217 protein-coding genes and 1 pseudogene (1 of these 218 only partly in view) are annotated in these 226698 nt (G+C 65.3%); 101 read left to right on the top strand and 117 right to left on the bottom strand.

The features are described 5' to 3' along the window. From MJ601_RS05835 to MJ601_RS05825, 3 genes are all read left to right on the top strand, one after another. On the top strand, positions 1-420 hold the 3' portion of the coding sequence (locus tag MJ601_RS05835) for a TetR/AcrR family transcriptional regulator (protein WP_242124263.1). 237 nt of this gene lie to the left of the window's left edge; 420 of the gene's 657 nt are visible here — the last part of the coding sequence; its start codon lies beyond the left edge, outside the window; it ends in the stop codon at positions 418-420. A gap of 105 nt (positions 421-525) precedes the next feature. Then, a complete protein-coding gene (locus MJ601_RS05830; RefSeq protein WP_242124261.1) occupies positions 526-1872 on the top strand; it encodes a spinster family MFS transporter in 1347 nt (448 codons plus the stop codon). A 13-nt stretch (positions 1873-1885) separates the two neighbouring features. Then, the gene (locus MJ601_RS05825; protein ID WP_242124259.1) at positions 1886-3259 is read left to right on the top strand and encodes a phosphotransferase; all 1374 of its coding nucleotides are present in this window, start codon (positions 1886-1888) and stop codon (positions 3257-3259) included. Positions 3260-3283: 24 nt separating this feature from the next. Here the strand turns inward: MJ601_RS05825 and MJ601_RS05820 are convergent, their stop codons facing one another. Then, entirely contained in the window at positions 3284-4318 is a 1035-nt protein-coding gene (locus MJ601_RS05820) for an AraC family transcriptional regulator (protein ID WP_242124257.1), read from the bottom strand. Between the two features lie 127 nt (positions 4319-4445). On the opposite strand from MJ601_RS05820, the gene MJ601_RS05815 reads away from it, so the two are divergent. The 5 genes from MJ601_RS05815 to MJ601_RS05795 all read left to right on the top strand — a co-directional run bounded on the left by MJ601_RS05815 (position 4446) and on the right by MJ601_RS05795 (position 9481). Continuing rightward, a complete protein-coding gene (locus MJ601_RS05815; RefSeq protein WP_242124255.1) occupies positions 4446-5966 on the top strand; it encodes a 4-hydroxyphenylacetate 3-hydroxylase family protein in 1521 nt (506 codons plus the stop codon). Between the two features lie 170 nt (positions 5967-6136). After that, the gene (locus MJ601_RS05810; protein WP_242124254.1) at positions 6137-7012 is read left to right on the top strand and encodes an alpha/beta fold hydrolase; all 876 of its coding nucleotides are present in this window, start codon (positions 6137-6139) and stop codon (positions 7010-7012) included. Positions 7013-7115: 103 nt separating this feature from the next. After that, positions 7116-8171 carry an NAD(P)-dependent alcohol dehydrogenase gene (locus MJ601_RS05805; protein WP_242124252.1) on the top strand — a complete coding sequence of 352 codons (1056 nt, stop codon included), beginning with the start codon at positions 7116-7118 and terminating at the stop codon, positions 8169-8171. Positions 8172-8405: 234 nt separating this feature from the next. Then, the gene (locus MJ601_RS05800; RefSeq protein WP_242124249.1) at positions 8406-8702 is read left to right on the top strand and encodes a hypothetical protein; all 297 of its coding nucleotides are present in this window, start codon (positions 8406-8408) and stop codon (positions 8700-8702) included. A 98-nt stretch (positions 8703-8800) separates the two neighbouring features. After that, positions 8801-9481, top strand: a complete 681-nt coding sequence (locus tag MJ601_RS05795; protein WP_242124247.1) for a nitroreductase — start codon at positions 8801-8803, stop codon at positions 9479-9481. 53 nt (positions 9482-9534) lie between these two features. On the opposite strand, the gene MJ601_RS05790 is transcribed toward MJ601_RS05795, so the two are convergent. Both MJ601_RS05790 and MJ601_RS05785 read right to left on the bottom strand, forming a co-directional pair. Further along, complete coding sequence (locus MJ601_RS05790) at positions 9535-10320, bottom strand: enoyl-CoA hydratase (protein WP_242124245.1); 786 nt, start codon at positions 10318-10320, stop codon at positions 9535-9537. Beyond that, entirely contained in the window at positions 10320-11879 is a 1560-nt protein-coding gene (locus MJ601_RS05785) for an AMP-binding protein (protein WP_242124243.1), read from the bottom strand. Before MJ601_RS05785 ends, MJ601_RS05790 begins: the two co-directional genes overlap by 1 nt. Positions 11880-12047: 168 nt before the next feature. On the opposite strand from MJ601_RS05785, the gene MJ601_RS05780 reads away from it, so the two are divergent. Continuing rightward, positions 12048-13217, top strand: a complete 1170-nt coding sequence (locus MJ601_RS05780) for an NADH:flavin oxidoreductase/NADH oxidase (RefSeq protein ID WP_242124241.1) — start codon at positions 12048-12050, stop codon at positions 13215-13217. A 15-nt stretch (positions 13218-13232) separates the two neighbouring features. Here the strand turns inward: MJ601_RS05780 and MJ601_RS05775 are convergent, their stop codons facing one another. Beyond that, the gene (locus MJ601_RS05775; protein ID WP_242124238.1) at positions 13233-14270 is read right to left on the bottom strand and encodes a DUF2332 domain-containing protein; all 1038 of its coding nucleotides are present in this window, start codon (positions 14268-14270) and stop codon (positions 13233-13235) included. 23 nt (positions 14271-14293) lie between these two features. After that, positions 14294-15154 (bottom strand): HTD2 family dehydratase, encoded by an 861-nt coding sequence (locus MJ601_RS05770; protein ID WP_242124236.1) that lies wholly within the window; start codon positions 15152-15154, stop codon positions 14294-14296. Between the two features lie 173 nt (positions 15155-15327). On the opposite strand from MJ601_RS05770, the gene MJ601_RS05765 reads away from it, so the two are divergent. From MJ601_RS05765 to MJ601_RS05730, 8 genes are all read left to right on the top strand, one after another. Next, positions 15328-16266 (top strand): acyl-CoA thioesterase, encoded by a 939-nt coding sequence (locus MJ601_RS05765; RefSeq protein ID WP_242124234.1) that lies wholly within the window; start codon positions 15328-15330, stop codon positions 16264-16266. Between the two features lie 197 nt (positions 16267-16463). Further along, positions 16464-17699, top strand: a complete 1236-nt coding sequence (locus MJ601_RS05760; protein ID WP_242124232.1) for a CaiB/BaiF CoA transferase family protein — start codon at positions 16464-16466, stop codon at positions 17697-17699. Between the two features lie 23 nt (positions 17700-17722). Further along, positions 17723-18031, top strand: a complete 309-nt coding sequence (locus tag MJ601_RS05755) for a hypothetical protein (protein WP_242124230.1) — start codon at positions 17723-17725, stop codon at positions 18029-18031. A gap of 36 nt (positions 18032-18067) precedes the next feature. Next, positions 18068-19570, top strand: coding sequence for a class I adenylate-forming enzyme family protein (locus MJ601_RS05750; protein WP_242124228.1), 1503 nt, complete (start codon positions 18068-18070; stop codon positions 19568-19570). Positions 19571-19625: 55 nt separating this feature from the next. Beyond that, positions 19626-20630 carry an enoyl-CoA hydratase/isomerase family protein gene (locus MJ601_RS05745; protein WP_242124226.1) on the top strand — a complete coding sequence of 335 codons (1005 nt, stop codon included), beginning with the start codon at positions 19626-19628 and terminating at the stop codon, positions 20628-20630. Next, positions 20627-21631, top strand: a complete 1005-nt coding sequence (locus tag MJ601_RS05740; protein WP_242124224.1) for a CoA transferase — start codon at positions 20627-20629, stop codon at positions 21629-21631. The genes MJ601_RS05745 and MJ601_RS05740 overlap by 4 nt, the downstream gene beginning before the upstream one ends. After that, positions 21628-23013, top strand: a complete 1386-nt coding sequence (locus tag MJ601_RS05735) for an amidohydrolase family protein (RefSeq protein WP_242124222.1) — start codon at positions 21628-21630, stop codon at positions 23011-23013. The genes MJ601_RS05740 and MJ601_RS05735 overlap by 4 nt, the downstream gene beginning before the upstream one ends. A 215-nt stretch (positions 23014-23228) precedes the next feature. Beyond that, positions 23229-25544, top strand: coding sequence for a TonB-dependent receptor (locus MJ601_RS05730; protein WP_242124221.1), 2316 nt, complete (start codon positions 23229-23231; stop codon positions 25542-25544). Positions 25545-25765: 221 nt separating this feature from the next. On the opposite strand, the gene MJ601_RS05725 is transcribed toward MJ601_RS05730, so the two are convergent. Beyond that, entirely contained in the window at positions 25766-26902 is a 1137-nt protein-coding gene (locus tag MJ601_RS05725; protein WP_242124218.1) for a zinc-dependent alcohol dehydrogenase family protein, read from the bottom strand. 107 nt (positions 26903-27009) lie between these two features. Between MJ601_RS05725 and MJ601_RS05720 the strand changes: the two genes are divergently transcribed. Beyond that, on the top strand, positions 27010-27501 hold the full coding sequence (locus MJ601_RS05720; RefSeq protein ID WP_242124216.1) for an acyl-CoA thioesterase: 492 nt from the start codon (positions 27010-27012) through the stop codon (positions 27499-27501). 45 nt (positions 27502-27546) lie between these two features. Here the strand turns inward: MJ601_RS05720 and MJ601_RS05715 are convergent, their stop codons facing one another. The 7 genes from MJ601_RS05715 to MJ601_RS05685 form a co-directional block, all read right to left on the bottom strand. Then, positions 27547-28578: an aldo/keto reductase gene (locus MJ601_RS05715; RefSeq protein WP_242124214.1), complete on the bottom strand. Its 1032-nt coding sequence runs from the start codon at positions 28576-28578 to the stop codon at positions 27547-27549. A gap of 36 nt (positions 28579-28614) precedes the next feature. Then, positions 28615-29331 carry an NADPH-dependent F420 reductase gene (locus MJ601_RS05710; RefSeq protein ID WP_242124212.1) on the bottom strand — a complete coding sequence of 239 codons (717 nt, stop codon included), beginning with the start codon at positions 29329-29331 and terminating at the stop codon, positions 28615-28617. Between the two features lie 26 nt (positions 29332-29357). Beyond that, a complete protein-coding gene (locus tag MJ601_RS05705; RefSeq protein ID WP_242124210.1) occupies positions 29358-30425 on the bottom strand; it encodes an NAD-dependent epimerase/dehydratase family protein in 1068 nt (355 codons plus the stop codon). Between the two features lie 110 nt (positions 30426-30535). Continuing rightward, positions 30536-31696 carry an acyl-CoA dehydrogenase family protein gene (locus MJ601_RS05700; RefSeq protein ID WP_242124208.1) on the bottom strand — a complete coding sequence of 387 codons (1161 nt, stop codon included), beginning with the start codon at positions 31694-31696 and terminating at the stop codon, positions 30536-30538. Positions 31697-31698: 2 nt separating this feature from the next. Beyond that, positions 31699-32484: an enoyl-CoA hydratase/isomerase family protein gene (locus MJ601_RS05695; protein ID WP_242124206.1), complete on the bottom strand. Its 786-nt coding sequence runs from the start codon at positions 32482-32484 to the stop codon at positions 31699-31701. Next, complete coding sequence (locus MJ601_RS05690; protein WP_242124204.1) at positions 32481-33269, bottom strand: SDR family oxidoreductase; 789 nt, start codon at positions 33267-33269, stop codon at positions 32481-32483. The genes MJ601_RS05695 and MJ601_RS05690 overlap by 4 nt, the downstream gene beginning before the upstream one ends. Positions 33270-33283: 14 nt before the next feature. Next, positions 33284-34087: an enoyl-CoA hydratase/isomerase family protein gene (locus MJ601_RS05685; protein ID WP_242124202.1), complete on the bottom strand. Its 804-nt coding sequence runs from the start codon at positions 34085-34087 to the stop codon at positions 33284-33286. A 120-nt stretch (positions 34088-34207) separates the two neighbouring features. On the opposite strand from MJ601_RS05685, the gene MJ601_RS05680 reads away from it, so the two are divergent. The 3 genes from MJ601_RS05680 to MJ601_RS05670 are packed head-to-tail and all read left to right on the top strand — an operon-like array spanning position 34208 to position 35841. Then, positions 34208-34942, top strand: coding sequence for an enoyl-CoA hydratase/isomerase family protein (locus MJ601_RS05680; protein ID WP_242124200.1), 735 nt, complete (start codon positions 34208-34210; stop codon positions 34940-34942). Between the two features lie 48 nt (positions 34943-34990). Then, positions 34991-35365 carry a VOC family protein gene (locus tag MJ601_RS05675; RefSeq protein ID WP_242124197.1) on the top strand — a complete coding sequence of 125 codons (375 nt, stop codon included), beginning with the start codon at positions 34991-34993 and terminating at the stop codon, positions 35363-35365. Beyond that, the gene (locus tag MJ601_RS05670; protein ID WP_242124195.1) at positions 35338-35841 is read left to right on the top strand and encodes a protein tyrosine phosphatase family protein; all 504 of its coding nucleotides are present in this window, start codon (positions 35338-35340) and stop codon (positions 35839-35841) included. The genes MJ601_RS05675 and MJ601_RS05670 overlap by 28 nt, the downstream gene beginning before the upstream one ends. 51 nt (positions 35842-35892) lie before the next feature. On the opposite strand, the gene MJ601_RS05665 is transcribed toward MJ601_RS05670, so the two are convergent. Genes MJ601_RS05665 through MJ601_RS05655 form a run of 3 tightly spaced genes read right to left on the bottom strand, consistent with a single transcriptional unit; the run spans position 35893 to position 38502 of the window. Continuing rightward, positions 35893-36696 (bottom strand): SDR family oxidoreductase, encoded by an 804-nt coding sequence (locus MJ601_RS05665; protein WP_242124192.1) that lies wholly within the window; start codon positions 36694-36696, stop codon positions 35893-35895. A gap of 41 nt (positions 36697-36737) precedes the next feature. Next, the gene (locus MJ601_RS05660; protein ID WP_242124190.1) at positions 36738-37628 is read right to left on the bottom strand and encodes an alpha/beta fold hydrolase; all 891 of its coding nucleotides are present in this window, start codon (positions 37626-37628) and stop codon (positions 36738-36740) included. 10 nt (positions 37629-37638) lie between these two features. After that, complete coding sequence (locus MJ601_RS05655; protein WP_242124188.1) at positions 37639-38502, bottom strand: MBL fold metallo-hydrolase; 864 nt, start codon at positions 38500-38502, stop codon at positions 37639-37641. A 165-nt stretch (positions 38503-38667) separates the two neighbouring features. Between MJ601_RS05655 and MJ601_RS05650 the strand changes: the two genes are divergently transcribed. The 4 genes from MJ601_RS05650 to MJ601_RS05635 are packed head-to-tail and all read left to right on the top strand — an operon-like array spanning position 38668 to position 42328. Beyond that, the gene (locus MJ601_RS05650; RefSeq protein WP_242124186.1) at positions 38668-39177 is read left to right on the top strand and encodes a MarR family winged helix-turn-helix transcriptional regulator; all 510 of its coding nucleotides are present in this window, start codon (positions 38668-38670) and stop codon (positions 39175-39177) included. Then, on the top strand, positions 39131-40219 hold the full coding sequence (locus MJ601_RS05645; RefSeq protein ID WP_242124184.1) for a phosphotransferase family protein: 1089 nt from the start codon (positions 39131-39133) through the stop codon (positions 40217-40219). The genes MJ601_RS05650 and MJ601_RS05645 overlap by 47 nt, the downstream gene beginning before the upstream one ends. Before the next feature lie 23 nt (positions 40220-40242). Further along, positions 40243-41556, top strand: coding sequence for an acyl-CoA dehydrogenase family protein (locus MJ601_RS05640; protein ID WP_242124182.1), 1314 nt, complete (start codon positions 40243-40245; stop codon positions 41554-41556). 22 nt (positions 41557-41578) lie between these two features. Then, positions 41579-42328 carry an SDR family NAD(P)-dependent oxidoreductase gene (locus tag MJ601_RS05635; protein ID WP_242124181.1) on the top strand — a complete coding sequence of 250 codons (750 nt, stop codon included), beginning with the start codon at positions 41579-41581 and terminating at the stop codon, positions 42326-42328. A gap of 3 nt (positions 42329-42331) precedes the next feature. Here the strand turns inward: MJ601_RS05635 and MJ601_RS05630 are convergent, their stop codons facing one another. Continuing rightward, positions 42332-43138 carry an enoyl-CoA hydratase/isomerase family protein gene (locus MJ601_RS05630; protein WP_242124179.1) on the bottom strand — a complete coding sequence of 269 codons (807 nt, stop codon included), beginning with the start codon at positions 43136-43138 and terminating at the stop codon, positions 42332-42334. Between the two features lie 339 nt (positions 43139-43477). Here MJ601_RS05630 and MJ601_RS05625 point away from each other — a divergent pair, with 339 nt between their 5' ends. The 4 genes from MJ601_RS05625 (at position 43478) to MJ601_RS05610 (ending at position 47346) form a co-directional block, all read left to right on the top strand. After that, positions 43478-43948, top strand: coding sequence for a DUF2147 domain-containing protein (locus tag MJ601_RS05625; RefSeq protein WP_242124177.1), 471 nt, complete (start codon positions 43478-43480; stop codon positions 43946-43948). Between the two features lie 153 nt (positions 43949-44101). Continuing rightward, positions 44102-44932, top strand: coding sequence for an oxidoreductase (locus MJ601_RS05620; protein ID WP_242124175.1), 831 nt, complete (start codon positions 44102-44104; stop codon positions 44930-44932). Positions 44933-44972: 40 nt separating this feature from the next. Further along, the gene (locus tag MJ601_RS05615) at positions 44973-46016 is read left to right on the top strand and encodes an AraC family transcriptional regulator (RefSeq protein WP_242124173.1); all 1044 of its coding nucleotides are present in this window, start codon (positions 44973-44975) and stop codon (positions 46014-46016) included. A 190-nt stretch (positions 46017-46206) separates the two neighbouring features. Beyond that, positions 46207-47346 (top strand): SMP-30/gluconolactonase/LRE family protein, encoded by a 1140-nt coding sequence (locus MJ601_RS05610; RefSeq protein ID WP_242124171.1) that lies wholly within the window; start codon positions 46207-46209, stop codon positions 47344-47346. A gap of 61 nt (positions 47347-47407) precedes the next feature. Here the strand turns inward: MJ601_RS05610 and MJ601_RS05605 are convergent, their stop codons facing one another. The 5 genes from MJ601_RS05605 to MJ601_RS05585 are packed head-to-tail and all read right to left on the bottom strand — an operon-like array spanning position 47408 to position 50488. Beyond that, complete coding sequence (locus MJ601_RS05605) at positions 47408-48184, bottom strand: SDR family NAD(P)-dependent oxidoreductase (RefSeq protein ID WP_242124168.1); 777 nt, start codon at positions 48182-48184, stop codon at positions 47408-47410. Then, complete coding sequence (locus MJ601_RS05600) at positions 48181-48660, bottom strand: nuclear transport factor 2 family protein (RefSeq protein ID WP_242124166.1); 480 nt, start codon at positions 48658-48660, stop codon at positions 48181-48183. Before MJ601_RS05600 ends, MJ601_RS05605 begins: the two co-directional genes overlap by 4 nt. Continuing rightward, positions 48661-49539 carry an SDR family NAD(P)-dependent oxidoreductase gene (locus tag MJ601_RS05595; RefSeq protein ID WP_242124164.1) on the bottom strand — a complete coding sequence of 293 codons (879 nt, stop codon included), beginning with the start codon at positions 49537-49539 and terminating at the stop codon, positions 48661-48663. A gap of 17 nt (positions 49540-49556) precedes the next feature. Beyond that, positions 49557-50177, bottom strand: a complete 621-nt coding sequence (locus tag MJ601_RS05590; RefSeq protein WP_242124162.1) for a cysteine hydrolase family protein — start codon at positions 50175-50177, stop codon at positions 49557-49559. Positions 50178-50197: 20 nt separating this feature from the next. After that, the gene (locus tag MJ601_RS05585; RefSeq protein ID WP_242124159.1) at positions 50198-50488 is read right to left on the bottom strand and encodes a putative quinol monooxygenase; all 291 of its coding nucleotides are present in this window, start codon (positions 50486-50488) and stop codon (positions 50198-50200) included. 140 nt (positions 50489-50628) lie between these two features. Between MJ601_RS05585 and MJ601_RS05580 the strand changes: the two genes are divergently transcribed. Next, entirely contained in the window at positions 50629-51414 is a 786-nt protein-coding gene (locus MJ601_RS05580) for an SDR family oxidoreductase (protein WP_242124157.1), read from the top strand. 40 nt (positions 51415-51454) lie between these two features. On the opposite strand, the gene MJ601_RS05575 is transcribed toward MJ601_RS05580, so the two are convergent. Continuing rightward, positions 51455-52201, bottom strand: a complete 747-nt coding sequence (locus MJ601_RS05575; protein ID WP_242124155.1) for an SDR family oxidoreductase — start codon at positions 52199-52201, stop codon at positions 51455-51457. A 186-nt stretch (positions 52202-52387) separates the two neighbouring features. Here MJ601_RS05575 and MJ601_RS05570 point away from each other — a divergent pair, with 186 nt between their 5' ends. Next, positions 52388-53218, top strand: a complete 831-nt coding sequence (locus tag MJ601_RS05570) for a coniferyl-alcohol dehydrogenase (RefSeq protein ID WP_242124153.1) — start codon at positions 52388-52390, stop codon at positions 53216-53218. Positions 53219-53267: 49 nt separating this feature from the next. Here the strand turns inward: MJ601_RS05570 and MJ601_RS05565 are convergent, their stop codons facing one another. The 7 genes from MJ601_RS05565 to MJ601_RS05535 all read right to left on the bottom strand — a co-directional run bounded on the left by MJ601_RS05565 (position 53268) and on the right by MJ601_RS05535 (position 59964). Beyond that, the gene (locus MJ601_RS05565) at positions 53268-54149 is read right to left on the bottom strand and encodes an alpha/beta fold hydrolase (RefSeq protein ID WP_242124151.1); all 882 of its coding nucleotides are present in this window, start codon (positions 54147-54149) and stop codon (positions 53268-53270) included. Beyond that, positions 54142-55263, bottom strand: coding sequence for a Gfo/Idh/MocA family protein (locus tag MJ601_RS05560; protein ID WP_242124149.1), 1122 nt, complete (start codon positions 55261-55263; stop codon positions 54142-54144). The genes MJ601_RS05565 and MJ601_RS05560 overlap by 8 nt, the downstream gene beginning before the upstream one ends. Before the next feature lie 28 nt (positions 55264-55291). Further along, positions 55292-56248: an NAD(P)-dependent oxidoreductase gene (locus tag MJ601_RS05555; RefSeq protein WP_242124147.1), complete on the bottom strand. Its 957-nt coding sequence runs from the start codon at positions 56246-56248 to the stop codon at positions 55292-55294. Between the two features lie 65 nt (positions 56249-56313). After that, on the bottom strand, positions 56314-57225 hold the full coding sequence (locus MJ601_RS05550) for an NAD(P)H-binding protein (RefSeq protein ID WP_242124146.1): 912 nt from the start codon (positions 57223-57225) through the stop codon (positions 56314-56316). A 40-nt stretch (positions 57226-57265) separates the two neighbouring features. Beyond that, positions 57266-58030: an SDR family NAD(P)-dependent oxidoreductase gene (locus MJ601_RS05545; protein ID WP_242124144.1), complete on the bottom strand. Its 765-nt coding sequence runs from the start codon at positions 58028-58030 to the stop codon at positions 57266-57268. Next, complete coding sequence (locus MJ601_RS05540) at positions 58027-59169, bottom strand: acyl-CoA dehydrogenase family protein (protein ID WP_242124142.1); 1143 nt, start codon at positions 59167-59169, stop codon at positions 58027-58029. The genes MJ601_RS05545 and MJ601_RS05540 overlap by 4 nt, the downstream gene beginning before the upstream one ends. Before the next feature lie 18 nt (positions 59170-59187). Then, entirely contained in the window at positions 59188-59964 is a 777-nt protein-coding gene (locus MJ601_RS05535) for an SDR family NAD(P)-dependent oxidoreductase (RefSeq protein WP_242124140.1), read from the bottom strand. A 61-nt stretch (positions 59965-60025) separates the two neighbouring features. Between MJ601_RS05535 and MJ601_RS05530 the strand changes: the two genes are divergently transcribed. Next, a complete protein-coding gene (locus MJ601_RS05530) occupies positions 60026-60781 on the top strand; it encodes an enoyl-CoA hydratase/isomerase family protein (protein WP_242124138.1) in 756 nt (251 codons plus the stop codon). A gap of 26 nt (positions 60782-60807) precedes the next feature. Here the strand turns inward: MJ601_RS05530 and MJ601_RS05525 are convergent, their stop codons facing one another. Beyond that, on the bottom strand, positions 60808-61578 hold the full coding sequence (locus tag MJ601_RS05525; protein ID WP_242124136.1) for a thioesterase family protein: 771 nt from the start codon (positions 61576-61578) through the stop codon (positions 60808-60810). A gap of 231 nt (positions 61579-61809) precedes the next feature. Here MJ601_RS05525 and MJ601_RS05520 point away from each other — a divergent pair, with 231 nt between their 5' ends. From MJ601_RS05520 to MJ601_RS05480, 9 genes are all read left to right on the top strand, one after another. After that, positions 61810-62694: a crotonase/enoyl-CoA hydratase family protein gene (locus MJ601_RS05520; RefSeq protein ID WP_242124134.1), complete on the top strand. Its 885-nt coding sequence runs from the start codon at positions 61810-61812 to the stop codon at positions 62692-62694. Between the two features lie 61 nt (positions 62695-62755). Beyond that, the gene (locus MJ601_RS05515) at positions 62756-63637 is read left to right on the top strand and encodes an alpha/beta fold hydrolase (protein ID WP_242124132.1); all 882 of its coding nucleotides are present in this window, start codon (positions 62756-62758) and stop codon (positions 63635-63637) included. A 27-nt stretch (positions 63638-63664) separates the two neighbouring features. Continuing rightward, positions 63665-64690: an aldo/keto reductase gene (locus tag MJ601_RS05510; RefSeq protein WP_242124130.1), complete on the top strand. Its 1026-nt coding sequence runs from the start codon at positions 63665-63667 to the stop codon at positions 64688-64690. Then, entirely contained in the window at positions 64690-65538 is an 849-nt protein-coding gene (locus MJ601_RS05505; RefSeq protein ID WP_242124127.1) for an NAD-dependent epimerase/dehydratase family protein, read from the top strand. Before MJ601_RS05510 ends, MJ601_RS05505 begins: the two co-directional genes overlap by 1 nt. A 75-nt stretch (positions 65539-65613) precedes the next feature. Beyond that, positions 65614-67149: a long-chain-fatty-acid--CoA ligase gene (locus MJ601_RS05500; RefSeq protein WP_242124126.1), complete on the top strand. Its 1536-nt coding sequence runs from the start codon at positions 65614-65616 to the stop codon at positions 67147-67149. Positions 67150-67194: 45 nt separating this feature from the next. Beyond that, on the top strand, positions 67195-67884 hold the full coding sequence (locus tag MJ601_RS05495; protein WP_242124124.1) for a TetR/AcrR family transcriptional regulator: 690 nt from the start codon (positions 67195-67197) through the stop codon (positions 67882-67884). Positions 67885-67934: 50 nt separating this feature from the next. After that, a complete protein-coding gene (locus MJ601_RS05490) occupies positions 67935-68537 on the top strand; it encodes a TetR/AcrR family transcriptional regulator (RefSeq protein ID WP_242124122.1) in 603 nt (200 codons plus the stop codon). 73 nt (positions 68538-68610) lie between these two features. Continuing rightward, positions 68611-69393 carry an SDR family oxidoreductase gene (locus MJ601_RS05485; protein WP_242124119.1) on the top strand — a complete coding sequence of 261 codons (783 nt, stop codon included), beginning with the start codon at positions 68611-68613 and terminating at the stop codon, positions 69391-69393. A gap of 20 nt (positions 69394-69413) precedes the next feature. Further along, entirely contained in the window at positions 69414-70355 is a 942-nt protein-coding gene (locus MJ601_RS05480) for an NAD(P)H-dependent flavin oxidoreductase (RefSeq protein ID WP_242124117.1), read from the top strand. 44 nt (positions 70356-70399) lie between these two features. Here the strand turns inward: MJ601_RS05480 and MJ601_RS05475 are convergent, their stop codons facing one another. The 4 genes from MJ601_RS05475 to MJ601_RS05460 all read right to left on the bottom strand — a co-directional run bounded on the left by MJ601_RS05475 (position 70400) and on the right by MJ601_RS05460 (position 73478). Beyond that, positions 70400-71194 (bottom strand): enoyl-CoA hydratase-related protein, encoded by a 795-nt coding sequence (locus MJ601_RS05475; RefSeq protein ID WP_348635559.1) that lies wholly within the window; start codon positions 71192-71194, stop codon positions 70400-70402. A 7-nt stretch (positions 71195-71201) separates the two neighbouring features. Beyond that, on the bottom strand, positions 71202-71843 hold the full coding sequence (locus tag MJ601_RS05470; protein ID WP_242124115.1) for a glutathione S-transferase family protein: 642 nt from the start codon (positions 71841-71843) through the stop codon (positions 71202-71204). A gap of 73 nt (positions 71844-71916) precedes the next feature. Continuing rightward, positions 71917-72681: a thioesterase family protein gene (locus tag MJ601_RS05465; protein ID WP_242124114.1), complete on the bottom strand. Its 765-nt coding sequence runs from the start codon at positions 72679-72681 to the stop codon at positions 71917-71919. After that, positions 72678-73478: an SDR family oxidoreductase gene (locus MJ601_RS05460; protein ID WP_242124112.1), complete on the bottom strand. Its 801-nt coding sequence runs from the start codon at positions 73476-73478 to the stop codon at positions 72678-72680. Before MJ601_RS05460 ends, MJ601_RS05465 begins: the two co-directional genes overlap by 4 nt. A 167-nt stretch (positions 73479-73645) precedes the next feature. Here MJ601_RS05460 and MJ601_RS05455 point away from each other — a divergent pair, with 167 nt between their 5' ends. From MJ601_RS05455 to MJ601_RS05445, 3 genes are read left to right on the top strand one after another with little or no spacing between them, the layout of a single operon-like run. Next, on the top strand, positions 73646-74575 hold the full coding sequence (locus MJ601_RS05455) for an NAD(P)H-dependent flavin oxidoreductase (RefSeq protein WP_242124301.1): 930 nt from the start codon (positions 73646-73648) through the stop codon (positions 74573-74575). 14 nt (positions 74576-74589) lie between these two features. Then, complete coding sequence (locus MJ601_RS05450; RefSeq protein WP_242124110.1) at positions 74590-75366, top strand: SDR family NAD(P)-dependent oxidoreductase; 777 nt, start codon at positions 74590-74592, stop codon at positions 75364-75366. Beyond that, positions 75366-75812, top strand: coding sequence for an acyl-CoA thioesterase (locus MJ601_RS05445; protein ID WP_242124108.1), 447 nt, complete (start codon positions 75366-75368; stop codon positions 75810-75812). Before MJ601_RS05450 ends, MJ601_RS05445 begins: the two co-directional genes overlap by 1 nt. Positions 75813-75822: 10 nt before the next feature. On the opposite strand, the gene MJ601_RS05440 is transcribed toward MJ601_RS05445, so the two are convergent. After that, complete coding sequence (locus MJ601_RS05440) at positions 75823-76605, bottom strand: enoyl-CoA hydratase-related protein (protein ID WP_242124106.1); 783 nt, start codon at positions 76603-76605, stop codon at positions 75823-75825. Positions 76606-76607: 2 nt separating this feature from the next. Continuing rightward, the gene (locus tag MJ601_RS05435; protein WP_242124104.1) at positions 76608-77723 is read right to left on the bottom strand and encodes an amidohydrolase family protein; all 1116 of its coding nucleotides are present in this window, start codon (positions 77721-77723) and stop codon (positions 76608-76610) included. 145 nt (positions 77724-77868) lie between these two features. Here MJ601_RS05435 and MJ601_RS05430 point away from each other — a divergent pair, with 145 nt between their 5' ends. The 8 genes from MJ601_RS05430 (at position 77869) to MJ601_RS05395 (ending at position 87838) form a co-directional block, all read left to right on the top strand. Next, positions 77869-78549, top strand: a complete 681-nt coding sequence (locus MJ601_RS05430) for a FadR/GntR family transcriptional regulator (protein ID WP_242124102.1) — start codon at positions 77869-77871, stop codon at positions 78547-78549. Between the two features lie 25 nt (positions 78550-78574). Next, a complete protein-coding gene (locus MJ601_RS05425) occupies positions 78575-79792 on the top strand; it encodes a thiolase C-terminal domain-containing protein (RefSeq protein ID WP_242124100.1) in 1218 nt (405 codons plus the stop codon). Continuing rightward, positions 79792-80232, top strand: coding sequence for a Zn-ribbon domain-containing OB-fold protein (locus MJ601_RS05420; RefSeq protein ID WP_242124098.1), 441 nt, complete (start codon positions 79792-79794; stop codon positions 80230-80232). Before MJ601_RS05425 ends, MJ601_RS05420 begins: the two co-directional genes overlap by 1 nt. Before the next feature lie 13 nt (positions 80233-80245). Then, positions 80246-82450, top strand: a complete 2205-nt coding sequence (locus MJ601_RS05415; protein ID WP_242124096.1) for a CoA transferase — start codon at positions 80246-80248, stop codon at positions 82448-82450. A gap of 171 nt (positions 82451-82621) precedes the next feature. Further along, positions 82622-85141, top strand: coding sequence for a TonB-dependent receptor (locus MJ601_RS05410; protein WP_242124094.1), 2520 nt, complete (start codon positions 82622-82624; stop codon positions 85139-85141). Between the two features lie 98 nt (positions 85142-85239). Continuing rightward, a complete protein-coding gene (locus tag MJ601_RS05405) occupies positions 85240-86115 on the top strand; it encodes an alpha/beta fold hydrolase (RefSeq protein WP_242124092.1) in 876 nt (291 codons plus the stop codon). A gap of 97 nt (positions 86116-86212) precedes the next feature. Beyond that, positions 86213-86584, top strand: a complete 372-nt coding sequence (locus tag MJ601_RS05400) for a 2Fe-2S iron-sulfur cluster-binding protein (RefSeq protein WP_242124089.1) — start codon at positions 86213-86215, stop codon at positions 86582-86584. A gap of 12 nt (positions 86585-86596) precedes the next feature. Continuing rightward, on the top strand, positions 86597-87838 hold the full coding sequence (locus MJ601_RS05395; RefSeq protein ID WP_242124087.1) for a cytochrome P450: 1242 nt from the start codon (positions 86597-86599) through the stop codon (positions 87836-87838). A gap of 7 nt (positions 87839-87845) precedes the next feature. Here the strand turns inward: MJ601_RS05395 and MJ601_RS05390 are convergent, their stop codons facing one another. The 9 genes from MJ601_RS05390 to MJ601_RS05350 all read right to left on the bottom strand — a co-directional run bounded on the left by MJ601_RS05390 (position 87846) and on the right by MJ601_RS05350 (position 97789). Then, complete coding sequence (locus tag MJ601_RS05390) at positions 87846-88682, bottom strand: SDR family oxidoreductase (protein ID WP_242124085.1); 837 nt, start codon at positions 88680-88682, stop codon at positions 87846-87848. Between the two features lie 38 nt (positions 88683-88720). After that, on the bottom strand, positions 88721-89512 hold the full coding sequence (locus MJ601_RS05385; RefSeq protein WP_242124083.1) for a crotonase/enoyl-CoA hydratase family protein: 792 nt from the start codon (positions 89510-89512) through the stop codon (positions 88721-88723). 7 nt (positions 89513-89519) lie between these two features. Beyond that, positions 89520-90662 carry an acyl-CoA dehydrogenase family protein gene (locus MJ601_RS05380; protein WP_242124081.1) on the bottom strand — a complete coding sequence of 381 codons (1143 nt, stop codon included), beginning with the start codon at positions 90660-90662 and terminating at the stop codon, positions 89520-89522. 32 nt (positions 90663-90694) lie between these two features. After that, on the bottom strand, positions 90695-91495 hold the full coding sequence (locus MJ601_RS05375; RefSeq protein WP_242124079.1) for an enoyl-CoA hydratase/isomerase family protein: 801 nt from the start codon (positions 91493-91495) through the stop codon (positions 90695-90697). Positions 91496-91531: 36 nt separating this feature from the next. Beyond that, entirely contained in the window at positions 91532-92836 is a 1305-nt protein-coding gene (locus tag MJ601_RS05370) for an FAS1-like dehydratase domain-containing protein (RefSeq protein ID WP_242124077.1), read from the bottom strand. A 23-nt stretch (positions 92837-92859) separates the two neighbouring features. Continuing rightward, a complete protein-coding gene (locus MJ601_RS05365; RefSeq protein ID WP_242124075.1) occupies positions 92860-94380 on the bottom strand; it encodes a class I adenylate-forming enzyme family protein in 1521 nt (506 codons plus the stop codon). A 112-nt stretch (positions 94381-94492) separates the two neighbouring features. Beyond that, the gene (locus MJ601_RS05360; RefSeq protein WP_242124073.1) at positions 94493-95422 is read right to left on the bottom strand and encodes an FAS1-like dehydratase domain-containing protein; all 930 of its coding nucleotides are present in this window, start codon (positions 95420-95422) and stop codon (positions 94493-94495) included. A gap of 42 nt (positions 95423-95464) precedes the next feature. Further along, positions 95465-96670 carry an acyl-CoA dehydrogenase family protein gene (locus MJ601_RS05355; RefSeq protein WP_242124071.1) on the bottom strand — a complete coding sequence of 402 codons (1206 nt, stop codon included), beginning with the start codon at positions 96668-96670 and terminating at the stop codon, positions 95465-95467. A 3-nt stretch (positions 96671-96673) separates the two neighbouring features. Continuing rightward, complete coding sequence (locus tag MJ601_RS05350) at positions 96674-97789, bottom strand: acyl-CoA dehydrogenase family protein (RefSeq protein WP_242124069.1); 1116 nt, start codon at positions 97787-97789, stop codon at positions 96674-96676. Between the two features lie 209 nt (positions 97790-97998). Here MJ601_RS05350 and MJ601_RS05345 point away from each other — a divergent pair, with 209 nt between their 5' ends. Continuing rightward, positions 97999-99168 carry a thiolase family protein gene (locus MJ601_RS05345; protein WP_242124067.1) on the top strand — a complete coding sequence of 390 codons (1170 nt, stop codon included), beginning with the start codon at positions 97999-98001 and terminating at the stop codon, positions 99166-99168. A gap of 83 nt (positions 99169-99251) precedes the next feature. Here the strand turns inward: MJ601_RS05345 and MJ601_RS05340 are convergent, their stop codons facing one another. The 4 genes from MJ601_RS05340 to MJ601_RS05325 form a co-directional block, all read right to left on the bottom strand. Further along, entirely contained in the window at positions 99252-99731 is a 480-nt protein-coding gene (locus MJ601_RS05340) for a PaaI family thioesterase (protein WP_242124065.1), read from the bottom strand. 1 nt (position 99732) lies between these two features. Further along, positions 99733-100527, bottom strand: a complete 795-nt coding sequence (locus MJ601_RS05335; RefSeq protein WP_242124063.1) for an SDR family oxidoreductase — start codon at positions 100525-100527, stop codon at positions 99733-99735. 94 nt (positions 100528-100621) lie between these two features. After that, positions 100622-101785 carry an acetyl-CoA C-acetyltransferase gene (locus tag MJ601_RS05330; protein WP_242124061.1) on the bottom strand — a complete coding sequence of 388 codons (1164 nt, stop codon included), beginning with the start codon at positions 101783-101785 and terminating at the stop codon, positions 100622-100624. A gap of 54 nt (positions 101786-101839) precedes the next feature. Next, positions 101840-102820 (bottom strand): NAD(P)H-dependent flavin oxidoreductase, encoded by a 981-nt coding sequence (locus tag MJ601_RS05325; protein ID WP_348635558.1) that lies wholly within the window; start codon positions 102818-102820, stop codon positions 101840-101842. Positions 102821-102950: 130 nt separating this feature from the next. Between MJ601_RS05325 and MJ601_RS05320 the strand changes: the two genes are divergently transcribed. Continuing rightward, positions 102951-103922 carry an NAD(P)H-dependent flavin oxidoreductase gene (locus MJ601_RS05320; protein WP_242124057.1) on the top strand — a complete coding sequence of 324 codons (972 nt, stop codon included), beginning with the start codon at positions 102951-102953 and terminating at the stop codon, positions 103920-103922. Continuing rightward, a complete protein-coding gene (locus MJ601_RS05315; RefSeq protein ID WP_242124054.1) occupies positions 103919-104905 on the top strand; it encodes an NADPH:quinone oxidoreductase family protein in 987 nt (328 codons plus the stop codon). Before MJ601_RS05320 ends, MJ601_RS05315 begins: the two co-directional genes overlap by 4 nt. A gap of 137 nt (positions 104906-105042) precedes the next feature. On the opposite strand, the gene MJ601_RS05310 is transcribed toward MJ601_RS05315, so the two are convergent. Both MJ601_RS05310 and MJ601_RS05305 read right to left on the bottom strand, forming a co-directional pair. Beyond that, positions 105043-106512 (bottom strand): aldehyde dehydrogenase family protein, encoded by a 1470-nt coding sequence (locus tag MJ601_RS05310; RefSeq protein ID WP_242124053.1) that lies wholly within the window; start codon positions 106510-106512, stop codon positions 105043-105045. A 121-nt stretch (positions 106513-106633) separates the two neighbouring features. Next, positions 106634-107284 carry a TetR/AcrR family transcriptional regulator gene (locus MJ601_RS05305; RefSeq protein ID WP_242124052.1) on the bottom strand — a complete coding sequence of 217 codons (651 nt, stop codon included), beginning with the start codon at positions 107282-107284 and terminating at the stop codon, positions 106634-106636. Positions 107285-107587: 303 nt separating this feature from the next. On the opposite strand from MJ601_RS05305, the gene MJ601_RS05300 reads away from it, so the two are divergent. Next, positions 107588-109240: an MFS transporter gene (locus MJ601_RS05300; RefSeq protein WP_242124050.1), complete on the top strand. Its 1653-nt coding sequence runs from the start codon at positions 107588-107590 to the stop codon at positions 109238-109240. Between the two features lie 56 nt (positions 109241-109296). On the opposite strand, the gene MJ601_RS05295 is transcribed toward MJ601_RS05300, so the two are convergent. From MJ601_RS05295 to MJ601_RS05275, 5 genes are all read right to left on the bottom strand, one after another. Then, positions 109297-110064: a 3-hydroxyacyl-CoA dehydrogenase gene (locus MJ601_RS05295; RefSeq protein ID WP_242124047.1), complete on the bottom strand. Its 768-nt coding sequence runs from the start codon at positions 110062-110064 to the stop codon at positions 109297-109299. Positions 110065-110098: 34 nt separating this feature from the next. Beyond that, positions 110099-110764, bottom strand: a complete 666-nt coding sequence (locus MJ601_RS05290) for an SDR family NAD(P)-dependent oxidoreductase (protein WP_242124045.1) — start codon at positions 110762-110764, stop codon at positions 110099-110101. A 41-nt stretch (positions 110765-110805) separates the two neighbouring features. Then, the gene (locus MJ601_RS05285) at positions 110806-112284 is read right to left on the bottom strand and encodes an NAD-dependent succinate-semialdehyde dehydrogenase (RefSeq protein WP_242124043.1); all 1479 of its coding nucleotides are present in this window, start codon (positions 112282-112284) and stop codon (positions 110806-110808) included. Positions 112285-112428: 144 nt separating this feature from the next. After that, the gene (locus tag MJ601_RS05280) at positions 112429-113448 is read right to left on the bottom strand and encodes an aldo/keto reductase (protein ID WP_242124041.1); all 1020 of its coding nucleotides are present in this window, start codon (positions 113446-113448) and stop codon (positions 112429-112431) included. A gap of 174 nt (positions 113449-113622) precedes the next feature. After that, entirely contained in the window at positions 113623-114471 is an 849-nt protein-coding gene (locus MJ601_RS05275) for an SDR family NAD(P)-dependent oxidoreductase (RefSeq protein WP_242124039.1), read from the bottom strand. Between the two features lie 200 nt (positions 114472-114671). On the opposite strand from MJ601_RS05275, the gene MJ601_RS05270 reads away from it, so the two are divergent. Continuing rightward, entirely contained in the window at positions 114672-115331 is a 660-nt protein-coding gene (locus tag MJ601_RS05270) for an NAD(P)H-binding protein (RefSeq protein ID WP_242124037.1), read from the top strand. Here the strand turns inward: MJ601_RS05270 and MJ601_RS05265 are convergent. Then, positions 115288-116583: an MFS transporter gene (locus tag MJ601_RS05265; RefSeq protein WP_242124034.1), complete on the bottom strand. Its 1296-nt coding sequence runs from the start codon at positions 116581-116583 to the stop codon at positions 115288-115290. The genes MJ601_RS05270 and MJ601_RS05265 overlap by 44 nt on opposite strands. An 84-nt stretch (positions 116584-116667) precedes the next feature. Further along, positions 116668-118119 carry an aldehyde dehydrogenase family protein gene (locus MJ601_RS05260; protein ID WP_242124032.1) on the bottom strand — a complete coding sequence of 484 codons (1452 nt, stop codon included), beginning with the start codon at positions 118117-118119 and terminating at the stop codon, positions 116668-116670. Positions 118120-118346: 227 nt separating this feature from the next. On the opposite strand from MJ601_RS05260, the gene MJ601_RS05255 reads away from it, so the two are divergent. Genes MJ601_RS05255 through MJ601_RS05245 form a run of 3 tightly spaced genes read left to right on the top strand, consistent with a single transcriptional unit; the run spans position 118347 to position 120335 of the window. After that, a complete protein-coding gene (locus tag MJ601_RS05255) occupies positions 118347-118664 on the top strand; it encodes a 2Fe-2S iron-sulfur cluster-binding protein (RefSeq protein WP_242124030.1) in 318 nt (105 codons plus the stop codon). Positions 118665-118710: 46 nt separating this feature from the next. Further along, on the top strand, positions 118711-119157 hold the full coding sequence (locus MJ601_RS05250; RefSeq protein WP_242124028.1) for a Zn-ribbon domain-containing OB-fold protein: 447 nt from the start codon (positions 118711-118713) through the stop codon (positions 119155-119157). Beyond that, complete coding sequence (locus MJ601_RS05245) at positions 119154-120335, top strand: thiolase family protein (RefSeq protein ID WP_242124026.1); 1182 nt, start codon at positions 119154-119156, stop codon at positions 120333-120335. The genes MJ601_RS05250 and MJ601_RS05245 overlap by 4 nt, the downstream gene beginning before the upstream one ends. 39 nt (positions 120336-120374) lie before the next feature. On the opposite strand, the gene MJ601_RS05240 is transcribed toward MJ601_RS05245, so the two are convergent. The 12 genes from MJ601_RS05240 to MJ601_RS05185 form a co-directional block, all read right to left on the bottom strand. Then, positions 120375-120716 (bottom strand): DUF4286 family protein, encoded by a 342-nt coding sequence (locus tag MJ601_RS05240; RefSeq protein WP_242124024.1) that lies wholly within the window; start codon positions 120714-120716, stop codon positions 120375-120377. A 209-nt stretch (positions 120717-120925) separates the two neighbouring features. Further along, entirely contained in the window at positions 120926-123286 is a 2361-nt protein-coding gene (locus tag MJ601_RS05235) for a TonB-dependent receptor (protein ID WP_242124021.1), read from the bottom strand. Between the two features lie 172 nt (positions 123287-123458). Further along, positions 123459-125795: an acyl-CoA dehydrogenase family protein gene (locus tag MJ601_RS05230; protein ID WP_242124019.1), complete on the bottom strand. Its 2337-nt coding sequence runs from the start codon at positions 125793-125795 to the stop codon at positions 123459-123461. Between the two features lie 21 nt (positions 125796-125816). After that, positions 125817-126593, bottom strand: a complete 777-nt coding sequence (locus MJ601_RS05225; protein ID WP_242124017.1) for an NUDIX hydrolase — start codon at positions 126591-126593, stop codon at positions 125817-125819. A gap of 224 nt (positions 126594-126817) precedes the next feature. Continuing rightward, entirely contained in the window at positions 126818-127618 is an 801-nt protein-coding gene (locus MJ601_RS05220) for an SDR family NAD(P)-dependent oxidoreductase (RefSeq protein ID WP_242124015.1), read from the bottom strand. Next, positions 127615-128061 (bottom strand): carboxymuconolactone decarboxylase family protein, encoded by a 447-nt coding sequence (locus tag MJ601_RS05215; RefSeq protein ID WP_242124013.1) that lies wholly within the window; start codon positions 128059-128061, stop codon positions 127615-127617. Before MJ601_RS05215 ends, MJ601_RS05220 begins: the two co-directional genes overlap by 4 nt. A gap of 10 nt (positions 128062-128071) precedes the next feature. After that, on the bottom strand, positions 128072-128902 hold the full coding sequence (locus tag MJ601_RS05210; RefSeq protein WP_242124011.1) for an NAD(P)-dependent oxidoreductase: 831 nt from the start codon (positions 128900-128902) through the stop codon (positions 128072-128074). Between the two features lie 121 nt (positions 128903-129023). Further along, a complete protein-coding gene (locus MJ601_RS05205; RefSeq protein WP_242124009.1) occupies positions 129024-131084 on the bottom strand; it encodes a 3-hydroxyacyl-CoA dehydrogenase NAD-binding domain-containing protein in 2061 nt (686 codons plus the stop codon). A gap of 96 nt (positions 131085-131180) precedes the next feature. Next, a complete protein-coding gene (locus MJ601_RS05200) occupies positions 131181-132431 on the bottom strand; it encodes an MFS transporter (RefSeq protein ID WP_242124007.1) in 1251 nt (416 codons plus the stop codon). A 151-nt stretch (positions 132432-132582) separates the two neighbouring features. Then, positions 132583-133458 carry an alpha/beta fold hydrolase gene (locus MJ601_RS05195; RefSeq protein ID WP_242124005.1) on the bottom strand — a complete coding sequence of 292 codons (876 nt, stop codon included), beginning with the start codon at positions 133456-133458 and terminating at the stop codon, positions 132583-132585. Positions 133459-133472: 14 nt separating this feature from the next. After that, positions 133473-134270, bottom strand: a complete 798-nt coding sequence (locus MJ601_RS05190) for a crotonase/enoyl-CoA hydratase family protein (RefSeq protein ID WP_242124003.1) — start codon at positions 134268-134270, stop codon at positions 133473-133475. Positions 134271-134281: 11 nt separating this feature from the next. Continuing rightward, on the bottom strand, positions 134282-135787 hold the full coding sequence (locus MJ601_RS05185; RefSeq protein WP_242124000.1) for a class I adenylate-forming enzyme family protein: 1506 nt from the start codon (positions 135785-135787) through the stop codon (positions 134282-134284). A gap of 265 nt (positions 135788-136052) precedes the next feature. Here MJ601_RS05185 and MJ601_RS05180 point away from each other — a divergent pair, with 265 nt between their 5' ends. After that, positions 136053-137306 carry an acetyl-CoA C-acetyltransferase gene (locus MJ601_RS05180; RefSeq protein WP_242123998.1) on the top strand — a complete coding sequence of 418 codons (1254 nt, stop codon included), beginning with the start codon at positions 136053-136055 and terminating at the stop codon, positions 137304-137306. Positions 137307-137426: 120 nt separating this feature from the next. Here MJ601_RS05180 and MJ601_RS05175 read toward each other — a convergent pair whose 3' ends face one another. Continuing rightward, positions 137427-138737: an amidohydrolase family protein gene (locus MJ601_RS05175; RefSeq protein ID WP_242123996.1), complete on the bottom strand. Its 1311-nt coding sequence runs from the start codon at positions 138735-138737 to the stop codon at positions 137427-137429. 207 nt (positions 138738-138944) lie between these two features. On the opposite strand from MJ601_RS05175, the gene MJ601_RS05170 reads away from it, so the two are divergent. After that, positions 138945-140444, top strand: a complete 1500-nt coding sequence (locus tag MJ601_RS05170) for a class I adenylate-forming enzyme family protein (RefSeq protein WP_242123994.1) — start codon at positions 138945-138947, stop codon at positions 140442-140444. A gap of 1 nt (position 140445) precedes the next feature. Continuing rightward, on the top strand, positions 140446-141279 hold the full coding sequence (locus tag MJ601_RS05165) for an enoyl-CoA hydratase-related protein (protein ID WP_242123992.1): 834 nt from the start codon (positions 140446-140448) through the stop codon (positions 141277-141279). Positions 141280-141319: 40 nt separating this feature from the next. On the opposite strand, the gene MJ601_RS05160 is transcribed toward MJ601_RS05165, so the two are convergent. The 6 genes from MJ601_RS05160 to MJ601_RS05135 form a co-directional block, all read right to left on the bottom strand. Next, entirely contained in the window at positions 141320-141694 is a 375-nt protein-coding gene (locus tag MJ601_RS05160) for a hypothetical protein (RefSeq protein WP_242123990.1), read from the bottom strand. 60 nt (positions 141695-141754) lie between these two features. Continuing rightward, positions 141755-142831, bottom strand: coding sequence for a DUF2889 domain-containing protein (locus MJ601_RS22010; protein ID WP_242123988.1), 1077 nt, complete (start codon positions 142829-142831; stop codon positions 141755-141757). Between the two features lie 9 nt (positions 142832-142840). Then, positions 142841-143836 (bottom strand): acyl-CoA dehydrogenase family protein, encoded by a 996-nt coding sequence (locus MJ601_RS05150; protein WP_242123986.1) that lies wholly within the window; start codon positions 143834-143836, stop codon positions 142841-142843. A 3-nt stretch (positions 143837-143839) separates the two neighbouring features. Beyond that, positions 143840-145048: an acyl-CoA dehydrogenase family protein gene (locus MJ601_RS05145; RefSeq protein ID WP_242123984.1), complete on the bottom strand. Its 1209-nt coding sequence runs from the start codon at positions 145046-145048 to the stop codon at positions 143840-143842. Positions 145049-145118: 70 nt separating this feature from the next. Beyond that, complete coding sequence (locus MJ601_RS05140; RefSeq protein ID WP_242123982.1) at positions 145119-146561, bottom strand: MFS transporter; 1443 nt, start codon at positions 146559-146561, stop codon at positions 145119-145121. Positions 146562-146746: 185 nt separating this feature from the next. Continuing rightward, positions 146747-148057, bottom strand: coding sequence for an amidohydrolase family protein (locus MJ601_RS05135; RefSeq protein ID WP_242123980.1), 1311 nt, complete (start codon positions 148055-148057; stop codon positions 146747-146749). A 315-nt stretch (positions 148058-148372) separates the two neighbouring features. On the opposite strand from MJ601_RS05135, the gene MJ601_RS05130 reads away from it, so the two are divergent. Beyond that, positions 148373-149851, top strand: a complete 1479-nt coding sequence (locus MJ601_RS05130) for an aldehyde dehydrogenase family protein (protein ID WP_242123978.1) — start codon at positions 148373-148375, stop codon at positions 149849-149851. A 21-nt stretch (positions 149852-149872) separates the two neighbouring features. Beyond that, positions 149873-151141: a cytochrome P450 gene (locus tag MJ601_RS05125; RefSeq protein ID WP_242123976.1), complete on the top strand. Its 1269-nt coding sequence runs from the start codon at positions 149873-149875 to the stop codon at positions 151139-151141. A gap of 143 nt (positions 151142-151284) precedes the next feature. Here MJ601_RS05125 and MJ601_RS05120 read toward each other — a convergent pair whose 3' ends face one another. Then, positions 151285-152094, bottom strand: a complete 810-nt coding sequence (locus MJ601_RS05120; protein WP_242123973.1) for an enoyl-CoA hydratase-related protein — start codon at positions 152092-152094, stop codon at positions 151285-151287. A 105-nt stretch (positions 152095-152199) separates the two neighbouring features. After that, the gene (locus MJ601_RS05115; RefSeq protein WP_242123971.1) at positions 152200-153003 is read right to left on the bottom strand and encodes a FadR/GntR family transcriptional regulator; all 804 of its coding nucleotides are present in this window, start codon (positions 153001-153003) and stop codon (positions 152200-152202) included. Between the two features lie 139 nt (positions 153004-153142). On the opposite strand from MJ601_RS05115, the gene MJ601_RS05110 reads away from it, so the two are divergent. Together MJ601_RS05110 and MJ601_RS05105 are read left to right on the top strand one after the other, a co-directional pair. Next, a complete protein-coding gene (locus MJ601_RS05110) occupies positions 153143-153940 on the top strand; it encodes an enoyl-CoA hydratase/isomerase family protein (protein ID WP_242123969.1) in 798 nt (265 codons plus the stop codon). Positions 153941-153962: 22 nt separating this feature from the next. Continuing rightward, the gene (locus MJ601_RS05105; protein WP_242123967.1) at positions 153963-154829 is read left to right on the top strand and encodes an SMP-30/gluconolactonase/LRE family protein; all 867 of its coding nucleotides are present in this window, start codon (positions 153963-153965) and stop codon (positions 154827-154829) included. A gap of 54 nt (positions 154830-154883) precedes the next feature. Here MJ601_RS05105 and MJ601_RS05100 read toward each other — a convergent pair whose 3' ends face one another. After that, a complete protein-coding gene (locus MJ601_RS05100) occupies positions 154884-155696 on the bottom strand; it encodes a FadR/GntR family transcriptional regulator (protein WP_242123965.1) in 813 nt (270 codons plus the stop codon). Between the two features lie 403 nt (positions 155697-156099). Between MJ601_RS05100 and MJ601_RS05095 the strand changes: the two genes are divergently transcribed. The 6 genes from MJ601_RS05095 to MJ601_RS05070 all read left to right on the top strand — a co-directional run bounded on the left by MJ601_RS05095 (position 156100) and on the right by MJ601_RS05070 (position 161604). Next, on the top strand, positions 156100-157245 hold the full coding sequence (locus tag MJ601_RS05095) for a thiolase family protein (RefSeq protein WP_242123963.1): 1146 nt from the start codon (positions 156100-156102) through the stop codon (positions 157243-157245). Between the two features lie 10 nt (positions 157246-157255). Continuing rightward, positions 157256-157669, top strand: a complete 414-nt coding sequence (locus MJ601_RS05090; protein ID WP_242123960.1) for a Zn-ribbon domain-containing OB-fold protein — start codon at positions 157256-157258, stop codon at positions 157667-157669. Positions 157670-157679: 10 nt separating this feature from the next. Next, on the top strand, positions 157680-158741 hold the full coding sequence (locus MJ601_RS05085; RefSeq protein WP_242123958.1) for a CoA transferase: 1062 nt from the start codon (positions 157680-157682) through the stop codon (positions 158739-158741). A gap of 1 nt (position 158742) precedes the next feature. After that, positions 158743-159489, top strand: coding sequence for an enoyl-CoA hydratase/isomerase family protein (locus MJ601_RS05080; protein WP_242123956.1), 747 nt, complete (start codon positions 158743-158745; stop codon positions 159487-159489). 32 nt (positions 159490-159521) lie between these two features. Then, positions 159522-160751, top strand: a complete 1230-nt coding sequence (locus MJ601_RS05075; RefSeq protein ID WP_242123953.1) for a CaiB/BaiF CoA transferase family protein — start codon at positions 159522-159524, stop codon at positions 160749-160751. A gap of 250 nt (positions 160752-161001) precedes the next feature. Next, positions 161002-161604 carry a TetR/AcrR family transcriptional regulator gene (locus MJ601_RS05070; RefSeq protein ID WP_242123951.1) on the top strand — a complete coding sequence of 201 codons (603 nt, stop codon included), beginning with the start codon at positions 161002-161004 and terminating at the stop codon, positions 161602-161604. A 53-nt stretch (positions 161605-161657) separates the two neighbouring features. Here MJ601_RS05070 and MJ601_RS05065 read toward each other — a convergent pair whose 3' ends face one another. The 5 genes from MJ601_RS05065 to MJ601_RS05045 all read right to left on the bottom strand — a co-directional run bounded on the left by MJ601_RS05065 (position 161658) and on the right by MJ601_RS05045 (position 165881). After that, the gene (locus tag MJ601_RS05065) at positions 161658-162458 is read right to left on the bottom strand and encodes an enoyl-CoA hydratase/isomerase family protein (protein ID WP_242123949.1); all 801 of its coding nucleotides are present in this window, start codon (positions 162456-162458) and stop codon (positions 161658-161660) included. After that, complete coding sequence (locus tag MJ601_RS05060; protein ID WP_242123947.1) at positions 162455-162853, bottom strand: Zn-ribbon domain-containing OB-fold protein; 399 nt, start codon at positions 162851-162853, stop codon at positions 162455-162457. The genes MJ601_RS05065 and MJ601_RS05060 overlap by 4 nt, the downstream gene beginning before the upstream one ends. A gap of 100 nt (positions 162854-162953) precedes the next feature. Then, the gene (locus MJ601_RS05055) at positions 162954-164108 is read right to left on the bottom strand and encodes an acyl-CoA dehydrogenase family protein (protein WP_242123944.1); all 1155 of its coding nucleotides are present in this window, start codon (positions 164106-164108) and stop codon (positions 162954-162956) included. Further along, positions 164105-165085, bottom strand: a complete 981-nt coding sequence (locus MJ601_RS05050) for an acyl-CoA dehydrogenase family protein (RefSeq protein WP_242123942.1) — start codon at positions 165083-165085, stop codon at positions 164105-164107. The genes MJ601_RS05055 and MJ601_RS05050 overlap by 4 nt, the downstream gene beginning before the upstream one ends. 22 nt (positions 165086-165107) lie before the next feature. After that, entirely contained in the window at positions 165108-165881 is a 774-nt protein-coding gene (locus tag MJ601_RS05045) for an IclR family transcriptional regulator (RefSeq protein ID WP_242123940.1), read from the bottom strand. Between the two features lie 227 nt (positions 165882-166108). Between MJ601_RS05045 and MJ601_RS05040 the strand changes: the two genes are divergently transcribed. After that, positions 166109-166660, top strand: coding sequence for a hypothetical protein (locus MJ601_RS05040; protein WP_242123938.1), 552 nt, complete (start codon positions 166109-166111; stop codon positions 166658-166660). A gap of 26 nt (positions 166661-166686) precedes the next feature. Here MJ601_RS05040 and MJ601_RS05035 read toward each other — a convergent pair whose 3' ends face one another. From MJ601_RS05035 to MJ601_RS05025, 3 genes are read right to left on the bottom strand one after another with little or no spacing between them, the layout of a single operon-like run. Continuing rightward, positions 166687-167853, bottom strand: a complete 1167-nt coding sequence (locus tag MJ601_RS05035) for an acyl-CoA dehydrogenase family protein (protein ID WP_242123936.1) — start codon at positions 167851-167853, stop codon at positions 166687-166689. Between the two features lie 49 nt (positions 167854-167902). Next, positions 167903-168538, bottom strand: coding sequence for a flavin reductase family protein (locus MJ601_RS05030; protein WP_242123934.1), 636 nt, complete (start codon positions 168536-168538; stop codon positions 167903-167905). Between the two features lie 21 nt (positions 168539-168559). Then, on the bottom strand, positions 168560-169570 hold the full coding sequence (locus MJ601_RS05025) for an NADP-dependent oxidoreductase (protein WP_242123932.1): 1011 nt from the start codon (positions 169568-169570) through the stop codon (positions 168560-168562). 116 nt (positions 169571-169686) lie between these two features. Here MJ601_RS05025 and MJ601_RS05020 point away from each other — a divergent pair, with 116 nt between their 5' ends. The 3 genes from MJ601_RS05020 to MJ601_RS05010 all read left to right on the top strand — a co-directional run bounded on the left by MJ601_RS05020 (position 169687) and on the right by MJ601_RS05010 (position 171516). After that, positions 169687-170223, top strand: coding sequence for a cupin domain-containing protein (locus tag MJ601_RS05020; RefSeq protein ID WP_242123929.1), 537 nt, complete (start codon positions 169687-169689; stop codon positions 170221-170223). 22 nt (positions 170224-170245) lie between these two features. Next, positions 170246-171013 (top strand): enoyl-CoA hydratase-related protein, encoded by a 768-nt coding sequence (locus tag MJ601_RS05015; RefSeq protein ID WP_242123927.1) that lies wholly within the window; start codon positions 170246-170248, stop codon positions 171011-171013. A gap of 77 nt (positions 171014-171090) precedes the next feature. Then, on the top strand, positions 171091-171516 hold the full coding sequence (locus MJ601_RS05010; RefSeq protein ID WP_242123925.1) for a lipocalin-like domain-containing protein: 426 nt from the start codon (positions 171091-171093) through the stop codon (positions 171514-171516). Between the two features lie 46 nt (positions 171517-171562). Here MJ601_RS05010 and MJ601_RS05005 read toward each other — a convergent pair whose 3' ends face one another. The 3 genes from MJ601_RS05005 to MJ601_RS04995 form a co-directional block, all read right to left on the bottom strand. Then, complete coding sequence (locus MJ601_RS05005; RefSeq protein ID WP_242123923.1) at positions 171563-171940, bottom strand: VOC family protein; 378 nt, start codon at positions 171938-171940, stop codon at positions 171563-171565. A 150-nt stretch (positions 171941-172090) separates the two neighbouring features. Beyond that, complete coding sequence (locus MJ601_RS05000) at positions 172091-172885, bottom strand: SDR family oxidoreductase (protein ID WP_242123921.1); 795 nt, start codon at positions 172883-172885, stop codon at positions 172091-172093. Between the two features lie 27 nt (positions 172886-172912). Beyond that, positions 172913-173752, bottom strand: a complete 840-nt coding sequence (locus MJ601_RS04995) for an SDR family NAD(P)-dependent oxidoreductase (RefSeq protein ID WP_242123919.1) — start codon at positions 173750-173752, stop codon at positions 172913-172915. A 234-nt stretch (positions 173753-173986) separates the two neighbouring features. On the opposite strand from MJ601_RS04995, the gene MJ601_RS04990 reads away from it, so the two are divergent. The 3 genes from MJ601_RS04990 to MJ601_RS04980 all read left to right on the top strand — a co-directional run bounded on the left by MJ601_RS04990 (position 173987) and on the right by MJ601_RS04980 (position 177445). Continuing rightward, positions 173987-175312 carry a spinster family MFS transporter gene (locus MJ601_RS04990; RefSeq protein ID WP_242123918.1) on the top strand — a complete coding sequence of 442 codons (1326 nt, stop codon included), beginning with the start codon at positions 173987-173989 and terminating at the stop codon, positions 175310-175312. Between the two features lie 89 nt (positions 175313-175401). Next, positions 175402-176553 (top strand): acyl-CoA dehydrogenase family protein, encoded by a 1152-nt coding sequence (locus MJ601_RS04985; RefSeq protein ID WP_242123916.1) that lies wholly within the window; start codon positions 175402-175404, stop codon positions 176551-176553. Positions 176554-176557: 4 nt separating this feature from the next. After that, entirely contained in the window at positions 176558-177445 is an 888-nt protein-coding gene (locus MJ601_RS04980; RefSeq protein WP_242123914.1) for an acyl-CoA dehydrogenase family protein, read from the top strand. Positions 177446-177500: 55 nt separating this feature from the next. Here the strand turns inward: MJ601_RS04980 and MJ601_RS04975 are convergent, their stop codons facing one another. After that, the gene (locus MJ601_RS04975) at positions 177501-178304 is read right to left on the bottom strand and encodes an IclR family transcriptional regulator (protein WP_242123911.1); all 804 of its coding nucleotides are present in this window, start codon (positions 178302-178304) and stop codon (positions 177501-177503) included. A 107-nt stretch (positions 178305-178411) separates the two neighbouring features. Between MJ601_RS04975 and MJ601_RS04970 the strand changes: the two genes are divergently transcribed. From MJ601_RS04970 to MJ601_RS04940, 7 genes are read left to right on the top strand one after another with little or no spacing between them, the layout of a single operon-like run. Then, a complete protein-coding gene (locus MJ601_RS04970) occupies positions 178412-179332 on the top strand; it encodes an SDR family oxidoreductase (protein ID WP_242123909.1) in 921 nt (306 codons plus the stop codon). Positions 179333-179344: 12 nt separating this feature from the next. Continuing rightward, the gene (locus MJ601_RS22005; protein ID WP_242123906.1) at positions 179345-180184 is read left to right on the top strand and encodes a MaoC family dehydratase; all 840 of its coding nucleotides are present in this window, start codon (positions 179345-179347) and stop codon (positions 180182-180184) included. Further along, positions 180181-181635, top strand: coding sequence for an OB-fold domain-containing protein (locus MJ601_RS04960; RefSeq protein WP_242123904.1), 1455 nt, complete (start codon positions 180181-180183; stop codon positions 181633-181635). Before MJ601_RS22005 ends, MJ601_RS04960 begins: the two co-directional genes overlap by 4 nt. Positions 181636-181667: 32 nt before the next feature. Further along, positions 181668-182876 carry an acetyl-CoA acetyltransferase gene (locus tag MJ601_RS04955; RefSeq protein ID WP_242123902.1) on the top strand — a complete coding sequence of 403 codons (1209 nt, stop codon included), beginning with the start codon at positions 181668-181670 and terminating at the stop codon, positions 182874-182876. Continuing rightward, entirely contained in the window at positions 182869-184065 is a 1197-nt protein-coding gene (locus MJ601_RS04950) for an acyl-CoA dehydrogenase family protein (RefSeq protein WP_242123901.1), read from the top strand. Before MJ601_RS04955 ends, MJ601_RS04950 begins: the two co-directional genes overlap by 8 nt. A gap of 14 nt (positions 184066-184079) precedes the next feature. Beyond that, a complete protein-coding gene (locus tag MJ601_RS04945) occupies positions 184080-185294 on the top strand; it encodes a CoA transferase (RefSeq protein WP_242123898.1) in 1215 nt (404 codons plus the stop codon). Beyond that, positions 185291-186928 carry an acyl-CoA dehydrogenase family protein gene (locus tag MJ601_RS04940; protein WP_242123897.1) on the top strand — a complete coding sequence of 546 codons (1638 nt, stop codon included), beginning with the start codon at positions 185291-185293 and terminating at the stop codon, positions 186926-186928. Before MJ601_RS04945 ends, MJ601_RS04940 begins: the two co-directional genes overlap by 4 nt. 31 nt (positions 186929-186959) lie before the next feature. Here MJ601_RS04940 and MJ601_RS21920 read toward each other — a convergent pair whose 3' ends face one another. Then, on the bottom strand, positions 186960-187721 hold the full coding sequence (locus MJ601_RS21920; protein ID WP_348635557.1) for a FadR/GntR family transcriptional regulator: 762 nt from the start codon (positions 187719-187721) through the stop codon (positions 186960-186962). A gap of 192 nt (positions 187722-187913) precedes the next feature. Between MJ601_RS21920 and MJ601_RS04925 the strand changes: the two genes are divergently transcribed. Further along, positions 187914-188750, top strand: coding sequence for an enoyl-CoA hydratase-related protein (locus tag MJ601_RS04925; protein ID WP_242123895.1), 837 nt, complete (start codon positions 187914-187916; stop codon positions 188748-188750). Between the two features lie 34 nt (positions 188751-188784). Next, positions 188785-190041: an FAS1-like dehydratase domain-containing protein gene (locus MJ601_RS04920; RefSeq protein ID WP_242123893.1), complete on the top strand. Its 1257-nt coding sequence runs from the start codon at positions 188785-188787 to the stop codon at positions 190039-190041. A 31-nt stretch (positions 190042-190072) separates the two neighbouring features. On the opposite strand, the gene MJ601_RS04915 is transcribed toward MJ601_RS04920, so the two are convergent. Both MJ601_RS04915 and MJ601_RS04910 read right to left on the bottom strand, forming a co-directional pair. Further along, positions 190073-190795 (bottom strand): alpha/beta fold hydrolase, encoded by a 723-nt coding sequence (locus tag MJ601_RS04915; RefSeq protein WP_242123890.1) that lies wholly within the window; start codon positions 190793-190795, stop codon positions 190073-190075. 18 nt (positions 190796-190813) lie between these two features. Continuing rightward, the gene (locus MJ601_RS04910) at positions 190814-192112 is read right to left on the bottom strand and encodes an amidohydrolase family protein (RefSeq protein WP_242123888.1); all 1299 of its coding nucleotides are present in this window, start codon (positions 192110-192112) and stop codon (positions 190814-190816) included. Between the two features lie 273 nt (positions 192113-192385). On the opposite strand from MJ601_RS04910, the gene MJ601_RS04905 reads away from it, so the two are divergent. The 3 genes from MJ601_RS04905 (at position 192386) to MJ601_RS04895 (ending at position 194708) form a co-directional block, all read left to right on the top strand. Next, on the top strand, positions 192386-192841 hold the full coding sequence (locus MJ601_RS04905) for an MAPEG family protein (protein ID WP_242123886.1): 456 nt from the start codon (positions 192386-192388) through the stop codon (positions 192839-192841). A gap of 100 nt (positions 192842-192941) precedes the next feature. Then, on the top strand, positions 192942-193718 hold the full coding sequence (locus tag MJ601_RS04900) for an enoyl-CoA hydratase (RefSeq protein WP_242123884.1): 777 nt from the start codon (positions 192942-192944) through the stop codon (positions 193716-193718). 30 nt (positions 193719-193748) lie between these two features. After that, a complete protein-coding gene (locus tag MJ601_RS04895) occupies positions 193749-194708 on the top strand; it encodes an SDR family NAD(P)-dependent oxidoreductase (protein WP_242123882.1) in 960 nt (319 codons plus the stop codon). A gap of 241 nt (positions 194709-194949) precedes the next feature. Here the strand turns inward: MJ601_RS04895 and MJ601_RS04890 are convergent, their stop codons facing one another. From MJ601_RS04890 to MJ601_RS04875, 4 genes are all read right to left on the bottom strand, one after another. Beyond that, positions 194950-195438, bottom strand: a complete 489-nt coding sequence (locus MJ601_RS04890; RefSeq protein WP_242123880.1) for a DUF2147 domain-containing protein — start codon at positions 195436-195438, stop codon at positions 194950-194952. Positions 195439-195484: 46 nt separating this feature from the next. Next, a complete protein-coding gene (locus MJ601_RS04885; RefSeq protein ID WP_242123878.1) occupies positions 195485-196495 on the bottom strand; it encodes an NADP-dependent oxidoreductase in 1011 nt (336 codons plus the stop codon). Positions 196496-196558: 63 nt separating this feature from the next. Then, positions 196559-197476, bottom strand: a complete 918-nt coding sequence (locus MJ601_RS04880; RefSeq protein ID WP_242123876.1) for an SDR family oxidoreductase — start codon at positions 197474-197476, stop codon at positions 196559-196561. 15 nt (positions 197477-197491) lie between these two features. Further along, positions 197492-198232 carry an SDR family NAD(P)-dependent oxidoreductase gene (locus MJ601_RS04875; protein ID WP_242123874.1) on the bottom strand — a complete coding sequence of 247 codons (741 nt, stop codon included), beginning with the start codon at positions 198230-198232 and terminating at the stop codon, positions 197492-197494. 92 nt (positions 198233-198324) lie between these two features. Here MJ601_RS04875 and MJ601_RS04870 point away from each other — a divergent pair, with 92 nt between their 5' ends. Next, positions 198325-198933 carry a TetR/AcrR family transcriptional regulator gene (locus tag MJ601_RS04870; RefSeq protein ID WP_242123872.1) on the top strand — a complete coding sequence of 203 codons (609 nt, stop codon included), beginning with the start codon at positions 198325-198327 and terminating at the stop codon, positions 198931-198933. A 6-nt stretch (positions 198934-198939) separates the two neighbouring features. On the opposite strand, the gene MJ601_RS04865 is transcribed toward MJ601_RS04870, so the two are convergent. The 4 genes from MJ601_RS04865 to MJ601_RS04850 all read right to left on the bottom strand — a co-directional run bounded on the left by MJ601_RS04865 (position 198940) and on the right by MJ601_RS04850 (position 202338). Continuing rightward, complete coding sequence (locus MJ601_RS04865; RefSeq protein WP_491572887.1) at positions 198940-199377, bottom strand: MAPEG family protein; 438 nt, start codon at positions 199375-199377, stop codon at positions 198940-198942. A 12-nt stretch (positions 199378-199389) separates the two neighbouring features. Then, on the bottom strand, positions 199390-200583 hold the full coding sequence (locus MJ601_RS04860) for a cytochrome P450 (protein ID WP_242123869.1): 1194 nt from the start codon (positions 200581-200583) through the stop codon (positions 199390-199392). Positions 200584-200588: 5 nt separating this feature from the next. Continuing rightward, positions 200589-201311 carry a TetR/AcrR family transcriptional regulator gene (locus MJ601_RS04855; RefSeq protein WP_242123866.1) on the bottom strand — a complete coding sequence of 241 codons (723 nt, stop codon included), beginning with the start codon at positions 201309-201311 and terminating at the stop codon, positions 200589-200591. A 133-nt stretch (positions 201312-201444) separates the two neighbouring features. Further along, a complete protein-coding gene (locus tag MJ601_RS04850; protein ID WP_242123865.1) occupies positions 201445-202338 on the bottom strand; it encodes a LysR family transcriptional regulator in 894 nt (297 codons plus the stop codon). 199 nt (positions 202339-202537) lie between these two features. Here MJ601_RS04850 and MJ601_RS04845 point away from each other — a divergent pair, with 199 nt between their 5' ends. From MJ601_RS04845 to MJ601_RS04825, 5 genes are read left to right on the top strand one after another with little or no spacing between them, the layout of a single operon-like run. Continuing rightward, on the top strand, positions 202538-204631 hold the full coding sequence (locus MJ601_RS04845) for a molybdopterin-containing oxidoreductase family protein (protein WP_242123862.1): 2094 nt from the start codon (positions 202538-202540) through the stop codon (positions 204629-204631). Beyond that, positions 204628-206232, top strand: coding sequence for an FAD-dependent oxidoreductase (locus MJ601_RS04840; protein WP_242123860.1), 1605 nt, complete (start codon positions 204628-204630; stop codon positions 206230-206232). The genes MJ601_RS04845 and MJ601_RS04840 overlap by 4 nt, the downstream gene beginning before the upstream one ends. A gap of 21 nt (positions 206233-206253) precedes the next feature. Further along, entirely contained in the window at positions 206254-206997 is a 744-nt protein-coding gene (locus tag MJ601_RS04835) for a carboxymuconolactone decarboxylase family protein (RefSeq protein ID WP_242123858.1), read from the top strand. A gap of 33 nt (positions 206998-207030) precedes the next feature. Continuing rightward, positions 207031-208041: an aldo/keto reductase gene (locus tag MJ601_RS04830; protein ID WP_242123856.1), complete on the top strand. Its 1011-nt coding sequence runs from the start codon at positions 207031-207033 to the stop codon at positions 208039-208041. Between the two features lie 43 nt (positions 208042-208084). Further along, positions 208085-208831: an SDR family NAD(P)-dependent oxidoreductase gene (locus MJ601_RS04825; RefSeq protein WP_242123854.1), complete on the top strand. Its 747-nt coding sequence runs from the start codon at positions 208085-208087 to the stop codon at positions 208829-208831. A gap of 37 nt (positions 208832-208868) precedes the next feature. On the opposite strand, the gene MJ601_RS04820 is transcribed toward MJ601_RS04825, so the two are convergent. From MJ601_RS04820 to MJ601_RS04810, 3 genes are read right to left on the bottom strand one after another with little or no spacing between them, the layout of a single operon-like run. Then, complete coding sequence (locus MJ601_RS04820) at positions 208869-209900, bottom strand: AraC family transcriptional regulator (protein ID WP_242123852.1); 1032 nt, start codon at positions 209898-209900, stop codon at positions 208869-208871. Continuing rightward, a complete protein-coding gene (locus tag MJ601_RS04815; protein ID WP_242123850.1) occupies positions 209900-211324 on the bottom strand; it encodes an aldehyde dehydrogenase family protein in 1425 nt (474 codons plus the stop codon). The genes MJ601_RS04820 and MJ601_RS04815 overlap by 1 nt, the downstream gene beginning before the upstream one ends. A gap of 16 nt (positions 211325-211340) precedes the next feature. Next, on the bottom strand, positions 211341-212174 hold the full coding sequence (locus tag MJ601_RS04810; RefSeq protein ID WP_242123847.1) for an oxidoreductase: 834 nt from the start codon (positions 212172-212174) through the stop codon (positions 211341-211343). Positions 212175-212596: 422 nt separating this feature from the next. On the opposite strand from MJ601_RS04810, the gene MJ601_RS04805 reads away from it, so the two are divergent. Further along, complete coding sequence (locus MJ601_RS04805) at positions 212597-214195, top strand: alpha-glucosidase (RefSeq protein WP_242123845.1); 1599 nt, start codon at positions 212597-212599, stop codon at positions 214193-214195. A 42-nt stretch (positions 214196-214237) separates the two neighbouring features. On the opposite strand, the gene MJ601_RS04800 is transcribed toward MJ601_RS04805, so the two are convergent. Next, positions 214238-215422: an acetyl-CoA C-acyltransferase gene (locus MJ601_RS04800; protein WP_242123843.1), complete on the bottom strand. Its 1185-nt coding sequence runs from the start codon at positions 215420-215422 to the stop codon at positions 214238-214240. Positions 215423-215580: 158 nt separating this feature from the next. Between MJ601_RS04800 and MJ601_RS04795 the strand changes: the two genes are divergently transcribed. Then, positions 215581-216231, top strand: a complete 651-nt coding sequence (locus tag MJ601_RS04795) for a TetR/AcrR family transcriptional regulator (protein ID WP_242123842.1) — start codon at positions 215581-215583, stop codon at positions 216229-216231. Positions 216232-216259: 28 nt separating this feature from the next. Here the strand turns inward: MJ601_RS04795 and MJ601_RS04790 are convergent, their stop codons facing one another. Both MJ601_RS04790 and MJ601_RS04785 read right to left on the bottom strand, forming a co-directional pair. Further along, positions 216260-217063: an OmpA family protein gene (locus MJ601_RS04790; protein ID WP_242123839.1), complete on the bottom strand. Its 804-nt coding sequence runs from the start codon at positions 217061-217063 to the stop codon at positions 216260-216262. After that, positions 217038-218978 (bottom strand): YadA family autotransporter adhesin, encoded by a 1941-nt coding sequence (locus MJ601_RS04785; protein ID WP_242123837.1) that lies wholly within the window; start codon positions 218976-218978, stop codon positions 217038-217040. Before MJ601_RS04785 ends, MJ601_RS04790 begins: the two co-directional genes overlap by 26 nt. Before the next feature lie 336 nt (positions 218979-219314). Between MJ601_RS04785 and MJ601_RS04780 the strand changes: the two genes are divergently transcribed. Then, positions 219315-220232 carry a PAS domain-containing protein gene (locus MJ601_RS04780; RefSeq protein WP_242123835.1) on the top strand — a complete coding sequence of 306 codons (918 nt, stop codon included), beginning with the start codon at positions 219315-219317 and terminating at the stop codon, positions 220230-220232. Here the strand turns inward: MJ601_RS04780 and MJ601_RS04775 are convergent. The 7 genes and pseudogenes from MJ601_RS04775 to MJ601_RS04745 all read right to left on the bottom strand — a co-directional run. Further along, a complete protein-coding gene (locus MJ601_RS04775; RefSeq protein ID WP_242123833.1) occupies positions 220222-220698 on the bottom strand; it encodes a Csu type fimbrial protein in 477 nt (158 codons plus the stop codon). The two genes, MJ601_RS04780 and MJ601_RS04775, sit on opposite strands and share 11 nt — an antisense overlap. Further along, positions 220695-223079, bottom strand: coding sequence for a fimbria/pilus outer membrane usher protein (locus MJ601_RS04770; RefSeq protein WP_242123832.1), 2385 nt, complete (start codon positions 223077-223079; stop codon positions 220695-220697). The genes MJ601_RS04775 and MJ601_RS04770 overlap by 4 nt, the downstream gene beginning before the upstream one ends. A gap of 12 nt (positions 223080-223091) precedes the next feature. Then, positions 223092-223829 carry a fimbrial biogenesis chaperone gene (locus tag MJ601_RS04765; RefSeq protein ID WP_242123830.1) on the bottom strand — a complete coding sequence of 246 codons (738 nt, stop codon included), beginning with the start codon at positions 223827-223829 and terminating at the stop codon, positions 223092-223094. 13 nt (positions 223830-223842) lie between these two features. Next, a complete protein-coding gene (locus MJ601_RS04760) occupies positions 223843-224325 on the bottom strand; it encodes a Csu type fimbrial protein (RefSeq protein WP_242123827.1) in 483 nt (160 codons plus the stop codon). A gap of 159 nt (positions 224326-224484) precedes the next feature. Then, positions 224485-225411, bottom strand: coding sequence for an NAD-dependent epimerase/dehydratase family protein (locus MJ601_RS04755; protein WP_242123825.1), 927 nt, complete (start codon positions 225409-225411; stop codon positions 224485-224487). A gap of 12 nt (positions 225412-225423) precedes the next feature. Beyond that, positions 225424-226182 (bottom strand): glucose 1-dehydrogenase, encoded by a 759-nt coding sequence (locus MJ601_RS04750; RefSeq protein ID WP_242123823.1) that lies wholly within the window; start codon positions 226180-226182, stop codon positions 225424-225426. Positions 226183-226232: 50 nt separating this feature from the next. After that, positions 226233-226698: pseudogene (locus tag MJ601_RS04745) on the bottom strand (hypothetical protein); the annotation flags it as partial.

Raw genomic sequence — 226698 nt, 5'->3', positions numbered from 1 at the left:
ATCCGGCACCAGATCGCGATTTCGCAGCGACTGCTGACGCGCGCCAGCCTGCCGCCCTATCCGCAGGAATCCGATCTGAAACGCTGGGTCGCGCGCTATGTGCGGACCATCTCCAAATCGATGGACGGCGTCCGGCTGGTCCATCTGGGTTCCTATATCGACCTTGACCTGGGCGCCATATCCTATCGGGTGCAGCAGGCGGACCTGCTGGCTATGGCGAAGAATATTCCGGCCTTTCGCATCACCGACGCCGATGGCCATGTCGATGAAGACCGGGTCGTCGAACTGAACCTTATCATCTGGGAAGCGGGACAGGTCGGACTGGCGGGGGGCTATGGCCTCTGGCCCGAAAAGCGCATCGCGACCGCGGAACGGAAGCTTGTCGAACAGTTGATGGAGTTCATACGCCCCGATCGCTAGCACCGCATAAGGCGCAATCAAAATGACAAAATGGAGAGGATGTGTGCCTTGAAAATTCTACCCGATGCTCGGGCAAAACAGCCCGTTCACTATCCGGCGGGCCGCATGGCGGCCTGGCTTTCGCTGCTTCTCATCATCATTCTTTACGTCGTCTCCTTTGTCGACCGGCATATCATCGCGCTGCTGGTCGAACCGATCAAACATGATCTGGGTCTGAGCGACGCGCAGATCGGCCTGCTTCAGGGCATGGCTTTTTCGATCACCTATGCGCTGGCCGGGCTGCCCATCGGCTGGCTGGTCGATCGCTATTCGCGGCGCACGATCATCTTCTGCGGCATTGTCGGCTGGTCGATCGCGGCGATGACGACCGGGCTTTCCCGCAATTTCTGGCAGATGTTCGCTGCGCGAGCGGGCGTTGGCGTTGGCGAGGCGACACTGGCCCCGGCGGGCCTTTCGCTCATCAGCGATCTGTTTCCCCGCGAAAGGCTGGCGACGGCGCTTTCCTTCTACACGGCGGGCAGCAATATCGGCGGCGGGCTGGCCTTCATGATCGGCGGACTGGTGGTGGGCGGCCTCGCCGCCAGTCCCACTGTCGAAGCACCCCTATTTGGCACTATCGCATCCTGGCAGGCGGTGTTCATGATCGTGGGCGCGCCCGGCCTGCTGTTCGCCTTTCTGGTGCTGGCGATCCGGGAGCCGCGGCGCGGCGCGCGGACGCAAGGCGACGGTCCCGACGCCGCCTCCTTCCTGCGCGCCCTGGGCCAGCGGAGCGGCGTGCTGGCCGCGCACTGGACGGCCTTTCCCATCCTGGCGCTCTGCACCTATTCCACCTCGCTCTGGGTGCCGTCCTGGTCGATGCGGCAATTCGGCTGGACCGCACAGGAAATCGGCCTGCTGATGGGTTTCAGCAACGGCATCCTGGCCGTGGGCGCGAACCTGACCAGCGGATATCTGACCGACCTCGCCTTTCGGCACGGCATGCGCGATGCGCATTTCCGCATTCCGGCGATCACATGCAGCATCGGCACGGCCATCTGCATATTCGGCCTTGTAGGCATATCGTCCGGGACGGCGGCCGTCTGGGTAGTCATATTGGGCGCGACGATTCAGATGGCTTATGGCGGTGCGGCCTTTTCCTCGCTGCAACTGGTGATGCCGCCCCAGATGCGCGGGCGGGCCACGTCGGTCTATATGCTGATCCTGACGTTGGTCGGCTTTGGCATCGGTCCCTTCGTCGTCGGTTATCTGGCGGACAATCTGTTCGGCAACAGCACCGGCCTCGGCAAGTCGCTGGCGCTGACGCTGGGCGTCGCGACCTGCATCGCCGTGCTGATCCTGCTTTCCGGGCGTCGCGCGCTGCGTCACGCATTTGCCGATGCTGAGCGTGAAGCGGCGACCCTGCCCGCATCCGCGCCATGTTCTGGCCCATCCGGGCGCTATGCGACACATTAAGGAGATGAAAAAAATGGACTTTGAAGCGATCATTCCGCCCGACGCCGAAGTGAAGCGGATATTGGAGGCCGAGATGCCGGGCCTTACCATCCTGAAGATGGACCGGCAGACCCGCTGGCGGCCGCAATGGTTCATGGACGTCGAATGGAAAGGCGAGCGGACGAAACTGGTCCTGCGCGGCGAGCGCCTGCAGGAGCAGGAGCAGCCCCTGTCCGATGAAGTGAAGTTTCACCGCATGCTGGAGGAACGCGGCATTCCGGTGCCCAATATCTATCACTGGTCGGATGCGCTGAACGCCGTCGTCATGAGCTTCGTGCCGGGCAGGCAGAGCCTGGTGGGAGAGGAACCGGCGGTGCGGGACCGCATCGTCGACGAATATGTCGAGGCGCTGGCGAAGCTGCACAAGCTGGACCCCCAGCCCTTTCTCGACGCGGGCATCCGCCAGACGACCGGCTCGCTCAACCAGATCATCAAATATCGCGAGACCAAGACCCGGCCCTATCCCTTCATGGAGTTCGGCATCGGCTGGATCGAGCGGCATCCCTGGCGCCAGCTCGACCGGCTGGTGCCGATCGTGTCGGACAGCGGCCAGTTCCATCATGCCGATGGCCATCTCCAGGCGATCATCGATCTTGAGTTTGGCGGGCTGGGCGACCCGCTGGAAGACCTGACGGTGTGGCGAATGCGCGACACGCTGATCGACTATGGCGATTTCCACCGCATCTACGGCTATTATGAGGAACTGACCGGCGATACCGTCGACATGGAAACGGTGAAGCGGATGCATATCGCGGCTTGCTTCGGCAACGAGCTGATGTTCGGCAATGCCGTGCGCGATCCGCTGCCGGAAACCGACCTCATGACCTATATGCAGTGGGACAGCGAGACGAGCCTGATGGCGACCGAAGCGCTCGCGGAATATTATGACATGGAACTGCCGACGATCCGGGTGCCGGAGCCGGTCGATCTGGCCGAGGCGGCGACGCATGGCTATCTGGTGCAGTTGCTCTCGCGCCTGCGGCCGGAGGAGGCCTATCTCCAGGAGGAGTTGCGGCGCGGATTCCGCACGGCCCGGCATCTTCAGCGCGTCGCGGAGATTGGCGACCAGATCAAGGCCGACAATCTGGACGATATCGAACAGGTGACGGGCCAGCGCCATGACGGCTGGCGGTCGGCCGAGGCAGCGCTGGAGGCGTTCGTCCTCGCCGACCGCGAAAAGGGCGAGCATGACCGCGCGCTTATCTGGCTGTTCCATCGCATGAACCTGCGCACGCATATGCTGATGGGGCCGATCGGGTCGAAGATGGCGACCCATTATGTCTGCCAGCGCTTCGATGGTGGACCGCGGATCAACACGGCGGATTTCGCGGCGCAGCGGCAGGGCTGAGACGTTGGGCCGCAGGTTGGCCCGTCAGCCCGATGCGGGGTGACCGCCTTCCTCTTCCGGGCCGGGGATGACCCGGCCCCGCCGATAGGCGGACGGGCTGCATCCGAACCATTCGGAAAAGGCACGGGTGAAGGAACGGGGTTCGGCATAGCCGAGATCCCAGGCAATCCGTTCGACGCTGCGGTTGCTGGTGGTGAGCCAGCGCAGCGCCTTGTCGCGACGCACATTCTGACGCAGTGACGACAGGGTGGCACCCTCCGTCTTCAGCCGGTGCGCCAGCTTTTCCGGCGCGATGGAGAGCGCTTCGGCAAGCCGGTCCAGGGGCAGTGCGGGATCACGGAACAGCAAGGACCGGGCACGCAGCGCCAGGCCGTTGTCGCTCGCCGGGATGGTCATCAACTGGACCGGCGCGGCAGCGATCATCTCCCGCAATTCCTGCGGGCTGCGCCGGATCGGCGCATGCAGCACATGGCGGTCGAGCAGCAGGCGGCGCCGGTCCGTATCGAAGCGCCGCTTGCCTGGGAACATGTAGCGGAACTCCTCTTCGGCCTCGGGCGCGGGGCGATAGTCGAATTCGGCCGACAGCATCGGCACCGTCTCATTGGCGAGCCAGCAGGCGAGGCGATGCCAGATGATCATCCAGAATTCGCTGAAATAGCGTTTGGGATCGAGTTCGGGCCGGTCGAAGCGGACGGTGACGGCCAGCCCCTCCCCGCCGTCCTCCACCTGCGTATGAATGCCGTCATTCAGGATGTTGTAGAAGCGCGCCGCCCGCATCAGCCCGTCGGCCACCGTCTCGCACTCCAGCGCCAGTTCGCAGGCGAAGGCCAGCGCCCCGGGCCGCACCGGCAGGGCGGTATAGCCCATCCATTCATCGTTCAGACTGTTCCAGACGGCACGCACCAGCCCCGCCATCGCGACCGCGGAGCCACGCCAGCCCGGCGTGTCGAGATCGGCCCTGCAAAGCCCCGCCTGCTCCAGCAGCGCATCGGCATCCACGCCTCGGCGCTCTGCGCCCTCGGTGCAGACGCGAAAATAATAGCGGCCGATGGTGGCCATGGCTTCACCCGTTGTTGCGCGTCACTTTTCAGATCTGGTGATTTCATATCGCGCAAACTGACCTGTTCCGCAACCGGCCCGCGCCGTAGAAACGCATTCAGCAGAGGATAGCCCGAGGAACCCCATCATGAACGCCATCGTCAAGCACCCGAAGGAAGAGTCCGCCGAACGCCGTTGGTCGCGCTTCAAGCCGATCCGTTCGGGCGCGGAATATATCGAGTCGCTGCGTGGGCGCGGCACGACGCTCTACCTGTTCGGCGAGCAGATCGAGGAACCGGCCGACCACCCGATCATCCGCCCGTCGATCAACGCGCTCGCCATGACGTACGACCTTGCCAATGAAGATCCGGAACTGGCGACCGCGCATAGCGACCTGATCGACGCGCGGGTCAACCGCTTCCTGCATATCGTCGGAAGCCCGCAGGACCTGGTGATGAAGAACCGGATGCAGCGCCGCATGGGCCAGCTGACCGGCACCTGCTTCCAGCGCTGCGCGGGGCTGGACACCATCTCCGTCCTGCATTCGATCACCTACGACATCGACCAGAAGCACGGCACCTCCTACCACCAGCGCTATCTGGAATTCATGAAGCACGCGCAAGCCAACAACATCATCGTCGGCGCGGGCATGACCGATCCCAAGGGCGACCGGTCCAAGCGCCCGTCCGAACAGGCCGATCCCGACCTGTTCCTGCACATCACCCGCCGCACCGAGACGGGCATCTATGTGAAGGGTGCCAAGGCGCATATGACCGGCGGCTGGAATTCGCACTGGATCGCGGTGATGCCGACCATGAACCTTGGCCCCAATGACAAGGATTATGCGGTGGTCGGTCTGGTCCCCGCCGATGCGGAGGGCATCACCTATATCTACGGCCGCCAGTCCTGCGACACGCGGGCGATGGAGGCGGGCGACATCGACAAGGGCAATGCGCGCTTCGGCGGGCAGGAAGCGCTGGTCGTGTTCGACGAGGTCTTCATCCCCAACGAACATGTGCTGATGGACGGCGAATATGAATTCGCGCAGGAGATGGTGGCCCGCTTCACCAGTTATCACCGCGCCTCCTATGTCTGCAAGACGGGCCTGGGCGACGTGATGGTCGGCGCGGCGGCGGCCATCGCCGAATATAATGGCGCGGACCAGGCCAGCCATGTGAAGGACAAGCTGGTCGAAATGACGCATCTCAACGAGACCATCTATTCCTCCGCCATCGCGTCGAGCCATGAGGCCAAGCCGCTGCCGTCGGGCATCTACATGAACGACGGGATGCTGGCGAATGTCTGCAAGCATAATGTCACCCGATTCCCCTATGAGATCAGCCGTCTGGCGCAGGATCTTGCCGGGGGCCTGATGGTGACGCTGCCCTCGGAAGCGGATTTCAAGAATGATGTGACCGGCCCGATCCTGGAAAAATATCTGAAAGGCCGTAACAACATCCCGGTCGAGCATCGCCAGCGCATGCTGCGCTTGATCGAGAATATGACGCTGGGCCGCAATGCGGTGGGCTATCTGACGGAATCGATGCACGGCGCGGGCAGCCCGCAGGCGCAGCGCATCCAGATCCTCCGCCAGATGGAGGTCGAGCGCAAGAAGGGCTATGCCGAGAATCTGGCGGGCGTCGAGCGGGGCGAAGACCGCAAGGACTGAGCCGCTTACGCAAACCCAAGGGATGACAGGCGCCGCCGGATTCGATCCGGCGGCGCTTTTGCTTGAACGGCCCCCGGTACTCAATGTGCATGAAGGAATCGCCGCTTCGGCTTGACGGCCACACCGTCGCGGCACATGGCATCACCAGAAACTATTCAGGACCGCCGCCCATGCCCGTCGAAGATTACGGCCCCACATCCCATCATTTCGTTTCCCAGCGGCTGCGGCTTCATTATCTCGACTGGGGCAATGCGGATGCGCCGACGCTGATCCTGCTGCACGGCAATCTGGACCATGCCCGCAGCTGGGACGATGTGGCGCGCGCCCTGCGTCATGACTGGCATGTGGTCTGCCCGGACCTGCGCGGCCATGGCGACAGCGCCTGGTCGCCGGACGGCGCCTACAGCATGCCCTATTTCACCTACGACCTGGCGCAGTTCATCCGGCAGCTTGGCGACGAACAGGTGACGATCGTCGCGCACTCGATGGGCGGCGCCATTGCCGTCCGCTACAGCGCCATCTATCCGGAAAAGGTGCGCAAGCTGGTGTCGATCGAGGGGCTTGGCCCCTCCCCGACCCTGTTCGCCACCCAGGCGGCGGTTCCCGCCACGCAGCGCTGGCGCGAATGGCTGGAAAACCGCCACGCCGGCGCAGCCCTGACCCCGCGCCGCTATCCCGACATCGACACGGCGCTCAAGCGGATGCGGGAGGCGAACGCGCATCTGACCGAAGCGCAGGCGCGGCATCTGACCATCCATGGCGTCATCCGCAACGAGGATGGCAGCTATGGGTGGAAGTTTGATCCCATGGCACGCAACCATACGCCGGTCGAGATCCGCGAGGAGGAGCAACATGCCTTGTGGAACGCCGTCGAATGTCCGGTGCTGCTGGTCTATGGCAAGGATAGCTGGGCATCCAACCCGGAAATGGACGGGCGCGCCAGCCATTTCCGCCACGCGCGCACAATCGCCTTCGACAAGGCCGGGCACTGGGTCCATCATGATCGGCTGGACGGTTTTCTGGAGGAAGTCCGGTCCTTCATTTGAAGCCGGGGTTCATCTTCGTGCTGGATTGCTGAAATGTTACTAGGTAAGACAGGTTAAGCCGGCTCGACAGAACGGACGGCCTTCACCTTTCAGAGAGGTTCCCATGACCCAAGCCATTGGCTACGCCGCAAAGGACGCGCAATCCCCGCTGGCGCCCTTCCATTTCGAGCGGCGCGACCTTCGCGACGAGGATGTCGCTATCGAGATACTCTATTGCGGCGTCTGCCATTCCGACCTGCATCAGGCCCGGAACGACTGGCATAGCAGCATGTACCCGCTGGTACCCGGCCATGAGATCGTCGGCACGGTGACCGCCGTCGGCCCGAAGGTCAGCAAGATGGCGGTGGGGCAGAAAGTCGCGGTCGGCTGCATGGTCGACAGCTGCCTTTCCTGCGACCAGTGCGACCGGGGCATGGAGCAGATGTGCCGCAAGGGCGCGACCATGACCTATAATGGCAAGGACCGGCAGACCGGCGACCTGACCTTCGGCGGCTATTCGGACCATATCGTCGTGCGCGAGGAATTCGTGCTCACCGTGCCCGATTCGCTCGACATGGAACGCGCCGCGCCGCTGCTGTGCGCGGGCATCACCACCTGGTCGCCGCTGCGCGAGTGGAAGGTCGGACCGGGCAGCCGGGTCGGCGTGATCGGCCTGGGCGGACTTGGACATATGGCGGTCAAGCTGGCCGCGGGGCTGGGCGCCGATGTCACCGTCATCACGACGTCGCCGGAAAAGGAAGCTGATGCGCTGAAACTGGGCGCCAACCGGGTTCTCCTGTCGAAGGATCCCGAAGCAATGAAGAAGGGGCGCTCGAGCTTCGACCTCATCATCGACACCGTGCCGGTCGCCCATGACATTCAGCCCTATCTTCCGCTGCTGGACGTCGAAAGCACGCTGGTGCTCGTGGGGGCGATCGACATGCTGCCCAGCTTCCATTCCGGGCATATATTGGGCGGGCGCCGCCGTATAGCGGGATCGCCGATCGGCGGCATTGCCGAAACCCAGGAACTGTTGGATTTCTGCGCGGAAAAGAACATCCTGCCGGAATGCGAGACGATCGCCATTCAGGACATTAACGGCGCCTATGAGCGGATGGAAAGAAGCGACGTCAAATATCGCTTCGTCATCGATCTGGCGAGCCTGTCCGCCGATCGCTGACCTCGCGCGGATGAAATCGCGCCGGATTGCAGCGCACATTTCGTAACGCTTTTGCATCGATCGCGCCCGGCTCCGCTTTCGCGGCGGAGCCGGGCGCCGTTCGTCGCAATCTGCAATCAGGGGTGCAAAGATTGCAATCCGAAACTGTATTGCAGCCCTAGCCGAATGCGGTTACGGCCACTTGTCTAACCAACTTGGGTATGAAGCCCAGCTAACTAATTGGGGGTTATAGAGATGCGTTATCTTGCAGCCATGGCTGTCGCAGTCCTCGCCGCGAGCGCGAGCCATGCAGCCCAGAATTCCGACAGCCCGGCAACCGCGGCTCCGGCAGCCGCGCGCGTCGCCAAGGTCGGCGACGTCCTGCGCGACTCGGGTGCGGCCCGGCTGGGCGCCGTGACCCGCGTCATGGCCGACGGTTCGGTCCAGATCATCGTCGGCACGCGCTTCGTCGTCGTCCCGGCTTCGACCCTCAGCGTCACCGATGGAAAGCTGACCACGTCGCTGTCGCGCCACGAAGTCAGCAAGCTCTGACATCCATTGACATCGCCTCCCGCCCGCAGGTGGGCGGGAGGGCTGTCTTTCGGGAGGAGCCACCGACACCCTTCCGCGCTTTGAGGATTCCCACGATCATGCCCCAGACATGGGCCACCGCCTTCGACGAAATCATGCGCGAGCGGCGGTCGATCCGAGGGTTCCTGCCCGATCCGGTTCCCGATGCGCTGTTGCGGCATATATTGGAAACGGCGCAGCTTTCGCCTTCCAATTGCAATGTGCAGCCCTGGGTGGTGCATATCGTTTCGGGTGCCGAAGCGGAGCGGGTTCGCGCCGCGCTGCACGATCATGCCAAAACCGGCGCTGACGTGTCGCCGGATTTCCCGCTGACGGGGGCCTATCCGGGCGAATATCGCACGCGGCAGATCGACGCGGCCAAGGCCCTGTTCTCCGCCACGGGCGTCGAGCGCGACGACAAGGCTGCTCGCACCGAAAGTTTCCTGCGCAATTTCCGCTTCTTCGACGCACCGCACGCCGCCTTCATCTTCCTTCCCGAATGGGCGGCGATGCGCGAAGCGGCCGACGCAGGCATGTATGCACAATCGCTGATGCTGGCGCTGACGGCCAATGGCCTCGCTTCCTGCGCACAGGGCGCGCTCAGCCATTATGCTGATATCGTTCACCGCGAACTGGGCATAGGTCCGGAACTGCGCCTGCTGTTCGGCCTCGCCTTCGGCTATCCCGATCCCGATCATCCCGCCAACGACGCGCGCACGACGCGCTCGACGATCGACGACGCGATCCGGTTCCACCGATAAGGAAAAGCGGAGGAGCCACGCCCCTCCACCCCTATCCCGTAACTGCTGCGCCTTTATTGCTGCGTGCGCCCGCGCGCCTGCACGACGCCGCGACGGCGCTCCACCTCCTCCGGCGTGACCTTTCCGTTCATGTCGGAGGATATCTCCAGCTCATGCGCCATCGCGTCCCCGAAGGACAGGGCGAAACCGTCGTCGATCAGCTTCTTGTACACGCGGACCATGGCTGGATCGGCGCTTTCGATGTCGCGCGCCAGCGCCTTGGCGTGGCTCAACAGTTCATTGGCCGGAACCACGCGGTTCACCAGGCCCCAGGCGCAGGCGGTCTGCGCATCCAGGAAATTGCCGCTGAACGACAATTCCTTGGCGCGCGAAATGCCGATCATGCGCGACAGCTTCTGCGACAGGCCCCAGCCGGGCATGATGCCCACGCGCGCATGGGTGTCGGCGAAGCGCGCCTTGTCCGACGCGATCAATATGTCGCAGGCCAGCGCCACCTCGAACCCGCCGGTGATCGCAACGCCGTTGATCGCGCCGATGACCGGCTTGGTGCAGACTTCGATCGCCTTGACCGGATTTTCGTCGGCGCCTTCGGCGTTGGCGGCGCTGAGTGCGCCCGGCTCGGACCCCAGCTCCTTCAGATCCAGCCCGGCGGTGAAGGCCCGGTCGCCCGCGCCGGTCAATATGACCACCCTGATCGCGTCGTCCTCGTTCAGTTCCGTCATGACGTGGAACAGGCGCGAGCGGAGCGCCTTCGACAGGGCGTTCATGGCGTTGGGACGGTTGAGGGTGACGACGGCGGTGCCGCCATCCCGTTCGATGGTGACCAGGTCTTCGCTCATCATGTGCCTTTCGTGGTGGCGCCGCGCAAACGCGCGCGCAATTCATGCTTCAGCACCTTGCCGGTGCTGTTGCGGGGGAAATCCGCGACGATCTCGACTCTCTCCGGCGTCTTCTGCCGGGCGATGCCGGCGGCGAAGAAATAATCCCTGACATTCTCCAGCGACGGCTGGCCGCCGGGCGCCGGGATCAGGAAGGCGCAGACGACCTCGCCCATGCGCTCATCGGGCGCGGCGACGACCGCCGCCTCGGCTACGTCGGGATGCTGGAAGAGCAGATCCTCCACCTCGCGCGAAGAGATATTCTCGCCGCCGCGGATGATGATGTCCTTCTTGCGATCGGTGATCTGGAGATAGCCATCCGCATCCAGCCGTCCGACGTCGCCGGTCAGGAACCATCCGCCCGGCAGAAACGCCTTTTCGTTCAGCGCCGGGTCGCGATAGCCGATAAACAGATCGGGCCCGCGCAGGGCGATTTCGCCCTCTTCCGCGTCTTCGCCATCCTCATCGATGAAGCGGATTTCCGCGCCCAGCATGGGCTTGCCCTCGGTCGTCAGCCGCTTGTCGATCGGATCGTCCGGGAAGCCGGTGCTGACGGTCGGCATCTCGCTCGACCCGTAGCAGCGATAGGTGCGCAGGCCCTTGGCGGAGCAGCGTTCGATCAATGTGGGCGAAACGGGCGCCGCGCCGACCATGACGTTGGTCAGGGTCGAGAGGTCGAGCCCTTCGCGGTCAGCCGCGTCGAGCAGGCCCGAGAGATGGAAGGGCGTGAAGGAACAGCTCGTCAGCCCATGCGCCTCGATCAGCCGTCCGGCCTCGGCCGGGTCCCACAGGTCCATCAACACCAACGGCCCGCCGTAAAGCATCGTGCGGATCATCGCATAGGCGCCCGCGACATGACCCGGTGGCCATGGCGAAAGCGTGCGGTCATGGTCCAGATCGCGGAGCCGGGACTGAATCGCGAATTCGGAAAGGATGGTACGGCTGCTATGCTGGACCCCCTTGGGGTCGGAGGTGGTGCCGGAGGTATAGACCAGCAGGGCGACGTCATCGGGCGCGCGGACAATGGCTGGGACAGGCTCCGCCGACGCAACCATCTTGTCCCAGCCGATGGCGCCCTCAGGACGAAGCGGCCCGACGACCACATGATGCCGCAAATCGGGCAGGTCTCCGCATTCCGCCAGCACGGCGCCATAATCGGCATTGCGCCAGCGGTCGGGCGTCACGATCAAGCGCGCGCCCGACTGGCGCAGGATGAAGGACATCTCCTTCGCGCCATAAATGGATACGATCGGCAGCAGGATCGCCCCTGCCCGCGCAATCCCGGCGCAGGCGATCATCCATTCCGACCAGGCCGGAAGCTGCACGGCAACGACATCGCCCGGCCCGATCCCGAGCCGCACCAGATGCGCGGCGAACAATTCGCCCTGGGCAGCGATATCGGCCAGGGTCAGGTCGACGGGCCGAACGCTCGAGGAGACGACAACCCTCGCCTCGCCGCGATCGCGGGCGGCATCGGCCAGTGCATCTGCGAGATTGCGGTCCGCCTCTGGAAATTTCATGCTCGACACCTCTCCGCCGCTGCCTCCCCCCTGTTATTTAGGCCAAGGTTGTGGCGCAACTACAAAACTAACCATTATAACTTTCTGTTGAAATGCTAGGGACTCGCCGTCACTTTGCCCAAGCGAAAAGACCGGGACAGCCAGATTTCAGATGGTTCAGGAGAGACCGTGACCCAGAATCTTCATACGTTAACGCCGCAAACAGCCCCTGATCTCGGCACATTGTTCGAGCCAATGCGGATTCGCGGCCTGACCCTGCGCAACCGCATCGTGGTGTCGCCCATGGCCACCTATTCGGCTGTCGACGGCTACGCCACCGATTGGCACGTCCAGCATATCGGCAAGCTGGCGGCCGGCGGCGCGGGTCTGGTGTTCATCGAGCAGAGTTCGGTCAACACGCAGGGGCGGATCACCCATGGATGCCTGGGCATCTGGGACGATGACCATATTGCGGGTCTCAAGCGGCTGGCGGACATCGTCCGTTCCTTCGGTGCGGCTTCGGCGATCCAGATCGCGCATTCAGGACGCAAGGGTGCTTCCCAGCGCCCCTGGGAGGGCGGTGGACCGCTCGGCGATGCCGACATAGCGGCGCGCGGCGAAGGGCCATGGGACATTGCGGCGCCCAGCGCCATTGCCTTCGATCAGGGTTGCCAGACGCCCGCCGAGATGACGATCGAACAGATCGAGGCCGTGGTGGAGGATTATCGCCTGGCCTTCGAGCGCGCGCTGAAGGCTGGTTTCGACATTGCCGAACTGCATTGCGCGCACGGCTATCTGATGCACTCCTTCCTCTCACCGCTCGGCAACCAGAGGACGGACGAATATGGCGGCGACCGCGAGGGGCGGATGCGGCTCCCGCTGCGCATCGCCGCGATGATGCGCGACATGTGGCCGGAGGACAGGCCCTGTTTCGTGCGCATCTCGTCGGTCGATGGCGTCGATATTGGCTGGGGCCTGGACGATTCGGTGGCATTCGCCGCTGCGCTCAAGGCCATCGGCATCGATGTGGTCGATTGTTCGTCAGGCGGCTTCAAGCTGCCCGCACAGAACAGCCTCGTCGCCCGCACGCCGGGCTTCCAGCTTCCTTTTTCGGAGCGCATCCGCAAGGAGACGGGCGTACTGACCATGGGCGTCGGGTTAATCCGTACCGGCGAACAGGCCGCCGCCGCCCTTGCCGAGGGTCGTTGCGACCTGGTGGCCATCGGCCGCGAACTGCTGTGGAATCCCAACTGGCCAGCGCAGGTCGCGGTCGAGATGGGCGTTCCCGACGCGTGGAAGCTGTGGCCCGACCAGTATAATTGGTGGCTGCGGCGGCGCCAGGTCCAGCAGGGACGCTGACGCCGCGCGCCGGTTTCACTCGATCGGCGCTATCCACAGGCCATGCGGCTGGGCGTGGGCCAACATCTCCGCCTCCGCATGGCCGGGCCAGCTCCGCACCTTGAGCACCGGGCGCCTGCTCTCCCGGTCGCCTTCATAGGTCACCCAGCCGAGCGGACGGGAGGGCGTCGCCGCCTCGCCCGCCGCGGCCATCGCGGCCTCTATCCGGTGGCGCGTCTCGCGCGGCAGATATTGCCACATGATGCTGTGCACCAGCACGCGGCAAGTGCCGTCGGCCTGCGGTTCGGCCAGCCGCGCTTCGATCCAGTCGGCCGCATCGCCCTGCTCCACCTTGGGCGGATGGGTGAGCGCAAGGTCCAGCACCTTGGCAAGCAGCTCGACCCGCCGCGTCTGGTCCGCCCAGACATAGGCCAGCAGCCGTTCGACCGCTCCGGGCGCCCGGATGTCGATTGGCGCGATATCCACGCCGCGCACGCTGAGGATGGAGACCGGAACATCGGGCGGCGGCGCGCCGCGCCATTCGGGCTCGACCAGAACCGGCGAGTCCGATGGACCGACCTCCACCCCTCCCAGATCCATGCGGAACCGGTCGATCAGCAGGTTGAGCCCGGCCGAAGAACCGATTTCCAGCAATTCGAACGGCAGTCCATGGCGATCCGCCAAGGCCAGCAGGCCGGTCATCAGGATGGCCGACCGGCCCGGCTCGTTGGTCTGGGGCGGGCCGTCCAGCCAACGGCTGATCTCCCCATCATGCTGTGCGATCGTCGTTGCGATCAGATCACCCGCCTGACTGATCTCGCCACCGTAGATCGGCGCCAGTTGCGGCGCGCGGCCGGAGCGATAGAGGGCGTGAAAGGGTGCCGCGAGGCGCAGCGCCAGCGCGTCGGCAATGGGTTCGCCGGGCCAGTCGAGCGCCCGCCGCCCGGTTTCACTTTCCCGATCGAGCCGTTCCGCCAGCGCCCCGCATACCGCGCCCGTCGCCGGTGCGCCGTCGTTGATGCAGAAATCCCGCTGCCATTTCAGCGCATCGCGCACCTGCTGTTCCGTCGCCATCGCAATCATCCTCGCCTATCTATTCAGTTCCAGGCCGCATCCGCGCGCATCGCGAATGGGCCGCCGGGCCGCGCCGTCCAGAGCGACAGCCCACCATCCCCCGATGCTTCGCAATGGAGTTCCACCGGCTGAAGGTCATAAAGCGGGCTGCCGCTGCGGAAGGTGAAGCGATCCGGCGCGCGGCCATCGCGCTGCCGCGCCGCGAAGTGCAGCAGCAGCGTCGCCTGAAGCGGACCGTGCACGACCAGGCCCGGATAGCCTTCTATATCCGTCGCATAGGGACGGTCATAATGGATGCGATGGCCGTTGAAGGTGAGCGCCGAATAGCGGAACAACAGGGGCGGTGACGGGTCGACCGTCTGCTTCACCATGCCTTCCGGCGCGGCTTCGGCGGTGGCGGCCGCGGGCGGCATGGAGCCGTCCTCCGCCCCGCGATAGACGATGGTCTGCTGTTCCTCGACCACGACGCCGCTGCTGCCGGAGATGCGGTGATCGACGGTGACGAAGCACAGCGTGCCCGTCCGCCCCTCCTTGACGGTCACGTCGGAGATCCGCGAATCACGCCGCACCCGCTCGCCAACCCGCAGGTCGCCGATGAAGGCGATGCGGCTTGCCGCCCACATCCGGCGCGGCAGCGGGACCGGCGGCAGAAAACCGCCTCGCGCCGGGTGCCCGTCGGCACCCAGCATCGCCGTTGCGGCGATCGGCTGGCAAAGACAGAAATGCAGCAGCCTGGGCGCCGCATCCCCTTCGCCGGCCGGATCGCCCGGCATGTCCAGCGTCAGGTGGAACCGCGCCGCCAGACCGGGGTCGAGCAGGTCCTCGACGCGCTCCTCCGCGCCGATCCAGCTCCGCAAATGCTCGATGTCCAGGCTTTCCGTCATTTTTCCTCTCATTCCGCACGGCGCACGCTCCGGCAACCATGATGATATCTTCCGCAGCCGGTCTTGCAATGCCGCCCCGAAGCTTGACACAGACCGACGAAGATCACTAGGTTATCTATCTAGAAGGATTGATAAGAGCGGGGAAGCCGGATCGGATGGCAAGCGGCGAGGCCATGTTGGACAGATGCGGATCGGACGCCAACGGGCAATCCCAACCCTTGCTCGTGCGGTTGCTCACGCTTCGCGAGGAGGGTGGGGATCGATTCACGGCTACCATGCCGGACGGTCCCGCCCGCCCGATTTTCGGCGGCCAGTTACTGGGCCAGTCCGTCATGGCCGCGCTCCAGACCGTCGGCGACGACAGGCCCGCCCACTCGATGCACGCCCATTTCCTGCGCGCGGGCCTGACCAGCCGTCCCCTGACCTATGCGGTCGAGCGCATCCGTGACGGCCGCGGCTTTTCGACCCGGTCGGTCGAGGCGATCCAGGACGGGCGCGTGCTGTTGCAGGCGACGATATCCTGCCACGCTGCTCCCGAAGGCCTGTCCTTCCAGGCGCCCATGCCCCAGGTGCCCGGTCCTGAGGGCCTGCGCACCGAACAGGAACTGCGTGACAGGGCGATGGAGCGCGATGATATCCAGTGGGTCTCCCCACCGACCATGGGCGGCATGGGCATGGAGCTGCGGTCCACCTGTCCGCGCGATTTCGCCGAACCCAGGGTGATGCAGCCCGCCCATCAATTCTGGATCCGGCCGACCGAACCGGTCGGGCAGGACTGGCGCCTGCGTCAGGCGGTGCTGGCCTATACCAGCGACATGATGCTGCTTTCCACGACCTTGCTGCCGCATGGCATCTACTGGTCGACGACGGGCATGCAGCGCGCCAGCCTGGATCACAGCATCTGGTTCCACGGCGTGCCCTCCTTCGACGACTGGACGCTCTGGTCGCTGCACACCTCGTGGAGCGGCAACGGCCGCGGATTGGCGCATGGCCAATTCTATGATCGCAGCGCTACTCTGATAGCATCGGTGGCGCAGGAGGGATTGATTCGCGTGGTGGAAGAGCGGAAACCCATGGCTGATCCCGACGCCGGGGAAAATGGCGCGGACTGAAGGGCGGAATTCATGCGCAGCAAAGGCGTTGACGGGAAAATGGCGCGCAATGCGACTGGTGGCGCCTATTTAACCTATTTACGTATGTTCCGGTGCCTTTTATACCTAAGTTGACAGAACGTCATTTTTATCGCTTGAACGCGTTGCGACGAGGCCGGTTCCGCAAGAACCGCCATATGTAGGAGGAGATGCAGACAATGACGAAGGTGATGGAGGGCGTTCGGGTCCTGGAAATAGCCCAGTTCACTTTCGTGCCCATGGCCGGCGGTGTTCTGGCCGATTGGGGCGCGGACGTCATCAAGGTCGAGCATCCCGTCCGCGGCGACGCGCAGCGCGGCATCCAGATGCTCCAGCGCCTCGCGGTCAATCCGCAGCGTTCCAGCCTGATGCAGCATCCCAATCGCGGCAAGCGCTCGGTCGGCATCGACGTTTCCACGCCCGAGGGGCAGGAACTGATCTACGAACTCGCCAAGCAGTGCGACGTGTTCCTGACCAACTATCTGCCCCAGCAGCGGCAGAAGCTGAAGATCGACGTGGAGCATATCCGCGCCGCCAATCCGAATATCATCTATGTTCGCGGTTCCGCTTTCGGCGACAAGGGCCCGGAGCGGGAAAAGGGCGGGTTTGACTCGACCGCCTTCTGGGCGCGGGGCGGATCGGCCAAGCTGGTGGCGCCCAAGGAACTAGGTTCGCCGCTGCTTCAGCCCGGCCCGGCCTATGGCGACACGATCGGCGGCATGAACATCGCGGGCGGCATTGCCGCCGCCCTCTTCCACCGCGAGCGCACCGGCAAGGCCACCGAGGTCGACGTGTCGCTGCTCTCCTCCGGCATCTGGGCGACCGCATGCAGCGTCGATGTCGCGATGGAGCTGAAGACCAATCCGTTCGAGGCGGCGATGCCGGGCAAGAACACCGTCGGCACCAATCCGCTGATCGGCATGTTCGAGACGGAGGATGGCGGGCATATCAGCTTGTCCGTCCTGACGCCCGGACCCTATATCAAGGACACGTTCGAGCATCTGGGCATCGGCGAACATGCCGACGATCCGCGCTTTTCCACCGACGTCGAGTTGATGAAGGAGGAAAATACCCGCGCGGCCTACGAAATGATCGTCGCCGCGTTCAAGACCAAGCCGTTCAAATATTGGACCGATCGCCTCAAGACCATGCGTGGCCAGTGGGCGGCCTATCAGTCAGTCTATGATGTTTCGTTCGACGAACAGGTTCTGGCCAACGACTTCATTTTCGAGGTAGAGTCTGCGGACGGCGGCGCGCCGATCCGGCTGGTTGCGAATCCCGTCCAGTTCGATCACGCGAAGGTCGAAACGACGCGCGCGCCGGAAGCGTCCGAACATACCGAACTGGTGCTGATGGAACTCGGCATCGAATGGGACCGGATCGAACAGTTGAAAGAGAAAGGCGCGGTCGCCTGAGCGGCCCGCAGGGAGACTAGAACATGCAGGTTAAGCCCGGTTCACGTTGGAAGAGCGCGGTGGACAGCACCGAAGTCGTGGTCGTTCGTCCGCCCAAGGGCGACGTGTCGCTGGAATGCGGCGGCCATCCCATGGTCGCCCTGGGCGAAGCCGCGCCCGAGGGCCTCACCATCTCGCCCGATTTTTCGGGCGGCACCTCGGTCGGCAAGCGCTATGTCGATGCCGATAGCGGCATCGAACTGCTGGGCAGCAAGGCTGGTCCCGGCTCGCTGTCGGTGGACGGGCGCGCCGCGACGCTCAAGGACGCCAAGCCGCTTCCCGCTTCGGACTAAGCGCGGTCAGGCGCAAGACAGGACAGATCGACCCAGATGCAGACCCACCTCCTCCTCGAAATGGCGGCCGAAGCGATCGGTGACCGCGAAGGCTATACCACTGTCGAAGGCGGTCTCAGCTATGCTGAGGCGTTCCGCCGGGCCAAGGGAGGTGCGAACTTCCTCAGCCGTTTCGAAGGGGACAAGGTCGTGTTCCTGGGGCATAACGGCCCCGCCTTTCCGCTGGCGCTCTATGCCGCCGGGCTGGCGGGTCGGCCCTTCGTTCCGCTCAACTATCGCCTGGCCGATGCCGATCTGCGCAAGCTGGTCGCGCGAACGGCGCCCTCGGTGCTGATCGCGGACGGCACGATGGCGACGCGCGTGCATGGCGTCGAGGGTGTGCGCGTCGTCACCCGCGAAGCGTTCGAGGCCGCCTGCGTCGACGACGACAATTGCTGCGCCGAACTGCCCTTCGTGGATCAGGATATCGCCATCCTGCTGTTCACCAGCGGCACCACCGGCGATCCCAAGGCGGCGGTGCTGCGGCACGGCAACCTTACCTCCTACGTCATCTCCACCGTGGAGTTCATGGGCGCGGGCGAGGACGAAACCGCTTTGGTCAGCGTGCCGCCCTATCATATCGCGGGCATCGCGGCCGTTCTGACCGGCACCTATTCCGGCCGACGCATCGCCTATCTCCATAGTTTCGCGCCCGACGCCTGGGTCCAGCTCGCCCATGCGGAGCGGGTGACGCACGCCATGGTCGTGCCGACCATGCTCAGCCGCATCCTGGATGCGATGGAGCTGCTGAAGATCGAGCTGCCGCATCTGCGCGCGGTGTCCTATGGCGGCGGCCGCATGCCCGCCGCGGTCATCGAGCGGGCGATGCAGAAGCTGCCCAATGTCGATTTCGTCAACGCCTATGGCCTCACCGAAACCAGCTCCACCATCGCCGTGCTGGGACCGGAGGATCACCGCCAGGCGTTCGCGTCCCCTGATGAGAAGGTGCGCGCGCGGCTCGGTTCGGTCGGAAGGCCGCTCCCCAGCCTGGAACTGGAAATTCGCGGACCCGACGGCAAGACCGTGCTCGGCCCCCGCGAATCGGGCGAGATCTATGTGCGCGGCGAACAGGTCGCCGGCGAATATCTGCACAAGAAGGTGCTGTCCGACGATGGCTGGTTCGCGACCAACGATGCGGGCTGGGTCGATGAGGACGGCTATCTGTTCGTCGAGGGCCGTCTGGACGACGTGATCGTGCGTGGCGGGGAGAATATCTCACCCGGCGAGATCGAGGATGTGCTGCGCCAGCATCCGTCCGTGGTCGACGTGGCTGTTTATGGCCTGCCCGACGACCAGTGGGGCGAAAAGGTCGGCTGCTCGATCGTCTGCGCCGATCCCCGGCCGGAGACGGCGGAACTGGCGCAATGGGTGCAGACCCGCCTGCGTTCGACCAAGACGCCGGAAAGCTGGGATTTCCGCGCCGAACTGCCCTATAATGAAACGGGCAAGCTGCTCCGCCGCGTCCTGAAGGTGGAGATGACGAAGGACATCGCCGCCTGACAGGAGGCTGCCTTCAGGCTAGGGCATGACCTGGCGGCGAACGGGAAGGCAGGTCATGATCGATAGTCTGGAGGCAGAGCGTTTTTCGGCCCTGGGCGATCGACCGATCTGCTTCCTCGATCTCGGCTCGCCGGATGCGATGGAGCAGGCAAGGCTGCTCTCCCGCGTCACCCAAGCCGCTGTGGTTGGGTTGGACCCGGAAGGTGCCCTGCCTGGCGTGGACGAATCCCTTTTCGACCTGCTGATGACCAGTGCCGTGGACGCGCCACGGCCCTGGGTCACGGTGGCCGCGGCGCATTGGCGGGATCGCATCGAGGCCATGACGGCTCTGGCGTCACGCCATCCGGTAGCAACGACCATAGCGATGCGGCTGATGCGGATGCAGGCCGATATGGGGTTCGAGGATGCGGTGCACGCCGAATCCCTCGCCTATTCCACGCTGCTTGGCGGAGCGGAGTTTCGCCAATGGCTGTCCGAGCGCAAGACCGAACCCCGGACAGTCGTTGCCGCCCCTTTTATCGAGATGGAGCGCAGCGACGACCATGTGACGGTTCGACTGGCGCGGCCGGACAACCGCAATGCACTGTGCGCCGGGATGCGCGACGCGCTGTTCGAGGCGCTGGCGGCGGTGGCGGACGATCCCACGCAGCCCGCGCTCTGGCTGGAGGGCGCGGGGCCCTGTTTCTCGACCGGCGGCGACCTCCCCGAATTCGGCAGCGCGAGCGACCTTGCGATGGCGCATGTCATCCGCACGATGCGAAGCTGTGCCGTCATGCTCCACCGCATCGGTGATCGCGCGACGGTGGTCCTTCATGGCGCCTGCGTCGGATCGGGCATAGAAGTCCCGGCCGCGGCGGCCAGGCGCATCGCCCGTCCCGGCACCTTCTTCCACCTGCCCGAACTGCGCATGGGCCTCATTCCCGGCGCGGGCGGCACCGTCACCCTGACGCGCGCCATAGGACGGCATCGCACCGCCTATATGCTGCTGAGTGCGCGCCGGATCGATCTCGCAACGGCACTGGACTGGGGTCTTGTCCACGCCGTGGATGCCGCGACATGACCACTTCTCCGCTGGTGGTAAAGGCAGCGGCCGCCATGACCGGAGAAATCGCGCGGCTGACCCGCGACAATGGAAAGAGCGTAGAGATCGATCCGGTCCAAGTGCTCGATCGATCGGATTCGCTGCCCTTGCGGGAACCGGGACTGGTTTCGCCCAATGGCAGTTGCCGCCTGATCGAAGCGCGCGACGGTTGGATCGCCGTCAACCTGCCACGGCCGGACGATGCCGAACTCGTGCCTGCCTGGACCTTCGGGGAAATGGAGGAGGACCCCTGGGCCGCCATTGCCAAGGCGGCCGGCAGCGAAACGACGCGGGATTTCATCGCACGCGGCGCTGAACTAGGGCTGGCGGTCGCGCAGTTGGGAGAAATCAAGGCGTCCAGCTGGCGCGCGCTGTCTCTCCGTTCGGCCCTCGCCCGCCCCGCCCCCGTCAAGACGCGCCTGAAAGTCGTCGATCTCTCCACCTTATGGGCCGGCCCCCTGTGCGGCGGCATATTGGCCGCCGCTGGTCATGACGTCGTCAAGGCGGAGAGCCGAACCCGGCCCGATCCTGTCGCCAGCGCCACCCCCTTGCTCGACCGGCGGCTGAACGGCGCCAAGCGGCGCATGGGGATCGACTTCGACCGATCCGGCCTCATGGACCTGCTGGCCGGGTGCGACATCCTCATCACCAGCGCGCGGCCACGGGCGTTCGAGGCATTGGATGTCACGCCCGATCGCCTGTTCGCCGCCAATCCTGCCCTGATCTGGGTCGCCGTCACTGGCCATGGCTGGAGTGGAGAGGCAGCATTCCGAACCGGCTTTGGCGATGATGCCGCAGTGGCCGGCGGACTGGTCGACTGGCAGGGGGGACTGCCCCGTTTTGCCGGAGACGCCGTGGCCGACCCGTTGACCGGCCTTGCCGCCGCGATCGCCGCGATCGAGGCCGCCCAGGCAGGCGGAGGCCGGATGATCGATGCCGCCCTTTCCCGCACGGCCGCCGGCGTGGCGGCGCTGCGATGAAGACGCTCCTGATCCGCAATGCCGATGTGGACGGCCGCATCCTGGACATCGCCATCAGGGAGGGCCGCATCGCGGAGATCGGCGCGAACCTGAGGGGCGAGGAGCTGGTGGACGCGCGGGGTTGCGCCGCGCTGCCGGGACTGCACGATCATCACATCCACTTGCTGGGCAGCGCCGCGCTGCTCCGCTCGGTCCAGCTCGACCCATGCCGCGATCCGGATGCGCTCGCCCGAACATTGCGAGCGGCCGACAGGATGCTCGGGCCGGGCGAATGGATGCGCGCGACGGGCTATCATCAGCAGGACGGCGCGCTGCTCGACCGACATGCCCTGGACGCCATCCTGCCTGCCCGGCCGCTGCGGGTCCAGCATCAGACGGGAGGGCTGTGGATCCTCAACAGCGCGGCGCTGGAACGGCTGGGTGGCGAACCGTGGCCGGAGGAAGTCGAACGGGACCGCGAAGGTCGTCCGACCGGGCGGATTTTTCGTGGCGATACATGGCTCAGTGCCCGCATCGGCCGGGAGACACCCGATCTCGCCGCGCTCGGCCAACAGATCGCCGCCCAGGGAATTACCGGCCTGTGCGATGCCGGGGTGACGAATGATGCGGCGAGCGCCGCCATACTTGCCGATGCGGTGCGCATGGGCGCGCTGCCGGGCGAGTTGATGCTGATGTCCGGTGGCCCGCTTGCGGCGCCGGAGGACGGAGCCTTCGCCGTCGGACCAGTGAAGATCCTGCTCGACGATCATCGCTTGCCGACGATCGACGCAGTTGTCGAAATCATCGCGCACGCCCGCTCGTGGAACCGCCGCGTCGCCGCGCATTGCGTCACGGCCGGTGAACTCGCCGTGATGCTGGCCGCCTTCGAGCAGGCGGGCGCGATGCCCGGCGACCGGATCGAACATGGCAGCATCATTCCCGCCGACGCCCTCTCCGTCATCCGCGATCTGCGCCTGACGGTGGTGACGCAGCCCGGTTTCCTCGCAACCCGCGGCGACCGCTATCGCGCCCTGGTAGACGCGGAGGAGCAAGCCGATCTCTATCGCTGCGCGAGCCTGCTGCAATCCGGCATCCCCGTCGCGGGCAGTTCGGATGCGCCCTACGGTCCGGTCGATCCATGGCAGGCGATCGGCGCGGCCGTCCAAAGGCGAACTGCTTCGGGCGCATCGCTCAACCCGGCCGAGGCCATTACCGCAAGCCGTGCCCTGAACTTGTTTCTGTCTCCGCTCGACGAGCCCGGAGGCCCAGCCCGCGCATTGAAGATCGGATCACCTGCCGATATCTGCCTGCTGAACACATCCTTCGCCGGATGGCTGGCTGATCTCCCGGCGAAACCCGTTGCGGCGACCTTATCCCGAGGCACCCTCATTCACATCGAATGATGGCCGGTCAGGCGGCAACTGCTGCCAATCAGCAACAGATCGAAACAAAATACACATGAAACGGACACCAGCCGTTTTCCGAATTGATTCGGCCCTGCGCGTTCGATAATTCTAACCAAGTTATAGAGCTCAGAGGCCGTTTCCAATAGGGAGGATGTATGAATCCGAACAAATTCAAGTTGTTATCGTCTACCTGCGTCATGGTGCTGATTGGCATGACCAGCCCCGGCGTCGCGCAGGCACAGCAGAACCAATCCGGTTCTGTTTCCGACATCGTGGTTACCGCGCGTCGTGTGTCGGAAAGCCTGCAGCAGGTTCCGCTCGCGATCGAAGCGCTATCGCAAAAGGATCTGACCCAGCGCGGCGTCACTTCGGCGGCCGATCTGTCGAAGGCGGTCGCAGGCCTGTCGATCAATTCCGACTCGGGCAACCCGTCGCTGCCCACCTTCACCATCCGCGGCCGCGGCCAGCAATATGGCGCTGCATCGGGTTCGGTGGAGACCTATTTCGCGGACATCCCGCTCAGCGCGACCTTCCAGATCCCCGGCATGGCGCCGCAATTCTTTGACGTCGCCTCCTTCCAGGTTCTCAAGGGCCCGCAGGGCACGCTGTTCGGCCGGAACACCACTGGCGGCGCGGTCGTGATCGTCCCCGAAGCCCCCAAGCTCGGCAAGACCGAAGGCTATGTCCGCGTTCAGGGCGGCACCTATAACGACTTCCAGTTCGAAGGTGCGATCAACATTCCGTTCGGTGACGATGTGGCCCTGCGCCTTGCCGCGTTTGACTGGCAGCGTGACGGTTATCTCCATTCGTCGGCCACCAACTATTTCACCGGCGCCACCGAGACGGAAAGCTCGACCGGCGGCAAGCCGCTTGGCAGCCAGACCTTCAACAATGTCAATCAGACCCAGTTCCGCGCTTCGCTGCTGGTGACGCCGTCGGACACGATCAGCAACCTGACCGTCCTTTCCTATGAAGTCGACAAGACGCGGGCTTCTGGTCTGGGCGGCATCATCAACAAATATTTCCTCACCGGAAACCCGGCCGACCTGGGCAAATATCAGGCGACGCCCATGTGCGGCAAATATTGCGGCTATGTGGACACCAATCTCACCAAGCCCGCGACCAAGGTCTATTTCGTTGCCAATACGACAACTCTCGGCCTGTCCGACACGATCAATCTGAAAAACATTGTCGGCTATATCAAGAGCGTCGGTTACACCAATGACGCAGCCGACTCCGACGGCTTCGACCTGCCGTTCATCGATCTTCCCGCCCCGGCGCGGAAGAAGAAGAACGAACAGTTCACCGAGGAACTTCAGTTGTCGGGCAAGACCGGTATGCTCAGCTACCTGTTCGGTGGCATGTATGACAAGACGTCGCAGCCCACCGGAATCACCACGATCAATCCTTATTCGATCGATTACCCGGTTCCGATCGGCGGCACTCTCTACAACTTCTACAATTTCCAGTCGACCAACATCCGGTCGAAGGCCCTTTACGGCTCCGTCACGGTGACGCCGATCGAGAAGCTCAACATCACCGGCGGTTACCGCTATACCTGGATCGACGTCGCCCAGACTTCGGGTGCGGCGCTGTACCCGGCTGGCGCTCCCCAGCCCAATAATCCAGCGGCCATCAGCACGAAGAGTGGCAGCTTCAAGGGTTCGACCTACAATATTGGAGTCGATTACCACTTCGATCAGGATCTGATGGTCTATGGCGCCTATCGCCATGGGTTCAAGCGTGGCGGTTTCAACCCGTCGTCGGGCGCGACCTTCAATCCGGAAAAGGTCGACGACTTCTCGGCAGGCGTGAAGAACAGCTTCCATCTCGGCAGCATGCCCGGCCATGCGAACCTGGAATTCTTCTACGACAAATATAAGGACTTCCAGGGCACCTATCTGGCCGACGGCACGTCTGGCCAGCTCATCACCAACACCATCAATATTCCGAAGGTGCGCTTCTGGGGCTTTGACCTGAACGCAGGCATCGCGCCAGCCCAGTTCCTCGACCTGTCGCTCGCCTATTCGTACGACAACGCCAAGATCACCTATTTCCCCGATCCGTCGACCGTGCATCCCAGCACGGCAGACCTTTCGGTGAACCCGGTGCCGCAGGCGCCCCGCAACAAGCTGACCGCCACCGCGCGTCTGCATGGCGAACTGCCGAACAACATCGGTGAGGCGGTACTGTTTGGCGCGATCAATTATCAGTCGGACATCTATGTGACGCCGTTCACGAAGCTGCTGCCTGCTGACGCGATCGCGACCTTCGGTCTCGCCAGCCGCGACTCCACCTGCATTGCGGATGGCCGTTGCAGCCAGTTGGTCCCGGCCTACACGACCGTCGACATGCGGCTCGAGTTGAACCACGCCTTCGGTTCGCGCTTCGATCTGTCGGCGGCGGTGACCAACCTGACCAACAAATATTACTATAGCGGCACCGGCGGCACCGCCGAGTTCGGTATCGAAGGCTATGCCATCGGCGCGCCGCGTATGTGGACCTTCGAGGTCAGAACCAAGTTCTGATCCCGAAACTGTCCTTCGGACGGATTGCATTGCCAGCCAGCTTCCCAGCTGGCTGGCAATCTCTTTTCCAGGGCTTGTTGGGAACGTTCGAAAACTTCATGAGCAAAAGCCGACAATCCGGCACAGAGCGCGAGCCGAGGCCGGATTCTGCACGTGAGGGCCGCTATAATAGTGAAGCGCCGGATTTAACGCGGCACTTTACATTCTGTCAATAAGGGCGGTCAGCCCTCGAAGCTGACCACCAGCCGGGCGACGCTGCCGTCATGAAGGCGGTCGAAGCCCTGATTGATCTCGTCCAGCGCGATGACGCCGCTCAACAGCTTGTTCACGGGCAGCCTGCCTGACCGATAGAGGGCGACATAGCGCGGCACGTCGCGCACCGGCACGCAGGTGCCGATATAGCTGCCCTTCACCGTGCGCTCCTCAGCCACGAGATTGACGATATTGACGCCCAACGTCGCGTCCGGCGGCGGCAGGCCCGCGGTCACCGTCGTGCCGCCCCGGCGGGTCATCTGATAGGCATTGTCCAGCGCGCGCGCGACGCCCGCAAATTCGAAGGCGAAATCCGCGCCGCCTTGGGTGAGCGCGCGCACTTTCGCCACGCATTCGGGATCGGCCGCATTGATGGTGGCGGTCGCGCCCAGGCTCCGCGCCAGTTCCAGCTTGTCTTCCGACAGGTCAACCGCGACCACCGTCGATGCGCCCGCTGCCAGCGCACCCAGCAGCGCCGCCAGACCCACGCCGCCCAGCCCGATCACGACCACGCTCTGCCCGGCCTGAACCTTGGCCGTATTCACCACAGCGCCGACACCGGTCAGGACCGCGCAACCGAACAGAGCGGCCTCCACCAGCGGCAGATCCTTGTCGACCTTCACCAGCGAGCGCCGCGACACCACCGCATGGTCGGCAAAGGCGGAACAGCCCAGATGATGGTGTATATGCCCTTCGCCGTCGCATTCATGCAGGCGGATCGCGCCGGACAGCAGCTTGCCCGAACCATTGGCCGCCGCGCCGGGTTCGCACAGCGCCGGCCGCCCCTCCGAACAGGGCAGGCAATGGCCGCAACTCGGCATGAAGACCATGACGACATGATCGCCGGGGGTGAGGTCATCGACCCCCTCGCCCGTCTCCACCACGACGCCCGCGGCCTCATGCCCGATCGCCATCGGCATCGGGCGCGGGCGGCTGCCGTTCACCACCGACAGGTCGGAATGGCACAGCCCCGCAGCCGCGATCTTGACGAGCACCTCGCCGGGACCGGGCGGGTCAAGCTGTACCTCCTCGATCCGCAACGGCCGGGTCTCGGCATAGGGATGGGCGGCACCCATTTCGCGCAAAACGACCGCTCTCACTTTCATCGGATGCCACCTGTCTGTCTCATTTATCCAGGTCGCACGGTACGGGCGGTTGCAGCCTTGACGCGCGCGACATTTGGTTCCTTATGGAAGTCAATTGGGAGATGCAAATGACAATTGCGACGACCGGGACCGGCGACGGAACCGCAACGGAAACGAAGAAAAAACCCAGGATTCGCGCCACCCGCAAGGATTATGCGCAGTTCCGTCAGATCACGACGCGCTGGATGGACAACGACGTCTACGGCCATGTCAACAATGTCATCTACTACAGCTTTTTCGACACAGCGGTGAATGCCGCGCTGATCGACGCGGGCGTGCTGGCCCCGGAACGGAGCGAAGTGATCGGGCTGGTGGTGGAGACCGGCTGTCGCTATGCCGCCCCGATCAGCTTTCCCGAAACGGTCGACGCGGGCATCCGGGTAGCGCAACTCGGCACCTCCAGCGTCCGCTATGAGATCGGCCTGTTCCGGGGCGATGAGGAGGAGGCGTCGGCTGAGGGCTTTTTCGTCCATGTCTATGTGGACAGGGACAGCCGCAGGCCCGCGCCCCTGCCAGAGCCGCTACGCGCCTTCCTGTCCGGGCTGGTGATGAACGGCTGAAGAAAAGGCGATGGCCCGGACGCGTCCGGGCCATGCAGCAGGCGGTCAATAACGCGGGAAGAGTTGCGGGTTCCGGTCGGTGTAGCGCCGGTGGCTCGAATTGGGATAGGCCGGGACAGGACGCTGGCTCGCCTTGTCCAGAGCCGCCACTTCCTCGTCGGTCAGCGACCATTGCGCCGCCGCGAGATTGTCGTTCAACTGCTCGTCCGTGCGCGCGCCGACCAGGATCGTCGTCACCCCGGGACGCTTCAGCACCCAGTTGAGCGCGACCTGACTGTGGCTGACAGTGCCACGCGCCTCGACAATGGCGTCCATCGCCGCGAGCACCGCCTCGCCCGTTTCACCCGCGAACAGCTTGAGGCCGCCCGATGCTTCCAGCCGGGTCGTACCACTCGAACCGCCCCTGAACTTGCCGCTGAGATAGCCCTGTGCCAGCGGGCTCCAGATCAGGCTGCCAACGCCCTGGTCGACGCCGCAGGGGAGCAGTTCCTCCTCCGCATCGCGCACCATCAGCGAATATTGGATCTGCTGGCTGACATAGGGGCTGTAGCCACGCTTGTCGGCGATGGCCGCGGCCTTCATCAACTGCCAGCCCGCATAGTTGGAGCAGCCGACATAGCGGATCTTGCCCGCCGTCACCAGGTCATCGAGAGCGCGCAGCGTTTCCTCCAGCGGCACGCGCGCATCGAAATTATGGACCTGATAGAGGTCGATCCAGTCGGTCTTGAGCCGCCGCAGCGAATCTTCGCAGGCCTCGATCAGGTGGCGGCGCGACAGGCCCCGGTCATGCGCGCCCGGCCCCATGGCGGCAAAGCCCTTGGTCGCAAGGATGATGTCCTTGCGCCGGTCGCCCAGCGCCGCGCCCAATATCTCCTCCGACTTGCCCTCCGAATACATGTCGGCGGTGTCGAACAGCGTCACCCCGGCATCGAGGCAGATATCGACCTGGCGCCGCGCGTCGCCGCCCTGCGTCTGGCCGACCAAGCCGAACATGCCCGTGCCTTCGGAAAAAGTCATCGCACCAAAGCTGAGCACGGACACTTCCAGTCCGCTCGCTCCCAAGAACCGGGTTTCCATTGTTGTCATCCTCTTCCTGAAAAATGGCCGCGGCGCTCAGACCCGTCCCGCGCCGGTGTGCATGGCGATCAGTTGGATCGCGAAGGCATCGCCCTCCGCCCGGCAATGCGCCACATGATCCGGATTCGCGGCGGCCAGCGCCGCACGCAGACGCGCCGTCTCATAGTCATGGCAATAGCCCAGCGTGCCCGGTTGCTGCCGCCAGGATTGGGAAAGCGGCCCCGCATCGACACTGTCGAAACCGATCTGGTCGAGCAACCCCATCAGCTTTTCCTTTGCGGCGATATCGTCACCGGAAACGGCCAAGGCGATGCGATCCTTACTCCCTTTCGGGCGGCTGCCCGTGGCTAGGCTGGGCGCCCCGATGCTGTTGAATGCCTTGAGCACCGGACGGCCGATCGTCTTCGCCACCCAGACGCTTTCGGGCAGGCCCTCATCGATCCCGGCGATCCGGCCGTCGCGCGCTTCCGGATAATAGTTGCCGGTATCGACGATGATGGTGTCGGCGGGCGTTTCCGAAAACAGGTCGGCTCCCAGCCCGGCGATCACCGTGGGCCGCAGCGCAAGGACAACGAGATCGCGGGCACGCGCCGCCTCCCGCCGGTCCACCGCCTGCACGCCCAGCCGGTCGGCCAGGTCGCGCAGTGAGTCCGGTCCGCGCGAATTGGCGATCATCACCTTGTGACCAGCCTCGCTGAACAACCTTGCCAGCGTGCCGCCGATATTGCCGGCCCCGATGATTCCTATTTCCATCCATTCCTCTCCGGTGAGGCAGCCCGTCAGCCCTTGGGTACCGGAATCTGCCCCGTATCGACGATCTGCTGGAACATGTCCTGCATGGTCTGCGCAATCGGCCGATAGCTCATGCCGAGTTCGCGGACGCTCTTGCTATTGTCCGCCTTCCACGGATGGCCGACATTGCGGGAAATGAACTTGCGGGTCGTGGACTTGTCGGCCAACGGCCCCACCAGCCAGACGAGCCATTTGGGCAGGAGGCTTTTGGGCAGGGGATATCTGGGAAATTTGGGCCGCAGCGTCGCCGCCAGATCGAGCAAGGAGGTGTTTTCCGCGACGATGATGTTGCGCCCGTTCGCCTCCGGCAGGAAGCCCGCGCGCAGATGCGCCTCGGCCAGGTCGCGCACGTCGATGACGCCGATGCCGATCGCCGGGATGCCCGCCTTCATCGGGCCGCCGCCCATCTGGCGGATGACCGCGAAGCTCTCGCCCTCGCCATAGGGATTGATGGCCGGGCCGAGCACGAAGCCCGGATTGATGACGACCAGCTTCCACCGCGACTGCGCCTCGGCGATCTTCCAGGCTTCCTTCTCGGCCAGCACCTTCGAATAGGGATAGGGATTATGGTCGAGCGAGGAACTGCTGTTCCAGCATTGCTCGGTCATCACCTGGCCCGGATAGGTCGCGATGTCGGCCGCGTCGCCATAGATGGCAGCGCAACTGCTGGTGACGACCACGCGCCGGACCGATTCCGTGCGGTTCGCGGTTTCCAGCACATTGCGGGTGCCCTTCACCGCCGGATCGACCAGTTCGGTCTGTGCGTCCTTCACATCGCGGAAGAAGGGCGAGGCCGTGTGGAACACCACCTCGCAACCGGCCATCGCCTCCGCATAGGAGCCTTCGTCGAGCAGGTCCGCCTTGAAATAGCGGATCGTTCCGGGAAGGCCCACCGCTATTTCATTGAGATATCGGAGCTTCTCCGCATTGCCGGGGTCACGCACCGCCGCATGGACGGTGGCGCCCTCCTCCAGCAGCCGCTTGACGATCCAGCCCGCCACATAGCCGGTCGCGCCCGTGACCAGCACCGGCTTGCTCTTGTCGATATCAACCATGGCCTTCCCCTTTCCAACCGTTTCAGCACCGCGCAAAGATCCGACATCCATCGGCCCGTCCGGGGACACTGCGTCGGCGCCCGACAGTCGTCAGGCGCCGGTGGCAGAGATCACAGGGATCGCGCGATAATCATCTTCATGACTTCGCTCGAACCGGCAAGGATGCGGCGCACACGCACATCCTTGTACATACGCGCAATCGGATATTCGGTCATATAACCATATCCGCCAAAAAACTGGAGGCACTGGTCAACGACCCGGCCGCACAGTTCGGAGGTGTAGAGCTTCGCCATGGAGGCAAGCTCGGTGGTCATCTCACCCCTCATATGCTGTTCGACGCAGCGATCGACAAAGGCTTCGCTGATGGTCGTCTCGGTCTTCATCTCGGCCAGCTTGAACTGGGTGTTCTGGAAATCGAACAGGCGCTGGCCAAAGATTTCACGTTCCTTCACATATTCCAGCGTCAACCACAGCGCGCGCTCGGCTGAACCCTGGCACAGAAGGGCGGTGAGCAGACGCTCCTGCGGCAGCTTCACCATCATCTGGGTAAAGCCCTTGCCCTCGACCCCGCCGAGCAGGTTTTCCGCCGGTACGCGGACATCGTCGAAGAACAGTTCGGACGTGTCCGACATCTCATTGCCGATCTTGTCCAGATTGCGTCCGCGCCGGTAACCGGGCAAGTCCGCCGTCTCGACCACGATGAGCGACACGCCCTTGGCGCCCAGCGTCGGATCGGTCTTAGCCGCGACGACGATGATGTCGGCATTCTGGCCGTTGCTGATGAACACCTTCTGCCCGTTGATGACATATTCATCGCCCTCGCGCCGGGCGGTGGTGCGGATACGCTGAAGGTCGGAACCGGCATGCGGTTCGGTCATGGCGATCGCGCAGATCCATTCGCCGGCGCAAAGCTTGGGAATCCAGCGCGCCTTCTGCTCCTCATTGGCGTAGCTCAGAAAATAGGGCAGCACGATGGCGTTGTGGACGGCCAGGCCCCAGCCCTCCAGATTGTGGCGGCCGACTTCCCGCGTCAGGATCGCCTCATGGCCGAAATCGCCGCCTCCACCGCCCAGCTCGGCGGGCATCGACGCGCCCAGCAGGCCCGCGTCACCGGCCGCGCGCCACACTTCGCGAGGCACGATCCCGGCGTCGCGCCATTCCTGGACCCGTTCGGGGGACGCCTCGCGCTCGAAGAAGCGGCGAACCGTCTCGGCGAACATCTCGTAGGATTCGTCCGCAAGGGCGGGAGGCAGGCTGGTCATTGCATTCATGGTCATTGGCCTTTGAACTGGGGTTCACGTTTTTCGAAGAAGGAGGTGTAGCCTTCGACATAATCTTCGGTGCCATAGAGCACGCCCTGCGCATCCGCTTCAGCGGCAAGGACGTCTTCAAGCCCTGCGGGGCCGCGCGCCAGCACCGCCTTCAGATATTCATGCGACAGCGGCGCGCCCTTTGCGATCTGCCCGGCGAGCGCCAGTGCCTCCGCAAGGGCGGTCCCTGCCGGAACGATCTGCTCGACCAGGCCGATGCGTTCGGCTTCCTCGGCCCTGATCGTTCGGCCGCTCATCACCAGCAGGCGGGTGCGGCCCATGCCGATGCGGTTGGTCAGCGTCCACATGCCGCCATAATCGGGCACCAGGTTGAACCGGGCAAAGGGCACGGAGAATTTCGCGGTCTGCGACGCGACGATCACGTCGCAGGCGGCTGCAAGGCCAAGACCGGCGCCCATCGCCGCCCCCTCCACCGCCGCGACGATCGGCTTCCTGCCCGCCGCCATCATGCGGATGATCCGGTGCAGATTCTGCATGCGCAGCCGCCCGCCGGAGGAGGTTACGCCCGCAAAGCTGGTGAGGTCGCCGCCCGAACAAAAATGCTCGCCCTCCCCCGTCAGCACGATGGCGCGGCAGGCCGGGTCGGTCTGCGCCTGCTCCAGCCTCTCTTCCAGCACCGCGCGCATACGCATGGAGATGGCGTTGCGCCGGGCCGGAAAGGACAGGGTCAGCAGCAGGACGCCACCCACATGCAATTCCGAAAATACGGTGCCCGTATCGTCGCTCAAAACAATGCTCCTCCCAGCCCGCCGTCCACGCCCAGGCTCTGCCCCACGACGTAGCCGGCATGGCGGCTGCACAGCATGGCGCACAATGCGCCGATTTCATCGGGGTCGCCATAGCGACGGGCGGGAATGTTGAACCGGCGCAGGAACTTCTCGCGCTCCTCCGCCTCGCTCGTGCCGTTGGCGCTGGCCGCATCGGTGAAGGTGCCCGTCAGCCCCGGCGTTTCGAAAATGCCAGGTAGCAGCGAATTGACGGCGACGTTATGCCGGGCCAGCAGTTTCGACAGGCCTGTCGCATAATTGCCCACCGCAGCCCGCGATGCCCCCGAGAGCATCCGCGCCGCCAGCGGATATTTGGCGGCGATGGTGCTGATGTTGACGATCCGGCCGAAGCCGCGATCGGCCATGCCCTGCAAATAATGGCGCATCAGTTCGGTCGACCCGACGACGGCCATGTCGAACACGGCGCGCCACTGGTCGGCCGTCACCTTCCGATAATCGTCGGTCAGCGGCGGGGGCGAAAAGGTGATGACCAGTATATCGGGCGCCGGACAGGCATCGAACAGGCGCTGGCGCCCTTCCTTGCTGCCATGGTCGGCGACGATCGCTGTCACCTTGCTCCCCGTTTCCGCCCGGATGGCCGCCGCCGCTGCCTCAAGCCGGTCGCCGCCACGCGCGCTGACGAACAGGTCGACGCCTTCCCGCGCAAGCGCGCGGGCACTGGCCCCACCCAGACCCGCGCTGCCGCCCGCAACCAGCGCGGTCTTTCCCACTATGCCCAGATCCACGTCCGCGCCTTCCTTCAGCGGCCAATATAATGGGGCGTCCGGCCCTCGCGCACAGAGGCGACGCCTTCCGCGAAATCCTCCGAGCTCATCAGGATCGCCTGCGCCATCGCGTTGGCGTTCCATTCATTTTCCATCGTCGATTCAAGCGCGCGGTGGAAGGACAGCTTGGCAATGCGATAGGCCTGCGGCGGCAGCGCGGCAAGTTCCCTGGCCAGTTCCATCGCCCGGTCGCGCAGCCGGTCGGCAGGCACCAGTTCGTTGGCGAGGCCGATCTTCACCGCCTCCTCGGCCTTGATGCGGCGACCCTGAAGGATCATCTCGCTCGCCCGCGCCGTGCCCACCAGGCGGGGCAGCAGGAACATGCCGCCCAGCGGCGGCAGCAGGCCCAGCCGGATCCAGGCTTCGGTGAAGGACGCGGTTTCGTCGATGATACGGAAATCGCAGGCCACCGCCAATTCGCAACCGATGGTGATCGCCGCGCCGGTGACGGCCGCGATCGTCGGCTTGCTGCAGTTATAGACGCGGCGCATCGCGCCCTGCGCGGTCGAATAGACATTGCCCAGCACGTCGATCGGGCTGGCGTCGCGCAGCACGCCCATCAGATTGGGCGAGGCGCCCCGGCTGAAATGCTTGCCCTGCCCGGCGATCACCATGGCCCGTACCGCAGAATCCGCCACTGCCTCGTCCATCAGGCGGGATAGCAGATTGAGCGTATCCGCCTCGAACGCGTTGTTGTTTTCGGGGTCGGAAAGCTCGATAAGCGCTACGCCGTCAACGGGCGCGTGCAGGACGATTTTCGGCGAAGGCATGTCTGTCATCAATCCTCTCAACTGGTCATGGCGGGCCTCCGGGAATCTCCTTGACCCCGGCGCCCGATGGCTCCATGCGCATATCATACTAAGTTATATTTCCACATTGGCCAAGAGGATGTAACCGGCATGTCGCTTGTTTTGCTCGCCATCGAGGATGGACTCGCCCGCATCACGCTCAATCGCCCGGAAAAGCTGAACGCCCTGTCGGTGGAGTCTTTCCACGAACTCAATGCCCATATCGACACCATCCAGAAGGAGAAAGTGGGCTGCGTCCTGCTGACGGGCGCGGGCCGCAGCTTTTGTGCCGGGCATGACCTGGAGGGGATTTCCAGCGGTTCGGAGGACGACGCAGCCGGAATGTTCGAGACGCGCACGATCGAGCGGCTCGCCACCCTGCCGATGCCGGTGGTCGCGGCGGTGCGCGGCCATTGCTACACGGGCGGGCTGGAGCTTGTGCTCGCCGCCGACATCATCATCGCGGCCGAGGACGCGAAGTTCGCCGACACCCATGCGAAATGGGATCTGACGCCGATCTGGGGCCTGTCGCAGCGGCTGCCGCGCCGTATCGGCGAAGCCAAGGCCTATGAGATGTTCTTCGCCTCCCGCACCTATTCGGGCGCGGATGCCGCTGCGATGGGCTTGGCCAATTTCGTCGTGCCCAATGATGGTTTCGAGGCGGAGGTCGACAAATTCTGCGGCGAGGTGCTGGCCAATGCCTGGCGCGCGACGCGCGCGTTCAAGACGCTGGTCGCCAGGACCGAAGGCATGAGCCTGCACGACGGCATCGTCTATGAGATCGAGAAGACCGAAGGGCGCGGGCCGGAAATGCATGATCGCCTTGCCCGCATGCGCAAGAAATAGGCATGGATGATGGAGCCCGGCCCTGTGCCGTGAATCGGGAGTGACGCAATGCAGCTTTATGCCAGTGTGGGAACGAACGATCTGGACCGGGCCATTGCCTTCTATGAAGCGTTGCTGGGCAGCATCGGCTGGAACAGGCTTTTCGACAATCCCGGGGGCGGACGCTTCTTCGGCAGCATCCAGGACGGCATGTTCGCGGTGGTCACGCCTTTCGACGGCGAGGCCGCGACGATCGGCAACGGCACGATGATCGGCTTCGCCTTCGACAGCCGTGCAGGGGTGGATGCCTTCTACCATCGTGCCATCGCATTGGGCGGCACGGACGAAGGCGCGCCCGGCGATCGCGGCGGGGGATCCTATTTCGCCTATTTCCGCGACCTGGACGGCAACAAGCTGTGCAGCTGGACGTTCGCGCCATGCTGAACGATCCCACCGACATCTATATGTGGCGGCGTCTCGATCCTTCGCTCACCACATCCGGGCAGCCCAGCGAGGATCAGCTGGCCGCACTCCGGGCGATCGGGGTCACGCATATCGTCAATCTGGGGCTGCACAGCCATGAAAAGGCACTGCCCGACGAGGCGGCGAGCGTCAGTGCGCTTGGCATGACCTATATCCATATACCGGTGGATTTCGCCCACCCGACCGATCAGGATTTCGAGCGTTTCTGTTCGGCGATGCAGGAGCTGGCGGGGCATAGCGTGCATGTCCACTGCATCGCCAATCTGCGCGTTTCCGCCTTCATCTATCGTTACCGACGAGACGTTCTGGCCATGCCCGCGGACGAAGCGCGACAGGAGATGGATCGCATCTGGCGACCCGGCGGCGTCTGGGCGGGCTTTATCGGCGACGAAGAAGCGGTTTCACGCGACCATCTCTACGCGCGCCGGGATTATTGAGACGAAGCCGGGGTGAATATCCCCCGGCTCCGCTCAAACCCGATGATGGCGTCAGGCCATGCCCTTCTCGACATCATTCTTGCTGGCGTCGCCGAGCTGCGACCCGCCGTCCACGTCAAGAACGGTGCCGGTCACATAGACCGCCGAGGGGCTGGACAGGAACACGGCCGCTTCGGCCACTTCGCCGATCTCGCCCCAGCGCCGCATCGGGATGCGGGCATAATAGGCTTCGCGCGTATCGTCAGAGGGGGCCAGGCGGGCCATGCCCTCCGTACCCTCGATCGGGCCGGGCGAAATGCCATTCACGCGAACCTCCGGACCCCATTCCATCGCCAGCACGCGGATGAGGTGGTTGATGCCCGCCTTGGCGGCGCAGGCGTGGGCCTGGAGCGGCGAGGCATTGACCGCCTGCCCCGCCGTGATCGCGATCAGCGAAGCGCCCGGCTTGTTCAGCAGGTCATAGCATGCGCGGAACACGTTGAACGTGCCGTTGAGGTCGATATCGACCACGGTGCGGAAGGCGTTGGCCGACATGGCGGCGGCGGGCGCCAGGAAATTCCCGGCCGCGCCGGAAACGACGATGTCGAGCGGTCCCAGCTTCGCCGCCACTTCCTCCAGCGCGCCGCGAATGGCGGCATAGTCGCGCACGTCCGCCGACAGGCCGATCGCGTCCGGGCCGATCTCCTTGGCTGCGTTCTGCGCCTTTTCCGGGTTACGGCCGACGACCGCTAACTTTGCACCGAGGGAAGCGAAGCGCTTGGCTATCCCCAGGTTGATGCCGCTGGTGCCACCCGCGACGAACACGACCTTGCCGGTCATCAGCCCGTCCTTGAAGGCGCTGTTCGAGAAATCCATGCTAATCTGCCTTTCGTCCTGTGATTGCTGAAAATCTGCTGTTATCCGCCGCGTGGCAGCCATTCGGAGAGAATGGCGTTCACATCCTCCGGCGCGTCCTGCTGCACCCAGTGCGAGGCATGGGAGAGCCTGCGGATCGTGAGGTCGCGCACGAAGTCGCCCGTGCCGTCGAGCGTCTCGGCGAGCAGCGCGGCATCCTGATCGCCCCAGACGATAAGGGTCGGAACGTCCACCACGCCGCTGCCGGTGGCGCGGCTCGCGCGATGACGGCCCGCCGCCCGATACCAGTTTATCATCGCCGTCATCGCCCCCGGCCGCGTGGCCGCGGCGGCATAGACATCCAGCACTTCGTCGGGGAAGCGCGCCTTGTCCACCGCCGAAGCGCGGAAGGCGTTGCGCACCGTGTTGCCGCTACCGCCCGCCATGAACAGTTCGGGCAGGCGCGGCAACTGGAAAAAGGCCATGTACCAGAGGCGGAGGCGCTGCCGCCAGTTGCGCTTGACCGTGGCGGCAAGGCAGGCGGGATGGGGCATGTTCATGATGACCAGCCGTTCGATCGGGCGCACCTGCCGGATCGCGAAATGCCAGGCAAGGATCGCGCCCCAGTCATGGCCGATCAGCGTCAGCCTGCTGGCGCCGCTGGCGTCGAACAGCGCGCCGATATCTTCCAGCAACCGCTCGATCCGGTAGGCGTCCACGCCCCGCGGGCGCGATGACCCGCCATAGCCGCGCTGGTTGGGCGCCCATACGCGATAGCCCATCCCGGCCAGCAGCGGCATCTGGTGACGCCAGGAATAATGGAGTTCGGGGAAGCCGTGCAGGCACAGGGCGAGATGATCGCCGCCGCCGGCCTCCGCCACCTCGAAGCGCTGCCCGTTGGCCGCCACCTCGATCATCCTGATCCCGGTGCCGGGACCGGGTGACCAACTCATGTCCATGGGATCAGGCCGCGCCGTCCAGCGGGGCGAAGCGATAGCCATCGCCTTCGCGCACGATATGTCCGGCGGCAGGTTCGGGAAAATGCGTGCCGAACATGCGATTGTCCGTGCCAGCCAGATCACCCAGGATGCGAAGGCGCGTTTTTTCGCCCATCGCCGTATCCCAGTCCGGGACCGATCCCCAGTCGGGCCGCGCGATCTGCATCGGGCTGTGGAAGGAATCGCCGGTGATGATCGAGCGGACCCCGCCCGCGTCGACCAGCACGCAGACATGGCCGGGCGTATGACCGTGGGACGGCGTGAGGCTGATCCAGGGATCGACGCGGTGATCGGTGGTCACCAGGTCGACCAGCCCGGCGTCGAAGACCGGCTTCACCGAATCCTCGAACACCGTCAGTTCCTCGCCCTCGCTATGCGCCTGCCAATGTTCGAACTCCGTGCGGGCGAACATGTAGCGGGCATTGGGGAAGGTCGGCACCCAGCGTTCGCCGTCCCACATGGTATTCCAGCCGACATGGTCGATGTGCAGATGGGTGCAGAGCACGGCATCGATCGATTCGCGCGGACAGCCTGCCGCTTCCAGCTTGCCCAGGAAATCGGTCTGCAACATGCTGGCGTCGGCCCAGTGGCGCGGCTTGTCGTTGCCGAAGCAGGTATCGACGATGATTTTGGTCTGCGGCGTTTCGATCAGAAAGGCCCGGATGACGAGGCGGACGCGGCCTTCCTTGGTGATATAGGGTTCACCGAGCCATGGTACCGCGGCCATTTCCTCCCGCGTCGATTTGGGGAAGAAATGATCGCCGCGAAAGACGACGACGGTCTCGTCAATCGTCGTGATGCGAACATCGCCCATCGTCCATTGCGCCATTTCTATCACTCTCCAAGAAGGATCCGGTCAACTGCCGCCGCTTGTCCGCCGTCCTGTTGCGGACGACATAACATACCAAGTGCACGAGCTTTTAGGGCATTGCAATGCCGGTGGACGACAGAATGACATTGACACTTTTGTGTCGTTTTGACATTTAGGTGTCATATGAGTCGTTCCCTCGCCATGATCGCCCTGCTCGACGAGCTGGCCCGTACACGCGGTCGCACCTCTGCCGCCTTCCAGTCCGTGCGCTCGGCGGAAGGCCTGGCCGAAATGGAAGCCATCGTCCTGGCGGCGGTGGTGCGGGCGCGCCACGCGCCCACCGTGTCGCAGATCGGCCGCAGCCTGGGTCATCCCCGCCAGGTGATCCAGCGCGCGGCCGACAGCCTGCAGCAGCGGGACCTGATCCGGTTCGAGGATAATCCGGAGCATAAGCGCGCGCGCCTTCTCCTGCCCACTGGCGCGGGCCGCGCGATGCAGCAGGACCGGGACCGGCAGGGGCTGGCCGTGGCGGACAGGCTGACGCGCGGGATCGATCCGCAGGTGCTGGCCGACACCACGGCCGGACTGCGGCTGATCCGCGAAACGATGGAACGCAATCTTCGGGAAGACGAAGAGGAGAGGATCGATGACGATGGTGACCGAGGAGCAGCCGCTGCAGCGGCCGCTGATTGACGAGGAACGGCTGACCGCCTGGCTGGATGCGCATATTCCGGAACTGGGCGATGGGCGCCTGACGGCCACCATGATCCATGGCGGCACGTCGAACGTGATCTTCGCGCTCGACCGGGGCGGTCCGACGATGATCCTGCGCCGCCCGCCCGCCGTGCCGCCGCCGGGCAGCGCGAAATCGGTGCTGCGCGAGGCGCGGGTGCTGACCGCGCTCAACGGCACGCCGGTGCCGCACCCGCATTGCCATGGCGCCTGCGAGGATGAAAGCGTCATCGGCTCCGCCTTCTATGTGATGGAGCGGGTTCCGGGCTGGGCCGCCGAATTGCGGGCGGACGGCAATATCTACAACCGCCCGCCCTTCGACACCATGCCGAGCGAGCCGGGCATCGCCTATGCGATGATCGACGGCCTCGTGGCACTCGCCAATGTCGACTACAGGGCGGTGGGGCTGGAGGGCTTCGGCAAGCCGGACAATTTCCTGGAGCGGCAGGTCGACCGCTGGTCGGGGCAGCTGGAAAGCTATGGCGCGCTTTACGGTTATGCCGGGCGCGCGCTGCCGGGCTACGACTATGTGCGCGACTGGCTGCGCGCCAACATCCCGGACGATTTCCACGCGGGCATCATGCATGGCGATGTCGGCACGCCCAATGCCCTGTTCGCCTTCGACCGGCCCGCGCGGCTGACCGCGCTCATAGACTGGGAACTCTCGACCATCGGCGACCCGCTGATGGACCTGGCCGGTTTCACCAACAAGATGCGCGACGAGGAAAGGCCGGACGAGATACCCAGCCACGCGCTCTACAATGTCGCCAACTTCCCCACCCGGCAGGAGCTGGCGCGCTATTATGCGGCGGGCACCGGGCGCGACCTGTCCCATTTCGACTATTACCGCGCGCTCCAGATGTTCAAGGGCGGCTGCATCCTCGAATATAAGGTGGCGCAGGCCGCCGCAGGCATCCTTCCCGAGGCCACCGGCACCTTCTTTTCCGGCCTCGTTCTCAGCAATTTCGAAAAGGCCGAGGCGCTGTGCCGCCGCCTTGGCTGAACAGAGTTTTCAGGAGAGACAGCATGATCGATTTTTCCGTCGAACCCGAATTTCAGGCCAAGCTGGACTGGATGCTGGATTTCGTGAAGCGCGAGTGCGAGCCGCTCGACATCCTCTTCCCCCATCATGGCGATCCCTATGACACCAGGAACGAGACGTCGCGCGCCATCATCAGGCCGTTGCAGGAACAGGTGAAGCAACAGGGATTGTGGGCCTGCCACCTCGACCCGCATCTGGGCGGCGAGGGCTACGGCCAGCTCAAGCTGGCGCTGATGAACGAGATATTGGGCCGGTCCTACTGGGCACCGACCGTGTTCGGCACCGCCGCGCCCGATACCGGCAATGCCGAGATCCTGGCCATGTTTGGGACGGAGGAGCAGAAGGCGAAATATCTTCAGCCGCTGCTGGACGGGGACATCGTCTCCACCTTCTCCATGACCGAGCCCCATGCCGGGGCCGACCCCAAGGAGTTCGTCTGCAAGGCCTACAGGGACGGCGACGAATGGGTGATCGAGGGCGACAAATGGTTCTCCTCCAACGCCCGCTACGCCGCCTTCCTGATCGTGATGGCGGTGACCGATTCGGAAGCCGAGCCGCACCGGCGCATGTCGATGTTCGTCGTGCCCGCCGAGACGCCGGGCATCAACATCCTGCGCAATGTCGGCACGATCGGCGACGATCCCGAAGCGGACACCGGCACCCATGGCTATATCCGCTATGAAAAGGTGCGCGTGCCGCTGGACGCAATGCTGGGCGGGCCGGGCGACGGGTTCAAGGTGGCGCAGGCGCGGCTGGGCGGCGGGCGCGTCCATCATGCGATGCGCACCGTGGGCCGGTGCCAGCGCGCGCTGGAGATGATGCTGGAACGCGCCGTGTCGCGCCGGACGCAGGGACGGCCACTGTCCGACCACCAGTTCGTCCAGGGCATGATCGCGGATTCGGCGATCGAGCTGGAGATGTTCCGCCTGCTGGTGCTCAAGACCGCCTGGATCATCGACCATGAGCCGCATGGCGCGGCACGCACCCATATCGCGATGTGCAAGGTGCAGATGGCGACCATCTATCACGACATCGTCCGCCGTGCGATCCACATCCATGGCAGCTATGGCGTGTCCAATGAAACGCCGCTCGCCAGCATGTGGCAGGGGCTGCTCAGCCTGGGTCTCGCCGACGGGCCGACGGAGGTGCACAAAGTTCAGGTCGCCAAGGCGCTGCTCAGGAAGGCGAAGCCCTCCGAAGGCATCTTCCCTTCCGAACATCTGCCTGCCCGGCGCGAGGCGGCGCTGGCCCGCCATGCCGGCATATGGAATGCGCGCCAGCCCGTGCCGGCCGAGTGAACAGAAAAAAGGAGAGGAAGCCATGACCATGATCGACCCACTGTTCGACCTGACCGGAAAGGTGGCGCTGGTGACGGGCGGCAGCCGGGGGCTGGGCCTGGAAATGGTGCGCGCCTTCGCCGCCCATGGCGCCGACGTCATCATCGCCAGCCGCAAGCTCGAAAATTGCGAGGCGGTGGCGCAGGAGGTCCGGGCGATGGGCCGCCGCGCCATGGCCCATGCCGCCCATGTCGGCCGCTGGGACGAGATCGACGGCCTGATCGAGGCGGCCTATGCCGAGTTCGGCCGGGTCGACATCCTCGTCAACAATGCCGGAATGAGTCCGCGCATGCCCAGCCATGAGGTGACGGAGGCGCTGTACGACAGCGTCTTCAACCTCAACATCAAGGGGCCGTTCCGCCTGGCCAGCCAGATCGGCAAGCGCATGTTCGACGGCGATGGCGGCGCCATCATCAATGTCTCCTCGACCGCCGGGGTGATGCCCATTCCGGAGGTGGTGCCCTATGGCTGCGCCAAGGCGGCGCTCAACTCGCTGTCCCTCTCCCTCGCGCATGAATATGGGCCGAAGGTGCGGGTGAACACGCTGTCGGCAGGCCCCTTCCTGACGGATATCGCCAAGGCCTGGGACCCCAGGCGGCGCGAAAAGGCGCGCAATGCCCTTGGGCGCCCCGGTCAGCCGCATGAGGTGGTGACGAGCGCCCTCTATCTCGCCAGCCCGGCATCAAGCTATGTCACCGGAACCCTGCTGCGGGTCGACGGGGGCATCTGGTAGGGGTCAGCCCTCCTGCGGCGGCGGCCAGGGCAGGAAGGCGGCGGGGCGCTTCTCGCGAATCGCGCTCAACCCTTCCTGCACATCGGGATGGCTGAGGCAGGCGTTGACGGTAGCGTCCGCGTCGCGGAAGGCCGTGCCCCGGTCCACGTCCATATGGGCGTAGACCATCTGCTTGATGCGCGCCATCGAATGGGGCGAGGAGGCCTCTAGCTGCGCCACGAAGTCCAGCGCTTCCTCGACCGCCTTGCCCGCGGGCGCCAGCCGGTCGGCCAGGCCGATGGCATGCGCCTCCGCCGCGCCGACCTTGCGTGCCGTCCATAGCAGGTCGAGCGCCTTGCCGGTCCCGACCAGCCGGGGCAGCAGCCAGCTCGTGCCATGTTCGGAAATCAGGCCGATCTTCGCGAAGGAGGTCGTCATCGACGCGCCCTCGTCCATGATGCGGATGTCGCTCATCAGCGCGAGGACCAGGCCGACGCCTGCCGCCACCCCGTTGATCGCGCAGATGACGGGCTTGGCCACGGACAGCAGGTTGGCGAACTGCGCGGGCATGTCCGTCGTCATGCCCCGCTCTTCCCACCTGCGGTTGCCGGTGCGGGACATTTCGGCGACGGCCGCCATGTCGATGCCCGAACAGAAGGCGCGGCCCGCGCCGGTGATGACGATGGCCCGGACCGCCGGGTCCTGTTCCGCATCGCGTATCGCGTCGTTGAAGCGCGCCGTCATCTCGATCGTCATGGCATTGAGCGCTTCGGGACGATTGAGGGTGACGATGGCGGCCCCGCCGCTCTTCGAGACAAGAATGTCGGTCATTGGGAAGCACCTTCTCCACGGTTGATCGGTCCCGGAAGCCGGACGGGCGGCCCCATCCTCCGCCACCGGGTGCGGAACCGGAAACTCTGTCACTCGCCATCGGCCCTCGCAACAAATGGCGCTCGGCGCAAGACCCTTGGCGCCTTCCGCCAGTGCCGCCCGCATGTCCATCCGTTAGGGAAAGGGCAGCGGCATCAGCATCTTAGCTCAAAAGCAAGACAGAAATGGCCGCGAAACCGGCGGGCGTTCCGGGAAAATCCTTCAAAAAAGGGGAGCAAAAAAGGGGATTCCTTCCCGAACGCCCTCAATCGACACCATCCGAATTGACAGGATCACATCATGGAACAGACTGGATTTTCTCGTCGCCACGCCCTTTCGCTGGCGATTGCTTCCCTGGGATTGTTCGTTTCTCCGACAGCCATGGCCCAGCAGGCGCCGGCCGACGCGGTCGTAGGGCCCTGGGCCGCCGACGACGGTTCGGTCAAGCTCGACCTGTTCCGGTCGGGCGCCGAATATCAGGGCCGCCTGCTCTATGGCAACAAGCTGGTCGAGGCGGACGGCGTGACCTTCAAGAAGGATGTGAAGAACCCCGATCCGGCGCTGCGTTCCCGCTCGATGAAGAATGCCGTCATCCTGACCGGCCTGCGCTATTCCAAGGGCGAATGGACCGGCGGCTCGCTCTACGACGGATCGTCGGGCAGCACCTATAGCTGCAAGCTGTGGATCAAGGACGGCAAAATGTATCTGAGGGGTTATCTGGGAGTCTCGTTGCTGGGCCAGACGCGCAGCTTCCACCGCATCGCCGGCTGATCCCGCCGTCGCGCCAGCCGGGGCGCCGAACCGCCGTCCAGCCTGTCCAAGCAGACGGATTTGGCGTAATCGGCAATTCGGCTGGCGCAATCCGACACTGCATTGTCGCATTCTGCCGCCTATCTGTGGCCCATACACATAAGAGGCTCAAACATGGTCAATCCAGCAAAGAAAACCGCTCTGGTCACCGGCGCATCGTCGGGCATGGGCAAGGACATCGCGCAGCGCCTGATCGCCGACGGCTATCTTGTCTATGTCGCCGCGCGCAGCGTCAACAAGATGCAGGACCTCGCCGCGCTGGGCGCCAGGCCCCTGGCCATGGACATTTCCAAGGATGAAGACATCCGCGCCGTGGTGAACACCATTACCGCCGAAGTCGGCGGCGTGGACGTGCTGGTCAACAATGCGGGCTTCGGCCTTTACGGCCCGGTGGAGGATATTCCGCTGGACGAGGCGCGCTACCAGTTCGAGGTCAACCTGTTCGGCCCGGCGCGGCTGACGCAGCTGCTGCTGCCCTATATGCGGGAGAAGCGGTCGGGCACGATCGTCAACGTCACGTCGATGGGTGGCAAGATCTATTCGCTGCTGGGCGCCTGGTATCATGCCACCAAGCATGCGCTGGAAGGCTGGTCGGACTGTCTGCGGCTGGAACTGTCGCAATTCGGCATCAACGTCGTCATCGTCGAGCCCGGCGTGATCGAGACCGGCTTTGGCGACGGCGCCTCCAACAACCTGCTGAACCGGTCCGCGGGCGGACCCTATGCCGGCCTGGCCCAGGCGGTCGCCAATTCGATCGCCAACACCTATGGCAAGGGCACGGGCAGCCCCGGCAGCGTCATCGCCAATGTGGTGTCGAAGGCCGCCCATGCCGGCAAGCCCGACACCCGCTATGCCGCGGGCAAATATGCCAAGATGCTGCTGGGCATGCGCAAATGGCTGAGCGACCGCACCTTCGACCGTATCATCCTGAGCCAGACCAAGTAGGGCCGCAAATGCCGCGCCGGTGCGGCCTGGGGGGTTGACGATGAGTCATATTCCGTCCGATCGATGCAAATTGCCGCCAGCCTTCTGGCGCGCTGTCGATAGCATGGGCCTGCCCCCTGCCGCCCTGCTGCGGCAGGCCAGGCTGCCCGCGACGCTGCATTTCGACGATGAAGCGGTCATGACCACGCGGCGGCTCTTCACCCTGTGGAGGGCGGTGGAGGATCTGTCCGGCGATCCGGCGATCGGCATCAGGATGGTCCTGAACACCGACACGGCGCTGCATCCGCCGCATATATTGGCCGCCTTCCATGCGCGCGACTATCGCGACGGGCTGATGCGCACGGCCCGGTTCAAGCGGCTCTGTTCGCCCGAACATCTCCATTTCAGCGAGGAAAATGGGGAAGTGGCGATCACGACCGAATGGCTCTACGCCAACGAGCCGCCGCCCGCCGTGATCGCGCATGTGACCTTCGCGTCCCTGCTGGAACTGGGGCGACGGGCGACCGGCCAGCATCTGCTGCCGCGCCGGGTGGAACTGGCGCAGCCGGAGCCTGACAGCGACCAGTTGCAGCGCTATTTCGACTGTCCGATCCGTTATGGCGCGCCGCGCAACATGCTGGTCCTGAGCCAGGCCGATCTGGACAGGCCCTTCCCCGGCCACAATCCCGAACTGCTGGAGATGCTGACCCCCGCGCTGTCCTCTGCACTGGGCGAATTGCAGCGGCACAATCAGGTCGGCGAGCAGATCAAGATCGTGCTCAAGCGGCGCATGGCGAGCGGCCGGCCGGAACTGTCGGACATCGCCCGCGAGCTGGGCATGAGCGAACGGACCCTGCAACGCCGCGTGATCGAGGAAGGGACGACGTTCCGGCAATTGCTGCTGGAGGCGCGGCAGGAACTGGGGCGGCAGCTTCTGGGCGATGCGTCCGCCGAAATCGACGAGATCGCCTATCTGCTGGGCTATCAGGACAGCAGCTCCTTCTACCGCGCCTTCCGTTACTGGGAGGGCATCACGCCCGGACAGTGGCGGGAGATGAACGGCATCCGGGGCCGCGAGCGGCTGGGCGCGGGCATAACCCACTGAGCGGCCGGGCGCGGACATGCTTCGCGTCCCGGCTGCCCCACGATCGGCTTCGGCCGCAAGAAAAAGACCGCGCGGCCAGCGCGGCGGCAAGGCGCGAGGGGGGAGGATTCGAAGAAGTGGCCCTTCTGCCGGACGCATGACGTGACGTCGTTTCACTCGCAATGGCCGGAAGAGGCCAGGAGCAGTCCATATGGGTAAATTTTTCCGTTTCCTGCTGTTTCGCATCCTGCCGGCGCTGGCGCTGCTGATCGTAGCGCTGCTGGGCTTCGTCAAATTCGAATATGGCCGGGGCAAAGTCTATCCCGGTTTCGGCGACGAGGGCACCGGGTCGGCCAAGACCGAAAAGCTGATCACGCTCGACTATCCGCCGGGCAACATGGCGATCGCGCCCAACGGCCATATCTATTTCAACTATCACCCGCTGGCGCGGCCCGCCCGCTTCACGCCCGCGACCGTGTTCGAATGGGCCGACGGCAAAATCCAGCCCTTCCCCTCCCTGGCCGCGCAAAAGCAGTTCCAGGGCACGTTCGGCATGACCATCGACAAGCAGAACCGCATCTGGTTCATCGAACCGGCGAGCTTCGATTTCGAGCATACGCGCATTTCCGCCTATGACCTGACGACGAAGCAGCGCGTCGAATATTTCGAATTCCCCAAGGGCGCGGCCCAGTTCGGGCAGGATCTGCGCGTCACCGCCGACGGCCAGCATGTGATCATCGCCAATCCCGGCATCTTCAGCTTCACCAACGCCAAGCTGGTCGTCTATTCGGTGAAGGATCACAGCTTCCGCGATGCGCTGGACGGGCATAGCTGCCTCCAGCCGGAGGACTGGGTGATCCAGACCCGCTTCGGCCGGCCGCACCGCCTGCTCTGGGGCCTTGTCAACTTCTCCGTCGGGCTTGACGGGATCGAGATCAGCCCGGACCAAAAATGGGTCTATCTGGCGCCCATGACCAGTTCGCGCCTGTGCCGCGTGCCGCTCGGCACGGTGCTCGACACCCGCCTGACCGCCCAGCAGGCGAACAAGCAGATCGAGGATCTCGGCAAGAAGCCCTTGAGCGACGGCATCACCGTCGATGCGAGCGGCAAGGTGATCCTGACCGACGTCGAACATGGCGGCGTGGTGTCCTTCGACCCCGCGACCCGCAAGGCGAAGACGCTGGCGCGCACCGACGCCATCTGGGCGGACGGGATCGTCACCGGGCCTGACGGCGCGATCTACTTCACCGACAGCGCCATTCCGGCCTATATCACCCCGACATCGGGTCCGCCGGAACAGTCGGTGCTGGTGGCGCACCGGCCCTACCATATCTACCGCGTCCAGCCCTGAGACACGGGACGGACGCAAAAAAGGGCGGAGGTCTCGCGACCTCCGCCCTTTCGCCTGCCCGTCAGAAGTCGGTGCCGCCGTCGATATTGATGAGCGCGCCCGTCATATAGGCGGCGCGTCCGGACAGCAGGAAGGCGATGAGCTCGCCCACTTCTGGCGGCTCCCCGACCCGGCCCAGCGCGACATTCATGCCCCAGCGTTCCTTCATATAACGGTTAAGCGCCTCGCCCGGCGGAAGGCCATAAAGCTCTGCCGCTTCCGCTTTCGTGCAGTCCAGCGCCTCGCTGGCGACGGCGCCGGGCGCAATGCAATTGGCGCGGATGCCGTCCGCGCCGAAGCTCTTGGCGACATTCTTGGTGACGCTGGCGATGGCGGATTTCATCGCGGTATAATGGGGCAGCCAGTTCTTCTGGGCGCGCATGGAATAGGCGGCGGTGGTGACGATGCTGCCCCCGCCATTAGCCTGAAGCAGCGGAATGGCCGCGCGCAGGCTGCGGACCACGGTCATCAACTGAGTGTCGAAGCTTTCCGCCCATTGATCGTCGGTGAGGTCCGCGACCGTGCCATGGCTGTTGATCGGTCCCGCCGTGACGGCCAGCCCGTCCAGGCCGCCCATCGTCCGCGCCGCCCGATCGACGGCCGCGCCCGCGCCGCCCTCGGCCACGCCGTCGCCCGCGGCCAGCGGACCCAGCGTCCGCGCCACGGCGGCGGCGCGATCCCGGTCGCGCCCGATCAGGACGACCCGCGCGCCTTCCTCCGCCAGGCAGCGCGCGGCCGCGAAACCCATGCCCGACGTACCGCCCACGATCGCGTAGCGCCGTCCCTCATGATCGCTCATTTTCTTCCATCCCTCTCCGAGCCGGGCCGCTGTCCCCGGACATGGAGAGGCCCGAACAGCGACCCCTCCGCCTGCCAGTCGATCCGCACCTGCCGGTGGGCGAAACGCCAGCCTTGCGGCGTGCGGATCAGGCGATCGACATAGACGCCATGATGATCCGGCCCGATATCGGTATGGACCATGAAATAGGTGCGCGCGTCGGCACTGTCGCCGTCAATCTCCACCAGCGAGGTCGCCAGATGATGGCGCGTGACGGTGAGGCGGCTGCTCTTGCCGCCCTCCCCGCCCCGGCTGCCGCCACCAAGACGGGCGGCGATCGCCGCGCGCCCCTGCGTGCGTTCACCGCTGAACTCGATGACGCCATCCTCCGCGAAAGTGTCCGCCAGCAGGTCCACCCGTCCCCGGTCGCCGTTGATATTATACGCCGCCAGCAACTGGCGGATCGCCTCCCGGTCGGACAGTTCGGCGAGGTCCACTCAGCCCTCCTTCGGCGGAGCGGCGCTGAAGCGAAGCCCCTGGTTGAGCGTCCAGCCGCCCTCGGCGCCGCGCATCCAGCCGCTCGACGCCCAGGTGCCGCCATCGACCGGCAGCAGCACGCCGGTGATATATTCAGCCATGGGCGAGGAGAGGAAGACGATGGCGTCGCCGCATTGCAGTTCGTCGCCCTCATAGCCGAGCGGGATGAGCTGTTGCCAGGCCGCCTGTTCCTCCGGCGAATTGACCTTCCAGGTGGAACGATCCACCGGCCCGCCGCGATTGCCCTTCGTGCCCGGCGAGACGGTGTGGTCGGGCGCGATCACATTGACGCGGATGCGATGTTCGGCGAGTTCCACCGCCATGGTGCGGGTGAAGCTGACCATGCCCGCCTTGCACGCGGCATAGACGGCGAACATCGGCGCGGCGCGCGTCGCCTCGATCGAGGCGACATTGACGATGGAGCCGCCACGCCCCTCCCGGACCATGATCTTCGCCACGTCGTGCGTGCAGCGGAGCATGGTCATCAGGTTGAGTTCGATATGCCGCTGCCAGCTCCGCTCGCTCTGCTCCAGGAAAGGCTTGCCCGACACGCCGCCGACATTGTTCACCAATATGTCGACCCGGCCGAACGCCTTGTCGGCGGCCGCGATCATCGCATGGGTCGCGTCCCCGTCCATCATGTCGACGGGATAGGGCAGCGCCTGCACGCCTGCTTCGCGGACGCGGGCGGCGACTTCCTCGCAGCGTTCGGGGACATTGTCCGCGATCACCACATTGGCCCCGGCTTCCGCCAGGCGGATGGCGCAGCCCCGGCCGATGCCGCCGCCGCCGCCCGTCACGATCGCCGTTTGCCCTTGCAGGCGGATACGGTCCGTCATCATCTCTTCTCCTTGTTTCAGCCCGCGATCGCGGCACGGATCGCCGCGGCGCTGGATATGGTCGCGATCATCGGCAGGTTGGCGGTGATCTGCATTTCATGGACTTCGGCCGTCGCGCCCGCCGAGCAATCCTCCGCCAGCACGGCGAAATAGCCCAGGCCCACCGCCTCCGTCGCGGCGCCGGGCAGCCCGACATTGGTCGATACGCCAGCCAGCACCACGGTCTCTACGCCCAGATTGCGCAGCACGCCGTCGAGCTGGGTCGCGGTGAAGGGCGACACGCCCGAATAGCGCACCATGCTGATGTCGCCCGGCTTCACCGGCAGGTCGCGATGCGATTGCACCAGCGCCGATCCGTCCCAGAATTCCCCCGCCTTCCACACATAGGCGGCAAGCAGGCAGTTGATCGGCCAGGCAATGCCGCTGTCCCTGGCGGGCATGGCGACATGGCAATGGACCACGGGCAGTCCCTGTTCGCGGAACCAGTCGGCCAGCGCGGCGATCTGCGGGATGATGCCCCGCTTCGCCACCATGTCCGCCAGCGGGGAAGATCGCACCGCCGAATTGGCGATGCCTTCCTGACATTCCATGATGAGCAGCGCGGCGCGCTGCCCCTGATCCAGGCCCTTGACGCCCATGCCGGTCGGCCTCTCCGTTTTCAGCCGACGCTGTCCAGCAGTTCGATCACCGGCTCGGCGGTCAGCAGCGCCTTGATCCGGTCGAAGGACGCGGCGAAATAGTCGGTCGTGCCATGCGCCTTCACCGCATCCTTGTCGGCATAGAGTTCCATCATGCGGTAGGTCTGCCGGTCCTTTTTCGAACGGGTGAGCTGATAGAGGCTGTTGCCCGGCTCGTTGGCGCGCACCTTTGCCGTGAGTTCGGCGAATTCCGCTTCGAAGGCCTCTTCCTTGCCCTCGGCAACCGTGAAGGATGCGATGATCGCGATCATGATAATGTCCTCTCTCTCTGATCTGGATGCATGGCCGTGCAGGCCCACTCTTCCCCGCGCACATCTTTCGCGCTGGAAATCCGGTGCGACCCGGAGTATGTAAACGGACGTTTACCGATAAGCGCAAGGAGAGATTGCCGATGGCCTTCACACTCGACAAATTCAGCCTGACCGGAAAGGTCGCGATCGTCACCGGCGCGGGCGGGCGCGGCAATTCGATCGGGCGCGCCTATGCGTTCGGGCTTGCCAATGCGGGCGCGGCGGTGCTGGTCGCCGACCTCAATGGCGAGGGCGCGCAGCGCGTCGCCGACGAGATCGCCGCGACCGGCGCGCGGGCGATCGCGGCGCAGGTCGACATCGCCGACCGCGCGTCGGTCGATGCCATGGTGCAGGCCGCCGTCGACGCGTTCGGCGGCGTCGACATATTGGTCAACAATGCGGCGATGATGGCGGAGCTGAATTTCGAACCGGCCAGCCAGATCACGCTCGACGCCTGGAACCGCATCATGGCGGTGAACGTCACCGGCGCGCTGAATTGCAGCCAGGCGGTGCTGCCGTCGATGACGCAGCGAGGCGGCGGGCGGATCGTCAACGCGCTGTCGGGCGGCGCCTATCCGCCGCAGACGGTCTACGGCATCAGCAAGATCGCGCTGGCGGGCCTCACCACCACGCTGGCGAGCGAACTGGGCCGCGCGAACATCACGGTCAATGCCATCGCGCCCGGCAATACGATGAGCGACGCGGGCAAGGGGCTGACGCCCAAGGACGGTCCGTTCCGGCAGAAGATGGACCTGAACGTCGTCATGCGCGTCGAGGGCCAGCCCGATGAACTGGTCGGCGCGCTGATCCTGCTGGCGTCGGACGCCGGGTCGTGGATGACGGGTCAGGTCCTGCATGTCGATGGCGGCTGGATCCTCAGGCCGTAAAAGCCATGCCGGGCCGCGCGACGGCCCGGCAGGCATCGTTTCAGGGGGCGAGCGGACGCAGCTCGATCAGGTCGACGTTCAGCTCGCGCGGCAGCGTCAGCAATTCGACCAGCGCCGTCGCCATATCCTCGGGCGCGGCGGGCGTGACGCCGGTTTCCTTGAAATTTCCCCAGCTCATCGCCGCTTCGTAGAAGGCCGCCTGCTCCGCCTCGTCCCAGTTGCGGCTCATCTCGCTGCCGCCGACGAAGCCCGACCGCAGCACGGTGACGCGAATCCTGTCGTCGCGCAGTTCCTTGCGCAGCGCCGCGCTGTAATTTTCCAGCGCCGCCTTGCTCGCCGCGTAGAGGCTGAGCGAGGCATAGGGCACCTTCACGCTTTCGGAAGAGATGTTGACGATATGCGGTTCCGCCGATTGCCGCAGCAGGGGAATGGCGGAGCGGCAGGTATAGACGGGGCCGGTGAAATTGACGGCGATCTGCTGCTCGATATCGGTGTCGCTGTAGCTTTCGGTATGGCCGACGATCGACATGCCCGCATTGTTGATAAGGATGTCGAGGCCGCCGAAAGCCTCCTCCACGGCGGCGAAGGCGTTGCGGACCGAGTGCGGATCGGCGATGTCGCAACCGACCGGCAGCGCCTGCGCCCCGATCTCCCGCGCCGTCGAATCGAGAGCCGCCGACGGACGGGCCAGCAGCGCGACCCGCGCGCCTTCGCGCACCAGCGCCTGTGCCAGATGCCGCCCCATGCCCCGCGACGCTCCGGTCACGATCGCTTTTCTGCCCTGCAACCTCAAATCCTGCTCCTCTCCAGCTTTGCCATTTGATCTGACATATTTAACGATGTACTCCAAGTGGCGTCTACCGCAATGGTACTTATTGGTGCGTCTGTAGCGATATGCGGAACATATTGGCCCTTGACGTTACGCCGGTTTGCTGGCTGTGGAGAGGCATGTTCCGCCCAATGGAGGATGAGGATGACGAATATTTGGTCCTATGAAGGCAAGCGGGTCGCGATTGTCGGCTGTTTTTCGGGCATGGGTGAGGCCTGCGCGCGCGAACTGGTGAAGCTGGGCGCCGAAGTGCATGGCGCCGACATCCGCGAATCGCCGGTCAACCTGGCCTCGTTTACTCAGGTAGACTTGAAGGACTGGAGCAGCATCGACAAGGCGGTCGCCGGCATCGGCGGCGAGATCGACGCGCTGTTCAACTGCGCGGGCCTGCCGCAGACCTTCCCGGCGCTGGACGTGATGCGCGTCAATTTCATGGGCATCCGTCACTGGACCGAACAGTGGCTGCCGAAGATGAAGCGTCCGGGCGCGGTCGCCTCCATCTCCTCGCTGGCGGGCATGGGCTGGCTGCAGAATGTGCCGCTGCTCAAGGAAGCGATCGCCATCGACGGCGAGAAGGAGCTGATCGCCTGGTTCGAATCGCATCAGGAAGCGGTGGGCGACGGCTATGGCTTCTCCAAGCAGCTCCTGAACGCCTGGACGCAGATCCAGGCCGTCAAATATGCGAAGGAAGGCATCCGGTTCAACGTCACCATGCCCAGCCCGGTCAAGACGCCGATGTACAAGGATTTCCAGCAGGTCGCTGGCGACGGCGTGCTCAACGCCTTCACCGCGCCGACCGGCCGCTTCTGCGATCCGGCCGAGCAGGGCAATCCGCTGGTCTATCTGAACAGCGACGCGGCGTCCTTCATCAGCGGCGTCGCCCTGCCGGTCGACCATGGCTTCTTCGGCGGCGTGGTCACGGGCGAGCTCAACGTGCAGGAACTGCTGGCGCAGGCGGCTGCCGCCAACGCCTGACGGCAGGCCGGGGCATGGTCCGGAAGGCCGGACCATGCCCTGTCCGTCTTCACGGCCGGGACAGCAGTCCCTGCAGCGCCGCCACCAGGGCCGCGGGCTGTTCGATCATGACATGATGGTGACTGAGCGGGACGACCACCGGCACGCCGCTGCCCGGAAGGTTCGCCCGGAACGAGGCAGCCTCCTCGGCGCCCGCAATCTCGCTATTTTCCCCGTAGATGAAGTCCGTGGGACAGGAAAAGCCGCGCAGTTCGGCGCGCACCCCGGTCTCGTCGACCCCGGCGTGGATCAGGGGGTCGAATTTCCATGTCCACGCCTCGCCATCCTGCCGCAGGGAATGGCGTGACAGATAGTCGATGATCTCGGGCACCGGCCAAAGCCCCGGCGGCGTGAGACGGTAGCGCGCCAAGGCCGCCTCTTGCGTAGGATAACGCCGTTCGGTCGGAACGCTGCCGTCGAAATCCTGCCGGTCGGGACGGAACACAAAAGCGTCGATCACGATGACGCGGCGGATCAGATCGGGGGCCTGCAAGGCTGCATGGAGCGAGGAAACCGAGCCGAAGCTGTGCGCGACAATCGTCACGTCCCGCAGGCCCGCATGGCGAATGGCCGCGATCGTTTCCCGCGCATATTGCCGCCGCGAATAGGCGGTGCGGCGATCGCTGTCGCCCATGCCGGTGAAGTCGGGCGCGATGATGTCATGGCCTTGCAGGAAATGGGGCGCGATATGGTCCCACCAGTGGGAATGGGCCATGAAGCCATGGACGAACACAAGCCCCGGACGCGGGGCATGGCTCGCCGGACGCCAGCGGCGATAGTTCACCCCGGCGCCTTCGACCTCGACCCTGTGCGTCTCCGCCTCGACGGCCCAGGCGCTGGCGAGCCATTGGGAAAGCGGCGCGGCCGCGGTGGGGGGCGTGGGCTCAGTCAAGGGATGCGACATCCACCCGGCGTCCTTCCGCCGCAGAGATCCGGGCAGCCTCCAGGACCGCCTCCACATGATAGGCACGCCCGGCATCGGGCTGGGCGTGGCCCTGCCCCCTGATCTGGCCGACGAAGCCCTGCATCACGCCTGCGATATCATAGGTCTGCGGCGGAAACTGGCCGTCGGGCGGGAAGCTCAAGCCCGGCGGATGGAGGAGCGCGCGGGACAGCGGCTCCTTCGCCAGCGGCTGCGCGTCGCGGCCGGTCCAGAGCTCGACATCGGGGCCAGAGGGAAACCACATTCCCTCCCCGCTGGTCATGATCGTGCCCTTGTCGCCGCCCAGTTCCATCCGCCAGCCCGACAGCCCCGGTGACGCCCAGCCGAGCGCGACGGTGCCGATCACGCCGTTGCGGAAGCGCAGCAGCAGATGGGCGGTATCCTCCACCTCGGTCTCGATCCGGTCGCCATTGGGGAAGGACCATGTCGGCACGGCGATCTTGGCTTCGGCCGTGACGGATTCGATGTCGCCCAGCAGCGAGACCAGAAGATGCAGGCTGTGCGTGCCCAGATTGCGAATCGCCGATGCGCCGTGGCTGCGCTTGCCGAACCAGCGCCAGCCGTCGCCGATGGGCTGCGGTCCGTTGAACAGCGAAATCATGAAGCGTGTCGTAACGCTGTGCGGCGTGCCGAGGAAGCCCTCATCCAGCAATTGCCGGGCGCGACGATGGGCGGGCGCCTGTGCCAGCGTACTGTCGAGGACCAGCACCCTGCCTGCCGCGCGTGCCGCGTCGCGCATTTCGCGGGCAGCGGCGAGATCGGCGGCGAAATTGGCGGCGGCGAAGACATGCTTGCCGTTGCGCAGCGCGGAAAGCACCATGTCGCGGCGCAGGTCCGGCCGGGTGCCGACATCGATGATGTCGAGTTCCGGGTCAGCCGCCATGTCGGCATGGTTCCAATAGGCCTTTTCCAGCCCGAACCGCGCCTTCGCCGCTTCCGCCGTTTCCTGCCGCGAGGTGCAGACCGCGCGGACCTCCACCCCCTCCATGGCATGCCAGGCGGGCAGATGGGCGTGCATGCCCCAATTGGCGCTGATGACACCTACGCGCAAAGGCCTGGGCACATCTCTCTCCTTCTTCCTGTATCGGGGTTCAGACGACGCGGCGCAGCAAGGGTTCTCCCGCCATCAGCCGCGCGACATTCTCGCCCGCGCTCGCCATCACCGCGTCGAACGCCTCGCGCGTCGAGCCGGCGATGTGCGGCGCCAGCAGCAGATTGGGCACGTCCGCCCAGCCGCTGCCGTCGTCGGGTTCCCTGGCGACCACGTCAAGCGCGGCGCCGCGCAGCCGGCCCTCCTTCAACGCCGCCTTCAACGCCGGCTCATCGATCACGAAGCCGCGCGCCACATTGACGATCAGCCCGTCCGGCCCCAGCGCCTCGATCGTCTTCGCCGTCACCAGCCCGCGCGTTTCGTTGCTGCCCGCCACGGCGACCAGCAGCGTGGACGCCCATCCGGCGAGCGCGTCGAGCGATTCCATTCGTTCCCACGGCGCGTCGGGCTTGGACCGCGGCCCCCACCAGCGGATCGCGCAGCCGAAGGGCGCCAGTCGTTCAGCAGCGGCGCGGCCGATATGGCCGAGACCGACGATCCCCACCCGCTCGCTGGCGACGGAGCGGCCGAGCGGCATGCGGCGATGCGGCCATTGGCCGTCGCGCACATAGGCGTCGGCCGCCTTCAGATCGCGCACATGCGCCAGCATCAGCGTCACGGCGAAATCCGCGACGTCGCCCGAATTGAGGTCTCCCGCATTGGTGACGGCAATGCCGCGCGCGCTGGCAGCCGCCAGGTCGATCCCGGCCATGCCGGCCGCGACCACGGCGATCAGTTCAAGATCGGGCAGCATGGCAAGCCGCGCCGCGTCGAGCCGTTCCATCCCGCTGGAGACGATGGCCCGGATACCCACGCCATGTTCGCGCAGCCAGGCGTCGCGGTCCGGTTGGACGTTCAGCACGCTGATATCATATTTGTCCTCCGGCAGACGCACCAGACGGACGAGTTCCTCGCTCGTCACCAGGACGCGCGGCTTGCCATTCGCTGCTATTCCCATATCGGCCTCTCCTTCGCCCGACGGCGCGGCCGGGCGCTGCCGCCCGCCGCTTCCGCACTTCCCGGTCAGACGGGCCGAGCCGCCAGTTCCTGCTTCAGCCAGGCTTCGCCCGCCGCCAGCATGTCGGTATGTTCGGGCACCCAGCCGAATTCCTGCCGCGTGCGCGGGCTGCGCGAACGGCTGGAGCAGCCGAAGACGATCAGCGCGGAGAATTTGCCCCACAATTCGATGCCCTCGTCCATGCTGATGCTGCGGGTCGGCTTGCCGGTGTAGCGGGCCACCGTCTCGGCGATCCAGCGATTGGGGATTTCGCCCGCCACCGCATGATAGACGGCGCCGTCCTGCCCCTTGAGCACGACGTCGCGGAAGACGCGGCCCAGATCCTCGGCATGGACATGCGTATACATGTTGAGGCCCTGGCCGATATGGCAAGCCGTCCCGGTCTTCCGCACGGATTCCAGCACGCCCACGAACAGCGAATGCGGATGGTCGTGCGACCAGACCATCGGCGGGCGGACGACGATGCCGCGCTTGAGGCCGCGCTGCGAGGCCGCACGGACGCGCTTTTCGAGCTGGACGCGTTCATCGAGCGCGCGCGAGGGCACGAATTCGTCCCATTCGGCGAAGGTGTTTTCGCTCCATGCGCCCGCCGTGCGCTCACCCAGCACGCCGGTGCCGGAGCAGAAGATCAGGCTCTTTCCGCTGTCCGCCATATGGTCGATCATCCAGTCCACGACGGGAGTTTCGGCCGTTCCCATGGACGGCGCGAAGATCACCGTGTCGGCCGCCGCGATGCCCTTCGCCAGCGCGTCATGATCCGCCGCCTCGCCGCGAATGACGTCCATGCCCTGCGCCCGCAGCGTCGCTTCCGACACATCCGAACGGGCGAGCGCCACCACCTTTTCCCCGGCCGCCACCAGCGCGCGCGCCGCATGGCCGCCGATGAGGCCAGTCCCGCCAATCACGAATATCGTCATGTCACTTTTCCTTTTCCCAGAATTTCCTGTGCCGCCGCGATCAGATCGCCAGCGGATAGCCGCCCGATATGCGTAGCGTCTCGCCCGTCACGAAACTGGCCGCGTCGGAGCAGAGATAGCGCATCGCCGCCACGATATCGGAAACCTCGCCGGTGCGGTGGATCAGTTGCAGCCGCTGCGAGAAATCGTCGAACAAGGCCTGCGGCAGTTCGGCGCGGATCGTGTCGGTCGCGATCAGACCCGGCGCGATCGCATTGACGCGAATCCCGTCCGCCGCAAGCTCATGCGCGAGCGAGATGGTAAGGCCGCGCACCGCCAGCTTCGACACGCCATAGGCGGTCACGCTGCCATAGCTTGCGATCGAAGAGATGTTGACGATGCAGCCGCCGCCCCGCGCCGCCATCACCGGCCGCGCGGCCAGCGTGCAGTGGAGGATGCCGAACAGGTTGACGTCGAACAGCCGCCGCGTCTCCACGCTGCCCAGTTCGCGAAAGCCCTTGTTGTAGGCGGCCGAATGCAGCCCCGCATTGTTGATGAGGATATCGATGCCGCCCAGCCGGTCGGCGGCCTGCGCCACCGCCCCGGCGACCGCCGCTTCGTCCGTCACGTCGCAGGCGAGCGCGATCGCTCGGTGGCCCTGCGCGGTGAGTTCGTCGGCCAGCGCCTGCGCGCCGTCATGGTCGATGTCGGCAATGGCGGCCGCCCCGCCGCCCGCGCAGATATCCCGCGCGAAGGCGGCGCCAAAGCCCTTGGCCGCGCCCGTGACGAAGCCCACCCGGCCCGCGAAGGGGCGGTCGCCGCTCATCCGACCAGCTTCTTGGCCAGCACGATCTTCATGACTTCCGATGTTCCCGCGAAGATGCGGGCGATGCGGCTGTCGGCATAAAGCTGGCAGATCGGATATTCCTGCATATAACCGGCTGACCCATGCAATTGCAGGCATTCGTCGACCGCCCGCGCCTGCACCTCCGTCGCCTTGAGCTTGCAGGCGGCGGCCGTTTCGGGGTCGAGCTGGCCCGCGTTGAACAGGCGGACGCAATGGTCGAGAAAGGCCTGCGTCGCATAGACTTCGGTCTGCAATTCGGCGAGCTTGAACTTGGTGTTCTGGAAATCGGCGATGCGCTTGCCGAACGCCTTGCGGCCGGTGGTGAATTCGACCGCGAGGCGGATCGCCTCCACCGCGAAGGGCAGCGATTGCGCCGCCGATCCCAGCCGCTCCTCCGCCAGTCCCAGCCGCATATAGTCGAAGCCGCGCAGCGGATCGCCGATCACGTGCAGCGGCGACAGCTCGATATTGTCGAAGAAGAGTTCGGCGGTGTCCTGCGAATGATAGCCGAGCTTCTCCAGCTTCCGGCCGTTGCGGAAACCCGGCATGCTCCGTTCCACCAGGAACAGGCCGAGTGCGCGGGGATTGTCGGGATCGGTCTTCGCCGCGACGACGAAGAGTTCGGCGGTCAGGCCGAAGCTGATATAGGTTTTCTGCCCATTGAGCACCCATGTCCCGTCGGCGCGCCGGTCCGCCCGCGTCTTGAAACCGGCGATGTCCGATCCCGCATCCGGCTCCGTCATGGCGATGCCGCAGATCATCTCGCCGGACGTCAGTTTGGGCAGGTAGTGGCGCTTCTGCTCCTCCGTGCCGAACTTGGCGATATAGGGCGGCGAATTGCGGTTGAGCGCGCCCATCCACATGCTGGTTTCGAGCGCGTGGGTGACTTCCTCATACATGAGCTGGTCGTAGCGGAAGTCCTGAAGGCCCGAACCGCCATAGGTCTCGTCCGCCCAATAGAGGAGGAAGCCGGCCTCCCCCGCCTTGCGATAGACCTCCCGATCGATCATTCCCTGTTCGCGGAAGCGCGCGCTGTGGGGCACCACCTCCTGCTCCAGGAAACGGCGGAAGGCGTCGCGGAACTGCTCGTGCTCGGGCTCATAATGGTTGCGGATCATGCTTTTTCTCCGGCGCCGTCAGTCGATGGGCAGGCCATGGACGTTGCCGAGCGTGGAACCGCCCGAAACGGTCAGCGACTGGCCGGTCGTATAGGCCGCCTCGTCCGAGGCGAAATAGAGGAAGGCGGCCGCCATCTCCTCCGGTTTGCCGGGACGGCCGATCGGAATATTGGCGGCCATCATCTCGATCATCTCCTCGCTGGCATTGCTTTCCAGGGCATGGGTGCGCGTCAGGCCCGGTTCGACGGCGTTGACGGTGATGCCGAGCCGCGCCAGTTCCAGCCCGGCGCCGCGCACGAAGCCCGTCACCGCCATCTTGGCCGATCCGTAAGCGACCCGCGAGGGAATGGAATTCTGGTTGCCCGCGACCGAGGAGGTGACGAGGATGCGGCCCGCCGGGCTTTGCTTGAGCCAGGGCAGCGCATCCTTCGTCAGCCAGAAGCAGGCCTTCACGCCCACGTCGAACATCTGGTCGAGCACCTCGTCGGGCATGTCGGCGAGCAGCGCGGGTTCCAGATAGGCGGCATTGTGCAGCACGATGTCGATCCGGCCGAACCGGGCGGCACTCTGTTCGACAAGGCTGCGGACGGCAGCGCGGTCGCCCATGTCGAGCGTGACCAGCATCGCCTCCCCGCCCTTCGCCACGATTGCGTCCACGACCTCCTGCCCCGGCGCCGCCGTGCGCGTGGCGATCACCAGTTTCGCGCCTTCGGCGGCGAACAACAGCGCCGTCGCCTTGCCGATGCCGCGCCCGCCGCCGGTGACGATCGCCACCCTTCCGTCCAGCTTACCCATGTTCAACCTCTCTGGTTCATAAGGATGGACGCTTCCGTCCAATCCGGTTAATGAGGATGGCATGACCGATATCGATGCATCCTCCGCCGAACTCGTCCTGCGTCATGACCGGGACGGCGTCGCCACGCTGACGCTCAACCGTCCGGACAAGCGCAACGCGCTCAATGTCGATCTTTTCCGCGCGCTTGACGGCCATATCCGCGATATCGAGCAGGCCACCGACACGGTCGGCCTGGTCGTGCTGCGCGCCAACGGGCCGGTCTTTTCCGCGGGCGCCGACCTTGGCAAGCAGCAGAAGCCGCCCGTCCGCCATTTCCAGGCGAAGACGATCGCCCGCCTCGCCGCCCTGCCGCAGCCGGTGGTCGCGGCGGTGCATGGCCCCTGCTTCACCGGCGGGCTGGAACTGGTGCTGGCGGCCGACATCATCCTGGCGGCGGAATCGGCGCGCTTTGCCGACACCCATTCGCAATGGGCGCTGGTGCCGGGCTGGGGCATGACCGCCCGCCTGCCGCGCCGCGTCGGGCAGGCCAAGGCGCGGGAGATGATGTTCACCGCCCGCCAATATGACGGGCGCCAGGCCGAGGCGATGGGCCTTGCCAGCCTGTGCGTGGCCGACGACGCCTTCGAGGACGCGCTGGCGGCGTTGTGCCGCGACATCGTGGCGCAAAGCTGGCACAGCCACAGGGGCAACAAGGCGCTGCTGAACGCCAGCGAAGGGATGAGCCGCGACCAGGCGCTGGCGCATGAGATCTTCGCCAGTCCGGGCGTGGGGCCGGACTTCGCCGACCGGGTGAAGGGGCGTTTCGGGGGCCGCTAAGGCCTTCGAAGCTGGCATCCGCCGCATCACGGCCGCCGCTTACGATTGGCGAGCGCCGTGATGCTGACATGGCCCAGCGGCCCTTCCTCATCATAGACGCGGCTATGGCCGACGGCGATCGCCTGCGAAGCTTCGTGGCCGGTCGCCTCCATCCCGATCCATTCCCCCACCGGCAGGCGATGGATGTGCAGGACCACGTCGCAATTGATATATTGGATCCCGGCGTCGCCAGCATGGGTCCAGGGGCTGGCGAAGTCGGCATGGAGCGCGATGCGCGCCCAGGGCGTCAGTTCCACGCCTTCGACCAGGGCATGATATTCGCGCGACCAGACCTGGCGCGGCCCGAAGGTGCGCAGATCGCCCGAAATCGGCCGCCAGTCGAACATGCGCACGCCCGCCGGATCGGGATAGGGGGTGATGCTGTCGGGCGAGGGAACCTGCCACGGTTCGGGCGCCCAGGTCCGCCCCGGCGGCGCTTCTCCCGCCCGCAGCAGGAGCAGCTGGGCACGGGCCTGCTCGACGCCATCGGCCATCATCACCGCCTCCACCAGACGCAGCCGGTTGCCTTCGCGGACCAGCTTCGTCTCGATCCGCACCGGCGCGAAGGGGGCCAGGCTGTGCATGTCGACGCTGAGGCGGGCAGGCACGAAACCGGGCACGCCATGCAGCCGCTCCATCTCATAACCCAGCAGTCCCACGACGCACCGTCCATGCAGCGAATCGCGCTTCCAATAACCCCGGCTTTGCTCCAGCGGCCTGTAAGCACCATCGGCAGCGGCGAAAAAAGCCTCCTTCATCCATTCTCCCCCGCGCACGTCGCCATCCTTCTGATTCACCTCCTCTGGCATGATCGCATCGCGAGCACCAGTCTAACTTCGCTATCTATCTTCTCTTGATCCATGGCATAAAGCGGTTAAACCTCTAGCCGCCCCGCGCACAGGGCTGTAGATGGTCGCTTCGAGGACGACCGGACGGCTGCCCATCCGCCAACCGGCGCTCCCATTCCATGCTGACGAGAGACGAGGCTCATGTTCGAAACCATCCGCTACGAAGTCGCCGACAATATCGCGACGATCACGCTGAACCGCCCCGACCGGCTGAACGCCTTCAACAACATCATGTCCGAAGAACTGATCCGGGTGTTCGACCTGACGGATGCCGATGACGAGGTGCGCGCGGTGATCATAACGGGCGAGGGCCGCGGCTTCTGCGCCGGTGCCGACCTGGCATCGGGCGGCGATACGTTCGACTATGCCAAGTCCGGCCGCGCCGACGCGATCCGGGAGGACGGATCGGTCATCTGGAACCATGAGCTGGTGCGCGACAATGGCGGGCGCACGTCGCTGCGCATCTATGATTCGCTCAAGCCGGTGATCGGCGCGATCAACGGTCCGGCCGTCGGCATCGGCATCACCATGACGCTGCCGATGGACATTCGCATGGCATCCACCAACGCGAAGATGGGCTTCGTCTTCGCCAAGCGCGGCATCGTGCCGGAAGCGGCGTCGAGCTGGTTCCTGCCCCGGCTGGTGGGGATCAGCCAGGCGGTGGAATGGACGACGACCGGCCGGGTGTTCGGCGCGGAGGAAGCGCTTGCCGGCGGTCTGGTGCGTTCGCTCCACGCGCCCGACGAGCTGCTGCCCGCCGCCTATGCGCTGGCGCGCGAAATCGTCGAATGCGCACCGGTTTCGGTCGCGCTGACGCGCAAGATGATGTGGCAGGGCCTGTCGATGCAGGTGCCGATGGAAGCGCACCGGGTCGACAGCCGCGGCGTCTTTTCGCGCGGCCGCAGCGCCGATGCGCAGGAAGGCGTCAGCAGCTTCCTGGAGAAGCGCGCGCCCGACTATCCCTGCCGCGTGTCGAAGGACATGCCGGAATGGTTCCCCTGGTGGGAAAAGGCGGAATGGGCCTAACCTGGCCAGCAAGGGCGCCTCGCAAGGGGCGCCCCTCGTCAGCATTTTGAAAGATATCCCCATGAGCGACTTTCTAGGGCCAACCTCGCACAGCTTCATCTCGCAGCGCACGCGGCTCCATTATCTCGACTGGGGCAATCATGACGCGCCGCCGCTGCTGCTGGTCCATGGCGGGCGCGACCATGCCCGCACCTGGGACTGGACGGCGGAGGTGCTGCGCAAGGACTATCATGTCATCGCTCCCGACCTGCGCGGCCACGGCGACAGCGACTGGTCGTCCGACGGCGGCTATTCCATCGCGTCGCATGTGTTCGACATCGCCCAGCTCGTCACGCATCTGGGGTTCGACAAGGTCGCGATCGTCGCCCATTCGCTGGGCGGCAATATCTGCCTGCGCTATACCAGCCTGTTCCCGGAGAAGGTGACGCGCCTCCTGTCCATCGAGGGCAGCGGCAACCTGCCGCCGGACATGAAGGCGCGCTGGAGCCTGCCGCCGCAGGAACGGCTGCTCGACTGGATCGACGGGCGCCGCAAGGTCGCCGCCCGTCCGCCCTATCGCTATCCCAACCTGACCGAAGCGATCGCCCGCATGCGGGAGGCCAATCCCGACCTCAGCGACGCGCAGGTGCATCATCTGGCCACCCATGCGGTGCGACGCAACGAGGACGGCACCTTCAGCTGGAAATATGATCCCTATATCCGCCACGGCCTGCCGGTGGACATCAGCGACGAGCAGTTGATGCAATTATGGTCGCAGATCACCTGCCCGGTGCTGCTGGCATGGGGCACCCGCAGCTGGGCGGCCGACCCGGCGCGGGACGGATCGCTCGAAGCCTTCCAGAATGCCCGCACCGCGGCCTTCGAAGGGGGGCACTGGCTCCATCATGATTGCTTCGATGCCTTTATCGAGCGCGCGCGCCTTTTCCTGGCGACGGGCGAATAAGGCGGATTGGGCGAATAGGAGGATGGTATGGATTATGTGACCCTGGGACGCACCGGCCTGGTGGTATCGCGCCTGTGCCTTGGCTGCATGAGCTATGGCGACGCGGGGCGCGCCGGCCATGGCTGGGTGCTGCCGGAGGAGGAGAGCCTTCCCTTCTTCCGGCAGGCGCTGGAGGCGGGCATCAATTTCTTCGACACCGCCAACGCCTATTCGTCCGGCACGTCGGAGGAATATACCGGCCGCGCGCTCAGGAAACTGGCGCGGCGCGACGAGATCGTGCTGGCGACCAAGGCGTTCATGCCCTGGCGGCGCGCGCCCAACACCGGCGGCAATTCGCGCAAGGCGCTGTTCCAGGCGGTGGACGACAGCCTGAAGCGGCTGGGCAGCGACTATATCGACCTCTATCAGATCCACCGCTGGGACGTGGGCACGCCGATCGAGGAAACGATGGAGGCGCTGCACGATATCGTGAAGTCCGGCCGCGTGCGCTATATCGGCGCCTCCTCCATGTCCGCCTGGCAGTTCGCCAAGGCGCAGCATGTGGCGGAACGCAACGGCTGGACCCGCTTCGTGTCGATGCAGCCGCAGGTGAACCTCATCTATCGCGAGGAAGAAAGGGAGATGATCCCGCTCTGCATCGACCAGGGCGTGGCGGTGATCCCGTGGAGCCCGCTGGCGCGCGGCCGCCTGACCCGCCCCTGGGCGGAAGAGACGAACCGGTCGCAGAAGGACCAGTTCCAGGCGGTGATCTACTCCAAGTCGGAGGAGAATGATCGCGAGGTGGTGGAGACGCTGCTGGCGGTGGCGGCGGAAAAGGGCGTCGCCCCGGCGTATGTCGCCCTCGCCTGGCTGCTGGCCAAGCCCGGCATCACCGCGCCGATCGTGGGCGCCACCAAGCCCCGCCATCTGGAGGATGCGATCGCCGCGCTGGACGTGCGGCTGAGCGCGGACGAGATCGCGCGGCTGGAGGCGCCCTATCGCCCCCACGCCGTCGAGGGCGTGGTGGCGCCGCCGCAGACGGGTCTTAAGGTCAAGGTTGAGGGGGAAGCGTGATGCGTGTCGCACTGACGGGAAGTTCGGGCAAGATCGGCCGGGAAGCGGCCAAGGCGTTGAAAGCCGCCGGGCATGGCGTGATCGGCCTGGACCTGACGGGCGGGTTCAACGAGGGATATCGGACGGCGGCGGTCGACTGCGCCGATTTCGGCGAGGTGCTGGGCGCGCTGTCGGGGATCGACACGCTGGGCAAGCCCGACGCCGTCATCCATCTGGCGGGCATACCGGCGCCCGGCCTGGCCGTGGACGACCGCATCTTCCGCATCAATTTCCAGTCCACCTACAATGTCTTTTCCGCCTGCGCGCGGCTCGGCATCAATCGCGTGGTCTGGGCATCGAGCGAGACCATCCTGGGCATGCCCTATGCCGATGCGCCCGCTTTCCTGCCGCTGGATGAGACGGCGCCGCTGCTGCCCAACTGGTCATACGCCCTGTCGAAGAAGCTGGGCGAGGACATGGCTGACCAGTTCGTCCGCTGGCACCCGGCGATGAGCATCGCCTCGCTGCGCTTTTCCAACGTCTTTGCCGAGGCGGACTATGCCACGCGCGGGTCGATCGACACGAAGCCCGATGTCCGCCGCGTCAACCTGTGGGGCTATGTCGATGCGCGCGACTGCGGCGAGGCATGCCGTCTGGCCGTCGAAGCGGATTTCACCGGCCACGAACCGATGATCATCGCCGCTACCGACAGCGTGTGCGCGGTGCCCAGCGCCGAACTGGCGGCCCGTTTCTTCCCCGATGTGCCGGTCAAGGCGCCGCTGGAGGGGAATGTCTCGCTGCTCTCATCGGAACGGGCGCGGCAGGTCATCGGCTATGAGCCCAGGCATAGCTGGCGCGACCGGGCCTGAAACGGTGCCGACCCCGCGGCAAGCACGACCGCTGGCGAACAATGACAGGGAGGGAACGAGGCATTGACCATGTATATGACGCAGGCTCTGCATCGCCTGCTCCAGCAGCAGCCCGACAGCGTCGCGGCGGTCGATGTCCGGGAAACCCTCACCCGCAGGGCCTTTATCGATCGCGTCGCCCGCATCGCGGGCGCCCTGCGGTCTGCCGGCCTGCAACCGGGTGACCGGGTCGCGATGCTGGCGCGCAACAGCGTCGATTTCTACGCCTATATTTTCGGGACATGGTGGGCGGGCGGCGTCATCAATCCGGTCAATCTGCGCTGGAACGCATCGGAAATCGCCTTCTCGCTGGAGGATTGCGAGACGCATATCCTGATCGTCGAAAGCGTCTTCGCCCATATGATCCCCTCCATCCGGGAGCAGGCGCCCTGCCTCTCCCGCGTCATGGTGCTGGGCGATGTCGAGGATGCGGGGGATGCGGGCGACTATCGCGCCTGGGTGGCCGGGGCCGATCCGGTCGAGGACGCGGTGCGGCGGGGGGACGATCTGGCCGCGATCCTCTATACCGGCGGCACGACCGGACGGCCCAAGGGCGTGATGCTCAGCCACAATAATCTGGCCGCCTCCATGCTGGGTTCGATGCTGGCGCTGCGCGCGCTGGAGCGCAGCCAATATCTCCAGACCGCGCCGCTGTTCCATATCGGTGGCATGTCGGGGATGCTGGCGGGCCTCTATACCGGCGCGACCCATGTCTTCCTGCCTGCCTTCGACGCCAGCGCGGTCCTCACCGCCATCGACCGGCACCGCATCCAGGAATTGTTCCTGGTGCCGTCCATGCTGCGAATGGTCGTCGATCATCCGGATTTTCAGAGTTTCGACGTGCGGTCGGTCAGGCGCATCCGCTATGGCGCGTCGCCCATCGACGGGGGTCTGATGGATCGTGCGATCGCCGCCTTCCCCAATGCCGGTTTCGTCCAGGCCTATGGCATGACCGAATTGTCCCCGGTCGCGACCATGCTGACCGAGGACGACCATGGCGAGGCGGGGCGCGCCAGCGGACGGCTGCGCAGCGCGGGCAAGGCCATCCCAACGGCGGAGCTGCGCATCGTCGATCCGGAGGGACTGGAAGTGCCCAGGGGCATGGTGGGCGAGATCGCCGTGCGTGGGCCGGGCGTCATGCTGGGCTATTGGAACCGGCCGGACGCCACGCGCGAGGCGGTGCGCGACGGGTGGATGCACACGGGCGACCTGGGGTCGATGGACGCGGACGGCTATGTCACCGTGGTCGACCGGCTGAAGGACATGATCATCACCGGCGGCGAGAATGTCTATTCGGCCGAGGTGGAGACCGCGCTGTCGACGCATCCGGCGGTCGGGCAGGCGGCGGTCATCGCCATGCCCGACGAGAAATGGGGCGAGCGCGTCCACGCCGTGATCGTCCTGCGTCCGGGCTGTTCGGCCGATCCCGAAGCGCTCACGGCCCATTGCCGGGCGACGATCGCGGGGTTCAAGGTGCCGCGCAGCTATGCCTTCGTCGACACCCTGCCGCTTTCGGGCGCGGGCAAGGTGCTCAAGAATATATTGCGGGACCAATGCCGGGCGGGGAATTGACACAGCGCTATGGCGCAATCTGCAAATCGCGTTAAAGCTGAGGCCATGAACAGGGACGTTTTTCAGCCATTGGGCAGCGCCGTGCCGCCCAAACCCATTTATGGCGCGCAGCCGGTCGGCGATCCGCTGCTGGACGCCGCGGCGGTGTGCGTGAACCGCAAGGGCTTCGACAACACGTCCCTGGAGGAGGTGGCGGCCGAGGCCGGGGTGTCCCGCACCACCCTCTATCGCCGTTTCGGCAATCGCGAATCCCTGTTCGCCGCCCTGCTCTACGCCCGTTCCGAACCGTTCCGCCAATGGTCGCGCTCCATCCTGACCGGGCCGGGCAGCGTCGCCGACCGGCTGGAAACCGTCATCGTCCATGCCATATTGGAAATGCAGCGCGTCGGATGGCTCGACGAATCCTTCCGGGCAGGCGTGTCGCCGCTGGCCGCCCGGTTGATGAAGGGTACCTACAAGCAGAGCCGCGAGGATGGCCTCGCCCTGCTGGTCAATACGCTGGTGGCTGCCCGCCCGGAATGGGCCAGGTCGATCGTCGGGGACGAGGTACTCGACTGGGTGATGGAACAGATGATCGATTTCGCCGCGACGCGAAACTGGGAGGAAGAGGATCTGCGCCGCCGCGTGCGCTTCTTCGTGATCCCTGCGCTGGTGGGCAATTGCCTGCAGGATTCCATCTCGACGCGACTGGATGCGATAGAGAACAAGATCGACCGGCTGATCGGCAAGCGGTAGCTTTTCCTCTTCGCCTTGACCCCCGCACCGGCTGACCCGAAGATGGGCGAATGGCTGACACTTCCCCCAAGCAAGATGTGAAGATCGATCCCCCGGCGCGCATCCGCGACGCGGCGGTTACCCGCGCGCGCATATTGACCGCGGCGCAAACCCTCTTTGCCCGGTGCAGCTATGGGCAGGCGGGGCTTCGCGACATCGCGGCGGAGGCAGGCGTCAACGTTGCCCTGGTCGCGCGCTATTTCGGTTCGAAGGAAAAGCTGTTCGAGGCGGCGCTCAAGGCCACGCTGACCGAAGGGAATCTGGCCAGCCATCCGCGCGAGAATTTCGGCAAGGGGCTGGTGCAGGCCATGGTCGATCATCGCGGCGACCGGCCGCATCCCATGCCGATGCTGGTCCATGCCGCTGCCGAGCCCGTGTCGCAGGCCGTCGCCCTGCGGCTGATCGTGGAGGAAGTGCTGAAGCCCACCGCGCAATGGCTGGGCGGCGAGGAGGCCGAGCAGCGCGCGGCGGAGATACTGGCCCTGTCGGCGGGTTTCTACCTCTATCGCGTGCTCCTGCCGCTGCCGAGTTTCAGCGGCGCGATGGACCCGGCTGCCCGCAAATGGCTGGAGGAGACCTTGCAGGCCATTGTCGACGCACCGCCGAAAACATGACATATATAACTTTCTTATCGACGTGACGGCGGAATTGCATCAAGGATAGGAAATCGACGGAGAAGGATGGACGATGGATATCGCCGGGCTGTTCGACATCAAAGGCAAACGCGCGCTCGTGACCGGCGGGTCGGGCGGCATCGGCTATATGATCGCGGAGGGGCTGGTCCGCGCCGGGGCGGAGGTTCTGATCTGTTCGCGCAAGGCAGCCGCGGTGGATGCCGCCGTCAGCGCCTTGTCTCCCATTGGCGCGATATCGGGCTTCGCGGCCGATCTGACGACCGAGGAAGGAATCGCGGCAGCGGCAAAGGCGGTAGGCTCCGATAACGTCCTGCATATCCTCATCAACAATGCCGGAACCAGTTGGGGGGCGCCGATCGACAGCTTTCCGCGAAAAGGGCTGGAAAAGGTGCTGGATCTCAACATCGCAGCACCCTTCCTGCTGACGCAGGCATTGCTGCCCGCGCTGCGGCGCGCGGCCACGCCCGATGATCCCGCACGGATCGTCAACATTGCCTCCATCGACGGCTTTCGCATCCCCCCCTGGGAGAGCTATCCCTATTCCGCCAGCAAGGCCGCGATCATTCATATGGGCCGCCATATGGGCAAGTTCCTGGCGGGCGATCATATCAGCGTGAATGCCATTGCGCCCGGCCTGTTCCCCTCCAAGATGACGGCCGGGGTTTTCGATTTCGACGATCCGGAAGAGTTGGAGCGGGCCGCTTCGCCGCTCGGTCACCGCATCGGAACGCCGGAAGACATTGCGGGCGGCGTCATCTATCTCTGTTCGCGCGCGGGTGCCTGGATTTCAGGCGCCACCATCCCCATCGCCGGTGGCGTGGCCACCATCGACTGATAAGAAAGGTAAGACGCTTCATGTCCCTGCCCAAGACCCTGGAAGGCCGGTTGTCGGTTCCGGTGATCGCTTCACCGCTGTTCATCATCTCGCAGCCCGAACTCGTCATCGCCCAGTGCAAGGCGGGAATCGTCGGTTCCTTCCCCTCGCTCAACGCGCGCCCCGCGCCGATGTTCGAGGATTGGCTGAAGCGGTTGCGCAGCGAACTGACCGACCAGGACGCGCCCTTCGCCGTCAACCTGATCGTGCACAAGACCAACGGGCGGCTGGAAGAGGATCTGGCGCTGTGCGTCAAATATCAGGTGCCGGTCGTCATTACCTCGCTCGGTGCGCGAACGGACGTGTTCGAGGCGGTGCACAGCTATGGCGGCGTCGTCTTCCATGACGTGATCGACAATGATTTCGCGAAGAAGGCGGTGGAGAAGGGCGCGGACGGGCTGGTCGCCGTGGCGGCGGGCGCGGGCGGCCATGCGGGCACGCTTTCTCCCTTTGCCCTGGTGCAGGAAATCCGCTCCTGGTTCGACGGGCCGCTGGCGCTGTCGGGCGCGATCGCCAACGGCAATTCGATCGCGGCGGCGCGCGCGCTGGGCGCGGACCTTGCCTATATCGGGTCGGCCTTCATCGCGACCGAGGAAGCCGTCGCCGTGCAGGAATATAAGGAGATGATCGCCGCCAGCAGCGCCAGCGATATCGTCTATTCCAACCTCTTCACCGGCGTGCACGGCAATTATCTGAAGCCCAGCATCACGGCGGCTGGTCTTGATCCCGCCAATCTGCCGGTGTCCGATGCGTCGCAGATGAGCTTTGCCGAAGTGTCGGACGGCAAGAAGGCCTGGCGCGACATCTGGGGGTCAGGCCAGGGCATCGGCGCGGTCAGGGAAGTGGTTCCCGCAGCGAAGCTGGTCGAGCGGCTTCGCACCGAATATGAAGCGGCGATGGATCGGTTGGCCCGTTCGCGCTGAGATGGTTGGAGGAGAGGGGCTGGATGTCCCTCTCCCCTTCGCATCTAATGCCCCTTGAAGTCGGGCTTGCGCTTTTCCAGGAACGCGGCGACGCCCTCATGATGATCGGCGGTGATGCCCGCGAGCCGCTGGTTGCGGCGCTCCATCGCCAGCGTCTGCGTCAGCGACATTTCCAGCGCGTCCGCGATCCCCTGCCGCATCATCGAGTAAGCGACGGTCGGGCCATCGGCCAGCTTGCGGGCGATGGCATAGGCGGTATCCATCAGCGCCGCGTCATCCACCACCTGCCAGATCATGCCCCATTCCGCCGCTGTCTCGGCGGGAATGCGCTCGCCCAGCATCATCATCGCGGTGGCGCGCGCCTTGCCGATCAGGCGCGGCAACAGCCAGGTCGCGCCGACATCGGGCACCAGCCCGATATTGACGAAGGGCTGGAGGAAATAGGCGGAACGGCCCGCGACGACGATGTCCCCCGCCAGCGCATAGCCGCAACCGCCGCCCGCCGCGCCGCCATTGACGGCGCAAACCACGGGCACCGGCAGGTAGCGCAGCCGTTCCGAGACGACATTATGCCCCTTTTCCAGGCCCGAGCCGACATCCTTGGGCCGCCCGCCCGTTTTGGGGTCTTTCGAGGCGAGGTCGGCGCCGGAGCAGAAGGCCCGCCCCTTGCCGGTCAGCACCAGCACGCGGGCCTTCCCCTCGTCGCGAACCCGGTCGAGCAGATCGACGAACAGGTCCAGCGATTCGGGCGACATGGCGTTGAGCTTGTCAGGACGGTTCATCGTCAGGGTGGCGATGCCGTCGGCATAATCGAGCAGGAGATGCGGTTCTTCCATCATGCGCCTTTCACTTTTGCGCGGGGAGCAGTTCGAGGGGGACTCGCCATGGCCCGCCCTTGTCCAGCGCGGCCAGATAGGCCGGCCGGGCGGTGATACGGTCGAGCCAGGCGGCCACCTGCGGATGGCCGGAAAGCAGACCGAATTCATTGGCCCAGAGCGCGACGAAACTCATATGGATGTCCGCCGCGCCGAAACCGGATGCAAGCAGATAATCGCGGCCGGTGATCCGCGCGTCGATCAACGCCATGGCGGTGGTGGCGAGTTCCTGGCCGTAGCCCGACACCATCGGATTGGGCGAGGCCGTGGTCAGCATCATCATGGTCAGGCCGGTCATCGCGGTGCCTTCCGCGAAATGCAGCCATTCGCAATATTCCGCCCAATCGGCGTCGGTCGAGCGCCGTCCCAGCCGTCCGCCGCCCAGCCGTTCGGCCAGCACCTCCATGATCGCGCCGGATTCGGCAATGACCTCGCCGTCGATCTCGATGATCGGGGAGCGGCCCAGCGGATGGACCTGCTTCAAGGCCTCAGGCGCGCGAAAGCTGGGGTCGCGTTCGTAGAGGACGAGTTCATAGGGCTGTTCCAGTTCCTCCAGCAGCCAGAGCAGCCGCGTGCTGCGCGAATATTGGAGATGATGAACGACGATCGTCATGGCTGGTCCCTCCCGCCCGGTCGCGACGGCCCGATCGCCGCGCGCATATTGCTTTCGTGCATGCGCCTTGCCATCAGCGTGGCGCGATGAACAGCATCTGGTGCGCGCGGGCGAACGGCCCGTCGCGATCCGCGATGATCATGTCCGACCGCCCCACGCCCCGTCCCGCGCTGCTGGTCGAGGCATCGGCCAGCATCCATTCCCCGACCGGCGGCCGCAGCAGATGCACCGAAATATCGAGATTCATATAGGTCCACTGATCGATGCTGACCTCCGACCCCAGCCCCCCGCCGAAATCGGCCAGGCTGGTGACGCGCAGTAGCGGAGAAAGGGGCGTGCCCGCCACATGTTCATGGTTGAACCGCACCCACAGCACCCCCGGCCCCGGCTCGCGCAGGCCGCCGCTCACCAGCCGCGTCTCCATCGTCCCGCCAAAGGCGCGCGCGTCCATGAAGGGCGAAGGTTCGACGCTTTCTGGCGGCGGATAGCTCTGCGTGTCGCCATAGACTGGGGATTCCGCCAGCCGCACCCGCAGCGCCGTCGCGCGGGCGACCGTGCGGCCCTCCACCAGCAATTGCGATTCCACCAGTTGCAGGCGCATGCCGTCGCGCACGATCCGCACCTGTCCCTCGGTCGGCGCATGGGGCGCGGCGCCCAATATGTCGATCGTCAGCCGCGTGGTCATCATCGGCGCGGGCGTGGGCACGTCCTCCATCAGGAAGGTGGCGAGCCCGCCCAGCGCCACGCCATTCTGCTTGCCTTTCTCCCACGGACTGCGCGCCAGATGCGTCGGTTCGTAAAGCCCGTCGCGCAGGACATAGAAATGCGGGATCGTCACGCCGCTGTCCCCCTGCTGTCCGGTACATCGTCAAAGGCGGCAAGCACCCGTTCCATCCGCTTCTCCACCATCCTGCGATGTTCGCCATGGGTGATGATCAAGGGCCTGTCCGCCCGGATCGCCGCCAGCACCGCGTCCCCCACCCGGCCCGCATCCATGCCCTCAACTGAGGGCGAGAGCGGTAGGTCGGGCGATCGGTCCGACCCCAGCGCGTGGCTGGTTTCGCCCAGCCTGGTCTTCACCAGCCCCGGACAGAGCACAGAAACGCCGACGCCGTCCGGCGCGAGTTCCGCGCGCAGCACTTCCGACAGGCCGACCACCGCGAATTTGGTGGCGGTATAGCCGCCAAGCCGCGGCATCGCCGTCAGCCCGGCCATGGACGCGGTGTTGACCACATGGCCCCGGCCCCGCGCCCGCATGCCCGGCACGAAACAATGGATGCCGTTGAACATGCCGGTCAGGTTGATCGCCACGATCCGGTCGAAGGATTCGGGCGTCGTTTCGTCCAGCCTGTAGCCGTCAGGCCCAATCCCGGCATTGTTGACCAATATGTCGACCGGGCCGAAGCGCGCCTCCGCCATGGCGCGCGCCGCGTCCCACGCATTCCGGTCGCGCACGTCCAGCGGGATGGCGATGGCGCCATCGCCCAGTTCCGCTGCCGCCGACCGGACCGTCGGCGCATCGATGTCGGCGAGCGCCACCCGCACACCGGCGCCCGCCAGCGAGCGCGCCACGGCCAGGCCGATGCCTCCCGCGCCGCCCGTCACCAGCGCCACGGCCTCCGATAGATCCAGCATCCTTCCCATCCGCTCCTTTCCCCGCTATGCCCGCGCGAATTGACTCTTGCAGTCGCCCACGGGGTAAGCCAGAGTTGGTTTACTAGGTCATATAGCGAAGGACGGCAATCGTGAGGACGAGGATCACCGATTTATTGGGCATCGAACATCCCATCGTACAGGGTGGCATGATGTGGGTGGGAACGGCCGAACTGGCCTCCGCCGTTTCCAATGCGGGGGGCCTCGGCATCATCACCGCCCTCACCCAGCCGACGCCCGATGCCCTGCGCGCGGAGATCGACCGCTGCCGGACGATGACGGACAAGCCCTTCGGCGTGAACCTCACCATCCTCCCGTCGATCAATCCGCCCCCCTATGCCGAATATCGCCAGGCGATCATCGACAGCGGCATCCAGATCGTCGAGACGGCGGGTTACAAGCCGCAGGAGCATGTCGACCATTTCAAGGAACATGGCATCAAGGTCGTGCACAAATGCACCGCCGTGCGCCATGCCCTGTCGGCCGAACGCATGGGCGTCGACGCGGTGTCGATCGACGGCTTCGAATGTGCGGGCCATCCGGGCGAGGAGGATATTCCCGGCCTGATCCTGATCCCCGCCGCCGCCGACAAGCTGAAGATCCCGATGCTGGCCTCGGGCGGCTTCGGCGACGGCCGTGGCCTCGTCGCCGCGCTGGCGCTGGGCGCGGACGGCATCAACATGGGCACTCGCTTCTGCGCCACCGTGGAGGCGCCGATCCACGAGAATTTCAAGGCTGCGATGGTCGCCAATGACGAACGCGCGACCGACATCATCTTCCGCACCTATCGCAACAGCGCGCGCGTGGCCCGCAACGCCATCACCGCGCAGGTGCTGGAAAACGAGGCAGCGGGCAAGCCGTTCGAGGAGATCGCGCATCTGGTGAAGGGCGCGCGCGGACGCGAGGGGCTGGAAAATGGCGATCTGGACCATGGCGTCTGGACGGTCGGCATGGTGCAGGGCCTCATCAACGACGTTCCAACCTGCAAGCAACTGATCGACCGCATCATGGGCGAGGCCGAAAGCATCATCGCGGAGCGCCTTGCCGCCTTCACCACCCGCGAACCGGTCGCGGCCTGAGACGGAGCCAATCGATGATCGCGATCCCCGCCCTTGACCTGACGGGGCGCGTCGCCCTGCTGACCGGCGCATCCTCCGGCATCGGCGCGCGCTGGGCACGCCTGCTGGCCGCGGCGGGCGCCAGCGTCGTTCTCTGCGCGCGCCGCGCCGACGCGCTGCAGAATCTGGTCGACGAGATCTCGGCCGCCGGGGGCAAGGCGATCGCCGTCGCCACCGATGTCGCCAGCGAGGCGTCGATCATCGCTGCCTATGACGCGGCGGAGGCGGCCTTCGGCACGGTCGACACGATCATCGCCAATGCCGGGGTGAGCGGCGACACCCCCGCGCTCAAGCAGAGCGCCGAGGAGATGGACCAGACCATCGGCATCAACCTGCGCGGTGTCATGCTGACCGCACGGGAAGGCGCGCGGCGGCTGATCGCGAGCGGCAGCCCGGACCATGAACGGGGCCGCATCGTCATCACCTGCTCCATCACCGCTTTCGACGTCAATCCCGGCCTGGCCATCTACAGCGCGACCAAGGCGGGGGTGATGCAGTTGGGCAAGGTGCTGGCGCGCGAATGGATCCGCAAGGGGATCAACGTCAACATGATCTGCCCCGGCTGGATTCGCACCGAGATCAACGAAGAATGGTTCGATACCGAGGCCGGGCAGCGCCAGATCGAGGGGTTCAACCGGCGCAGGCTGTCGCTGGACAGCGATCTGGATGTGCCGCTGCTCTGGCTCTGTTCCGACCTGTCGCGCGGGGTGACGGGATCGTCGGTCGTCATCGATGACGGGCAGACGCTCTGATGCCGAAACCCGATGCCGCCCTGCTGGACCGCAGCCGCTATCTCTTCAGCCACGAGACGACGACGCGCTTCGCCGATCTGGACAACAACAACCATATCAACAATGTCGCCACCGCGATCTTCTTCGAGGATATGCGGGTGCGGTTCGACACGTCGATCGGCATGCAGGGCATCTTCCGGGGTAACGGCCTCAGACCGATGATCGTATCGCTGAACATCGAATTCATGGCCGAAGCCTTCTACCCCCGTCCCGTGACCGGCTATATGGGGACGACGGCGATCGGCCGTTCGAGCTGGGAGGTCGCCAGCATCCTGACGCAAGGCGACACAGTCTACGCCTATATGCGCGCCATCATGGTCTGCGGCGGCAAGGAGGGTGGGTCCGCGCCCCTGCCCGACGACGTGCGCCAGGCGCTGGAATCGGTGCGGCTGACCGAACCGGCATAGGCGCTGGAGGTCAGCCGTCCTCCGGCTTGGCGCGCTCCAGCCGCGACCGGCGCATCACTTCGTCCCCGACGCTGGCGAGATCGCTGGTCGAACCGTCCCGGTAGCCCTTTTCCCGCCGGAAGGCGAAATGCGCGGCCCGCGCCTGAGCGATGGGCATCGTGCCGGTCACTGCCCAGTCGTCCCGCATGTCCGCCACCATGCCCCGGTTGTAACTTGCGATAGTCCGGGCCAGCTCTGTCGCGAAGGGCAGCAATTGTTCATGGGGCACAAGATGATTGGCGAGGCCGATCCGCAGGGCGGTGGCCGCGTCCATGAAATTGCCGGTCAGCGACATCTCGCGCGCCCGCGCCATGCCGATGCGGCGTGGCAGATCGACCAGGACCGGGCCGGGAAACACCTTCACCCGAAGATGCGTGTCCGCGAACATCGCCCTTTCCGAGGCAACGATGAAATCGCAGGCCAGCGCGATCTCGAACCCGCCCGTCACCGCCGGGCCGTTGACCGCCGCGATGATGGGCACGCGCGACTCCGTCAGTGCGTGATAATAGGAGGAGAAGGACTGGCCCTCCGCAATCCCCAGATCGCGCAGGTCAAGGCCCGCGCAGAAAGCCGGGTCGGTCCCGGTCAGGACGATGCAGCCGCTGTCCTGCGCGCTTTCGATGGCGGACACCAGCGCGGCCGATAGCGCCCCGTTGATGGCGTTGTGCGCCCGCGGCCGATTGAGCGTGATGCGCGCGACGCCATCCCGACGCTCGATCAGGACCGGCATGTCCCCGGCCACGGGCGCGGCCACCGTCAGGCCGCCAGCGCCGCGCTGGTGTGGACGGTGGGTGCTATGCCGAAGAGCCGGGCGGCATTGAGGCCGAGGATATCCTGCCGCGCGCGGTCGCTGACATCCAGTCCCTGGAAAAGCTGATCGACGAGCTTGCGGCTGATCGGGAAAGTGCCTTCCGCATGGGGATAGTCCGAACCCCACATCACATTCCTGGCGCCCGGCAGCCCGGCATTGGCCGCGACGATGCAGGCGCGGTCATGCTGGAAGCTGGCCCAGACCTGGTCGTCGATGATCTGGCTGGGGCGGCGGGACAATTTGGGCCGTACGAAATTGGCATGCGCCTCTTCCACCTCGTCCATCCGCTCGGCCAGCGCGACCAGCCAGCTCGCGCCGCTCTCGATGAAGGCGACCCGGGCGCCGGGATTGCGGTCCAGCACGCCGCCCGACACGAGGTACATGGCGGAGATCTGCGCGTCCGACATCTGGTTGGTGTAGTTTATGATCGCAGCACCAGGCCCACGCTCGATCACCACCGTTTCCAGCCCGGTGCCCGTGTGCAGCACGAAGACGATCCCCTTTTCCGACGCGCGGGCAAAGACCGGGTCCCATTTCTCGTCATTATATCGGGGAAGGCCGGCCGGCGTCACGGCCGGCAGCATCGCGGCGGTAAAGCCCTTCGCCGCCAGATAGTCGATCTCCGCCAGCGTGTTCGAGAAATCGAGCACCGGCAACATGCCGCAGCGCACGAACCGGTCCGGATGGCCCGACAGGAAGCCGTTATTCCAGTCATTGTAAAGCCGGGCCGAGGCGGCCTCCGCCTCCGGGCTGTCGAGGCAGTAGAGCCACAGGCCGAGGCTGGGGAAGCAGATTTCCGCATCGATCCCCTCCAGCTCCATATCCTCCAGCCGTCCCGGAATCTCGCGGATGCCCTTGCGCTCGCTGTCGCCCAGGGCCTTTTCGCGATGCTGCCCGACACGCAGGCGGTGGATGACCTTGTCCTGCGTACCGGTGATCAGGAACTCGCCATCCTTGCGGCTGTGGATCGCATGGCGCTTCAGGCTGGCGGGCAGGCCGTCGAGAAAGATGGTCGACGGCTCCATGACATGGCTGTCCGCGCTGAAAATGAAGGGTTTCACGGCACTTCTCCTCGAATCGCTTGCATTCTTGATAAAAAGATATCTAAATAAGGATGTTTCGACAAGAGAGGCCAGGATATTGGCGAATATATCCCGTAAAAAGATATCTTTTGAGGATGAGGCGGGGAGCGAGCGCGGAACCCTGGTGGTGCGCACCGCGGACCGGCTGATCGACCTCAGCCTCTCCAGCAACGACGGTGCCTTCCTGGGCGGCGAGGACGATCTGCTGCGGCAGCTGGAGGTCAGCCGGCCGACGCTGCGCCAGGCGGCGAAGATTGCCGAAAATGATCGGCTGCTCAGTGTCAGACGGGGACCGCGCGGCGGATTCTACGCCGCGAGGCCCGACATGGGCGACGCCATTCGCGCCATGGCGCGCCATCTGCGCTTCATGGGCACATCGTTGCGCGACACGCTGGTCGTCAGCCGGATCCTGTCGCAGGAGGCGGCGGGCGCGGCGGCGCTCTGCACCGATCCCGTTCAGCGCGAGACGCTTGCGCGGCTGTCGGCAGGGCTTGCCGATTGCGACACGGCCCGCGCGATGATCCGACAGGAGCATCAGGTCGCGATGCAGATCGCGGAAATGAGCGGCAATCCTCTGGTCAAGCTGGTGATTGCGATCGGCTATTCCTTTGGCGTCGAGGAACAGGGGCCAAAAATCCATGAAAGCGCGGAGCAGCGCGCGCAGAATTGCGCCCTGCTGCAGCAGATCTGCGATGCGATACTGGATGGCGACGGCGAAATCGCGCGGCTGTTGACCCGGCGGCGATCCGAGAAAATCTGGCAGTGGCTGGGCATGACGGCGGAGGCCGGCCCGGCGATATCATAAACGGCTTATTGGGAGAGGACAGACAGTGGCTTGGGCACACCAGGACAAGACAGCCATCGTCGGCGTCGGCGCGACGGACTATTATGTCCGTGGCAAGAGCTGGCCCCGCACGATCAACGACATGGCCGGAGAGGCCATCATGAATGCCTGCGCGGACGCGGGCATATCGGTCAAGGATATTGACGGCTTCGCTTATTATTCGACGGCGGGCGCGGGCTATGTCGACAAGTTCGATACCGCCCTGCTCATGGAAACGCTGGGCATGCCGCATGTCTCCTTTTCCGCGACGCTGACATCGGGCGGCGGCGGCAGCGTCGGGGCGATCGGTCTCGCCACGGCGGGGCTGATGAACGAGGATTGCAAATATGCGGTCACCGTCATGTCGCTGCAGCAACTGCCGCAGCACCGGCTGGGCAAGGTGTTCGGCGCGGCGGCGCCCAATCCGGAAAACAGCTTCCTCCAGCCTTCGGGACTGGTGGGACCGGGCCATCTGATGGCCATTCTCGCCCGGCGGCACATGCATCTTTACGGCACGACGCAGGACGCGTTCGGCGAAATCGTGATGGCGACCCGCGCCAACACCCACAACCGGCCCAAGGCGGTGCGCAAGGCGCCGCTTTCCAAGGAAGAATATGAAGCGTCGGTGATGCTGGCCGATCCGCTGCGTCGCCTGGACTTTTGCCTGGAGACGGACGGCGCGGTCGCGGTCATCACCACGACGATGGACCGGGCCAAGGACTGCCGCCACAAGCCTGCCGTCGTCCACGCCTGCGCCCATGGCGGCCAGCGCGAATGGGGCCGCGCCTTCGGCTGGATGGGCATGCCCGATCCCTATTTCGCCAGTGCCGGCCACAAATTCGTCGCCGATCGCGTCTGGGCGCAATCGGGCCTGAAGGCGAAGGACATGGACGTCGCCCTCCTCTACGATCATTTCAGCCCGATGGTGCTGATGCAGCTGGAGGAATATGGCTTCTGCGAGAAGGGCGAGGGCAATGACTATGTGCTCGCCGGGAAGGTGCGCTATGACGCCGCGACGCGCGGCGGGGTGAATGGCGGCACGCCGGTCAACACCCATGGCGGCAATCTCAACGAAGCCTATATCATCGGCATGACCCATGTGGTCGAGGCGGTCGAGCAGGTGCGCGGCACCGCGATCAACCAGGTGGCCGATTGCGAGTTCGCGCTCGCGTCCGGCGGTCCCGCCGCCCTCCCCACCTCCAGCCTGATCCTGAGGAGCGCCTGATGAGCAGCAAGACAGCCTATGGCCCGGCGCGCGTGCTGCCGGGCGAACAGATCCGCATCTCCACCAATCCCGATACCGAACCCTATTGGGACGCGGCGAAGGAGCACCGCCTGACCGCCTGCCAGTGCGCCGATTGCGGCCGTTTCCGCATGCCGCCCTCCGCCTATTGCCCGGAATGTTCGAGCAAGGCGAAGAACTGGCCGACGCTGCCGGGCACGGGCACCGTGTTCAGCTATGTCGTGTGCAACAAGAATCCCGCCAATGGCGAGGATTACATCTATGTGCCCGCGGTTATCGATCTGGACGGCGCGCCCGGCGCCCGGGTCAATGCCAACATCACCGGCTGCGATGCGGAGGATGTGCATATCGGCATGAAGGTGACGGTCGAATGGACGCCCATCCAGGACGGCTGGGTGCTGCCCAATTTCCGCAAGGCGTGAGGGCGGTCCGCACATGCTGAACGACCTCAGGATCGTCGAGATCGGTGAAGGGATGGCCGTGCAGGTCGCCGGGCTGATGCTGGGCGAACTGGGCGCGGATATCTTGAAGATCGAGCGGCCGGGCGGCGATCCGGCGCGGGGAGGTGCCACCTTCGCCAACTGGAACCGCGGCAAGCGCAGCCTGCCGCTCGACCTCGCGGCATCGGCGGGCCGCGCCGAACTGGACCGAAGGCTGGCGGGCGCGGACGTGCTGCTGCACCAGTTCACGCCCGCCCGCGCGGCGGCGCTGGGGCTGGACGATGCGTCGCTGACGGCGCGTTTCCCGCGCCTTGTCGTCTGCGGCATCACCGGCTCGCCGCGCGGCCATCCCGATGTCGAACGGTCGGACGACGAACTGCTGGTCGCGGCCCGGCTGGGGGTGTTCTACGAAAATGACGGGCATCGCCCCGGCCCGATCGTCTGGCGCTATCGCGCTGGCGGATGGGGGGCCGCGCATCTGGCGGCCGCGGGGATCATCGCGCGGCTGATCGCACGGCTTCAGTCCGGCAAGGGCGGAGCGGCGCACAGCTCCATCCTCCAGGGCTTTCTGGTCAACATGCCCATGGTCTGGGGACGCAATTCCGAAGGGCCGATGCCCAACCCGCCGACCCATCCGACGGCGGCGCGCCCCACCGCGGTGCAACTCTATCAGTGCCGCGATGGCGACTGGTTGCAGATCATGGATCCCGGCCAGCAGTTCGACCTCGCCCTGCTCCCTTCCATGGGCGAGGTGATGGGCGAAGGCGTCGACATCGATACGCCCGAAGGCAAGGCCGAGGCCTTTTTGCGGCGGCCGCTCGACACCTGGCTCGCCGAACTGCGCGCCTGCGACATCGCCGTGGAGCCGGCCTGGCCGATGGGCGAAGTGCTGCGCCATCCCGAAGCGGCGGTGAACGGCTATGTCATCGCCGTGGACGATCCCGATCTCGGGCCGACCCTGCAGCCCAACACGCCCTTCCATGCCGACGTGCCGCTGGCGCAGGGACGCCCGGCACCCCGCCTTGGCGAGGGAGGGGAAAGACCATGGGCGGATCGCGCCGAACCGGCGGACGGCATCGGCGCGCCCACGGAGGTACTGGCGGGCGTGCGGGTGCTCGATTTCGGCATGTTCCTCGCAGGGCCGATGGGGCCTTCGCTGATGGGCGACATGGGCGCCGACGTCATCAAGGTCGAGGCGCTGACCGGCGACCGCATCCGTTTCATGCACCGCTATTATCAGGCGGCCAGCCGATCCAAGCGTTCGCTGGCGATCGACCTGACCCGGCCCGAGGCGCGGCCGATCCTGGAACGGCTGGTCGGCTGGGCGGATATCATCCACCATAATATGCGGATGAAGGGCGCGGCGAAGCTGGGCCTGAGCGAACAGAATATCCGCCGCATCAATCCCGACGCGAGCTTCAACCATATCAGCGCCTATGGGCAGAAGGGCGAGCGCGGCGACTGGCCGGGCTATGACTCGATCTTCAATGCCCTCGCCGGATGGGAATTCGAAAATGCGGGCGAGGGCAACCGCCCGATCTTCTGCCGCCCCGGCACGATGGACATCGGCACGGCGCTGACCTGTCTGGTCGAAATGATGGCGTCGCTCCATGCACAGCGCGCCCATGGCAAAGCGGTATCGACGCACGGCTCGCTGCTGGGCATGGCAGCCTTTACCCAGGGCGAGACACTGGTCCTGCCTGACGGCAGCATGGCCCCGACCTGGCACCTCACCAGCGACCAGACCGGCTTTTCGCCATTTCACCGCATCTTCCAGTGCGGCGACGGCAACTGGATCGCGGTCGCCGCCCACCAGGAGGAGGAACGCGCCGCGCTCCGGTCGGTGCTGGGCGAGGATGAAACCGCCTTTGCCGATGCCGCGCGCCTTCATGCCGCGCCCGGCCTGCTCGCAGCGCTCGAGGATGCGGGCGTACCCTGCGACGCGGTCGTTTTCGAGGATGCGATGAACCGCTTTTTCGACGATCCGGTCAATCGGCGGCTGGGACTCGTCTCGGAACTGGAACAACCGCTCTATGGCATGGTCGAGCAACCAGGCCTTTTCTGGGACTTTGGCGACACGCCCTTGCATTTGCGGCGATGCTGCCCCGACCTTGGCCAGCATAGCGACGAGATCCTGCTGGGCATAGGATATTCGGCGGAGGACATCGCCGCCTTTCGTCATCAGAAACTGATCGTCTGATCGGGCGCAACTATCGAAGATGGATAAACATATTTTAAAACCAACCAGTTGGTGAAAGTTGAAAATAACCCCTGCTGGCCGTTGACAATCAGGACGAAGCCATCATAACCTTCCCCGATAACTAAGTGTTCTTTCTTCTGAAATGGAAGGAAGGTTGGGGAGGAAAATGTCATGAAACATGCGTGGTTATCACGGCGCTTTGTCGCGCCCGCTGTCGCCCGAGCCTCGATCCTTGCACTGGCCGCATCGCTCACGGCCCCGGCACTGGCCCAGAACAAACTGGCCCAGAACAACCAGCCACCGGCTGACACGCAAGATGCGAACACCCTGGCCGACATCATCGTCCAGGCGCGCAAGGTCAGCGAGAATCTGCAGAATGTTCCCGTCGCAGTCACCGTTCTGTCGGGCGAAGACCTGACCCAGCGTTCGGTGCAACGGGTGCAGGATATCGCCCGCTTCACGCCGGGCATGTCGATCCGTCCCGCGTCACCGACGCCCAGCGCCCTGTCGATCACCTTGCGCGGCCAGGTCCAGACGGACATTCTGGCAACACTCGACCCTTCTGTCGGTACCTATGTGGACGGCGTTTACTGGGCACGTGCCTATGGTCTCAACGGCGACTTCCTCGACATTGAGTCGCTTCAGGTATTGAAGGGACCGCAGGGCACGCTGTTCGGGCGCAACACTACGGGCGGCGCCATCATCATCAATTCCAACAATCCCGTCATGGACGAATTCAGCGGCCGGATGTCGCTGACCTACGGCCGCTTCAACGAATTCCAGGCGACGGGCGTCCTCAACATTCCGATCGTGAAGGACAAGATCGCGCTGCGTCTGGCCGGCCAGCGCCTCAGCCGCGACGGTTACACGACCAATTCGGTTCCGGCCAGCGCCGTATCGGCTGTCGCGGCCAACAACGCAGCGGTGGCGCAGGCACCGTTCACCGGCAGCCCCAACGGCGTCAAGTTCGACAATCGGGATCGCTGGAACTTCCGCGGCAAGCTGGACCTCATGCCGACGGAAAATCTGACGCTGCGCTTCTCCGGCGAATATTTCCGGATGAACGAAGTCCAGCCGTCGCGCCAGATGGTGCTGGCGACCACGCCCTATACCGCGACCAACGGCACCTATTCGCTGGGCGGCACCAGCGCCATTTATGCGGGCGTCCTCAACGGCGGTCCGGCACCCACCTCCGCGGCCAATGCGGGCGCGGACATCGGCATCGGCCTGCCGCTGCTCAATGCACAGATCGCCCAGCTTGCCGCCAATCCGGGAATGGCCTCGATGAATGAGGTTCCCTATGTCTATGCGAAGACGCAGACTTTCGGCTTCACGGGCATATTGGATACCAGCTTTGGCCAGATCCAGCTCATCACCGGCTATCGCAAGGTGCGCAGCTATGCGGGCTTCGACCTCGATGGTTCGCAATATCCGATTCACTTCACCGAAGGTCAGCAGGATCTGAAGCAATATTCGGGCGAACTTCAGATTACGGGAACCGCCCTGAACGACAGTGTGGACTTCGCCGCCGGCATGTTCGCTTTCCATGAAAAGGGCTATGACCAGTCGATTTCCATCGTGGCGCCGCTCATCAATCCAGTGACGTCGCAATTCTATGGTCTGATCAACAATGACAGCATCGGCATGTATGGCCAGGCGACCTGGCACATCACCGACAAATTCTCCTTCACCGGCGGGCTGCGCTATTCGGTGGACGACAAGGGCCTGGACAGCCGCAACAACAATTACAACCGCAGCACTGGCCTGACCGCCTGCTCGCTGTTCCCGGCTCCGGCCCTGAATATCGGCGAAGTGGTCGGCCCCGTGCAGTGCAGCGTCAGGCGGCGTGCCAGTTTCGACGGCTGGTCCTATACGGCCGGTTTCGATTACAAGCCGGTGGACGGGGTGCTGCTCTATCTGAAGACGGCAAAGGGTTTCCGGTCGGGCGGACAGAATCTGCGCGCACCGACGGCGGCTTTCCTTATCCCGTTCCAACCTGAAATCGCCTATTCCTATGAAGCGGGGTTCAAGGGAGAGTTTCTCAACCGCCGCGTGCGTCTCAACGCCGCCCTGTACCAGACCGACGTGAACAATATCCAGCGGTCGACCATCGTCGCCAATCCCAGCGGCGCGGGCGCTTCGGCAACCATTCTCGGCAATGCGGGCAAGGCGCGCTTCCGGGGCGGGGAAGTGGAACTTCAGGCCCTGTTGTTCGACGGCTTCACCGTGTCGCTCAACGGTGCCCATGTCGATCCCAAATATATCCGTTACGCCGACCTTGGCGGCGACCGTTCCTTCGAGCGGTTCGAAAGCGTGGCGAAGTGGCAGTTCGGCGTCGCGGGCGATTATAATCGCGATATCGGCAGCGCGAAGCTGAAGCTGCACGCCGATTATGCCTGGACCGGCAAGACGCCGACCAGTTCCTACAATTGGGTCGGCAATCCCGGCGGCGCCGTGAATACCCAGAATGACGCGGTCATCGCCGCCACCACGCGCAAGGCGCAGGGTATATTGGGCGCCCGCGCCGCCGTCAGCTTCATGGACGACCAATATGAACTGGCCGTGTTCGGGCGCAACCTGACCAACAATCGCGACTATGTGAACAGCCTGCTGGTCGCGCCGGTCGGCTATGTCTCGACCACCCGGTTCGAACCCAGAACCTATGGCGTGACCGCTACCGCCAAGTTCTGAACCTGTTTCAGGGGAGGAAGCGGGTGGCGCATCCATTGCGCCGCCCGCTTTTTTGCAGCAGGGTCGACCGGAAAATCATCGCGAGCGAGGGACAGGATTTGCAACCCCAGGACGGAACGGAGCAATGGCTGCAACGGAATTGGGCCGACAGGCCGGAGATGTTCCGGCTCGATGTCGAAGGCGCTGAAATCGCCTGCCACGGCTGGAACCTGCAGGCACGCGATCTGCCCGGCGTCATCCTGGTCCATGGCTTTCGCGCGCATGTACATTGGTGGGATCATATCGCCCCCGCGCTGGCTGACCGATATCGGGTCGCTGCCTTCTCCTTTTCCGGCATGGGAGACAGCGACCGCCGTCCGACCTATTCCCGCAGCCAATATGCGCGGGAAATATTGGGGCTGGCCGCCGCGCTCGACTTCGATCCGGCCATCGTCGTCGCCCACAGCTTCGGCGCGATACCCAGCCTGATCGCCGCCCGATCCGCTCCGGACAGGATCAGCCGGGTCATCGTGATCGACAGCGCCATTCCGGCTTCCGATGACGAGGGGCGCCAGATCCCGACCCCGCCACCGCGCTTCTACCCCGATGAGGAAAACGCCGTCTCGCGTTTCCGCCTCATTCCGCCGGGCGAATGGCCACACCCTTCCGTCCTTGCTCATATCGCGCAGCATTCCGTTGGGCGGACGGCGGAGGGATGGACATGGAAGTTCGATCCCGATGCCGCCGCATCGCTCAATGAGGAAAACTACCGCGGCGCCATGTTCGACATACCGGTTCCGGTGGACATGATCCGCGGCGAACATAGCGAAATCATGACGCCTCCCCGCGTCGCCGCGCTGCGGGAGATGGCGCCATCGCTGGGGCGGGAGATCATCATTCCCGCAAGCCATCACCATATCCTCATCGAACAGCCGGCCAGCCTGTGCGCGGCGCTCAATGCCCTGCTCGCCAACGATCGCATGTTACAAATTTAACGATCTGTTCCATATTTTGACCCGCATCAAAGAGGTCGTACGGCATCGATCCTAGACATGGCCATCAACATATCTGGTCAAGGAGAGGATCGGACAGATGGCAGAGAGAGTTTCAGGCACTTCGACCCTTGCGGAGGTGGAACGCCCCGCGTCCACCCGGCTGACGATCGTCAGCCGCGACGGCACCGCCCATGATGTGGAGGCGGCCAATGGCGAGAGCGTGATGCTCGCCATCCGCAATCACGGCATCGACGAACTGCTGGCGCTCTGCGGCGGCAGTTGTTCCTGCTCGACCTGCCACGTCATTCTCGACAGCGACGGCATGGCGCGCGTGGGACAGCCGGAAGGCGATGAAGCCGATCTGCTGGATGGTTCGCTGCATCGCAGCCCGAACAGCCGCCTGTCCTGCCAGATCCAGGTGACGCCGGAACTGGCAGGGCTGCGCTTCACCATCGCTCCGGAAGACTGAAAGGACCGATCCATGGCAACCGCTCCTGCGATTCCGCTGGCCGCCGCCCCTATGGTGCCCGCCCATGTCCCGGCGCATCTGGTGGGCTCCTTCGACATCCACAATGCGCCCGAAATGGCGCAAGATCCCTTCGCCTTCGTCTCCCGCCTCCATGCCGGGCCGGACATTTTCTGGTCGACCGACACGATGCGCGACGGCACGGGCGACGGATGCTGGGTCGTCACGCGCGGCGAATTGATGCGCGAGATATTGGGCGATCCTTCCCGCTTCTCATCCAAGGGTGAGGCGGGTTTTTCCAAGCTGATCGGCGAGGATTGGGACATGATCCCGCTCGAAATCGACCCGCCGATGCACACCGCCTTTCGCGAGATATTGAACCCCATCCTCTATCCCCGCGTCGTCGCCCGGATGACGGAGGGCGTGGTCCAGCGGGCCAACGACCTGATCGACCAGTTCGCGGACAAGGATGGCTGCGAATTCATGTCGTCCTTCGGCACGCCCTTCCCCATTTCCATCTTCATGCAGTTGATGGGTCTGCCGCAGGAATGGATGAGCGTCTTCCTGGTCTGGGAAGAAGACCTGCTGCGCGGCGCGACCCCTGCCCGCCGCGTGGCCGCCGCCAAGGCGATCCGGCTCTATCTCGACACGCTGGCCGATGAACGGCGCGCCAATCCGAAGGACGATCTGGCCAGCCTGGTGGTGACGTCGAAGATCGACGGCCGCCTGTGGACCGACAAGGAAGTGATCGGCGCGCTCTACCTGTTCTTCGTGGGTGGTCTGGACACGGTTGCGTCCTCGCTCGGCTGGTTCTTCGACTTTCTGGCCCGCAATCCCGAAAAGCAGCAATGGCTGCGCGACAATCCGCAGGAAATCCCCCATGCTGTCGAGGAACTGGTGCGCCGCTTCTCGGTCGTCACGTCACGGCGGCGCTGCACCCGCGATCTCGATTTCCATGGTGTTCAGATGAAGCAGGGCGACTGGATTTCGCTGACCTATTCGGCGGGCAGCCTGGACCCCAGCGCATTCGACAATCCGCTGGAGGTGGATTTCCACCGCAAGGGCGTGCGCCATTTCGGCTTTTCCTTCGGCCCGCATTTCTGCATCGGCACGCATCTGGCCCGGCGGGAAATGGCGGTTGCGCTGCGGCTATGGCTGTCCCGCATTCCGCCCTTCCGGATCAGGGAAGGATCGCAGGTCGCCCGGCACGGCGGTGGAGTGTTCGGCATCTCCCATCTGGAACTGGCCTGGGATTGAAGCGGGTTCAGCCCCAGCGGGCGGCGGGCATCAGCCCGCCGTCGATGCGCAGGTCAGTGCCGGTGATGGATGCAGCCAGATCGGACAGCAGGAATTCGGCCGCGTTGGCAATGCCCATGGGCGATCCGATGCCGAGCGGCGTGATCTCCGCCACGGATCGCGCGGCGGCATTGCCTTCCACTTCCGCGATACCCATCGGCGTGCGGGTCACGCCGGGCGAGATGGTGACGATGCGCCGCCCCGCCCGGCCCCATCGGGCGGCGCGGCGTTCCGCCATGCGGATCACCGCTGCCTTGCTATAGGCATAGGCTGGCGAGGATGCGCCGAAGGGATCGTCCGCCCGCGCCAGCCCGGCCAGCAGCGGCCCGGCCCGCTCCACCACATCCGCCTGCAACGGCGCGTCGAGCAGGGCATCCAGTTCCGGCCGCGGGTTGGCGAGCCCGCCATGCCCGGCGATCGACGAAATGAGCACGGCGTTGAACGGCTCCCGCTCATCCGCTTCCAGCGCATCCAGCAGTTCGGCGGTCGCGACGATATTGGTGCGCAGGATGCGATCCCACCCTGCCTGCACCGGCGAAAGACCGGCAGTATGCACGACCGCCCGCACAGGCCCGGCGGCCCGCGCCGCCTCTACAGCCGCCGCCGCGACGCCCGGCTGGGCATAATCGCCCGCATGGCGCGCGACCACGGCATGGCCTAGTCGCTCCAGCGAATCCGCCAGCGCATCGACCCGATCCATGGCGATATCGCTCAAGGCCAGCCGGTAATGGCGACCCAGCACCTGCGCGCAGGCCTGTCCCATGCCGCCGCATGCTCCGGTTATCAGCGCGATCCCCTGTTGCATCGTCCCTCTCCTATTTTATCGGCCGGGGCATGCCCGGTTCACGCCATGGGATCAGTGAAGCGCGGCGTGCGCTTTTCCCGATGGGCGGCCAGTGTTTCATGATGATTGGCCGAGGCCAGAAGCGCATCCTGTTCGACCGATTCGGCTTGCAGGATCGTGGCCGTGTCCGCATCGGCGGGCAGATTGAGCAGCCGCTTGGCCGCACGCAGGGCATCGGGGCTGTTGCGCAGCATCTGCCTTGCCACGGCGAAGGCTTCGGCCAGGGGATCGTCAGCCAGCCGGGTCGCGGCGCCTAGTTGTACCGCTTCGGCGCCCCGGAACTCGCGGGCGGTGAAGGCGATTTCGCGCGCATGATCCTCCCGCACCAGGCCCCGCATCAGCGCGATCCCGGCAACGTCGGGAGCGAGGCCCCAGCGCGCTTCCATCAGCGAAAGCCGCGTATCGGGCGCGACGATGCGCACATCCGCGCCCAGCATGATCTGGAAGCCAGCGCCGAAGGCGAAGCCGTGCACCGCCGCGATCACCGGCTGCGGCAGGGTGCGCCAGCCCCATGCGCATTGCTGCGACAGGTTGGCGATGCCATGGGTGCGCGGCGACAGCCGTTCCAGGCGCGGGTCACGCCCCAACCGCCCCAGATCGACGCCAGAGCAGAAGGCCCGCCCCTCCCCCGACAGCACGACGGCGCGGATCGTGGGGTCCGCGCCGATCCGCGCGATCATCGCGGCGATGGCCTCATATTGCTCGACGTCGAGGGCGTTCAGCCGGTCGGGACGGTTGAAGCGGACATCCGCTAGGCCGTCCTCGACCGAAATGGTGACCCTCTCGCCCATGCCGCCCTCAGATCGAGCGGCTGACGACCAGCTTCATGATCTCGTTCGTGCCGCCATAGATGCGCAGCACGCGCGCGTCGCGCCACAGGCGGGTGGCCATATATTCGTTCATGAAGCCCGCGCCGCCATGCAACTGGACCGACATGTCGGTGATGCGGTTGGTCATGTCGCTGTGCCACTGCTTGGCGGCCGAAGCCTCCGCCGTGGTCAGTTCGCCCGCCAGATGGCGCTTGATCGCCCAGTCGAGATGCGCCCAGCCGACCTGAAGCTGGCTCTTCATGTCGGCCAGCGTGAACTTGGTATTCTGGAATTCGAACACCGGCTGGCCGAACGCCACGCGTTCCTTGGTGAACTTCACCGCCTCGTCGAAGGCGCGCTGGGCGATGCCCATGGATTCGACGCAGATCGACAGGCGCTCCTGCGGCAGCTGGTTCATCAGATAGATGAAGCCCTTGCCTTCCTCGCCCAGGCAGTTGGTGATGGGGACGCGCACATCCTCGAAGAAGAGTTCGGACGTGTCCGCCGAATGCTTGCCCGCCTTGTCGAGATTGCGGCCGCGCTTGAAGCCCGGCGTGTCGGCATCGACCAGGATCAGCGAGGTGCCCTTGGCACCCAGTGTCGGATCGGTCTTGGCGACGACGATGATGAGGTCGCAATTCTGGCCGTTGGTGATGTAGGTCTTCGACCCGTTGATGACATAATGGTTGCCGTCGCGGCGGGCGGTGGTCCTGACGCCCTGCAGGTCGGAACCGGTGCCCGGCTCGGTCATGGCGATGGCGGTGATGCACTCGCCGGTCACCATCTTGGGCAGATATTTGAGCTTCTGCTCCTCCGAGCCATAGGCTTCGATATATTCGGCGACGATGTCGTTCTGGAGGACGATGCCCGCCGACGATCCGGCATAGGACAGTTCCTCGTTCACCACCGCATTGAACCCGAAGTCGAGGCCGAGGCCGCCATATTCCGGCTTCACCGTCGGGCAGAGCATGCCCGCTTCGCCGCAGGCCAGCCAGAAATCGCGGCTGACGATGCCCTCTTCCTCGAACTTGTCGAGATTGGGAATCAGTTCCTTGGCATATACCTGCCGTACCGTGTCGCGGAACATGTTATGCTCCTCGGTGAAGGCGGTGCGGATGGACAGGTCGAGCATCGGATTCTCCAGATCGAAATGGGGATGAAGGCCTATTGACCCTTATAGACGGGTGCGCGCTTTTCAACGAAAGCCGTCGTCGCCTCTACATGGTCGTCGGTATGGAGCAACATCACCTGCTGCCGGTCCTCTAGCGCCACGGCGGCGTCGAAGCTGGGCGCATCGATGTTAATGTTGAGCACCTTCTTGGTAAGCGCAAGGCCATAGGGCGCATTCGCGGTCATTTCCGCCGCCAGGGCCAGGCCCGCGTCGAGCAGTTCCTCCTCGGGCACGATGCTGCTGAGCAGTCCTACCTGCAAGGCGCGGTCGGCATGGATGAACCGACCGGTCAGCAGCAGCTCGGCCGCCACGCTGGTGCCCACAAGCCGGGGCAGCAGATAGGAGGAACCGATGTCGGCGCCCCCCAGGCCGATCTTGATATAGGCGGCATTCATGCGCAGCGACGGCGCGCCGATCCGCACGTCCGCGCCCATCAGCAGCGAAAAGCCGCCACCGCAGGCCGCGCCATGGCCCAAAGCGATGAAGGGTTGGGACGCGTTCCGCATCGCGCGGATGATCTCGACCAGTTCGAGCTGGACGCGCCAGGCGCGCTGGAACTTGGTCTCCGCGGTCGGCGTGCGATGTTCCTTGATGTCCAGCCCCGCGCAGAAGGCACGGCCCGCGCCGCGGAGCAGCACGACCCGGACTTGCGGCCGCTTCCTGAGGCCGTGAACATAGGCCGTCAGCTCCGCGACCAGAGCTTCGGAGAGGGCATTGAGCGAATCCGGCCGGTTCAAGGTGACGATTTCCACCCCGTCCCGCGCCTCAACAATGATATTGTCCTGATCGGCCACTGCCCTCTCCTTCATCTCATTTGGTCGGCCGAGGGCTTATCTGCCCTTCTTGCCGCTCAGTTCCCAGTGACGCGCCATCATCGTGGCGGCTTCCAGCGCCAGTTCGCGCGGAACCTCCGGATACATGGCCATGCCGTTCTTGCCCGGCAGGGCGATGGTCGCGGTGGCGCGCACCGTCTCGTCGCCACGCTGGTTAATGAACTGAACCTTCACGTCAACGAGGTTCTGACCATTTTCCTCACGCTTGCCGGTCACTTCACCGGTGACGAACTGGGTGTCGCCCATATAGTTGAACTTGCGGATTTCGTCGTGAAGATGGACGATGATACCGTTATCACCGGCCCAGTCATTCAGGTAATGCCAGAGATAGGATTCACGCATTACCCCATAATCATAGGCCATCGGATTGCCGATCGCCTGCGCCCAGAGCGGATCCCAGTGCAGGCGCTGCGCCACGTCGGGAACGCCCTGTTCGTTCTTGACGTAGAAGGGCGCGATGCGCTTGCGGTTCTTGTGCGCCAGGCGGCCGACGGTCGGCGCATAGGGCACGAAGCCATAGCCGCCTGCATGATAGCAGATGACGTCGGTCACGGTCAGCGGCCCCTTGGCCATCTTGCCCAGCGAGTCGCCGACCTTCACATCGTCGAAATAGCGGGTCTCGGCGCCCTGGACATGTTCGGCGGCGTAGACGTCGTCGATCGCGGCCATATCCTCATCAGTGTAGGTCGCCGGTTCGATCGCGCTATACTTGCCCTTCTTCGCGGCGGTCTTGCGCTCGGTCAGGACACGCAGGATGCGGTAGACGGCGACAACCTCGCCGCGCTGGTTGATCTTCACGTCCTTGCGCACGTTGATGACGGAACGGCCGGAAAATTCCGACTGCTTGACCTCGCAGGTCTCCTCGCCATTGTAGCTGTAGATGGTGTCGCCAGCGAAGACCGGGCGATACCAGTCCCATTTCGAACCCGAGACGAAGACGTGGACGCCACGGAACAGCGACTTCTTGAGCGCCTTGATATGGTCGGGCGTCGGATCGCCCAGCATGGGCGAGTTGATCTGGCCGACCATCGTGCCCGGCGCGATCACGCCGCCCCAGCGTGTGGTGCGGGCATAATCGGGATCGCAGAACAGCGGATTGTCGTCGCCGGTGCCGTGCGCGAAGTTACGGATATTGTCGGTCGTCGCGGTCTGGATATATTCGCGCGTTTTGGACGGCTCCATGAAGCCCAGCAGCTTGCGCTGGCGCTCGATATCCTCGTCCGTGATCGAATAATTGACCGCCTTCTGCCACTCCTCGCTTTCGAGCAGGGACTTCTTGGCATCCTTAGCGTCAGTCGCCATGACTTGTTCCTCCTAAAATTCGTTCAGGCTTCGTCAGCCATCATGTCCGCAAACAGTTCGCGCACCTGCGGCAGTGCGGGTTTCATCGACGGGGTGCGGGGCACCTCGTCCAGGATCAGAAACTTGACCGGCACCTGATAAGGCATCAAATGCTCCTTGCCGAACGCCGTCAACTCCTCCGCTGAAGGTGCGGCTGCACCGGATTTCAGCATGATGGCCATGACCGGAACGGCGCCCAGACGGCGGTCCTTGATGCCGACCGTCACCGCTTCGCGAATGGCCGGATGCTGTTCATAGGTCTTGTTGACGTCGTCGGGATGCACCTTGAACCCGCCGCGGATGATGGCGAGGTCGGCGCGGCCCCGGATGAATAGGAAACCGTCCTCGTCGATCTCGGCCCGGTCGGTGGTGCGCAGCCATTCGCCGCCATTGCTGAACTGCGCGGCGCGCATTTCCAGCACGCCTTCCTGACCGGCCGGCAGGATCTCGCCCGTCTCCTGATCGACCACGCGCCCTTCGACGCCGGGCTGGAAACGGCCGACCGAACCGTGCTTGTCCTTCCAATATTGGCGGAAATCCTTCAATTCCCAACCCGCCACGGCGCCGGAAAATTCGGTCGCGCCATAATTTTGGAGAACCGGAATATCGTAGCGCTCCAGAAATTCATTGGCGATTTCCGGGTCCAGCGGCGCGGCGCCGGTGCGCACGGCGACCAGGCTGGACAAATCCTCCTTGGGGATGTTCGCGTCGAGGATCATGCGCAGCGCGGCGGGCACGGCGCCGGCCACCTTCGGGCGATGCCGCCGCACGGCGTCATGCCAGGTCGCGACCGAGAATTTCTCCAGCATGCAGCCCTTGCGCCCACCCGCGATGCAGGTGAGACCCGCCCAGAGGCCGCCAATATGGGTCATCGGGTTGGACAGGATCATCACGCCCGACCGCAGCTTCGCCGGATCGTCGGGATTGCGGCCCTTCTCATAGGACAGGGCGCCCACGAAGCTCTTGTCGAAGGCGGTGCGCTTGAGCGGAATGCGCTTGGGCGCGCCGGTCGTACCGCTGGTGAGCATTTCGATGATGACGCCCGGTTCTTCCAGCCGCACGTCGGGACCCGGCTTGTCGAAGCCATCCAGGATATGGGCGCCGGCGAGCTGTCCTTCGAGCGCGATGACCGCGCTTCCCGCCTTGCGCAGTGCGTCGAGCACGCCGGGACGGTCGAGGTCGCCCTGCTCGGCGATCACCACTGGCAGACGCAATCCCTCTATATCCTTGACCAGCCGCTCATCGGGCAGCAGCGGGTTGATCGACACCATGCAGGCTTCGGTCGAAACCGCGGTCAATATGGCGGCGAAGGGGGAAGGCCGGTTGCGCACCATGACGCCCACCCGGCTGTCGCGGCCGAGGTTCAGCTTTGCCAGCGCGGCGCGCAAGTCCGCAATGGTGTCGGCCAACTGACCCCAATTGTACCATTTGCCGCCATGTTCGATCACGTCCGATTCGCGATCGATCTGCAGCACTCCGTTCAACAGGTCGGAAAACACCGACATCGGCAAGCCTCCAGCAGGACATGCCGCCATTGGGGCGGCAGGCAATGATGTATAACTAGGTAATAGATGATAAGCGACCCGGAACGCAAGCCGGATCGCGTATCTTTTGCCGTCAGCCCGCGAAGCGGGGCGCCGTGGTCGCGTCCGCCGTCACCAGCACGACGCCGTCCGCATTGGCCACCTGCAATGTCTGGCTGCTGCCGCTTCCCTCGCCGGTGCAGGTGAGCCGGTCGCCCGGATAGGCGCTGGAGCGGTAACGGGCCGACAATTTCGTCAGCCTTTCGTCCTCCGGCGCCCGCAGCGTGGCAAGCTGGGCCAGATAGCTGGCGACCAGCCAGCCCGGCAGGATCGGTAGCTTCAGCCCCTCGCGCTGCGCATAGGGGGCGTCCCAGTGGATGCGGTGCACCGCCCAGATCGAGGCGCAGAACATGAACAGGGTGATCATGTCCGGATTCTTGACCATGACATCGCCCGACAATTCCGTGGCGCCCGCGCCCGCCATCGCGGCGGGCGTCGCCGTTTCGCCCTGATAGGGCGGCAGGGGCGGCGGCGGCGCGCGCAGGATCAGCGTGTTGCCATAGCGTTCGACCACCTCGCCATCGGGGGTGGCGAGCGTCGCTTCCTTCTCGACGAAGACCATATTGCCGGTCTTGCCCTGCTTTTCGGTGATCGACGTGGTGGTGAAGGTTTCGATCAGTTCCTCGCCGGGATGGGTCGGACGGATCAGTTCCCAGCTCTGCCCCGCCAGCATCGTCTGGAGATGGCCGAGCCCCGGAGGCGCCACGCTTTCATATTGGCCGTCGCCCAGCAGCCCGTCGCGGAAAGGATGCGGGCGCGTGACCGCGGCATTGAACAGCGGCGGGGAGATGACGTCGCGATATCCGGCCGCCCGGGCCGCCGCCACATCGGTATAGAGCGGATTGGTGTCGTCCACCCCCACGGCGAAGCGCCGGAAATGGTCGGCGGTGATGACGCCGCGGCGGGGCACCGTCTTCTCGCCCACGGTCGCCATGATTTCGGGCGTCAGATAGGATTCGCTCATCAGGCCTCCTTGGGGGACGTGAGGGCCAACGCCCTCCCCCCGTCATTTCAGTTGGTCGAAGGGCAGATTCTTGTCGGCGCGGATTTCGCCCGGCATGCCCAGCACGCGTTCGGCGATCTGGTTGCGCAGCACCTCGTCAGCGCCGCCCGCGATGCGCATCACGCTCGACCAGATATAGTCATAATGCAGGCTGTCCGTGGCCGCGTCGTCCGCCGCCGCCAGCGCGGCGGGACCGCGGATTTCCATGGCAAGGCCGAGCGCCTTCTGTTGTCGCCCGGCATAGGAGAGCTTCACCATGCCCGCCAGCGCGCCCGGATTTTCCCCGCGCGACACCATGGTGCGCAGGCGCGCCTCCATATATTTGCCGCCCCGCTCCTCCGCCAGCGCCTCCCCCAGCGCCAGCCGCACGGCGGCATTGTCGAGCGCCGTGCCGGTGCCGCGAGGCGTCGCCTGCGCATAGTCGATCAGCGGCAGCACGCCGCTCTTGGTCGCGCCGCTGCCCAGCCGCTCGCCCATCAGCACCGTCATGCAGCAGGCCCAGCCCTCGCCGACCTCGCCGATGCGGTTGGCGTCGGGGATGCGCACGTCGGTGAAGAAGGTCTCGTTGAAATCGGAGTCGCCCGAAATCTGCTTGATCGGGCGGATCTCGATGCCGGGGGTCTTCATGTCGACGACGAAGAAGGTCAGCCCCTTATGCTTGACCACGGTGGGATCGGTGCGGACCACCAATATGCCCCAGTCGCTTTCATGCGCCCAGCTCGACCAGACCTTCTGGCCGTTGACGATCCAGTCGTCGCCGTCGCGCACCGCCTTGGTGCGCAGATTGGCGAGGTCGGAACCGGCCGACGGTTCGGAGAAGAGCTGGCACCAGGTAAGATCGCCCCTGAGCGTCGCGTCGATGAACTTCGCGCGCTGGGCGTCATTGCCATGCTTGGCGATGACGGGGACCGCCATGCCCAGGCCAATGCCGGTATAAGGCCCCTTGGGCAGACGATAGCGCGCCTCTTCCTCGGCGAAGACCACCGCCTCGATCACGGTGCCGCCCTGTCCGCCAAATTGTTTCGGCAGGGTGATGCCGGCAAAGCCGCCCTCGGACAGGGCCCGCTGCCAGGCGCGGCCGCGCCGGACCTGATCCGAATCCTCCAGTTTCACGCCTTCGGCGATTTCGTGCGCCGGTGCGGTGGCCGCCAGCCATGCCTGCGCCTTGGCGCGGAAGGCCGCTTCTTCGGGTGTATCGTTGAAATCCATGGGTTAAGCCGCCTGTACCTGAGTGCCGGGGAGATGCGCGATGAGCCGGTCGGCCCACAGGTCGCGCCCGCCAAGCGATGCCGCCAGAGTGCGTTCCCGCCGGTAGTAGAAGTGACAATTCGCTTCCCAGGTATAGCCGATGCCGCCATGAACCTGGAGATTTTCGCGCGCGCCCTTTTCGAAGGCGCCGTTCGCCGTCAGCCGCGCGGACGCCGCCGCCGCCGGCAGGTCATCATCCGATTCCCCCGCCGCCCAGGCGCCGAAATAGGCGTTGGAGCGCGCCAGTTCGAGCAATACCGCAATGTCGGCCAGCCGGTGCTTGATCGCCTGATAGCTGGCCAGTTGCCGCCCGAAAATCTGCCGCTCCATCGCATAGTCGCGCGCCATCACGAGACAGGCGTCGGTGCCGCCCACCGCCTCGAAAGCGGCCTGCACCGCCGCCCGGTCGAACAGCTTGGCAATGACGGTTTCCGCCGGTGCCGCGTCGAGCAGTTCGGCCGCCGCGCCGTCGAAGGAGAGGCTGTAATGGGCGCGCAACTGGTCGAAGCTCGCAAGCCTGGTGCGGCCGACCCCCGCGCCGCCCAGGTCGACCAGGGCCAGGGCGCGCTTGCCGTCCTTCTTCACCAGAACCACCGCCACCGTCGCGATGCCGCCGTCGGCCACCGGGGTCTTGACGCCGCTGATCCTGCCGTCCTGCCACCGGGCCTGCACGGCATGATCGTCCCAGCCCGCCGCGCCTTCCGCATAGGCAAAGGTGCCGATCGCTTCCCCGCTGGCAAGCCGGGGCAGCCAGGCGGCCTTCTGCGCCTCGCTGCCGGCAAGGGCGATGGCGTCCGCCGCCAGCACGATGGAGGAGAAGAAGGGCAGCGCGACATTGGCCCGGCCCATTTCCTCGCTGATGACGCCCAGGTCGAGCTGGGTCATGCCCAGCCCGCCATGCTCCTCCGGAATCGCGGCGCCCAGGAAGCCCAGCTCGGCGATTTCACGCCACAGCGATTCGTCCCATTCCGCGCCCGCGTCGATCAGTTCGCGCAGCCGGTCGGGCGTCGAACGTTCGGTCAGAAGGTTGCGCGCCTGCTCGCCCAGCATTTTCTGCTCGTCGGACAGATCGAAATTCATTGAGCATCCTCGTCGGCTTGTTCATAATGATAGAAATGCAACTAAGCTGAATATCTGATCTGTGCAACAGCCGATGCGGCGCGAATGCAGCCCATGGTTGAGGCGCGTTGCCGGACGCCGGGCGCAAAACGGATAGGCAGTGGACATTCATCCCGGTCCGGCGCAATCCGCGTCGCGCCCATCGAAAGCAACAAGGAGAGCCTGTCACTATGTTGAAGGCAGCGATTACAGGTATCGGCATGTCGCAGGTCGGCCGCACGACCATGCGGCCCGCGATCGACCATCTGGCGGATGCGGCGCTGGCCGCGATCGCCGACGCGGGCCTCACCCGCGACGATATCGACGGCATCACCACCTATCCCGGCAAGAGCGACACGTCGCCGGGCATGTCGCCGCTGGGCGTGGGCGAGGTGCGCAACGCGCTGGGCCTGAAGACGCGCTGGCATTCCAGTTCGGGCGAAGGCCCGGCGCAGATGTCGCCGCTGATGATCGCCGCCATGGCGGTGACGACCGGGCAGGCGCGCCATGTCCTGGTCTTCCGCGCGCTGACGGAATCGAGCAGCCAGTCGGCCGGGCGCCGGGCGAGCATCCCGTCCGGATCGGGCAGCCGCCTCACCGGCTGGACGAGCTGGCTGTTGCCGATGGGCGCCTATTCGGCGGCGACATGGACGGCGCAGTTCGCTTCGCGCATCATGCATGACTATGGGCTGACGCGCGAGCATCTGGGCACCATCGCGGTCGGGCAGCGCAGCAATGCGATGAAGAATCCCCGCGCGCTGATGCGCGACAAGCCGCTGACGATGGAGGAATATATGGCGGCGCGGCCGATCTCCACGCCGCTCTGCCTGTTCGATTGCGACATTCCGATCGACGGCGCCTGCGTCATCATCGTGTCGGCGGCGGACGCGGCGAAGGATCTGCGCCGCCCGCCCATCCATATCGAGGCGATGGGCGCGGCGCTGCAGGAAAAGGATAGCTGGGACCAGCGCGCCGACCTTACCACCATGGCCAGCCATGACGCGGCGGCGGACATGTGGAAGCGCACGGACCTCAAGCCCAAGGATGTCGACGTGCTGGCCCTTTATGACGGGTTCAGCATCTTCGTGCCGATGTGGATCGAGGCGTTCGGCTTTTGCGGGAAGGGCGAGGCGCCGGACTTCATTGCCGAGGGCAATACGCTGCTGGGCGGTCGCTTCCCCGTCAATACCGGCGGTGGCCAGCTTTCGGCCGGGCGGCTGCACGGCTTCGGCCTGCTGCACGAGGCCTGCACGCAGTTCTGGGGCGAGGGCGGCGAGCGGCAGGTCAAGGACGCCAAGACGGCGGTCGTCGGCATGGGCGGCGGACCGCTGGCGGGCGCGATGCTGATCCGCCGGGATTGAAAGCCGAAGCGCGGCGGACCGGACCGCCGCGCTTTTCATGGCGCGCTGAAATTTCCCGTCGTTCCTGAAATTTCCTGGCGCGATTACGTGCCCAGAGGCGGCGCCGGAGGCCCGACGCGGAAGATGCCGCTGGCGCGGGTGACGGTCTCATCCCCGACCGTCAGCGTGCCGTCGATGAACAGCAGGCGCTTGGTCTTGCGCAGGATGCGCGCCGTGCCCTCCAGCCACTCGCCCTCCTTGGGACCGGCGAGATAGTCGATGTTGAGGCTGACGGTCATCAGGAAGCGTTCGAAGAAATCCGGATCGGTCAGCCTGACGGTGAGCGGCAGCACGATGTCGATCATGGTCGCCAGCCAGCCGCCGTGCGACACGCCCATCGGGTTGCACATGCTGGGCATGATGCGGCAGCCGAAGATGACGCGGCCATCCTCATCGATGCGCTTGAATACCGGACCGTTGATTCCGAGAAAGCCGAAATTGAGCGGCATGACATCGAAACCGGGCGGCGGCTGTTGCGCCGCCGCCCGGTCGAAAAAGTCTGGTGCGGGTGCCAGTGCCACCATCTTATTTCGGCGGCATCCGGATCGCGCCGTCGAGGCGGATATTCTGGCCGTTGAAATAGGTGTTGCGCGCCATTTCCAGCACCAGGCTGGCGAATTCGGGCGGATTGCCCAGGCGCTTGGGGAAGGGCACCGACTTGCCGAGATTGTCGTACATTTCGGGCGCGCGATCCTTCATCGCAAGCATCGGCGGGGTCGCGAAGATGCCGGGCATGATCGAGTTCACGCGGATGCCGAGGTCCATCAGGTCGCGGGCCATGGGCAGCACCAGGCCGTTGACGCCCGCCTTGGCCGAGCCGTAGCAGATCTGGCCGATCTGGCCGTCCAGCGCCGCGACCGACGCGGTCAGCACGATCAGGCCGCGCTCCAGATCCTCGTTCAGCGGTTCGGCATTGGCCATGCCCAGCGCCGACAGCGACGCGATGCGGTAGCTGGCGACCAGGATGCCGCGCGCGGAAAATTCATAATCCTCGGTCGACAGGCGCTTGTAGCCGCCGGTCGTCTTGTCGAAGCCGACGGTCTTGCCGCCCTTGGAAATCTGGGCGCAATGGACGGTGACGCGTTCCTGGCCGTGGGCGGCGCGGGCCTTTTCGAAGCCGGCGACGACGCTGTCCTCGTCGGTGATGTCGACCTTGCAGAAGACGCCGCCGATGTCCTTGGCGATGGCTTCGCCCGCTTCGGCGTTGAGGTCGAAGATCGCGACCTTGAAGCCCGCGTCGGCCAGCCCGATGGCAGTGGCCTTGCCGAGGCCCGACGCGCCGCCGGTGACGACTGCGGGAAGTCCGGGAGTGAGTTGCATGGCAATCCTTTCACTAGATGAGCCGGGCAGCGTCCCTGCCCTGTCGGATCGGCCGGCGGCGGAACGACCCGCCGCCGGTCATGTCGTGCGAGGTTTAGAGAACCTCGATGATGGTGACGTTGGCCGTGCCGCCGCCTTCGCACATGGTCTGGAGACCATATTTGCCGCCGGTGCGCTTGAGACCGTGGATCAGCGTGGCCATCAGCTTGGTGCCGCTGGCGCCCAGCGGGTGGCCGAGCGCGATGGCGCCGCCGAATGCGTTGAGCTTCGCCGGGTCGGCGTCGAGGTGGCGCTGCCACGCCATCGGGATGGGCGCGAACGCTTCATTGACTTCATAGAGGTCGATGTCGCTCAGCTTCATGCCCGCGCGCTTCAGCGCCTTGTCGGTGCAGAAGAGCGGCTCTTCCAGCATGATGACCGGGTCGCCCGCGGTGACGGTGAGGTTCACGATGCGCGCCAGCGGCGTCAGCCCATGTTCCTTGACCGCGCGTTCGGACGCGACGATCACCGCCGAGGCGCCGTCGGTCACCTGGCTGGAGGTGGCGGCGGTGACGACGCCCTCTTCGCTCAGCAGCTTGACCTTGGCCATGCCCTCTGGCGAGGCATCCCAGCGGATCCCCTCGTCCACGACGTGCATTTCCTTCTGGCCGTCGGCGTTGACGATCTCGAGCGGCAGGATTTCCGCGTCGAACGCGCCTTCCTTGGTCGCCTTCTGCGCGCGCAGATGGCTTTCCAGACCAAAGGCGTCGAGCATGTCGCGGGTCAGGCCCCACTTCTTGGCGATCATTTCCGCGCTGCGGAACTGGCTGCTCGCTTCGATGCCGAGGCGATCGATGACCGACTGGGGCCAGCGGTTCGCGCCCGGAGGCGACAGGGTCGGCGACCCCATCGGAACGCGGGTCATGCTCTCGGTGCCGCCCGCGAGCACGATGTCCATGGTGCCGGACATGATCGCCTGCGCGGCGAAGTGGATCGCCTGCTGCGAGGAACCGCACTGGCGGTCGATGGTCACGGCGGGCACGCTGTAGGGCAGCGAGGAGGCGAGCACGCAGGTGCGGCCGACCTGGTTCGCCTGTTCGCCCGACTGGCTGACGCAGCCGAAAATCACGTCATCGACCAGTTCGCCCGGCACACCCGCGCGGGCGACGGCGGCGTCGATGATCTTGCCGCCAAGGTCCACGGGATGCCAGCCTGCCAGCCGGCCGTTGCGGCGGCCGCCGGCGGTGCGGACGGCCGATACGATAAAAGCTTCTGCCATTATTCCATTCTCCAGCTTCGGCGGAGCGGACGCGGCGCGCCCGCCCCCGGATCGTCAGGCTGCGAAGCGGCCCAGCCGTTCCTTGATGATCGAATCCGCTTCGGACATGATCCGGTCGATCAGTTCCTTGCAGGTCGGGATATCGTGGATCAGGCCCTGGACCATGCCGGCCCAGAAGACGCCCGCGTCCATGTCGCCGGTCTCCAGCAGCACGCGGCCCTGGGCGCCCGACACATAGGGCTGGACGTCCTTGAACGAGGAGTCCGGCTGCGCCAGGATTTCGACCACCTTGTCGGACACAGTGTTCTTGCCGACGCGGGCCGTGTTCTTGAGCTTGCGGAAGATGAGGTTGGTTCCGCGCTCGTCATTGTTGACGTAGGCCTGCTTCACATTGGGATGGATCGGTGCTTCCACCGTCGCGCAGAAGCGCGTGCCCATGTTGATGCCTTCCGCGCCCAGCGCCAGAGCCGCGACCAGGCCGCGGCCGTCGCCGAAGCCGCCGGAGGCCAACATCGGGATCTTCACCTGATCGGCTGCCGCCGGGATCAGGATGAGGCCGGGGATATCGTCCTCGCCCGGATGGCCGGCGCATTCGAAGCCGTCGATCGAGATCGCGTCCACGCCCTTGCGTTCAGCCGACAGCGCGTGGCGGACGGAGGTGCATTTGTGCACGATCTTGATCCCGGCGGGCTTGAACATGTCCCACAGTTCGCCGACGGCGGGGGTGCCGGCCGTTTCCACGACCTTGATGCCCGAATCGATGATCGCCTGGGCATAGGCCTTGTAGTCGGGGGAGTTGATGGTCGGGAACACCGTCATGTTCACGCCGAAGGGCTTGTCCGTCATCGAACGGCAGCGTTCGATCTCCTCGCGCAGCGCTTCGGGCGAAGGCTGGGTCAGGCCGGTCAGGATGCCGAGCCCCCCCGCATTGGAAACGGCCGATGCCAGTTCCGCCTTTCCGACCTGCTGCATGCCACCCTGGACAATGGGATGTTCGATCCCCAACAGTTCCGTGATCCGTGTCTTCATTTTCACCCTCGACTCACAACCGGCGCTTGCTCAAGCGTCAGGAACAGATATACCACTTAGTTATCTATCTAATCCATCTTTATATATTGAACAATGCCCATAGATGATTGATGCTGGCAGGCAAGGAGATTCCGCTGTGACGCTGCAATGGTCCGATCTGAAACTGCCGCTGATGCAGGCGCCCATGTTCATCTGTTCGGGCCTCGATCTGGTCCTCGCCTCCTGCCGGGCGGGCATTATCGGCGCCTTTCCATCATCCAACATGCGCCCGCCCGAAACGCTGGACGGCTGGCTGACCACCATCCGCGAGGAAGAGGCGAAGGCGCGCGACGCCGGGAGCCGCTTCGCCCCCTTCTGCGTCAATCTGCTCGCCTCGACCGCGATCGACCAGCAGGCGCGCAAGGAAAGGCTGGAGGTCTGCCGCAAGGCGCGGGTGCCGCTGGTGCTCACCAATCTGGGCGACCCGCGCGAGGAAGTGGCGGCGGTGCATGACTGGGGGGGCATCGTCTTCCATGACGTGACCACGGTCCGCCATGCCGAAAAGGCGATCGAGGCGGGCGTCGACGGGCTGATGCTGGTGACGGGCGGCGCGGGCGGCCATGCCGGGACGCTCAACCCCTTCGCCTTCCTGCCGCGCATCCGGAGCATGTTCGACGGCTATATCATGCTGGCGGGCGGCATTGCCGACGGCGCGGGCATCGCCGCCGCGCTGACGCTGGGCGCGGACTTCGTGGTGATGGGCACCCGCTTCATCGCGACCCGGGAATCGGGCACTTTCCTGGAGCATAAGCAGATGCTGGTGGACGCGGAGGCGGAGGATGTTCTCTTCACCGACGCCATTGCGGGCATGAACGCCAGCTTCCTCAAGCCCTCCATGGTCGCGGCGGGCCTGGACCCGCTGAACCTGCCGCCGCCCAAAGCATTCCACCGGCCCAATCTGCCCGCAGGCATCAAGCCGTGGAAAACCATCTGGAGCGGGGGGCATTCGACCGCGCTGATCGAGGATGTGCCGAGCGTCGCGGAACTGGTCGACCGGCTGGAAGTCGATTTCGTGAAGGCCAATCGCGGCTTCGACTGGCGCGCCCGGATCGCGAGGACGGCGGCATGAGCGCCCGCGCCGTCGTCGTGGAGCGCTATGGCGATCCGGACAGCTTCGCGCTCAAGCCCCGCGACCCCGGTACGCCCGGCCCCGGAAAGATCGCCATTCGCGTCCACGCCGCAGGGGTCAGCTATGTCGACGTGCTGGCGGCCGAGGGCCTGCATCAGATGAAGCCGCCCTTGCCCTTCGTGCCGGGCAGCGAATTTGCCGGCGTGATCGAGGCGGTCGGCGAAGGCGTCGATCCGGCACGGATCGGGGAGCGGGTCATGGCCAGCGGCTTCGGCGCTGCCTTCAGCGAGGCGGCGGTCATTCCCGCCAAGCTGGCCCATGCGATTCCGGAGACGATGGACTTCGCCACCGCCTCCATCTTCCGCGTCAGCTATGCCACCGCCTGGCATGCGCTGGTCCAGCGCAGCAGCCTGAAAGCCGGAGAGACGGTGCTGGTGCTGGGCGCGGGCGGCGCCGTGGGCTATGCGGCGGTGGAGATCGCGAAGGCGCTGGGCGCGCGCGTCATCGCTTCCGCATCCTCCCCGGAAAAGCGCGATCTGGCCTTGCGCGGCGGCGCCGATGCCGTGGTCGACAGCCGGTCGTCGACATGGCGGGACGATGTGAAGGCCGCCAATGACGGCAAGCCCGTCGATATCGTGGTCGATCCGCTGGGCGGCGACGCGACCGAGCCTGCCTTCCGGTCGCTGGCGTGGAACGGGCGGCATCTGGTGATCGGCTTTGCCGCCGGGCACATCCCCAAGCTGCCGATCAATCTGGCGCTGCTGAAGGGGGCGTCGCTGATCGGCGTCGATATCCGGCAGTTCGGCCTCTACGAGCCGGAACGGCATGAGGAGGTCCTGCCCGCGCTGTTCGGCCTCTACCGGCAGGGGCATCTGCACCCGCCCATTGCCCAGCGTTACCCGCTGGAGCAATTCGCCGCCGCGATGAAGGACGCCAAGGGCGGCCGGCTGGCAGGACGCGTCGTGCTCGACATGGCGTCCTGACAGCCTCTGGAGCGATTTCCAGTCAGATGGCATCATCTGACGGTTCAGAAATCGCGACAAATCAAAAGAACAGAGCGGTTTTCGATCTGATTCCATCAGATCGAAAACCGCTCTAGTCCGGCCAGCCGGAGTGCAGGTCAGGCCAGGATGCGCGCGCCGGTGCCGATCGTCACCGTCTTGTAATGCAGGAATTCGTCGATCCCGGCCTTGCCGCCTTCCTTGCCATAGCCGGAAATGCCGACCCCGCCGAAGGGCGTCCAGGGATTGATCTGCATCCCGCCATTCACATAGACGCCGCCCGCATTCAGCCGTTCGGCGAGGCGGTGGACGCGGTGGATGTCGTTGGACTGGATATAGGAGGCAAGGCCATATTCGCTGTTGTTGGCGATGGCAACGGCCTCATCCTCCTCATGGAATTTCATCACGACCACGGCCGGGCCGAAAATCTCGACCTGGCTGATCTCATGATCGGGATCGGCATCGACGATCAGCGTCGGTTCGATGAAATTCCCCTCCGCCAGCGCGCCGCCGCACCGGGTGCCGCCCAGCAGGAAGGTGCCCGCCTTGTCGGCCTTCGCGCGGTCGAACATGCCCAGGATGCGGTCCACCGCCGCGCGGTTGATGACCGGTCCGACGATGACGCCCGGTTCCATCGGATCGCCGACCTTGAGTTGCTGGATGATCGCCTTCAGCCGGGCGACGAAATCGTCATAGATGTCGGCATGGACGACCTGCCGCGTGGGCAGCGCGCAGCCCTGCCCGGCCAGGATGCCGATGGTCCAGAAGACGGCGCGCTCGGCCGCCGCCTGGATGTCGCAATCGGGAAAGACGAGGCTGGCCGACTTGCCGCCCAGTTCCATGACCGCCGGCTTGATCTCCTCGGCGCAGGCGGCCAGGATCTTGCGCGCGGTGATCGGCCCGCCGGTGAAGCTGATCTTGCGGACCTTCTTGTGGCGCACGATCGCCTCGCCAGCCTCGGCCGTGCCGGGGACGATCGACAGCACGCCGTCGGGGACGCCCGCTTCCTTGCAGAGCTGGGCGAAGAGTTCAGGCGCGAAGGGGGTGATCTCGGCCGGTTTGCAGATGACGCAATTGCCTGCCGCCAGCGCGGCGCAGACCTTCATGCCCAGCGAGATGAGCGGGCCGTTCCAGGTGATGATGATGCCGACGATGCCGATCGGCTCGGGCACGGAATAGGCGAATTCCCCGCGCGTGTCGAAGCTGCTCATCATGTCGCCGGTCAGCTTGTCGCACCAGCCCGCATAATAGCGGGTCCAGGCGACCGCCATTTCCGCGCCCCGGATGCCGCCCATCAGCGGCGTGCCGCCGTCGAGCGCAGCCATGCGGGCGAATTCCTCCTTATGGGCGTCCATCAGGTCGGCGAGGCGGTTCAATATGTCCCGCCGTACCTCCGGCCGGGTGCGGCGCCAGCCGTCGAACGCGGCCTCCGCCTTCGCGACCGCTTCCTCGACCTCGGCGGCTCCGGCGAGCGGGACATCGGCCTGCGGCTTTTGCGTCACGGGATTGAGATGGGGATGGGTGCCGCCCGACCCCGACCGGCGCTGCTCATGGCCCAGATGAAGATGCACGGACGGTATGGCGGTCATGTCTCTCTCCTATATGCTTGCGCGTTTCGGGCGCGCGGCAAGCCGAGGGCCAGCCGGTGCCCGTTTCGCGCTCATGTAAACGAAAGTTTACTTAATATGTCAATGGAGAGAATGGCAGCCCTCAGGCGACGATGCGCGGCGGACCCATCATCTGTGCCAGCATATGCCCAGCCGAGACGATCATCTGCTCGCGCTGGCCCGCCATCGAATCATAATAGAATTGGACGGCGGCAAGACGTTCGAGCGTCGCCATCAGCACGCCGGCGGTCGCCGACGGCTCGATCTCCGCCGCCACCCATCCCGCATCCCGCGCGCGGCGGACAGCGTCGCTGATGGACGTCAGCAATTCCATGGTCGCATCCGCCCGGGCGGTCAGGAACCGCATGTCGCCTTCGTCGGCCGCGAGGTTGCGCACGCGGAAAAGCGCATTGTGGGTCGCCCAATGTTCCAGATAGCGCCGCACGATGTCGCTCGCGCGCGCCACCGGATCGCCCTGCCCCCAATCGGCATCGACCAGGGCGACGATATCCTCGCCGCTCTGCGTCACTTCTTCCAGCGCCGCCAGCACGGCGTCGGCCACATCGGGGAAATAGACGTAGAAGGTCGCGGGCGATGTTCCCGCCTCCCGCGCGATGTCGCCGACGCGCAGATCCCTCAACCGGGTCGCCGCCAGCAGGCTGACCGTCGCATCGATCAGGCGCCTGCGGGTCTGCCGCCCCTTGGGACCCATCGCCTGGCCGTTCTGGTTGCGGTTGGCCGTTCTCGTCAACACTCCTTTCTCCCCTGCCCTATCGTTGAGGCGCCCTGCGCCATGCGAAACGGATTATGGCGTAACTCTTTACCAAAGGCCAGATTCACATGTCGCTGCGACCTCATCGTCCGGGCGTCCTTTTCCATCCCTTCCATCCGCCTGAATATGCGGTGCGGTCGCGGGTCCCGCTTGACCGATCGCGATCCACGACGTTAGGCAGATTTCACCGCTGCGGCACATCGCCGCCATGATCGGCAGGTGTCGCCACCGGACGCCTGGGCACGCCACAGTTCAGGGGGATTTCCGCAATCCGATGGGGAGGAGATGAAGGAAGGCTCATCGTTCGCGCCGCTGCGCCACACGATATTCCGGCGAATCTGGACGGCAAGCCTGCTGTCCAATTTCGGCCTGCTCATCAATGGCGTCGGCGCCGGTTGGGCGATGACGGAAATGAGCGGCAAGCCGCAGGACGTCGCGCTGGTGCAGACCGCGCTGATGCTGCCCTATATGCTCTTTTCCATGCTGGCCGGGGCGATTTCGGATACCTATGACCGGCGCAAGACCGCCATCGCCATGCTGTGCTTTGCCTCGACGAGCGCGATTCTGCTGGTCGCGAGCGCCTGGTCCGGGCTGCTCAACCCGACATTGCTGCTGGTCCTCTGCTTCCTGATCGGCACCGCCAACGCCATGTTCGGCCCGGCCTGGCAGGCATCCGTCAGCGAGCAGGTGCCCGCGCATGATGTCGCCCCGGCGGTGGCGCTCAATTCGGTGAGTTACAATATCGCGCGCAGCTTCGGCCCGGCGGTCGGCGGGATCATCGTCGCGGCGGCAGGGTCGGTCGCGGCCTTCGCGGTCACGGCGGTCTGCTACCTGCCGATCATGCTGGCGCTCTATTTCTGGCGGCGCATGCCCGATCCGCCGCGCCTGCCGCCCGAGCGGATCGGCTGGGCGACGATTTCGGGCATCCGCTACATCTTCCATTCGCCCTCCATGCGCAACGTCATCATGCGCTGCGCCACGATGGGCATTGCCGGTGCGTCCATCTCCTCGCTGATGCCGCTGATCGCGCGCGACCTGGTGGGGGGCAAGGCGGCCACCTACGGCATATTGCTGGGCGCGTTCGGCATGGGCGCGGTGTTCGGCGCGCTGCTGATGCCCATATTGGGACGGCGCCTGTCGCGCGAAGTGCATGTCGGCGGCGGCACCGCGATCATGGGCGCCGCGGTCATCCTGCTGTCCTTCTGCCGATCCGAACTGGCGGCGATCCCCACGCTGATCGTCGCGGGCATATGCTGGATGCAGGCGCTGACATCCTTCAACATCGCGATCCAGACGCAGGCGCCGCGATGGGTGGTGGGGCGCGCGCTCGCCGCGTTCCAGGCGGCGACGGCAGGCGGCATCGCGGCAGGCGCCTGGGTCTGGGGGCATGTCAGCGAATGGCTGGGCACGGCGGGCGGCGTCGGCCTGTCCGGCGTCGCGCTGCTCGCCTGCGTGCCGCTGGGCCTGCTGTGGCGGATGGCTGGGGAGGGAACGGATGTCAGCGCGCGCGAGGAGCCGCTGCCTTCTCCCGAAGTCGGCCTGGCGCTGACCGGGCGCAGCGGACCGATTTCGATCGAGATCGAATATCGGGTGCCTGCCGAGCGCGCCCGGCAATTTTACGACACGATGCTGGCCGTGGCGCTGTTCCGCCAGCGCAACGGCGCCTATCAATGGTCGCTGGCGCGGGATATCGCCCAGCCCGATTACTGGATCGAGCGCTTTTCCTGCCCCACCTGGCACGATTATCTGCGCCAGCGCGACCGGATGACGACGGGGGAAGCCGCGATTCTCGACCGTGCCGCCGCCGAAACGCTGGACGGCGAACCCTATCGCGTGCGCCGCTGGCTGGAACGACCGATCGGCTCCGTTCGCTGGCAGACGGAGACGCGCGATCCCGGCGTCACCCTGCCCTTCCATCCGGCATCGGGTTCGCCATAGAAAAAGGGGGAGGGAAGTGCTTCTTCCCTCCCCCCTTCATTCGAGCCGAAGCCGGCTTATTTCGGCGCCATGCGGATCGCGCCGTCGAGGCGGATGACCTCACCGTTCAGCATCGGGTTGGCGATGATCTGCTCGACCATCAGCGCATATTCGTCCGGCTGGCCAAGGCGGCTGGGGAAAGGCACCTGCTGGCCCAGCGAATCCAGCGCTTCCTGCGGCAGGCTGGCGAGCAGCGGGGTCCAGAACAGGCCCGGCGCGATCGTCATCACGCGAATGCCGTAGCGCGCCAGTTCGCGCGCGATCGGCAGGGTCATGCCGACGATGCCGCCCTTGGACGCGGAATAGGCAGCCTGGCCGATCTGGCCGTCGAACGCCGCGGCGCTGGCGGTGTTGATGATGACGCCCCGCTCGCCATCGGGGCTGAACGGTTCGGCGTCATGCACGCGGGCGGCGAATTTCGACAGCACGTTGAAGGTGCCGATCAGGTTGATGCTGATGATCTTCGTAAAGCTGGCGAGCGGCAGCGCCTTGCCGTCGCGGCCGACGACCTTGGCGGGCGGGCCGATGCCGGCGCAGTTGACGAGGATGCGGGCCTTGCCATGCAGCCCTTCGGCCTCCTGCACCGCATTTTCGACAGCGCTTTCGTCGGTCACGTCGACGCTGGCATAATGGCCGCCGATTTCCTTGGCCTTCTGCTGGCCCAGTTCGGCGTTCAGATCGAAGATCGTGACCTTCGCGCCCTTCGACGCAAGCCGTTCCGCCGTCGCGGCGCCAAGACCCGATGCGCCGCCCGTCACGATCGCGGCAACTCCATTGATATCCACTCTAGTCTCCTTGTCAGACCTGCATTGCTTGATCTCAGCCCGCCAGCGACAGGCGGATGCCCACGCCCGTCACCGATCCGGCGTCGGGCGACAGCAGGAAGGCGATGACCTTCGCCGCCGATTCGGGCTTCACCCAGGCGGATGTGTCGGCGTCGGGCATGTCCTGGCGGTTGACCGGCGTGTCGATGATGGTCGGCAGCACGGCATTCACGCGCACGCCCCTGCCCTTGAGCTCGTCGGCGAGGCTTTCGGTGAGCGCCATGACGCCTGCCTTCGACGCCGCATAGGGCGCCATGCCCGCCGCCACATTGGCGGCCGCCGCAGCGCCCACATTGACGATCGCGCCGCCCGGCGCGATGTGCGGCAGGACCGCGCTGGACGACACGGCGGCGGTGCGCAGGTTCATGCGGAACATGCGGTCCCAATTGTCGATCGTCCCGCCCTCCATCTGTTCCCAGACGAAGCCGCCCGCGACATTCACCAGCCCGTCGACCGAACCCAGCGCCAGCGCCGCCTGGCCATAGGCCTGCGACACAGCGCCCTCGTCGCTGAGGTCGACGCCGCCCAGCACGATGCCGTCAGGGCTTGCCGGAGCGGGAGCCATGTCGACCACCGCCACCTGATGGCCGCGCCCCCTCAATTCCTGCACCACGGCCCGGCCCAGCGTGCCCAGACCGCCCGCCACGATGATATTCGCCATCCCGTCAACTCCTTCCGATGCTGCCTGCGACCGAACGGCGATCAGCCGTCGATGCCGCCCAGACAGAGATATTTGACCTCAAGATAATCCTCGATGCCGTATTTCGACCCTTCGCGTCCATGGCCGGACGCCTTCATGCCGCCAAAGGGAGCAACCTCGGTCGAGATCAGGCCCGCGTTGATGCCGACAATGCCATATTCGAGCTGTTCGGCAACCCGCATGACCCGGCCGATATCGCGGCTGTAGAAATAGGAGGCGAGGCCGAATTCGGTGTCGTTCGCCATTTCCACCGCTTCGGCTTCGCTATGGAAGCGGATGAGCGGCGCGACCGGGCCGAAGGTTTCCTCCGAAAAGATCTTCGCCTCGCGGGGGACATCGCGCAGCACCGTGGGCTTGTAGAAATTGCCGCCCAGCGCATGGCGTTCGCCGCCGGTTAGCAGCTTCGCCCCATGGCTCAACGCATCGGCGACATGGCTCTCGGCCTTCTGCACCGCCTTCTCGTTGATGAGCGGGCCGACGGTCACGCCTTCCTCGAACCCGTCGCCGACACGCATCGCCTCGACCGCCACCTTCAGCTTGGCGGCGAAGGCGTCATAGACCCCGTCCTGCACCAGCAGGCGGTTGGCGCAGACGCAGGTCTGCCCGGCATTGCGATATTTGGAATCGAGCGCGCCCTGGACGGCGGCGTCGAGATCGGCATCGTCGAACACGATGAAGGGCGCGTTGCCGCCCAGTTCCATGCTGGTGCGCTTGATCGTCGGCGCGCACTGCGCGAGCAGGACGGCGCCCACCTCGGTCGATCCGGTGAAGCTCAACTTGCGGACATCGGGGCTGGCGGTGATGGTCGCGCCGATCTGGCTGCTCGGCCCGGTGATGACATTGCACACGCCCGCGGGCAGGCCCGCCCGTTCGGCCAGCACCGCCAGTGCCAGCGCGGAAAAGGGCGTTTCGCTCGCGGGACGGATGACGCCGGTGCAGCCCGCCGCCCAGCCCGGCCCGGCCTTCCGGGTAATCATGGCGGCGGGAAAATTCCACGGCGTGATCGCGGCGAAGACGCCGATCGGCTCCTTCTGGACGATGATGCGGCGGCCCTGCGCATGGGGCGGAATGGTGTCGCCATAGATGCGCTTGCCCTCTTCCGCGAACCATTCGATGAAGCTGGCAGCATAAGCGATTTCGCCCCGGCTTTCGGCCAGCGGCTTGCCCTGTTCTGCGGTCATGATGCGGGCGAGGTCTTCCTGATTTTCCAGCATCAGGTCGAACAGCCGGCGCAATCTGGCGGCGCGTTCCTTCGCGGTCAGCGCGCGCCAGGCGGGCTGGGCCTTTTTCGCGGCGGCGATGGCGCGGGCCGCATCCTCGGCGCCCAGGGCCGGGACATGGCCGATCACCGCGCCGGTCGAGGGGTTGGTGACCGCGATCGAAGGGCCTTCGCCCACGCCGATCCATTCGCCGCCGATATAATTGGCCTCGCGCAGGAGCGAGCGGTCCTTGAGCGTAGCCAGAAAGGCGTCGTCAGCCATGAAAATTCTCCGCAATATATTCCGACCGGCCGGATTGCGCCGGACCGTCGCCGAGCCGCCCTGCTGCGCCATCGCCGGGACGACATCAAGAGCAATGTGCCGGCGGCCGATGCCAAAACAGGGCGACCGTATGTTCCGGTCGCCCTAGTTGAGGACCGACACCTTCCCGCCCAGCGGCATGAGGGGCGCCAGCCCCACCACCGGATGCGGCAGATAGGGCGCTTCCAGCGCCTCGACCTCCGACGCGTCCAGTTGCACGTCGAGCGCGGCGACGGCGTCGGCGATCTGCGCCACCTTCGTCGAACCGATGATCGGCGCGGTGATGCCGGGCTTGCCGAGCAGCCAGGCCAGCGCGACCTGCGCACGCGGCAGTCCGCGCGCCGACGCGACCCGGCCCACCGCCTCGACGATGCTGCGGTCATTCTCTTCCGTCGCGCCATAGAGGAACTTGCCGAACAGATCGGTTTCCGACCGCTTCGTCTTCTCGTTCCAGTCGCGGGTCAGCATGCCGCGCGCCAGCGGGCTCCAGGGCATGACGCCCACCCCCTGGTCGATGCAGAGCGGGATCATCTCCCTTTCTTCCTCGCGATAGACGAGATTGACCTGCGGCTGCATGGAGATGAACTTCGTCCAGCCGTTGCGTTCGGCGACATGCTGCGCCTTGGCGAACTGCCACGCCCACATGGAGGAGGCGCCGATATAGCGGACACGGCCCGACTTCACGATGTCGTGCAGTGCCTCCATCGTCTCCTCGATCGGCGTGCCCTCATCGAAGCGGTGGATCTGGTAGAGATCGACATAGTCGGTGCCCAGCCGTTTCAGGCTGTCGTCGATCGCCTGGAACAGCGCCTTGCGCGACAGGCGGCCGGTATTGGGGGCATCGCGCCAGGGCGAGAAGGCCTTGGTCGCCAGCACGATCTCGTCGCGGCGGGCAAAATCGTTCAGCGCCTTGCCGATGATCCGTTCCGACGAACCGGCGGCATATTCATTGGCCGTGTCAAAGAAGTTGATGCCGCGCTCCAGCGCGTCACGAACGATGACGCGGCTTTCCTCCGGCGGCAGCACCCATTGGTGGCGGCCAAGTCCCGGTTCGCCGAAGCTCATGCAGCCAAGGCAAATCCGCGAGACGACAAGGCCCGAACGGCCCAGTGTACGATATTGCATCCCATCTCTCCCGCCGTCCCAACCCATGGACCGTCCGGACGGCCGGACAGCGCCGGTGCGAAGCCCGGCTACAACTTATCTAACGAGGTATTACATGACCGGAACTTAGGCAAGGGCCGTTATGCCGGCACGACAGGGCGCGCGCGGGATGAGGGCGCGCCCTGCCCCGGTGCGTCAGACGGGTACGGCGCGGGTGATCGATTCGCCCTGCGCGGCGGTGGAATCTGCCTCCCATGCCTCCCAGGTCGACAGGCGGGAGGCGAAGGCCGCCTTGGCCTGGGGCATGCCCTCCGTCCCGACGAAGAAGCGCAGCGGCGGCCGTTCGGCATCGACGATCTTGAGGATGGCAGGCACGGTAGCGCGCGGATCGCCCAGCGGCATGTCGGCGCCGCGCGCGAACAGCTGCATCCGCATGTCCTGATAGGCCTCGAGCCCACCCGCGACCTTCATCGAGGCGGGGCTGGAAAATTCGGTCGCATAGGCGCCCGGCTCGAGCAGCGTCACCTTGATGCCGAAGCCCTGCACTTCCTGCGACAGGCTTTCGTGCATCGCCTCGAACGCCCATTTGGACGCATGGTAGAAGCCGACCATCGGATGGGCGACGACGCCCGCGACGCTCGACACGCCGATGATATGGCCGCTGCCCTGATCGCGCAGATAGGGCAGGACGGTCTGGATCACCGCCAGCGTGCCGAAGAAATTGGTATCGAATTCGGCCCGGACATCCTCTTCCTTGCCCTCCTCGATGGCACCGATCAGGGCATAGCCGGCATTGTTGAGCACGACGTCCAGCCGGCCGAAAAAGGCATGCGCCCTGGCCACCGCGTTGGCGACCTGTTCCCGGTTCGTGACGTCCATCGCCAGCGGCAGCACGGCGTCGCCATAGCGCTCCGCCAGATCGGCGACGCCCTCGACCGAGCGGGCGGTCGCGGCCACCTTGTCGCCCCGTGCAAGGGCGGCTTCCGCCCAGAGGCGGCCGAAACCGCGCGAGGCACCCGTGATGAACCAGATTTTTTCAGACATTGGTTTTCCCTCTGACTTGCGCCGCTTTTCGCGCGGACATTCGCATCGCCTGTCTACGCGCGTCCGGCCATTCCCTCTCTGGCAAAGCGCGCCAATTCACTCGCGCCGCGCGCCAATGGCGGCCTTCGCTCTTGCGGGCCGGCCCGGCTGCCTGCACAGCGCGGCGGGACATTTCGGCAGACCGGGAGAAGAGCGACATCATGGTTCAGAAAATTCTGCTGTCGGGCGGTACCGGCCTGGTCGGAAGCCGGATCGCCGGTCAGCTCGGCTCGCTGCCGGACCATAGGCTCGTCAGCCTGGTGCGCAAGGCGCGGGGACCGGGCGAGCGGCAGACCGATTTCGATGCGCTGCTGGCGGCGCCGGAGCGGGAAATCGCCCAGGCCGCGCCCGATGGCGTCGATGTCGCGATCTGTTGCCTCGGCACGACCATCAGCGACGCCGGGTCGAAGGAGGCGATGTGGAAGGTCGATCATGACTATGTCGTCGCCTTTGCCCAGGGCGCGAAGGCGGCGGGGGCGCGGCAGCTCATCCTGATGAGCGCGGCGGGCGCGGGCGGGGCCGGCTTCTACCTCAAGACCAAGGGCGCGGTGGAGAAGAGCGTCGCCGCGCTGGGCTTCGCGCGGGTCGATCTGGTTCGTCCCGGACTGATGCTGGGGCCGCGGCCGGGCCGGTCCGTGCTGGAAGCGATCGGATGCGCCATCTATCCCTTCCTCTGGCCGATCCTGCAGGGGCCGCTCGCCAAATATCAGGGCATTCCCGTGGAGGATGTGGCCGGCGGCATGGTGCGGCTGATCGGATCACCCCAGACCGGCAGCTTCATCCATCTGAACAAGGATCTGCGGCGGCTGGCACGGCGCTGATGTCCTGATCCATGGCGGGCGCACGGCCACCCAGCCTGCGCCAGCCATAGGCCAGGATGCACAGCAGCAGGACCGCCGCCGTCAGATAGGGAAGCGGCCGCCAGATCTGATACATGGTGATGCCGATGGATGGACCGAAGAGGAAGGCCGATCCATTGGTGGCGGTGACATGTCCGGCGACGATGCCCTGCTCCTCATCCTCCACCGCCAGGCTGGCGCCCGCGGTGAAGCCGGGGCGCAGGAAGCCGAAACCCAGCGACGCCAGCGCAAAGGCCATGGCCAGCATGTGCAGGTCATGCGCCAGGGTGATGGCCGCGCTGCCCAGCGCCGCGAAGCCTGCCCCCCAGAGGACCATCCTGAACGGGGTCATCCGCAGGCGTCCGACCACGCCCCATTGCGCCAGCAGCGAAGCCCCCGCCCCCGCCATCAGCACGATGCCGATCAGCGGTTGCGCCGCCTGGGGCGTGACCTTCAGCCGGTCGATCAGCAGGAAGGCGATCGACTGGCCGACCATGGCCTGCGTGTTGCCGGAGACGATGCCGAACAGCATCCACGGCCAGATGCGAGGGTCGGTATAGCGCGTGAGGCGGCGGGGCAGGCCCTGTTCCGCCTGCGCTTCGCGGACTTCGCCGACGCCGTGGTCGGACAGCTGCGTCGCGGCGATGACCATCACCACCAGCCCCATCAGGCAGAAGATGACCGGCGGCCCCGCCAACCCCAATATGGGAAGCAGGAAGAAGGGCGCCAGCGCCGGGCCGAGCACGGTGCCGAGGCCGAATGCCGAGGCCAGCATGGTGAGCGCGTTGGTCCGGTTCCCGCGCGAGCTGGTCAGCGCCACCAGCGCCTGAGAGGCCGGCGGGGCGGCCGATCCGAACGATCCGTACAGTCCGCGTCCGATGACGAAACCGGCAAAGCTGAGGCCCGCCGCCACCCAGCCGAGCAGGCCGGAAGTCAGGGCGATGGCGCAGACGAACAGCGAGGCGCAATAGCCGCCCAGGCCGACCAGCACCATCGTCTTGGCGCGCATCGTGCCCAGCCGCCGTCCCCAGAAGGGCGCGGCCAGCGACCAGGCGAGCGCCGAAAAGGAAAAGGCCAGGCCGATCAGCGTATCGGGCAGCTTCAATATCCGCCCGATGGCGGGCAGGACCGATTGCAGGCCGGTATTGCCGATCGCGATGGTCAGGATCACGATGAAGAGCAGGGTCTGATCCCGCTTTATGCTGGCGCTGCCCGCCGTCCCCTCCGCTTTCATGCTGTCCTATCCTGCTGTTCCGTCCAGCATGGCCCTGCCGGGCGGGGGCTTGCCGACGGCAAGCCCCCTATCGGATCCAGGCTGTCAGATCGAGGCGTTGATGATGGTCGCCTGGGTAAATTCCTTCAGCCCCTCGGCGCCGTGCTGGCGGCCAAGGCCCGAATGCCTGGCGCCGCCGAAGGGGACGTCGAAAGGCAGGTCGAACTGCCGGTTGACCCAGACGGTGCCGCTGACGATTCGGCCCGCCACGTCGATTCCGCGATCGACATCGCTGGTCCAGACCACGCCGCCCAATCCATAGTCGCTGGCATTGATGCGTTCTATGGCCTCATCCAGGTCATCATAGCCTTGAACGGGCAAGACGGGGCCGAACTGCTCCTCCTGCACGAGGCGCGAATCTTCCGGCAGGTCGCGGAAGATCGTCGGCGGGATGAAATAGCCCTCGCCCGGCAGCGCCTCGCCACCCGCGACCAGCGTGCCCTGGGCGCGCGCATCCTCGATCAGGTCCAGCACCTTTTCATATTGGGCCTTGTTGCTGATCGGCCCCATGGTGGTGCCCTGCTGAAGCCCGTCGCCGGTCACGGCCTGCGCGGCCAGTCCGGCAAGCGCGTCGCACAATTCATCGACCATGCCGCTGGGCGCGTAGACGCGCTTGGTCGCAAGGCAGATCTGCCCGCTATTGTTGGTGAAACCGGCGAACAGGCGCGGCGCGACCGTCGCCACATCCGCGTCGTCAAGCAGCAGCGCGGCGTCGTTGCCGCCCAGTTCCAGCGACACCCGCTTCATCGTGTCGACCGAACTGCCCAGCACCTTCTTGCCGGTGGGGCTGGAGCCGGTGAAGCTGACGAAATCGATGCCCTTGTGGCTGGACAGGATGGCGCCCAGATCGTTCTGGTCGACGATCGTCTGGAGGACGCCGGCGGGCAGGATTTCCGCGGCGACCTCACCCAGCAGGAGGGCGCTGGTGGGGGTCGTCGGCGCGGGTTTGCAGATGACGGCATTGCCGGTGATGAGCGCCGGGCCGACCTTCTGCGCCATGATGAAAAGCGGGAAATTCCACGGCGCGATCGCCGCGACGACGCCGCGCGGCGTGCGCTTCTCGATGATGCGGGTGCCATCGCCTTCCCGCAGGATTTCGGGCTTCAATTCCTGCCCGGCGGCATGGCGGAGCAGCGCGACGGTGGTACGTACCTCGCCCCGCGCATGGCCCAGCAGCTTGCCCTGTTCCAGCGTGATGAGCCGGGCGAAATCGTCGATCCGCGCCTCCACCGCGTCGGCCAGAGCGCCGATGAGAGCGCCGCGCTCGGCATAGGATGTGCGCGCCCAGGCAGGTTGCGCGCGGCGCGCGGCGGCGATGGCGGTTTCCAGTTGCGCCGCATCCGCGCGCGGGACGGTGCAGAAGGGGCGGCCGGTGGCCGGGTTGACCACCGCCATGGACGCGGCGCCATCGACCAGCGCACCGTCGACAAGCAGGCGGAAAGGCCCCGCTTCCGGCGAATCCGGCGCAAGAGTGGCGAGGTCGGCAATGTCGGTCATTGTTGGGGAAATCCTTCCTGTCATGGCCCGCCGGTCGCGGGACCGGGGGTCCGGCGCGGCTCAGAGATTCGTCCGGAACAACATAGATTACCTCGTTATATATTTAGACCGGTCAGGGAAAGGCCCTTGCTTGCGCGGCGGCTTTTGTGTCACCTCCCCCACTGACAGCAGCGGAGAAGGCCCGCATGCCCGGCATGGCGATCCTTCGCAGAACAGCAGGAAAGACGATGGCGAAACTGACGGTTGTAGGTCGTGCTGGAGAAGAGAGGACGATCGAAGGGACGGAAGGCGTTTCCGTCATGGAATTGATCCGGGACAATGGCTTTGACGAACTGCTGGCCCTGTGCGGCGGATGCTGTTCCTGCGCGACCTGCCATGTGCATGTCGAGAACGGCTTTGATGACCGGCTGCCGCCGATGAGCGAGGACGAAAGCGACCTGCTCGACAGTTCCGATCATCGCGACGCACATTCCCGGCTGTCCTGCCAGATCGTCTTCACCGCCGCTCTGGACGGCCTGAAGGTCCGCATCGCCGAGGAGGATTGATCGGCGGGGACACAGCCGGTCCCGGCCAGACAAAGGAGAGGATATCATGGCTTCAACCGCGTCCGGGACGGCACCGCCGCCCCGTTCCCTGCCCGTCGTCGACAAGGACAGCCAAACCTTCTGGACGGCCGGCGAGCAGGGCGAGCTGAAAATCTACCGCTGCCAGGACTGCGCCTATTATATCCATCCGCCGGTGCGCTTCTGCCCGCAGTGCGAGAGCAGGCGGGTGGAACCGGAGGCGGTTTCCGGCAAGGGCCATGTCGTCAGCTTCTCGATCAACCACCAGCAATGGGTGCCGGGGCTGCCGGTGCCCTATGTGCTGGCGCTGGTCGGCATCGCGGAACAGGATGACGTGCGGCTGGTCACGAACATCATGAACTGCCCGCCCGAAGAGGTCAGCTTCGGCATGCCGGTCAAGGTCTACTTCGAACAGGTCGAGGATCTCTGGGTGCCGCTGTTCGAACCCGACAGCGAAGGAGCGCCGCGGCCATGACCTATGGGGAAAAGAATACGGCGATCACCGGCATCGGCCAGTCCGAGGTGTCGCGCGGGTCGGACAAGTCGGCGCTGGAACTGACGGTGGACGCCGCGCTGGGGGCGATCCGCGACGCGGGCCTGACCCGTGCGGACATTGACGGCATCGCCACCTGGCCCGGCGCGGACAACAACACGAGCGGCTTTTCGCCGGTGGGCGTGGCCCAGATCCAGGACGCGCTGCGGCTGAAGCTCAACTGGTATGGCGCGGGCGGCGAGGTGCCGGGCCAGTATGGCGCGGTGTTCAATGCCATCGGCGCGATCTCGGCGGGGCTGGCGCGCAACGTCCTCATCTACCGCACCATGTATGAAGCCACGGCGCGCAAGACCTCCTTCGCCAATTCGCTGGTCAAGGGCGGGGAACGGCAGGCAGGCATTTTCCTCTGGTATGCGCCCTATTATAATTATGCCGCCGCGCTGCAGCAGTCGCTGATGTTCAACCTCTATGTCCACAAGTCCGGGATCAGGCCCGAACAGGTGGGACAGATCGCGGTCAACCAGCGGCGCAACGCCTCACTCAATCCGGCGGCGGTCTATCGCACGCCGATCACGATCGAGGATTATCTGAATTCGCGGATGATCGCGACGCCGCTGCGCCTGTTCGACTGCGACGTGCCGATCGACGGGTCGACCGCGATCATCGTATCGCGCATGGATGTGGCGCGGGACGGGCCGAACGTTCCGATCCGCATCGAGGCGATCGGTTCGTCCATGCAATATCGCAATAGCTGGGTACAGCTCGACGCGCTCGACACCCAGGCGCAGCCCAAGGTCGCCGAGATGATGTGGAGCCGGACCGACCTGAAGCCCAAGGATGTCGATATCGCGCAGCTTTATGACGGCTTCAGCTTCCACACGATCAACTGGCTGGAAAATTTCGGCTTTTGCGAACGTTATGGCGCCAAGGATTTCATCGAGGGCGGCACGCGCATCGCGCTGGAGGGCGAATTGCCGATCAACACCGGCGGCGGCGCGCTGTCGGCCGGGCGGCTCCATGCCTATGGCGCGGTGCATGAGGCCTGCACCCAGCTCTGGGGACGGGGCGGCGACCGTCAGGTGAAGAAGCCCCTCAACGTCTGCGCGACATCGACGGCCGGTGGTCCGCTCGCGGGTGCGATGCTGCTGGTGAAGGACTGATGAAACGGTAGACGGCGCCCGCAGCGGCGGCGCCCGACATCAGCGTCCGCTCTTGCGCAGCTTGTCGGAAAGCGGCAACGCTTCGTAGAGTGTCGGGCTGATGCCGCCGTCCAGCGCGTCGCTCATCTGCATCTCGCCCGAACCGGCGCGCCGGTTGAGTTCGGCCATGGACGCCGCCACATCGTCGCTGTCGATATGGTAGAGCGCCAGATAGCGATGCGTCACCGCGCCCGCCGAGGGCGCCACGCGATAGCGCCGCGCTGCAACGAAGCCGGGCACATCGAGCACTTCGCCAAGGTGAACCTCGTCATACCAGCGATTATACTCCTCTTCCCGTCCTTCGACAGGATTGGTGAGTACGACGAACACATGTTCTGCCATCCGATCCCCTCCGGTGAACCCGAAAATCTTGTTGGCCAAGGATAGACGCGCAAGTCCCACAAGAGCAAGACGCACCTGCCGCGCCGAGGCTGGTGCGGGCAGGAACCTGCGCCCCATCATGCGGTGGCCCCGCCGATGGCCGCATCAGGACCATGAAAAAGGGGCCGGTGCATCGCTGCACCGGCCCCTTTTCTGGTCTCGAGTCCCGATCAGCGGCCGAAGCGGTAGGTCAGGTTGACGCCGTAGGTCACCGGATCGTTGCGCTGGCCCATCGCATAGCTGAGCGGCGCAGGCAGCACCAGACCGCTCATATAATAGCGGCGGTTCAGGATGTTGCGGCCGAAAACCGCGACTTCCAGCTGGTCGTCCATGAAGCTGACGCCCAGGCGGCCGTTGAGCTCGCCACCGGCGCGGCGGGTTTCCGCGTTCAGCAGACCGGCGATCACAGGATCGTTAGTCGGATTGCTGGTCTCGACATTATAATTGTAGGTCTTGCCCTGCCAGGCATAGTCGAGATGCGCATTCAGCGTCGCGTCGCCCACCGGCCGCTTGTAATCGCCAGCTACGCTGAAGGTCCACTTCGGCACATATTGGAAGGCTTCGGTGCGGCGATCGACGACATTGCCCAGCGCATCGCGGTCCGTGTAGCGCAGATATTTGGCATCGGCGAGCGCGGCGTTGCCGCTGAGGGTCAGGCCTTCGGTCACGCGGGCGGTGACTTCCGCCTCGCCGCCGAAGAAGCGGGCCTTGCCGGCGTTGCCCACCACCGTCGCGGTGCGGCAGGTGCCGTCGGCGGCGCAGATCACGTTCAGGATGGTGCGCTGAATGTCGGACACTTCATTGTAGAAGGCCGCGACGTTGAAGCGAACGCGACGGTCGAACAGTTCCGACTTGAAGCCGACTTCCTGTTCATACACGACTTCCGGCCTGAACGGCGCGAAGGCCGCGCCGCTGGCACCCGAGGCGCGCAGATTCTGGCCGCCCGAGCGGAAGCCCTTGCTCGACTTGGCATAGACCAGCAGGTCGGGCGAGACCTGGTAGTTGACGCCCGCGGTGTAGGATACGCCGTCGAAATCCTTGCGCGACACGGCCCGGCAGGTGACCGGATCGGCGGTACCGATCAGGCAGCCGATCAAGGCGTCGGTCTGGGAATCGCGATCCTGGTTATAGGCGATGATATTCTTGTCCTCGACCGAATAGCGGATGCCGCCGACGATCGAGAATTTGTCGTCCAGATGGTAGGTGCCCTGGAAATAGAGACCCATGGACCGGTTGTCGATGTCGCCGATCAGATATTGGCGGGGCACGAAACCGGCGACCAGCCGGGTGATCGTGGGCAGCGCGACCGCAGTCGATTCATCGGTGCCCTTTTCCTTGAAGACGAAGGCGCCGCCGGCAAAATCGAAGGCATCGTTGAAGGCCTTGCCGGTGATCTGCAGTTCGCCCGAATAGCTCTTCAGATTCTGATGCGCGCGCGTGCTCAGGATATCATAGGGCGATGCGTCCAGATCGATGGCCGTGTCCGAACGGATGTGACGATAGCCGCCGATGAACTTGATCGCGCCGAACACCGTGTCGAGCGTCGAGGTCATCGTGTAGGTCTGCGTCTTGACGTCGGTCAGCGTGTCGGTGGTCTGCTGGACGCGGTCGGTGCCCACCGTGGACGCGATATAATTGTTGATGAGGGTGTTGCCCTGGGTCGGCTGACCCGCCTCCAGGCCGACTTCCGTGACCGCCGGCGAATTGGGCGACATGTAGATCAGCTGATAGGGGCGGCTGTAGGCGTTGATCGAATACCATTCGCCCGACAGGATGAAGTGCAGCGTGTCGGTGGGGTCGAACCGCACCTTCAGGCGGCCGGTATAGCTGTCATTCTCACCCAGCTTGCGGCCGGTCAGCGTGTTGCGGGCGAAGCCGTCGCGCTTGTTGATCGTGAAGCCGCCGCGCACGGCCAGCTTGTCATCGATCAGCGGCAGGTTCAGCACCGCGGTGCCCGCGCGCTCGTTGAAGCGGCCGTAAGTGGCCGAAACATTGCCCGAAACGCCCTTGTAATCAGGATCGTTGGACTGGATCAGCAGCGCGCCGCCGGTCGTGTTGCGGCCGAACAGCGTGCCCTGCGGGCCACGCAGCACCTGCGCGCTCTGGACGTCGAGCAGGTTGGCGTTGAGGCCATAGGCGCGGGCCCAATAGAAACCGTCGACATAGACGCCGACCGACGGGTCGAGCGTCGCCAGCACGTCGGTCTGCACCTGACCGCGGATGGTGATCGCCGAGGCGGACGGGTTGGACGCCGAATTCTGGAAACGGATGCCGGGCGTCAGGCGGGCGATGTCGGGGATCATGACGGCGGACTGCTGGCGCAGCGCTTCGCCGGTCTGCACGGTGACGGCGACGGGAACCTGCTGAAGATTTTCCTCGACCTTGCGCGCGGTCACCACAATGTCCTCGAGGCCCTGCCCCTGAGGCGCAGCGTCCTGCGCTGCGGCGGCGGTGATGGCACCGGCCGCTACGGATGCGAGTGCGTAAGCCGAAATTCTTGCATAGGACAACGTGTGCCGAACAGACACCATGACAACCTCTCTTTCGATTGAATAAACACGATAAAGTGCTTGAGGGGCCTCATGGCAAAGGTAACCAGGTTACACAACCGATAGCTGTCGGATCGTCAATTAAATCCCTTGTTGTGACATTTTTGCAAAAATAGGGGTCCGTTTTTCAACGAACCCCGACTTGTCAAGAATATTATTTCGGAATTGCGTTGAATGGAACGCCTTTGTCCGGCCGGTGGTCCTGGGGCAGGCCCAGAATGCGCTCGGCAATGGTGTTGAGCAGCATCTCGTCCGCGCCGCCCGCGATGCGGCCCGTAGGGGCGGTCATCCAGCTTTGCTGCCAGCTCGACTTCGAACTGACATGGATGTAGGGATGCTCCATGCCCGCCACGCCCTGCAGGTCGATGGCGAATTCGGACAGCTTCTGCCGCGCGCGGACGGACACCAGCTTGTGCAGCGCGCCCTCCGGCCCCGGTTCGAGCCCGGCCTGCAAGGACAGCAGCGCCCGCTTGCCGACGGCGGCCATGGCGTTTTGCACGGCATGGGTCCGGGCGATACGCTCCCGCACGCGTCCGTCCTCGATCGGCGCCCGGCCATTGAGCGTCCCTTCCTGCGCCTGTCCGATCAGCAGGGCGAGCGGCGGGCCGAAGCCGGACGGGTCGGTCGCCTGGTAACGCTCGATCATCAGCGTTTCCATGGCCACGGCAAAACCGCCGCCGACAGCGCCGATGCGCTGCGAATCGGGCAGGCGGACATCGTCGAAGAACACCTCGTTCACATGGCTGTCGCCCGCCGCGAGCTTGACCGGCCGCACGGTCACGCCCGGCGCCTTCATGTCCACCCAGAAATAGGTGAGGCCCCGGTGCTTGGGCACATTGGGGTCGGTGCGCACGACGATCACGCCATAGTCGGAATGCTGCGCCCAGGTGGTCCAGAGCTTCTGGCCGTTGACGATCCAGTCGCCGGTCGCCTCATCCTGCACCGCGCGGGTGCGCAGGCCCGCCAGGTCCGATCCGGCCGCCGGTTCGGAGAAGAGCTGGCACCAGATTTCCTCGCCGCGCATCGCCGCCCGGGCGCGCTCATGCTTCCAGCCGTCGGGCAGGTGACGCAGGATGATCGGCACCGGCATGCCCAGGCTGACGCCGAAATAGCCGGTGGGGAAGCCGTGCTTCATCTCCTCCTTGTCGAACGCCAGCTTTTCGAGATGGGTGAGGCCCTGCCCGCCATGCTCCTTCGGCCAGGAAATGCCGACATAGCCAGCATCATAGCGGGTCGCCATCCAGCGGCGGCCGAGCGCCAGCCCCTCTTCCTCCGACAGGCCCTTCTGCGCCGCCGCGCCGAATTCGGCGACATGGGATTCCAGCCAGGCTTTCGCCTTGGCGCGATAGGCGTCGAGCACCGGGTCGCCGCTCGATTCCTCGGCGGCTGCCTGCGTCGATGCCGCCGTCAGCGCCTCGACCAGCCGGTCTTCCCAGAAGATGAGGTTGCCCTGCTCTATGGCGAGGGTGCGGGCGCGGCGTTGATGAAGGTGCAGATTTTCTTCCCAGGTGACGCCAATGCCGCCATGGGTCTGCGTCGCGTCGCGCGATACCGTGTCATAGGCTTCGGTGCCGGTGATCCGGGCGGCCGCGGCGCAGCGGGCGAATTCGGGCGTGCCGAAGCTCGCCGCCGCGTCGATCGCATTGGCGCGCGCCATCTCGACCAGCACATAATCCTCGGCGATGCGGTGCTTGACCGACTGGAAGGCGCCGATCGGCTGGCCGAAGGCGCGGCGGGTCAGCGCATAGTCGCGCGCGGCCGTCATCGCCCGTTCGGCGCCGCCGACCTGCTCATGCGCGGTCACCACCGCCTGCCGGCGCAGGATCTCCAGCGCGGCGGCCCGGCCATCGGCCGCACCCTCCAGCACCAGCGCCTGGGCGCCTTCGAATGCAAGGTCCGCCGTGTTGCGGCTGTTGTCGAAGGTTTCAAGCAGCGTGCGCGTCACGCCCGGTTGGTCGAGTTGCACCAGCGCCAACACCGGGCCCGCCTCGCCCGAAGCGAGGACGACGGCCACATCGGCCTTGCCGCCTGCGGGCACGGCAGGCTTCGTGCCGGTGAGGCGGCCTTCCGACAGCCGGAGCGAAGGCTGGGCGGGGATGAAATCGCGCCCCTCCGCAAAGGCCACCGCGCCGATGACGTCGCCCGCGGCCAGCCGGGGCAGCCAGTCCTGCTTCAGCGCCTGCGAGCCATATTCGAGAATGGCCTGCCCGGCGCCGAAGGATGTGCCAAGGAAGGGCGCGCCGCTCACCACCGATCCGCAGGCTTCCGCGATCAGGCCGAGTTCGATAAGTCCCATGCCGATGCCGCCGAAATCCTCGGGGATGCCGATGGCGGTCCATCCCTGTTCGCGACAGATGTTCCAGAAGACCTCGTCATAGCCGCCCCGTGTTTCCAGCAGTTCCTTGAGCTTTTCCGGGGCGAAGACGGCGTTGAGCTGACGGCGCGCTTCCTCGCCGATCTGCACCTGGGCTTCATCATACAGAATCGACATTCTTATCCTCTTGATCCTGGATCAGGCTTTGCCGGACGGCGCCTGGGAGGGATTGAAATTTTCGGTTTCGCAATAGCCGGCTTCGGCGGGAATGACGACCGCCATGCCTCCGGGGCGCTTCTCCACGCGAGGCAGGACGGTGAAGATCGGACGCATCCGGGCCGCCGCTATCGCATCGTCAACAGCCCCGCTCTCGGCCAGCCGGGCGATGTTGAGACGGGTGGGGAACAGGATGGAGGTTTCGCCCTCCGCCGCCCGGGTCAATATGCTGTCGGGCGTCGCCCATTCCAGCGCGACCGCCTCGCCACCGTCGCAGACGGCGTCCTGGCCGGGCGCGGTGCGGCAGATGAAGAAATGGGTGTCGAAACGCTTGGGCGAAAATTCAGGGGTGATCCAATGACCGAAGGGCACAAGATCGTCCAGCACCAGCCGCCCGCCGCTGGCACGGACGATATCCAGGAAGGACGCGCCCGGCTGGCTCTGTTGCGCGGCGCAATGCCCTTCGGCGCCACGCGCCAGCAATATGCCCGTTTCCTCGAAGGTTTCGCGAAAACCGGCGATCCGGAGCGCGCGTTGATGAGCGTCCAGCCCGATATCGTCGACGATCAGATCGTGCCAGGCGTCCGAATGGTCGCTATCGTCGACCAGGCCGCCGGGAAAGACCAGGGCGGAAGAGAAGAATTGATCCTTGTGCCGCCGGATCATCAGCACTTCCATCGGATCGTCGCGCAGCAACAATATCGTCGCCGCTGGCCGGGGGGTTACGGGCGCTTTCGCCGGAGCGGATGCGTCGGTCACGAGCGCCGCCCTTCCCCCGCCGTCCGGACGCGCCGTTCCGCCTTCGATCGCATGTCGCTGCACCGTGCCTTGACAGTCATCTCTTCTGCCTGCTTCCGCCCCGCCCCGGTGAAGGGGCGGTGGCCGTGGATATCCTCACCTATCGAGGTAACGCCATTTGGCGGACCGCACAAGACAAAGATAACCTAGTTATATGTGGCGCAGACAGGCCGGTGGCCAACCGGTCAGGGCGCCATGGCCATGGCCTGGGCGCGCAGGAAAGCCTCCATGTCGGCGCCCCTTTCCGCGAGCAGCGGCCGCACCAGATCGTCTGTCGGCAGGAAGAAGCGGTTCGAGGCGATGGCGTCGGCCACCATCTCCCCCACTTCCCCGGCTTCGCGGAAGGCGAATTGCGGACCCGGCCCGCGCAGCGGCAGCCCTTCGGTAAAGCTGCGCATCGTGTTGCCGATGGCCGTCCGTACCGGACCGGGGCACAACAGCGTCACGCCGATGCCCCTGGGCTCCAGATAGAGCGCCAGCCCCTCGGTCATGGTGACGATCGCCCCCTTGGTCGCGGCATAGGGCAGGCGGTCGAAGGCATAGGGGAAAAGCCCGGCGAAGCTCGCCGTGTTGACGATATGGCCGCTGCCCTTCGCCAGAAGGTCGGGCAGAAAACGGTGGATGGACCGGACAACGCCCATCAGGTTGAGGTTGATGATCCTCTCCCATTCGGCGAGCGGAATATCCTGCGGCAGGCCCGACACCAGCACGCCGACATTGTTCATGACGATATCGACCGTGCCATATTCGGCCCATGTCCTCTCGCGCAGCCGATCGAAGGCATCCGGTTCCGAGAGGTCCAGGGGAATGGCGAGCGCCTGCCCGCCTGCTGCACGAATGGCCCCGGCCGCCTCCTCCAGCCTTGCCGCGTCAATATCTGCCAGGACAAGCCGCGCGCCGCGCCGGGCGAGCGAATCGGCCGTGGCCCGGCCTATGCCGTTGGCCGCGCCGGTGACGATGGCGACGGCGCCAGCGATCCGGGTCATCCGACCGGGTCCGGCCGCGCCATCTGGACGGTGCCGCCCTCCTCCTGCACCCGCGCCCAGGCATCCTGCACCGCCTGATTGACGAGCGAGGCCTTGGGCCAGCCGCAATAGACCGCGAAATGCAGCGTGAATTCGTGCATCTCCTCGATCGTGATGTCCCCGCTCTTGAGCGCTGCGTAGATATGCGCCTGGATCGGCACGACCGTATCCGACGCGGCGACGCAGGCGAGCGTGATCCAGCGCCGGGCCTTGAGGTCGAGACCGGGACGGCTCCACATCTCGGCAAAGACGAAATTGTGGATGCCTGCGCTGTTATAGGGCGTGGTCGGCGGCGGCGCGGGCATGGTCATGACATAATGGAACCAGTCGCGGCCATATTGGGAGCGCTCTTCCGGGCTCGCAAATTCGGGCGGCCCCAGATCGGGCGGACTTGTCTTGGTCATTCCTCTCTCCTTATGCCTGATGGTCGGAAAAGCGCGCCAGGAAGGCATCTCCTTCGGCCAGAAGTCCCCGCGGCGCCGCACCGTCCTGCGTGCAGATCTGCCGCAGCAGGCCGACATCCTTCCGCAGCAGGTCCGCGCCATGGCGGAAAGCGGCGATATCCGGCAGGCTGCGCAATACGCCATGGCCGAAGCTGCTGCCGCTGCTCGCCGCCAGGATGCTGTCCAGCGCCGCCAGGTCCAGCCCCAGCGCCTCCCCTGCTTCGCGCGCCTCCTGCGTGACGCCCATGATCGCGGCCAGCAGCGTATTGTTGAGCAGCTTGGCCCGCTGGCCCGCGCCGACATCGCCCAGCCGGACGATCAGCTTGCCGAAGCTCCGGAAAAGCGGCAGGGCGCGGTCGCAATCGTCGGGGGTGCCGCCCATCATCACCGTCAGCGTGCCTGCCGCCGCACCCGCCGCGCCGCCGCTGACCGGGGCGTCGATCAGCGCCACGCCCCTTTCGGATGCCCGGCGCGCCCATGCCACGCAGTTGTCGGGATGAATGGTCGAATGGATGGCGATCAGGCTGCCCGATCGCATTTCGGGGAGCACGCTTTGCATCAGTGCGTCAACGCCTGCATCGTCGACGACGCAAAGGGAGAGGATGTCGCTTTGCCGGGCGAGTGCTTCGGGGCTTTCGACGCGGCGGGCAATACCCTCATAATCGTTCAGGACTTCCGGACGCCGCGCCCAGAGCGCAAGGGGCCAGCCCGCCTCGCCGATGCGGCGGGCGATGGGACCGCCCTGATTGCCCAGGCCGATAAAGCCGATCCGGGCCTGAAGCCTGTTTTTGCCTGGATGCATCCTCAATCCCCTGGGTGTCGACGTTCCGGCGACCTGGAAAGACTATGCCAGAAGGGAAAAGGATGTAAACAATTGTTTATTTAACGCCCGCCGGTCTTGAAGGGCCGGCGGGCGCCCTGATTTATCCGCGCGTGAAGCTTTCGCCCTTCGCGGCCTTTTCGACCAGCAGCTTGGATGGCTCGATGCCCTGCGCCTTGAGTCCATCGACCACCTTCTGCAGGCCGACCGTATCGCCCCAGAACATGGGACCACCGGTGTAGACCGGCCAGTTATAGCCCAGGATCGCGGCGACATCGATGTCGGACGCACGGCTGGCGATGCCCTCCTCCAGCACCTTGGCCCCTTCATTCACCACCGGGTAGAGCAGGCGCGCGACGATATCCTCGGCACTCAGCTTGCCCTTGTTCTCGACACCCTTGAACGCGGCGATATCGGCAATGACCTTGGCCGCGACCGGCGACGGGGTCGCCTTGCGGTTTTCGTCATAATCGTAGAAGCCGCCATTCTTCTTCTGGCCCAGCCGGTCGAGCTTGACGAGATCGCCACGGATCGTGCGCTCCGTCTCACCGCGGCCGATCACGTCCAGACCGACTAGGTCGATCATCTGGAACGGACCCATGGCAAAGCCATAATTGTAGATCGCCTGATCGATGTCCTGCGGCGTCGGGCCTTCCAGTACCAACTGGTCGGCCTGCTTGCCGCGCTGGGTCATGATGCGGTTGGCGATGAAACCAAAGCCGTTGCCCGAGAGGACCGACACCTTGCCGATCTTCTTGCCGATCTCCATCGCGGTCTTGACGACTTCCTTGGAGGTCTTGGCGCCGCGCACGACTTCGAGCAGGCGCATGACGTTGGCGGGCGAGAAGAAGTGCGTGCCCACGACCCATTCCGGACGGCTGGTCGCGTTGGCGATGGCATCCAGATCGAGATAGGAGGTGTTGGACGCCAGGATCGCACCCTGCTTGGCGATCTTGTCCAGCTTGCCGAACACGTCCTGCTTGATCGCGATTTCCTCGAACACGGCCTCCACGATCATGTCGACCTGGCCGAGCGCCTCCAGCCCGATGGCGGGCGTGATGAGCGCCATGCGCTGTTCCACCTGCTCCTGGGTCATGCGGCCCTTCTTGGCCGTATTCTCATAGTTGCGGCGAATGACGCCGACACCGCGATCCAGCGCTTCCTGGGTCATTTCGACCAGGGTCACGGGGATGCCCGCGTTCAGGAAGTTCATGGTGATGCCGCCGCCCATCGTGCCCGCGCCGATCACGCCGGCGGTCTTGACCGGGATGGTGGCGACGTCCTTGCCGATGTCGGGGATCTTGGCCGCTTCGCGTTCGGCGAAGAAATAATAGCGCTGCGCCTGCGATTCGATGCTGGGCTCCAGTTCGCGGAACAGTTCGCGCTCGCGCTCCATGCCCTTGTCGAAATCGGGCGCGGTCTCGATCGAGGCCTGGATGGCGCGGACGATATTGTGCGGCGCCTTGAAGCCACGGAAGGAGCGCGCATTCTTCGCCAGATATTCGTCGAACAGCGCCGGCGTGCGGTCGCGCACGGCCTCCAGCTTCTCATTGCGGTCGCGCACGCGCACGGCGGGCTTGCCTTCGGCCAGCAGGCTGCGGGCGAAGGCGATGGCATCCTCGCGCAGCTTGCCTTCCTCGGCGAGCGCGTCGATCATGCCCAGGCCCAGCGCCTTCTTCGCCGGGATGGGATCGCCGCCTGTGATGATGTCGAGCGCGGCTTCCGGACCGACGACGCGGGGCAGGCGCTGCGTGCCGCCGGCGCCGGGCAGCAGGCCCAGCTTCACTTCGGGCAGGCCGACCATCGCGCTGGGAACGGCGATGCGATAGTTGCAGATCAGCGCCAGTTCATAGCCGCCGCCGAGCGCGGTGCCATGGATCGCGGCGACCACCGGCTTGCCGCCATTTTCGATGATGTTGAACACATCGACCAGACCCGGTTCCTGCGGCGGCTTGCCGAATTCGGAAATGTCCGCGCCCGCGAAGAAGGTGCGCCCGCCGCAGATCAGCACGATCGCCTTGACCGAATCGTCCGCCGCGAACTTGCGGAAGCCTTCGTCCAGCGCGCGGCGCGTCTTGATCCCCAATGCGTTAACGGGCGGATTATCGATCGCGATGACGCCGATACCGCCTTCTTCAACCGTGAATGTGCCAACTTCGCTCATGCATCACTCCTTAAACAGGGTTGGCCGCCTCTTGCCCTGAAATCAGCAAAACTGCAACGGAGGTTGAGAAGCTATCTCACCTAGTGCGCTTTGTGATCATTCCGCGGCCTGCAGGACGGCATGGCGGGGCTGATCCCTGAAGAACAGGAGCATCAGCAGCGCCGAGACGCCGCACAGACAGCCGAGCACCAGCAGCGCGCCCTGGAAGGAGCCCGTCAGTTCGGCCGAACGGGCGACCAGCGGCGGGGCAAGGGTGCCGACCGGGGACAGGGCGCAGGCAAGGCCGAAGACCCGGGAAAAGGAGGCCGGGCCGAATTCCGCCAGCAACGCGGAGGCGAGCAGCGTCCACACCGCGCCGGAAATGCCGCTGACCACGGCGGTTCCGATCAGGAAGGCGGGATCCACATTGGGGATCATCAGCAGGAAGGCCCCTGCCGCCGCGCCGAAGGCCGCGATCGTCATGGGCACGCGGTTGCCGATGCGGTCCGACAGCCAACCCGACGCCAGTTTGGCGGCCATTGCTGCCCCGCTGTAGAAGGACAGGAACATGCCGACCGCAGGCGCCGCGCCGCCATTTTTCAGGATGATCGGGCCGATCGCCACATAGGTGGAGACGCTGATGCACTGCACCGCCAGGAACGGCGCGAGGATGAGCCAGAAGTTCAGGCGCCGGATGATCCTGCCGAAGGAAATGGCGGCCTGATGCGCACCCCCGCCGCTGCGCGCGGTCACATAGCCGAAGGGATCGTCGGCGGCGGGACGGTCGCGCAGCGCCCACATGGCGATGGGCAGGATGACCAGAAGGATGACGATGCCGAACCCGCCCCAGATGCCGCGCCACCCCAGCGTCGGCAGCAACAGGACCACGGCGGGCGGGAAGACGATCCCGCCGACCGCCAAACCGGCCGCCGTCAGGCCCATGGCCAGGCCGACTCTGCGCACGAACCAGCGCGACACCAGCGACTGGCTGGGGATCATGGCGCTGAAGCCGATGGCGACGGGCAGCGCGACCGTATAGATGAGATAGACCTGCCAGAGCGCGGTCGAGAAGGCGATGGCGATATGGCTGAGGCCCAGCAGGAAGAGACCGCCGCCGAACAGCCAGCGCGCCGGATAGCGGCCCGCGCAATGGCCGATCACATAGGAGAGGCCCGCCGTGCCGATGCTGAACAGCGTGATCGCCAGCGCGATCGAACTGATCGGCGCCTTGAATTCCGTGGTCCAGCCGGGGAGGAACAGCGAAAAACTGTTCATCGTCAGCGCGATGCCGGACATGTTGCACAGGATGCACACGGCAACGATGTTCCAGCCGTGGTACCAGCCGCGCGGCCGCCCATCTGCACTCATCATTCTCTCCTTAAAGGGCGGCACGGCGGATCGCAGCGGCGGCAGGCGCAGCATGTGCCTGAATTGTCGAAGCTCACTATGTTATGATTCTCCAGCCCAGGCAACCGGCATTGTCCGGCAGCGACGGCCGCTGCGCCGAAACACGCCGCGATCAGGCCGGGACGAGGGCACGGATCGCGGCGATGAAGGCGACCGGCTGGTCCAGCATCAGGTGATGGGCGGCTCCCGGTATCTCCACGAATGGCGTCCCGGGGGCGGCGATATCCCGGTTCATCGCCATCATGTCCGGCGTCATCAGCGCGGAATGTTCGCCCCAGACATAGGCGAGCGGGCATCGGGCGCCCCGGATCGCCGCGGCCACATCCTCGCCCGACGCCAGCCCGCGCATGCGGTCCGCGGCGGGATCGAACGACCAGTGCCAGCGCCCGTCCGCGCGCAGATCCAGCGAATGGGCGGCGATGAAATCGAGCATCCAGTCGTTGGGGCAGGGCTGTTCGGGACGGAGCCGGAAGCGCACCGCGCCCTCGGCCAGCGTCGCATAGCCCGGATTGGTCCATTGCGGCCGGTCTTCGAACGGGCTGACCGCCGGGTTGGGGCGATAGCCCGAATCGACGATCACCAGTCCGCCGAACCGGTCCCCGCCCTCGCCCGATACGGCGAACAGCGCGGGGATCGCGCCGAAGCTGTGGGCGACGATCCAGGGTCTGGCCTGATGATCGAACAGGCCCATCGCCTCGCTCGCTGCCCAGATCTCGCGCCGGTGCAGGTCGAAATCATAATGCGTCCGGCGCTCGGAACCACCCATGCCGGACCAGGAAAAGGCGCCCACGCGCGTGCCTTCCGCGAAAAAGGGCGCGAAGGGCCGCCACCAATGGACATGCGCGCCATTGCCATGGAGCAGCAGCAGGCCCGGATCGCCCGCCTTGCCCCATGCCATGGTTTCGAGCGTGCAGCCGTCCACGACGGCGGTGCCCCGCTCCGGCTCCTGCGCGAGCGCCTCCTCGAACCAGCCGGGCGCCTGAGTCATCGGCCGGATCAGGGTCATCGGCCGGAAAAGTCCGCCGGTCTCTTTTCCAGAAGGGCGTCCAGCCCCTCCATATGATCTTCGGTCAGGTGCATCAGCGGCTGGGTGGAGGCGGCCAGATCCAGCGCGGCATCATAGCTGATCGACTGGCCCTGGCGCATCAGCCGCTTGGTCAGGCGCAGCGCATGGGGCGGCATCGCCGCGATCTTCGTCGCCATGGCCATCGCCTCGTCCATCAGGCTGTCGTGCGGCACGACCCGGCTGATGAGACCCCATTCGGCGGCGGTCGGCGCATCGATCACGTCGCCGGTGAAGAAGAGTTCGGACGCCCGGCTCTGGCCGATGGCGCGGGGCAGCAGCCAGGAGCCGCCGTCGCCCGGGATCAGGCCGAGTTTCAGGAAGGTGACGCCGAAGCGCGCCTTTTCCGATGCGATGCGGATATCGGCGAAGCAGGCGACATCGCAGCCAAGCCCGATGGCGGGACCGTTGATCGCGGCGATCAACGGCACGTCGAGGCCGTATAGGGCGCGCGCGATCAGATGGATGTTCGTGCGGTAATGATTGCGCAGATCGACGCCGCCGCCGCCGAAATTGCCGGTGCGCGCCCGCATCGCCTTGACATCGCCGCCCGCCGAAAAGGCCTTGCCAGCGCCGGTCAGGATGACACAGCGCACGTCCAGATCGTCGTTCAGCTCTTCGCAGACCTGCTGGAAAATCTTGCCGTCACCATCCGAGCCCAGCGCGTTGAGGCTGTCGGGGCGATCAAGCGTCAGCGTTGCGACATGGCCGTTCCGTTCGATCCGGAGCAGTGACATCAGGGCATCTCCTATAGGTCGTTCTGGATGAAGAGCTTGGCGATTTCCGGCAATACCGGCTTCATCGAGGCCGTGCGCGGGAAGTCGTCCATGATCCGATAGTGGACCGGCACCTGATAAGGCGCCAGACTCTGGCGCAGATAAGCGGAAAGTTCCGCCTCGTCCAGCGGCGCGGCGTCGCGTTTCAGGATGATGGCGGCGGCGGGCACCTGGCCCAGCCGCTCGTCGGCTACGCCCACGACGGCCGCTTCCCGGATGGCGGGATGCTCTTCCAGGCGGCGCACGATATCCTCCGGGCTGACCTTGAAGCCGCCGCGATTGATGACCCCATCGGCGCGGCCGGTGATCCAGAGATAGCCGTCCGCGTCCAGCCGCGCCTTGTCCGTGGTGCGCAGCCAGCCGCTGGGATCGATGAGTTGCGCGGCACGCAGTTCGAGCACGCCTTCCTCGCCCGGTGGGAGGGTTTCGCCGGTCGCGGGGTCGACCACGCGGCCTTCGACATTGCCGTGCAGGCGGCCGACCGAGCCGCGCTTCTCCCGCCACTTCTCCTTGAAGTCGGGCAGCGTCCAGCGCGCGACGGGCCCGGCGAATTCGGTCGCGCCATAATTGGTGAGGACGGGAATGCCGTAGCGGTCCATGAAGGCGTCGATCAGGGCAGGATCGGTCGGCGCGGCGCCGGCGGAGACGACCTTCAAGCTGGACAGCGCCTCGGCCGGGATGTCGGCGTCCAGGATCATGCGCAGGCCGGCGGCGGTAAGGCCGGTGGCGCGCGGCCGATGGCGGCGGATCGCATCGGCCCAGACCGGGACCGAGAAGCGTTCGAGCAGGACGAAACGGCGGCCGAGGCAGAGCGAGGTCAGCGAACCCCATACCCCGCCGATATGGGTGAGCGGCGCGGGCGATACGGCGACGCCGGGACGCAGTTGCGGCCGTTCGTCCAGCGCGCCCTCGGCCCGCAGGGTGACGTTGAAGCTTGCCTCGAACGCGGCGCGGGTGATCGGCACGCGCTTGGGAATGCCGGTGGTGCCGCTCGTCAGCATCTCGATCATGATGCCGGGGGCGGCGGGGTTGGCGCCACGGGCGGGATCGTGCGGCTGCAAGAGGACGGGTGCTTCGTCCCATGCGTCCGGCAAGGCGATGAGCGCGGTGCCGTTGTCCCGCGCGGCCTCCGCCACGCCGGGCCGTTCGAGGTCGGATCGCGCCGCGACGATCACCGGCAGACGCAGCGCGGCGATGTCGGAAGCGATGACGGCATCGGGATAGAGCGGGTTGAGCGTCACCAGGCAGCGGCCGCCGGTCACCGCGGCATAGAGGGCAGAGAGATGCGGCAGGCGGTTGCGCAGCATCACGCCGACACGCACATTCCCTCCCCGCACCTGCGATGCGATCAGCGAATCGATAGCGGCCATGCGGGCGTGGAGGCCGCCCCAGCTTTCCCAGCGGCCCTCGAATTCGACGGCTTCGGCCGCCGGATCGATGGCGAGGACGGCGGCGATCAGTTCGGGCAGGCCGGTCATGCGGCGACTTCCCGCCCGGCGGCCGGCCCATGCGACCACGAGGAGAATGTCCCTTTTTTCATGACGGCACCGAAAATGTCCGGACTCCTTCCCATCATCCCATCGCTCTCCTATATCCACCGCGAGCGCACCTGACACCGGGGTTTGCGGCGGTCACCCGCATCCCGGTTAAAACTTCCCTGTTGGCCTGTCAAAGATAGTTGTCTAGGTGAACCTTCAGAGTCGGCGGGACGTACCCGGCCAGATGAGGTAAAGGAGAATATTCGTGGCTGATGCCTATATTATCGACGCTGTTCGTACGCCTCGCGGAGTCGGCAAGCTGGGCAAGGGCGCACTTGCGCACCTTCATCCGCACGTCCTGGGCGCCACGGTGCTCAATGCGCTGAAGGAGCGCAACAACCTCGACACCAGCAAGGTCGATGACATCGTCTGGTCGACCAGCACGCAGAACGGCAAGCAATCGGGCGACCTTGGCCGGTTCAGCGCGCTTTATGCCGGCTGGGATACCAAGGCATCGGGCGTCACGCTCGACCGGTTCTGCGGCGGCGGCATCACCAGCGTGGCCTTCGCGGCCAGCCAGATCATGTCCGGCTTCGAGGATGTGGTCGTTGCCGGCGGCACCGAGATGATGAGCCACCAGGCCGAGATCGCGATGTGGAACGAGGGCACACCCTACGCCGACCTTGGCTGGTCGAAGGGCAACGACAAATTCTACGACAAGCACCCGATCAGCAATGTGGGCGTGGCCGCCGATGCGATCGCGGCAATGGAAGGCATCAGCCGCGCCGAACTGGAAGCGCTGGGCGTCGACAGCCAGCGCAAGGCCGCCACGGCGATCGCGGAAGGCCGCTTCGACAAGAGCGTCGTGCCGGTCTACAACGAGGATGGCACCGTCGCGCTGGATCGCGAGGAATATCCGCGCCCCCAAACCACGCCTGAATCGCTGGCCTCGCTGAAGCCCGCCTTCGGCGCGGTTGAGCAAATGGCGGCTGCGCCGGACGGCACCACCATGCGCCAGATGATCGAGCGCAAATATCCCGACCTGAAGTGGGAGCCGACCCACCATGCGGGCACCAGCTCGGGCGTCGTCGACGGATCGGCCGCGCTGCTGCTGGCCTCCGAACAGGGCATGAAGGACAATGGCTGGAAAGCGCGCGGGCGGATCGTGACCGCGGTCAACGCGGGCGATTGCCCGACACTGATCCTCAACGCCCCCGTCCCGGCCGCGAAGAAGGCGCTGGAACGCGCCGGTCTGACGGTGGACGATATCGACGTCTGGGAAATCAACGAGGCCTTCGCGGTGGTGACCGAGAAGACCATCCGCGATCTCGGCATCGATCGCGCCAAGGTCAACATCAACGGCGGCGCCATCGCGCTTGGCCATCCGATCGGCGCGACCGGATCGATCCTGATCGGCACCGCGCTGGACGAGCTGGAACGCTCGGGCGGCCGCTATGCCCTGATCACGATGTGCGCGTTCGGCGGCATGGCGCCTGCAATCATCATCGAGCGCCTCTAAGGCGTTTCCGGGCCGGCAGGTGGCATAACCTGCCGGGCCGGACGATGCGGAACAGGAAAAACGGGCGGAGCATCATGCTCCGCCCGTCTTGCTTGGGCCGGTCTTTTCCAGCCTGCCGCTTTACTTGCGTTCCGCCAGCGTCACCTGAACATCGGCGCAGGTCACGGCCCGGTCGGCCTGGCCGATGATGCGGGCATCCTTGCCGGGCAGCGAGCGCTCGCTGACATCGACGTTCAGGGCCTTGGCGCGCAACGCGCTGACGGTGCAATTGTCGCGACCACCCAGTTCCGCCACCGGATCGACGCCGAAAAATGAGAAGACATTGCCGTGGGTGATCTTGTCGATCACGCCAGTCGGCAGGCCCTTCACATTCTCCCACAATTCCTCCGCCACCGACGGCCAGGTGCAGTCGGAATGCGGATAATCGCACTCATAGGCGATCAGATCCTCGCCCACCGCCTGATAATTGGCGCAGCCGAAGCGATCCTCGATGAAGCAGCACAGAAAATGTTCGCGGAACACTTCGGACGGCAGCTTGCCGCCCCACTGGCAGCGCACCCAGGCGCCGTGATGCCGGTACACGAAATCGGCGCGCTCCAGCATATAGGGAATCCAGCCGATCCCGCCTTCGGACAGCGAGAATTTGAGATTGGGATAGCGCAGCAGGGCGGTCAGGTGCAGCAGATCGGCGGCGTCGGTGCCGATCGCCATCGGCAGCGAGGTGATCCAGGCCGAGATCGGCGAGGCGCCCGACGCGAAGGCGGCGGGCTGGCCGGTACCGATATGGCAGTTCAGCACGACCTGCTCATCGTCGCACAGCGCCCATAAAGGCTCCCACATCTCGTCGTGGATCGAGGCAGGGGCGCCCTGGTTCAGCGGATTGGACGGGAAGCTGATCGATCGGCATCCCTTCCTGATGACGCGCTGCAATTCGCGGATCGCGGTCTGCACATCCCAAAGCGGCAGGATCGCGGTGGGAATGTAGCGCCCCCTATGTGGCGCGCACCATTCGTCGATATGCCAGTCATTATAGGCGGCGATGACGCGGGCGGCATTGTCCTTGTCCTTCGCCCGCCAGAACCAGCTACCGTCAAAGCTGCAGAAGGTCGGGAAGTTGACCGAGGTCAGCATGCCCGAAGCATTCATGTCGTCGATGCGTGCCCCCGAATCCCAGGTGCCCTTGCGCATCTGGTCGATGTTCATCGGCTCCGTGCCATATTCTTCCTTCGGGCGGCCGACCACGGCGTTGAGGCCGATATTATAGGTTCGCATATCCTCATGGTCCCAGGACCAGAAGGCATGACCGTCGGCGCCGGTGACATAGCGTGGCGCATATTTGCGATGTTCGGCGCTCAGATGCTGGTCGAACATGGTCGGCGGTTCGATGATATGATCGTCGACGCTGGCGATCACCATATCGTTCATCTGCATGGGTGAATCCTCTCCGTCAAAGGCTGCGGCCGGGCATGGGCGCCTGCTGCCGGGCCATCATAAAAGATGACGGACAATCATCTTTGATCTGGGACAAATCCCGCTCCCGGCGCGCCATTTTCCCGGCTGGCGCCGAAATGGGCTTGCCTCCCGTCAACACTACGCGCTAGAGAGTTCACTTATATAACTAGGTCTGTGAGGATAGTGATGACGGTTCGCCGCCTGCCCGACGCCCTGAAGGTCCGTGCCCAAAACCAGCCGGATTCGGTCGCTCATGACGACACCCATCGCGTGCTGACCTTCGCCCAGTGGGACCGGGAAGCGGACGAGATCGGCGGTGGCCTGGCGGCGGCGGGGCTGAAGCCGGGCGATCGCGTCTTCCTGCCGATCAGCAATGCGCATGCGGTGGAAATGGCGGTCGCCGTCTTCGCCGTGCTGCGCGCGGGCGGCATCGCCGTGCCGATCAATGTCCGCCTGTCGCCGACCGAGGTGCGCGACTATGCCGCGCTGGTCGAGCCGCGCTTCGCCCTTTACGACAGCGCGGAGGCATTGGCCGGACTGGAACTGGCGGGATCATGGCATGTGGATTCCATGCCGCGCGACATCGCCGCCCTGCCCGACCAGTCGCTGCTCGACGCCGACGCGGACGCCGAAATTCTGGCGACGTCGGGCACCACCGGCAAGATCAAGGGTGTGGTGGTGCCGCACCAGGATCTGCTGGGCACGACGACGGGTCTGGAAATCGACACCAAGTCGCGCTCGACGCTGCACGCACTGCCGCTGACCGGATCGGGCGGCAATCTGGGCGTGCTGATGCTGCCGGTCAAATCGGGCGCGACGACCTATACCCAGCCCAAATTCGATCCCAAGGGCTTTCTGGAACTGGTGCGCGTCAAGAAGCCCAATCTGGTCTATCTGGTGCCATCGATGCTGCGCCTGATCCTGGACCATCCCGATGTCGCCGATTACGACTTTGCGGGCGTCAAATATCTGATGACCGGCACAGCGCCGCTGCCGCATGACTCGGTCAAGCGGGCGTCGGAACTGTGGCCCAACCTGCGCGTGCGCAACAGCTATGGCATGTCGGAGGGGGGCATCGGCGTCGGCACGTCGAACAAGGAACAGGTGATGAAGCCGGGCTGCGTCGGCAAGCTGCCGCCGCACATGCAGATCCGGGACGAGGACGGCAATGTCATCACGCAGGCCAATGTGATCGGCGAGATTTACGGCTTCCAGAAACATGCGCGCCGCTACTGGCGCGATGAGGAGGCGACCGCCGCAAGCTTCAAGGGCGGCTGGACCAAGACCGGCGACCTGGGCTTCGTCGACGAGGATGGCGACCTGATCGTCTCTGGCCGGTCGAAGGAACTCATCATCCGCGGCGGATACAACATCACGCCGATCGAGATCGAGACCGTGCTGCACGACCATCCCGCGATCAAGGACGCCGCCGTGATCGGCATCGACCATGAGGTGCTGGGCGAGGATATCGGCGCCACCGTCACGCTGAAGACCGGCATGAGCACCGATATCGAGAATATCCGGCAATGGTGCCGCGACCGGCTGGCCGACAACAAGGTGCCGCGCACCATCCTCATTCTTGACGAATTGCCGCTCAACCCCAATGGCAAGGTTATGAAGCGCGATTTGAAGCCCTTGCTGGAAGAAGCGGCAAAGGCAGCCAAGGCCAAGAGGACGTCGGCATAAGATGAGCGAAGCCCCCATATTGTTCGAGGTCGAGGACGGCGTCGGCATCATCAGCTTCAATGTGCCGGACCGGCTCAACGCCTTTTCCGACGCGATGCACGACGTCATCCAGGACGTGGCCGTGGCGGCGGAGCAGGACGAGCGGGTGCGCGTGGTGGTGCTGACCGGCAAGGGCCGGGCCTTTTGCGCGGGCGCCGACATGGACCGGCTCAACCGGCTGATCGAGGGGCGGGGCACCAATTACGAAATCCCGCGCCAGGGCATCGTGCCTGAACGGATGAAGGCGATCGACGCGCCCGCCGAGCTCAATTCGATCTACAGCTTCCCCCTGGCGCTCTCCAAGCCGGTGATCGGGGCAGTGAACGGCCCGGCGGTGGGCGCGGGCTTCGTGATGGCGGTCAATTGCGACATGCGCTTTGCATCCAGCAAGGCCTTCTTCAACGCCGCCTTCGGCGCGCGCGGCCTGATCGCGGAAGCGGGATTGGCCTGGAGCCTGCCGCGCCTGGTCGGGCTGGGCCATGCCGCCGACATCCTCTATTCCGGACGCCGCATCGGGGCGGAGGAAGCGCAGGCCATGGGGCTGGTCAATCGGGTGCTGGAACCGGACGCGCTCATAGGTTTCGTGATGGATTATGCGCGGGAAATGGCCGCGACCGTCGCACCGCGTTCGCTGAGACTGATGAAGCGGCAGTTGCAGCGGTCGGCGACGCAAAGCTTTGGCGAGAGCGCCGGGGAAGCGCATGACCTGCTGGTCGAGGCGCTTGCCCATGACGATTTTCTGGAGGGTGTGCGCAGCTTCCAGGAGAAGCGTGCGCCGCGCTTTACCGGCCGTTAGAGCGGTCTGGCAGTTCCCAGCGATCAGAACCGATCGCTGATCAAGACTTCGCGGCGTGCTGGACGATCGGCTCGCGCAACCAGGCGACCGCCTCTTCCTCGCTCATGAAGACCCGCTCCGGTCCGCCACGGGCGAGGCGATCGGCCTGCAATTTCGTCAGCGCCGTATTCGCGACCAGCGCGACACGATCGTCCGGTCCCTGTATCTGGCTGGGCGTATTGGCGAAAAGGTCGGTCACCTCGCGGCTTTGCACCACATTGTCGCGATTGAGGACCAGCACGCGGGCATAGCCGCGTTCACGCCGCATGGTCGCGACAAGCTGGAGCGACTGGTCCAGAAAAGCCCGCGCGTCCTGCAAACTCAGCAAGCCGGTCCGCTCGACCACCACATAGCCATTTTGCCGGTCGTACCACATAGATTTTCTGCCTCTCCCGTCCGTCGGGGGGAAGGCATAACGCCGCAGGGTTAACAGATCCTATGCGGCGCCTTCGCTTTGCGGCAGGCTGTGAATCAGCGCTGGAACCTCCGCCAGCGCGCGGAGCGTGTCATTGAGATGGGTGCAGCCCGCCGTCTTGCGCAGGGTGATCAGCACCTGTTCGCGCAGACGATCGAGCGGACAACCCAGCAGATGACCGATATTCGAGGGCGCGGCGCGGCATTCGGGATAAGGCAGCGTGCCGGGCCGGGCATCGAGCGACAGCAGCGTCCCTGCGGCCTCATCGGCGGTCGCGAACAGCCGATATTCGTGCACCGCCATGCGATCCCCTCCGTCGGGAGCGCTGCTTGTATCCTGAAAGGCGGAATCGACGTGGATCAGGCCGCCTTCGCGCCAGACGTCGATGCGGCGGGCACGGCGGAAATTGACGCCACCCCGGTCGATCAGTTCGTGCCAACCCTCCGGATCGGCGAGGTTGACCAGCGAAGGCACCCGGCTGCTGTTCTGGTCCGGCTGCGCCCGGCCGTTATCGCCAAGCGCGCCCGAGCCGGGGCGGAAGCCGATACACACGCCCTCCATGCTGCGGACATTCTGGGCACGCTGCTCGTCCGACATGCCAATCCAGCCGCCGTCCCAACGCGACCAGGCCCAACGCGCGACCAGCGTGGTGCCCGCCAGATCGTCCAGCAGAAGATAGAGCGGCGTGCCGTTGGTCTTTTCGACGGGCAGGACATTTTCTATTGCGGCCCGCAAATATCCGCCCGCGCGGGCGCCAACCAGGCCAGCTATGTCATTGCGCGGCGGAACCGTCCGGATCGACTCGATGACCCTGTTGCCCGCGACGACGTCGATATGCGCGCGGCCGATTTCCACCGGCTGCCCGCCGTCCGGCCCCGTCAGTATATCGCGGCAATCCCCGGCGATCGCAGTTTCCCCATCGCGGCCGCCCGGCCAGGTGGCATCCAGCGACATGGTGCGGCGGACCGAACGGGGCCTGCGCAGGGGCGACCAGCCCATCGGTTCGCGAATCGGCCGGTCGAAGACCGGGAGGGGATCGCCAGAAAGGGTCAGCCCCCTCGCCGCCGGCTCGATTTCGTGCAGGTCGCTTTCGTTCACTCGCCTTCCTTACCAGCCCGCCAGTTCGGCGGCGCGCTGCCTCTGCTCGGCCGGACTGCCCAGCCAGGCCCGGTTCGCCACGGAACGGCGGAACCAATAGTTGAGGCCATATTCCCACGTATAGCCGATCCCGCCATGCGCGGCGATAGCGGCGCGGGTGCTGCGGGTATAGACTTCGCTCAGATGCGCCTTGGCCATGGCGGCGGCCCGGGGCGCGTCCTCCAGGCCGGCATCCCAGGCATAGGCGGCGTACCAGACGAAGGCGCGGGCGGGTTCGACATCCAGCGCCATGTGCGCCAACTGATGCTTGAGACCCTGGAAACGCCCGATCGGCTGGTCGAACTGGACGCGTTCCTTCGCATAGCCCACCGACACGTCGGTGCAATGTTGCGCGCCGCCCAGGGCATCCGCCGCGATCAGCACCAGCGCCGCGTCGCGGATGCGATCCACCATCGGGTGGCCCGCCGGGAACAGGACATGGCTTTTCACCGCACCGAAGCTGACCTTGGCCACCGGACGCGACCGGTCGGTCGATGCGACCGGCTCGATCGTCACCCCTTCGCCCGCCTCGATCAGGCGCAGGCCGCCCGCTTCGTCGCGCGCCAGGAACAGAGCGGCGCTACTCGCCGCCTGGACGAATTCGCTGTCGATCGCAAGGGTCGCGACAGTAGTCCCCGCCGTCAGCCCTTCAAGGAACGCCTTGGCATCCTCATTGTCCGAGGCGGCGACCGCGCCCACGGTCAGCAGTTGCGCGATCAGCGGTCCCGATGCCGCGGCTTCGCCAGCGACTTCGCAGATCAGCGCGGCTTCGACCAGGCCCATGCCGCTGTCGGGCACCAGAACCCCGGCGAGGCCGAGTTCCATCAGCGCATTCCAGCTCTGCGGATCGAAATCCTGGTCATTGTCGGCGAACTGGTGCAGCCGCTCCATCGGCCAATTGTCGGCGAGCGTCCCGCGCACCGCGTCCTGGATGGAAACCTGTTCCGGCGTAAGGTGGAACTGCATCGCTTATTTCTCCGCCGACAAGGCAAGGTCGCGCGGCAGGCCAAGGCCGCGTTCGCCGATGATGTTGCGCTGGATGTTGCTGGCGCCCCCGGCGATCGAATTGCCGAGCGAGCCCATGATCTGGTCGAGCCACTTGTTGGGGCCGCGCGCCATGTTGGTCTGGCCGCTGCCCGCGCCGGCCGGTTCGGTCAGCCCCGCCTCACCGATCAGTTCCTGCGCCAGCAGGGCGATCTCATGACCGGTTTCGGTCAGAAGCAGCTTCATCATCAGCTGCACCGGACCCGGATCCTCGCCCGCCGCATTGCAGGAGAAGAGGCGGAAGCTGGTGTAGCGATGCGCCATCACCGCGCCCTCGATCTGCGCCAGCCGGTCGCGGACGATAGGGTCCTTCGACCGGCCCATTTCCTGAGCCAGTTCGACCAGCTTGGAAAACTGGCGGCCGAGGCCATCGGCGCTGCCGATCGTCGCGCGCTCATGCTTGAGCGTCGTGCGGCTGACATACCAGCCCTTGCCGCGTTCGCCCACCTGAAGGCTGACCGGCGTTTCGGCATTGTCGAAGAAGAATTCATAGAAGGTGTTGCGGCCGCCCTCTCCGGTCATCTGCCGGATCGGCCGGCGCGTAACGCCCGGCTGGTTCAGATCAAGCAGCAGATAGGTAATGCCGTCATGCTTGGGCGCGTCCGGTTCGGTGCGCACCAGCATGAACATGTGGGTCGCGTAACCGCCCTGGCTCGTCCAGATCTTCTGTCCGTTGATGATCCACTTGCTGCCGTCGGGCGACAGTTCGGCGCGCGTGCGCACGCTGGCGAGGTCGGACCCCGAACCGGGTTCCGAATAGCCCTGGCCCCAGACATAATCGCCCTCGATCGTCTTGCGCAGGAACAGATCCTTCTGCTCGTCGGTGCCGCGCTCCAGCAGGGTGGGAACCAGCATGCTCATGCCGTTGCCGCCCACTTCCATCGGCGCCCGCGCCTTGGAGAACTCCTCCCGGATCACCTGAGCGCGCACGACATCGACAGGCTGCTGCGAACCGCCATATTGCCGCGGGATCGCCCGATAGAGATAGCCCTGATCCGTCGCCCGCCGCCGAAAGGCCCGAATCAGTTCCGCCAGCTCGGCGCCGCGCGCGCCGCCCGGCTGCCATGCCTCTTTCAGAAAGGAGCGGACCTCACCACGGAACCGCTCTGCATCCTCGCCGTAGCTAAGGTCCATTGTCTCCACCTTCCATTGGAAGTGCCTGCCGGCACGACTATAAGATCGCTAACGAGGTAATATATGTCCTTCAAGCTTTTTTTGGCAAGCCCGAACCCAGCCCGTCCGGCGCGGGTTCGCGCAGCCGCTTCCCCGCTTCCCTGGGCAGGGCGAAGGCCATCAGCGTGGCCGCGACGCAGCCCGCCACGATCACCCACATGCTCGTCATGAAGGCGTCGGCGGTCGGATAACGGGCCGATCCCCCAGGCCCCGCCATCGTCTCGCTCGCCAGGATGACGGATATGAACTGGGCTCCGATACCCAGGAAGACCTGCCGCGTGATGGTCATCATCCCCGCTGCCTCGCTGGTCCGATCCGGCGGCACGGCCTGGGCGAGGACGGTCGGTCCGACCGCGAACAGCATGGTCGTGCCGAAGGAGATGACGATCAGAACCAGTGCGACCTGCGTGATGCTGTCGTTGAAGACCATCGCCAGCAGCCAGCCCGTGGTCGAAACGACGCCACCGATGATCATCGTCGGCCTGCCGCCCCAGCGCGACGTCAGCCAGCCGCTCAGGGGACCACCGAAGAGCGAACTCATATTGGAGGGCAGCTTGATCAGTCCCGCCACCGTAGCGCTGACGCCCAGGCCGATCATGGTCCATTTCGGCGCCTGCAGCAGCAGCGAGAAGAGCAGCGCGATCTGCAGCGTGCTCATGGCCACCAGAGCCGTGACGCCATTGGTTACCAGCACCGCGCGATTGGCGAACAGGCGGACGTTGAACAGCGGATGGGGGCTGCGCAGGCTGGCGCGGATCCAAAGGGCGATGAGCAGCACCCCTGCGAACAGGAAGGTCAGCGTCCGGCGGTCGCCAAGCCCCCAGCTCGGCCCATAGGTGATGGCCGCCAGGATCGCGAAGACGGCGGGGACGAACAGGATGCCGCCGAACCAGTCGATGCGGGCGCTGCCGGCCGACCGGGGCGAACGGGGCACCGTCAGCAGGACCGCCGTCAGGGAGATGACCGCGAGCGCCGCGCTGGCGACGAACACCGCATGCCAGGAAAAATGGTCGACGATGAGACCGCCGACGACCAGCCCGGACGCGGTGCCCGCGCTTGCACCGGAAACCATCAGGCCAATGCCCATGGGCACGCGTTCGGGCGGCAGGTTTTCCCTGACCAGTCCGACGCACAGGGCGAAGATCGCGCCGGTGATGCCCTGAAGGCATCGGCCGATCAGCAGCACCGGATAATTGGGCGCCAGGGCACTCAGCAGCGAGCCGCAGGCGGCGCAGATGAGAAGGATGTTGAGAAGCCGCCTGCGTCCGAAAATATCCCCCAGCCGCCCCGCGACTGCTGCCGCCCCGGCGCCGATGAGGAGATAGCCGGTGATCAGCCATCCGACCTTGACGGGATCGCCCAGTTCATCGGTCAGAGCGCGCTGCGCGGCGTAGATCATCGCCGTTTCGAACGACTGCGTGGTTTCGGCCAGCCACAAGGCCAGGATGATCCCGATGCTCGACCGGCTCCACATCAGCGGTCTGCCCGGCTGCGGGGATGGGCGTCTGCTTCGGTCTTCAACGGCCTCTCCTAGCTAAGACAGTTATAATTGTCGGCTGGCTGATGACGTGGCACGGCGTCTTGGCAAAGGCAAGACGGACGGCCAAAAGAAAAGGGCGGCGCAACGCACCGCCCTCGTCCCATTCCCCGACGCGGACGTCAGGCGGAAGCGAACATCGCCATGATCTCGCCCGAAGTCACCGGACGGCGCGCCTTGCCCACCAGATCCATGCTGTCGGTCTTGAGGCCGCCCAGGCCGTGGCGCGGCGAAACGTCGACATCCTTGCCCAGCTCGCGCAGGTGACGGACGGTGCACTTGTCGCGGCCGCCCAGCGCCTGCGTGGGGTCGAAGTTCAGCAGCTTCATCGCATTCTTGTGCGTCACCTTGTCGATCACATCGTCCGGCAGGCCGTTGACCGCCGCCCACAGATATTCGGGGCAATTGGGCCACAGCGTATCGGAGTGCGGATAGTCGGCTTCGTAGCAGACCATGTCCGGATTGAGATAATCCAGGCTCTTGAGGCCGAACTGGTCGTCGATGAAGCAGGTCACGATGTGACGCTTGAACACATCGGACGGGCGTTCGCCATTCTCGAAGCTGGTGAAGGTCCACTCATGATGATGTTCATGGGTGAAGTCGGCGCGTTCGAGGAAATAGGGAATCCAGCCGATGCCGCCTTCGGATAGCGCCATGCGCAGGTCGGGGTAGCGCTTCCAGAAGGAACCGAACAGCCAGTCCGCAGCCGAGTTGGAGATCGCCATCGGCATGGTCGTGATCCAGGCGTCGATCGGCGTTTCGGCCGAAGCGTGCTCCGCCGCGCTGCCCGTGCCGATATGGCAGTTCAGCAGCATCTTGAGGTCGCAGCATTCCTTCCAGAAGGGTTCCCAATATTCATTGTGGATGCTGGGAAGGCCCGTGCGGGCCGGATTGTCCGGGAAGGCGATGTTGTGGACGCCATGCTTCGACATGCGGCGCATTTCGGCCAGCGTCAGGTTCATGTCCCACAGCGGCAGGATGATCATCGGGATCAGGCGGTTCTTGCCGACCTCGCACCATTCCAGCACATGCCAGTCGTTCCAGGCGCGGATCGCCATCAGCGCCTCGTCCTTGTCGTTGGCGGTGTAGAAGGACGAGCCGGCGAAGCGCGGCATGGTCGGGAAGTTGAGCGAGCCCAGGACGCCGTTGGCGTTCATGTCGTCGACGCGCGCCTTGGCGTTGTAGGAGCCTTCGCGCAGCTGTTCGAAGCGGCAGGGTTCCATCCCATATTCGGAACGGGGGCGGCCCACCACCGCGTTGAGGCCGATGGTCGGAAAGATGGTGCCGTTCCACAGCCACACATCCTTGCCATCCTTGTCGATCACGCGCGGCGCGCGATCCTTCTTGCCTTCGGGATAGTGGCGGATGAACGCGTCTGGTGGTTCGACCGCATGATCGTCCACGCTCACGATAATCATGTCTTCCATCTGCATCCTGATTCTCCTCGGGGAGTTATTAATTGATGGTTCGTCAACTTTACGCCTGTTCCACGCCGGACGCAATCAGAATCTGCGCCCCGCCCAGCAACCTTAGAACCGCGTCGCGGCGGCGGACAGGAAAGATATTATAGAAAGTGGACTTGCTACGATTGCACCAATGTGTATCGTAAGACGCAACAATGATCGAAAATGGTTCCAGCGGCCCGGTCTGATTCGTTCGGATGCGGGGCGCTGCCTTTGTCCGGTCATGGTCAGTTGGAAGGAAAGCGCGGACCGAGTCGCGCCGACGCAATGGTGAGAGAGGAAGACATGGCAGTAAGCTTGAAGCACAAGAACGCCCTCTATGTGAACGGCGAGTGGGTTGCTGCGGATCAGCTGGAAGCGGTCATCAACCCCGCGGACGAAAGCGTCATCGCCGAGGCGCCGGTCGGCTCCTCCGCCCATGTCGATGCCGCGCTTCAGGCCGCCTACGACGCCTTCCACAAGGGCCCCTGGCCGCGCATGTCCGTCCATGAACGGCAGGCCAAGCTCAGCGCCTTCCTGGACGCGGTCGATGCGCGCAAGGAACAGATCATCAGTCTGCTGGTCGCCGAGGCCGGCGCGACGCAGATGATGGCGGGCTTCCTGCAATATGGCATTCCGATGAAGCATGCCCGCAAGACGGTGGAAATCTGCACCCGTCCCGACGTTACCACCCTGCCGGTCGAACTGACCCCCAATGCGATGGGCACCACCACCCTGGGCACCGGCGTCCTCTCGCGCGAGCCGATCGGCGTCGTCGCCGCGATCACGCCCTATAACTATCCCTTCTTCCTCAACATCGGCAAGGTGATCCCGGCGCTGGCCGTGGGCTGCACCGTGGTGCTGAAACCTTCGCCCTACACGCCGATCAACACGCTGCTGCTGGGTGAGATCGCCGATGAAGTCGGCCTGCCCAAGGGCGTGCTGAACATCGTCACCGGCGATATCGAGGCAGGCACGCTGCTGACCACCGATAAGCGCGTCGATCTTGTCCACTTCACCGGATCGGACAAGGTCGGTTCGGCGATCCAGGCACAGGCCGCGCCGACGCTGAAGCGCTGCATCATGGAGCTGGGCGGCAAGTCGGCGATGATCGTGCGGGCCGACGCGAACCTGCAGGAAGCGATCATGTCGGGCATCATGGGCGTCACTGTCCACTGCGCGCAGGGCTGCGCCCAGCTGACCCGGCATCTGGTCCACAATTCGATCCGCAAGCAATATGTGGAGGGCGTGGCTGCCGGGCTGCGGCAGGTGAAGATCGGCAATCCCATCGACCCGACCGTCACCTATGGCCCGCTGATCCGCGAAGTGGCCCGCACCCGCACCGAAAATTATGTCGAGATCGCCAAGTCGGAGGGCGCGCGGCTGGTCACCGGCGGCCGCCGTCCGGACGGGTTCGACAAGGGCTTCTATTATGAGCCGACCCTGTTCGACGACGTCCAGAACAGCTCGCGCCTGGCGCAGGAAGAGGTGTTCGGTCCGATCGGCGCCGTCATCGGCTTCGACACGGACGAGGAAGCGATCGCCATGGCCAATGACAGCGACTTCGGCCTGTCGGGCGGCATCTATTCCGCCGACGCGGGCCTCGCCTATGAAATGGCGCGCCAGATCCGCACCGGCGGCGTTTCGATCAACGGCGGCGCGGGCACGATGATGAGCGAGGCGCCCTTCGGCGGCATCAAGCGTTCCGGTTACGGGCGCGAATATGGCATCGAGGGCCTCAACGAATTCACCTATATGAAGACGATCAGCTTCCGGGCCGCCTGAAGCTGACGCGAGGAGAGTGACATGGCAGAGCTAGCCGAAGTGATGGCGACCGAGCCTTCCTACGGTCCAGAAGTGCTGGATGTTCCGGCACCGCCGCATGTGCCGCGGAACCTGATCCGTGACATCCGCAACTTCCAGGGCCAGGTCCCCCAGACGGGGGCCGAACCCTATGCCCATACCCAGCAGCTTCTGGAGCCGGACGCGCCGCCCGTCATGTGGTCGCCCTTCCCCCAGACCTGGATCACGAGCGGCATGTGGGTACTGACCCGCTACAAGGACTGTGCGAAGCTGTTGCAGGACAGCGAAACCTATGGATCGAACGGGCAGGCCGATTTCCAGCGGCTGATCGGCGAGACCTTCAAATGCATCCCGCTATCCTTCAACGGGGCGCAGCATTCAGCCTACCGGCGCTTCCTCAATCCCTGGTTCACCGCCAAGGCGGTGGCCCAGATGGACAAGGATATTCGCGACCTGTGCGATAGCATGATCGACGAATTCCTCGCCAAGGGCGGCGGGGATTTCGCCTATGATTTCGCGCGCATCTTCCCGGTCAAGGTGTTCTTCAACCTGATGGGCTTCCCCCATGCGGTGCTGGAGCAGTTTCTCGAGTGGGAATATGAGATCCTGCACAGCCGCGATTTCCAGCGCATGGGCGCTGCCGTGCGCAGCGTGCTGGCGTGGCTGCGCGCCTTCATCGCGGAAAAGGAACAGAATCCCGACGACACGCTGACGTCGAAGATCGTCAACGGCATCGTCGACGGCAAGCCGATGACCGCGGACGAGAAGATCGGGACGATGTTCTTCCTGTGGCTGGGCGGCCTGGATACGGTCGCTTCGACCCTGGGGCAGATGTTCCGCCGTTTGGCGATGGACCATGGCCTGCAGCAGCGGCTGCGCGACAATCCGTCGATCATTCCGAGCGCGATCGAGGAATTTCTCCGCACCCAGCCGCTGGTCAACAATATGCGCCAGCTGATGAAGGACCAGACGCTGCACGGCGTGGAGATGAAGGCGGGCGATTGGGTGATGGGCCTTGCCACCGTCGCCAATTTCGATCCGGAAGCCTTCCCCAATCCGCGCGAGTTCGATCCTGAACGCAAGGCAAACCGGCACTTCACCCTGGCCAGCGGCGCGCATCTGTGCCTGGGCGCGCATCTCGCGCGGCAGGAAATGAAGATCGCGCTGGAACATTGGCTGCGCCGCGTGCCGATGTTCAGCCTGGTGGGCGCGGAGGATCTGGTCGTGTCGCCCAGCCTTCTGTCGGTCAGCAACATGCGCCTGACCTGGTGAGGGACACCGGTTCGATGGGTCAGGTCCATCGAACACCGGCCCTGACGGCCACGTTCCGGCATGGTCGGGACAACCGCTAGGCAAAGAAAAACCCCCGCCGAACCATCGGCGGGGGTTTTTCGTGAGCCACAAAGGCGGGGCGCTTATCCGCCCTTGGCCTCGGCCTCCCTGATCGCCTTGTGGATGGACGCCGTCGCGAAGGTGGACAGGCCCATATTCAGTATTTCATGATCCAGCGCCGCTTCGAAGGCGGCATCTTCGGCCATGTTGAGATTGGCCTTCATGTAGCGATAGCCCATGCGCGGACCGTCGGCGAGCTTCCTGGCCACAGCCATGGTCGCCTCGCGCAGTTCGGCATCGGGATAGAGGCGGGTGTAGATGCCCTTGGCGAAGGCTTCGCTGCCGCTCAGTTTCTCGCTCAGGAAGAACAGCTCCCGCGCGACGCCCGTGCCCAATATCTTGGTCCAGAACCAGCTCGATCCGAAATCGCCGCCCGCGCCGATCCGGTCGAAAGCAGTCAGGAAAGTCGCGCTTTCGCCCGCGAAGCGCAGGTCGCATGCGCCCGCAATGCCCACGCCGGCACCCGCCACCGGACCATTGACCATCGCGATCGTCGGCTTGGGCATTTCATGCAGCAGGCGCGATGTTTCGACAAAGCCTTTGAGGCGGGTGAAGCCCTGTTCGAACCGGCCGCCATGATCGGGCGTGGCCGGTCCCGGACGGCCACCGCCATCCTTGAGGTCCCCACCGGCGCAAAAGCCGCGCCCGGCGCCTGTCACGACGACGCAACCGACGGAAGGATCGCGCGCGGCATCGGCCGTGGCGTCCGCCAGCTCGCCCATGATCCGCACCCCCAGGGCATTCAGCCGGTCCGGCCGGTTGAGGGTGATGACGCGAACGCCGCCTTCATTGTCGACCAGAACCTGCGGCCCCGTATCCCCTAGATCAGTCATGTCCAAACCTTCTTGTCAGCTCTGCAAGAGGCATTCCTACATGATATATTACTAGGTAATCTACCAAAAAGCGCCGGGATCAGTCACGATCCGCTTCCGCACATTTCAGTCCAGCACATTCAGCAGCAGTTCGTCATCTTCCCTGGGAACCCAGCTGCGGTTGGCGTTGATGATGTGCAACTGCCAATGCGCGGCGGCACCGTCCGGATCGCTCTGCCGGATCAGGTCTATGAGCTTGGCGAAGGAACGCAGGCCCCAATGCGCGCGCTTGCGCTGCGTTTCCTGGTCCAGCGGACGGCGGCGCAGCAGGTCCACCTGGTGTCGGGCGGTCACATCCTGCAACATGGTGGTGATCAGCAGCAGCGTGCGGTTGCCGGTTTCCTGCACGATCAGCCGGTGGAATTCGACCAGTCCGATGAGGAAGTCGGTATGGCGCCCATCATTGACCATTGCCGTCAGCTTGTTGGCTTCCGCCTCCAGCACATCGGCGGAACCCTTGTCCTTCCGCTTGGCCAGACGCCAGGCGCAAAAGGGTTCGATCGCGAGGCGCGCATCATAGATATCGCCGATCGTCGTGTTCTGCGACTGGAGCACATAGCCCGCATAGCGGGACACCGCCTGGGCGGTGGGCTGATGCACCCGCGCGCCGGTGCGCGATCCGCGAACGACGCTGATCAGCTTTTCGGTTTCCAGGATGCGGAAGGCCTCTCGCAATGTCGGGCGCGAAATGCCCAACGAAGACTTCAACTCTCCCTCCAGCGGGAGATAATCCCCTTCCTTCAATTCCCCCCGGATGATCCGGTTGCGAATGTCGTCAGCGAGCAATTCCGCCGTCTTGGGAAATCGCATCGGCAGTTGAAAGGCGTCCGCCCGCTCGGCACTGTCGGTGCTCGAAATGCTCTTATCCATCAATATCCATTCTGCTTATGCGAAATGCCCCGAAATTAAGGCGGTCCTGCAAAATTGCAATTCCCTTTGCGATTGCGCTTCCGTCTTGACGAGTCCTATGATCGTTTGAGGAAGATAACGTAGTAGGACAGGAAAGAGGATGGAATTCGAAACGGTCCTTCTGGAGAAGGAAAATCACATCGCCACCGTGACGATCAACCGTCCGGATTCACACAACAGCTTCACCAAGCGCATGCTGGAGGAATTCGCCTATCTGTGGAAGGCGATCAGCGACGATGACGACATCCACTGCGTCGTGCTGCGCGCGGCCAAGGGCAAGGCCTTTTCGACCGGCGCGGACGTAAAGGTCACGCAGCAGGAAGGCCAGAGCCTGATGCACGACAATCTCTGGTCGGCGCGGGACCCCGGCGATCTGCTGGGGCCCAAGCACAACCGCTGCTGGAAGCCGGTGATCTGCGCGGTGCACGGCCTTGCGGGCGGCGGCGCCTTCTACTGGATCAATGAAAGCGACATCGTCATCTGTTCGGAGGATGCGGCCTTTTTCGATCCGCATGTGACCTATGGCATGACCGCGGCGCTGGAACCCATCGGCGCGACCTATCGCATGCCGCTGGGCGATGTGCTGCGCATGACGCTGCTGGGCAATGACGAGCGGATTTCGGCCTATACGGCGCTGCGTATCGGCCTGGTCACCGAAGTGGTGGAAAATGACCGGCTGTGGGAACGGGCGCATGAACTGGCGGTCAAGATCGCCGCCAAGCCGCCCGCCGCGATCCAGGGTTCGGTGCGCGCGATCTGGGAATCGCTGGACCAGCCGCGCCAGATCGCGCTTCAGACGGGTCTTAAATATTGCCTTCTGGGCAATCCCGTCGGGATCGCCCAGGTCGACCGATGGTCGCTGATGGGCCAGGGCAAGATACCCTACGAAATGCGCTGAACGGAACGGGGAGGCAATGGTCATGGAACAGGTCGACATCATCGCCGAAGGCCTGCACTTCCCCGAAGGGCCGGTGGTCATGCCCGACGGGTCCTGCATCGTGGTGGAACTGGCCGCGGGCCGGATCACCCGTTGCTGGAACGGCCGCAAGGAAGTGATCGCGCAGCCTGGCGGTGGACCCAATGGCGCGGCGATCGGTCCGGACGGCGCGCTCTATGTCTGCAATGCGGGCGGACTCGACCTCGAGCGCTTCCAGAGCAGGACCGGGCCGGGCGCGGAGGGACGGATCGAACGGATCGATCTGGCCACGGGCAAGGTCGAGCGGCTCTATGAACGCTGCGGCGACCTGGTGCTCAGCGCGCCCAACGATCTGGTCTTCGACAGCGCGGGCGGGCTGTGGTTCACCGATCTGGGCAAACGCTACAACCGGCTGGCGGAGACGGGCGGCCTCTATCATTGCCAGGCGGACGGCAGCGCCATCACCCCGATCTTCACCCATCCCATTTCCTATAATGGGGTCGGGCTTTCGCCCGATGGCGGCACGGTGTATGTCGCCGACAGCTTCCAGGCACGCCTTTATGCGTTCGCGGCCAAGGCGGAAAAGCAACGCCCCCGCCTGATCGCGACCGCGCCCGGCATGGTGGAACTGGACAGCCTGGCGGTCACGGCTGCGGGTCATATCTGCGTCGGCACATTGCGGCAGGGCGGCATCACGACCTTCACGCCCGATGGACAAAGCCGTCACCAGCCGTTCGACGACCCCTTCGTCACCAACATCGCCTTTGGCGGCGAGGACATGCGCGACGCCTGGATCACCCTGTCCACTTCCGGCCGCCTGATCCGCACACGCTGGGACGAGCCGGGACTGCGGCTCGCCTTCAACGCCTGACGTCGGGAATGGAGGCCGCAAATGGACAGGCAGCAACGCATATGTGGCCGGCCGTCACCCCAGCACGTTCAACAATAATCCTTGATCTTCCTTCGGAACCCAGTTCCGGTTGGCGTTGATGATGTGCAACTGCCAGTGCGCGGCGGCGCCTTCCGGATCGCTCTGCCGGATCAGGTCTATGAGCTTGGCGAAGGAACGCAGGCCCCAATGCGCGCGCTTGCGCTGCGTTTCCTGGTCCAGTGGACGGCGGCGCTGCAGATCGATCTGGTGACGGGCGGTCACATCCTGCAACATGGTGGTGATCAGCAGCAGTGTGCGGTTGCCGGTTTCCTGCACGATCAGCCGGTGGAATTCGACCAGTCCGATGAGGAAGTCGGTATGCCGCCCTTCATTGACCATCGCCGTCAGCTTGTTGGCTTCCGCCTCCAGCACATCGGCGGAACTCTTGTCCTTCCGCTTGGCCAGACGCCAGGCGCAAAAGGGTTCGATCGCGAGGCGCGCATCATAGATATCGCCGATCGTCGTGTTCTGCGACTGGAGCACATAGCCCGCATAGCGGGACACCGCCTGGGCGGTGGGCTGGTGCACCCGCGCGCCGGTGCGCGATCCGCGAACGACGCTGATGAGCTTTTCAGCTTCCAGGATGCGGAAGGCCTCGCGCAATGTCGGGCGCGAAATGCCCAGCGAAGACTTCAACTCTCCCTCCAGCGGGAGATAATCCCCTTCCTTCAATTCCCCTCGGATGATCCGGTTGCGAATGTCGTCGGCGAGCAATTCCGCTGTCTTGGGAAATCGCATCGGCAGTTGAAAGGCGTCCGTCCGCTCGGCACTGTCGGTGCCCGAAATGCTCCTGCTCATTAAATCCATTCCACTCCCCTGAAGGGTTCATGATTAAGGAATATTGCGGAAATTGCAACGTTTTTAGGACATAATCCATGTTATAAAATTTGCAATCAAATCCAAATCATGTCCAATAGATCATAAATATAATATGGATATCTATCCAATTATTTATAGATAAACGTCATCATAAAACAATTTAACATTGATTGTTTTGACATATCTTCAGGAATTGATACGCAATCCAAGAGCAATTTCAGGATCGTTAAATGCCGATCTTGTGAACAAAGCCTTCGCCGGCATGACCCGAGGCGTCCAACGGATGTTTGACATCAACCAACTGGTTGTATATCAAAATGAGGCTTCCGGATTCAGACGCCGGACATGGTGATCAGCGCGGCGGATGGCCGCTTATGGGAGGATGGCCGGAGTGGCATTCCTGAATGAAGATATCGCGATCGTCGGCGTGGGCACGACCGACTTTGCCGCGCAATATAAGGAACGCGATCCGTCGCGGACCTCCTATTCGCTGGGCATCGACGCCCTGAAGCAGGCGCTCGACGATTCGGGCCTCGAACTGTCGGATATTGACGGGCTGCTGTGCAGCCGCATGCCGTCCTACGAGCGGATCGGCGATCTGGTGAACCTGCGCCATGTCCGGGTGGTAAACGGCTATGAGGGGTCCGGCCGCATGGCGGGCGTGGTGATCCAGCATGCCGCCGCACTGATCGCCGCCGGTCTCGCCACGACCGTGGCCTGCATCTATGGCAATAACGGCCGATCGGCGGCCATGACCTATGGGGGGGCAGGCGCGGGAACGCCCGACCATCTCTATTACGACCTCGCCTACGGCATGACCTCCCCCGGCGCCTATGTGGGCATGATGTATCAGCGCTATGCCAGCATCTATGGCGCACCCGACGGCGCGCTCGCGCCGCTGGCGATCAGCAACCGCAAGAATGCCGCGCTGAACCCGATCGCGGTCATGAAGGAACAGATTACAGAGGAGGAATATCTCGCGGCACGCTACATCGCCGATCCGCTGCGGCTCTATGACTATTGCATGATCAACGATGGCGGCGCGGCCATCATCGTCACGACCAAGGAGCGCGCGAAGAATCTGAAGAAGCGCCCAGTGCTGATATCCGCCAGCGCATCCAGCGGCGACCTGACGAACTTCTATACCAAGCCCGACTTCTTCGACGAAGCATCGCGCTTCGTCGCCGACAAGGTCTACGCGCAGTCAGGACTGACGCCCGACCAGATGGACTGCGTCCAGATCTACGACAATTTCACGCCGATCATGCTCTTCTCGCTTGAAAGCTTCGGGTTCGCGCCGCGCGGCGAAGGCTGGCAGTGGATCCGCGACGGACGCATCGAACTGAACGGAGAAATGCCGATCAACACCAGCGGCGGCCACACCGCCGAAGGCTATATGCAGGGCTGGGCGCTCCAGATCGAGGCGGTCCGCCAGTTGCGCGGCGAGGCGGGTGCCCGGCAGGTGTCCGACTGCGAGATTGCGCAATATATCTGCGTGTCGCCCATCGTGACCTCCCACATTCTCCGTCGCGGTTGAGGAGCTGTCCATGACCACCGAATATACCAAGCCCTTTCCGCCGATCACCGATCTCAACCGGCCCTATTTCGAGGCCGGCGCGGAGGGTGTCATCAAATTGCAGAGCTGCAACAGCTGCGGCAATATCTGGTTTCCGGCTGCCGAACATTGTCCGCGCTGCCTGGAGCAGGATTATGAATGGAAGCCCATGAGCGGCCGCGCCACGCTCTGGTCCTGGGTCGTGATGCATCAGGTCTATTTCAAGAGCTTCAAGGACGATGTGCCCTATGTCGTGGCGTTCGTTCAACTGGAGGAAGGACCGTTCATGATGAGCACGGTCACCGGCGTCGATCGCGAAGCGCTGAAACGCGACATGCCGCTGAGGGCGACCTTCGTGCCCGCCAAGGAAGGAAGCTGGCTGCCGGTTTTCGAGCCAGCGGCCTGATCGTCGGCGCATGACTTCCGCCAATGCCGAAAAGGGTCCACTGGCAGACCTTACCGTCGTCGAAAACGGACCGAGTGCGGCCGTCGCCATGTGCGGCAAGTTGCTGCGCGAACTGGGCGCGCGCATCTTCGTCACCGGCGGACCCCGGCCTGACCGCTTCGGGCCGGGCCGCCTTGCCCGCGCGACCAGCCTGTTCCTGGACCAGGGCAAGGAGACGCTGGCGGAGGCCGACCTGCCCCGCCGGCTGGAAAGCGCCGATATCCTGCTGACGACGCAATCGGCGGACGACATGCCCGTATTGCCGGACGGGCTTATCCATGCGCATTTCTCGGCCTTCGGCGCGCATGGTCCCCGCGCCGGGCAAGCGTCGAGCGACCTCGTCGCACAGGCGGCGGGCGGGTTGCTGGCACTGCTGGGCGACCCGGCTCGCGAGCCGTTGATGCTCGCTGGCCGTCAGGCGGCCTATTCCACTGGCTTCCTGGCCTTTTCGGCCGTGATGGCGGCGCTGGCCCATCGCGACCGGGAAAAGGCGGACGGCGCCACGCCCCGGGGACAGGGCATCGAACTGTCCGATCTGGAGGCGATCGCGCTGCTGGAGTGGAAAGGCCCCGTCTATTATCAGGCTGCGGGAGAGATCGTGCCGCGCGGGCGCGAAACCGGTCCGCTGGTCCTGCCATGTAGCGACGGGCACCTGGCCTTTTTCTACAATCCGCGCGACTGGCAGCAGATCGTCAAGATGTTCGGTTCTCCGCCGGTCCTCACCGAGGAGCGCTTCGCCACCCAGGCCGGCCGCATGGCAGCCGAACCTGAATTGAAGGCGATATTGAGCGAGTTCACCCGCAATCGTCCGAAGCACGAGCTCTATCATCTGGCGCAGGCGCATGGCGTGCCGATGGGGGCGGTCGAGACGATCGCCGATCTCAACGTCTCGCCGCAATATGCAGCGACGCGGTTCCTGGCGCGCGATGCGATCTCCGGCAGCTTGCAACCGCTGCTTCCCTTTACCTTCAACGGCGAACGTCCCCGGCAAACGAACGGGCGCGCCGCCGCAACGACTTTCGAAAGGCAATAAGATGGCAGGTGAGTTCGGACAGCTGGTGACGGTGACCGAGCGGGACGGCTATGCGATCGTCACGCTGAACCGGCCCGACAAGCGCAACGCGATGAGCTATGCCGCGCAGAAGGAACTGTGGGCTGCGTTGGACCATCTCGGCGAAGAGCGCTGCAAGGTCATCGTGCTGACCGGGGCGGGCGATGTCAGCTTCTGTTCGGGCGCCGACATCAAGGACAAGGATCGCCCAACGCTCGTCGCCGCCAACGCGCCCGACAGCTGGCACCAGACGCAGGATATCATCGCGCGCCACTCGGCCGTGTTCATCGCCGCGGTCAACGGCTTTGCCCTGGGCGGCGGCCTGACCCTGGTCAATAATTGCGAACTCGCGATCGCGTCCGAGACGGCGACCTTCGGCATACCGGAAATCGGCATGGGCATCTTCGCGGCGCTGGCCGGGCCGAGCACGATCAAGCGGCTGACGCCCAAGCATACTGCCGAAATGCTGTTCACCGGCAAGCGGATCGACGCAGCCACCGCCTATCGCATGGGCCTCGTCAACGAGGTGGTTCCGCCCGCCGAACTTCTGCCCCGCGCGGAAGCCCTGGCGGCGCATATCGCGCAGTTCGATGCGGTGGCGCTCGACTATAACAAGAAGGCGTTTCGCGACATTCTCGACATGAATTGGGCGGCAGGCATGGACTATGGCATCCGCTCGACGGCGGTGATCCGGTCCAAGCAGCAGGCCCTGGCGCAGGCGCAGGAATGATGAGTCCTCTGGCGTCCCCATCAGCAGGCCCGTTGGCGCATATCCGGGTTCTGGACCTGGGCATCATCACGGCCGGGGCCGTGACGTCGCAGATTTTGGCCGATCTGGGGGCCGAGGTCATCAAGATCGAGGCGCCCGAGCGGCCTGATCCGTTCCGGCGCTGGACCCAGGTGGCCTCCTCGGCATCCGGGCAAGCCGACCTGAACGCCAGCCCGCCTTTCCAGACCGCCAACCGCAACAAGCAGGATGTCGCGCTCGACCTCAAGCACCCCGAAGGCCGCCGCCTGTTTCTGGAAATGGCGGCAAAGGCGGACATCGTCGTCGAGAATTTCCGGAACGGGGTTCTCGACCGGCTGGGCATCGGCTTCGACGATCTGCGCAAGGTGAAGCCGGACATCATCCTCGCCTCGCTGACCAGCCAGGGCAGCACGGGTCCGGAGGCTGGCTATAGCTCGTTCGGATCGACGCTGGATGCGCTGGGCGGGCTGATGTCGCTGACCGGCTATGATGCCGCGACGCCACGCTGGTCGAGCGCCAATGTCAACTATCCCGATCAGGTGGTGTCCTTCATCGCGCCCGGTGCCATTCTCGCGGCACTGCGGCAGCGCGACCGGACGGGTGAAGCCATCCATGTGGTCCTGTCGCAGCGCGAGGTGGTGAGCTTCCTGATCGGTGAATATTTCATCGATTTCGACCCGGATGCGCCGCATGTGCCGCAGGGGAACCGAAGCGAAGGCTTCGCGCCGCAGGGCGTCTATCCCTGCCAGGGCGAGGAGCAGTGGATTGCCCTTTCGATCGCGACCGACGGCCAATGGGCCGATCTCTGCGCCATGCTCGATCTGGCGGCGGCGGACGATCCGCGCTTCGCCACGATCGAGCTGCGGCAGGCCCGGCATGGCGAGATCGACGCTCTGCTGCGGCAGGCGACGGCCGGCTGGCAGCGCGACGAACTGGCGGCCGTGCTCATCGAACGCGGGATCGCCGCAGCGGCCGTCAAGGATGCACCAGGCATGCTGGACGATCCGCAGCTCGATGCTCTTGGCTTCTTTCAAACGGTCGAAAGCCCTTCCTTCCCGGCGCATCGCCAGCGCGGCTTTTGCGCGCGGTTCGGCCGGACGCCGACAGCGATCCGCCGCCCCGCGCCGCGATTGGGCGAACATAGCCGTGAAGTGATGCGCAACCTGCTGGGATTGCCGGACGACGAGGTGGATCGGGCCATCGCAGCCGGCCTGCTGATGGAGGATCTGCCCGAAAGCCAGTGAAGGACCGTGGCGGCTTTCCGTTGCGACGGCGTAATCACGGCGCTGGCGCCGGGTTGATCCCGTTTGACAGATGCGTCCGAAGCCGCGATGCTGGACCAATGAGACAGATTTCGACCAACCGTTCGGACAGAGATTGATGACAGAGCATCAACCGGCCGGCAAGCGGGTCGCGACAAGGCGGAAAACAGACTCGCTGGTCACCGCAACCAGGACTGTCCGGAAGTCGAGGGCAGCGAAGGCGAAAGCCGCCGTGCCTTCGAAGGTTCGCCTGCTGCAGGTCGCCAGCGAGGAATTCGCCGAGCGTGGTTTTGCCGGTGCGCGGATCGACGCGATCGCCAACAAGGCTCAGGTCAACAAGCAGCTGATCTATCATTATTTCGGCAGCAAGCAGCAGCTTTACGCAGCGGTATTGACCGATATGGTCGGGCGGCTTCAGCTTGGCTCCGAGCTGGAGGAAGCGGAGGCTTCGTCGCGGCCCCGCAACGCGTTGGACCGGTCGCTCGGACTGTTCGAGGCGGTACGCGGCTCCGTCGGACGCCAGTGGATCAGGCTGCTGATGTTCGAAGCGCTCGAAACCAGCGGCGAAATCCATCTGGAGGACGCCCGCCGCCGCGTATACAAGCGCGGCGTCGAAACCATCAGGACAGCGCAACAGACCGGTGAAATCGACCCGGTCTTCGACCCGGAAGCACTTCGCCTGGCGATGTTCGGCCTCGCGCTCATCCCGGCACTGCTGCCGCAGATCGCCGAAATCGTCACCGACCGGAAGCCGCAGGATGACGATTTCGCCAGGAACTGGTCACTGTTGCTGGAGCAAGTCTATGCGCGGCTCAGATCCGGCGCTGTCGCCTGACCCCGGATCACGCGCCCGTCTTCGCATGACCTCGATGGAGCTTCGCTCCGGCTTCAAAGTCCCTTGAAGACAGGTGAACGCCGTTCCATCACGGAACCCAGGCCCTCCTTGAAATCCTCGCTGGACAGCAGCATCGCTTGAGCGGCGACATTGGCGTCGAACTCTGCTTCCATGCCCGTTTCCAGCCCACGCCGCAGGCCGCGTTTCACCGCTGCCAGCGCCATCGGCGCCATGTCCGCCAGCTCTCGGGCGAGTTCATGGGCGCGATCGTTCAGCCGCTCGATCGGCACGACTTCCGACGCGAGTCCGATCCGCTTCGCTTCTTCCGCCTCCACCTTCTCGCCCAGCAGCGCCATCTGCGTTGCCCGGCCAAGGCCGATCAGGCGCGGCAGCAGGAACAGGCCACCCAGCGGTGGCAATATGCCAAGCTTCACCCAGCTTTCCTGGAAGAAGGCGCCCTGCGCGACGATGCGGAAGTCACAGGCCAGCGACAGTTCGCATCCCACGGTGATGGCGGCGCCCTGCACCGCGGCGACAACAGGCTTGGGGCAATTATAGAGCCGCCGCGCCGCGCCCTGGAAATAGGTGTAGACCTGCTCCCGTATCTCGGCCGCGCTCATTTTCGTGATCTTGCCGAGAAAGGCGAAGTCGGCGCCCGCCGAAAAATGCTCGCCATCGGCACGGAAGACGATGGCCCGGACCCTGCCGTCGGCGACCAGCTGGTCCACGGCCGCGGCTATTTCCCCCAGGGATTGCGGCCGCAGCGAATTGCGGTGGACGCCGCGATCGATGATGATCGATCCGACCGCGCCGTCCACCTCTACACGAATATCCTCATAGGCCATGGCCGTCATGCGCCTGCCGGACGGAATTGCGGCATCCACACATCCTCGACCTGCTCGAAGGTCACTTCGACCGGCATGCCGATCGCCACCTCGTCAGGCGCGATGCCGACGATGCGCGAGGTGATGCGGACATGCGGCTGGTCGTCGAGCGCGACGATGGCGAGCGCATAGGGCACCTCCAGTCCCGGCATCCAGGGCTGGTGATTGACGGTAACGGTCAGGATCGTTCCCTTGCCTGACGCAGGCTTGGGCGTGACCGAGCGGCTGAGGCATTTGGGGCAGATCAGCTCGGGCGGATGGATCGCATGGTCGCAGGCGTCGCAATGGGTGATCAGCAGTTCGCCCCTCTCGCCGCCGGTCCAGAAAGCGGTGGTTTCAGGGGTGAGTTCCGGCAGCAGACGCATCGATATTCCTTTCCTTGTTCTTATCGGCCCGCCTGAAACGGACCCGGCGGCGGGACGATCAACGCCCGCCGCCCTTCATGCCTGTTCGCACTGCCAGTTTTCAGCGCAGCCCGATACCCCGTGCGATGATACCGCGGAGGATTTCCCGCGTGCCGCCGCGCAGCGACCAGCTGGGCGCGTTGAGCATGATATTGGCCAGCACCGCCTGGAAGGCGTGATCGGACCCGATATCGGGTTCGGCATCCACCAGCGTACGGGCGATTTCCGGCACCGACTGTTCGAACACCGCGCCCAGATCCTTGACGATGGCGGCGTGGATGGCAGGATTCTCCCCCGCCTCCAGCATCGCCGCCACGCCCCGCGACAGACGGCGCAGCACGAGCAAGTGCGCGACCAGCCGGCCGACGGCGGCGCGTGCCAGATCGCTGTCGCGGCCCGAAAGCACATTCACCAGTTCGACGATCAGCTGGATCGAGGACAGGAAGCGTTCGGGGCCGGACCGTTCGAACGCCAGTTCGCCCATCACCTGATTCCACCCCTGCCCTTCCGTCCCCAACAGGGCGTCGGGCGGCAGCAGCGCGCCATCGAAATGCACCTCGTTGAAATGATGCTGTCCGGCGAGGTCGATGATCGGACGGATGGTGACGCCGGGCGTGTTCTTCAAATCGACCAGGAACTGGCTGGTTCCCGCCTGCCGGTCCGCCGTGCTGCCCGAGGTCCGGCAGAACAGGATCATCCAGTCGGCATTATGGCCGTTGGTGGTCCACAGCTTCGTGCCGGTCACCTTCCAGCCGCCCTCCACACGTTCGGCGCGGGTCCGCGTCGCGGCAAGGTCCGAGCCCGAGTCCGGCTCGCTCATGCCGATGCAGAACACCAGTTCGCCCGCCGCGATCCGGGGCAGCAGCGTCTGTTTCTGCTCCTCCGTGCCATAGGCGAGGATGGTCGGCCCGCTCTGCCGGTCGCCGATCCAGTGGGCGGCGACCGGCGCGCCCGCCGCCAATATCTCCTCCACCACGACATAGCGTTCGAAGGCGCTGCGTTCATGGCCGCCATAGCGCTTGGGCCAGGTCATGCCGAGCCAGCCGCGCTGCCCCATCGCCCGGCTGAATTCCCGGCTGAAGCCGTTCCAGCTGTCCGACTTGCGCAGCGGCGAACGGTCTTTGAGCTGTTCGGCGAGGAATGCACGGACTTCCTGCCGCAGGGTTTCCGCGCCCTCATGCCGGGGCGGCGAAGCGAAATGAATAGCGTCCATCATGCGGCCTCCGTCACGAATTGCCAGAATTGCGCGCCCCCGGCCGCCAGGGCGGCCGCGCCAAGTTTCTGCGCCCAATGGCTGTGGGTGCCGAACTCGTCGCGCCAGCTCCACAGCGATGTCGTGTACCAATGCAGCCGATGTTCTTCGGTAAAGCCGATGGCGCCGTGCATCTGCTGAGCCACGCTGGTGCCGATGCCGACCGCTTCGCCCGAGCGCACCCGCGCCGCCGCAATGGCAAGTCCGCCGGCCGCACCGCGCAGGAAACCTTCGGCCGCCATGTCGGCTGCGGCCGAAGCGGCGGCCGCTTCCGACGCCAGCTTGGCGATTTCGTGCTGAACGACTTGGAATTTGGAGATCGGACGGCCGAATTGCTGGCGTTCCGAAACATGGGTGGCGGTCAGTTCGACGACGCGCTCCATGGCGCCTGCGATCTGGAGCGCGCGGATCGCCGCACCCGCCGCCAGAACGGGCAGGCCGCCATGCGTTGCGGCCGAACCGTCCGTCGCGAAAGCAACCGCATCGCGCGGCATGTTGGCGAGATTGCGCCCTTCCCGCGTGACGGTCCAGCTATCGACGCGCTCGACCCCGCCGCCGGACGTTTCCCGGACCAGCGTGCGAACGAAGCGACCCCATGGAACAGGAGCGCCGGCGGCCACCGCGATGCTCGCAGGCCCCTGGGCGAGCGGCAGGCCCGCCTCGGCCAGCAGATGATTGGCCAGCATGGTTTCCGCCAGCGGCAGCGGCAAGGCATGGCGCCCGGTCAGCCGCACGATCGCTAGCGCGTCGGACGCTGCAATGCCGAAGCCACCCTTCTCCTCCGGCACGAGCGCCAGCGGCAGGCCCATTTCCTCGACCGCCGACCATGCCTCACCCAGCCATTCGCCCGCGCGCGCGCGCCGCATCGCGCCATCTTCCGTCAGATCGGTGAACAACCGGTCCACCACATCCAGCAGCATCTCTCCATCCGTCGTGGACAAGATTCTTTTCCTTCCTGCCTTGTTAATCCGTTATGGCTTCGTTCAACTGTCTTGCCAGCGCGCGCAGGTCGGTGCCCATCGGCGCCAGGTCCTCTCCCTCGCGTCCGCTGAATATCGACGCTGAAAGCACAAAACGCACCTCGCCGTCTATGTCGGTGACTGTCGCCGCCACGGTCGAAATCCCATGATTGATATTGCCATGGTCCTCCGCCCAACCGCGCTGCCGCGCCTGTTCGACCTGCGCGAAGAAGGCGTCCTCGCCCGGCGCCTGCCGCCAGCGGACCTCGCCATAGGCGCGCGCCACCGCATCCCGGTCCACGCCGCGCGCCGCCAGGACAGCGCGGCCGGTGGCCCCGGCCACCGCGGGCTGCCGCTGCCCGATCATCAAATGGATGCGTGTGGCAGCGCCGCTTTCCGCCAGTTCGATCAGCGTCAGCCGGTCACGCCCGCTGGAACGCCAGAGACCGATCGTCGCTTCATAGCGCTCGGCGATCCGCGCCATCGGCGCCCGCGCCAGACGAACCAAGGATTCGCCCCCCATCGCGCGCCGGGCCAGGTCCACCACGCCCGGCCCCAGCCTATAGAGCTTCGTCGCGGGATCGAACGTGACCATCCCGCCCAGCAGCAATGTGCGCAGGACGTTGAAACAGGAACTGGGATTGATGCCCGTCGCCCGCGCGATGCCGTTCACGCCCGCACCTTCCGAAAGCGAAGCCAGATGCCGCAGAATCGCCATGGCCTGAACGACCGAACTGACGGGCGCGCGCGCTGGCGCGGCGGCGCGTAGATCACCCATGCGGTTCCCGTTCATTCACGATCATGAATGAGTATTCGCATAGTTAAATGGGTTTTACAACTGCTTTGGAGAGTCGAGGGCCTCCTTCGAACCTTCCCAACATGCCATTTGTGTCACTTTGCCTGGCGTTCCGGGTAAAGTGACACGGGTGGCAAATGGACGGGCCATTCCCCCGGAACGCAGATCGAGGATTCCCATCGGGGCGCCTTTGTGCTTGATTCGTTCGCATGATGAACCTGGAACTGGATCTTCGCCCTCCCGCCGAGGCCCATGTCGCGCCCGGCTTCCCCGGCCTGATGCAGGCGATCGCCAGCCATTCCGCACGGCCGCGCTACACTTTCATGGTGCTGGACCTGATCGCGCGGGCCGGCAGGGGCAGCGGCGTGGCCGGCCCCTATGTCAGGGAAGGCGAGCGGCTTGTGCCCATCCGCGAATGGCTGGCCGCCGCGATCATGCCCAGCGCGGAGCGGCACCACCGGCGGCAAAGCCTGCGAGAGCAGGTGCGGCGCGAGATCAGGGAGCAACGGCCGCGTCCCACCGACGACGCGGCGGCCGAGAAACTGGCCGAGACCGAGATCGCGAACCGCATATGCGCGTCGGGCAAGACGGCGGTCAGCCGCGCCGTGTCGGAACTGGTGCGCGCGGGCCTGGTGAAACGCCATTATCAGGGCTATCGCGTCGACCATGAAAATCGCGGCGCGCAGCGGCTGGCGGTCTATACCGTCCCGCCCGAAGTCCTGCGGGTCCTGGAGCGTTTCGAAGCCAGTTGGAACAGCTGACGGCTACCGGCGTCCGACGGTCCTTTTCAACCCGCCTGCGCGGCCTTCCAGTCGCGCCTGATCTTCTTGGCCAGGCTCCATTTATGCACCTCGGTCGGGCCGTCATAGATGCGGAAGGCGCGGATCTCGCGGAACATCTGCTCGACGATGGTCTTGTCCGTGACGCCGGTGCCGCCCATCACCTGGACGCAGCGGTCCGCCACCCGCATCAGCGCCTCCGACACGGCGACCTTCGCCATGGAGCTTTCCGCCGTGCCCAGCACGCCGGTATCGAGCACGCCCGCGCACCAGTCGGTCATCAGCTCCGCCTGCTTCAGGTCGATCAGATTGTCCGCTAGCATGAAGCCCACGCCCTCATGATCGATCAGCGTCTTGCCGAAGGCCATGCGCCGGTTGGCATAGTCGGTCGCGATCTCATTGGCGCGGATGCAGCCGCCCAGCCAGCGCATGCAGTGTGAAAGGCGCGCGGGGCTGAGGCGGATCTGCGCATATTTGAAACCCTCGCCCGGCTCACCCAGCATCTGGTCGGCGGGCAGGCGCAGATTGTCGATCGTGATCGTCGCATGGCCGCCGGGCACCGAACTGTCGATGGTGTTGGGCACATGTTCGATGCGGATCGCGGGATGCGGCAGGTCGACCAGGAACATGCAGGCTCCCTCATCCGCCTTGGCCATGACGATGCCGACGCTGGCCCCGTCCGCCCCGGTGATGAAGGTCTTGCGCCCGCTGATCACCCAATGATTGCCGTCGGGGCGGCAGCTGGTCTTCATCATCGACGGGTCGGACCCCGCCCCGCCATCCGGCTCCGTCATGAAGAAGGCGGAGCGGCCCCGCCCCTCCACCAGCGGTTTCAGGAACCGTTCCTTGAGTTCGGGGCTACCGACCTTGCCGAGCAGATACATATTGCCCTCGTCCGGCGCGCTGGTGTTGCAGGCGAGCGGGCCGAGCGGCGACAGGCCCGACCGGATCAGGACATGCGCCGTCTCCCGCTGGGTCAGGTGCGATCCGTCGGCACGGATATGCGGGGTGAGGACGCCCGCTTCGCGCGCCTTTTCCCGCATCTCGAACACCATTTCATCAAGCGGCCCGCCATGATGGTCGCGGCGGGGATCCTTCTCATAGGGGACGATGACCTCGCGCACGAACACCTCCACCTTGTCCGCGAGCGTCCTGACTTCCTGCGAAATGCTCATAAATCCTCGATCCTCTGATGATATTCTTACCTGGCGATCCCGATGCGCCTCATCCCTTGGCGTCAGCGGGGTCGTAGCGGCCGCGCGGCACGCGGAAAGTGTCGCTGTTGCGGAGATAGACGTCCGGCCCATGCATGCGGCCGACCAGCTTCATGGCGGGGGTGTCAAGGTGCAGCCTTTCCCGGTCGGCGATGAATTCGTCGCGGACATGGGCGACCAGCACCTCGCCCACGGCGATCACCTGGCGCGGGCCGATCTCCAGCATCTCCACCCGGCGGCATTCGAAGCTGACCGGCGACGTCGCGATCAGCGGCGGCGCGACCATGGTGGCGGGCACGGTCTTGATACCCGCATAGTCGATCTCGCTTACCTCGCGCGGCGCATCGACGCAGGACATGTTCATCGCCTCGATGTCATCTTCGGCGACCAGGTTGATGACGAATTCGCCGGTGTCGAAAATATTGGTCGCCGTATCCTTGTCGCCGCCCGTCTTCACATCCTTGAGCAGGCCCAGCACGACCAGCGGCGGATCGTCGCCCATGGCGTTGAAGAAGCTGTAGGGCGCGGCATTGACCACGCCATTCTTCCCCAGCGTCGTCACCCAGGCGATCGGGCGCGGCGTCACCGACGACACCAGTATCTTGTATCGGTCCCGCACTGGCAGGTCGGCCATCACGAAGCGCATCGCTTTTCCCTTCCGGCCGGCTCAGACCAGCTTCACCACCATCTTGCCCTCGTTCGAGCCGTCGAACAGGCGCATGAAGGCAGGCAGGACATTCTCCATCCCTTCCTCCACATGCTCGTCATAGACCAGCTCGCCGCGCGCCACGAGGTCAATCAGCGCCTTGCGCCCCTCGCCCAGCCGCGCCGCATATTTGGGCAGAACATAGCCGCGCATCGCGACCGAATGCATCAGCAGGCGAATGAGCTGGCGGGTGCCATAGGGTTCGCCATTATATTCCGAAATCAGGCCGCAAACGACGACCAGCCCGCCCTGATTGATGTTGAGCAGCGCGGCGTCGAGGCAGATGCCGCCGACATTCTCGAACAGCAGGTCGACGCCATCGGGACAGGCCTGCGCGATGGCGGCGCGCAGGGCGTCGACATCCTTGCCCTTGTAATCGACCGCCGCGTCATAGCCATATCGCTCGACCAGGCGCGCGCATTTGGCCGGGCCGCCCGCTATGCCGACCACCCGCGCCCCGCGTCCGCGCGCCAGCTGGCCGATGATCGATCCCACCGCGCCCGCCGCGCCGCTGACCAGCAGCATCTGGCCCGCTTTGGGCTGCAACTCCTCCTCCACCGCGAACCAGGCGGTCAGCCCCGTCCCGCCCGCGACCGACAGGAAGGCGCTGGGCGAAGGCACGCGGCTCACATCCACGCGGCCATTGGCGCCATCCGGCCCGCAGACCGAATAATCCTCTATCCGGTTCAGTCCCTGCACCCAGTCGCCGACCTTCAGCCGGGGATGGTTGCTCGCCTCCACGACGCCCAGCGTCGATGCCCGCAGCGCGTCGCCCACGGCGATGGCGGGCATATAGGTATCCTCCTGATTGAGCCACGTGCGGATCGCCGGATCGATCGAGATATAATGGTTGCGGATCAGGCATTCGCCCTCTCCTATGACCGGCACCGCCTCCTCCACCAGCCGGAAATCGGACGGGCGGGGCGCCCCGTCGGGCCGCGAGACGAGCGTGAAGCGGCGGTTGACGGCCATGGCGATTCCTTCTCCTGACTGTGGTTGGGCGGGCAGCTTGCTTACCAGGTTAACCTTGTCAAGCTGACAGGGCGGCGTCACTATGGCGGCACGACGATAAAGAAGGAGAGCATGCGATGCGCGGCGGTCCCGACCTCAAGCATCTGGACGACATCCCGGCGGAGGAGATGACGCGCTACCGTCTGGCGGACGGCTCCATCGCGTCGATCTGGGAAAAATGGATCGAGCTGTCGCCCCGCTACATCGCCTTCTGGAACCGCTGGGACCCGGGCGCCTGGAGCCCCAGCCACGGCCATCATGGCGACCATATCAACCTGATCCTGCGGGGCGACCTGCGCTGCGGCGATATCGTCGCCCGCGCGGGCACTCACATCATGCTGGAATATGGCGACATATTCGGGCCGTGGGAGGCAGGGCCCGAAGGATGCGAGCTCTACGGCTTCGTCGCGGGCGAGGGGTCGGCCTATAATGGCGACGTCGCGCTGTGGGAACGGACGCTGGCACAGCGGGGGATCGAGATCTTGTCCTGCCCGATGCCCGCCCGCCTGCCCTGGTGGTGGAAGCACCGGATGAGCGGCGCGGGCGGGGTCACGCTCTGGTCCGACGCGGCGGAGGCACTGCCGGTCCCCGACACGCGCTGGACGCTGCGCTGACCCTCACAGGACAGGAGGAATCATGACCGATCATGTGAAAGTCGAGCGCGCCGACGGCGTGCTGACGCTGACGCTGGATCGCACCGACAAGAAGAACGCGTTGACCGATGCCATGTACAAGACTCTCGCCGACACGCTGGAAGCCACGCAGGAGGATCGTTCGGTCCGCGCGATCCTGTTCCGGGGCGAAGGCGACATGTTCAGCGCGGGCAACGACATCAGCGAATTCGCCGCGCATAATGGCGGCGCGCCGAACGAGCGCAATGTGCTGCGCTTCATCGCCGCGATCGCGCGAGCGGAAAAACCGCTGGTCGTAGCGGTGCAAGGCGGAGCGATCGGCGTGGCGGCGACGATGCTGCTGCATTGCGACATGGTGCTGATGAGCCCCGACGCGCGGCTGGTCACGCCCTTCGTGGATCTGGCGCTGGTGCCCGAAGCCGGGTCCAGCCTGTTGATGCCGCAACGGATCGGCCATGCCCGTGCCTTCGCCATGTTCGCGCTCGCCGAACCGGTGAGCGCCCAGGATGCGCTGGCCTGGGGTCTTGCCAATCGCATCGTCCCGAAGGAGGAATTGCGGGAGGCCGCCAGGGCGCTTGCCGTCCGGCTCGCCGCCAAGCCGCCCGCCTCGCTGATCGCAACCAAGCGCCTGATGCGCGAAGCCGCAGCGCTGCAAGCCCGGATGGCGGTGGAGGACAGGATATTCGAAGAACGGCTCGGATCGGAGGAAGCCGCCGAGGCCTTCGCCGCCTTCCTCGAACGACGCCCGCCCGATTTCAGCCGCTTCCACTAGGAGGCTGTTTGGAAATGCGCGCCTGGAACGATGCGAAAAAACTGGAGCGCGCCCCTTCACACAGAAAGCCAGGACGAATGATCGGAGAGAAGATATTGGGCGCATGGGAGCTGGAAAGCTTCATCGCCACGCTGGAGGATGGGCGGCAGGTCAGCCCCTTCGGCCGCCATCCCGAAGGCAGCATCGTCTACACGCGCGGCTATGTCAGCGTGAACATGGCGCGCGGCGGACGCGCAAGGGACCATGATGTGCCCTATCACGCCAGCGGCGATGATGTGGCAGGACCGCTTGCGCGCAACTACATGGCCTATTCCGGCCCCTATCGCATCGACGAGGCACGGCAGGTCATCACCCATGATTTCCGCTTCTGCCTGGACCCGGCGCTGGTCGGCACCCTGCAGGAACGGCATGCCCGCCTCTACGACGACAAGCTGGAACTGACCGTCAAACAGTCGGTCGGCACCATGCCATCCACGCTGATATGGCGCCGCGTGTCCGATTGATCCAGATTTTCAGGAAGCGGATGCCCCGGTCGGGGCACCCGGCCGTTCAGCCGAACTTATAGGCGCACAGCTTGTTGCCGTCGAGGTCGCGCACATAGGCGAAGTAAATGCCCGCCCCTTCCGGTCCACGCGGGCCGGGCGCGCCGTCGCAGGTTCCGCCCAGTTCCAGCGCCTTGGCATGGAAGGCAGCGATCTTCTCCTCCGAATCCAGCGGAAAGCCGGTCATGGAGCCATTGCCCACCGTTGCCGGTTGCCCGTCATAGGGACCAAGCACGCCGAAGAAGCTGCCGTCCTTGCCCGCATAGATGCGGCCGCCGGAGGGATGGTCGAACATCTTGCCGATACCGATCGACCCCAGCAGCGCATCGTAGAATGCGAGCGCCTCGGGCAGCTTGTTGGAACCGACCGTGCTATATCCCGGCATGTCTCTCTTCTCCCTTTTTCCGTGTCATCGGCATGTGCCGTGCGAATCATTGCAAGGTTCGACTAGCCTCACTCATCTACCCTTGGTCAAGCCCGCACGGCGCTTGAGCGAAACCCGTTTGTAATCGGTCGAAGACCGAGCACGATGGTATCACATTAGCGAGTTCACCGATCCGCCGTCCACCATGATGAACTGTCCGGTGACGTAACTGGCGCGGGCAGAGCAGAGAAAGGCGATCACCGCCGCCATCTCCTCCGGCGTGCCAAGGCGCCCGACCGGGATTTCCTCCCGCCGCGCCGCCTCCCGCTCATCGAACACGCCGCCCTGCGCCTCCACGGTCTTGCGCATATAGCTGTAATAACGCTCGGTCGCGAAGCCGCCGGTGCCGATCGTGTTGATGGTGATGCCGAACCTGCCCAGTTCATTGGCGACGCTGCGGTTGAGCGCCACCGCCGCGACGCGGGTGACGTTGGCGGTGAGCAGCGGCAGTTCCTTGTGCGGCTGCTTGGAGGAGGTGGAACCGATGAGGACGATGCGGCCCCAGCCCTTCTCCTTCATCGCCGGGGTCACCGCGCGCAGCAGATGGACCTGGCTCATCAGCATCTGGTCATAGGCTTCCTGGAAATCGGCGTCGCTGGTCTCTTCCCATCGGCCATGCTGCGGCCCATAGACATTGCCGACGACGATGTCGGGCGATCCCCAATGTTCGCGGGCTATGGCGACGGCGCGCTCGATCCCGTCCTTCTTGGCCATGTCGACATAGGCGGGCACGGCCTCGCCGCCTCGGGCGCGGATATCCGCGACGGTCTCGTCCACCGCCTCCTCTCCCCGGGCGCAGACCACCACCCTGCAACCTTCGCGCGCCAGATCGATCGACACAGCCCGGCCCATGCCCTTCGATCCGCCGCTGGACAGCGCGACCTTTCCCTTGATGCCGAAATCCATGTCCGCTCCTCAATGATGATTGCGCGCTCAGGCCACCCAGCCCGGGGCGATGCCGCGTTCGCGGATGAAGTCCTGCGCCTCTATGGTGCTGCCCGACAGCGTTTCGGCCTCAGCCTCTGTCACCAGCCATTTGACCAGCGCGCCGATGATCGAGGGCGGCGCGGCGCGCGAGAGTTCATGGCCCAGGTCGGACGCGACGATATGGTTGCGTTCCGTGCCGATGAAACCGGGCTGGACATTATAGGCGCGCAGGCCCCGGCCGAAATATTCCGCGTGCAAAGTGCCGACCAACTGATGCCCGGCCGCCTTGCCCACGGCATAGCCCATCCCCCAGCCGCCCTTGCCCGCGGGCGCGGGCGGCGTTTCATAGGCGGCGCTGGAGGTGATGGTGATGACGGTGCCGCCGCCCCGTTGCAACATGCCGGGCAACAGCGCGCGGGTGAGGATGATGGGCGCAATCCCATGCGCCTCGAAGAATTTGGCATAGGCATCGACGGGGATGTCCAGGAACAGGTCCATCAGGCCGGGACCGATATGGCGGCCATTATGGACGATCATGTCAACCGCCGCCCCATTGTCGATGATCTTCTGAGCCGCCGCGCCCACCGACGCCCGGTCGGTCAGGTCCATCGGCACCAGCAGCGAGCGGGCGCCCCTCGCCTCCACCTCCGCCGCCGTTTCCTGCAGGCTGCCGGGCAGCGGGCGGGCATCGGTCTTGTGCACGGTCAGCGAATGGTCGTGCGCCTCGCCCGGCGCCACCGTGCGCGCGGACAGGATAAGGTCGTAGCCCGCTTCGGCAAGCGACAGGGCGATGGCCTTGCCGATGCCCCTGCTCGCGCCGGTGATGAAGGCGACGGGTCGGGCCATGCGATATCCTTTCCTGATCGGGCCGGCGCGTCGATGCCGCACGCCCTTATTCTGTCGGGCAAACGTCCCTCATTTCGGCACGCTGCGCAAGCGTCCGCATCCCCTCCCCCCTTTTCGAAGCGCCTTGACGGCCGGTAAACAGCCGTAGACAAAGGAGGGGAAAAGCCAGACCGGGCCATGTCGCATCCGGCAAAGGCGGGCGCAGTATAGCGCAAGCGGAAAAGGAGAGACGCTTTGGCGAATGGCGGAGAGACGGACTCGGCAGCGGCCATGGCACGTCGCTGGTGGACGCGCGGGCGCAGGCATTATGTGCTGTTCGTCCTCTGCCTGGTCGGCATCGTCAACTTCATCGACCGCCAGATATTGGCAATCCTGCTCCAGCCGATCCAGGCCGATCTGAAGGTCAGCGATTCGCTGATGGGACTGCTGTCCGGCATCGCCTTTTCCGCCTTCTACGTGATCGCCGGCGTGCCCGTGGCGCGCATGGTCGACAGCGGATCGCGCCGCACCCTGCTGTCCGCATGCCTGGTCGTCTGGAGCGTATCGACGATGCTGTGCGGCCTCGCCACCAGCTTCATCCACCTCGCGCTCGCCCGGATCGGCGTGGCGGCGGGAGAGGCGGGCGGCGGTCCCGCCAGCCAGTCGCTGCTCTCGGATCTCTATCCGGTACGGGAGCGCGGTACTGTGATCGGCATCTGGTCGGGCACGCAGGCCGTCGGCATCGCGCTGGGCCTGTTCCTGGGCGGCTGGCTCAACACCCTGTTCGACTGGCGCACCGCCTTCATCGTCGTGGGCGCGCCGGGGCTGGTGCTGGCGCTCGTCATGCTGCTGACCGTGCGCGAACCGCCGCGCGGCCTGTCGGACGAAGGTGCCCGGCCGGAAGGCGTGCCGATATCGCTCAGGCAAGCCCTGGCCGTGGTGCTGGGCACCCCCGCGCTGCGCTTTGCCCTCTACATCGCCATGAGCTGCTCGTTCACGGGCTATTCGATCCTCGGCTGGGGGCCGACCTTCTATCTGCGGGTCCATGGGCTGACGACGATGCAGGTCGGCATGTTCATGGGCGTGTGCATCGCGGGCGGGCTGTTCTTCGGCAATGTCGCGGCGGGCCATCTGGCGGATCGCTTCGCCAAAGGCGACCTCCCCACCTATCTGAAGGTCGCGGGCTGGGGCACGATCCTTTCCGCGCCGCCCGGCCTGCTGTTCCTGCTCTCGGACAATCTTGCCCTGTCGCTGATCGGGCTCGCCCTCGCCAATTTCTTCATGACCTTCTGGCTGCCGCCCACCTATGCCGTCGCCATGGGCTTGGTGGATTCGCGCAACCGGGGGCTGACCGCGGCCATGATGACGCTGGCGGGCACGCTGGTCGGCGCCGGGCTGGGGCCGCTGTTCGTCGGCATCATGAGCGATGTCTTCGCGCCGGCCTTCGGCAAGGAAGCGTTGCGCTATGCGCTGCTGATCGTGCTGATCGGACTCGTCGCCTGCGGGATATTGTGCTTCATGGCGATGAAGCCGGTGCGCAGGGCGGTTGCGGCCAGAGCGGCGCGGGCGGCAACTGCCTGAAAAGAATCCGTAAGGACCCATATCAAGGAAGAGGAACAGCAAGCCATGACCCTGCCCGATCCGATCCAATCCGCGAAGGAGGCCCGCTGATGGACATCGGCTTTTCGCCGGAGGAAACCCGGTTCCGCGAGGAATGCCGGGACTGGCTGCATGCGAACGTCCCGGCCGAGAGACGGCCGCCCGATGCCATCGACGCCATCGATTTCGACAAGGCATGGCAAAGGCGTCTGTTCGACGCGGGCTGGGCGGGCATCAACTGGCCCTCCGAATATGGCGGACGCGGCCTGTCGATCGTGCAGCAGGTGATCTGGCTGGAGGAATATGCCAGGGCCGGCGCGCCCTGGATCGGCGCCAATTTCGTCGGCATCAACCATGGCGGTCCCACGCTGATCATCAACGCCAGCGAGGAGCAGAAGGCCTATCACCTGCCGCGCATCCTGAAAGGGGAGGCGATCTGGTGCCAGGGCTTTTCCGAGCCGGGCGCCGGATCGGATCTGGCGGGCATCCGCACGAAGGCGCGGATCGAGGGCGACGAACTGGTCGTCAACGGCTCGAAAATATGGACCAGCTTCGCCCATGTCGCCGACTGGCAGGAACTGGTGCTGCGCACGGAAGAGGGGTCGGAACGGCACAAGGGCCTGAGCTGGGTGATCTGCGACATGCATGTGCCGGGCATCACCATCCGGCCGATCCGCAAGATTTCCGGCCAAACCGAGTTTGCGGAAGTCTTTTATGACGATGTGCGCATCCCCCTGGCCAATGTGGTCGGCGGCCTTGGCAATGGCTGGAAGGTGGCGATGTCGACGCTCAGTTTCGAACGCGGTACCGGCTTCATCGCCGACCAGGTGGCGCAGAGCCGCGAGATCGAGGATCTGATCGAAAAGGCGCGCGCCAGAGGCCTGATAAAGGACATGCGCATCGCCGAGAGCCTGGCGCAGATGCGCAGCGAGGTCGCGGCGCTGCGGGCGATGACCTACCGCAACATTTCCGAAGTGATGCGGACGGGCCAGCCGGGACCGGAGGCGTCGGTGATCCGCCTGTTCACGTCGGAACTCGGCCAGCGGCTGGAGCGGATGGCGGTGCTGCTGATGGGCGAGGAGATGATCGACTTCGCCTATGGCGACGACAATGGCATTTCCGACTATCTGCGCGGCTTCGCCCAGACGATCGCGGGCGGCTCCGCCCAGATCCAGCGCGACATCATCGGCGAGCGTCTGCTCGGCCTGCCTAAATCGAGGTGACATCATGGACCTGACCCCCAGCGAAGACCAGACCGCCTATCAGACCGCCACCGCCGACTGGTGCCGCGACCATATGCCGCTGGAGGAGGCGCGCTCGCGCCGTCCCGGCCTCTGGTCCAGCCTGACGGAAATGGGATGGATCGGCATGACCGCCCCGGACACCGGCCTCGACCATGCGACCGAAGCGCTGGTGTTCGCCGAACTCGGCCGCTTCCTGGCCCCGGTCGCCCTGCTGTCGAGCGCCGTCGGCGCGCGCTGGACGGGGAGCGGGGACAAGGCCGCCATCGCGCTGCCCGCCCCGGACGGCAGCGCGCGCCTGATCGACGCGGACGGCGCGGCAAGCGCGGTCGGCCTGTTCGACGGCGAGTTGGGCAGCTTCGCCCTGCCCGGCTCGCTCGCCGCCGCGCCGTCGCTGGACCTGTCGGCGACGGTCGCGCGCCTCGACGCCCTGCCCTCGATTGCGCGCGTCAACGATCCGCGCGCCGTGCTTCACCTGCGGCTGCTGTCCGCCGCCTTCGCCATCGGCGCGGCCGATGCGGCGCGGGACATGGCAACCGGCTACGCCAAGATACGCGAGCAGTTCGGACGGCCGATCGGCTGGTTCCAGGCGATCAAGCATATCTGCGCCGACATGGCGGTCCGCGCGGCGGTCGCCCGGTCGCAGCTTTATTATGCCGCCTGCGCGCTCGACGCCGGGGAGAGCGATGCCGCCTTCCATGTCGCCGCCGCCAAGCGCCTTGCCGATCAGGCCGCGATCGACAATGGCCGCGCCAATATCCAGGTCCATGGCGGCATCGGCATGACGGACGAAGCGGCACCCCATCTTTGCCTGAAGCGGGCGCACCTGCTTCAGTTTATCGCGCCTGCCGATATGACGCAGCTCTTGGCATAGAGAAGGGGCCGGGAGGGAAGAAGTCGAGGGAACAGGCCCCATGCATCCTTCCGGCTCATTCCCCTCCCGGCGCCACGTCCGGCATCCTGCCATGGGCGAACTTGCCGAGCCCAAGCGCAGCGGCCCGCAGCGCCTGCCCGATCCGCGCCATCCCGGCCGCATCCTCCCGCCCGTCGAAGATCGACGCGGAAAGGACGAAGCGCGGGCTGGCGCCACGGTCGGCGATTGCGGACGCGACCGAGGCTATGCCGTGATTGGCATTGCCCAGGTCCAGCGCCCAGCCCAGTTCGGCCGCGCGCCGGACCTGCGCCAGGAAAGTGGATGCTCCGGGCGCGCTGTGCCAGCGCACGCCTTCATAAGCCTCGACAATCTCCGCATCGGAAAGCCCATGCGCGGCCAGCATCGCCCTTCCGGTCGCGCCTGCCGAACCGGGCTGGCGCTGTCCGACGACCAGATGGATACGGGTTGCCGACGCGCTTTCCGCCAATGCGACGAGGACAAGGCGGCTGCCGGTATAACGCCACAAGCCAACGGCCGCGTCATGCTCTTCGGCCAGCGCATCCATGGGCGCGCGCGCCGCCCGCACCATCGCGTCCCCACCCAGGGCGCGCCGGGCCAGGTCCACCGCACCCAGGCCCAGCGTATAACGCTTCGTCGCCGGATCGAAGATCGCCAGATCCTCGCCCACCAGGGTCCGCAGCACGTTGAAACAGGAACTTGGCCCGATGCCGACCGCGCGCGCGATGGCATTGACCCCGGCGCCTTCGGGAAGCGTCCCCAGATGGCGCAGGATGGATATGGCCTGGACGACGGAATTGACCGGCGGGCGCGGGCGTCGATCGGGATTAGCGGAGATCATAGCCTTTCTTATCGTTCACGATCATGAATAGCAATTCTAGCTGTTGAATAAACTGACGGCCTCAACTAAGTAATCTATCACGCAAACGGGAAGAGGACGGGAAAGGCATGAGCGAGTCGGCGCGGCTGGACGGAAAAGTGGTCGCCGTGACCGGCGCGGGCCGCGGCATCGGCCGCGACATCGCGCTGCTCTGCGCCCGTCAGGGCGCGGCGGTGGTCGTCAACGATCTGGGCGCATCGGCCGAAGGCGAAGGCGCAGACGCTGGCCCCGCCGAGGAAGTGGTTTCGCAGATTCGCGCCGAAGGCGGCCGGGCAGTGGTGAACGGCGCCAGCGTCGCCGATCCGCTGGGCGCGACCTCGATCATCGAGGATGCGGTCAGGAATTTCGGCGGCATCCACGGTGTCGTCAACAATGCGGGCATCCTGCGCGACCGCATCTTCCACAAGATGAGCATCGAGGACTGGAAGCAGGTCGTCGACGTCCACCTCAATGGTTCCTTCTATGTCGCCAAGGCGGCGGCGCCTTATTTCAAGGACCAGAATGGCGGCTCCTATGTCCATTTCACCTCCACTTCGGGGCTGATCGGCAATTTCGGGCAGGCCAATTATTCCGCGGCGAAGATGGGCATTTTCGGCCTGTCCAATTCGATCGCGCTCGACATGGAACGGTTCGGCGTCCGCTCCAACTGCATCGCGCCCTTCGCCTGGAGCCGCCTGGTCGCGACTATACCGGCATCCAACCCGGAGGAAGAGCAGCGGATCGAACGCGCCAAGACCATGACCACCGAAAAGATCGCGCCGATGGTCGCCGCCCTGCTTTCCGACGGGGCGAAGCATGTCACCGGCCAGACGTTCGGCGTGCGCAAGAATGAGGTGTTCGTCTTTTCGAAGAACCGCCCGGTCAAGACGATGCAGCGTTCGAATGGCTGGACGCCCGAAAGCATCGTGTCCGACCTCATTCCCGCGATGGAACATGCTTTCACGCCGCTGGCCCGGTCCTCCGACATCTTCCCCTACGATCCGGTCTGAGGCGAAGAAGAGGTGGCCTTCGACCCCCGGAAGCTGATCGACCTGCCCGCGATCGAAAGCCGGCAGAGCATCAACCCATTCAAGGTGATGCTCTACGCGATGGGCGTGGGCGCAACTGAATTGCCCTTTGTCTATGAGGACGGGTTGAAGGTGCTGCCGACCATGGCGGTGGTGATGGCCTATCCCGGCTTCGTCTGGCGCGATCCGGCGCTGGGCGTCACCTGGGAAAAGATGCTGCATGTCGAAACCAGCCTCATCCTCCACGCGCCCCTGCCGCTGACGGGCGAGTTGATCGGCCGCACGAAGTTCGGCCCGATCTTCGACAAGGGCGCGGACAAGGGCGCGATGGTGATCCAGACGCGCGAGATCAGCCATGAGGACGGCACCCACATCGCGACGGTGCGCAACACCAATTATCTGCGCGGCGATGGCGGCCATGGCGGGTCGGAGGGGCAACAGCCCGCGCCTTATCCGGTGCCCGATCGCGCGCCAGACGCCGTGCTGGCCATTCCCACACGCGACGATCAGGCGCTGCTCTACCGGCTTGCCTCGGGCGACATGAACCCGCTGCACGCCGATCCGGCGGTGGCGACAGGCGCGGGCTTCGAAAGGCCGATCCTGCATGGCCTTGCCACCTATGGCGTGGCGGGCCGGGCGCTGCTGGCGCTGCTGACCGGCAATGATCCGGCGCGCATCCGCCGCATCGACGCCCGCTTTTCCGCCCCAGTCTATCCGGGCGAAACCATCGAAACCGCCCTGTGGCGCGAAGGCCCGGGCAAGGCGGCCTTCCGCTGCCGCGTCGTCGAGCGCGACAAGGTGGTCCTCAACAATGGCTATGTGGAGTATCTATGACCGCTGAGACCGGCATATTGGGGTTTGGAGCCTATGTCCCGCGCAAGCGGCTCCAGCGCAGCGTCATCCATGCGACCAACAAATGGTTCGCGGGAGGACTGGGCGGCCTTGCCAAGGGCGAGCGCGCCATCGCCAACTGGGACGAGGACGCCATCACCATGGCGGTGGAGGCCGGACGCGACGCGCTGACGCAGGTGGATCGCGCCAGCATCGGCACGGTCAGCCTCGCCTCGACCACCCTGCCCTTCACCGACCGGCTGAACGCGGGCGTCGTCAAGGAGGCACTGGTGCTGGAGGACGGCACCGCCGCGCTCGACGCGACCGGCAGCCTGCGCGCCGCGACCTCGCAGCTTATCCAGGCGCTCGCCGCCGCAAAGGGCGGGGCCGCGCCGCATCTCGCCATCGCGTCCGAAATGCGCCTGTCCAGGCCCGCTTCGGAAGGCGAGATGGTGCAGGGCGATGCCGCCGCCGGTCTGTTGATCGGTCAGGGCGATGTCGTCGCACGTTTCCTGGGCAGCCATTCGACGACAATCGATTTCGTCGATCATTATCGCAGCAACGGCCAGGATTTCGACTATAGCTGGGAAAGCCGCTGGATCAGGGACGAAGGCTATACCGGCATGACGGTGAAGGCAGTGAAGGACGCGCTGGCCGTGCTGGGCGTCGCGGCGGGCGAGATCGACCGCTTCATCATGCCGATCACGCTGCGCGGCGTGGCCGACGGCGTCGCGAAGAAGGCGGGCATCAAGGCGGAGGCCGTGGCCGACACGCTGGCGGCCAGCCTTGGCGACAGCGGCGTCGCCCACCCCATCCTCCTCCTCGTCGCGGCGCTGGAACAGGCGCAGGCGGGCGAGAAGATCCTGCTCACCGGCTTCGGCCAGGGTGTCGATGTGCTGCTGTTCGAGGCGACCGGCAAGGCCGCCACCCTCCCCGCCCGGCGCGGCGTCAAGGGATCGCTGGCGCGCGGCGTCAAGGACGAGAATTACGCCCGCTGGCTGTTCCATCGCGGCAATCTCGCCCTCGACAAGGGGATGCGTGCCGAGAATGACGAGAAGCAGCCCGGCACGACGCTGTGGCGCAACCGCAAGACGGTGCTCGGCCTTGTCGGCGGCCGCTGCACCAAGACCGGGACGGTGCAGTTCCCCAGGAGCGATATTTCGGTCAATCCCAACGACCATGCCTATCACACGCAGGAGGATTATCCGCTGGCGGACAGGAAGGCGCGGGTCGTCACCTATACCGCCGACGCCTTGACCTATTCGCCCGCGCCGCCCAGCTATTATGGTATGATCGACTTTGACGGCGGCGGACGCATGATCGCGGAATTCGCGGACTGCTCGCCCGAAGAGGTGGAGGTCGGCGCGGAGATGATGATGATGTTCCGCATCAAGGCCGTCGATGAGCGGCGCGATTTCACCAAATATTTCTGGAAGGCCGTGCCGGTCGGCTGACCCGTTCGGACGCGCTATTTAGGAGACAAGACATGGCAAGCGGCATCAGGGACAAGGTCGCCATCCTCGGCATGGGATGCGCGAAGTTCGGCGAGCGCTGGGACAAGGACGCCGACCAGTTGATGGTCGAGGCCTATGAGGAAGCGGTGGCCGATGCGGGCATCGACACCTCGCAGATCGACGCCGCCTGGCTGGGCGTCGCGTTCGACGCGGTCAATATCGGCCCGTCGGGCATTCCGCTCGCCGTCGCGCTGCGCCTCAACAATTGCGGCGTGACGAAGGTCGAGAATTATTGCGCCAGCGGCACCGAAAGCTTCCGCGGCGCGGTCTATGCCGTGGCCTCGGGCGCGGCGGACATCGCGCTGGCGCTGGGTGTCGAGAAGCTGAAGGACACCGGCTATGGCGGCCTGCCCGTGCGTTCGCGCGGCACGACATCCGACATGATCGGCGTCACCGGCTCCGCGCCGGGCAATTTCGCCCAGCTCGCCTCGGCCTATCGCGCGACCCACGGCGTCAGCAAGGATGACCTCAAGCGCGCCATGGCCCATGTCTCGGTCAAGAGCCATGCCAATGGCGCGAAGAATCCCAAGGCGCATCTGCAAAAGGCGATCGACCTCGACACGGTGCTGAACGCGCCGATGATCGCGGAACCGCTCGGCCTGTTCGATTGCTGCGGCGTGTCGGACGGCGCGGCCTGCGCCATCGTCACCACGCCGGAAATCGCCCGGAGCCTGGGCAAGAAGGATCTGGTGACGGTCAAGGCGCTCCAGATCGCCTCTTCGAACGGCTGGGAAATGCAGCAGGGCGGCGGCTGGAACGGCAGCTATTTCCACACCACCCGCGTCGCCGCGCAAAAGGCCTATAAGGAGGCGGGCGTCACCGATCCCCGCAACCAGATCAGCCTGACCGAGGTGCATGACTGCTTCTCCATCACCGAACTGGTGACGATGGAGGATCTCTACCTCTCCAAGGAAGGCGAGGCATGGAAGGACGTGCTGAACGGCTTCTTCGATGCGGACGGGCAGGTGCCCTGTCAGATCGACGGCGGCCTCAAATGCTTCGGCCATCCGATCGGCGCGTCGGGCCTGAGGATGATCTACGAAAATTACCTCCAGCTCCTGGGCCGCGCGGGCGCCCGGCAGCGCCAGACCCCGCCCAGCCTTGCCCTCAGCCACAATCTGGGCGGCATGCCGAGCCAGAATGTGTCCGCAATCGCCATCGTCGGCCTGGCCGATGCTTGAAGTCACCGCGCCGACCCGGCCGGTGACCGGCAGCGGCATGGACGCGGAGCTGTTCGAGTCTTTCCTCGACCAGCTCCGCCGCTTCGTGCGCGACCGGCTGATCCCGGCCGAGCCGCGCGTCATCGAGGATAATCGCGTGCCGGCCGAGATCATCGCGGAAATGCGCGATCTTGGCCTGTTCAGCGTGACGACGCCCGAAGCCTATGGGGGCGCCGACCTCAGCCTCACCCAATATATCCGCGTCATTCGCGAACTGGGTCGTGCCGCCCCCGCCTTCCGCGCGACCATGGCGATCGGCACCGGCATGGTGACGACCGCGCTCAAGACCGCCGGAACGGACGCGCAGAAGCAGGAGTGGCTGACGCGCCTCTGCGGCGGCGAGATCGCCAGTTTCGGCCTCACCGAACCCGACAGCGGATCGGACTCGGCGGGCCTCAAGACCCGCGCGGTGCGGGACGGCGACGATTATGTGCTCAATGGCACGAAGCGCTACATCACCAATGCGCCGATCGCGGGCATCGCCCTCATCATGGCGCGCACATCGGCGGAGAATCTGCCGGGCAATGCCCATATCAGCGCCTTTCTGGTCGACATGAAGACCCCCGGCATCAGCATCGGCACGCCCGACGCGAAAATGGGCCAGCGCGGCGCGCTGATCGCCGACGTCATCATGGAGGATGTCCGCATCCCCGCGCGCAACCTGCTGGGCGAGGTCGAGGGCAAGGGCTTCGCCGCCGCGATGAAGGCGCTCGATCCGGGTCGCCTCTCCGTGGGCGCGGGCGCGCTGGGCCTTGCCGAGCGTGCGCTCGAAACCGGGCTGCGCTACGCCACGGAGCGCAAGGCGTTCGGTGAACCGATCGCCAATTTCCAGCTCATCCAGGCGATGCTGGCGGATTCGAAGACCGAGCTTTATGCCGCGGAATGCATGATGTGGGACGCCTGCGCCCGCAGCGAGCGCGGCCGTTCCAGCCTGGAGGCCGCTGCCTTCAAGATGTTCGCGACCGAAGCCTGCGGCCGGGTGGTCGACCGGGTGGTACAGATCCATGGCGGTGCCGGCTATCTGGCGGAATATGAGGCCGAACGGCTGTTCCGCGACGCCCGCGTCTATCGCATCTATGAAGGCACGACGCAGATCCAGCAGCTCGTCATCGCCAAGCAGATGCTGCGCGATTTCGCGGCGCAGGGCTGAGATAGAGGAATTCCATGTATTCGCTGCTCTCGCCCCTGCGTGTCGTGGAGGCATCCTCCTTCGTCGCCTGTCCGAGCGCCGGTCTTTACCTCGCGCAGATGGGTGCGGAGGTCATCCGCGTCGACCAGATCGGCGGCGGCCCGGACTATCGCCGCTGGCCCAAGGCGGACAATGACGCCAGCTTCTACTGGGAGGGGCTGAACAAGGGCAAGAAGTCCGTCGCGCTCGACCTGGGCAGCGCGGAAGGGCGCGAACTGCTGGCCGCGCTGGCGACGGCGCCGGGTGACGACGCGGGCATTTTCCTCACCAATTTCCCGGTGAGCGGCTTCCTGTCGTGGGAGAAGCTGTCGGCGCGGCGGCCCGACCTGATCCTGACCCGCGTCATGGGGCAGGCGGATGGCGGCCCCGCTCTCGACTATACCGTCAACTCGGCGCTTGGCATCCCACAGATCACGGGTCCGGCGACCCTCGGCGATCAGCCGGTCAACCATGTGCTGCCCGCCTGGGATCTGCTGACCGGCGGCTATGCCGCCTTCGCGACGCTGGCCGCGCTTCAGCATCGCCGGGCGACGGGCAAGGGGCAGGAGGTGCGCATTCCGCTCGCCGATGTCGGCATCGCCACCATCGCCAATCTGGGCCAGCTGGCCGAGACGCTGCATGGCGGCGACCGGGCGCGCTATGGCAACGACGTGTTCGGCGCCTTCGGCCGCGACTTCCGCACCGCGGACGGCAAGCGGCTGATGGTGATGGCGATCACCCCGCGCCAGTGGACGGGGCTGGTCAAGGTTCTGGGCATCAGCGAAGCGGTGGCCGGAATCGAAGCATCGCGCGGCGTCAGCTTCGCCACGGACGAGGGTGTGCGCTTCCAGCATCGCGACGCGCTGTTCCCGCTGGTCGAAGCTGCGGTGGCGCTGCGTGACGCGGACGATCTGGCGCGCGAATTCGACGCCAATGGCTGCTGCTGGGGGCCTTATCTGGCGATGCACGAAGCGGTGCGCGACCCGGCGATGGTGACGGCCAACCCGCTCTTTTCGGAGATTGAGCAGGTCAGCGGCGCACGCTATCCGGTGCCGGGCGCGATCGCGACGCTGCCCGGTGAAGAACGGCTGGCGCCGGTGCGCGCATCGCGGCTCGGCGAACATAGCGAGGAAATATTGGCGGACGCGCTCGGTCTGGGATCGGGCGAGATCGGACGGCTTTTCGACAAGGGGATCGTGGCAGGGGCATGACGGGGCAGAAGGACGAGATCAAAGGCGCGCTCACCGCGCTGGCGCGGTTCGGCGAAGCGGCGAAGGCGAGCCTTGCCGCCCGCGTCGCCACCGACGGCAAGGTCGACCCGCGCAAGCTGGACGCGGACCAGCGCGCCGCCCATGGCCTTGCCTGGATCGCCACCACCATCGCCGCGCTGGAGGCGCTGGGCGCCTGGGCCGACAACCTCGCCGCGCAGGGCGATTATGGAACGGCCGAAGCCACCATCGTCGACCTCGCCTTCGGCGAATATGCCGCGCAGATAGTGGGCGGCCTGCCGATCAGCCCCAATGAGTTCGTGCGCCCCGCGCAACTCGGCCTTGCGTCCGCCGCCGCCGATCTCGCCGCCGATCCCGCCATCGCCGCTTTCATCGCCAAGGCCGACGACCCGGCTCCCCGCGCCGCGCTGCTGCGCCACATCCGCGAGGGCGCGCATATTTCCGAAGCGACGGGCGATGGCACGATCGACGCGATCCGCGATCAGTTCCGCCGCTTCACCGCCGAGAAGATCACGCCCTTCGCCCATCGCTGGCACCTCGACAATGCGCTGATCCCGGACGCACTGATCGCTGAACTCGCCGACCTTGGCACCTTCGGCGTGTGCATCGCGCCGGAGTTTGGCGGCCTTGGTCTCGGCAAGCTCGAAATGTGCGTCGTGACGGAGGAATTGTCGCGCGGCTGGATCGGCGCGGGATCGCTCGGCACCCGATCGGAAATTGCGGGCGAGTTGATCGGCCTTGCCGGAACGCCGGAGCAGAAGACGCAATGGCTGCCCCGCATCGCATCGGGCGAGGTGTTGCCCACCGCCGTCTTCACCGAGCCATCCAACGGCTCCGACCTTGCCAATCTCGCCACCCGAGCCGTGCGCGATGGCGATGGCGACTGGCGGATTTCGGGCGCGAAGACATGGATCACCCATGCCTCGCGATCCGACCTGATGACGCTGCTGGCGCGCACCGGTGGTCCGGGCAATGCCGGCCTTTCCATGTTCCTCGCGCCCAAGCCGCGCGGCACGGACGCCGATCCCTTCCCGGCGGAAGGCATGTCGGGCGGCGAGATCGAGGTGCTGGGCTATCGCGGCATGCGCGAATATGAGCTGATGTTCGACAATTTCGCCGCGCCCGCCGACGCGCTACTGGGCGGACAGGACGGCGAAGGCTTCCGCCAGCTTATGAAGACCTTCGAGGGCGCACGCATCCAGACCGCCGCGCGCGCTGTCGGCGTCGCCTGGCGCGCCTTCGAACTGGGTCTCGCCTATGGCACCGAACGCCTGCAATTCGGCAAGCCCATCGCCGATTTCCCGCGCGTCTCCGACAAGCTCGCCATGATGGTGGTCGAAACCATCGCCGCGCGCGAGCTCGCCTATTTCGCCGCGCGCGAGAAGGACAAGGGCCGCCGCTGCGACGTGGAGGCGGGCATGGCGAAGCTGCTCGCCGCGCGCGTCGCCTGGACCAATGCCGACAATGCGCTGCAGATCCACGGCGGCAACGGCTATGCGCTGGAAAGCGAGATCAGCCGCGTGCTGTGCGACGCCCGCATCCTCAACGTGTTCGAGGGCGCGGCGGAAATCCAGGCGCAGGTGATCGCGCGCGGATTGCTGGCCGGACGCAACTGACGGGAAGTGGCGGACGTGGGCGGCGCTCCCGTCAGTCCATGATATCGACGACCGCCATCATCCCGGCCCGGTCCAGCAGCACCTTGCTGGTGACGACCATATGCTCCTGCCAATGTTTCTCGGCATCCTCGCCCCGCCCTGCGGCGATCAGGTCCACAAGCTTGGCGTGCGAGGCGAAACCGCGCTGGATGCTCTTGGCCGACGCCGCCGAAGGGTTGCGCTGGCGATAGGTGAGTTCCAGATGCCGTTCGACGATCGAGCGTAGGGCCGCGCCCACCACCGACAGCGTGATATTGCCGGATTCGTCCAGCACCGCCTGATGGAAACCCGCCACCGCCCGCGCCATGGCGGCGGCATCATGGACGCTCGCCCGTTCCGTCACCACCAGCGCGCGCAGCACCTGAGCGGCCTCGTGCGGCCGCCGTTCCGCCGCCAGCCGGGCGGCATGCGGCTCGATCATCGTCCGCGCCTCGAACAGGTCGGCGATCGATGCGCGGCGCGATTGCAGCCCAATCCCGGTCGCCCGAGCGACAAGGTCGGACAGGCCCGCATTCACGCTGGCGCCGCCCTTGGCTCCGCGCGTGACGGTGATGAGGCCTTCCCACTCCAGGATGCGCAGCGCTTCCCGCAGCGTCGGCCGCGACACATCGAACCGCCCCAGCAGGACAGGCTCCGCGGGCAGCTTGTCGCCGGGCTTGAGTTCGCCGCGCACGATCTGCTTGCGGATATGGCTGGCGACGATTTCAGCCGCCTTGGGAATGCGGACGGGCTGTGGAATTTGCTTTTCGATCACGTCCCTCGCCAATCCACCCAGAATATCGCGCAATCCACGCCACACCGCTGATAGAGCAGCATCGGCGCGAACGCCAGCCAGTCGCGTAATCGTATAAATGATATTGACACTTTTCGGTCAAGCTGCTTGTGCATATGCGGTCAGGCCGCATGGGGGCTTCTTGCCCCCGCAAGCGCCGAAGAGGAGAAGGACATGACAGGCGAACCGCATCTGCTCTGTTCGGTCGAGGACGGCGTGGGCATCGTCACGTTCAACCGGCCGGAACGCAACAATGCCTTCACCCCGGAAATGAACCAGATGTTCGACGATGCGATGATCCGGCTGGAGCAGGACCAGGACGTGCGCGCCGTCGTCATCACCGGCACGGGCGAGGGCTTCTGCGTCGGGTCCGACATGGTCAGCCTCAAGCAAAGCAGCGAGAAGGGGACGAGCGAGGGTTTCCCCCATCCCGAACGGCCTTTCGCCAAATATGACGTGTTCCGCGACGCGCCGCCCGAATTGCGCAGCCGCTTCGTCCTGCCCAAGGCGATGAGCAAGCCGGTGATCGCCGCCGTCAACGGGCGCTGCGCCGGGATCGGCCTGTCGATGGCGGTCAGCAGCGACGTGCGCTTTGCCAGCAGCGACGCCATGTTCTCCGCCGTGTTCGCCCGGCGCGGGCTGACGGCGGAAACCGGCATCGCCTGGCTGCTCGTGGAACTGATCGGCACCGGCGCGACCGCCGACATGCTGTTGTCGGGCCGCCGCGTCTTTGCCGAGGAGGCGCGAACGATGGGGTTGGTGAACCATGTGGTCCCGCGGGACGAACTCATGCCCCGCGCACTTGAATATGCGCGCGACATCGCCGTCAATGTCTCGCCCAACTCGACCCGGGTCATCAAGCGGCAGATCTGGAAGGCGCAGCGGCAGACGTTCATGGAAGCCGCGATCCTCGCCTATCTGGAGGCGGGCCGCAGCCTGAAGACCGCCGACTTCCGCGAGGGCATCGCCCATTTCATCGAACGCCGGGCGCCGCGCTTCACCGGCCAATAAGCAAGACCCTTTCACCCGTTTCAGGAGAAGAGACATGTCCGCAGACACAGCCGAAAAACCAGCCGAGGGCGGCTATGGCATATTGACCGATGCCGGGATCGCGCGCCTGCGCGAGCGCATCGGTATACAACACAACAAGCCGACGCCGCCGCACAATCGCGAAGTCACCTGGGACAATACGCGCCGCTTCGCCAATGGCTATGGCGACAACAACCCGCTGTGGTGCGATCCCGATTATGGCAAGACGACGCGCTGGGGCGGGCTGATCGCGCCGCCCAACATGCTCTACACCATGGGCGTGTCCGATGCCCCGGCGCTGTCGGCCGAGGACAAGGCGAAGCTGAAGGGCGACCCGCTGGCCGGGCTCGGTTCCTACCAGTCGATGATGGAATTCGAATGGTGGCGCCCGCTGCAACTGGGTGACCAGCTCACCCAGCGCAGTGCGCTGATCGGCGTGCAGGTCAACGACAAGAGCAGCTTTTCCGGCCGCACCGTGTCGGAGATCAAGGGCATGATCTTCCGCAACCAGCATGGCGACCTGCATGCGATCCAGCGCGGCACCTGGATGCGGGCGGAACGCCATGCATCCAAGGAGCGCAAGAAGGAATATGAGCTGCCCCAGCCCTATACGCCCGAACAGCTCGCGGAGATCGACGCCGCCTATGAGGCCGAGACGCTGCGCGGCGCCGACACCCTTTATTGGGAAGATGTGCGCGAGGGCGCCGACATTCCCACCATCGTGCGTGGGCCGCTGCGCACCAGCGACCTGATCGTCTGGCACATCGGCTGGGGCATGCAACTCACGCCGCCGGGCGCCTTCCGCGAATCCTGGAAGATCCGCAAAAAGGTGCCAGGCATGTATACGCCCAATGCGCTGAACGTGCCCGACACGGTGCAGCGCCTGCACTGGGAAACCGCCTGGGCGAACGAGCTCGGCATTCCCGTGCCCTATGATTATGGCGGCCTGCGCGAGACGTTCCTGACCAACACCGTCACCAACTGGATGGGCGACGATGGCTGGCTGTGGAAACTGTCCTGCCAGCACCGCAAGTTCGTCTATACCGGCGACACCTACTGGATCAAAGGCAGCGTGCGCAAAAAGCAGCAGGTGGACGGCCGCAACGAGGTGCATCTCGACCTGCGGATCGAAAATCAGTGGGGCACGGTGGTGACGCCGGGCAGCGCGGTCGTGCTGTTGCCGACGCGCGACAAGGCGGTGGAACTGCCGCGTCCCGCGCAGGAGGATATCGACGCGATGTTCGCGCATGAGGTCGCGCGCTACGCGGACTGAGACGGGAAGGGAGGGGTTTTGCCCCTCCCCTTCAACCCGCCAGGCCGATCAGCGCGTCGGCCAGCCGTTCCGGCATCGAATAGAAGGGCGAATGGTCCGAGGGCAGCGTCAACACGCTCTCGCATGGCATCCGTTCCCGCATCGCGCGCTGGAGGGCAGGGATCAGCGCCTTGTCCTCACCCGCCTCGACATAGCTGCGCGGTACCCGGCCGAACCGCTCCGCCGTCAGCATCAGCGGCGTGACCACCGGCTCGTGCGGCTCCGGGCACAGCCGCGCCTCTATGCCGGGTACCAGCGCGGGATCGACCTGATGGTAGAAGAGCGGCGCGGTCCCGCCAGAGGCGAAATAGCTGCCCCTGCCATCCGCCGTCTGCGTCAGCATCGGCCGCAGGTCGGGCATGCCGGGCTGCGACAGGCTGACCGCCAGCGCCGCCTCCCCCGGGGGCACCAGATAGGCAGTGAGGTAAACCAGCCGCGCGACATGGTCCGGCACCCGCTCGGCCACTTCGCTGATGACGATCCCGCCGCGGCTGTGGCCGACCAGTATCACCGGCTCCTCCTGCTGCCGGACCAGATCGGCAATCTCATCGGCCCAGAGCGCAAGCACCCCCTCGCCCAGCACGCGGCGGTCGTTGCCCATCCCCGCCAGATCGGGGGCAAGCGCGCGATGGCCCCTCGCCTCCAGCAACGGCACCAGCTTTTCCCAGCACCATCCGCCATGCCAGGCGCCGTGGATCAGAATGAAGGTCGCCATGTCGGATTGGCGTCCGATTCAACCGGCGAGCATCTTGACGATCTCGCCCGACGTCACCGGTTTCCGCGCGCCGCCGGTCTGGTCCATGCTGTCGGTGCGGCGCCCACCCAGATGATGGCGCGGCGACACGTCGACATCCTTGCCCAGTTCGCGCAGATGACCGACCGTGCAATTGTCCCGGCCCAGGATCGAGAAGGGATCGAAACTATATTCGCGCATCACGTTCAGATGGGTGATGTCGTCGATCGTCTCCTTCGGCAGCTTGCTGATCGACTTCCACAGATATTCGGGGCAGTTCGGCCAGAGCGTATCGGAGTGCGGATAGTCGCATTCCCACATCACCATCTTCGGGTTCATGTGATGCAGCATCTCCAGCCCCGCATTGTCGTCGATGAAGCAGGTGATGATCCGTTCCTTGAACAGATCCGAAGGCTGACGCCCGCCGAAATCGGTGAAGGTCCATTCATGATGATGCTCATGCGTGAAGTCGGCGCGCTCCAGGAAATAGGGTATCCAGCCGATGCCGCCTTCGGACAGCGCCATCTTCAGGTTCGGATATCTCTTCCACATCGGTGCGTGCAGCCAGTCGGCCGCCGAATTGGCGATCGACATCGGCATGGTCGTGATCCACGCGTCGATCGGTGAATCGTCGGACGCGTGCGCCGCTGAGGTGCCGGTGCCGATATGGCAGTTGATGACCATCCTGTAGTCGTCCAGCACGTTCCACATCGGGTCCCAATAGGGATCGTGGATGCTGGGGAAACCGCAGCGCGCGGGATTGTCGGGGAAGGAGATCGCATGGACGCCGCGCTTCGCCCAGCGCTTCAGTTCCTCGACCGTGGCGTTCATGTCCCAGATGGGCAGGATGATCATCGGGATGAAGCGGCCCGGCCCGGCGGCGCACCACTCATCGACATGCCAGTCATTATAGGCCCGCACCGCGCGCAGGCCGTGATCGTCCGGGAACTGGAAGAAGGTGTTGCCCGCGAAACGCGGCATGGTGGGGAAGTTGATCGCCGCCAATTGACCGTTGACGTTCATGTCGTCGATCCGCGCCCTGGGATCATAGGTGCCGGGACGCATCTGGTCGAACTCGTCCGGTTCCATCCCATATTCGCTGCGCGGACGGCCGACGACGGCGTTGGTGCCTATGGTCGGGAAGATCTTGCCCTGGAAGGTCCAGACATCCTTCCCGTCCTTCTTGACGATGCGCGGCGCCTCCGCCTTGTGGGCATCGGCATAGTGCCGGATGAACGCCTCGGGCGGCTCGACATTATGGTCGTCCACGCTGATGAGGATCATGTCGTTCAACTGCATCTCTTCTCTCCCGCGGGATCGTTCGTCCGACTCCTTGTTCGCCGCAAATGTCGATGACATCCTGTACTAAGTAAAGGATCAAATGAGCCCCGCGTGGGCCTGAGAGAGGCCGGTACGAAAATACCATCTAGACCAAAACAGGACATCGGGTATTGATGATCCTGCACAAAGGCAAATGCCGGAATGAGTCCGCCCGGGAATATGGTCTGGTAGGAAGGGGCGGAGACGAACTCATCCGCCCCCATGCTGCCGATGGCGGGAAAGAGGAGAGATATGGGAACGGACCTCAAGCCTGAACAGATCCACCTTCTGGCGCCGCTCGCGGTGCTGGTGTTGTGGACCCTGGTCATGATGATCTGGATGACGATCGCCCGCTCGCGCGGCATGGCTCAGGCGGGCGTGACGCCCGACCAGTTGCCCGCCGGAATGCAGGGCGATTTCTACCAGGCACGCATCAGGCCGGAATATATGTGGCCGGGCCAGAACTATAATCACCTGTTCGAACAGCCGACGATCTTCTACGCTATTGCCATCGCGCTGATTCTCATCGGCCCCTGGGCATGGGATGTGCGGCTGGCCTGGATCTATGTCGGCCTGCGGATCCTTCATTCGATCTGGCAGTCGTTCGTGAATACCATCTACGTCCGATTCACATTATTCTTTCTGTCGTCCGTCACGCTTGCCCTGATGGCGGCCCACGTCCTTCACTTCGCGCTCCGTTATGGCTGAACTGCATCGCGGCGGGCGAACAGACTTCCGCGCCTCCGCCGACCCGATGTCGAGATAGCTATGGCCGAAGGAACGGCATGAACAAGGGAATCCTGGTCCTATGAGCCTGGTCTTGAATGAAACATCCGACGGAATCGCGATTCTGACCCTCAACCGTCCGGAGGCCATGAACGCCCTCTCGCTTGCGTTGCAAAAGGAGATCGCGGAGGCGTTCGACGCCATCGCCGCCGATGACGCGGTGAAGGTGGTGATCCTGACCGGCGCGGGCGAGCGCGCTTTCTCGGCGGGCCTCGACCTCAAGGAAATCGGACAGTTCGGCTTGCTGACGGGGCCTGGCGGGCGGCGGCGCGACAGCCTGGCGGCGCCGCTGGCGCGATGCCCCAAGCCCATCGTCGGCGCGATCAACGGCGTGGCGGTCACCGGCGGTTTCGAGGTGGCGCTCGCCTGCGACATATTGATCGGATCGACCAATGCCCGCTTCGCCGATACCCATGCCCGCGTCGGGGTAACGCCGGGTTCGGGCCTGTCGCAAAAGCTGCCGCGGCTGATCGGAATTTACCGGGCCAAGCGGCTCTCCCTGACGGGCAACTTCATCGACGCGCAGACCGCACTGGACTGGGGCCTGCTGAGCGATGTGGTGGCGCCGCAGGACCTGATGCCAACGGCGCGCGCACTGGCCGCCGAGATCGCATCCAGCGAGCCGGAGATGGTGCAACGCTACAAGCGCCTGATCGACGATGGCTACGCCCTGCCCTTCGGTGAAGCCATGGTGCTGGAACGCGCGCGCGCCGAGGCGGACAGCGCCCGGTTGCGCCCCGAGGACGTAGAGGCGCGGCGCGCCGCGGTGATCGCGCGCGGACGCGAACAGCAGGGCTGACGCTGCCGGCATTGAAAAAGGAGAGACGAGATGGCGCGGACATTCGGAGAGAAATCGACCACGGACGAGGTGCTTGCGGGGGTAGATCTTGCAGGCAGGAGCGTGCTGATAACCGGCGTGTCCGCCGGTCTTGGGGTGGAGACGGCAAGAGCGCTGGCGGCCCATGGGGCGTCGGTGGTGGGAACCGCGCGGGATCTGGAAAAGGCGGGGCAGGCGACGCAAGCGGTGCGCGAGGCCGCAAGCGCGGGTGGGGGAAGCTTGGAACTGATCGAACTCGACCTCGCCTCCCTGGCCAGCGTGCGCAAGGCCGCCGACGCCCTCGTCGGGCAGGGGCGGGCATTCGATATCGTCATCGCGAACGCAGGCGTGATGGCGCCGCCGCTGGGCAAGACCGTGGACGGCTTCGAGACGCAATTCGGCACCAACCATCTCGGGCATTTCCTGTTCGTCAACCGCATTGCGGGCCTGATCCGTCCGGGCGGCCGGCTGGTGGTGCTGGCCTCGGCCGGTCACCGGTTTTCCGACGTCAATCTGGAAGACCCCGGATTCGAGCGGACGGAATATGACCGCTTTCCCGCCTATGGCCGCTCCAAGACGGCGAACGTCCTGTTCGCGGTCGAATTCGACCGCCGCCACAGGGACAGGGGCATCCGCGCGGCAGCCGTCCATCCCGGCGGCATCCGGACGGAACTTGGCCGCCATATGGACGGCGACGTCATGGCCCGGTTCATGGAGCTGGCGAAATCCATCGCTGCCCCCGGCGAATCCCTGTCCACCCTGAAGTCCATTCCCGAAGGGGCGGCGACGACGACCTGGGCCGCGGTGGTCGCCGATGCCGATGAAATCGGCGGACGCTATTGCGAAGACTGCCATGTGGCGGAGGTCAAGGACGGACCAGGCCGGTCGGGCGTGCGCAGCTATGCCCTGGACCCGGAACGGGCCAAGGCCTTGTGGGCCAGGAGCGAGGAGATGGTGGGCGAGCGGTTCTAGGGCGTAAGTCGCGCGCCAGTTCTTTGTTTTCGTATCGCTTTGAGCGCAAATCGATTCCCAACTTTGCGCGCGATACTTTAATGGCAATAGTCAAAGGCAAAGAGAGCATGATCCGATTCAGGTTGATCGGATCATGCTCCTGGACCAATCGACATCGACGGCCTGAAAGGCGGAACGGATAGTCCTCCGCCTTATGCCGCGGCAATGGCCCCCGGATTTCTCTTGTCGGGCTCTCGTCCGCTCAGGCGGCAAGCCTGTGGAAGCTGCGGGTCTCGCCCAGCAGCGGCAAGCCGAAATAGCCCCGCAAATAGAGCGCGCCGTTCTTCATCCACAGCATGCAGCGGAAGGTCCGCCCTGAAGTCGCGTCATAGATTGAGCCGCCGGTCCAAATTCCGTTGTCATAGCGAAGCCCGGTGACGATCACGACATTCTTCATCGAGCGCGAACGCAAGGCCGGATCGGGATTGAGGGCATCCCGCTTGAACGAAACGCCATCCGGCTCCATCAGCTTGCGGCCGTAAACGATGCGGGCCTGATAGCCGCCCGCGGCGCGCATGAAATCGAGGTTCGACGACCCGTCATCGGCGGACCAGACGCCTGCAATCGCATCGGGCGCGGACCTCTGCGCCCCGGTTATCGGCAGGAATAAGGCGGCTGCCGCCAGGAGCGCCATCGCGACGATCATGACGATCATGGCACGGCGCGATGGACGGGATCTTGGGCTGGGCATGGGGGGCTCCTGCACGATCGGCAATCTTCTCTAATTGCCAGTCTTCTCAAACCAGCTTCAGCATCACCTTGCCCTGGTTGCTGCCGTCGAACAGGCTGAGGAAAGCGGGCAGGGCATTGTCGATGCCCTCCAGCACATGCTCGTCATGGACAAGCTCGCCCCGCGCCAGCAGGTCCAGGATCGCCCGGCGCCCTTCGCCCATCTGCATGCCGTAATCGGCCACATGATAGCCCTTGATCGTCGCGCCCTGCATCTGCACCTCGATCAGTTGGCGGGTGCCGTAACGCGGCGAATTATATTCGGAGATCAGGCCGCACAGGATGATCAGCGCCTTGCGGTTGATATGAAGCAGGGTCGCGTCCAGCCCGACGCCGCCGACATTCTCGAACACCAGGTCGATGCCGTCCGGGCAGGCGGCGGCGATGTCGGCGCTCAACCGTTCGACATCCTTGCCGCGATAGTCGACCGCGGCGTCATAGCCGTAGCGCTCGGTCAGCCGCGCGCATTTCTCCGCGCCCCCGGCGATCCCCACCACACGCGCGCCGCGCCGCTTGGCTAACTGCCCCGCGATCGACCCGACCGCGCCCGCCGCGCCGCTCACCAGCAGCGTCTGGCCCTTTTCCGGCTTCAGTTCCGCCTCGATCCCGAACCATGCCGTCAGCCCGGTTCCGCCCGCGACCGACAGGAAAGCGGAGGGCGAAGGCGCCAGGCCCACATCGACCTTCTGCGTGAAGGGATCGCGCCCGCCGATGGAATATTCCTCGGTCTTGTTGAGGCCGGACACCCAGTCGCCCACCGCGAAGCCGGGATGATTGCTGGCCTCCACCACCCCGACTGTCGAGGCGCGCAGCGCATCGCCGATCGCGATCGGCGGCATGTAGGTGACCGTCTCGTTCAGCCAGTTGCGGATCGCGGGATCCAGCGAGACATAATGGTTGCGGATCAGGAACTCGCCATCGCCGATGGCCGGAACGGCTTCCTCGACCAGACGGAAATTCGACGCGTCCGGCAGGCCGGAGGGGCGCTGGATCAGGGTAAAGCGGCGATTGACGGTCATCCGGACTCTCTCCTTCAGGGGGCTGGCCGGTCAGCATTCGATCCCGGCAGGCAGGTCAATGAATCAGGCGATGCCCAACCCGGCGATGATCTTGTCGGTCCGGTCCCACAGCTTGCGCGCCAGATCGGCCTGCCCGGCAAATGCGGATGACTTGGCCGGGCGGCAGTCGGAATAATAGCCGCCGCTCGTCCCCTCCAGCGCGGGATGGGCCGCCAGCAGGCAGGTGGTTGCGGCGCCCTGCGGTACGGTCTTGCCGAACAGCGCGACGAGATTGACGATCCAGTTGAGCGGCCCCTTCATGTAGCGGTGCAGCCCGGTCGCGCCGATCAGCCCGGGATGCAGCGCGTTGACCGTGATCTTCTCCATCGCCAGCCGCCGGGCCAGTTCCCTGGAGAACAGGACATTGGCCAGCTTCGACTGGCCATAGAAGCGGAAACCGCTATAGCCCCTGGCGCCGTCCAGATTGTCGAAATCGATGCCCTTGTCCGGCGGCGCGAAATTGTGGGAATTGCTGGCCACCACCACGATCCGGCCGGAACGCCGGAGCGCGGGCAGCAGGCGCGTCACCAACAGGTGATGCGCGACATGATTGACCATGAACTGCTTTTCGAGGCCGTTCACCGTCTCCAGCTTCGGCAGGGCCATGATCGCCGCATTGGTGATGACGATGTCGATGGGGACGCCGCTGGCAAGGATCGCATCGGCGGCGCGCGCGACGGAGCTCAGGTCGGTGAACTCCGCGCCCACCGCCATGCCGTCCGCCACGCCTGCGCTCGCCAGCGCCGCCCGTGCCTTCTGCTCGTCCCGCGCGACCGCGATGATGCGGGCGCCACGCAGCGCTAGCACCCGCATCGTTTCAAGCCCGATGCCCGAATTGCAGCCGGTCAGCAGCACCGTCCGGCCAGACAGGTCCACGCCTTCGGTCACCTCTTCCGCCGTGCTGCGCTTGCCGAAACCCAGCGCTTCAACGCGATCGGTCATGTCTTGCCTTTCCGGTCAGAGCTGTGCTTCGCCGCCATCGACGGCATAGTCGGCGCCAGTCACGAAGCTTGCCTCGTCCGACAGCAGGAAGGCAGCGACCGCCGCAGCTTCTTCGACGCGGCCCATGCGACCCAGCGGATTGGTCTGGGTGGCGTGCTGCACGATCATGTCCAGCACTTCCTTGGGCAAGCCAATTCGCTCGAAAAACGGCGTCTCGATCGGGCCGGGGCTCACACAGTTGACGCGGATACCCTGGGGCGCAAGTTCGCGCGCCAGCCCGCGTACCATCGAACGGACCGCGCCCTTAGTGGCAGAATAGATCGCGCCTTCGACAATGCCCCGATCCTTCGCGGCCGAGGCGGTCACCAGGATCGATCCACCCTGCCGTAGCAAGGGCAGCAGCGCCTGCGCACCGAAGATGACGCCACCGACATTCAGGTCCATCTGCAGATGGTAGAATTCCGGGGTGATATGGCCCAAATGTGCGCCCTTGCCGATACCGGCGTTCAGGAAAACGCCGTCGATCTGGCCGAACAATTCCTTCGCCTTGGCGGCCAGGGCGTCAGCGGCAGCAAAATCGGCCGCGTTATTCTCCAGCGCATGAATGCCCTCGGCACGCGCCGCCGCCAGTTTCTCCGCATTGGTGCCCGTGATGAGCGCCTGCCCGCCCTCGGCCACGATTCGCTGCGCCGTCGCCAGGCCGATGCCGCTCGATCCGCCCGTGATGACGACCGATTTTCCCGTGAAACGTGCCATTGCAATCTCCTGTCCGACTTTTGTGATATGAACCATATATACTGATTCTGTCTTTTTGGTCTAGTCGTTTTTTTGTGCTAGGGAATGGTCGCATGAACCTGTCCACACCTGTCCTCGCTTCGGCACCCAAGACCGACCAGATCATCGCCGCCACCCGGTCGCTGTTCGTGCGCTATGGCTACAGGCGGACGTCGGTGGACGACATCGCGCGCGAGGCGGGCGTGGCGAAGGCGACGCTCTACCTGCACTTTTCCGGCAAGGAGGAAATGTTCCGGGAAATGATCCGGCGTTTCCAGCTGGCGCAGGAACAGCGCTGCGCGTCAGCCGAAACAACAACGGGACCACTCGAGCGGCGGGTCACGGCCTTTCTCGACGCGGTCTACGGCACCGCCCTTTCCTGGTTCGGGAATTCGGAGCATATCGAGGAACTGAAATCCTTTGCCGCTGGCGAGGCGACCATCCCCACCGACGATCCGATCCGCATCTTCGGGCAACGGCTCGCGCTGCTGCTGCAGCAGGCCGATGCGGCGGGCGAGGTCAGCCTCGCCCGCGCCGGGCAATCCGCATCCGACGTCGCGACGACCCTGTTCTTCGCCGCTTACGGTGCCAAACATGCGACCGGCGCGACGCTGGAGTCTTTCCACGACGCGCTGCCGGGTATCGTCTATCTGATCCTGGCGGGCATCACGCCCGCCGGCTGACCGTTTTCAGAAACCGAACGCCGCCTTCACCGCCAGCAGCGTCAGCGCCATCAGCACCAGCGACGACAGGCCGAACAGCGCCAGCCGCACAAGGATGCGATTGACGGTCGCCTGCCAGACCGAATGGACGATGCGCAGCGCGACATAGGCCCAGGCCAGCGCCGCAGCGATCCCGTTGCCCTGCCCCATCAGGGCCAGCAGCAGCGCGACGGCATAGAAGACGGTCGGTGCCTCGTGCAGATGATTGTAATTATGCGCGGCCCAGTTCGCCTTGCCCGACAGCATGCGGTCCACGTCCCAGCTCGTCCCGCCCACCATGTCGCGCGGATCGACCTTGATCTGGTCGCGGGCGGCGGTGCGGCTGACATAGAGCCAGACCAGCATCACCATGGTCCAGGCCGCCAGCACAGCGACCGGCTTCACAATCTCCTGCGTCGCCACCACCGCCATTCCCCTTTACCAGACGACCTGCAACTGCTCGATCGCGAGGATCGCGCCGCCGCGCGTCTCCAGATGCTGGCCAGGCTTCAGCCGGAAGGGCGGAACGCGCCTCAGCCATTCTTCCAGAAACACCTTCAGCTCCAGCCGCGCCAGATTGGCGCCCGCGCAATTATGCGGCCCGGTGTTGAAGGCGACATGGGACGGGCGCGGCCGATCCAGATCGACCGTGCCGGGATCGGGAAAGACCCGCTCGTCATTGCTGGCGCCCGCCAGGCTGCCATAGATGATGTCGCCCGCGTGCAGCGCAGCGCCGTTCAGCACCGTGTCGCGCGTCACCCGGCGGATGACCGTGACGAAGGCATAGCGGCGCAGCATCTCCTCGATCGCGCCCGGTATCTCGTCGGAATTGTCGCGCAGCCTTTGCTGCTGGTCGGGATGCTCCGCCAGATGGCGCAGGATGAAGGTCATCCCGTTCGTCACCGTATCCAGCCCGGCAAGGAACAGCAGGTTGCAGATCTGCAGGATCATGCCGTCCGACAGTTTCTTGCCCTCGACCTCCGAGGCGATCAGCATGGAGACGACATCGTCGCCCGGATGCTTTTTCCGCTGCTTGATGAGCGACCGCATATAGAGGTTGATGCGGATGAAGGGCATCACCCGGTCCCTGGGCTTGGCCGATGCCAGCGCCGCGTTCGCCCAGCCGACGAACTGGCGGAAGCGGCTCATGTCCATGCCCATCATGCCCATGAAGATCTTGACGGGAAAGGGCACGGCGACATCGGCGACGAAGTCCACCGATCCCTTCGCCAGCGCGGCGTCGATCAGTTCGGTCATCAGCGCGCGAATGCGCGTTTCCAGCTTCTTGACCTCGCGCGGGGCCAGGAATTTGAGCAGCAGCAGCCGGTAACGCATATGCTGCGGCGGGTCCATGTCCTGCGGCGGCAGCTTCATCTTGGGCATGTACCAGGGCATGGGCGGCAGCGCGTCGGCGCTGGAAAACACCTCCGGATTGGTCATGATCTCGGTGATGTCGGCCATGCGCGTGGCGACCCAGTGGCCGCCGTTGCGGGGCGTGAAGAAGACGTCCGGCGCCTTGTCGTGCAGCGCGCGGTGGGCATCCTGCAGGCCGCCCTTGGCGACATCGGCGATCATGTCGAAATCCAGCACCCGGTCGAACGGGACATGGGACGGCACGGCAATCGCATTCATGATTTCTATCCTTGAGGGCTGTGATGGCCGCCGATCAGGCGGCGGATTTCGGCGCATTGTCCGGCCAGCGCCTGGGCGGCGGCCTCGACCTGGGCGAGCCGGACGAGGATATCGTCCTTGCGCTCGGCAACGACCTGCGAATAGCGCGCATCCAGCACCGGCAGGACGAAGGTCGCGACATGGCGTTCCAGTTCGGCTCTGTTCCAGGGCGCGCGCGCCGCGATGTTCAGGAAGGTGCGGGCGAGCCAGTCGAACAGTTCGTCGCGGTCGCTGCCGGTGAAGGGATCGCAGCCGGTGCGCACGGCCAGCAGATTGCCCAGACCCTGGCCCACCAGTTCCCGGAACACGGGCTGGAGCATGCGCGCATTATTGTCGCTCAATTGCCTGACGAAGACGGATTCGACGATCGGATAGCGCGGCATCGCCTCGATCGTGAAGACGAAGCCGGCGATGATGCCGGCGGAAAAACTCTCCGCGCTTTCGGATACCGCCCTGGCTTCCCGTACATAGGGCGCCGCCTCCCGCCGCAGCACGTCGGCTATGATCGCGTCCCGGCTGCTGAAGCGGCGATAGAGGGTGGCGCGGCTCAATCCGGCAGCCTCGGCGATGCGATCGATGGTCGCGCCGTCTATGCCATGGGCGCGGACCACCTGCACGGCGGCATCCAGAATCGGGTCGGCGTCATCGCCGCTTCGCACGGCAAGCCTGCCCTTCACGCCCGCTGCCATCCGCATGTCTCCGATTCGATCCCTGCCGCATGAAACTTCAATAGGTGTTTGTATCATGATTTGATACGAAATTGAAATATGTCTCATGCACTGTCGCAAGGCAGGGCAAGACCGGGGTCCAGCCCGGGTACGATCAAAGGGCGGCTTCGGCCCGGCCCGTCGCCAACGCCCAGAATTTGGCCGTCGTCCCCCTCGTCACGTCGGTCCGCTTGAAGATCGTCAGGACGGAATCGAAGGCGCGCTCGGCCAGCGGAACCGCATCGGGATAAGCGGCCAGTTCCGAGGGCTCCCACAGATGGATGACGGTGGGCAGGCGATTGCGCCGGCCGAAAGAGATCAGCGAGGACATGGCCGGTTCGGGCGCTTCGACCAGGCTGCATCCGGCCTGCCGGAACGGCTCGTACAGCGGATCGTGCAGCACGCCGATGGATCGCGGGAAGACGGCCACCGCGCGCCCCTTCAACCGGTCGGCCGTCACGACGTCCAGTGCCGCCAGCGGGTCGCCCTCCGACACGATCAGATATCCCCGCGCGGTCGCGACGCGGTGACTTTCGATGCCCGGGCGCTGCCATTCGCCGAAGGTGATCGCGATGTCGATCGCCCCCTCCCCCAGCATGTCCAGCAAAGGCCCGGTCAGTTCGTTCACGATCGTCATCGTCACGTCCGGCCGCGCCATCTGGAACCGTTCGATCATTTCGCGACGGGCCGGGATCAGCGCGGTGCTCAGCGGCGCCCCGATCCGGATGCTTCCGAATTGCCGGGATCGCCAGCCGGCGGCGCATTCCGCCGCCCGGTCGAGCGCGGACAGAACCTCCTGCGCATGGGCCAGCATCTCCGTTCCGGCGAGGGAAAGCCGCACATTGCGCGAACTGCGGTGCAGCAGCGCCACGCCCAATTGCTGTTCCAGCCCCTTGATGACGGCCGAAACCCGGGCCTGGGAAATACCCAGTTCGGCGGCGGCGCGGGTGAAGGACAAATGCCGCCCGACCGCCGCGAAAGTCTCCAGATCGTTCAACCGCAATCGCATCATCTGGCTCCCGCAGACACCGCATTCATAACATATATATTATGACTGATATGCATCTTCTATAATGATTGACGCCATCCCTGATGTTAGCGCCTGGGAAGCGATATAAGGGCCGGGGGGCCTGCGCAGGGGGGAACCTCCCGGGGGGACCGCGCATGAGAGGATGGGGCCGGACGAAAGGCCGCCCCGAGGGAAAAAGATGGTACAGAAGATCAGCTATTGCCGGATTTGCCAGGCATCCTGCGGCATCATCGCGAATGTCGAGGACAACCGCATCGTCCAGATCGTCGGCGATGCCGACAATCCGCTGTCGCAGGGCTTCACCTGTCCCAAGGGACGGCGCGGGGGCGAATTGCTGGCCGGCCCTTCGCGACTCACCCAATCGCTCAAGAAACAGCCCGACGGCAGCTTCGCCCCCATCGATCCGCTGGTGGCGGCGGCGGAGATCGGCGCCAGGCTGACGGAGATCATCGGTGAGAGCGGTGCCGAGTCGGCCGGCATGTTCCGGGGAACGCAGCAGGCGTTCAACAGCCTCACCCGATCCATCGCCGCCGCCTGGTGGAAGGGGGTGGGATCGCACAAGATCTTTTCCACCATGACCATCGACCAGTCGGCCAAATGGGTCGTGAGCGGCCGCATGGGCGACTATATGGGCGGGCGGCAGGGCTTCGACGATGCCGATGTGTGGATGCTTGCGGGCACCAATCCGCTAATCTCCGTCAATGGCGGCACGGCGGACGGGGTGCTGATGCACAACCCCTCCGCCTCGCTCCGCGCGGCGCGCGAGCGCGGGCTGAAGCTGATCGTCATCGACCCGCGCCGCACCGAAACCGCCTATCAGGCCGACATCCACCTGATGCCGGTGCCGGGACATGACGCCCTGATCTTCGCGGGCATCCTCAACATCATCCTGTCCGAAGGGCTGCACGACCGCGAATTTTGCGATCGCTTCGCCGACGGAGTCGAAGCGCTCGCCGATGCGGTCGCATCGGCGACGCCACAGCGCGTGGAGGCGGTCACCGGCATCCCGGCCGGCCAGTTGCTGGAGGCCGCCCGGCTGTTCGCGAAAGGCCCGCGCGGCATGGTGTCGACCGGCACCGGCGTCTGCATGGGTCCGGATTCCAACGTCGCCGAGCATCTGGCGACCTGCATCAACGTGGTCTGCGGCCGCTACCGGCGGGAGGGCGAACCCGCCTTCGGCCCGGCGGTGATGATGCCGGACCTCCCCGCGCGTGCCGAAGTCTCGCCGCCCGCGCGCAGTTGGGAACGCGGCTGGCGCAGCCGGTTCGGCGCCGGCGTCCTGATGGGCGAATTGCCCTCCTGCACGCTGAACGACGAGATATTGGAGCCGGGCGAAGACCGCATCCGCGCGCTCATCGTCTCGGGCGCCAACCCGCTGCTCGCCATGCCGGACGCGGATCGCACGCGGCGGGCCTTCGCGTCGCTCGACCTGCTCGTCGCCATCGACACCCGCCTCTCCGAAACCGCGCAGATGGCCGACTATGTGATCGCCCCGACCATGTTCTACGAACGCGGCGACCATACGATGACGATGGAATATGTCTTCCCCAAACCCTATGCGATGGCGACCGGCCCCATCGTCGAACCGCCGCCGGGCACGATCGACGACTGGCGCTTCTTCTTCGAACTGGCGCGGGTGATGGACATTCCGATCCGCGTGTCCGGACGCGACCTCGACATGGACGCGCCGCCTTCGTCCGAAACGCTGCTCCAATGGGCGGCGGGGCGCGGCCGCGTGCCTCTGGCGGAGATCGCCGCCGCGCCGCACGGGCTGCTCGCCGCGCCGCGACAGGCGAAGGTGGAACCGGCATCCGACGCGATGAAGGACAATCGCCTCCAGCTCATTCCCGAAGATGTGGCGCAGGAAATCGCTGCCGCGCTCGCCCGCCCCGGCGCGGGCGATGGCGAACTGCGCCTGATCGTCCGGCGCATGCGCGGCATCATGAACACGCTCGGCCGGGAGTTCCGCGACATCGGCGACGGTTTCAACCCCGCCCATTTCCATCCCGGCGACATGGCCCGGCTGGACATTGCGGAGGACAGCCAGGTCCGCCTGACCTCCCGCCATGGCAGCGTCACGGCCGTTGCCCGCGCCGATCCGACGCTGCGCCCGGGCTGCGTGTCGCTGACGCATGGCTGGGGCGGGCTGGACCCCGCCTCGGCGCAGGGGGTGAATGTCAACGTCCTGACCGGCCATGACGCGCTCACCCAGACGGTCAACCATATGCCGGTGCTGACCGGCGTCCCGCTGATGGTGGAGCGCGCCGCATGACCTATGTGATTACGCAAAGCTGCTGCGTCGATGCCGCCTGCGTGCCGGTCTGCCCGGTCGACTGCATCCATCCCACCACCGACGAAGGCGACTTCGCCAAGGTCGAGATGCTTTACATCGATCCCGTCGCCTGCGTCGATTGCGGCGCCTGCGCCGAAGCCTGCCCGGTGGACGCCATCGTGCCCGACCATGGGCTGACGGAGGAGGATCGCTGCTTCGCCGATTTCGCCAACGCCTATTATGCGGAAACCGGCCGCGCCCCGCGCCGCCCGGTCCTGATGGCGGGCAGGCCGGAACGGGCGGACGCCCCTGAACTGCGCGTCGCGATCGTCGGCACCGGACCCTCCGCCTGCTATGCCGCGCTCGACCTGCTGGAGCGGCGGGACGTGCGTGCCGAGATCATAATGATCGAACGGCTGCCTGCCTTCGGCGGACTGGTCCGCTATGGCGTCGCGCCCGATCACCAGCGCACCAAGCGCGCCGCCGACGCTTTCCAGCGCCAGTTGGCGCGCGGCGGCGTCCGCTTCCTCTTCAACATGGAGATCGGCCGCGACATCAGCGTGGCCGAACTGCACGCCCATTTCCACGCCATCATCTATGCCGTCGGCGCGCCGGGCGGACGCAACCTCGGCATCGCCGGGGAGGATTTGCCGGGCGTCCTCTCCGCCAGCCGCTTCGTCGGCTGGTATAATGGCCATCCCGATCATGCCGGCCTCGCCCCCGACCTGTCCGGGCGCCGCGCGGTGATCGTGGGCAACGGCAATGTCGCGCTCGACGTGGCGCGCATCCTGCTCGGCAGCGAAGCGGACCTTGCGACGAGCGACATCGCCGCCCCCGCCCGCGCCGCGCTGGCCGGCAGCGCCATCGAGGAAGTCGTCATCCTCGGACGGCGCGGCCCCGCGCAGACGGCGGGCACCGCGTCCGAACTCTCCGCCCTCGCGCGAATGGAGGATATCGACATCATCGTCGACGCGCCGCCCGCCCTGCTCGATCAGGACGCTTCCGGCAGCTTCGCCGAACGGCTGAAACGCTCGCTGCTCGCCGATATGGCACGGCGTCCGCTGCGGGGCCATCGCAAGCGCCTTGTCTTCCGCTATTTCCGCGCGCCCCTGGCCATAGAAGGCGATGGCCACACCGAACGCCTGCTGCTCTCGCGCACGGACGATGCCGATGCCGCGCCGGAAGCGCTCGACTGCGGTCTCGTCATCAGCTCCATCGGCTATCGCGGCGCGGCGCTGGAGGGCCTGCCCTATGACGAGGCACGGGGCATCTACCCCAATGAAGGCGGCCGCATCCTGCCGGGCACCTACGCCACCGGCTGGATCAAGCGCGGCCCGTCCGGAGTCATCGGGTCGAACCGACGCTGCGCCGCCGAGACCGTCGACGCCCTGATCGCGGATTTCGGTGCAGGACGGCTCCCCGCGCCATCCGGCGACGACGCGGCCTTCGCGGCGCTCGCAGGCGCCAGGCGATCCGACCATTTCGGCCTCGACGGCTGGGAACGGATAGACCGCCACGAACGGGCCAACGCCACCAGCCCGGCGCAGGTCCGCGCGAAGCTGACCAGCATCGCCGAACTGGTCGCCGTCGCCAAAGGCTGAAAATCGAGAGGAGCCGATCCCATGCCGGAAACCGACTTGCGCGACATAGCCGGGGGAGAGGATGTCTGGGCCGTCTATGTCCGTCACGCGCCGGGGGCGGTGCGACGCATGTCCGCTTTCGTGGCGCCGGTCGTCGCGGCGGGCCATATCTCCGAAAAGCTGCGCGAACTGATCTGGATCGGCGTGGATTCGGTCGTCACCCATCTGTTCCCCAGCGGCATCGCGCTCCACGCCGGACTGGCGCTCAAGGCGGGCGCGACCGTGCCGGAGATCATCGAAGTGCTGCGCCTCGCCACGGAAGCGTCGGAGCGGTCCTACGGCCCCGCGCTGCTCGCCATCCATCAGGAACTGGAAGCCGCGGGCGTGCGGCCTCCCACGGCACCGCCCGCGGCGGTCGAGGCGGCCCGCGCCTACAAGAGCGCGTTCATCGCCCGGGCAGGCTATTGGGACGAATGGATGGATATCGCCATCACCCATATGCCCGACCATTTCACCGCCTGGCTCGAACTCACCAACGCCATCGAGGATGAACCGGCGCTCGACGCCAAGAGCCGCGCGCTGATTTCCATCGCGCTGTGCGGATGCGCGCCGCTCGCGAATGTGGAGGGCGTGCGGCGCCACAGCCGCCTCGCCCTTGCCCATGGTGCGTCGGCCGAGGAGATATATGCCGCGATGCAACTGGGCATGGGCCTTGGCAGCCATGCCTATATTACGGGTATAGATGCCATGCGGACGGAGCTGGAAAGACAGGCGCTTCCTGCCTGATCCGAAGGCCCGGCGGAAAAGATGGAGAGGATGATGGAATATCGCTTGATGGGCCGGACGGGGGTGGAGGTCAGCCCCATGGCGCTGGGCTGCATGATGTTCGGGGACCGCACCACGCCGGAGGATTCCTATGCCATCATTGATCGCGCGCTGGATGCCGGGATCAACCTGCTCGACACCTCCAACAGCTATGGCCGCGGCCGGAGCGAGGAGGTGACGGGCGACGCGCTGAAGCGCAACGGCAGGCGCGACCAGGTGATCCTGGCCACCAAATATTATATCCGCATCGGCGAAGGGCCGAACATGATGGGCTCGTCCCGCCGCTTCATCATCGAACAGTGCGAAAAGAGCCTGCGCCGCCTCAAGACCGATTATATCGACCTCTACCAGCAGCACCGGCCCAATCCCAACACCCCGATCGACGAGACGCTGCGCGCGCTGGACGATCTGGTGACATCGGGCAAGGTCCGGTACATCGGCACTTCGACCTTCGCGGCATGGCAGGTGATGGAGGCGCTGTGGACATCCGACCGCCAGCGGCTCAACCGCTTCGTGACGGAACAGCCGCCCTACAATATCTTCGAGCGCCGCATAGAGCGCGAGCTCATCCCCATGGCGCAGACCTATGGCCTGGCCGTCCTGCCCTGGAGCCCGCTCGCGGCCGGGCTGCTGTCGGGCAAATATGGCCATGGCAAGGCGCCCCATCCCGACGAGGCGCGCTATGCCCGCTGGCCGGGCAATCCGCTGGAAAAGGCGCGCTGGGTCCAGCCGGTCTACGACGCGGTGGAAAAGCTGGCGGCACTGGCCGAGGCGAAGGGCTGCACCCTGTCGCAATTCGCCCTCGCCTGGGTGATGGGCCAGCCCGGCGTCACCAGCGCCATCATCGGCCCCCGCACCATGGAACAGCTGGAGGACAATCTGAAGGCACTGGAGGTCAGCATCACGGACGAGGATCGCAAGGCCGTCGACCGGATCGTGCCGCGCGGCGGCATGGTCGTGCCCTATTATGAGGCCGAATTCGGGCCGCACCCGCACCGTATCTAGGACGCATGGAATTTTCCGATATCAAGCAAAGAGGAATGCAGGAATGGCGGATTTGAAGGGCAAGACGGCACTGGTCACGGGCGCGTCCAGGGGCATCGGCACGGCTGTCGCGCGGCGGCTGGCCGCCGACGGCGCCGCGGTGATCGTCAACTATGTCCACAGCGAAGCGGAAGCGACGGCGCTGGTGAACGAGATTGTGGCCAAGGGCGGCCAGGCCTTTGCGGTGCAGGGCGACTGTTCCGACCTCGCGTCGATCGACCGGATGGTCTCGGAAATCAAAGGGCGGGTGGATAGTATCGACATCCTCGTCAACAATGCCGGGCGCGGTTCGCAAAAGTCCGACATGACGCTCGCCGGATGCAGCGTCGAGGAATTTGACGCGCTGTTCGGGCTCAACACGCGCGGCCTCTTCTTCCTGACGCAGAAGGTGCTGCCGCTGCTGCGCGACGGCGGCCGGATCGTCAACTTCTCCTCCACCGCCGTGCTGGCGCGCCTGCCTGGCCTGGGCCCCTATGCGGGGACGAAGGCGGCGGTCGATGCCTTCACCCGCGCCTGGGCGGTGGAACTGTCCGCGCGGCGGATCACCGTCAATTCGATCCAGCCGGGCATGATCGACACCGATTTCATCACGCGCGGCATGGGCGACGAGGCCAAGGTCCGCTTCGCCAGCCGCCATCCGCAGGGCCGGATCGGAACGCCGGAGGACATGGCCGATCTGGTCGCGCTGCTGGTATCGGACGACAGCCGCTGGGTCAGCGGGGAAAGCATCATCGCCGCCGGCGGGGTGTGATCTCCATCCTGTCGGGCCGGCACCGGAAGGATGGCGGTCATGACAGGGCGGCGGATGCCCCAACCGGCCGGGATATATGCATCTCGCGCCACCGGTTCGGCGGCATCCCCTCCCATTCGCGGAAGGCGCGATAGAAGGAGGTCGTATCCTGATAGCCGAGCAGGCAGGCGACCTCCTCGATCTCGGTGGCCGGATCGGTCAGCAGATGGCGGCCAAGATCGCGGCGCGCCTCGGTCAGCAGGTCGCGAAAGGTCGACCCCTCCTCCGTGATGCGCCGTTGCAGCGTGCGGTCGCTCATGCCGAGCTGCTTCGCCATGTCGGAGAGGCCCGGCTGGCCGCTCGCAAGGCTCCTCTTGAGCATGATCTTCACCTGTTCGGATATGGAACTCTGCGCCTCCAGTTCGGCCAGCGCGGTCCCCAGCGCAGGCGTCAGCATCTCCAGCATTTCCGGGTTATGGCCGGGAAATGGCCGGTCCAGATCGGCCGCGTCGAGCAACAGCAGGTCGCGCGGCGCACCGGTGCGGATCGGGCAGCCGAAATAATCGGCATGGGTCGCGCCCACGGGTCCCCGCCGGGACAGATCCAGCCTGCGCGGCACGATGAGCCGCCCGGTGGAGCGCCGCCCCAGTTCCACCAATGTCGCAAAGGTGATGTCGACCGAGATATCGGGTTCCGGCCCGATGGCGAAGGGCCATTCCACCCAGATGGCGCAGTCTCCCCTCGTCTCGACGATCCGCAACTGCTCGGGCGTGCAGAGCCGCTTGAACCGGGCCAGCCGCGCCAGCCCGTCGCGATAATCGCGGGCATAGAAGGCGGCGAGGCTGGAGGGCGGATGCACGGCGGTGTCGACTTCCCGCACCATGCGGACGCCCAGCGCCGGATCGCCCGACAGATCCGCCAGCGCCTGCATCAGCGCGAAATATTGCGCCGTGCCGACAAAGGCCGGGCCGCCAAGATGCAAGGTCAGCGGCAGCCGCGCCTGCCGCAGCAATGCGGCGGGCCGGATGCCGAACTGTTCGGCCGCCCGCCAGAATGCCTGCGGTATCTTGCACTTGTCGACCTGCGCCATCAGCGGATTCCTACCATGGCCTTAGTCTCCAGATATTCCTCCAGCCCCGCAAGACCCCAGATGCGTCCATTGCCCGATTGCTTGTAGCCGCCGAACGGAGCCTGAAGATCGGGATTCGCGCCATTCAGCATGACCTGACCCGCGCGCAACTGCCCGGCGACGCTCTGGACAAGGGCCTCGTCGCCGCCATCGACATAGGCGGCAAGGCCGAAGGGCGTGTCGTTGGCGATGGCGACGGCCTCGTCCACCGAGTCATAGGCGATCAGCGACATGACCGGCCCGAAAATCTCCTCGCGGGCGATCTTCATGCCGTTGCCGACGTCGGTGAAGACGGTCGGACGGACGAACCAGCCCCCTGCGCAGCGCTCGTCCCGCCCTTCGGGATGCCCCGGCCCGCCGCAGAGCAGCGTCGCGCCTTCGTCGATGCCGGACTGGATGTAGCGCTGCACCGTATGCCACTGCGCTTCGTTGGCGACCGGTCCCATGAACATGTCCGCCAGCGGATCGCCGACCCGGATCGCTTCGGCCGCCCCAAGGATCAGCGCCTCCAGTTCGGCCTTGCGCGCGCGCGGGATCAAGGTCCGGGTGGGGGCGGCGCAGGTCTGGCCGCTATTGCTCATGACCTTGGCCACCGCTCCCTGCGCGGCGGCTTTGAAGTCCGCGTCCGGCAGGATGATGTGCGGCGACTTGCCGCCCAGTTCCAGGCTGACGCGCTTGACCGTTTCGGCGGCGTCCTTCTGCACCTGGATGCCAACGCCGGTCGATCCGGTAAAGGCGATCATGTCGACGTCGGCATGACGGCTGAGCGCGGTGCCGATCACCGATCCGCGCCCGTTCACCAGATTGAACACGCCCCTGGGCACGCCCGCCTCATGCAGGATTTCGGCCAGCACCTGGTTGGTGAAGGGCGTGCCGGGCTTGAGGATCATGGTGCAGCCCGCCGCCAGGGCCGGGGCGATCTTTTCCGCCGACTGGAGCGCGGGATAGTTCCATGGCGGGATCAGTCCGGCGACGCCGATCGGCTCCCTCACGATCCGGGTGCCGCCCTGGTCGAGGGCGAAGTGATAATCCGGCAGCGCCTTCGCCAGCGAACGGAACTGCCCTGCGCCCGCCGCAACCGTCATGCGGGCAAAGGCGATGGGCATGCCGATATCGGCGGTCACCGCCTGCGCCATGTCCTCGACCCGCGCCTCATGCAGATCGGCGATGCGATGGAGCAATGCCACGCGGTCCTGCACGCCGACGCGCGCATAGCCGGGGAAAGCGCGCCGCGCCGCCGCAACGGCCCGCTCCACATCCTCCGCGGTCCCAAGGATCAGGCGGCCCGACACATGGCCGGTCGACGGATCGACGATGTCCTGCATCCCTTCCCCGGTGGAAGCGACCCAGTCCCCGTCGATATAATGGTTCAGAATATCACGCATCCATCATTCCTTGGATTTACAAAACCTTCGAGATGCCGGTGGCCTGACGCATCAGCCCGTCAAAGGCACGGTCGGACAGAAGGCCGCGCAGGAAGATCATCGGCTTGGCGCCAAAGCCGACCGCATAGCGCGTCTTGGGCTTCCTCGCGGTGACGGCCTTGCCAATCGTATCGGCGATGAGTTGAGGCGGCGACTGACGCTTCACGCTCGCCTCGCCGACCATGGAAACCGCCATGGCATTGGCCTGCGGCGCATAGGGGCCATGGCCCGACGTGGCGCGCAGCTTGTCCGCGGCGATACCGGCCCATTCGGTCCTGATCCCGCCCGGCTCGATCACGACGACGTCGATGCCGAAGGGCTGCACCTCCATGCGCAAACAGTCGCTCATGGCCTCCAGCGCGAATTTGGTGCCATGATACCAGGCGCCCAGCGGTGTATGGATCTTGCCGCCCATCGAGGTGATGTTGACGATCGTGCCCGATCGCTGCGCCCGCATATGCGGCAGCGCGAGCTGGATCAGCCGGACAGCGCCGAACACATTGACGTCGAACTGGGCGCGCCCCTCCTCCATCGGGACATCCTCGATCGCGCCGTAGGAGCCGTAACCGGCATTGTTGACGAGCACGTCGATGCGGCCCGCTTCGCCGATGATCGCGTCGATCCCCGCCTGCATGGAAGCATCGTCGGTGACGTCCATCTCCAGCACGCGGATGCCGGACTGGGCCAGATGCTGCATGCGATCGACCCGGCGGGCGGCGCCGTAGACGGTATAGCCAAGCGCCTGAAGCTTGAGAACCGTGGCCTCCCCGATGCCGGAGGAGGCGCCTGTGACGAGTGCGACTTTGACCATCTGTCCGATCCGTTCCTTCCAATGAGAAATCCATCCAGCGCAGGAACATGATCCGCGCCTCATGACGAGAAGTAGCCACGGCATTGCGCCATATCATTGGCAGCACGTGCCATAAGTTTTGCATGACACGCCAAAGCTGTTGCAGAACATGTCTGCCTTGCCAGGAGACGGCAATCGCGGTCCTGGTGCAACAGGCTGAAATTCCCCGCTTGGCACAACGATCCGCGCCACTATCATGATTGCGGCGCGACGGGCTTTTCGGACGAGAGTTCGACCATGGGGGACTTTATGGGTCTGGACGATCTGATGACCGAGCATCCGTGCCGGATCGCGGAGATGATCGACCGCTCCGGCACCCAGCCCGCCCCTCGCCGCCTTCTTCTCAACCATAGCGCCCCCGCTGTCCGGAGTGCCTTGCCCCGATGACCGATCCCGCTCTCCCCTGGTGGCGCGGCGCCGCCATATATCAGATCTATCCGCGCAGCTTTGCCGATTCCAATGGGGATGGCATCGGCGATCTCAACGGCATCACCGCCCATCTGCCCTATGTGGCATCGCTGGGCGTGGACGCGATCTGGCTGTCGCCCTTCTTCAGGAGCCCGATGCGCGATTTCGGCTATGACGTGTCGGATTATTGCGACGTCGATCCGATCTTCGGCACGCTGGCGGATTTCGACGCGCTGGTGGCCCGGGCACATGAGCTTGGCCTGCGCATCATCGTGGATCAGGTCTGGGCGCACACCTCCGACGAGCATGACTGGTTCATCGAAAGCCGCTCCAGCCGGGACAATCCCAAGGCCGACTGGTATGTCTGGGCCGATCCCAAGCCGGACGGATCGCCGCCCAACAACTGGCAGTCGGTATTCGGCGGCCCGGCCTGGACCTGGGATGCGCGGCGCAGGCAATATTATATGCACCAGTTCCTGCGCGAGCAGCCGCAACTGCACCTGCATCATGCGCCGGTGCAGCATCGGATATTCGATATCGTGCGCTTCTGGCTGGACCGGGGCGTGGACGGTTTCCGCATCGATGCGATCAACCATTCGATGCACGACCCCAAACTGCGCGACAATCCGCCCGCGCCCGACAATGGGAAGGTCCGCACGCGCCCCTTCGACTTCCAGATCAAGAAATACAGCCAGAGCCATCCCGACATTCCCCTGTTTCTGGAGAAGGTGCGGCAGGTCTTCGACGAATATGAGGACCGGTTCACCGTCGCCGAGGTCGGGGGCGACAATAGCGACGTGGAGATGAAGGCCTTTACCCGCGGCAACGACCGGCTGAACACCGCCTATGGCTTCGACTTTCTCTATGCGCCGGAACTGACCGCTCAATTTCTCAAGACGGCGCTGGTCAAATGGCCCGCCGAAACCGGGACGGGCTGGCCCAGCTGGGCATTTGAAAATCACGATGCGCCGCGCGCCGTGTCACGCTGGGCCAAGGGGGCGGACCCGACCGTCTATTGCCGGATGAAGATGCTGCTGCTCGCATGCCTGCGCGGCAATATCTTCCTCTATTATGGCGAGGAACTGGGGCTGCCGCAGGTCGACATCGCCTTTGAGGACCTGCAGGACCCCGAAGCCATCGCCAACTGGCCGCTGACCCTGTCCCGCGACGGGGCGCGGACGCCGATGCCGTGGCGGTCGGATGCGCCCTATCTCGGCTTTTCCAGTACCCGGCCCTGGCTGCCGGTCGGGGAAGCGCATCGCGCGCTGGCGGTGGATGTGCAGGAGGCGCAGCCGGATTCCCTGCTCCACTGGACCCGCAAGGTGCTGGCCCTGCGCAACGGATCGCCCGCCCTGCGCGCGGGGACGATCGATTTTCTCGACGCGCCGGATGGTCTTCTGGCGTTCGAACGGGCGCGGGGCGACGAACGGATGCTCTGCGTCTTCAACCTGGGCGACAAGGCGTGGGCATGGAAGCCGCGCGATGCCGGGGGGTGGACGCCGCTGCTCTCCACCGGCGGCGCGGAGGCCTGGCATTTGCCCGCCACCTCCGGCCTGGTCGCGAAGGCAGAATAGACGGAGCGGGCCTGCTGCAGCGGAGCCCGCCGTCGATCCCGGTCAGACCAGCTCGACCGCCATGGCCGTCGCTTCGCCGCCGCCGATGCAGAGGCTCGCGACGCCGCGCTTCAGCCCCCTATTCTCCAGCGCGGCGATCAGCGTCGCCAGGATACGCGCGCCCGACGCGCCGATGGGATGGCCGAGCGCCGTCGCGCCGCCGTTGACGTTCAGCTTCTCCGCCGGAATGTTGAGTTCCCTCGCCGCGATCATCGCCACCACGGCAAAGGCCTCGTTCACTTCGAACAGGTCGACATCGTCCACCGACCATCCGGCCTTTTCCAGCGCCTTGCGCATGGCTGGGACCGGCGCGGTGGTGAATTTGGCGGGCTCATGGGCGTGGGCGGCAGTGGCGACGACCTTCGCCACGATGGGCAGGCCCAGTTTTTGGGCAACGCTCTGCCGCGTCATCACCAGCGCCGCCGCGCCGTCCGAAATGGAGGAGGCATTGGCGGCCGTGATCGTGCCGTCCTTGACGAAGGCGGGCTTGAGCGAGGGAATCTTGTCCGGCCGCGCCTTGCCGGGCTGTTCGTCGGTATCGACCACGCTGTCGCCGCCGCGTCCGGCAACCGTGACCGGCGCGATCTCGCGGGCAAAGGCGCCGCTGGCGATGGCCTCATTGGCGCGGGTGAGCGAACGGATCGCATAATCATCCTGCTCGGCCCGGCTGAACTGATAGTCGCGCACCGCCTCCTCGGCGAAGACGCCCATCGCCTTGCCCGGCTCATAGGCATCCTCCAGCCCGTCCATCATCATCGTGTCGACGATCCGGTCATGGCCGATACGCGCTCCCCCGCGATGCTTGGGCAGGGCATAGGGCGCGTTGGTCATGCTTTCCATCCCGCCCGCGATCACGACGTCCGCGGCACCGGCGGAAAGCGCCTCATGTGCCATGATCGCCGCCTGCATCCCCGATCCGCACATCTTGTTCACCGTGGTCGCTTCGGTGTTGAGGCCAAGGCCCGCGCCCAGCGCGGCCTGGCGCGCGGGCGCCTGCCCCAGCCCGGCAGGCAGTACGCAGCCCATATAGATGCGGTCGACCGCATCGGTCGCGACCCCGGCACGCTCGACGGCCGCCTTCACCGCCGCCGCGCCCAGATCGGTGGCCTTGAGCGGCGAGAGCACGCCCTGGAATCCGCCCATGGGGGTCCGGGCATAGCCCGCGATGACGACAGGATCATTCTGCATGACGGAGATACCTTTCAAAGACCGGGCGCGACGCCCGTGCGCTGACGATCGGATGGGGAGCCGGACCTTGATGGCACGGACCCGTTCGCCTTTATCTACTCGTGAGTATATTGCTTATTGCTGCGTTTCTTGTCAATGGTGGGGCAAAGGAGTTTTCATTGCCCGGCAATGCCCCCATCCGCCCGGACGCCCCGGCGACGCCCTCCCCGTTCAGGACGCGCGAGGAAAAGATCAGGGACAGGGAAGAAAAGCGGGAGGCCGTGCTGCGCGCGGCGGTCCGCATGTTCAATGCGCGCGGCTTTCATGCGACCTCGCTGGACGATGTGGCGGCCTCGCTGGGCGTCAGCAAGCCGACAATCTATCATTATCTGGGCAACAAGGAACAGGTGCTGATCGAATGCGTGACGCGTGGGCTGGAACCCCTGCGCCGGGCAGCCGAGGCGGCCGGGGGCGAGCCGGGCAGCGGGCTGGAGCGGCTGCGGCGGTTCCTGGTCCAATATGCGCGGATCAACATGGACGATTTCGGCCGTTGCATGGTGCGGACCGGCGATGAATCGCTCTCGCCGGAGGCCGCCGTCCGGTTCCGCGCCAGCAAGCGGGACATTGATCTGGCGCTGCGCGGCCTGATCGAGGCGGGCATTGCGGACGGTTCGATCGCGCCGGCCGATGTGAAGTTCACCGCCTTCACGCTGGCGGGCGCGCTCAACTGGCCCGCGCGCTGGCACGATCCGGCCGGGCCGAAAAGTGCGGAGGAAATCGCTGCCTCCCTGGTCGATATCGTCACCAGCGGTCTGGCCCCCCGTTCATGACCGCATCAGCAGGCCCCCGCCTTTGGCGTCAGGACCCGCTCATGGCCCTCACCACGACCCGCCGGTTCAGGGGCTCCCTCATCCCATCTTCCGCCTCTCGAGCCGGAGATCTTTCTCCCGCACCGGAAATCTGCAAATCGGGCAGAGCCACGCCCAGCGCAACCAGGCTTTTCGCCACCATGTCCGCTCGCCTGAGGCTCAGCCGGTCATTATAGGCGTCGGGGCCCGCCCCGTCGGTAAAGCCGATGATGGACAATTTGCGGCCGGGGCCCGGGTTTGCCGCGACAAAGGCCGTCAGATCCCGATAGGCCTTTTCACTCAGATCCGCCTTGTCGAAATCGAAATAGAAGGTGAGCGAAGGCGCCTCCGGCGTCCGGACCGGCGGCTGCGGGACAAGCATGTCGCGCTTTTCGGGTACGGGATAGACGGCGGCCCGGCAATCCTCGCTGCTCCACGCCATCCCTTCCAGCCGCATATGGCGGCCCCAGCGCAGTTGCAGGCGGCATATCCGGTAGGCCGTTCCCGATCCCGTGTAGAAATTGAGGATATAATTCCACCTGCGTTCACCAAACAGGCCCTCATGGAAATGCGGCACGCCCAGCAAGGCATAGGCCTGTTTCTTGGTCATGCCCGGCGTCAGCAGACGCGGCATTTCGATGGGCAGGAAAAGGCCCTCCCGGCGGGTTGCGTGAGCGGGGTCGGGAAAATCCGACGCGGGCGCGATGTCGGGCAGGAATACAGGCTCGGCCGCCCGCGCCTGCATTGCCGACAGCGCCAGCATCAGCCCGCAAAGGCACCAGCCGCGCTTAGAATGCGACACCGAAACCAGCATTGGCACCCCCCTGATTGCGGCTGTTGTAGGTGGCGGCCGCGCGGACGATGAGGCGGCCATTGTCCGACACCTTGGACAGGCCCATGGCGATGGCATGTTCACCCTGCCAACTGCTCATGCCGAAGCCCAGCGTGCCGGTCCCCGCTTCCGAAAATTGCGGGATGCCGGCCATGGCCATCGCCGCCGCCGTGCCACCCTCCGCATCGCGGCGCAGATCGCGCAGGCCACTGTTCAACAGGTTGAACCGAATGTCCGTATAGGCATTGGCGGCATCCACCGCCTGTCCCATGCCGCCTTGCAGCTGGCGCAGGTTGACCGCATCCGTCGCCGACGTGCCGTCCGCCACATGGGTGATCTGCCGCTCGCTTCCCGCGCTGCCCACCGATACGCTGTTCGCCCGATCGGCCACGGATGCGTAGCCAAGCGCGACGCTCGATGGCGCCAGCGCCTCCGCGAGCGTGCCGACAGCCATGCTGTTGCCGCCGGAGGCTACAGCGCCCGCGCCCGCGGCCATCGCATCCGTTCCGCTGGCGACGGGTTTGGCATAGCCGGAACTGTTATTGACCTGAAGGAAACCGGCCCGCCCTTCCTGAATATCGGTGATGGCGGTCATATTATAGGCCAGTTGCACATTGGTGGCGTAAAGTTGCGCGCCGTTCACCGCATCGGTCGAGCTGGCACTCAGATTTCCGGCGGCGACCCCGGTGATCTGCTGATCGATACCACCGCGCGCCGCATTATAGGCCTGGACGGCGGGGTCGTAGGGAAGCGCGTCCTGGGACGTTCCCCCTCCGCCCCCGCCGCCGTTGGAGGCACTGGTCAATTGCGATATGTTCACCGCATCCTTGCCAGCGCTGCCGGGTGACAGGTTGCCGATCGTGGTGCCGCTCACGCCGCCCAGGATGATGCTGGATTTCGTGCTGTCCTGATATTTGACCGCCAGATCGCTCAGCACCGCCAGATCATAGCCGAGCTGGGCGATCGCCGTGCTGTTCTGGGCCACCTGATCGTTCGTGGCCTGAAGCTGCGACCCATTGATCGCGTCCGTGCTGGTGGCGCTGACGGTCCCGGGACTGAGATTGGTGATCCGCGTGCCCGAAGCCCCCTGCAAGGTGACGAGCGTGCGCGCGCCACTGTCATATTGCACGGCATTGCCCGCCAGCGTGCCCAGCGCGTCGTTGACCGCCTGCAACTGGGCGACATTAACGGCATCGGTCGGATTGGCGCCGGCGGCCAGCCCGGTGATGCGGCGCGCGCCGATATTCACCTCCGCACTGGCCGTGCCGCCGACGAGATAGGCGGGCAGATTGAGCGTCGACCCATTGGCGACCGATCCCGATCCCAGCGCGACGCTGCCGGCATGCGTCACCGATGCGCCCGAACCGATCGCAACCGCGTTGAATGCGCCGATGGAGGTATTGGCGAGATTGCCGATGGCGATGGCGTCCAGTTCGCCGGCATTGGCTTCCAGACCGGGCGTGCCCAATCCCGTTATCTTGTTGCCGCCGAAGGAGATGCCCTTCGGCGTCAGAAGGCTGAAACTGTCCGACGTGGTCTCACAGGTCGGGTCGGCGAGCAGGTTGACGGCATTGCCGTTGATGTCGAGCACCTGGAGGTTGATCGGTGCGCCCGAAGCCGCGTTGCTCAGTGCAGAACTGATACCCAGATCGATATTCACGAGCGGCAGGGAGTTCAGCGTCGATTCCACGGGCGCCAGCACGGGCGTGATGACGTCCCCGATGGTCTGGGTCAGCACCGATTTGGGCAGGCTGACGCCCGAACAGGCGCTGACCACATTGGCATGAGCGGCGATGCTCTGGCCGGCCCCGGCAAGCAGCGCGGCCGTGATCAGCCCCCTGGTCCATAGTCCGGCCGGAACATGGCAGGATATTTCTGGCGGTGCTTTGTACGGCATGACCTGGCCCCTGTTGCCAGGAACATCCGCTCACCTCTCCTGTGATCGGTTGAGCCGAATATTCCATCTCCCAGGAGCAGGATGCAACGCTCGCGGCTAAAAGCGTGCGAAGGCCGGGGAGCGTGATTTTACGAAAAATACATATCGCGAATGGCCACCCGGATCGGCCCGGCAATTCAGAAAAACTCTCAATTTTGATGATTTAGCAGGATTTTTTTGGCAATATCGGATCGACAGAGAATCATCGTTACGATAGCGTTTCAACAAGGCTGAATGCCCGGATGTAAATTACGAACATCGCGCGGCCATGCCAGGAGAGAGAGGGAGCGCAGGATATTGGACGACATTCCCTCAGGCCAGATTGTTACCGCGACGGCTCTGATTCGGCATTTCGCGGCCCATTCGCGGCACGCGCTGAACGAACCCGTCCACATCATGAATCATGGCAATATCAATCTCTCGCTGATTTCGACCGAATTGTTCCTTCGCCTGTCCAAGGGCCAGCGGCATCTTCCCGACATCAGCCATCCGTCCGCCGGGTTCGATATCCTGCTCGACATGATTTCGACGCAGGTCATCCTGACCGACGAAAATCTCCATGTGGTACGTATCAATCTTGCAGCCCGCCAATGCATGGAAGTGAGCGAACAGGAAGTGCGCGGAACACCGCTGCCTCAGTTGCTGGCCGACCAGGAGCATCATTTCATCGCGCGCGCGCTCGACCGGGTACGCGAAACCGGCCTCGCGGAAGAGTTCGAGCTCAACATGCCCGGCCGAAAGTCCCAGGTCTTCCGCTTTCGGATCACGCCCTTCCCCGGCGGCTTCGCCTTGTTGTCCGATGAAATCAGCGACCGGATAACGTTGCGCGATCATGATGCGCGGACCGCAGCCTATGAGGCGCTCATCGACGACATGCCGGGCCTCGCCAGGGGCAGTTTCAATATCAGGGGCAATGTGACCCATGCCTCTTCCGCGCTCGCGCGATGGCTGGGCACTGATGAAAGCCGCATTATCGGCGTCAGGTTCGCCACCCTGTTCGATGCTTCGAGCCGGGCAACGATCAGCGACGCCATGGAAGACCTGCTGACCTCCGGAACCCCGTTCGGCATGGCGGCCGGGCTTGTGGGCAACGACGCCGGAAGCAAGGCGATCTGGCTCCATGCCGCGCCGCTTCACGTGGCCGATGGACAGGTGGGGGGCGTCTTCCTGATCGGCACGGCGGCGGAAGGCAGCCCCTCGTCCCTCAATAGGTGATGGTGACGATCACGCTGTCTGCATAGGGGCCGGCCTGCACCCATTGGCCCGCGGGAATCCGGCCATAGACGGGAACGGTCTGGCTGAAGGACAAAAGGCCCGTCAATGTGGCGCTGACGATGCTGGTGCCTGCCGAACCCGTGCCCCAGATCGTTGTCCGGCTGCTGTTGGTATAGAGATTATAGTTCAGGCTCGCGGCACCCTGCGTCATTTTGCGGGCGAGCGCATTGCCCGAATTGCCGGGGCTCATGGCCATGTCTATGGTTCCGGCCAGCGAAACGAGGCCGGTGCAGCTCAACGAGACGGTGCCGGAGCCGTCCTTGGGGCTGGAGGCACCGGGGTCGTAACCGCCAAAGCTCACGCCCGTGGTCGAAGCCGAACAACTGCACAGCGTGCAGGCCCAGCCCGGCGTGGCCATGGTCATCCCGGCCAGCGCGACCAGCCCATATCCGATAGCCTTCATCATTGTCCCTCCGGCAATGGCATGCAGGGCACAGGCGCGATCTTCGCCATGGACTGGCCGACAGGCAAGGCCGGAACGACGGCGCGGCATGCCGTGGCCGCTCCTCTCAGCACGACCTCCTGCCCTTCCTGTGCATCGGCCAGAAATATCGCGCCGTCATGGCCGCTGATTCCGGAAACGGAACCGCCGGTGGAGACGGCCAGGCCTTCCGGGACGGCGGCGCCGCCCGCATCGACCACATGCAATGTGACGGGACGGGCGGACGGTCCCCCAAAATTGACCCTGACGGCTTGCCTGTAGCCTGGAACCACGCTTTTCTCGGCCGACATGACCATCGTGTCGATGGGCAGATCGTCCAGATCCACGGCGATCCGATTGACCGAATAGGGTTGCAGCCCGGTAATGACAGCCCGGCGGCCCTCCCCCGCCTTGCGGGCCACCGGGCGATTTTCGAAAAGGACGGTCACCTCCTGATCCGCGGTCACATCGACGACGGCAAAGGCATAGTCGAGCTGCGGAACGGCAACGATCCGCCCGCCCGCCCGCAACAACGCGCCCCTCGCCTGCAGACGCACGGCTTCGGTGTCGCCCCAGCGGCTCGCCGACAGATCGATGTCGCCCGCCGCCGTGCGCCATGTCAGGCCGCCTTCCGCGATCGCAACACCCCCCTCTTCGCGTGAGGCGAGAAGGCGATAGCCCCAACCCTCGTCCGGCGGCGGCGTATGGGTGACGCTGGCGGCAATGCGTTTTCCATCGACGAACAGCCCCGCGCTGGAGCGTGCGCCCAGGGGCAGGGTGAACGATCCGAACAGGCTGTTATTCCGTTGTTCCGCCGTCCTCGTCTGCCGCACGCCAAACGCCAGCCAGGCAGGCCCGATATTGCCCCCATAGGACAGCGATCCGGTGGCAAAATGATGCCCCTGCCCCATGTCATTCTCCAGATAATTGGCATTCACGCTGCCGATGCGGCCCAGGGGCAGGCTGCCCGCCACGATGAACTCGCGGCGCTTGTCCAGGGACGGCAACGCATCCCCAACCTGCACGAAGGCAGCGCCTTCCTCCTGATAGCTGGCGGTGACGGAATAGCGCGGCGTGATCCGCTGGAACTGCGCGCGCCACATGAACCCGTCACCGGAACGGCTTTGCGACCCCGCCCCCGACAATGTCACCTCACCCCAGGAGGACAGGATCAGGCCCAGCCCCAGCCCCGCCATCTGCACGTCCCCGCTCGCCTCGACGCGCCCCGCCAATGTCAGCCCACCGCCCAGGCCATGCCGCCAGAAACCCGCGCCAAAGGGCGCGCCATAGGAAAAACTGCGCCCTCCGAAATTCCTGCGCAGGAACCCGGCCTCCAGGGAAAAGTCGTCCAGCCCTTCGCGCAGCAGGCGCGGACTGGTGTAGAAGCTGCGCGTGACGGTGCGTGCCGCGCCATTGGCGTCGCGGACGGTCATCGTCACCTCCCCCGCGCCGGTGAAGACAGGCTGATAGTCGATGGTGAAATCGCCCGGCTGCATGGTGAGGGTCTGGCGGCTGCTGGCCGCCGCCAGTTCCACCACCGACGGCAGGGCGGACGATCCGGAAAAGCGCGGCAGGGCATAGGTGATATCATCGGGCGCCAGCGAGAAATCCGTGCCCAGCCTCACTCCGGCAAAGCGAACCGGCTGGTTCCAGTCGGCTCCCCGCGTCACCGCATCGCCCAATATCAGCCGGAGGCGCTCGTCGGGAAAATCGCGAATGAAATTGCTGTCGAGCCGGACCACAGCCCGGCTGCCCATGCCCTGCTGTACCAGCGCCGTCGTGCCGAGGACGCCCCAGCCGCCCGAAACGCCCGCGTCCAGAAAGGCGGAGGCGGCCCATTGCCCGCTCGTCCGCGACAGGGAGAGATCATAGCCGATATATTGGGCCGGTGCCGCTTCCATGACCGGCAAGCTGCGCTGCCCGCCGCCGACATGCGCGCCGGGGAACAGCGACGGCGCCGCATCGATCAGCAGCGTCGCGCCCGTGCTGTCCAGCCGGGCCGACAGACCCGGCAGGCCATCCAGCAAGGAAAAATCCGCTCCATCCACGCTGATTGTCGTCATCCCCTCCGGCAATCGCAGGCCCCATTGGCGGGGCATGTCCTGCCGGACGAACAATTGCCCCTGCCTGCTCACGATCAGGCAGGGTTCGACGAGCGGCCGGCCGTTGATGACCACACCGACCGGCATGGCGCGCACCGGGGATTGTGCTTCGGGCGGCCGCGCGTCAGGCTTCGAAACCATGGGAACCGCGATGGCGACGGGCAGGTCCGACGCAATGGCCTGCCACGGCAGGGCCATGGGCACGGCGATGGCCAAAATCGATGCGCCCTGCCCCACCCGTCGCCATGCAGGGGCGGTTGCCATCGAACGCTGGCCTCACCGCTCGCTGCCGGCGCGGGAAGCGGCCAGCTTTCCCTGGGTCGTTTGCACGTCCACTCCGGCAATGCTGCTACCATCCAGCGGTCCGACCGGCAGCATGATCTGCCCGTCAGCCAGAAGGTAGAAGCCGCGATCCAGCTTCACGGCCTGCGCGCTTCCGTTCGCGAGACGCAGATTCACGCCCACCGCCTGGATATGACGGTCGCCCTGATTGGCGAGCATGAGTAGCGGTCCGTCCGCACCCTTGCCCAGCGACCAGCGCAGTTGCGGGGATGCGCCGGACTGGACACGGAACAGGGGAATGCTGACGCGCAACAGGGTTCGCACCGTGCCTGGCTCCGCCGCCGATGTGGGCAGTTCGTCAATCACAAGCCGGTAGCTTTCTTCCCGCGATCCCGCCTTGGCGGGCAGGCTGCATCGGATCAGGCGGCTTTCGCCGCCGGCTATGCTGACGATCGACGGATTGACCATCGGGCCGGTTTCCGGATCCAGCTCGTCATTGCCCGCGCTGTCCTTGCGCCAGCCAAAGCCCCTGATCTGCACCGTCGTCGCGGCCGCATCGTCATTGGCGATGCTGAAGGCACAGAATTGCCTTTCCGCCACCATCTCGATCCGTACCGGCAGGATTCGCAGCGCCGCCGCATCCGCCGGCGCCGTGACCGCCGTCAGCAGCGCGCACAATCCCCTCACCGCCAGCCCCCATCCGGACCAGGCGCCATATGATTTTCCAGTCATGGCTGATGTCTCTTCAGTAGCTCAGAGTAACAGTGACAGTATCCGTGTAGCTTCCGGCCCCAACATTCTGTTGTTGAGGGATTCGGCCATAGACGGTGAAGGATATCGGCAGGATGGTCGACGCGGTCTGCGCGACCGTATCGGTTCCCGGCGTATTACCCCAATTGGTGCTGCGTCCTGAATTGCTGTAAAGCGAATAGCTGAGCGGAGTAGCGCCGTTCAACATCTGCCGGGTGGAAACCGTGGCTCCGCCCGTACTGCCCGCATTCAATCCGACATTGAATGCAGTTCCGGGCGTACAGGTGACATTGATCGTGCTGGTCGCATCCGTCGGCGTCGATGAAGTGGGATTATAGGTTCCGAACGCCATACTGGTTGCCGTGACCAGACAGGCGTTCAGCACTGTCGCCGAAACCCCCATGGTGGTTGTGGCATCTGTTGCCCACGCCGTATTCGGCAGAAAGAACAAGGCTGCAATTATGCATGACTTGCGCACGACGCCCCCTCCCAACTCAAAGTTGAAACGCCTTAATGTAGATCAATATATGGGAAAAAGGTTAGGAAACGGTTAGCGATCTTCCTGTCATATCGAAACTTTCATGCGGCAGATTGTCGAGGGCCGGGCCGGCCGGGTCAGCTCCTGCCCCGCCGGTCATCAGCCGACGTCGTTCAACCGCAGTTCGGGGTGACGCATTTCCAGCGAACGCCTGACCCCGTCCTTCCACCGCACCTTGAGCGGCCCGGTGATGGACCGGCGCTTCGCCGGATCAGGCATGCAGTTGGGAAAGGCGAATTCCGGCTTGCGGATGAAGTTCGGCCGCCGGCCGATCAGCTCGCCCGCATATTCGAACAATTCCTGCCAATCGACCATCTCGTCGCCGCTCCAGTTGACGATGCCGGCCGGGACCGACGCGATGCCCAGCGACGGTTCCACGATGTCGCAAATATCATCCTCGTGGATCGGACCGATGATCAGCGGCCCTTCCGGCGGCAGATAGGCCTCGCCCGTTTCCACGAAAATGTCGAGGAAGCGGTCGATCAGGCCGCCGCTTTCATGTCCGCCGCCATATTGCACATTCTGGCGGCATATGACCGTCGGCAGTTCCAGGATCAGGCAAGCGGCGCGCACGGCGCCCTCTCCGGCCAGCTTGGTGGGCGCATAATGGCCGCCATAGAATCCGCCCAGGTCGGCGTCCTCGCCATAGAGATGATGCGGATCGGGATGCTGCCGGTAGATGCCAGTGGCCGAGACATGCAGGAAAGCCCTGGCGTTGCGGCAATGCTTCATCAGCCGTGCCGCGCCATCGCTATTGTCGATCATGCCGTCTTCCGAGGTCGGCGGCATCACGTCGGCGGCGATGTGCAGCACATAGTCGAAATCGGTCGGCACCTGGTCGAGCGAGCCGCGCGCGAAATCGCCCTGCACCGGAATGACGCCCAGCGCCCGCGCCGCATCCATCGATCCTTCGCGGCTGTACCGGGCCAGCCCCCACATCTCGCAGGACGAAGCGAAGCGGGTCGCGATCGCCTGGCCGATCCGTCCGGTATGCCCGGTGATGAGGATCTTCTTTCCTTCCAGCATCGTCATTCTCCCTCAGCGGAGGTTGAGGCCGCCATCGACCGACACGGCCATGCCGGTGACGAAGGACGACATTTCGGAGGTGAGGAAGATCACCACATCGGCCTGCTCGCGTGGCTGGCCCACGCGCCCCATCGGCAGGCCCGCGCCGAAGGCCTCGAGCGAGCGATCCAGCCCCTGCGTTCCCCGCAGCAGCATCGGCGTGACCGTGGGTCCGGGCAGCAGCGCGTTCACCCGGACATTCTGCCCGGCAAAGTCGAGCGCGGCCGATCGGGTCAGTCCCACCACGCCGCTTTTGGTCGCGACATAGGTCGCCATGTGCGGGGCGGGATGGTTCGCCGCCTCCGACGCCGTATTGACGATGGCGCCGCCGCCGCTCGCCAGCATGGCGGGAATCTCATGCTTCATGCACAGCCACACGCTTGTCAGATTGAGGGCGACGGTCCGTTCCCATTCGGCCATGGTGCAATCCACGACATTGGTGAAGCCGCCCGGCGTGCCCGCATTGTTGAACGCCGCATCCAGCCGCCCGAAACGCTCCACCGTCCGCGCCACCATCGCCTCGACATCGGCGGGGCTGGTCACGTCGGTGCGGATGAAGATGGCCTCTCCTCCCGCCGCCTCGATCATGCCGATGGTGTTGCGCCCCTCATCCTCATTGATGTCCGCGACTGTCACCCGCGCGCCTTGGGCGGCATAGCGCAGGGCGGTTTCGCGCCCGATCCCGGTCGCGCCGCCCGTGACCAGCGCGACCTTCCCTTCAAACAGCGGCATCCCCTCGATCCTTTCCCGGAAATCGGCTGGCGTCGCACGCGCCCCGGCCTCTAATTTTCCCACCGCTCCATCGGCAGGGACCGCTCGGTCATGCCATAGGCGCTCTCGCCGTCCCAGCTATAGAGGGCGTCGCCCTGTGCGAAGGGCAAGGGCGTGGGATGCGGTCCCCCGCCATGGGTCCAGTCGCCGAACATCGGCGTTCCCCTGGCCAGGAAAGTGCTGTTGTGCGTGCGCCCCTCGATCCGGATGCGCTCGCCATCCTCCATCTCCAGCAGCAGGTCGTGCCCCCCGCCATGCGGCTCGAACCGGGTCAGCCAGGGCGCCTCGACCACCTTGCCATAGCGTTTGGTCCGCCCGTCGAAGGTGAAGGCCTCCGAATAAGCGGGCGTGCCGTCCTTGCGCGGCGGAAAGGCCAGGATGCCGAACGCCTTGCCGCTGGGGAACAGGGCTGACAGCCAGCAATGCCCGGGAAACTCCCCCACATCGCGAACGCCCGTCCGCCGGATGCGCAGGCCG

It is taken from the genome of Sphingobium trunci, assembly GCF_022664535.1.
In the GTDB taxonomy this organism is placed as follows: domain Bacteria; phylum Pseudomonadota; class Alphaproteobacteria; order Sphingomonadales; family Sphingomonadaceae; genus Sphingobium.
This window is presented reverse-complemented; position numbering and strand designations above follow the sequence as displayed.

Excerpts from the sequence above, each read along its gene's own strand:
- MJ601_RS04900 (WP_242123884.1), top strand. The coding sequence starts at position 192,942 with ATGAGCCTGGTCTTGAATGAAACATCCGACGGAATCGCGATTCTGACC.
- MJ601_RS05705 (WP_242124210.1), bottom strand. The coding sequence starts at position 30,425 with ATGGTTGATATCGACAAGAGCAAGCCGGTGCTGGTCACGGGCGCGACC.
- MJ601_RS05110 (WP_242123969.1), top strand. The coding sequence starts at position 153,143 with ATGGAATTCGAAACGGTCCTTCTGGAGAAGGAAAATCACATCGCCACC.
- MJ601_RS05130 (WP_242123978.1), top strand. The coding sequence starts at position 148,373 with ATGGCAGTAAGCTTGAAGCACAAGAACGCCCTCTATGTGAACGGCGAG.
- MJ601_RS04765 (WP_242123830.1), bottom strand. The coding sequence starts at position 223,829 with ATGACTGGAAAATCATATGGCGCCTGGTCCGGATGGGGGCTGGCGGTG.
- MJ601_RS05285 (WP_242124043.1), bottom strand. The coding sequence starts at position 112,284 with ATGGCTGACGACGCCTTTCTGGCTACGCTCAAGGACCGCTCGCTCCTG.
- MJ601_RS05740 (WP_242124224.1), top strand. The coding sequence starts at position 20,627 with ATGACCACTTCTCCGCTGGTGGTAAAGGCAGCGGCCGCCATGACCGGA.
- MJ601_RS05420 (WP_242124098.1), top strand. The coding sequence starts at position 79,792 with ATGAGCAGCAAGACAGCCTATGGCCCGGCGCGCGTGCTGCCGGGCGAA.
- MJ601_RS05485 (WP_242124119.1), top strand. The coding sequence starts at position 68,611 with ATGGATATCGCCGGGCTGTTCGACATCAAAGGCAAACGCGCGCTCGTG.
- MJ601_RS05790 (WP_242124245.1), bottom strand. The coding sequence starts at position 10,320 with ATGAGCGAAGACCTGGTCACCATCGAACGGGATGGCGGCACCGCCGTC.
- MJ601_RS04830 (WP_242123856.1), top strand. The coding sequence starts at position 207,031 with ATGGAATATCGCTTGATGGGCCGGACGGGGGTGGAGGTCAGCCCCATG.
- MJ601_RS05105 (WP_242123967.1), top strand. The coding sequence starts at position 153,963 with ATGGAACAGGTCGACATCATCGCCGAAGGCCTGCACTTCCCCGAAGGG.
- MJ601_RS05135 (WP_242123980.1), bottom strand. The coding sequence starts at position 148,057 with ATGCAGATGGAAGACATGATTATCGTGAGCGTGGACGATCATGCGGTC.
- MJ601_RS05150 (WP_242123986.1), bottom strand. The coding sequence starts at position 143,836 with ATGCAGTTCCACCTTACGCCGGAACAGGTTTCCATCCAGGACGCGGTG.
- MJ601_RS05020 (WP_242123929.1), top strand. The coding sequence starts at position 169,687 with ATGCGCGGCGGTCCCGACCTCAAGCATCTGGACGACATCCCGGCGGAG.
- MJ601_RS05345 (WP_242124067.1), top strand. The coding sequence starts at position 97,999 with ATGTTGAAGGCAGCGATTACAGGTATCGGCATGTCGCAGGTCGGCCGC.
- MJ601_RS05240 (WP_242124024.1), bottom strand. The coding sequence starts at position 120,716 with ATGGCAGAACATGTGTTCGTCGTACTCACCAATCCTGTCGAAGGACGG.
- MJ601_RS05635 (WP_242124181.1), top strand. The coding sequence starts at position 41,579 with ATGACCATGATCGACCCACTGTTCGACCTGACCGGAAAGGTGGCGCTG.
- MJ601_RS05480 (WP_242124117.1), top strand. The coding sequence starts at position 69,414 with ATGTCCCTGCCCAAGACCCTGGAAGGCCGGTTGTCGGTTCCGGTGATC.
- MJ601_RS05745 (WP_242124226.1), top strand. The coding sequence starts at position 19,626 with ATGATCGATAGTCTGGAGGCAGAGCGTTTTTCGGCCCTGGGCGATCGA.
- MJ601_RS05045 (WP_242123940.1), bottom strand. The coding sequence starts at position 165,881 with ATGGGTGATCTACGCGCCGCCGCGCCAGCGCGCGCGCCCGTCAGTTCG.
- MJ601_RS04810 (WP_242123847.1), bottom strand. The coding sequence starts at position 212,174 with ATGGTCAAAGTCGCACTCGTCACAGGCGCCTCCTCCGGCATCGGGGAG.
- MJ601_RS04925 (WP_242123895.1), top strand. The coding sequence starts at position 187,914 with ATGACAGGCGAACCGCATCTGCTCTGTTCGGTCGAGGACGGCGTGGGC.
- MJ601_RS05760 (WP_242124232.1), top strand. The coding sequence starts at position 16,464 with ATGACGAAGGTGATGGAGGGCGTTCGGGTCCTGGAAATAGCCCAGTTC.
- MJ601_RS04875 (WP_242123874.1), bottom strand. The coding sequence starts at position 198,232 with ATGGCACGTTTCACGGGAAAATCGGTCGTCATCACGGGCGGATCGAGC.
- MJ601_RS05685 (WP_242124202.1), bottom strand. The coding sequence starts at position 34,087 with ATGACAGACATGCCTTCGCCGAAAATCGTCCTGCACGCGCCCGTTGAC.
- MJ601_RS05400 (WP_242124089.1), top strand. The coding sequence starts at position 86,213 with ATGGCAGAGAGAGTTTCAGGCACTTCGACCCTTGCGGAGGTGGAACGC.
- MJ601_RS05775 (WP_242124238.1), bottom strand. The coding sequence starts at position 14,270 with ATGGCGACGGAACAGCAGGTGCGCGATGCGCTGAAATGGCAGCGGGAT.
- MJ601_RS05680 (WP_242124200.1), top strand. The coding sequence starts at position 34,208 with ATGTCGCTTGTTTTGCTCGCCATCGAGGATGGACTCGCCCGCATCACG.
- MJ601_RS05535 (WP_242124140.1), bottom strand. The coding sequence starts at position 59,964 with ATGGGTAAGCTGGACGGAAGGGTGGCGATCGTCACCGGCGGCGGGCGC.
- MJ601_RS05245 (WP_242124026.1), top strand. The coding sequence starts at position 119,154 with ATGACCTATGGGGAAAAGAATACGGCGATCACCGGCATCGGCCAGTCC.
- MJ601_RS04775 (WP_242123833.1), bottom strand. The coding sequence starts at position 220,698 with ATGATGAAGGCTATCGGATATGGGCTGGTCGCGCTGGCCGGGATGACC.
- MJ601_RS05470 (WP_242124115.1), bottom strand. The coding sequence starts at position 71,843 with ATGACGATCGTCGTTCATCATCTCCAATATTCGCGCAGCACGCGGCTG.
- MJ601_RS05455 (WP_242124301.1), top strand. The coding sequence starts at position 73,646 with ATGATGTGGGTGGGAACGGCCGAACTGGCCTCCGCCGTTTCCAATGCG.
- MJ601_RS04960 (WP_242123904.1), top strand. The coding sequence starts at position 180,181 with ATGACCGCTGAGACCGGCATATTGGGGTTTGGAGCCTATGTCCCGCGC.
- MJ601_RS05415 (WP_242124096.1), top strand. The coding sequence starts at position 80,246 with ATGCTGAACGACCTCAGGATCGTCGAGATCGGTGAAGGGATGGCCGTG.
- MJ601_RS05720 (WP_242124216.1), top strand. The coding sequence starts at position 27,010 with ATGACAATTGCGACGACCGGGACCGGCGACGGAACCGCAACGGAAACG.
- MJ601_RS05395 (WP_242124087.1), top strand. The coding sequence starts at position 86,597 with ATGGCAACCGCTCCTGCGATTCCGCTGGCCGCCGCCCCTATGGTGCCC.
- MJ601_RS05160 (WP_242123990.1), bottom strand. The coding sequence starts at position 141,694 with ATGTGGTACGACCGGCAAAATGGCTATGTGGTGGTCGAGCGGACCGGC.
- MJ601_RS04905 (WP_242123886.1), top strand. The coding sequence starts at position 192,386 with ATGGGAACGGACCTCAAGCCTGAACAGATCCACCTTCTGGCGCCGCTC.
- MJ601_RS05765 (WP_242124234.1), top strand. The coding sequence starts at position 15,328 with ATGTTGGACAGATGCGGATCGGACGCCAACGGGCAATCCCAACCCTTG.
- MJ601_RS05215 (WP_242124013.1), bottom strand. The coding sequence starts at position 128,061 with ATGACCAAGACAAGTCCGCCCGATCTGGGGCCGCCCGAATTTGCGAGC.
- MJ601_RS05310 (WP_242124053.1), bottom strand. The coding sequence starts at position 106,512 with ATGACCGCCATACCGTCCGTGCATCTTCATCTGGGCCATGAGCAGCGC.
- MJ601_RS05015 (WP_242123927.1), top strand. The coding sequence starts at position 170,246 with ATGACCGATCATGTGAAAGTCGAGCGCGCCGACGGCGTGCTGACGCTG.
- MJ601_RS05785 (WP_242124243.1), bottom strand. The coding sequence starts at position 11,879 with ATGAAATTTCCAGAGGCGGACCGCAATCTCGCAGATGCACTGGCCGAT.
- MJ601_RS04880 (WP_242123876.1), bottom strand. The coding sequence starts at position 197,476 with ATGACCGATCGCGTTGAAGCGCTGGGTTTCGGCAAGCGCAGCACGGCG.
- MJ601_RS05315 (WP_242124054.1), top strand. The coding sequence starts at position 103,919 with ATGAGCGCCCGCGCCGTCGTCGTGGAGCGCTATGGCGATCCGGACAGC.
- MJ601_RS05185 (WP_242124000.1), bottom strand. The coding sequence starts at position 135,787 with ATGACCGGCCTGCCCGAACTGATCGCCGCCGTCCTCGCCATCGATCCG.
- MJ601_RS05330 (WP_242124061.1), bottom strand. The coding sequence starts at position 101,785 with ATGGCAGAAGCTTTTATCGTATCGGCCGTCCGCACCGCCGGCGGCCGC.
- MJ601_RS05195 (WP_242124005.1), bottom strand. The coding sequence starts at position 133,458 with ATGACTCAGGCGCCCGGCTGGTTCGAGGAGGCGCTCGCGCAGGAGCCG.
- MJ601_RS05550 (WP_242124146.1), bottom strand. The coding sequence starts at position 57,225 with ATGACGATATTCGTGATTGGCGGGACTGGCCTCATCGGCGGCCATGCG.
- MJ601_RS05630 (WP_242124179.1), bottom strand. The coding sequence starts at position 43,138 with ATGACCGACATTCTTGTCTCGAAGAGCGGCGGGGCCGCCATCGTCACC.
- MJ601_RS05140 (WP_242123982.1), bottom strand. The coding sequence starts at position 146,561 with ATGTGGAGCCGGTCGAGCATCGGGATCATCCTGGCCTTGTGGCTGGCC.
- MJ601_RS05390 (WP_242124085.1), bottom strand. The coding sequence starts at position 88,682 with ATGCAACAGGGGATCGCGCTGATAACCGGAGCATGCGGCGGCATGGGA.
- MJ601_RS05335 (WP_242124063.1), bottom strand. The coding sequence starts at position 100,527 with ATGCAACTCACTCCCGGACTTCCCGCAGTCGTCACCGGCGGCGCGTCG.
- MJ601_RS04890 (WP_242123880.1), bottom strand. The coding sequence starts at position 195,438 with ATGCCCAGCCCAAGATCCCGTCCATCGCGCCGTGCCATGATCGTCATG.
- MJ601_RS04980 (WP_242123914.1), top strand. The coding sequence starts at position 176,558 with ATGGACCTGACCCCCAGCGAAGACCAGACCGCCTATCAGACCGCCACC.
- MJ601_RS04805 (WP_242123845.1), top strand. The coding sequence starts at position 212,597 with ATGACCGATCCCGCTCTCCCCTGGTGGCGCGGCGCCGCCATATATCAG.
- MJ601_RS05645 (WP_242124184.1), top strand. The coding sequence starts at position 39,131 with ATGACGATGGTGACCGAGGAGCAGCCGCTGCAGCGGCCGCTGATTGAC.
- MJ601_RS04940 (WP_242123897.1), top strand. The coding sequence starts at position 185,291 with ATGACGGGGCAGAAGGACGAGATCAAAGGCGCGCTCACCGCGCTGGCG.
- MJ601_RS05805 (WP_242124252.1), top strand. The coding sequence starts at position 7,116 with ATGACCCAAGCCATTGGCTACGCCGCAAAGGACGCGCAATCCCCGCTG.
- MJ601_RS05520 (WP_242124134.1), top strand. The coding sequence starts at position 61,810 with ATGTTCGAAACCATCCGCTACGAAGTCGCCGACAATATCGCGACGATC.
- MJ601_RS05540 (WP_242124142.1), bottom strand. The coding sequence starts at position 59,169 with ATGATCCGCAACCATTATGAGCCCGAGCACGAGCAGTTCCGCGACGCC.
- MJ601_RS05505 (WP_242124127.1), top strand. The coding sequence starts at position 64,690 with ATGCGTGTCGCACTGACGGGAAGTTCGGGCAAGATCGGCCGGGAAGCG.
- MJ601_RS05410 (WP_242124094.1), top strand. The coding sequence starts at position 82,622 with ATGAAACATGCGTGGTTATCACGGCGCTTTGTCGCGCCCGCTGTCGCC.
- MJ601_RS04835 (WP_242123858.1), top strand. The coding sequence starts at position 206,254 with ATGCCGGAAACCGACTTGCGCGACATAGCCGGGGGAGAGGATGTCTGG.
- MJ601_RS05475 (WP_348635559.1), bottom strand. The coding sequence starts at position 71,194 with ATGATGGAAGAACCGCATCTCCTGCTCGATTATGCCGACGGCATCGCC.
- MJ601_RS05770 (WP_242124236.1), bottom strand. The coding sequence starts at position 15,154 with ATGACGGAAAGCCTGGACATCGAGCATTTGCGGAGCTGGATCGGCGCG.
- MJ601_RS04970 (WP_242123909.1), top strand. The coding sequence starts at position 178,412 with ATGAGCGAGTCGGCGCGGCTGGACGGAAAAGTGGTCGCCGTGACCGGC.
- MJ601_RS04855 (WP_242123866.1), bottom strand. The coding sequence starts at position 201,311 with ATGGCAGCGGGCGTGAAGGGCAGGCTTGCCGTGCGAAGCGGCGATGAC.
- MJ601_RS05125 (WP_242123976.1), top strand. The coding sequence starts at position 149,873 with ATGGCAGAGCTAGCCGAAGTGATGGCGACCGAGCCTTCCTACGGTCCA.
- MJ601_RS05445 (WP_242124108.1), top strand. The coding sequence starts at position 75,366 with ATGCCGAAACCCGATGCCGCCCTGCTGGACCGCAGCCGCTATCTCTTC.
- MJ601_RS05730 (WP_242124221.1), top strand. The coding sequence starts at position 23,229 with ATGACCAGCCCCGGCGTCGCGCAGGCACAGCAGAACCAATCCGGTTCT.
- MJ601_RS04920 (WP_242123893.1), top strand. The coding sequence starts at position 188,785 with ATGTCCGCAGACACAGCCGAAAAACCAGCCGAGGGCGGCTATGGCATA.
- MJ601_RS05660 (WP_242124190.1), bottom strand. The coding sequence starts at position 37,628 with ATGAGTTGGTCACCCGGTCCCGGCACCGGGATCAGGATGATCGAGGTG.
- MJ601_RS05750 (WP_242124228.1), top strand. The coding sequence starts at position 18,068 with ATGCAGACCCACCTCCTCCTCGAAATGGCGGCCGAAGCGATCGGTGAC.
- MJ601_RS04870 (WP_242123872.1), top strand. The coding sequence starts at position 198,325 with ATGAACCTGTCCACACCTGTCCTCGCTTCGGCACCCAAGACCGACCAG.
- MJ601_RS05450 (WP_242124110.1), top strand. The coding sequence starts at position 74,590 with ATGATCGCGATCCCCGCCCTTGACCTGACGGGGCGCGTCGCCCTGCTG.
- MJ601_RS05255 (WP_242124030.1), top strand. The coding sequence starts at position 118,347 with ATGGCGAAACTGACGGTTGTAGGTCGTGCTGGAGAAGAGAGGACGATC.
- MJ601_RS05830 (WP_242124261.1), top strand. The coding sequence starts at position 526 with ATGGCGGCCTGGCTTTCGCTGCTTCTCATCATCATTCTTTACGTCGTC.
- MJ601_RS05570 (WP_242124153.1), top strand. The coding sequence starts at position 52,388 with ATGACGAATATTTGGTCCTATGAAGGCAAGCGGGTCGCGATTGTCGGC.
- MJ601_RS04845 (WP_242123862.1), top strand. The coding sequence starts at position 202,538 with ATGGTACAGAAGATCAGCTATTGCCGGATTTGCCAGGCATCCTGCGGC.
- MJ601_RS05120 (WP_242123973.1), bottom strand. The coding sequence starts at position 152,094 with ATGACTGATCTAGGGGATACGGGGCCGCAGGTTCTGGTCGACAATGAA.
- MJ601_RS05655 (WP_242124188.1), bottom strand. The coding sequence starts at position 38,502 with ATGGCGCAATGGACGATGGGCGATGTTCGCATCACGACGATTGACGAG.
- MJ601_RS05755 (WP_242124230.1), top strand. The coding sequence starts at position 17,723 with ATGCAGGTTAAGCCCGGTTCACGTTGGAAGAGCGCGGTGGACAGCACC.
- MJ601_RS05060 (WP_242123947.1), bottom strand. The coding sequence starts at position 162,853 with ATGCGTCTGCTGCCGGAACTCACCCCTGAAACCACCGCTTTCTGGACC.
- MJ601_RS05825 (WP_242124259.1), top strand. The coding sequence starts at position 1,886 with ATGGACTTTGAAGCGATCATTCCGCCCGACGCCGAAGTGAAGCGGATA.
- MJ601_RS04985 (WP_242123916.1), top strand. The coding sequence starts at position 175,402 with ATGGACATCGGCTTTTCGCCGGAGGAAACCCGGTTCCGCGAGGAATGC.
- MJ601_RS05815 (WP_242124255.1), top strand. The coding sequence starts at position 4,446 with ATGAACGCCATCGTCAAGCACCCGAAGGAAGAGTCCGCCGAACGCCGT.
- MJ601_RS04950 (WP_242123901.1), top strand. The coding sequence starts at position 182,869 with ATGCTTGAAGTCACCGCGCCGACCCGGCCGGTGACCGGCAGCGGCATG.
- MJ601_RS05170 (WP_242123994.1), top strand. The coding sequence starts at position 138,945 with ATGACGGTTCGCCGCCTGCCCGACGCCCTGAAGGTCCGTGCCCAAAAC.
- MJ601_RS05250 (WP_242124028.1), top strand. The coding sequence starts at position 118,711 with ATGGCTTCAACCGCGTCCGGGACGGCACCGCCGCCCCGTTCCCTGCCC.
- MJ601_RS05090 (WP_242123960.1), top strand. The coding sequence starts at position 157,256 with ATGACCACCGAATATACCAAGCCCTTTCCGCCGATCACCGATCTCAAC.
- MJ601_RS05355 (WP_242124071.1), bottom strand. The coding sequence starts at position 96,670 with ATGGATTTCAACGATACACCCGAAGAAGCGGCCTTCCGCGCCAAGGCG.
- MJ601_RS05800 (WP_242124249.1), top strand. The coding sequence starts at position 8,406 with ATGCGTTATCTTGCAGCCATGGCTGTCGCAGTCCTCGCCGCGAGCGCG.
- MJ601_RS05220 (WP_242124015.1), bottom strand. The coding sequence starts at position 127,618 with ATGACCCGGATCGCTGGCGCCGTCGCCATCGTCACCGGCGCGGCCAAC.
- MJ601_RS05300 (WP_242124050.1), top strand. The coding sequence starts at position 107,588 with ATGAAGGAAGGCTCATCGTTCGCGCCGCTGCGCCACACGATATTCCGG.
- MJ601_RS05385 (WP_242124083.1), bottom strand. The coding sequence starts at position 89,512 with ATGGGCGAGAGGGTCACCATTTCGGTCGAGGACGGCCTAGCGGATGTC.
- MJ601_RS05675 (WP_242124197.1), top strand. The coding sequence starts at position 34,991 with ATGCAGCTTTATGCCAGTGTGGGAACGAACGATCTGGACCGGGCCATT.
- MJ601_RS04995 (WP_242123919.1), bottom strand. The coding sequence starts at position 173,752 with ATGGCCCGACCCGTCGCCTTCATCACCGGCGCGAGCAGGGGCATCGGC.
- MJ601_RS04895 (WP_242123882.1), top strand. The coding sequence starts at position 193,749 with ATGGCGCGGACATTCGGAGAGAAATCGACCACGGACGAGGTGCTTGCG.
- MJ601_RS05500 (WP_242124126.1), top strand. The coding sequence starts at position 65,614 with ATGACGCAGGCTCTGCATCGCCTGCTCCAGCAGCAGCCCGACAGCGTC.
- MJ601_RS05080 (WP_242123956.1), top strand. The coding sequence starts at position 158,743 with ATGGCAGGTGAGTTCGGACAGCTGGTGACGGTGACCGAGCGGGACGGC.
- MJ601_RS05235 (WP_242124021.1), bottom strand. The coding sequence starts at position 123,286 with ATGGTGTCTGTTCGGCACACGTTGTCCTATGCAAGAATTTCGGCTTAC.
- MJ601_RS05350 (WP_242124069.1), bottom strand. The coding sequence starts at position 97,789 with ATGAATTTCGATCTGTCCGACGAGCAGAAAATGCTGGGCGAGCAGGCG.
- MJ601_RS05265 (WP_242124034.1), bottom strand. The coding sequence starts at position 116,583 with ATGAAAGCGGAGGGGACGGCGGGCAGCGCCAGCATAAAGCGGGATCAG.
- MJ601_RS05700 (WP_242124208.1), bottom strand. The coding sequence starts at position 31,696 with ATGAATGCAATGACCAGCCTGCCTCCCGCCCTTGCGGACGAATCCTAC.
- MJ601_RS05280 (WP_242124041.1), bottom strand. The coding sequence starts at position 113,448 with ATGCAATATCGTACACTGGGCCGTTCGGGCCTTGTCGTCTCGCGGATT.
- MJ601_RS05795 (WP_242124247.1), top strand. The coding sequence starts at position 8,801 with ATGCCCCAGACATGGGCCACCGCCTTCGACGAAATCATGCGCGAGCGG.
- MJ601_RS04860 (WP_242123869.1), bottom strand. The coding sequence starts at position 200,583 with ATGAATGCGATTGCCGTGCCGTCCCATGTCCCGTTCGACCGGGTGCTG.
- MJ601_RS04915 (WP_242123890.1), bottom strand. The coding sequence starts at position 190,795 with ATGGCGACCTTCATTCTGATCCACGGCGCCTGGCATGGCGGATGGTGC.
- MJ601_RS05710 (WP_242124212.1), bottom strand. The coding sequence starts at position 29,331 with ATGGAAATAGGAATCATCGGGGCCGGCAATATCGGCGGCACGCTGGCA.
- MJ601_RS05590 (WP_242124162.1), bottom strand. The coding sequence starts at position 50,177 with ATGGGCGTCAAGGGCCTGGATCAGGGGCAGCGCGCCGCGCTGCTCATC.
- MJ601_RS05040 (WP_242123938.1), top strand. The coding sequence starts at position 166,109 with ATGATGAACCTGGAACTGGATCTTCGCCCTCCCGCCGAGGCCCATGTC.
- MJ601_RS05525 (WP_242124136.1), bottom strand. The coding sequence starts at position 61,578 with ATGAAGGAGGCTTTTTTCGCCGCTGCCGATGGTGCTTACAGGCCGCTG.
- MJ601_RS05340 (WP_242124065.1), bottom strand. The coding sequence starts at position 99,731 with ATGGTGGCACTGGCACCCGCACCAGACTTTTTCGACCGGGCGGCGGCG.
- MJ601_RS04785 (WP_242123837.1), bottom strand. The coding sequence starts at position 218,978 with ATGCCGTACAAAGCACCGCCAGAAATATCCTGCCATGTTCCGGCCGGA.
- MJ601_RS05260 (WP_242124032.1), bottom strand. The coding sequence starts at position 118,119 with ATGACCGACATTGCCGACCTCGCCACTCTTGCGCCGGATTCGCCGGAA.
- MJ601_RS05365 (WP_242124075.1), bottom strand. The coding sequence starts at position 94,380 with ATGTCGGTGTTTTCCGACCTGTTGAACGGAGTGCTGCAGATCGATCGC.
- MJ601_RS04850 (WP_242123865.1), bottom strand. The coding sequence starts at position 202,338 with ATGCGATTGCGGTTGAACGATCTGGAGACTTTCGCGGCGGTCGGGCGG.
- MJ601_RS04755 (WP_242123825.1), bottom strand. The coding sequence starts at position 225,411 with ATGCTGGAAGGAAAGAAGATCCTCATCACCGGGCATACCGGACGGATC.
- MJ601_RS05715 (WP_242124214.1), bottom strand. The coding sequence starts at position 28,578 with ATGGAAACCCGGTTCTTGGGAGCGAGCGGACTGGAAGTGTCCGTGCTC.
- MJ601_RS05000 (WP_242123921.1), bottom strand. The coding sequence starts at position 172,885 with ATGGATTTCGGCATCAAGGGAAAGGTCGCGCTGTCCAGCGGCGGATCG.
- MJ601_RS05035 (WP_242123936.1), bottom strand. The coding sequence starts at position 167,853 with ATGAGCATTTCGCAGGAAGTCAGGACGCTCGCGGACAAGGTGGAGGTG.
- MJ601_RS04945 (WP_242123898.1), top strand. The coding sequence starts at position 184,080 with ATGTATTCGCTGCTCTCGCCCCTGCGTGTCGTGGAGGCATCCTCCTTC.
- MJ601_RS05495 (WP_242124124.1), top strand. The coding sequence starts at position 67,195 with ATGAACAGGGACGTTTTTCAGCCATTGGGCAGCGCCGTGCCGCCCAAA.
- MJ601_RS04790 (WP_242123839.1), bottom strand. The coding sequence starts at position 217,063 with ATGCTGGTTTCGGTGTCGCATTCTAAGCGCGGCTGGTGCCTTTGCGGG.
- MJ601_RS05290 (WP_242124045.1), bottom strand. The coding sequence starts at position 110,764 with ATGGCGAATATCATCGTGGCGGGCGGTCTGGGCACGCTGGGCCGGGCC.
- MJ601_RS05620 (WP_242124175.1), top strand. The coding sequence starts at position 44,102 with ATGGTCAATCCAGCAAAGAAAACCGCTCTGGTCACCGGCGCATCGTCG.
- MJ601_RS05490 (WP_242124122.1), top strand. The coding sequence starts at position 67,935 with ATGGCTGACACTTCCCCCAAGCAAGATGTGAAGATCGATCCCCCGGCG.
- MJ601_RS05200 (WP_242124007.1), bottom strand. The coding sequence starts at position 132,431 with ATGAGTGCAGATGGGCGGCCGCGCGGCTGGTACCACGGCTGGAACATC.
- MJ601_RS04750 (WP_242123823.1), bottom strand. The coding sequence starts at position 226,182 with ATGCCGCTGTTTGAAGGGAAGGTCGCGCTGGTCACGGGCGGCGCGACC.
- MJ601_RS05605 (WP_242124168.1), bottom strand. The coding sequence starts at position 48,184 with ATGAGCGATCATGAGGGACGGCGCTACGCGATCGTGGGCGGTACGTCG.
- MJ601_RS04800 (WP_242123843.1), bottom strand. The coding sequence starts at position 215,422 with ATGCAGAATGATCCTGTCGTCATCGCGGGCTATGCCCGGACCCCCATG.
- MJ601_RS05665 (WP_242124192.1), bottom strand. The coding sequence starts at position 36,696 with ATGGATTTCTCGAACAGCGCCTTCAAGGACGGGCTGATGACCGGCAAG.
- MJ601_RS04840 (WP_242123860.1), top strand. The coding sequence starts at position 204,628 with ATGACCTATGTGATTACGCAAAGCTGCTGCGTCGATGCCGCCTGCGTG.
- MJ601_RS05615 (WP_242124173.1), top strand. The coding sequence starts at position 44,973 with ATGAGTCATATTCCGTCCGATCGATGCAAATTGCCGCCAGCCTTCTGG.
- MJ601_RS05210 (WP_242124011.1), bottom strand. The coding sequence starts at position 128,902 with ATGCATCCAGGCAAAAACAGGCTTCAGGCCCGGATCGGCTTTATCGGC.
- MJ601_RS05595 (WP_242124164.1), bottom strand. The coding sequence starts at position 49,539 with ATGACGGACCGTATCCGCCTGCAAGGGCAAACGGCGATCGTGACGGGC.
- MJ601_RS05085 (WP_242123958.1), top strand. The coding sequence starts at position 157,680 with ATGACTTCCGCCAATGCCGAAAAGGGTCCACTGGCAGACCTTACCGTC.
- MJ601_RS04975 (WP_242123911.1), bottom strand. The coding sequence starts at position 178,304 with ATGATCTCCGCTAATCCCGATCGACGCCCGCGCCCGCCGGTCAATTCC.
- MJ601_RS05055 (WP_242123944.1), bottom strand. The coding sequence starts at position 164,108 with ATGATGGACGCTATTCATTTCGCTTCGCCGCCCCGGCATGAGGGCGCG.
- MJ601_RS05205 (WP_242124009.1), bottom strand. The coding sequence starts at position 131,084 with ATGAGCGAAGTTGGCACATTCACGGTTGAAGAAGGCGGTATCGGCGTC.
- MJ601_RS05640 (WP_242124182.1), top strand. The coding sequence starts at position 40,243 with ATGATCGATTTTTCCGTCGAACCCGAATTTCAGGCCAAGCTGGACTGG.
- MJ601_RS05510 (WP_242124130.1), top strand. The coding sequence starts at position 63,665 with ATGGATTATGTGACCCTGGGACGCACCGGCCTGGTGGTATCGCGCCTG.
- MJ601_RS05100 (WP_242123965.1), bottom strand. The coding sequence starts at position 155,696 with ATGGATTTAATGAGCAGGAGCATTTCGGGCACCGACAGTGCCGAGCGG.
- MJ601_RS04815 (WP_242123850.1), bottom strand. The coding sequence starts at position 211,324 with ATGCGTGATATTCTGAACCATTATATCGACGGGGACTGGGTCGCTTCC.
- MJ601_RS05065 (WP_242123949.1), bottom strand. The coding sequence starts at position 162,458 with ATGACGGCCATGGCCTATGAGGATATTCGTGTAGAGGTGGACGGCGCG.
- MJ601_RS05515 (WP_242124132.1), top strand. The coding sequence starts at position 62,756 with ATGAGCGACTTTCTAGGGCCAACCTCGCACAGCTTCATCTCGCAGCGC.
- MJ601_RS05230 (WP_242124019.1), bottom strand. The coding sequence starts at position 125,795 with ATGTCGATTCTGTATGATGAAGCCCAGGTGCAGATCGGCGAGGAAGCG.
- MJ601_RS05545 (WP_242124144.1), bottom strand. The coding sequence starts at position 58,030 with ATGAGCGGCGACCGCCCCTTCGCGGGCCGGGTGGGCTTCGTCACGGGC.
- MJ601_RS05735 (WP_242124222.1), top strand. The coding sequence starts at position 21,628 with ATGAAGACGCTCCTGATCCGCAATGCCGATGTGGACGGCCGCATCCTG.
- MJ601_RS04770 (WP_242123832.1), bottom strand. The coding sequence starts at position 223,079 with ATGGCAACCGCCCCTGCATGGCGACGGGTGGGGCAGGGCGCATCGATT.
- MJ601_RS05530 (WP_242124138.1), top strand. The coding sequence starts at position 60,026 with ATGACCGATATCGATGCATCCTCCGCCGAACTCGTCCTGCGTCATGAC.
- MJ601_RS05190 (WP_242124003.1), bottom strand. The coding sequence starts at position 134,270 with ATGTCACTGCTCCGGATCGAACGGAACGGCCATGTCGCAACGCTGACG.
- MJ601_RS05370 (WP_242124077.1), bottom strand. The coding sequence starts at position 92,836 with ATGGCGACTGACGCTAAGGATGCCAAGAAGTCCCTGCTCGAAAGCGAG.
- MJ601_RS05175 (WP_242123996.1), bottom strand. The coding sequence starts at position 138,737 with ATGCAGATGAACGATATGGTGATCGCCAGCGTCGACGATCATATCATC.
- MJ601_RS05725 (WP_242124218.1), bottom strand. The coding sequence starts at position 26,902 with ATGAAAGTGAGAGCGGTCGTTTTGCGCGAAATGGGTGCCGCCCATCCC.
- MJ601_RS05010 (WP_242123925.1), top strand. The coding sequence starts at position 171,091 with ATGATCGGAGAGAAGATATTGGGCGCATGGGAGCTGGAAAGCTTCATC.
- MJ601_RS05270 (WP_242124037.1), top strand. The coding sequence starts at position 114,672 with ATGGTTCAGAAAATTCTGCTGTCGGGCGGTACCGGCCTGGTCGGAAGC.
- MJ601_RS04955 (WP_242123902.1), top strand. The coding sequence starts at position 181,668 with ATGGCAAGCGGCATCAGGGACAAGGTCGCCATCCTCGGCATGGGATGC.
- MJ601_RS04885 (WP_242123878.1), bottom strand. The coding sequence starts at position 196,495 with ATGACCGTCAATCGCCGCTTTACCCTGATCCAGCGCCCCTCCGGCCTG.
- MJ601_RS05145 (WP_242123984.1), bottom strand. The coding sequence starts at position 145,048 with ATGGACCTTAGCTACGGCGAGGATGCAGAGCGGTTCCGTGGTGAGGTC.
- MJ601_RS05380 (WP_242124081.1), bottom strand. The coding sequence starts at position 90,662 with ATGCTCGACCTGTCCATCCGCACCGCCTTCACCGAGGAGCATAACATG.
- MJ601_RS04820 (WP_242123852.1), bottom strand. The coding sequence starts at position 209,900 with ATGGCGCAGGTCGACAAGTGCAAGATACCGCAGGCATTCTGGCGGGCG.
- MJ601_RS05820 (WP_242124257.1), bottom strand. The coding sequence starts at position 4,318 with ATGGCCACCATCGGCCGCTATTATTTTCGCGTCTGCACCGAGGGCGCA.
- MJ601_RS05580 (WP_242124157.1), top strand. The coding sequence starts at position 50,629 with ATGGCCTTCACACTCGACAAATTCAGCCTGACCGGAAAGGTCGCGATC.
- MJ601_RS05360 (WP_242124073.1), bottom strand. The coding sequence starts at position 95,422 with ATGAGCGAATCCTATCTGACGCCCGAAATCATGGCGACCGTGGGCGAG.
- MJ601_RS04910 (WP_242123888.1), bottom strand. The coding sequence starts at position 192,112 with ATGCAGTTGAACGACATGATCCTCATCAGCGTGGACGACCATAATGTC.
- MJ601_RS05275 (WP_242124039.1), bottom strand. The coding sequence starts at position 114,471 with ATGTCTGAAAAAATCTGGTTCATCACGGGTGCCTCGCGCGGTTTCGGC.
- MJ601_RS05115 (WP_242123971.1), bottom strand. The coding sequence starts at position 153,003 with ATGGATAAGAGCATTTCGAGCACCGACAGTGCCGAGCGGGCGGACGCC.
- MJ601_RS05030 (WP_242123934.1), bottom strand. The coding sequence starts at position 168,538 with ATGCGCTTCGTGATGGCCGACCTGCCAGTGCGGGACCGATACAAGATA.
- MJ601_RS05610 (WP_242124171.1), top strand. The coding sequence starts at position 46,207 with ATGGGTAAATTTTTCCGTTTCCTGCTGTTTCGCATCCTGCCGGCGCTG.
- MJ601_RS05460 (WP_242124112.1), bottom strand. The coding sequence starts at position 73,478 with ATGCTGGATCTATCGGAGGCCGTGGCGCTGGTGACGGGCGGCGCGGGA.
- MJ601_RS05005 (WP_242123923.1), bottom strand. The coding sequence starts at position 171,940 with ATGCCGGGATATAGCACGGTCGGTTCCAACAAGCTGCCCGAGGCGCTC.
- MJ601_RS05810 (WP_242124254.1), top strand. The coding sequence starts at position 6,137 with ATGCCCGTCGAAGATTACGGCCCCACATCCCATCATTTCGTTTCCCAG.
- MJ601_RS05585 (WP_242124159.1), bottom strand. The coding sequence starts at position 50,488 with ATGATCGCGATCATCGCATCCTTCACGGTTGCCGAGGGCAAGGAAGAG.
- MJ601_RS05650 (WP_242124186.1), top strand. The coding sequence starts at position 38,668 with ATGAGTCGTTCCCTCGCCATGATCGCCCTGCTCGACGAGCTGGCCCGT.
- MJ601_RS04825 (WP_242123854.1), top strand. The coding sequence starts at position 208,085 with ATGGCGGATTTGAAGGGCAAGACGGCACTGGTCACGGGCGCGTCCAGG.
- MJ601_RS05165 (WP_242123992.1), top strand. The coding sequence starts at position 140,446 with ATGAGCGAAGCCCCCATATTGTTCGAGGTCGAGGACGGCGTCGGCATC.
- MJ601_RS05625 (WP_242124177.1), top strand. The coding sequence starts at position 43,478 with ATGGAACAGACTGGATTTTCTCGTCGCCACGCCCTTTCGCTGGCGATT.
- MJ601_RS05025 (WP_242123932.1), bottom strand. The coding sequence starts at position 169,570 with ATGGCCGTCAACCGCCGCTTCACGCTCGTCTCGCGGCCCGACGGGGCG.
- MJ601_RS05555 (WP_242124147.1), bottom strand. The coding sequence starts at position 56,248 with ATGGGAATAGCAGCGAATGGCAAGCCGCGCGTCCTGGTGACGAGCGAG.